188 protein-coding genes, 3 pseudogenes and 1 riboswitch (1 of these 192 only partly in view) are annotated in these 227,400 nt (G+C 73.0%); of the genes and pseudogenes, 99 read left to right on the forward strand and 92 right to left on the reverse strand.

Features of this window, described 5'->3' with window-relative positions:
* Positions 1-67 precede the first annotated feature (67 nt).
* The 5 genes from ACFC0G_RS03445 to ACFC0G_RS03465 form a co-directional block, all read right to left on the reverse strand.
* Positions 68-1,357, reverse strand: a complete 1,290-nt coding sequence (locus tag ACFC0G_RS03445) for a DUF6986 family protein (protein WP_376396513.1) — start codon at positions 1,355-1,357, stop codon at positions 68-70.
* A 153-nt stretch (positions 1,358-1,510) separates the two neighbouring features.
* Positions 1,511-2,473 (reverse strand): electron transfer flavoprotein subunit alpha/FixB family protein, encoded by a 963-nt coding sequence (locus ACFC0G_RS03450; protein WP_376396516.1) that lies wholly within the window; start codon positions 2,471-2,473, stop codon positions 1,511-1,513.
* A 55-nt stretch (positions 2,474-2,528) separates the two neighbouring features.
* Positions 2,529-3,323: an electron transfer flavoprotein subunit beta/FixA family protein gene (locus ACFC0G_RS03455; RefSeq protein ID WP_376396519.1), complete on the reverse strand. Its 795-nt coding sequence runs from the start codon at positions 3,321-3,323 to the stop codon at positions 2,529-2,531.
* Positions 3,324-3,522: 199 nt separating this feature from the next.
* On the reverse strand, positions 3,523-4,047 hold the full coding sequence (locus ACFC0G_RS03460) for a flavin reductase family protein (protein ID WP_376396522.1): 525 nt from the start codon (positions 4,045-4,047) through the stop codon (positions 3,523-3,525).
* A gap of 197 nt (positions 4,048-4,244) precedes the next feature.
* Positions 4,245-4,556 carry a TlpA family protein disulfide reductase gene (locus ACFC0G_RS03465; RefSeq protein WP_376396525.1) on the reverse strand — a complete coding sequence of 104 codons (312 nt, stop codon included), beginning with the start codon at positions 4,554-4,556 and terminating at the stop codon, positions 4,245-4,247.
* A 229-nt stretch (positions 4,557-4,785) separates the two neighbouring features.
* On the opposite strand from ACFC0G_RS03465, the gene ACFC0G_RS03470 reads away from it, so the two are divergent.
* A complete protein-coding gene (locus tag ACFC0G_RS03470) occupies positions 4,786-5,508 on the forward strand; it encodes a lysophospholipid acyltransferase family protein (RefSeq protein ID WP_376396528.1) in 723 nt (240 codons plus the stop codon).
* A gap of 18 nt (positions 5,509-5,526) precedes the next feature.
* On the opposite strand, the gene ACFC0G_RS03475 is transcribed toward ACFC0G_RS03470, so the two are convergent.
* The 5 genes from ACFC0G_RS03475 to ACFC0G_RS03495 form a co-directional block, all read right to left on the reverse strand.
* Positions 5,527-6,126: a transglutaminase family protein gene (locus tag ACFC0G_RS03475; protein ID WP_376396531.1), complete on the reverse strand. Its 600-nt coding sequence runs from the start codon at positions 6,124-6,126 to the stop codon at positions 5,527-5,529.
* A gap of 91 nt (positions 6,127-6,217) precedes the next feature.
* Positions 6,218-7,300, reverse strand: a complete 1,083-nt coding sequence (locus ACFC0G_RS03480) for a threonine aldolase family protein (protein WP_376397261.1) — start codon at positions 7,298-7,300, stop codon at positions 6,218-6,220.
* Positions 7,297-8,058, reverse strand: coding sequence for an SDR family NAD(P)-dependent oxidoreductase (locus ACFC0G_RS03485; protein ID WP_376396534.1), 762 nt, complete (start codon positions 8,056-8,058; stop codon positions 7,297-7,299). The genes ACFC0G_RS03480 and ACFC0G_RS03485 overlap by 4 nt, the downstream gene beginning before the upstream one ends.
* 44 nt (positions 8,059-8,102) lie before the next feature.
* The gene (locus ACFC0G_RS03490) at positions 8,103-9,515 is read right to left on the reverse strand and encodes a DUF6421 family protein (protein ID WP_376396537.1); all 1,413 of its coding nucleotides are present in this window, start codon (positions 9,513-9,515) and stop codon (positions 8,103-8,105) included.
* Between the two features lie 180 nt (positions 9,516-9,695).
* The gene (locus ACFC0G_RS03495; RefSeq protein ID WP_376396540.1) at positions 9,696-10,247 is read right to left on the reverse strand and encodes a GNAT family N-acetyltransferase; all 552 of its coding nucleotides are present in this window, start codon (positions 10,245-10,247) and stop codon (positions 9,696-9,698) included.
* A 160-nt stretch (positions 10,248-10,407) separates the two neighbouring features.
* Here ACFC0G_RS03495 and ACFC0G_RS03500 point away from each other — a divergent pair, with 160 nt between their 5' ends.
* The 4 genes from ACFC0G_RS03500 (at position 10,408) to ACFC0G_RS03515 (ending at position 13,621) form a co-directional block, all read left to right on the forward strand.
* Positions 10,408-10,974 (forward strand): DUF5134 domain-containing protein, encoded by a 567-nt coding sequence (locus tag ACFC0G_RS03500; RefSeq protein WP_376396543.1) that lies wholly within the window; start codon positions 10,408-10,410, stop codon positions 10,972-10,974.
* 129 nt (positions 10,975-11,103) lie between these two features.
* The gene (locus ACFC0G_RS03505) at positions 11,104-12,039 is read left to right on the forward strand and encodes a M56 family metallopeptidase (RefSeq protein ID WP_376396545.1); all 936 of its coding nucleotides are present in this window, start codon (positions 11,104-11,106) and stop codon (positions 12,037-12,039) included.
* Between the two features lie 178 nt (positions 12,040-12,217).
* A complete protein-coding gene (locus ACFC0G_RS03510; RefSeq protein WP_376396548.1) occupies positions 12,218-12,856 on the forward strand; it encodes a phosphatase PAP2 family protein in 639 nt (212 codons plus the stop codon).
* Between the two features lie 129 nt (positions 12,857-12,985).
* Positions 12,986-13,621, forward strand: coding sequence for a TetR/AcrR family transcriptional regulator (locus tag ACFC0G_RS03515; RefSeq protein ID WP_376396551.1), 636 nt, complete (start codon positions 12,986-12,988; stop codon positions 13,619-13,621).
* A gap of 48 nt (positions 13,622-13,669) precedes the next feature.
* Here ACFC0G_RS03515 and ACFC0G_RS03520 read toward each other — a convergent pair whose 3' ends face one another.
* Positions 13,670-15,100, reverse strand: a complete 1,431-nt coding sequence (locus ACFC0G_RS03520) for an LVIVD repeat-containing protein (RefSeq protein ID WP_376397264.1) — start codon at positions 15,098-15,100, stop codon at positions 13,670-13,672.
* Positions 15,101-15,373: 273 nt separating this feature from the next.
* Here ACFC0G_RS03520 and ACFC0G_RS03525 point away from each other — a divergent pair, with 273 nt between their 5' ends.
* Positions 15,374-16,024, forward strand: a complete 651-nt coding sequence (locus ACFC0G_RS03525) for a DUF305 domain-containing protein (protein ID WP_376396554.1) — start codon at positions 15,374-15,376, stop codon at positions 16,022-16,024.
* Positions 16,025-16,067: 43 nt separating this feature from the next.
* Here the strand turns inward: ACFC0G_RS03525 and ACFC0G_RS03530 are convergent, their stop codons facing one another.
* On the reverse strand, positions 16,068-16,427 hold the full coding sequence (locus ACFC0G_RS03530) for an ArsR/SmtB family transcription factor (protein ID WP_376396557.1): 360 nt from the start codon (positions 16,425-16,427) through the stop codon (positions 16,068-16,070).
* Positions 16,428-16,552: 125 nt separating this feature from the next.
* On the opposite strand from ACFC0G_RS03530, the gene ACFC0G_RS03535 reads away from it, so the two are divergent.
* From ACFC0G_RS03535 to ACFC0G_RS03545, 3 genes are all read left to right on the forward strand, one after another.
* Positions 16,553-17,635, forward strand: a complete 1,083-nt coding sequence (locus ACFC0G_RS03535) for an NADH:flavin oxidoreductase/NADH oxidase (protein WP_376396560.1) — start codon at positions 16,553-16,555, stop codon at positions 17,633-17,635.
* A 183-nt stretch (positions 17,636-17,818) separates the two neighbouring features.
* A complete protein-coding gene (locus ACFC0G_RS03540) occupies positions 17,819-18,901 on the forward strand; it encodes a WD40/YVTN/BNR-like repeat-containing protein (RefSeq protein WP_376396563.1) in 1,083 nt (360 codons plus the stop codon).
* A 168-nt stretch (positions 18,902-19,069) separates the two neighbouring features.
* Positions 19,070-19,612 carry an RICIN domain-containing protein gene (locus ACFC0G_RS03545; RefSeq protein WP_376396566.1) on the forward strand — a complete coding sequence of 181 codons (543 nt, stop codon included), beginning with the start codon at positions 19,070-19,072 and terminating at the stop codon, positions 19,610-19,612.
* Between the two features lie 96 nt (positions 19,613-19,708).
* Here the strand turns inward: ACFC0G_RS03545 and ACFC0G_RS03550 are convergent, their stop codons facing one another.
* Positions 19,709-20,386, reverse strand: coding sequence for a uracil-DNA glycosylase (locus ACFC0G_RS03550; protein ID WP_141293036.1), 678 nt, complete (start codon positions 20,384-20,386; stop codon positions 19,709-19,711).
* 169 nt (positions 20,387-20,555) lie between these two features.
* On the opposite strand from ACFC0G_RS03550, the gene ACFC0G_RS03555 reads away from it, so the two are divergent.
* Both ACFC0G_RS03555 and ACFC0G_RS03560 read left to right on the forward strand, forming a co-directional pair.
* Positions 20,556-21,653 carry an N-acetylglucosamine kinase gene (locus ACFC0G_RS03555; RefSeq protein ID WP_376396569.1) on the forward strand — a complete coding sequence of 366 codons (1,098 nt, stop codon included), beginning with the start codon at positions 20,556-20,558 and terminating at the stop codon, positions 21,651-21,653.
* A gap of 69 nt (positions 21,654-21,722) precedes the next feature.
* Positions 21,723-22,646 (forward strand): sirohydrochlorin chelatase, encoded by a 924-nt coding sequence (locus ACFC0G_RS03560; RefSeq protein WP_376396571.1) that lies wholly within the window; start codon positions 21,723-21,725, stop codon positions 22,644-22,646.
* A gap of 113 nt (positions 22,647-22,759) precedes the next feature.
* On the opposite strand, the gene ACFC0G_RS03565 is transcribed toward ACFC0G_RS03560, so the two are convergent.
* On the reverse strand, positions 22,760-23,815 hold the full coding sequence (locus ACFC0G_RS03565; RefSeq protein ID WP_376396574.1) for a lactonase family protein: 1,056 nt from the start codon (positions 23,813-23,815) through the stop codon (positions 22,760-22,762).
* A 105-nt stretch (positions 23,816-23,920) separates the two neighbouring features.
* A complete protein-coding gene (locus ACFC0G_RS03570; protein WP_376397267.1) occupies positions 23,921-25,417 on the reverse strand; it encodes an FUSC family protein in 1,497 nt (498 codons plus the stop codon).
* A 499-nt stretch (positions 25,418-25,916) separates the two neighbouring features.
* Between ACFC0G_RS03570 and ACFC0G_RS03575 the strand changes: the two genes are divergently transcribed.
* From ACFC0G_RS03575 to ACFC0G_RS03585, 3 genes are all read left to right on the forward strand, one after another.
* Positions 25,917-26,069 carry a hypothetical protein gene (locus ACFC0G_RS03575; protein ID WP_376396577.1) on the forward strand — a complete coding sequence of 51 codons (153 nt, stop codon included), beginning with the start codon at positions 25,917-25,919 and terminating at the stop codon, positions 26,067-26,069.
* 156 nt (positions 26,070-26,225) lie between these two features.
* Positions 26,226-29,012 (forward strand): AAA family ATPase, encoded by a 2,787-nt coding sequence (locus ACFC0G_RS03580; RefSeq protein ID WP_376396579.1) that lies wholly within the window; start codon positions 26,226-26,228, stop codon positions 29,010-29,012.
* 105 nt (positions 29,013-29,117) lie between these two features.
* Positions 29,118-29,810, forward strand: a complete 693-nt coding sequence (locus ACFC0G_RS03585) for an alpha/beta fold hydrolase (RefSeq protein ID WP_376396582.1) — start codon at positions 29,118-29,120, stop codon at positions 29,808-29,810.
* A gap of 115 nt (positions 29,811-29,925) precedes the next feature.
* Here the strand turns inward: ACFC0G_RS03585 and ACFC0G_RS03590 are convergent, their stop codons facing one another.
* Positions 29,926-30,870: an RNA polymerase sigma factor gene (locus ACFC0G_RS03590; RefSeq protein WP_376396585.1), complete on the reverse strand. Its 945-nt coding sequence runs from the start codon at positions 30,868-30,870 to the stop codon at positions 29,926-29,928.
* Between the two features lie 152 nt (positions 30,871-31,022).
* On the opposite strand from ACFC0G_RS03590, the gene ACFC0G_RS03595 reads away from it, so the two are divergent.
* The gene (locus tag ACFC0G_RS03595; protein WP_376396588.1) at positions 31,023-31,457 is read left to right on the forward strand and encodes an ester cyclase; all 435 of its coding nucleotides are present in this window, start codon (positions 31,023-31,025) and stop codon (positions 31,455-31,457) included.
* Between the two features lie 41 nt (positions 31,458-31,498).
* Here the strand turns inward: ACFC0G_RS03595 and ACFC0G_RS03600 are convergent, their stop codons facing one another.
* The 4 genes from ACFC0G_RS03600 to ACFC0G_RS03615 all read right to left on the reverse strand — a co-directional run bounded on the left by ACFC0G_RS03600 (position 31,499) and on the right by ACFC0G_RS03615 (position 34,832).
* On the reverse strand, positions 31,499-32,659 hold the full coding sequence (locus ACFC0G_RS03600) for an FAD-dependent oxidoreductase (RefSeq protein WP_376396591.1): 1,161 nt from the start codon (positions 32,657-32,659) through the stop codon (positions 31,499-31,501).
* 204 nt (positions 32,660-32,863) lie between these two features.
* On the reverse strand, positions 32,864-33,553 hold the full coding sequence (locus tag ACFC0G_RS03605; RefSeq protein ID WP_376396594.1) for a TetR/AcrR family transcriptional regulator: 690 nt from the start codon (positions 33,551-33,553) through the stop codon (positions 32,864-32,866).
* 37 nt (positions 33,554-33,590) lie between these two features.
* Positions 33,591-33,803 carry a three-helix bundle dimerization domain-containing protein gene (locus ACFC0G_RS03610; RefSeq protein ID WP_376396597.1) on the reverse strand — a complete coding sequence of 71 codons (213 nt, stop codon included), beginning with the start codon at positions 33,801-33,803 and terminating at the stop codon, positions 33,591-33,593.
* Positions 33,804-33,968: 165 nt separating this feature from the next.
* A complete protein-coding gene (locus tag ACFC0G_RS03615; RefSeq protein ID WP_376396600.1) occupies positions 33,969-34,832 on the reverse strand; it encodes a DUF4232 domain-containing protein in 864 nt (287 codons plus the stop codon).
* A gap of 248 nt (positions 34,833-35,080) precedes the next feature.
* On the opposite strand from ACFC0G_RS03615, the gene ACFC0G_RS03620 reads away from it, so the two are divergent.
* Complete coding sequence (locus ACFC0G_RS03620) at positions 35,081-36,214, forward strand: helix-turn-helix domain-containing protein (protein ID WP_376397270.1); 1,134 nt, start codon at positions 35,081-35,083, stop codon at positions 36,212-36,214.
* Between the two features lie 72 nt (positions 36,215-36,286).
* Here ACFC0G_RS03620 and ACFC0G_RS03625 read toward each other — a convergent pair whose 3' ends face one another.
* Positions 36,287-37,180, reverse strand: coding sequence for a phytanoyl-CoA dioxygenase family protein (locus tag ACFC0G_RS03625; protein WP_376396603.1), 894 nt, complete (start codon positions 37,178-37,180; stop codon positions 36,287-36,289).
* Between the two features lie 85 nt (positions 37,181-37,265).
* Between ACFC0G_RS03625 and ACFC0G_RS03630 the strand changes: the two genes are divergently transcribed.
* Positions 37,266-38,111, forward strand: a complete 846-nt coding sequence (locus tag ACFC0G_RS03630; protein ID WP_376396606.1) for a helix-turn-helix domain-containing protein — start codon at positions 37,266-37,268, stop codon at positions 38,109-38,111.
* An 84-nt stretch (positions 38,112-38,195) separates the two neighbouring features.
* A complete protein-coding gene (locus tag ACFC0G_RS03635; protein WP_024757633.1) occupies positions 38,196-38,573 on the forward strand; it encodes a nuclear transport factor 2 family protein in 378 nt (125 codons plus the stop codon).
* Between the two features lie 153 nt (positions 38,574-38,726).
* Here the strand turns inward: ACFC0G_RS03635 and ACFC0G_RS03640 are convergent.
* Both ACFC0G_RS03640 and ACFC0G_RS03645 read right to left on the reverse strand, forming a co-directional pair.
* Positions 38,727-39,622, reverse strand: a pseudogene (locus ACFC0G_RS03640) (helix-turn-helix domain-containing protein).
* 116 nt (positions 39,623-39,738) lie between these two features.
* Complete coding sequence (locus ACFC0G_RS03645; protein ID WP_376396609.1) at positions 39,739-40,305, reverse strand: GNAT family N-acetyltransferase; 567 nt, start codon at positions 40,303-40,305, stop codon at positions 39,739-39,741.
* Positions 40,306-40,669: 364 nt separating this feature from the next.
* On the opposite strand from ACFC0G_RS03645, the gene ACFC0G_RS03650 reads away from it, so the two are divergent.
* Positions 40,670-42,964 (forward strand): glycosyl hydrolase family 18 protein, encoded by a 2,295-nt coding sequence (locus tag ACFC0G_RS03650; protein WP_376396610.1) that lies wholly within the window; start codon positions 40,670-40,672, stop codon positions 42,962-42,964.
* A gap of 86 nt (positions 42,965-43,050) precedes the next feature.
* Here the strand turns inward: ACFC0G_RS03650 and ACFC0G_RS03655 are convergent, their stop codons facing one another.
* Both ACFC0G_RS03655 and ACFC0G_RS03660 read right to left on the reverse strand, forming a co-directional pair.
* Positions 43,051-43,569 carry a hypothetical protein gene (locus ACFC0G_RS03655; RefSeq protein WP_376396612.1) on the reverse strand — a complete coding sequence of 173 codons (519 nt, stop codon included), beginning with the start codon at positions 43,567-43,569 and terminating at the stop codon, positions 43,051-43,053.
* A 77-nt stretch (positions 43,570-43,646) separates the two neighbouring features.
* Positions 43,647-44,252, reverse strand: coding sequence for a TetR/AcrR family transcriptional regulator (locus ACFC0G_RS03660; protein ID WP_376396615.1), 606 nt, complete (start codon positions 44,250-44,252; stop codon positions 43,647-43,649).
* Positions 44,253-44,358: 106 nt separating this feature from the next.
* On the opposite strand from ACFC0G_RS03660, the gene ACFC0G_RS03665 reads away from it, so the two are divergent.
* From ACFC0G_RS03665 to ACFC0G_RS03680, 4 genes are all read left to right on the forward strand, one after another.
* Positions 44,359-45,348 (forward strand): NADP-dependent oxidoreductase, encoded by a 990-nt coding sequence (locus tag ACFC0G_RS03665; protein ID WP_376396618.1) that lies wholly within the window; start codon positions 44,359-44,361, stop codon positions 45,346-45,348.
* A gap of 32 nt (positions 45,349-45,380) precedes the next feature.
* Entirely contained in the window at positions 45,381-45,524 is a 144-nt protein-coding gene (locus tag ACFC0G_RS03670) for a hypothetical protein (RefSeq protein ID WP_376396621.1), read from the forward strand.
* 132 nt (positions 45,525-45,656) lie between these two features.
* The gene (locus ACFC0G_RS03675; protein WP_376396624.1) at positions 45,657-46,391 is read left to right on the forward strand and encodes a translation initiation factor IF-2; all 735 of its coding nucleotides are present in this window, start codon (positions 45,657-45,659) and stop codon (positions 46,389-46,391) included.
* A 283-nt stretch (positions 46,392-46,674) separates the two neighbouring features.
* Positions 46,675-49,011, forward strand: a complete 2,337-nt coding sequence (locus tag ACFC0G_RS03680; protein WP_376396627.1) for a choice-of-anchor A family protein — start codon at positions 46,675-46,677, stop codon at positions 49,009-49,011.
* Positions 49,012-49,115: 104 nt separating this feature from the next.
* Here ACFC0G_RS03680 and ACFC0G_RS03685 read toward each other — a convergent pair whose 3' ends face one another.
* The 3 genes from ACFC0G_RS03685 to ACFC0G_RS03695 form a co-directional block, all read right to left on the reverse strand.
* Positions 49,116-50,126: a HEAT repeat domain-containing protein gene (locus ACFC0G_RS03685; RefSeq protein WP_376396630.1), complete on the reverse strand. Its 1,011-nt coding sequence runs from the start codon at positions 50,124-50,126 to the stop codon at positions 49,116-49,118.
* A 3-nt stretch (positions 50,127-50,129) separates the two neighbouring features.
* Positions 50,130-50,846: a HEAT repeat domain-containing protein gene (locus ACFC0G_RS03690; RefSeq protein ID WP_376396633.1), complete on the reverse strand. Its 717-nt coding sequence runs from the start codon at positions 50,844-50,846 to the stop codon at positions 50,130-50,132.
* 91 nt (positions 50,847-50,937) lie between these two features.
* Entirely contained in the window at positions 50,938-51,513 is a 576-nt protein-coding gene (locus ACFC0G_RS03695; RefSeq protein ID WP_376396636.1) for a hypothetical protein, read from the reverse strand.
* Between the two features lie 242 nt (positions 51,514-51,755).
* On the opposite strand from ACFC0G_RS03695, the gene ACFC0G_RS03700 reads away from it, so the two are divergent.
* The 6 genes from ACFC0G_RS03700 (at position 51,756) to ACFC0G_RS03725 (ending at position 58,619) form a co-directional block, all read left to right on the forward strand.
* Complete coding sequence (locus ACFC0G_RS03700) at positions 51,756-52,715, forward strand: serine/threonine dehydratase (protein WP_376396638.1); 960 nt, start codon at positions 51,756-51,758, stop codon at positions 52,713-52,715.
* A gap of 89 nt (positions 52,716-52,804) precedes the next feature.
* Positions 52,805-53,887: a magnesium and cobalt transport protein CorA gene (locus ACFC0G_RS03705; RefSeq protein WP_376397273.1), complete on the forward strand. Its 1,083-nt coding sequence runs from the start codon at positions 52,805-52,807 to the stop codon at positions 53,885-53,887.
* A gap of 83 nt (positions 53,888-53,970) precedes the next feature.
* The gene (locus ACFC0G_RS03710; RefSeq protein WP_376396641.1) at positions 53,971-55,266 is read left to right on the forward strand and encodes an SUKH-4 family immunity protein; all 1,296 of its coding nucleotides are present in this window, start codon (positions 53,971-53,973) and stop codon (positions 55,264-55,266) included.
* Between the two features lie 147 nt (positions 55,267-55,413).
* Complete coding sequence (locus tag ACFC0G_RS03715; protein ID WP_376396644.1) at positions 55,414-55,893, forward strand: Lrp/AsnC family transcriptional regulator; 480 nt, start codon at positions 55,414-55,416, stop codon at positions 55,891-55,893.
* Positions 55,894-56,009: 116 nt separating this feature from the next.
* Positions 56,010-56,405 (forward strand): molybdopterin-binding protein, encoded by a 396-nt coding sequence (locus ACFC0G_RS03720; protein ID WP_376396647.1) that lies wholly within the window; start codon positions 56,010-56,012, stop codon positions 56,403-56,405.
* 201 nt (positions 56,406-56,606) lie between these two features.
* Complete coding sequence (locus tag ACFC0G_RS03725) at positions 56,607-58,619, forward strand: ABC transporter permease (protein ID WP_376396650.1); 2,013 nt, start codon at positions 56,607-56,609, stop codon at positions 58,617-58,619.
* An 82-nt stretch (positions 58,620-58,701) separates the two neighbouring features.
* Here the strand turns inward: ACFC0G_RS03725 and ACFC0G_RS03730 are convergent, their stop codons facing one another.
* Positions 58,702-60,765 (reverse strand): SpoIIE family protein phosphatase, encoded by a 2,064-nt coding sequence (locus ACFC0G_RS03730; RefSeq protein WP_376396653.1) that lies wholly within the window; start codon positions 60,763-60,765, stop codon positions 58,702-58,704.
* 243 nt (positions 60,766-61,008) lie between these two features.
* Between ACFC0G_RS03730 and ACFC0G_RS03735 the strand changes: the two genes are divergently transcribed.
* Positions 61,009-62,904: a hypothetical protein gene (locus ACFC0G_RS03735; protein WP_376396656.1), complete on the forward strand. Its 1,896-nt coding sequence runs from the start codon at positions 61,009-61,011 to the stop codon at positions 62,902-62,904.
* A 19-nt stretch (positions 62,905-62,923) separates the two neighbouring features.
* Positions 62,924-64,723, forward strand: a complete 1,800-nt coding sequence (locus tag ACFC0G_RS03740) for a serine/threonine-protein kinase (RefSeq protein ID WP_376396659.1) — start codon at positions 62,924-62,926, stop codon at positions 64,721-64,723.
* Here the strand turns inward: ACFC0G_RS03740 and ACFC0G_RS03745 are convergent.
* The 3 genes from ACFC0G_RS03745 to ACFC0G_RS03755 form a co-directional block, all read right to left on the reverse strand.
* A complete protein-coding gene (locus tag ACFC0G_RS03745) occupies positions 64,705-68,004 on the reverse strand; it encodes an AAA family ATPase (RefSeq protein WP_376396662.1) in 3,300 nt (1,099 codons plus the stop codon). The two genes, ACFC0G_RS03740 and ACFC0G_RS03745, sit on opposite strands and share 19 nt — an antisense overlap.
* 125 nt (positions 68,005-68,129) lie before the next feature.
* The gene (locus ACFC0G_RS03750; RefSeq protein WP_376396665.1) at positions 68,130-68,972 is read right to left on the reverse strand and encodes a phosphoenolpyruvate hydrolase family protein; all 843 of its coding nucleotides are present in this window, start codon (positions 68,970-68,972) and stop codon (positions 68,130-68,132) included.
* A gap of 60 nt (positions 68,973-69,032) precedes the next feature.
* Positions 69,033-70,283 (reverse strand): Tm-1-like ATP-binding domain-containing protein, encoded by a 1,251-nt coding sequence (locus tag ACFC0G_RS03755; protein ID WP_376396668.1) that lies wholly within the window; start codon positions 70,281-70,283, stop codon positions 69,033-69,035.
* Between the two features lie 135 nt (positions 70,284-70,418).
* Here ACFC0G_RS03755 and ACFC0G_RS03760 point away from each other — a divergent pair, with 135 nt between their 5' ends.
* From ACFC0G_RS03760 to ACFC0G_RS03790, 7 genes are all read left to right on the forward strand, one after another.
* Positions 70,419-71,960 (forward strand): PLP-dependent aminotransferase family protein, encoded by a 1,542-nt coding sequence (locus tag ACFC0G_RS03760; protein ID WP_376396671.1) that lies wholly within the window; start codon positions 70,419-70,421, stop codon positions 71,958-71,960.
* A 444-nt stretch (positions 71,961-72,404) separates the two neighbouring features.
* Positions 72,405-74,096, forward strand: a complete 1,692-nt coding sequence (locus ACFC0G_RS03765) for an FAD-dependent monooxygenase (RefSeq protein WP_376397275.1) — start codon at positions 72,405-72,407, stop codon at positions 74,094-74,096.
* Positions 74,097-74,118: 22 nt separating this feature from the next.
* Positions 74,119-75,822, forward strand: a complete 1,704-nt coding sequence (locus ACFC0G_RS03770) for a flavin monoamine oxidase family protein (protein ID WP_376396674.1) — start codon at positions 74,119-74,121, stop codon at positions 75,820-75,822.
* Positions 75,819-79,133 carry a ferritin-like domain-containing protein gene (locus ACFC0G_RS03775; RefSeq protein WP_376396677.1) on the forward strand — a complete coding sequence of 1,105 codons (3,315 nt, stop codon included), beginning with the start codon at positions 75,819-75,821 and terminating at the stop codon, positions 79,131-79,133. The genes ACFC0G_RS03770 and ACFC0G_RS03775 overlap by 4 nt, the downstream gene beginning before the upstream one ends.
* 4 nt (positions 79,134-79,137) lie before the next feature.
* A complete protein-coding gene (locus ACFC0G_RS03780) occupies positions 79,138-80,817 on the forward strand; it encodes an FAD-dependent monooxygenase (protein ID WP_376396680.1) in 1,680 nt (559 codons plus the stop codon).
* Positions 80,814-82,094 (forward strand): cytochrome P450, encoded by a 1,281-nt coding sequence (locus tag ACFC0G_RS03785; protein ID WP_376396683.1) that lies wholly within the window; start codon positions 80,814-80,816, stop codon positions 82,092-82,094. Before ACFC0G_RS03780 ends, ACFC0G_RS03785 begins: the two co-directional genes overlap by 4 nt.
* 104 nt (positions 82,095-82,198) lie before the next feature.
* Positions 82,199-82,753, forward strand: a complete 555-nt coding sequence (locus ACFC0G_RS03790) for a carboxymuconolactone decarboxylase family protein (RefSeq protein ID WP_376396686.1) — start codon at positions 82,199-82,201, stop codon at positions 82,751-82,753.
* Between the two features lie 3 nt (positions 82,754-82,756).
* Here the strand turns inward: ACFC0G_RS03790 and ACFC0G_RS03795 are convergent, their stop codons facing one another.
* The 8 genes from ACFC0G_RS03795 to ACFC0G_RS03830 form a co-directional block, all read right to left on the reverse strand.
* On the reverse strand, positions 82,757-83,110 hold the full coding sequence (locus tag ACFC0G_RS03795) for an ArsR/SmtB family transcription factor (RefSeq protein ID WP_376397278.1): 354 nt from the start codon (positions 83,108-83,110) through the stop codon (positions 82,757-82,759).
* A 148-nt stretch (positions 83,111-83,258) separates the two neighbouring features.
* The gene (locus ACFC0G_RS03800; protein ID WP_376396688.1) at positions 83,259-83,645 is read right to left on the reverse strand and encodes an anti-sigma factor antagonist; all 387 of its coding nucleotides are present in this window, start codon (positions 83,643-83,645) and stop codon (positions 83,259-83,261) included.
* Positions 83,646-83,796: 151 nt separating this feature from the next.
* Positions 83,797-84,393, reverse strand: coding sequence for an isochorismatase family protein (locus tag ACFC0G_RS03805; RefSeq protein ID WP_376396691.1), 597 nt, complete (start codon positions 84,391-84,393; stop codon positions 83,797-83,799).
* A 99-nt stretch (positions 84,394-84,492) separates the two neighbouring features.
* Positions 84,493-85,482: a hypothetical protein gene (locus ACFC0G_RS03810; RefSeq protein ID WP_376396694.1), complete on the reverse strand. Its 990-nt coding sequence runs from the start codon at positions 85,480-85,482 to the stop codon at positions 84,493-84,495.
* Positions 85,482-86,747: a DUF2306 domain-containing protein gene (locus ACFC0G_RS03815; RefSeq protein WP_376396697.1), complete on the reverse strand. Its 1,266-nt coding sequence runs from the start codon at positions 86,745-86,747 to the stop codon at positions 85,482-85,484. Before ACFC0G_RS03815 ends, ACFC0G_RS03810 begins: the two co-directional genes overlap by 1 nt.
* Before the next feature lie 122 nt (positions 86,748-86,869).
* Positions 86,870-87,385: a PadR family transcriptional regulator gene (locus ACFC0G_RS03820; protein ID WP_376396700.1), complete on the reverse strand. Its 516-nt coding sequence runs from the start codon at positions 87,383-87,385 to the stop codon at positions 86,870-86,872.
* 95 nt (positions 87,386-87,480) lie between these two features.
* Positions 87,481-89,961, reverse strand: a complete 2,481-nt coding sequence (locus ACFC0G_RS03825; RefSeq protein ID WP_376396703.1) for an ABC transporter permease — start codon at positions 89,959-89,961, stop codon at positions 87,481-87,483.
* Complete coding sequence (locus ACFC0G_RS03830; RefSeq protein ID WP_376396706.1) at positions 89,958-90,650, reverse strand: ABC transporter ATP-binding protein; 693 nt, start codon at positions 90,648-90,650, stop codon at positions 89,958-89,960. Before ACFC0G_RS03830 ends, ACFC0G_RS03825 begins: the two co-directional genes overlap by 4 nt.
* 262 nt (positions 90,651-90,912) lie before the next feature.
* On the opposite strand from ACFC0G_RS03830, the gene ACFC0G_RS03835 reads away from it, so the two are divergent.
* Complete coding sequence (locus ACFC0G_RS03835; RefSeq protein ID WP_376396709.1) at positions 90,913-92,283, forward strand: sensor histidine kinase; 1,371 nt, start codon at positions 90,913-90,915, stop codon at positions 92,281-92,283.
* Between the two features lie 2 nt (positions 92,284-92,285).
* On the forward strand, positions 92,286-92,990 hold the full coding sequence (locus ACFC0G_RS03840) for a response regulator (protein WP_376397281.1): 705 nt from the start codon (positions 92,286-92,288) through the stop codon (positions 92,988-92,990).
* Here the strand turns inward: ACFC0G_RS03840 and ACFC0G_RS03845 are convergent.
* Positions 92,941-93,339, reverse strand: coding sequence for an STAS domain-containing protein (locus ACFC0G_RS03845; RefSeq protein WP_376396712.1), 399 nt, complete (start codon positions 93,337-93,339; stop codon positions 92,941-92,943). The two genes, ACFC0G_RS03840 and ACFC0G_RS03845, sit on opposite strands and share 50 nt — an antisense overlap.
* Before the next feature lie 178 nt (positions 93,340-93,517).
* On the reverse strand, positions 93,518-94,753 hold the full coding sequence (locus ACFC0G_RS03850; RefSeq protein ID WP_376396715.1) for a DUF418 domain-containing protein: 1,236 nt from the start codon (positions 94,751-94,753) through the stop codon (positions 93,518-93,520).
* A 151-nt stretch (positions 94,754-94,904) separates the two neighbouring features.
* On the opposite strand from ACFC0G_RS03850, the gene ACFC0G_RS03855 reads away from it, so the two are divergent.
* Together ACFC0G_RS03855 and ACFC0G_RS03860 are read left to right on the forward strand one after the other, a co-directional pair.
* Positions 94,905-95,528 (forward strand): GNAT family N-acetyltransferase, encoded by a 624-nt coding sequence (locus tag ACFC0G_RS03855; protein ID WP_376396717.1) that lies wholly within the window; start codon positions 94,905-94,907, stop codon positions 95,526-95,528.
* Positions 95,525-96,439, forward strand: coding sequence for a PaaX family transcriptional regulator C-terminal domain-containing protein (locus ACFC0G_RS03860; protein ID WP_376396719.1), 915 nt, complete (start codon positions 95,525-95,527; stop codon positions 96,437-96,439). Before ACFC0G_RS03855 ends, ACFC0G_RS03860 begins: the two co-directional genes overlap by 4 nt.
* A 32-nt stretch (positions 96,440-96,471) precedes the next feature.
* Here ACFC0G_RS03860 and ACFC0G_RS03865 read toward each other — a convergent pair whose 3' ends face one another.
* Positions 96,472-97,887: an aminopeptidase P family protein gene (locus ACFC0G_RS03865; protein ID WP_376396722.1), complete on the reverse strand. Its 1,416-nt coding sequence runs from the start codon at positions 97,885-97,887 to the stop codon at positions 96,472-96,474.
* Positions 97,888-98,058: 171 nt separating this feature from the next.
* Between ACFC0G_RS03865 and ACFC0G_RS03870 the strand changes: the two genes are divergently transcribed.
* Positions 98,059-99,042: a LuxR family transcriptional regulator gene (locus ACFC0G_RS03870; protein WP_376396724.1), complete on the forward strand. Its 984-nt coding sequence runs from the start codon at positions 98,059-98,061 to the stop codon at positions 99,040-99,042.
* A gap of 66 nt (positions 99,043-99,108) precedes the next feature.
* Here the strand turns inward: ACFC0G_RS03870 and ACFC0G_RS03875 are convergent, their stop codons facing one another.
* The 5 genes from ACFC0G_RS03875 to ACFC0G_RS03895 all read right to left on the reverse strand — a co-directional run bounded on the left by ACFC0G_RS03875 (position 99,109) and on the right by ACFC0G_RS03895 (position 105,660).
* Positions 99,109-101,142 carry a prolyl oligopeptidase family protein gene (locus tag ACFC0G_RS03875; RefSeq protein ID WP_376396727.1) on the reverse strand — a complete coding sequence of 678 codons (2,034 nt, stop codon included), beginning with the start codon at positions 101,140-101,142 and terminating at the stop codon, positions 99,109-99,111.
* A 4-nt stretch (positions 101,143-101,146) separates the two neighbouring features.
* Positions 101,147-101,695, reverse strand: a complete 549-nt coding sequence (locus ACFC0G_RS03880) for an FABP family protein (RefSeq protein ID WP_376396730.1) — start codon at positions 101,693-101,695, stop codon at positions 101,147-101,149.
* A gap of 119 nt (positions 101,696-101,814) precedes the next feature.
* Positions 101,815-103,881: an iron ABC transporter permease gene (locus tag ACFC0G_RS03885; protein WP_376396733.1), complete on the reverse strand. Its 2,067-nt coding sequence runs from the start codon at positions 103,879-103,881 to the stop codon at positions 101,815-101,817.
* A gap of 4 nt (positions 103,882-103,885) precedes the next feature.
* Entirely contained in the window at positions 103,886-104,863 is a 978-nt protein-coding gene (locus ACFC0G_RS03890; RefSeq protein ID WP_376396736.1) for an ABC transporter substrate-binding protein, read from the reverse strand.
* Positions 104,860-105,660, reverse strand: a complete 801-nt coding sequence (locus ACFC0G_RS03895) for an ABC transporter ATP-binding protein (protein ID WP_376396739.1) — start codon at positions 105,658-105,660, stop codon at positions 104,860-104,862. Before ACFC0G_RS03895 ends, ACFC0G_RS03890 begins: the two co-directional genes overlap by 4 nt.
* A 202-nt stretch (positions 105,661-105,862) precedes the next feature.
* On the opposite strand from ACFC0G_RS03895, the gene ACFC0G_RS03900 reads away from it, so the two are divergent.
* The 3 genes from ACFC0G_RS03900 to ACFC0G_RS03910 all read left to right on the forward strand — a co-directional run bounded on the left by ACFC0G_RS03900 (position 105,863) and on the right by ACFC0G_RS03910 (position 108,341).
* Positions 105,863-105,946, forward strand: a complete 84-nt coding sequence (locus ACFC0G_RS03900; protein ID WP_352027631.1) for a putative leader peptide — start codon at positions 105,863-105,865, stop codon at positions 105,944-105,946.
* A gap of 141 nt (positions 105,947-106,087) precedes the next feature.
* A complete protein-coding gene (locus ACFC0G_RS03905) occupies positions 106,088-107,233 on the forward strand; it encodes an LLM class flavin-dependent oxidoreductase (RefSeq protein ID WP_376396742.1) in 1,146 nt (381 codons plus the stop codon).
* Positions 107,234-107,240: 7 nt separating this feature from the next.
* Positions 107,241-108,341, forward strand: coding sequence for an NAD(P)-binding domain-containing protein (locus ACFC0G_RS03910; RefSeq protein ID WP_376396745.1), 1,101 nt, complete (start codon positions 107,241-107,243; stop codon positions 108,339-108,341).
* A gap of 35 nt (positions 108,342-108,376) precedes the next feature.
* On the opposite strand, the gene mltG is transcribed toward ACFC0G_RS03910, so the two are convergent.
* Positions 108,377-109,270, reverse strand: a complete 894-nt coding sequence (gene mltG, locus ACFC0G_RS03915; RefSeq protein WP_376396748.1) for an endolytic transglycosylase MltG — start codon at positions 109,268-109,270, stop codon at positions 108,377-108,379.
* A 289-nt stretch (positions 109,271-109,559) separates the two neighbouring features.
* On the reverse strand, positions 109,560-111,476 hold the full coding sequence (locus ACFC0G_RS03920) for an ABC transporter ATP-binding protein (protein ID WP_376396751.1): 1,917 nt from the start codon (positions 111,474-111,476) through the stop codon (positions 109,560-109,562).
* 134 nt (positions 111,477-111,610) lie between these two features.
* Between ACFC0G_RS03920 and ACFC0G_RS03925 the strand changes: the two genes are divergently transcribed.
* The 3 genes from ACFC0G_RS03925 to ACFC0G_RS03935 all read left to right on the forward strand — a co-directional run bounded on the left by ACFC0G_RS03925 (position 111,611) and on the right by ACFC0G_RS03935 (position 116,722).
* Entirely contained in the window at positions 111,611-112,072 is a 462-nt protein-coding gene (locus tag ACFC0G_RS03925; RefSeq protein ID WP_376396754.1) for a MarR family winged helix-turn-helix transcriptional regulator, read from the forward strand.
* A gap of 53 nt (positions 112,073-112,125) precedes the next feature.
* Positions 112,126-115,050, forward strand: a complete 2,925-nt coding sequence (locus ACFC0G_RS03930; RefSeq protein WP_376396757.1) for an FAD-binding and (Fe-S)-binding domain-containing protein — start codon at positions 112,126-112,128, stop codon at positions 115,048-115,050.
* 241 nt (positions 115,051-115,291) lie between these two features.
* The gene (locus ACFC0G_RS03935) at positions 115,292-116,722 is read left to right on the forward strand and encodes a Gfo/Idh/MocA family protein (protein ID WP_376396760.1); all 1,431 of its coding nucleotides are present in this window, start codon (positions 115,292-115,294) and stop codon (positions 116,720-116,722) included.
* Positions 116,723-116,787: 65 nt separating this feature from the next.
* Here ACFC0G_RS03935 and ACFC0G_RS03940 read toward each other — a convergent pair whose 3' ends face one another.
* Entirely contained in the window at positions 116,788-118,404 is a 1,617-nt protein-coding gene (locus tag ACFC0G_RS03940) for a peptide-N4-asparagine amidase (protein WP_376396763.1), read from the reverse strand.
* A gap of 207 nt (positions 118,405-118,611) precedes the next feature.
* Between ACFC0G_RS03940 and ACFC0G_RS03945 the strand changes: the two genes are divergently transcribed.
* The gene (locus tag ACFC0G_RS03945) at positions 118,612-120,420 is read left to right on the forward strand and encodes an ABC transporter transmembrane domain-containing protein (RefSeq protein WP_376396766.1); all 1,809 of its coding nucleotides are present in this window, start codon (positions 118,612-118,614) and stop codon (positions 120,418-120,420) included.
* Positions 120,417-122,198, forward strand: coding sequence for an ABC transporter ATP-binding protein (locus tag ACFC0G_RS03950; protein WP_376396770.1), 1,782 nt, complete (start codon positions 120,417-120,419; stop codon positions 122,196-122,198). The genes ACFC0G_RS03945 and ACFC0G_RS03950 overlap by 4 nt, the downstream gene beginning before the upstream one ends.
* A 57-nt stretch (positions 122,199-122,255) precedes the next feature.
* Here the strand turns inward: ACFC0G_RS03950 and ACFC0G_RS03955 are convergent, their stop codons facing one another.
* On the reverse strand, positions 122,256-122,963 hold the full coding sequence (locus ACFC0G_RS03955) for an NAD(P)-dependent oxidoreductase (RefSeq protein ID WP_376396773.1): 708 nt from the start codon (positions 122,961-122,963) through the stop codon (positions 122,256-122,258).
* Between the two features lie 130 nt (positions 122,964-123,093).
* Between ACFC0G_RS03955 and ACFC0G_RS03960 the strand changes: the two genes are divergently transcribed.
* Positions 123,094-123,840: a TetR/AcrR family transcriptional regulator gene (locus ACFC0G_RS03960; RefSeq protein ID WP_376396776.1), complete on the forward strand. Its 747-nt coding sequence runs from the start codon at positions 123,094-123,096 to the stop codon at positions 123,838-123,840.
* 5 nt (positions 123,841-123,845) lie between these two features.
* On the opposite strand, the gene ACFC0G_RS03965 is transcribed toward ACFC0G_RS03960, so the two are convergent.
* Positions 123,846-124,637 carry a metal-dependent hydrolase gene (locus ACFC0G_RS03965; protein WP_376396779.1) on the reverse strand — a complete coding sequence of 264 codons (792 nt, stop codon included), beginning with the start codon at positions 124,635-124,637 and terminating at the stop codon, positions 123,846-123,848.
* Positions 124,638-124,770: 133 nt separating this feature from the next.
* On the opposite strand from ACFC0G_RS03965, the gene ACFC0G_RS03970 reads away from it, so the two are divergent.
* The 3 genes from ACFC0G_RS03970 (at position 124,771) to ACFC0G_RS03980 (ending at position 128,774) form a co-directional block, all read left to right on the forward strand.
* A complete protein-coding gene (locus ACFC0G_RS03970) occupies positions 124,771-127,284 on the forward strand; it encodes a DEAD/DEAH box helicase (protein WP_376396781.1) in 2,514 nt (837 codons plus the stop codon).
* Positions 127,285-127,313: 29 nt separating this feature from the next.
* Positions 127,314-128,183: an acyl-CoA thioesterase gene (locus ACFC0G_RS03975; protein WP_376397284.1), complete on the forward strand. Its 870-nt coding sequence runs from the start codon at positions 127,314-127,316 to the stop codon at positions 128,181-128,183.
* A 126-nt stretch (positions 128,184-128,309) separates the two neighbouring features.
* Positions 128,310-128,774 carry a GNAT family N-acetyltransferase gene (locus ACFC0G_RS03980; RefSeq protein WP_376396784.1) on the forward strand — a complete coding sequence of 155 codons (465 nt, stop codon included), beginning with the start codon at positions 128,310-128,312 and terminating at the stop codon, positions 128,772-128,774.
* Positions 128,775-128,779: 5 nt separating this feature from the next.
* On the opposite strand, the gene ACFC0G_RS03985 is transcribed toward ACFC0G_RS03980, so the two are convergent.
* Positions 128,780-129,004 (reverse strand): DUF6011 domain-containing protein, encoded by a 225-nt coding sequence (locus ACFC0G_RS03985; RefSeq protein ID WP_376396787.1) that lies wholly within the window; start codon positions 129,002-129,004, stop codon positions 128,780-128,782.
* Positions 129,005-129,042: 38 nt separating this feature from the next.
* Between ACFC0G_RS03985 and ACFC0G_RS03990 the strand changes: the two genes are divergently transcribed.
* Positions 129,043-129,525 carry a glutathione peroxidase gene (locus ACFC0G_RS03990; RefSeq protein ID WP_376396790.1) on the forward strand — a complete coding sequence of 161 codons (483 nt, stop codon included), beginning with the start codon at positions 129,043-129,045 and terminating at the stop codon, positions 129,523-129,525.
* 57 nt (positions 129,526-129,582) lie between these two features.
* On the opposite strand, the gene ACFC0G_RS03995 is transcribed toward ACFC0G_RS03990, so the two are convergent.
* On the reverse strand, positions 129,583-130,965 hold the full coding sequence (locus ACFC0G_RS03995; RefSeq protein ID WP_376396793.1) for a cytochrome P450: 1,383 nt from the start codon (positions 130,963-130,965) through the stop codon (positions 129,583-129,585).
* A gap of 155 nt (positions 130,966-131,120) precedes the next feature.
* Between ACFC0G_RS03995 and ACFC0G_RS04000 the strand changes: the two genes are divergently transcribed.
* Entirely contained in the window at positions 131,121-131,588 is a 468-nt protein-coding gene (locus tag ACFC0G_RS04000; protein WP_376396796.1) for a VOC family protein, read from the forward strand.
* Between the two features lie 122 nt (positions 131,589-131,710).
* Here ACFC0G_RS04000 and ACFC0G_RS04005 read toward each other — a convergent pair whose 3' ends face one another.
* Positions 131,711-132,928: an acyl-CoA dehydrogenase family protein gene (locus ACFC0G_RS04005; protein WP_376396799.1), complete on the reverse strand. Its 1,218-nt coding sequence runs from the start codon at positions 132,926-132,928 to the stop codon at positions 131,711-131,713.
* A 164-nt stretch (positions 132,929-133,092) separates the two neighbouring features.
* On the opposite strand from ACFC0G_RS04005, the gene ACFC0G_RS04010 reads away from it, so the two are divergent.
* Entirely contained in the window at positions 133,093-133,740 is a 648-nt protein-coding gene (locus ACFC0G_RS04010; RefSeq protein ID WP_376396802.1) for a TetR family transcriptional regulator, read from the forward strand.
* 54 nt (positions 133,741-133,794) lie between these two features.
* Here ACFC0G_RS04010 and def read toward each other — a convergent pair whose 3' ends face one another.
* Positions 133,795-134,361, reverse strand: coding sequence for a peptide deformylase (gene def, locus ACFC0G_RS04015; RefSeq protein WP_376396805.1), 567 nt, complete (start codon positions 134,359-134,361; stop codon positions 133,795-133,797).
* A gap of 126 nt (positions 134,362-134,487) precedes the next feature.
* Between def and ACFC0G_RS04020 the strand changes: the two genes are divergently transcribed.
* From ACFC0G_RS04020 to ACFC0G_RS04040, 5 genes are all read left to right on the forward strand, one after another.
* Complete coding sequence (locus tag ACFC0G_RS04020; RefSeq protein WP_376396808.1) at positions 134,488-135,735, forward strand: MurT ligase domain-containing protein; 1,248 nt, start codon at positions 134,488-134,490, stop codon at positions 135,733-135,735.
* Positions 135,736-135,754: 19 nt separating this feature from the next.
* Complete coding sequence (locus ACFC0G_RS04025; RefSeq protein ID WP_356682405.1) at positions 135,755-136,483, forward strand: glutamine amidotransferase; 729 nt, start codon at positions 135,755-135,757, stop codon at positions 136,481-136,483.
* Between the two features lie 146 nt (positions 136,484-136,629).
* Complete coding sequence (locus ACFC0G_RS04030; RefSeq protein WP_376396812.1) at positions 136,630-137,655, forward strand: 6-phosphofructokinase; 1,026 nt, start codon at positions 136,630-136,632, stop codon at positions 137,653-137,655.
* 103 nt (positions 137,656-137,758) lie between these two features.
* On the forward strand, positions 137,759-138,709 hold the full coding sequence (locus ACFC0G_RS04035; RefSeq protein WP_376396815.1) for a cytochrome c oxidase assembly protein: 951 nt from the start codon (positions 137,759-137,761) through the stop codon (positions 138,707-138,709).
* Positions 138,710-138,823: 114 nt separating this feature from the next.
* Positions 138,824-139,039: a hypothetical protein gene (locus tag ACFC0G_RS04040; RefSeq protein ID WP_376397310.1), complete on the forward strand. Its 216-nt coding sequence runs from the start codon at positions 138,824-138,826 to the stop codon at positions 139,037-139,039.
* Positions 139,040-139,129: 90 nt separating this feature from the next.
* Here the strand turns inward: ACFC0G_RS04040 and ACFC0G_RS04045 are convergent, their stop codons facing one another.
* Positions 139,130-140,173, reverse strand: coding sequence for a DUF3048 domain-containing protein (locus ACFC0G_RS04045; RefSeq protein WP_376396818.1), 1,044 nt, complete (start codon positions 140,171-140,173; stop codon positions 139,130-139,132).
* A 79-nt stretch (positions 140,174-140,252) separates the two neighbouring features.
* On the opposite strand from ACFC0G_RS04045, the gene ACFC0G_RS04050 reads away from it, so the two are divergent.
* Together ACFC0G_RS04050 and ACFC0G_RS04055 are read left to right on the forward strand one after the other, a co-directional pair.
* The gene (locus ACFC0G_RS04050; protein ID WP_376397287.1) at positions 140,253-140,972 is read left to right on the forward strand and encodes a lysophospholipid acyltransferase family protein; all 720 of its coding nucleotides are present in this window, start codon (positions 140,253-140,255) and stop codon (positions 140,970-140,972) included.
* Positions 140,973-141,036: 64 nt separating this feature from the next.
* On the forward strand, positions 141,037-142,071 hold the full coding sequence (locus ACFC0G_RS04055) for an NAD-dependent epimerase/dehydratase family protein (RefSeq protein WP_376396821.1): 1,035 nt from the start codon (positions 141,037-141,039) through the stop codon (positions 142,069-142,071).
* Between the two features lie 63 nt (positions 142,072-142,134).
* Here ACFC0G_RS04055 and ACFC0G_RS04060 read toward each other — a convergent pair whose 3' ends face one another.
* From ACFC0G_RS04060 to ACFC0G_RS04095, 8 genes and pseudogenes are all read right to left on the reverse strand, one after another.
* Positions 142,135-143,715, reverse strand: a complete 1,581-nt coding sequence (locus tag ACFC0G_RS04060) for an alpha/beta hydrolase (protein WP_376396824.1) — start codon at positions 143,713-143,715, stop codon at positions 142,135-142,137.
* A gap of 169 nt (positions 143,716-143,884) precedes the next feature.
* Entirely contained in the window at positions 143,885-144,628 is a 744-nt protein-coding gene (locus ACFC0G_RS04065) for an urease accessory protein UreD (RefSeq protein WP_376396827.1), read from the reverse strand.
* A complete protein-coding gene (gene ureG / locus ACFC0G_RS04070) occupies positions 144,625-145,320 on the reverse strand; it encodes an urease accessory protein UreG (RefSeq protein WP_376396830.1) in 696 nt (231 codons plus the stop codon). Before ureG ends, ACFC0G_RS04065 begins: the two co-directional genes overlap by 4 nt.
* 28 nt (positions 145,321-145,348) lie before the next feature.
* Positions 145,349-146,014, reverse strand: a complete 666-nt coding sequence (locus ACFC0G_RS04075; protein ID WP_376396833.1) for an urease accessory protein UreF — start codon at positions 146,012-146,014, stop codon at positions 145,349-145,351.
* A gap of 10 nt (positions 146,015-146,024) precedes the next feature.
* On the reverse strand, positions 146,025-147,746 hold the full coding sequence (locus ACFC0G_RS04080) for an urease subunit alpha (RefSeq protein WP_376396836.1): 1,722 nt from the start codon (positions 147,744-147,746) through the stop codon (positions 146,025-146,027).
* Between the two features lie 94 nt (positions 147,747-147,840).
* Positions 147,841-148,146: pseudogene (locus tag ACFC0G_RS04085) on the reverse strand (urease subunit beta); the annotation flags it as partial.
* Between the two features lie 13 nt (positions 148,147-148,159).
* Positions 148,160-148,462 carry an urease subunit gamma gene (locus ACFC0G_RS04090; protein ID WP_351816053.1) on the reverse strand — a complete coding sequence of 101 codons (303 nt, stop codon included), beginning with the start codon at positions 148,460-148,462 and terminating at the stop codon, positions 148,160-148,162.
* A 194-nt stretch (positions 148,463-148,656) separates the two neighbouring features.
* Entirely contained in the window at positions 148,657-148,935 is a 279-nt protein-coding gene (locus ACFC0G_RS04095; protein ID WP_376396840.1) for a type II toxin-antitoxin system Phd/YefM family antitoxin, read from the reverse strand.
* A 67-nt stretch (positions 148,936-149,002) separates the two neighbouring features.
* On the opposite strand from ACFC0G_RS04095, the gene ACFC0G_RS04100 reads away from it, so the two are divergent.
* The 3 genes from ACFC0G_RS04100 to ACFC0G_RS04110 all read left to right on the forward strand — a co-directional run bounded on the left by ACFC0G_RS04100 (position 149,003) and on the right by ACFC0G_RS04110 (position 150,937).
* On the forward strand, positions 149,003-149,626 hold the full coding sequence (locus ACFC0G_RS04100) for an ATP-dependent Clp protease proteolytic subunit (RefSeq protein WP_376396843.1): 624 nt from the start codon (positions 149,003-149,005) through the stop codon (positions 149,624-149,626).
* A 7-nt stretch (positions 149,627-149,633) separates the two neighbouring features.
* Positions 149,634-149,939, forward strand: a complete 306-nt coding sequence (locus tag ACFC0G_RS04105) for a hypothetical protein (RefSeq protein ID WP_376396846.1) — start codon at positions 149,634-149,636, stop codon at positions 149,937-149,939.
* 314 nt (positions 149,940-150,253) lie between these two features.
* Positions 150,254-150,457: riboswitch (cyclic di-AMP (ydaO/yuaA leader) on the forward strand.
* A gap of 3 nt (positions 150,458-150,460) precedes the next feature.
* Positions 150,461-150,937, forward strand: coding sequence for a C40 family peptidase (locus ACFC0G_RS04110; RefSeq protein ID WP_376396849.1), 477 nt, complete (start codon positions 150,461-150,463; stop codon positions 150,935-150,937).
* A 68-nt stretch (positions 150,938-151,005) separates the two neighbouring features.
* Here the strand turns inward: ACFC0G_RS04110 and ACFC0G_RS04115 are convergent, their stop codons facing one another.
* Positions 151,006-151,443: an ATP-binding protein gene (locus tag ACFC0G_RS04115; protein WP_376396851.1), complete on the reverse strand. Its 438-nt coding sequence runs from the start codon at positions 151,441-151,443 to the stop codon at positions 151,006-151,008.
* Between the two features lie 171 nt (positions 151,444-151,614).
* Positions 151,615-152,796 (reverse strand): 8-amino-7-oxononanoate synthase, encoded by a 1,182-nt coding sequence (locus ACFC0G_RS04120; protein WP_376396854.1) that lies wholly within the window; start codon positions 152,794-152,796, stop codon positions 151,615-151,617.
* Between the two features lie 143 nt (positions 152,797-152,939).
* Here ACFC0G_RS04120 and bioB point away from each other — a divergent pair, with 143 nt between their 5' ends.
* The 8 genes from bioB (at position 152,940) to ACFC0G_RS04160 (ending at position 160,441) form a co-directional block, all read left to right on the forward strand.
* Positions 152,940-154,241, forward strand: coding sequence for a biotin synthase BioB (gene bioB, locus ACFC0G_RS04125; protein WP_376396857.1), 1,302 nt, complete (start codon positions 152,940-152,942; stop codon positions 154,239-154,241).
* Positions 154,234-155,514, forward strand: coding sequence for an adenosylmethionine--8-amino-7-oxononanoate transaminase (locus tag ACFC0G_RS04130; RefSeq protein ID WP_376396860.1), 1,281 nt, complete (start codon positions 154,234-154,236; stop codon positions 155,512-155,514). The genes bioB and ACFC0G_RS04130 overlap by 8 nt, the downstream gene beginning before the upstream one ends.
* Before the next feature lie 23 nt (positions 155,515-155,537).
* Positions 155,538-156,338 (forward strand): dethiobiotin synthase, encoded by an 801-nt coding sequence (gene bioD / locus ACFC0G_RS04135; protein ID WP_376396862.1) that lies wholly within the window; start codon positions 155,538-155,540, stop codon positions 156,336-156,338.
* A gap of 39 nt (positions 156,339-156,377) precedes the next feature.
* Positions 156,378-156,722, forward strand: a complete 345-nt coding sequence (locus tag ACFC0G_RS04140; protein WP_376396865.1) for a VOC family protein — start codon at positions 156,378-156,380, stop codon at positions 156,720-156,722.
* 10 nt (positions 156,723-156,732) lie between these two features.
* Positions 156,733-157,395, forward strand: coding sequence for a class I SAM-dependent methyltransferase (locus tag ACFC0G_RS04145; RefSeq protein ID WP_376396868.1), 663 nt, complete (start codon positions 156,733-156,735; stop codon positions 157,393-157,395).
* A gap of 64 nt (positions 157,396-157,459) precedes the next feature.
* Entirely contained in the window at positions 157,460-157,885 is a 426-nt protein-coding gene (locus ACFC0G_RS04150) for a GNAT family N-acetyltransferase (protein ID WP_376396871.1), read from the forward strand.
* Between the two features lie 196 nt (positions 157,886-158,081).
* Positions 158,082-159,425 carry a hemolysin family protein gene (locus ACFC0G_RS04155; protein ID WP_376396874.1) on the forward strand — a complete coding sequence of 448 codons (1,344 nt, stop codon included), beginning with the start codon at positions 158,082-158,084 and terminating at the stop codon, positions 159,423-159,425.
* Entirely contained in the window at positions 159,422-160,441 is a 1,020-nt protein-coding gene (locus ACFC0G_RS04160; RefSeq protein WP_376396877.1) for a hemolysin family protein, read from the forward strand. The genes ACFC0G_RS04155 and ACFC0G_RS04160 overlap by 4 nt, the downstream gene beginning before the upstream one ends.
* Before the next feature lie 93 nt (positions 160,442-160,534).
* Here ACFC0G_RS04160 and ACFC0G_RS04165 read toward each other — a convergent pair whose 3' ends face one another.
* The gene (locus tag ACFC0G_RS04165; protein WP_376396880.1) at positions 160,535-161,581 is read right to left on the reverse strand and encodes a maleylpyruvate isomerase N-terminal domain-containing protein; all 1,047 of its coding nucleotides are present in this window, start codon (positions 161,579-161,581) and stop codon (positions 160,535-160,537) included.
* 65 nt (positions 161,582-161,646) lie between these two features.
* Here ACFC0G_RS04165 and ACFC0G_RS04170 point away from each other — a divergent pair, with 65 nt between their 5' ends.
* Together ACFC0G_RS04170 and ACFC0G_RS04175 are read left to right on the forward strand one after the other, a co-directional pair.
* The gene (locus tag ACFC0G_RS04170; protein WP_376396883.1) at positions 161,647-162,429 is read left to right on the forward strand and encodes an SGNH/GDSL hydrolase family protein; all 783 of its coding nucleotides are present in this window, start codon (positions 161,647-161,649) and stop codon (positions 162,427-162,429) included.
* 95 nt (positions 162,430-162,524) lie between these two features.
* Positions 162,525-162,905 carry a hypothetical protein gene (locus ACFC0G_RS04175; protein WP_376396885.1) on the forward strand — a complete coding sequence of 127 codons (381 nt, stop codon included), beginning with the start codon at positions 162,525-162,527 and terminating at the stop codon, positions 162,903-162,905.
* Here the strand turns inward: ACFC0G_RS04175 and ACFC0G_RS04180 are convergent.
* From ACFC0G_RS04180 to ACFC0G_RS04190, 3 genes are all read right to left on the reverse strand, one after another.
* Positions 162,897-163,703, reverse strand: coding sequence for an IS5 family transposase (locus tag ACFC0G_RS04180; RefSeq protein ID WP_376396888.1), 807 nt, complete (start codon positions 163,701-163,703; stop codon positions 162,897-162,899). The two genes, ACFC0G_RS04175 and ACFC0G_RS04180, sit on opposite strands and share 9 nt — an antisense overlap.
* 746 nt (positions 163,704-164,449) lie before the next feature.
* Positions 164,450-170,959: an RHS repeat-associated core domain-containing protein gene (locus ACFC0G_RS04185; protein WP_376396891.1), complete on the reverse strand. Its 6,510-nt coding sequence runs from the start codon at positions 170,957-170,959 to the stop codon at positions 164,450-164,452.
* A 166-nt stretch (positions 170,960-171,125) separates the two neighbouring features.
* On the reverse strand, positions 171,126-174,485 hold the full coding sequence (locus ACFC0G_RS04190) for a LamG-like jellyroll fold domain-containing protein (RefSeq protein WP_376396894.1): 3,360 nt from the start codon (positions 174,483-174,485) through the stop codon (positions 171,126-171,128).
* Positions 174,486-175,150: 665 nt separating this feature from the next.
* Here ACFC0G_RS04190 and ACFC0G_RS04195 point away from each other — a divergent pair.
* Complete coding sequence (locus tag ACFC0G_RS04195; RefSeq protein ID WP_376396897.1) at positions 175,151-175,750, forward strand: NUDIX hydrolase; 600 nt, start codon at positions 175,151-175,153, stop codon at positions 175,748-175,750.
* A 170-nt stretch (positions 175,751-175,920) separates the two neighbouring features.
* Here ACFC0G_RS04195 and ACFC0G_RS04200 read toward each other — a convergent pair whose 3' ends face one another.
* The 3 genes and pseudogenes from ACFC0G_RS04200 to ACFC0G_RS04210 form a co-directional block, all read right to left on the reverse strand.
* The gene (locus ACFC0G_RS04200; RefSeq protein WP_376396898.1) at positions 175,921-176,448 is read right to left on the reverse strand and encodes a hypothetical protein; all 528 of its coding nucleotides are present in this window, start codon (positions 176,446-176,448) and stop codon (positions 175,921-175,923) included.
* Between the two features lie 1,184 nt (positions 176,449-177,632).
* Positions 177,633-178,403: pseudogene (locus ACFC0G_RS04205) on the reverse strand (transposase family protein).
* Between the two features lie 266 nt (positions 178,404-178,669).
* Positions 178,670-178,849, reverse strand: coding sequence for a hypothetical protein (locus ACFC0G_RS04210; protein ID WP_376396901.1), 180 nt, complete (start codon positions 178,847-178,849; stop codon positions 178,670-178,672).
* 493 nt (positions 178,850-179,342) lie between these two features.
* Between ACFC0G_RS04210 and purB the strand changes: the two genes are divergently transcribed.
* Complete coding sequence (gene purB / locus ACFC0G_RS04215; protein WP_376396904.1) at positions 179,343-180,785, forward strand: adenylosuccinate lyase; 1,443 nt, start codon at positions 179,343-179,345, stop codon at positions 180,783-180,785.
* 62 nt (positions 180,786-180,847) lie between these two features.
* Positions 180,848-181,345 (forward strand): G/U mismatch-specific DNA glycosylase, encoded by a 498-nt coding sequence (gene mug / locus ACFC0G_RS04220; RefSeq protein WP_376396907.1) that lies wholly within the window; start codon positions 180,848-180,850, stop codon positions 181,343-181,345.
* 8 nt (positions 181,346-181,353) lie between these two features.
* Here mug and ACFC0G_RS04225 read toward each other — a convergent pair whose 3' ends face one another.
* Positions 181,354-181,776 (reverse strand): hypothetical protein, encoded by a 423-nt coding sequence (locus ACFC0G_RS04225; RefSeq protein WP_376396910.1) that lies wholly within the window; start codon positions 181,774-181,776, stop codon positions 181,354-181,356.
* A gap of 162 nt (positions 181,777-181,938) precedes the next feature.
* Between ACFC0G_RS04225 and ACFC0G_RS04230 the strand changes: the two genes are divergently transcribed.
* Positions 181,939-183,096 carry an ROK family transcriptional regulator gene (locus ACFC0G_RS04230; protein ID WP_376396913.1) on the forward strand — a complete coding sequence of 386 codons (1,158 nt, stop codon included), beginning with the start codon at positions 181,939-181,941 and terminating at the stop codon, positions 183,094-183,096.
* Positions 183,097-183,146: 50 nt separating this feature from the next.
* On the opposite strand, the gene ACFC0G_RS04235 is transcribed toward ACFC0G_RS04230, so the two are convergent.
* From ACFC0G_RS04235 to ACFC0G_RS04245, 3 genes are all read right to left on the reverse strand, one after another.
* Positions 183,147-183,887, reverse strand: coding sequence for a GntR family transcriptional regulator (locus tag ACFC0G_RS04235; protein ID WP_376396915.1), 741 nt, complete (start codon positions 183,885-183,887; stop codon positions 183,147-183,149).
* 265 nt (positions 183,888-184,152) lie between these two features.
* Entirely contained in the window at positions 184,153-185,037 is an 885-nt protein-coding gene (locus ACFC0G_RS04240) for an RNA polymerase sigma-70 factor (protein WP_376397289.1), read from the reverse strand.
* A 157-nt stretch (positions 185,038-185,194) separates the two neighbouring features.
* Entirely contained in the window at positions 185,195-186,199 is a 1,005-nt protein-coding gene (locus tag ACFC0G_RS04245; protein WP_376396918.1) for an EamA family transporter, read from the reverse strand.
* A 262-nt stretch (positions 186,200-186,461) separates the two neighbouring features.
* Here ACFC0G_RS04245 and ACFC0G_RS04250 point away from each other — a divergent pair, with 262 nt between their 5' ends.
* The 3 genes from ACFC0G_RS04250 (at position 186,462) to ACFC0G_RS04260 (ending at position 189,582) form a co-directional block, all read left to right on the forward strand.
* Complete coding sequence (locus tag ACFC0G_RS04250) at positions 186,462-187,475, forward strand: PucR family transcriptional regulator (RefSeq protein ID WP_376397292.1); 1,014 nt, start codon at positions 186,462-186,464, stop codon at positions 187,473-187,475.
* 112 nt (positions 187,476-187,587) lie between these two features.
* A complete protein-coding gene (locus ACFC0G_RS04255) occupies positions 187,588-188,106 on the forward strand; it encodes a hypothetical protein (protein WP_376396921.1) in 519 nt (172 codons plus the stop codon).
* A gap of 51 nt (positions 188,107-188,157) precedes the next feature.
* Complete coding sequence (locus tag ACFC0G_RS04260) at positions 188,158-189,582, forward strand: flotillin family protein (RefSeq protein ID WP_376396923.1); 1,425 nt, start codon at positions 188,158-188,160, stop codon at positions 189,580-189,582.
* Here ACFC0G_RS04260 and ACFC0G_RS04265 read toward each other — a convergent pair.
* Positions 189,579-191,066 carry an MFS transporter gene (locus ACFC0G_RS04265; RefSeq protein ID WP_376396926.1) on the reverse strand — a complete coding sequence of 496 codons (1,488 nt, stop codon included), beginning with the start codon at positions 191,064-191,066 and terminating at the stop codon, positions 189,579-189,581. The two genes, ACFC0G_RS04260 and ACFC0G_RS04265, sit on opposite strands and share 4 nt — an antisense overlap.
* Positions 191,067-191,169: 103 nt before the next feature.
* Between ACFC0G_RS04265 and ACFC0G_RS04270 the strand changes: the two genes are divergently transcribed.
* The 6 genes from ACFC0G_RS04270 (at position 191,170) to ACFC0G_RS04295 (ending at position 201,265) form a co-directional block, all read left to right on the forward strand.
* Positions 191,170-192,195 (forward strand): helix-turn-helix transcriptional regulator, encoded by a 1,026-nt coding sequence (locus ACFC0G_RS04270; protein ID WP_376396929.1) that lies wholly within the window; start codon positions 191,170-191,172, stop codon positions 192,193-192,195.
* A 7-nt stretch (positions 192,196-192,202) separates the two neighbouring features.
* Positions 192,203-193,648, forward strand: coding sequence for a PLP-dependent aminotransferase family protein (locus ACFC0G_RS04275; protein ID WP_376397295.1), 1,446 nt, complete (start codon positions 192,203-192,205; stop codon positions 193,646-193,648).
* Positions 193,649-193,744: 96 nt separating this feature from the next.
* Positions 193,745-195,331, forward strand: coding sequence for an alkaline phosphatase D family protein (locus tag ACFC0G_RS04280; RefSeq protein ID WP_376396932.1), 1,587 nt, complete (start codon positions 193,745-193,747; stop codon positions 195,329-195,331).
* 104 nt (positions 195,332-195,435) lie between these two features.
* The gene (locus ACFC0G_RS04285; RefSeq protein WP_376396934.1) at positions 195,436-196,872 is read left to right on the forward strand and encodes an SWIM zinc finger family protein; all 1,437 of its coding nucleotides are present in this window, start codon (positions 195,436-195,438) and stop codon (positions 196,870-196,872) included.
* A gap of 65 nt (positions 196,873-196,937) precedes the next feature.
* A complete protein-coding gene (locus tag ACFC0G_RS04290) occupies positions 196,938-199,601 on the forward strand; it encodes a DUF6493 family protein (RefSeq protein ID WP_376396937.1) in 2,664 nt (887 codons plus the stop codon).
* Between the two features lie 206 nt (positions 199,602-199,807).
* Complete coding sequence (locus tag ACFC0G_RS04295) at positions 199,808-201,265, forward strand: GNAT family N-acetyltransferase (RefSeq protein WP_376396940.1); 1,458 nt, start codon at positions 199,808-199,810, stop codon at positions 201,263-201,265.
* Here ACFC0G_RS04295 and ACFC0G_RS04300 read toward each other — a convergent pair.
* Positions 201,174-202,403: a trans-sulfuration enzyme family protein gene (locus ACFC0G_RS04300; RefSeq protein ID WP_376396942.1), complete on the reverse strand. Its 1,230-nt coding sequence runs from the start codon at positions 202,401-202,403 to the stop codon at positions 201,174-201,176. The two genes, ACFC0G_RS04295 and ACFC0G_RS04300, sit on opposite strands and share 92 nt — an antisense overlap.
* Positions 202,404-202,462: 59 nt before the next feature.
* On the opposite strand from ACFC0G_RS04300, the gene ACFC0G_RS04305 reads away from it, so the two are divergent.
* From ACFC0G_RS04305 to ACFC0G_RS04315, 3 genes are all read left to right on the forward strand, one after another.
* On the forward strand, positions 202,463-202,960 hold the full coding sequence (locus tag ACFC0G_RS04305) for an Lrp/AsnC family transcriptional regulator (protein WP_376396945.1): 498 nt from the start codon (positions 202,463-202,465) through the stop codon (positions 202,958-202,960).
* 48 nt (positions 202,961-203,008) lie between these two features.
* Positions 203,009-204,712, forward strand: coding sequence for a DUF885 domain-containing protein (locus ACFC0G_RS04310; RefSeq protein ID WP_376396948.1), 1,704 nt, complete (start codon positions 203,009-203,011; stop codon positions 204,710-204,712).
* Positions 204,713-204,832: 120 nt separating this feature from the next.
* Positions 204,833-205,282 carry an Lrp/AsnC family transcriptional regulator gene (locus ACFC0G_RS04315; protein WP_376396951.1) on the forward strand — a complete coding sequence of 150 codons (450 nt, stop codon included), beginning with the start codon at positions 204,833-204,835 and terminating at the stop codon, positions 205,280-205,282.
* Here the strand turns inward: ACFC0G_RS04315 and ACFC0G_RS04320 are convergent.
* From ACFC0G_RS04320 to ACFC0G_RS04335, 4 genes are all read right to left on the reverse strand, one after another.
* The gene (locus ACFC0G_RS04320) at positions 205,272-208,328 is read right to left on the reverse strand and encodes an AAA family ATPase (RefSeq protein ID WP_376396954.1); all 3,057 of its coding nucleotides are present in this window, start codon (positions 208,326-208,328) and stop codon (positions 205,272-205,274) included. The two genes, ACFC0G_RS04315 and ACFC0G_RS04320, sit on opposite strands and share 11 nt — an antisense overlap.
* Positions 208,325-209,494: an exonuclease SbcCD subunit D gene (locus ACFC0G_RS04325; protein WP_376396957.1), complete on the reverse strand. Its 1,170-nt coding sequence runs from the start codon at positions 209,492-209,494 to the stop codon at positions 208,325-208,327. The genes ACFC0G_RS04320 and ACFC0G_RS04325 overlap by 4 nt, the downstream gene beginning before the upstream one ends.
* A 259-nt stretch (positions 209,495-209,753) precedes the next feature.
* Positions 209,754-210,380, reverse strand: a complete 627-nt coding sequence (locus tag ACFC0G_RS04330) for a YigZ family protein (protein ID WP_376396959.1) — start codon at positions 210,378-210,380, stop codon at positions 209,754-209,756.
* 9 nt (positions 210,381-210,389) lie between these two features.
* A complete protein-coding gene (locus ACFC0G_RS04335) occupies positions 210,390-211,733 on the reverse strand; it encodes a PucR family transcriptional regulator (protein ID WP_376396962.1) in 1,344 nt (447 codons plus the stop codon).
* A gap of 187 nt (positions 211,734-211,920) precedes the next feature.
* Here ACFC0G_RS04335 and ACFC0G_RS04340 point away from each other — a divergent pair, with 187 nt between their 5' ends.
* Positions 211,921-213,408, forward strand: a complete 1,488-nt coding sequence (locus ACFC0G_RS04340; RefSeq protein WP_376396965.1) for a long-chain fatty acid--CoA ligase — start codon at positions 211,921-211,923, stop codon at positions 213,406-213,408.
* A gap of 68 nt (positions 213,409-213,476) precedes the next feature.
* On the forward strand, positions 213,477-214,973 hold the full coding sequence (locus ACFC0G_RS04345) for a carboxylesterase/lipase family protein (RefSeq protein WP_376396968.1): 1,497 nt from the start codon (positions 213,477-213,479) through the stop codon (positions 214,971-214,973).
* A 114-nt stretch (positions 214,974-215,087) separates the two neighbouring features.
* Here the strand turns inward: ACFC0G_RS04345 and ACFC0G_RS04350 are convergent, their stop codons facing one another.
* Together ACFC0G_RS04350 and ACFC0G_RS04355 are read right to left on the reverse strand one after the other, a co-directional pair.
* Positions 215,088-219,344 (reverse strand): trypsin-like peptidase domain-containing protein, encoded by a 4,257-nt coding sequence (locus ACFC0G_RS04350; protein WP_376396971.1) that lies wholly within the window; start codon positions 219,342-219,344, stop codon positions 215,088-215,090.
* A gap of 17 nt (positions 219,345-219,361) precedes the next feature.
* Entirely contained in the window at positions 219,362-219,703 is a 342-nt protein-coding gene (locus ACFC0G_RS04355; protein ID WP_376396974.1) for a CU044_2847 family protein, read from the reverse strand.
* A gap of 204 nt (positions 219,704-219,907) precedes the next feature.
* On the opposite strand from ACFC0G_RS04355, the gene ACFC0G_RS04360 reads away from it, so the two are divergent.
* Positions 219,908-220,315, forward strand: coding sequence for a CoA-binding protein (locus tag ACFC0G_RS04360; protein ID WP_376396976.1), 408 nt, complete (start codon positions 219,908-219,910; stop codon positions 220,313-220,315).
* A gap of 62 nt (positions 220,316-220,377) precedes the next feature.
* Here the strand turns inward: ACFC0G_RS04360 and ACFC0G_RS04365 are convergent, their stop codons facing one another.
* Positions 220,378-220,941, reverse strand: coding sequence for a YbaK/EbsC family protein (locus ACFC0G_RS04365; protein ID WP_376396979.1), 564 nt, complete (start codon positions 220,939-220,941; stop codon positions 220,378-220,380).
* Between the two features lie 44 nt (positions 220,942-220,985).
* Entirely contained in the window at positions 220,986-221,558 is a 573-nt protein-coding gene (locus ACFC0G_RS04370; RefSeq protein WP_056642101.1) for a helix-turn-helix domain-containing protein, read from the reverse strand.
* A 111-nt stretch (positions 221,559-221,669) separates the two neighbouring features.
* On the opposite strand from ACFC0G_RS04370, the gene ACFC0G_RS04375 reads away from it, so the two are divergent.
* Positions 221,670-222,533, forward strand: a complete 864-nt coding sequence (locus ACFC0G_RS04375) for an EamA family transporter (protein ID WP_376396983.1) — start codon at positions 221,670-221,672, stop codon at positions 222,531-222,533.
* 31 nt (positions 222,534-222,564) lie between these two features.
* Here the strand turns inward: ACFC0G_RS04375 and ACFC0G_RS04380 are convergent, their stop codons facing one another.
* Positions 222,565-223,320 (reverse strand): acyltransferase, encoded by a 756-nt coding sequence (locus ACFC0G_RS04380; RefSeq protein WP_376396986.1) that lies wholly within the window; start codon positions 223,318-223,320, stop codon positions 222,565-222,567.
* Between the two features lie 131 nt (positions 223,321-223,451).
* On the opposite strand from ACFC0G_RS04380, the gene ACFC0G_RS04385 reads away from it, so the two are divergent.
* Positions 223,452-223,979: a gamma carbonic anhydrase family protein gene (locus ACFC0G_RS04385; protein WP_376396989.1), complete on the forward strand. Its 528-nt coding sequence runs from the start codon at positions 223,452-223,454 to the stop codon at positions 223,977-223,979.
* A gap of 138 nt (positions 223,980-224,117) precedes the next feature.
* Here the strand turns inward: ACFC0G_RS04385 and ACFC0G_RS04390 are convergent, their stop codons facing one another.
* Both ACFC0G_RS04390 and ACFC0G_RS04395 read right to left on the reverse strand, forming a co-directional pair.
* A complete protein-coding gene (locus ACFC0G_RS04390) occupies positions 224,118-224,771 on the reverse strand; it encodes a DedA family protein (RefSeq protein ID WP_376396992.1) in 654 nt (217 codons plus the stop codon).
* A gap of 66 nt (positions 224,772-224,837) precedes the next feature.
* On the reverse strand, positions 224,838-227,400 hold the 3' portion of the coding sequence (locus tag ACFC0G_RS04395) for a beta-glucosidase (protein ID WP_376396995.1). The gene runs 5 nt beyond the window's last position; the window shows 2,563 of its 2,568 coding nt (coding positions 6-2,568); its start codon lies off the right edge, out of view; it ends in the stop codon at positions 224,838-224,840.

Raw genomic sequence — 227,400 nt, forward strand, 5'->3', positions numbered from 1 at the left:
ATGCGCACGAACTCGTACAGGGTACGGGGCAGTTGGCTGGATCGAGACCCTAATCTGATCTTCGTGTCTACTCGGCCGAGGCGGTGAGGTCGCCGCGGCGCGGGGCCGCGAACCGGTCGAGGGCGGCGCGGGTCATGCCGGTGAGGGCGTCGACCTCGGCCGTGCCGAGGGCGCCGCAGTCGATGCCGCGCAGCAGGTACGAGGAGAGCGCCTTGGCGGTGGCGGGCTCGTCCATGACGTCGCCGCCCGCGTGGTTGGCGTACGCGGAGAGGCGCTTGGCGGCGGCCTCGAAGCCCTCGCGGTAGAAGGCGAAGACGGCGGCGTAGCGGGTGGGGATGTGGCCGGGGTGCATGTCCCAGCCCTGGTAGTAGGCGCGGGCGAGGGCGCGGCGGGTCAGGCCGTAGTGCAGGCGCCAGGCCTCGTGGACGTGCTCCTTGGAGCCGACCGGGAGGACGTTGGTGGAGCCGTCGGAGACGCGGACGCCGGTGCCGGCGGCGGCGACCTGCATGATCGCCTTGGCGTGGTCGGCGGCGGGGTGGTCGCTGGCCTGGTAGGCGGCGGAGACGCCGAGGCAGGCGCTGTAGTCGAAGGTGCCGTAGTGCAGGCCGGTGGCGCGGCCCTCGGCGGCGCCGATCATGCGGGCGACGGCGGCGGTGCCGTCGCTGGCCAGGATGGACTGGCTGGTCTCGATCTGGATCTCGAAGCCGAGGCGGCCGGCGTCCAGGCCGTGGGCCTTCTCGAAGGCCTCCAGGAGGCGCACGAAGGCGGAGACCTGCTCGGGGTAGGTCACCTTCGGGAGGGTGAGGACGAGGCCGTCGGGGAGGCCGCCGTTCTCCAGGAGGCCGGTGAGGAAGACGTCGGTGGTGCGGATGCCCCGGTCGCGTACGGCGGACTCCATGCACTTCATCCGGATGCCCATGTACGGGGCGGCGGTGCCGTTCGCGTACGCCTCCGAGATGAGCCGGGCGGCGCGGGCGGCGTCCTGGTCCTCGTCCCGGCCGGCGTAGCCGTCCTCGAAGTCGACCCGGAGGTCCTCGACGGGCTCGCGCTCCAGCTTGGCGCGCACGCGGCCGTAGACGTCCTCGGCGAGGTCGTCGGTGAGGCCGAGGACCGCGGCGAAGGAGGCGGCGTCGGGGGCGTGCTCGTCGAGGGCCGCGAGGGCCTGGTCGCCCCAGGAGCGGACCGTGTCGGCGTCGAAGACGTTGCCGGGTACGTAGACCGTGTGGACGGGCTGGCGGGTGCCGGGGTCTCCCGGGTAGCGGCGGTCGAGCTCTGCGTCCACCGCCGCCAGGGAGGCGCTGATGCCCTCGCTGACCGCGCCCGCGAGGCTCGTCGACACCTTCTCCTGCTGACCCATCCCACATCCTCCTGTTTTCCGCTACACGGAATCAACAATCCGTATAGCGAAGTTAATAGTCGGTCGGGACCCACGTCAATGGGTGTCCGAAACGACCGGGGGCCGCGCGGCGACGAATCGCCACGCGGCCCCCGGACCGTACAGAACCGCAGGTCAGCCCTTGCGGGCCTGAACCTCGGCGGTGAGCTGCGGGACGACGTCGAAGAGGTCGCCCACCACGCCGTAGTCGACGAGGTCGAAGATCGGAGCCTCGGCGTCCTTGTTGATGGCGACGATGGTCTTCGAGGTCTGCATGCCCGCGCGGTGCTGGATCGCGCCGGAGATGCCGGAGGCGATGTACAGCTGCGGCGAGACCGACTTGCCGGTCTGGCCGACCTGGTTGGCGTGCGGGTACCAGCCGGCGTCGACCGCGGCGCGCGAGGCGCCCACGGCGGCACCGAGCGAGTCGGCGAGCGCCTCGATGATCGCGAAGTTCTCGGCACCGTTGACGCCACGGCCACCGGAGACCACGATCGCGGCCTCGGTCAGCTCCGGACGGCCGGTCGACTCGCGCGGGGTGCGCGCGGTGACCTTGGTGCCGGTGGCCAGCGGGCCGAAGGAGACCGCGAGGGCCTCGACGGCGCCGGCGGCCGGGGCGGCCTCGACGGGGGCCGAGTTCGGCTTGACCGTGATGACCGGGGTGCCCTTGGAGACACGGGACTTGGTGGTGAACGAGGCGGCGAACGCGGCCTGCGTCGCGACCGGGCCCTCGTCGCCGGCTTCGAGGTCCACGGCGTCGGTGATGACACCGGAGCCGATGCGGACGGCGAGGCGGGCGGCGATCTCCTTGCCCTCGGCGGAGGACGGGACGAGCACGGCGGCCGGGGACACCGCGTCGTACGCGGCCTGGAGCGCGTCGACCTTCGGGACGACGAGGTACTCGGCGAACTCGGGGGCGTCGGCGGTGAGGACCTTCACGGCGCCGTGCTCGGCGAGCGCGGCGGCGGTGTCGGCGGCGCCGTTGCCGAGCGCGACGGCGACGGGCTCGCCGAGGCGGCGGGCGAGGGTCAGCAGCTCCAGGGTGGGCTTGCGGACGGCACCGTCGACGTGGTCGACGTAGACGAGAATCTCAGCCATGGGACTTCAGTCTCCTGCGAACGAAAAGGGGCGGGACGGTCGGCTCGCGGGAGCCTTAGATGAACTTCTGGCTCGCGAGGTACTCGGCGAGCTGCTTGCCGCCCTCGCCCTCGTCCTTCACGATCGTGCCCGCGGTGCGCGCCGGACGCTCGGCGGCCGAGTCCACGGCGGTCCAGGAACCCTCGAGGCCGACCTCGTCGGCGTCGATGTCGAGGTCGTCGAGCTCCAGGGACTCCACCGGCTTCTTCTTGGCGGCCATGATGCCCTTGAAGGACGGGTAGCGCGCCTCGCCCGACTGGTCCGTCACGGACACGACGGCCGGAAGCGAGGCCTCCAGCTGCTCGGAGGCGGTGTCGCCGTCGCGACGGCCGGTGACCGTACCGTTGGGGCCACCCTCGATCTTGACCTCGGAGAGCAGCGTGACCTGCGGGACGCCCAGGCGCTCGGCGAGGATCGCCGGCAGGACACCCATGGTGCCGTCGGTGGAGGCCATACCGGCGATGACGACGTCGTAGCCGGTCTTCTCGATCGCCTTGGCGAGCACGAGAGAGGTGGCCATGACATCGCTGCCGTGCAGGTCGTCGTCCTCGACGTGGACGGCCTTGTCCGCACCCATGGACAGCGCCTTGCGCAGCGCGTCCTTGGCGTCCTCGGGGCCGACCGTCAGTACGGTGACCTCCGCGTCGTCCGCCTCTTCGGCGATCTGCAGGGCCTGCTCGACCGCGTACTCGTCGAGCTCCGACAGCAGGCCGTCGACGTCGTCGCGGTCGACCGTCAGGTCGTCCGCGAACTTACGGTCTCCGGTCGCGTCGGGCACGTACTTCACACAGACAACGATCCTCAAGCTCACGCCGGCTCTCCTACTGCATCGTCATAACTTGGCTGCCTTGTTGCTCGCAGCATAGGCGCCTGAAGGGCGGGTTTCCGGTCGGGGCGCCGGACGCCCCGACCGAAATATTACTCGCCAGTACACCCAGTCCGTTACCAGTAAGCAAGCGCTCAGCCATGTGACCTTGACAACGCGCGGAGAGGGGCGCGAACGGGAACTCTCAGTCGCGCAGCGCGTTGAAGCGCCCGTGGTGGTACAGGAGCGGCCGGCCCGCCCCGTCCGGGTCTCCGGCCACGGCCTGCGCGATCACGATCCGGTGGTCGCCCGCGGGCACCCGGGCCACCACACGGCAGACCAGCCAGGCGAGGACACCGTCCAGGACGGGCACGCCCTCCGGTCCCACGCTCCAGCGGGTGTCCCCGCCGAAGCGGTCGGCGCCGCTGCGCGCGAAGGTGGCGGCCAGCTCCTCCTGGTGCTCGCCGAGTATGTGCACGCCGATGTACTCGGCCTCGGCCACCACGGGCCAGCTGGAGGAGGTGGTGCCCACGCCGAAGGAGATCAGCGGGGGTTCCGCGGCGACGGAGTTGAGCGAGGTCGCGGTGAAGCCGACGGGGCGTTCGCCGTGCGCGGTGATCACCGCGACACCGGCGGCGTGCCGGCGGAAGACGGAGCGGAGCAGATCGGGAGAGGCCTGCCGGGGTGCGCCGATCGTGGGAGCGGTACGGAAGTCGGGCGTAACCGTCATGGAATTGTCCTTCTGCGAGGGCGTCATGAGGAGAGTCCTGGGGTGGTCAGACACCCGGACAGCGCGCGCTCGCGTTGCGGGCCAGGTCCACGTGGACCCGGCCGTAGAGAAGGAGTTCTGGGGGCACTCCGTCAGAGTGACGATCGTTGCCGGGTGCAGTCAAGTGCGTACCGGGATGTGGGAGATGTGTCACCGCGTCAGACCGCCCGCCCCAGCGCCGCGATGACGTCCGCCCTGCGGGGCTGTCCGGCGGCCCGGCGGACGACCCGGCCCGCGCGGTCGAGGACGAGGACGGTGGGCGTCCGCGCGATGCCCAGCTCCCGTACGAGGTCGAGGCGCTCCTCGGCGTCGATCTCGACGTGTCCGACGCCCGGCACCATGGCGGCCACTTCGGCGAGGGTCCGGCGGGTGGCGCGGCAGGGCTGGCAGAAGGCGGTCGAGAACTGCACGAGGGTGGCCCGCTCCCCCAGCTCCGCACCGAGCAGTTCCGGCCCCAGGACCTCCGTCATGCCTCTCCTCTTTCCCTTGCGCCGCTTCTCCCCCTCCAGCAGCGTCGCACGGGACCGTTCGATTCCCGCCACGACCACCAGGGGTGACGAGAATCTCCCTGTACGAAGCCGCCTGGACTGGTCACGGCGCCCCACATGGGGCACGATCTGCCCAAAGCCGAAAACCTACGGCCGCGTAACTTCGCCGGGAGAACCCGCTCCGGGCACACGAAGAAGAGGTTCCTCTCCGATGGCAGAACTCGTCTATCGACCGGTCGTCGGTGCCGCGCTCACGCTGTTCAAGGCGCTCGACCTGAAGATCGACACGCAGGGTTCCGAGAACATCCCCCGCACGGGCGGCGCGGTGCTCGTGAGCAATCACATCAGCTATCTGGACTTCATCTTCACGGGTCTCGCGGCCCTCCCCCAGAAGCGCCTGGTGCGCTTCATGGCGAAGGACTCCGTCTTCAAGCACAAGGTCTCCGGGCCGCTCATGCGCGGCATGAAGCACATCCCCGTCGACCGCGCGCAGGGCGAGCACGCCTACAAGCACGCGCTGGAGTCCCTGCGGGCCGGCGAGATCATCGGCGTGTTCCCCGAGGCGACCATCTCCCAGTCGTTCACCCTCAAGAGCTTCAAGACGGGCGCGGCGCGGCTGGCGCAGGAGGCGGGCGTCCCGCTGATCCCGATGGCGCTCTGGGGCACCCAGCGGGTGTGGACGAAGGGCCGTCCCCGGAACTTCAAGCGGAGCCACATCCCGGTGACGATCCGCGTCGGCGAGCCCGTCCAGGCCCCCGCCGACCAGTACGCGGGCGCCATCACGCGGCGGCTGCGCGAGCGCGTCCAGGAGCTCCTTGAGGCCGCGCAGCGCGCCTACCCGGTCCGCCCGAAGGACGCGAACGACACGTGGTGGGTGCCCGCGCACCTCGGCGGTACGGCTCCGACGCCGGCCCAGGTCAAGGAAGCCGGCTGAGGATGCCGGTACGCGCGGTCACAGCTCCGTAGGGAGCGTCCGCCAGAGGTACGGCCGGTCCGGGGCGGCCTTCAGCGCGCCCAGGACGGCCGGGTGCGGTTCCGCGTACAGCTCGGGGTAGTCCACCTCGCCGAGCTCCGGCCGTACGGTCCAGGCGAGGCGCTCCTCCGCCAGGGAGAAGCGGGCGTCGACGCCCGGCTTGTTGCCCCGCACGTCCTGGCGGGCCCACGCGCGCTCCCCGGGCAGCAGCAGGGCCACGAGGCCGTGGATCACCGGGTTCGAGCCGTCGTCGTCGGCGAGCCGCTGGTAGCAGAGGGCGGCCGGGATGCCGCGGGCCCGCAGGAGCGCGGCGTACGCGAGGGACTTGGCGTAACAGATGCCGGTGCGCTGCTCCAGGACGTCGGAGGCGCGCCAGGTGACGCGGAGATCGCCCGAGTCCTGGGAGTGCGGGATGGTGTCGCGGACGTGCGCGTAGGCCGCCTCGGCGTATGAGTATGCGTCGGGATGCTCGTCGGCGAGATGGACCGCTACATCCCTGACCAAGGGGTGGTCATGGTCGACGGCCTCACCGACGGCCAGGTAGGCCGAGATGTCTGGGTGCTGTTGCACGAGTTCCATGCGGTGAGAGCGTAAGGAAACGGCCGGACGGAAGTCAATGACTTTCCGTCCGACCGCATATTCATGCAGTGCGCGCTGTGCAAAGAGGCTGCTACTGGCGCGCCATCTCTTCCTTCAGCGCCTGGAGGAACGCGTCCACGTCGTCCTCCGTGGTGTCGAAGGCGCACATCCAGCGCACGTCGCCGGCGGCCTCGTCCCAGAAGTAGAAGCGGAACCGTTCCTGCAGACGCCTGCTCACCTCGTGCGGGAGCCGGGCGAAGACCGCGTTGGCCTGCACCGGGTAGAGGATCTCCACCCCGTCGACCGCGCGCACGCCCTCCGCGAGGCGCTGGGCCATCGCGTTGCCGTGCCGGGCGTTGCGCAGCCACAGGTCCTTGGCGAGGAGCGCCTCCAGCTGGACCGACACGAAGCGCATCTTCGAGGCGAGCTGCATGGACAGCTTGCGCAGGTGCTTCATGTGGCTGACGGCGTCCGGGTTGAGGACGACGACGGCCTCGCCGAAGAGCATGCCGTTCTTCGTACCGCCGTACGAGATCACGTCGACGCCCACCGCGTTGGTGAACGCGCGCATCGGCACGTCCAGGGAGGCGGCGGCGTTGGCGATGCGGGCCCCGTCGAGGTGGACCTTCATGCCCTTGGAGTGGGCGTGCTCGACGATCGCGCGGATCTCCTCGACCGTGTAGACCGTGCCCAGCTCGGTGTTCTGGGTGATCGAGACGACCTGCGGCATCGCCCGGTGCTCGTCCTCCCAGCCCCAGGCCTGCCGGTCGATGAGCTCGGGGGTGAGCTTGCCGTCCGGGGTCGGCACGGTGAGCAGCTTGAGGCCGCCCATCCGCTCGGGCGCCCCGCCCTCGTCCACGTTGATGTGCGCGGACTCGGCGCAGATGACGGCGCCCCAGCGGTCGGTGAGGGCCTGGAGCGCGGTCACGTTGGCCCCGGTGCCGTTGAAGACCGGGAAGGCCTCGGCACTGGAACCGAAGTGGCTGTGCATGATGCGCTGGAGGTGCTCGGTGTACTGGTCCTCGCCGTAGGCGACCTGGTGGCCTTCGTTGGCGAGGGCGAGGGCCGCGAGGACCTCGGGGTGGGCGCCGGCGTAGTTGTCGCTGGCGAAGCCCCGGACCGACGGGTCGTGGTGACGACGTGCGTCGGTCCGCGGGCCGAGGGCCGCTGTCACGGCTTGGGGGTCAGCCACAGACGCTGTCCATTCACTTCCTGGGCGGGCCTGTCCCACAGACCGGCGATCTCGTCGGCCAGGTCCTTCACGTCGGTGAAGCCCGCGAACTTCGCGTTGGGGCGTTCGGCGCGCATCGCGTCGTGCACCAATGCCTTGATCACCAGGATGGCAGCCGCCGCCTGCGGGCCGTCGTCGCCCCCCAGCTTGCGGAACGAGTCCGCCATGGCGAGGGTCCAGGCCTCGGCGGCCGCCTTGCCGGCGTTGTACGCGGCGTTGTTGGCGAGCGGCTTGTGCGCGCCGACCTGGCTGATCAGCGCGTACCGGCCGCGTCCGCCGGCGCGCAGCAGCCCGTCGTGGAAGGCGAGCGAGGTGTGCTGGACGGTGCGGATGAGGAGCTTCTCCAGGAAGTCCCAGTCCTTGAGGTCGGTCTCCGTGAAGGAGGAGCTGCCGCGCCAGCCGCCGACGAGGTGGACCAGGCCGTCGATCCGGCCGAACTCCTTCTCGGTCTTGGCGGCCCAGTCGCGCGTGGCGTCCAGGTCGAGCAGGTCGACGGTGTCGCCGATGACCCGGGCTCCGCCGTGGGCGTAGCGGGCGGCGTCGACGGCCTCCGCGAGGCGCGCCGGGTCGGCGTCGGAGCCGACGACGGTCGCGCCCGCCTGGGCGAGGCGCAGCAGGGTCGCGCGGCCCGCGGGGCCGGCCGCGCCGGCGACCGCGATGACGGCGCCGTCGAGCGGCCCGCCGTTTCCGTTGGCGTTCATGGGCGACGCCTCCTCCGTGGTCTCCGTGCTGTCGATGAGGTCGCTCACGCGGCGGCCCGCTCGGTGCTCGGGACGTCGGCGGCGGTGATCCCCTTGGTGTCGGCGATCACGCCCTTCAGCTTCTTGGCGAGGGCCTCAAAGAACATGCTGAGCGGAAACTCGTCCGGAAGCACGTCGTCGACGAGCTTGCGGGGCGGGAGGGACAGGTCCAGCGCGTCCGGACCCTTGGCCCACTTCGATCCCGGGTGCGGGGAGAGGTAGGTGGAGACGAGCTCGTACGCCTTGAACCAGTGGACCAGCTTCGGGCGGTCGATGCCGTCGCGGTAGAGGGTCTCGATCTCGGCGCAGAGCTGGTTGGTGACCTCGGGGGCCCGCTGCCAGTCGATCTTGAGGGTGTTGTCCGTCCAGCGCACCACGTCGTTCTTGTGGAGGTACGCGAAGAGGAGCTGGCCGCCGAGACCGTCGTAGTTGCGGTTGCGGTCGCCGGAGAGCGGGAAGCGGAACATCCGGTCGAAGAGGACCGCGTACTGCACGTCACGGCCGTGCGCGTTGCCCTCGGCCTCCAGCTTCACGGCCTCCTTGAAGGCGGTGAGGTCGCAGCGGAGCTCTTCCAGGCCGTACATCCAGAAGGGCTGGCGCTGCTTGATCATGAAGGGGTCGAACGGCAGGTCGCCGTGGCTGTGGGTGCGGTCGTGGACCATGTCCCAGAGCACGAAGGCCTGCTCGCAGCGGGTCTGGTCGTCGATCATCGCGGCGATGTCCGCGGGCAGCTGGATGCCCAGGGTGTCGACGGCGGCCTCGGTGACCTTGCGGAAGCGGGCGGCCTCGCGGTCGCAGAAGATGCCGCCCCAGCTGAAGCGCTCGGGGGCCTCGCGGACGGCGATGGTCTCGGGGAAGAGGACGGCCGAGTTGGTGTCGTACCCGGCGGTGAAGTCCTCGAAGGTGATGCCGCAGAAGAGCGGGTTGTCGTAGCGGGTCGCCTCCAGCTCGGCCAGCCACTCGGGCCAGACCATGCGGAGCACGACCGCTTCGAGGTTGCGGTCCGGGTTGCCGTTCTGCGTGTACATCGGGAAGAGCACGAGGTGCTGGAGCCCGTCGACGCGGTCGGCGGCCGGCTGGAAGGCCAGCAGCGAGTCCAGGAAGTCCGGGACCGCGAAGCCGCTCTCGGCCCACTTGCGCAGGTCGGAGACGAGCGCGCGGTGGTAGACGCCGTCGTGCGGCACGAGCGGGGAGAGCTGCTCGACCGCGGCGGTGACCCGGTCGAGGGTCAGCTCGACGAGGGCGCGGGCGGGCGCGGTCGCGTTCTCGGGGTCGAAGTCGATGGAGCCGTCCGCGCTCTGCCAGACGCGGATCTCCTCCACGGCATTCTTGAGCTCGGCCCAAGCCGGGTGGTCGATGACCCGGGCGTCGGCGGCTATCGCCCCACCGGTCGCGTCCTGCACAAGAATTTCCGTCATGCCTCTTCCTCCACAGGAGAACCTTGCGTCAAGACACCGTAACCACTGACGGTTCCTCGCCACAAGGGGAGCAAGAGAAATTCTCCTGCGCGACCCCTATGGAGACCGAAGTTTTTCCTGTCCGTCGGGCTTGAAGCCACCCTTCCGCCGTACGGGCCGGTTCCGCTCGACCACGCTGGGTCAGCTCAGCGGCTTGACCAGGAGCTCGAACTGCAGGTCGTCGCGCTGGGGCAGACCGAAGCGCTCGTCCCCGTACGGGAAGGGGGTCATCCGCCCCGTACGCCGGTAGCCGCGCCGCTCGTACCAGGCGATCAGCTCCTCGCGCACGGAGATCACCGTCATGTGCATCTCGCGGACGTCCCACACCTCGCGGACCCGCCGCTCGGCCTCCTCGATGATCCGCTTGCCGAGGCCCGCGCCCTGGAGCTCGGGACGGACGGCGAACATCCCGAAGTAGGCGGCCTCGCCCCGGTGCTCCAGCTGGCAGCAGGCGACGACCTCCCCGTCCCGCTCGACGACCAGGAGACGGCTGCCCGGGGTGGTGATGACGGCGGCCACGCCCTCGGGGTCGGTGCGCTGCCCCTGGAGGATGTCCGCCTCCGTGGTCCAGCCGCCCCGGCTGGCGTCGCCCCGGTAGGCCGACTCGACGAGCGGGACGAGGACCGGGACGTCGTCCAGGACCGCCTCGCGGTACTCGATCCGGCCGGTGTCCTGGGACGTGGCGGTGTCCATGCGTACGGGCTCCCCTCGGGCGCTGACGATCGACGTGCGCGATCGCCCCGAGCCTAACGCGCGCACCTTTCACTCCCCCTCGTACATCCGTGCGCGCCCGTGCGCCCGCGTGCGGCGCCCGGGCGGCGGGCATTCCTCTCCGTGGAGGGGGAGGTGTGCTGTGCACGGAGCGACCCTGTCGGGGTGGTTGCTGGTCGTGCTCTGCGCGGCGACGGGCACGTACTGCCTGCTGCGGATGCGCGCGTGCGAAGGGGAGGAGCGGCGGGCCGCGGGCGGCGAGGCGCTGATGGGCTTCGGCATGGCGGTCATGGCGCTGCCCGCGGCGGTGGTGACCCAGCCGGGCTGGAGCTGGGCGGTGTACGCGGCGGTGTTCGGCGGGACGGCGCTGCTCGGCCTGGCGGAGGCGGCCCGGCGCGGCGGACACCATCTGCACCACCTCGTCGGCTCGCTCGCGATGCTCTACATGGCGGTGGCGATGACCTCCCCCGCCGCGCAGGGGGCGCACACGGGGCACGCCGTGGGGACGGCGGGCGGCATACCCGTCCTGACGGGCGGGCTGCTCCTCTACTACACGGTGTACGTGCTGCGCGCGGGCGCGCGGCTCGCACCGGCGGCGGTGGCGACGGCGGGCGGCCCTGGGCCGGCCTGGGCGACCCGGCCCGAGCTCACCCTCGCGTGCCGGCTCTCGATGGCCCTGGCGATGGTCGCGATGCTGGTGACGCTCTGACCGGATCGCCCCGACAGGGCGATCCCCGGCCAGGCCGGGCCGGGGATCGGCGCAACGAAACCGTGTCGTACGTCACTTGGCGTCCGGGGCCATACCCCCGACCAGTACCGCGCTCATAGGGTGACGGTCATGTGGGTCTCCCTCGCGCTGCTGCTGCTCGGCGTCCTGACCGCCCTCGCGGCCCCCCGGCTGCTGGCCCGGGCGGACTGGGTGGAGCGAGAACCCGTGGTCGCGCTCTGGGTGTGGCAGTGCGTGGTGGCGGCGGTACTGCTGAGCTTCGCGCTGTCCATGACGTTCAGCGCGTCGGCGGCCTGGCAGGCGGTACGGGGTCAACTCTTCGCGCCCGCACCGCGCGCGGTGGTCGACGCGTACGAACTCGGCACGACCGGCCCGTGGTCGGGGGTCCTCGCGGTCGCCCTGGCCTGTGGCGGCGTCTGGTCCGGGGCGATGCTCGGCCGGGAGATCGGCCAGGCGCGCGCCCGGCGCAGGCAGCGCCGCTGCGATCTCCTCGTCCGCGCCCCCCTGCTGCCCGGGGAGGAGCCGGGCAGCGAGCGGCTCGTCGTCCTGGAGGGCGAGCGGGCGGACGCCTGGTGGATGGCGGGGACCACGCCCCGTCTCGTCATCACCACGGCCGCGCTGCGGCGCCTGAAGGGCCGGCAGCTGGACGCGGTCCTGGCGCACGAGCAGGGCCACGCCCGGGCCCGGCACGACTGGCTGCTGCACTGCTCGGCCGCGCTCGCCGGCGGCTTTCCGGGGATCCCGGTCTTCGCGGCCTTCCGCGAGGAGATGCACCGGCTGGTGGAGCTGGCCGCCGACGACGTGGCCTCGCGCCGGTTCGGTCGGCTGACGATCGCCCTGGCCCTCGTCGAACTGAACGAGGACCGGGGCGTGTTCGGCCCCGGCCCGGCACCGGACGCGGATCTGCCGCAGCGGGTGCACCGGCTCCTCACCGCGGCCCCGCGGCTCACGGCGGGGCGCCGGCTGCGGCTGACCGCCGTCGCGTCCCTGGTCCCCGTGATCCCGGTCCTCGTGGCCTTCGTCCCCGCGCTGACCGCGCTGGGATAGCGGGACGGACCGGCGCTTCGTGCGAGGCGGATCGGCGCTCCGTGCCAGGCGGATCGGCGCTCAATTCCGGGCTAATCGGCGCTCCGCGCCGGGCGAATCGCTCGAAACGGCGCTCCGGATCGGCGCTCTGCGAGGGGCGGATCACGGTCGGGGGCGGGGCGTCGGGCAGGATCGGCGCATGCGCTCCTCCGCCGTGGTCTCCGGAGTCCTGTTCGCCGTCCTCCTCGTGCTCGTCGTCACGGGGTGGTCGCCCCTGCTCTCCTTCGACCGGTCGGTCGCCGAGGAGTTGCACCGCGTCGCCGTCGCCCGACCGGGCCTCACCGGCCTCAACCGCTTCCTCAGTGACTGGGTGTGGGATCCATGGACGATGCGCGCCCTGGCCGCGGTGACGGTGGTGCTGCTGTGGTGGCGACGGGAGCGGATGCTCGCCCTGTGGGTGGCCGGCACGAGCTTCGTCGCGGTCGGACTCCAGCAGGGACTGAAGTACCTGGTGGGGCGGGAGCGCCCCGAGTGGTCCGACCCGGTCGACTCCGCGCGGTACTCGGCCTTCCCCTCCGGGCACGCGATGACGGCGACGGTGACCTGCGGGCTGCTCCTGTGGGTGCTCGCGCTGCACTGGCGGGCGGAGTGGCGCGGCTGGGGCGTCCTCGCGAGCGCCGCGGTCGTGTCGGTGCTCGGCGTCGGCTGGACGCGGGTCTACCTGGGCGTGCACTGGCCTTCGGACGTGCTCGGCGGCTGGCTGCTCGGCTGGTGCTGCGTGGCCGTCGCCGTTCTCACGTACCGCGGTGCGGGGAGGAGAATGGGAGAAACGCGATGAAGCCGCCTGTTCTGGACGATCCCCCGTGTCGCCCAGAACAGACGGCCTCCCCGACGGCCTGCCACGGGGGCGCGCCGAAGGGATGCGCTGAGTATATTGGCCGGCAGCCAGTCAACGCAGGAGCCAAGCATGTCCCCGCGTAGCCCATCGGTCAATGAAGAGCTCAGACGCCGCTCACGTGAGCGGATTCTGCAGGCCACGGTGGACCTGGTGTCGACGCACGGCTACGAGGCGACCACGCTCGGCGACATAGCGGAGCGGGCCGGCACGGCGCGCGGACTCATCTCGTACTACTTCCCGGGGAAGCGGCAGCTGCTGCAGTCGGCGGTGCACCGGCTGATGCACCTGACGCTGGAGGAGGCGCTGGAGCGCGAGCCGCACACGGAGGACGGCCGGGAGCGGCTGGCGCGGGCGATCGACGCGATCCTGGGGCTCGCGGTGGCACGGCCCACCCTGATGCGGACCCACATGGCGGGAATACTCCAGGCCGAGGGTTTCGTGCAGTGCCCGGAGCAGCAGCGCCTCGCCTTCCTGCTGCGGGACACGGTCACGCGGTACGGCTCCGAGGACGTGGACACCGACTATCCGCTGCTGCGCGCGCTGTTGATGGGCGCGGTGGTGGCGGTGCTGCTGCCGGGGGCGCCGATGCCGATGGCACGGCTGCGGTGGGAGCTCTTCCAGCGGTTCGGGCTGGACTGGGAGCAGGGCGCGCCGCCGGACGGGGGTCCGCCCGACGGCGCGCCGGTCGCACGGCTCGATCAGTAGCTAGTCGAGCCGGTCGTCCGATCGGTCGTCCCGGTCGTCTCAGTCATCTCAGTCGTCGAAGTCGAAGTAGTCCGGCTGCGTCTGGACGTTGAGCTCGTCCATGCGGATCCGCTTCGCGGGGTCCGTACGACGGTCGGAGAGCTTCAGGACGTCGAAGCCCTTGGCGATGTCGTTCGAGTAGATGTGGCCGTTGTAGTAGTACGCGGACCACGAGCCGCCCGTGGCGATCGTGGTGGCGGACACCGGGCCGCGCTCGAAGTAGCCGATCTCCTTCGGCTTGGACGAGTCGGTGAAGTCCCAGATGGAGACGCCGCCCTGGTACCAGGCCTGGACCATGAGGTCCTTGCCCTTGACCGGGATGAGCGAGCCGTTGTGGGCGACGCAGTTCTCGGTGTCGGCCTGGTGGCGCGGGATCTTGAAGTAGCTGCGGAAGACGAGCTTGCGCTTGTCGCCCTTGCCGACGATGTCGTAGATGCCGTCGGCGCCCCGGTTCGGGCCGACCACGGCGTTGCAGGTGGCGGCGCCGCCGCCACCGAGCTCGTCGGTGAAGACGACCTTGTTCGCCTTCTGGTTGAAGGTCGCCGAGTGCCAGAACGCGAAGTTGACGTTGTCCTGGACCTGGTCGATCACCCGCGGGTGCTCGGGGTCCTCGATGTCGAAGAGGATGCCGTCACCCATGCAGGCGCCGGCGGCGAGGTCCTTCTCCGGCAGCACGGTGATGTCGTGGCAGCCGGTGGTCTTGGAGACGCCCGGGTTGGTGGGTCCGCCCGGGTTGCCGCCGCCGTCCGGGCCCTCGCCCGGGAAGAGGACGGGGAAGTTGACGATCGCGGCCTTCTCGGGCGCCTTGCGGGGCACCTTGATGACCGAGATGCCGTCGTGCGGAGGCTGGCAGTCCGGGAAGGCGGCGTTCGGCGAGTACGAGGAGACGTACACGTACACGTTCTTGCCCTTGGGCAGGATCGTGTGGGTGTGCGAGCCGCAGGCGGTCTCGACGGCGGCGACGTACTTCGGGTTCCTGATGTCGCTGATGTCGAAGATCTTCATGCCCTCCCAGGATTCCTTCACCGAGGCGGGCTGCGTCGTGCTGGCGCAGGAGTTGTCGCTTCGGGAGGAGTCGGTGGAGAGGAAGAGCAGGTTCCCGGAGACCGAGATGTCGTTCTGGGAGCCGGGGCAGAGGACCTGGGCGACGGTCTTCGGGGCCTTCGGGTTGCTGATGTCGAAGATCCGGAAACCGTCGTAGTTGCCCGCGAAGGCGTACTTGCCCTGGAAGGCGAGGTCCGTGTTGAGGCTCTGGAGAGCGTCCTTGGGGATGTTGGCGAGGTGCTCGATGTTCGGGCTGTGGACGATCTCGTCCACGCCGGGTATGTCACCGCTCTGGATGGCGGAACGCGCCTCGGCCGCCTGCTCCGTGGAGACGGTGCTCTGGTTGAGGGCGTCTCCGGGGTCGGGGGTGGCGACCGACGGGCCGGCCGCCAGCATCGTGGCCAGCAGTCCGGCCGCGGCGGATGCCACGCCCAGGCGTCTGATCCGTGCACGCGGGGTACGCGGGGTACGCGGGAATCGCAACGAAGTCACTCCGTCCTCGCTGGTATCCGTTCAGCCTTGAACGGATGTTGGACCCCGGCAGTATGGTCCGTGGCGTGCACATCTCAACAGATGGCAACACAGACGTAATGAAGCTTTTTGATCGCTCCACTCGAGAAAAGTGCTAGGAACGGTCAACTGTCCCCGCAAGAACATCTGGAGGTCGCGTTGTTGATCCGCCGTCAGCGTGCCGTCGTCACCGTGGCCCTGTCCGCCGCCGCCGTACTCGCCCTGGGCGCCTGCGAGTCGGGGTCAGGCACGGACGCGCCGCAGTCCAAGGCCTCGGCCGGGGGCTCGGTGGTGGCACCGGGGAAGCCCGGCGAGCCGGCCCGACGGATATCGCCGGAGGAGGCCGCCCGGCTCCTCCCCGACGAGAGCCCGAACAGCGCCGACTTCCGGTACGCGCAGATGATGATCGTCCACCATCGCCAGGCCCTGACCATGACGGCCCTCGCCCCGCAGCGGGCGGGATCCCCGCAGGTCAAGAAGGTGGCCGAGCGAATCTCGGCGGCGCAGCAGCCGGAGATCGGCGCGATGGAAGGCTGGCTGAAGAACAACGGCGGGCCGCGCGAACAGAGCGGCCACGACCATCACTCGATGCCGGGCATGGCGACCGAGGACCAGCTGAAGGAGCTGAGGAACGCGAAGGGCGCGGCCTTCGACGAGCTGTTCCTGAAGCTCATGATCACGCACCACGAGGGCGCCATCACTATGGCGGCCGAGGTGCTGAGCGAGGGCAACAACGTCCTGGTGGAGGAGATGGCCAACGACGTGATCGCCCAGCAGACCTCGGAGATCAACCGCATGCGGTCGCTGTAGGGCGACCGGCGGGCACCCGGGTCGCCCGGGGTGCCCGCCCGGGTCACACCTCTTCGACAGCGCCCTGACGGCCGGCCTGCGCCTCGGCCGCCGTCAGGACGGTGGTCAGCAGGCCGGGGAAGAGGACCTCGAGGTCGTCCGCGCGCAGGGCGTTGAGCTTCGCCGTGCCCCGGTACGTCTGCTCGATGACGCCGCTCTCGCGCAGGACGCGGAAGTGGTGCGTGGTGGTGGACTTGGTCACCGGGAGGTCGAAGTACGAGCAGCTCAGCGCCTCGCCCTCGCGCGCCAGATCCCGCACGATGCGCAGCCGTACGGCGTCCGAGAGCGCGTGGAGCACCCCTTCGAGGCTGATCTGGTCCCGCGGGGGGTGTTCAAGGGCGCGAGGGCTGGTGGCGGTCGTCATGACGGCGGCTCCACTTCATCCGGGTGACCCTCATTGTACGAGAGCTCTCGTAGTTTGACAGATGCCGTACTACGACGAGTATCGTACGAGCATCCTTCGAGGCCGTCCCGAAACGGAGTCCCGTCATGAGCGTCGCCCTGTTCCAGCCCTACACCCTGCGTTCGCTGACCGTGCCCAACCGGGTCTGGATGGCGCCCATGTGCCAGTACTCGGCCGAGATGACCGGGCCGAACGCCGGTGTGGCGGGCGACTGGCACTTCGCCCACTACGGCTCCCGCGCCACCGGCGGCGCGGGGCTCATCCTCGTCGAGGCGACGGCCGTCGCCCCCGAGGGCCGGATCAGCCCGGCGGACCTCGGCCTGTGGAACGACACCCAGGTGGAGGGGCTGCGCCGGATCGCCGGCTTCCTCAAGGAGCACGGCACCGTGCCCGGCATCCAGATCGGTCACGCCGGGCGCAAGGCCTCGACCAACCGCCCCTGGCAGGGCCGCGGTCCCGTCGCGCCGGGCGGGCCCGGCTGGCAGCCCGTCGGCCCCAGCCCGGTCGCCTTCGACGAGGGGTACCCGGTGCCGACCGAGCTGACCGTCGAGCGGATCCGCGAGATCACCGGCCAGTTCGCCGACGCGGCCCGCCGCGCGCTGGACGCCGGCTTCGAGGTCGTCGAGGTGCACGGCGCCCACGGCTACCTCATCGGCGAGTTCCTCTCCCCCCACAGCAACCACCGCACGGACGAGTACGGCGGCTCCTTCGAGAACCGGACCCGGCTCGCGCTGGAGGTCGTCGACGCGGTGCGGTCCGTCTGGCCCGAGGAACTGCCCGTGTTCTTCCGGATCTCCGCCACCGACTGGCTGGAGGAGCAGGGCTGGACGGCCGACGAGACCGTACGGTTCGCCGCGCTGCTCCGCGAGCACGGCGTCGACCTGCTCGACGTCTCCAGCGGCGGAAACGGCGGGCCGGCGCAGATCCCCGTGGGCCCGGGCTACCAGGTGCCCTTCGCCGCCCGGGTCAGGGCGGAGACCGGGCTGCCGGTGGCCGCCGTCGGCCTCATCACCGAGAGCGACCAGGCCGAGAAGATCCTCGCCAACGGCGAGGCCGACGCGGTCCTCCTCGGCCGCGAGCTGCTCCGCGACGCCTCCTGGCCCCGCCGCGCGGCCCGCGAACTCGGCGCGGAGACCCACGCCCCGGCGCAGTACGCCTGGGCGATCTGAGGGGTACGGGGCGGCGTCTCCGGGGGGCGGCGGACGTGCCACGGGGCGGCCCTCCCCGGGGGCTGCTCGCGTCTCCGGGGCGCGTCTCCGGGGGGCCGTAGGTGTGTCCGGGGGCCGTTGTCAGTGGCCGGGTGCAGACTGGCCCGTATCCGCGACAACGGCGTCCTGGAGGTAGCAGCAGCCATGCCCGACGTACTCCTCACCGTAGGCACCCGCAAGGGGCTCTTCATCGGCCACCGGCACGACGGCCGATGGGAGTTCGACGATCCGGCCTTCCCCGCGCAGGCGGTCTACTCGGTCGCGATCGACACCCGGCGGCCGAACCCGCGCCTGCTCGTGGGCGGGGACAGCGCCCACTGGGGGCCGTCCGTCTTCCACTCCGACGACCTCGGCAAGAGCTGGACCGAGCCCGCACGGCCGGCGGTGAAGTTCCCCGAGGACACCGGCGCCTCCCTGGAGCGCGTCTGGCAGCTGCACCCGGCACCCGGGCACTCTCCCGACGTCGTGTACGCGGGGACGGAGCCGGCGGCGCTGTTCCGCTCGGCGGACGGCGGGGAGTCCTTCGACCTCGTGCGCCCGCTCTGGGAGCACCCCACCCGCTCCCGCTGGGTGCCCGGCGGAGGCGGCGAGGCCGTCCACACCGTCGTCACCGACCCCCGCGATCCGGACGCGCTCACGGTCGCGGTGTCGACCGCGGGCGTGTTCCGCTCCCGGGACGGCGGGGCCGCGTGGGAGCCGTCCAACCACGGAGTGTCCGCGGTCTTCCTGCCCGACCCGAACCCCGAGTTCGGGCAGTGCGTCCACAAGATCGCCCAGGACGCGGGCGACAAGGACCGGCTGTACCTCCAGAACCACTGGGGCGTGTTCCGCAGCGACGACGCGGGCCACAACTGGTCCGACATCGGCGCCGGCCTCCCCTCCGACTTCGGCTTCGCGGTCGCCGCCCACCCGCACCGCCCGGACACGGCCTACGTCTTCCCCATCACGGCGGACTCCGACCGCGTCCCGGCAGGCCGCCGCTGCCGGGTCTACCGCACGAGCGACGCCGGATCCACCTGGGAACCCCTGACCCGGGGACTGCCCGAGAGCGACCACTACGGCACGGTGCTGCGGGACGCGCTCTGCACGGACGACGCGGACCCGGCGGGCGTCTACTTCGGCAACCGGAACGGCGAGGTGTACGCGAGCGCCGACGACGGCGACAGCTGGCGGCTCCTGGCGGAGCACCTGCCGGACGTGCTCTGCGTCAGAGCGGCGGTGATCTGAGCACTCCGGCCTCGTAGCGGAGGACGACCTTCCGTCCGGTTCGCCGGACGGGCGACGGGTGGCCGTCTCAACCAGCGGTACACGAAGGCGAATTGACTCGCACACTCATGCGACGATGTGCGGCGATTCCCGGCCACCGGTCGGGTCCTTGTCTGATTGCAGAGGACCATGAAGCCCAGTCCCCTCCTCCGCGCGCGGCGCGGTCTGCTCGTCATCGCCGCCGCCCTCGGCCTCGTCTTCGGCGTCACCGCCGCACCGGCCCAGGCCGCCTCGAAGACCTACGACTTCACGTACACGATCAGCCCGCAGCACGCTCCGGGCATGTGCCTGGAGGTCGCCGACTGGAGCCGGGCGGACGGCGCGGCGGTACGCCAGTGGCCGTGCACCGGCCAGCCCAACCAGAAGTGGCACAAGGTCTACAACGAGGGCCAGTCCACCGGGCCCTACTGGTACATGAACGCGTACAGCGGCAAGTGCCTGGAGATCGGCGGCTGGGCGACGAACAACGGCGCGACCGCCAACCAGTGGGACTGCCACTACGGGGCCAACCAGACCTGGTACGGCAACTCGGGCCTGATCTACACGTCGTTCGAGTACGCCACCAACAAGTGCCTGGAGATCGAGGACTGGAGCCAGAGCGCGGGCGCCAGGGCGCGCCTGTGGGACTGCCACTACGGCGCCAACCAGACGTTCAACTTCACCTTCGCGTAAGCCGCCGCGCGGGCCCCGATCCGGGCGTCGGGCGGTCGCCCGCGGCCGGTCGGGGCCGCCCGGCACCCCCGGCCGGGGCCGACCTGGGCCCGCAGGTCAGGGCAGGCGCCAGTCCACGGGCTGGGCGCCTTGCTCCAGGAGGAGTTCGTTGGCGCGGCTGAAGGGGCGGGAGCCGAAGAAGCCGCGGTCCGCGGACATCGGGGACGGGTGCGCCGACTCGATCGCCGGGAGGTTCCCGAGGAGCGGCCGCGCGTTGCGGGCGTCCCTGCCCCACAGGATGGACACCAGGGGCTTGCCCCGGGCGGCCAGGGCGCGGATCGCCTGCTCGGTCACCTCTTCCCAGCCCTTGCCCCGGTGGGCGGCCGGCTTGCGCGGGGCCGTGGTCAGGGCCCTGTTCAGGAGCAGGACGCCCTGACGGGTCCAGGGGGTCAGGTCGCCGTTCGACGGCCGGGGCAGACCGAGGTCGGTGTTCAGCTCGCGGTAGATGTTCTCCAGGCTGCCCGGCAGGGAGCGGATCTCGGGCGCGACCGCGAAGCTGAGGCCGATCGCCATCCCCGGTGTCGGGTAGGGGTCCTGACCCACGATCAGGACGCGCACGTCGTCGAAGGGCTGCTGGAACGCCCGCAGGACGTTCGGTCCGGACGGCAGGTACGTCCGGCCCGCGGCGATCTCCGCGCGCAGGAAGTCGCCCATCTCCGCCACACGTCCCGCGACGGGGCTCAGAGCCTCCGCCCAGCCGGGCTCCACCAATTCGTTCAAGGGTCGCGCTGTCACGGTCCGTCACTCTACCGGCCTACAGTGACACCCCGGTCCGGCCGATCGGCGGGACGCCCCTGGACCTTCTCCGGCGGACAGGCCCTAGACTCCCGCCACTCCCCTGCCCTTCGTCCCCTTGCCCTTGTCCCCTTGTTCCCTTGTCCCCTTCACGCCAGGACGGTGCACCGTGGATTCCGTGAACGACCCTTCAGAGGCCGCGCAAGGGCTGGTCGTCGGCGTGGACTCGGGCGGCTCCGGGCTGCGGATCGCCCTGGCCGAGGCGACGAGCGGCACGGTCCTCGACACCCTCGCCTCCCGGGAACCGGTCAGGACCGGGCCCGGCGGGATCTCCGCCGCCCATTTCCTGGAGCAGGTCCTGCCGGCCGTCCACGCCCTGCGGGAACGCGCCGTGCCGGACTCCCTCGGCTCGCGGCCGGTCCTCGCCGTGGCCGTGGGCGCCGCCGGGATGGCGACGCTCGGGGACGAGCTGCGGGCCGAGCTGCCCGGTGCCTTCGCCGAGGCGTGGGGCGTGCGGCGGCTCGCGCTCGCGGCGGACGCCGTCACCGCGTACGCGGGGGCGCTCGGACAGCGGCCCGGCGCGGTCGTCGCGGGCGGCACGGGAATGATCGCGCTCGGTACGGATCTGGTGTCCTGGCGCCGCGCCGACGGCTGGGGGCACCTCCTCGGCGACTGCGGCAGCGGTGCCTGGATCGGCCGGGCCGGCCTGGAGGCGGCGATGCGCGCCCACGACGGGCGGCGCGGCGGTTCGGCGGCGCTCCTGGCCCGGGCCGAGAAGCTGTTCGGTCCGATCGCCGGCCTGCCGGGCGTGCTCTACCCCCGTACCGACCGGCCGGCCGTGCTCGCCTCCTTCGCCCCGGAGGTGGGGGAGTGCGCCGCCGGGGACCCGGTCGCGGCGGACGTCCTCGCCCGGGCGGCGGGGCACGTCGCGGACGCCGCCGAGGCCGTGTGCCCGGCGGACCCCGGGGCCCTGGTCGCCCTGACGGGCGGTCTCTTCAAGATGGGCGACCCCCTCCTCGTACCCCTGCGGGCGGCGCTCGGGGAGCGGATCCCGCACGCCCGGACGGTGGCGCCGGCGGGCGATCCGCTGGCCGGGGCGGTCACCCTCGCCTCGGCCCTCGCCACGGGCATCCTGAGGCTGCCGGAGGACCCGTCGCTGCTCCGCCTGTTCGGCGACGCGGCGGCGGAGGCGGCGGCATCCGCCCAGGTCGGGGGTGGTGCGGAGGCGCCGGACGAGTCCGGAAGCGGGCACGGAGACCGGACATAGGGGGACAGACGGCGCGCGATCGCACCTCACCGAACAGCGTGGCCGACGAAACCAGTAGCATGCGGCGCCATGAGCTCCCCCACTGGGCCTGCTTCCGGCCTGCCTGTACGAATGCCTCGACCCCGCCAGTCCGGGCGGCACCGTCGCCCCGAACCCGCGGCGGCGCCCGAGGGCGCTCCCGCACTGGTTCTCGCCGTTCCCGGTGTGCCGTCGGCCGCCATACGCTCACTGGCCGAAGAGGTCGTGAGCATCGCCCGCTCGGAGCTGCCCGGCCTGGAGGCCGTGATCGGTTTCCTGGACGGCGACGACACCGAGTACCCCGCGCTCGCGACCGTGCTCGCCTCGGTCGAGGTGCTGCGCACCCAGCGCTACGAGCTGGCCGTGGCGGCGGGCCGTGAGGTCACCGCCCCGACGGGTCCCGCCGCGGTCGTGGTCCCGCTGCTCGCGGGCCCGGACAGCGCCCTGATGCGCCAGGTCCGCCAGGCCCTCATGGACAGCGGCAACACCGCCGAGCTGACCGAGGTGCTCGGTCCGCACCCGCTGCTCGCCGAGGCGCTGCACGTGCGCCTGTCCGAGGCGGGGCTCGCCCGCGCCGACCGCGCCCGGCTGTTCACGGTCGCGACGGCCGCCGACGGCATCATCCTGGCCACGGTCGGCGGCGAGGAGGCCGTGCAGGCCGCCGGGATCACCGGCATGCTGCTCGCCGCGCGCCTCGCGGTGCCGGTGATGGCCGCCGCGCTCGACCAGGAGGGTTCGATCACCTCCATCGCCGAGCAGCTGCGCGCCTCGGGTTCGGTCCAGCTGGCCCTCGCGCCGTACCTGATCGGCCCCGAGCTGGCCGAGGGCCTGCTCGACGAGGCCTCGAAGGAGGCCGGGTGCGCCGCGGCCGAGCCGCTGGGTGCCTACCCGGCGATCGGCAAGCTGGTGCTCTCGCAGTACACGGCGGCGCTGGGCATCCCGCCGCAGCAGCCGCAGGGCGCGCCGACGCTCTGAGACGTGCCGTAGCGAGAAGGGCCCGCACCGGAGGCATCCGGCGCGGGCCCTTCTGGCGTGGCGGGCTCTGATCCGGCCTCGTATCCGACCTCGGATCCGCCCTGGCCTCCGGCTCAGCCGAAGACGACGCAGGAGGCCGCCGGGGCCTCGATCGCGCCGGCCCGGACGGGGACGCCGGTTTCGGGGTCGAGGTCGAACCAGGTGACGTCTCCGGAGCGCTCGTTGGCCGCGTACAGCCGCCGCCCGGAGGGGTCGAGGGTGAGGTCGCGGGGCCAGGCGCCACCGCAGGGCACGGTGGCGACCAGGTCGGCCTTCGCGCCGTCCGGGTCGAGGGCGAGGACGGCGAGGGTGTCGTCGCCGCGGACGGCGGCCCACAGGAAGCGGCCGTCGGGGGCCACGACGACCCCGGACGGGTAGCTGGGGCCCGTGGTGCCCTCGGGGACGACGGGGGTCTCGCCGAGCGGTTCGAGGACGCCCGCCCCGGCGTCCCAGCGGCAGACGGTGAGGGTGGGCTCCAGCTCGTTCAGGACGTAGGCGTGGGTGCCCGAGGGGTGGAAGGCGAGGTGGCGCGGGCCGGTGCCGGGGCGCAGCGCGGTCTCGCCGTGGAGGGTGAGTGCGCCGGTCGCGGGATCGAGGGCGCAGATCCGTATGGAGTCGGTCCCGAGGTCCACGCTGACGATCCAGCGGCCTGAGGGGTCGGGGAGCACCTGGTGGGCGTGGGGGCCGCTCTGGCGCTCGGGGACGTCGCCGCTGCCCTCGTGGCGCAGGACGGCCGTGGCGGGGCGGGGGGTGCCGTCCGCGCCCAGCGGCAGGACGGTGACGCTGCCGGAGGTGTAGTTGGCGGTGAGGAGGTGCCCGGCGGCGAGGGCGAGATGGGTGGGGCCGGCGCCGTCGACGGGGACGGGTTCGCCGAGCGGCCGGGGTACGGGCCCGGTGACGTCGAAGGCGGCGACGGCGCCCGGCTCGGTCTCGGAGACCGCGTGGAGCACGTGGCCGGCGAGAGCGAGGAACGAGGGATCGGCGACGCCGTCGGAGGCGCCGGTGACGGTCAGCGCACCCGTCTCCGGGTCGACGTCGGCGGCGAGGACGCCGAGACCGCCCACCGACGTGAACGACCCGATGTACGCCCGCAGCCCGCTCCGGCCCTGTACCGCCCCTGTGTCGCCCATGGCGCCTCCCCTGTCGCGGAGCCGGTCACGGACGACCGGCCGTCGTCCGGTCGACGGTAGCAGGCGGTCTAGACCAGCCGGTTCCGGTGTGGCCCCGGGGCGGGATCAGGCCGCCGGGACGAGCGGGGCGCGCGGCGAGGAGCGCAGCGGCGCCGCCAGATCGACGAGGGCCTGCTCCAGCCCGTGCAGGTGCCCGAGGGCCGCCTCGGCGCCGGGGTGGTGGCGCGGTGTCGCGGCGGTTTGTCCGCCGGAGGCCGGGACGGGGCGCGTCGGGGGTACGAGGGCGTGGACGGCGGCCTCGACCCGCCAGGCCGCGGCCGCGAGCCGGGCGTCGTGGGAGGCGTCGGGGTCGGCCGCGACGAGGGCGAGGCCCCTGATCTCGCGGGCGCAGTCGTCCAGGAGCGCGAGCACCCGGCGGGCCCGGGCCTTGCGGGCGCGCAAGGGGCTCAGCGGATGCACGAGCGGGGCGAGGGAGAGCCGGACCCGGCCGAGCAGGAGCTCCAGCTCGGCGGCGTGCGGCGCCGGGTCGGCGACGGGGTCGCCCGCGAGCCGGCGGGCGGCTGCCGTGGTGCAGGTGTGGACACAGGTCACGGCCCGTTCGATCCAGGCATTGGTGGCGGCGTGCGTCGTCACCGGCAGCAACGCCACGCCGATCGCCGCACCGATGGCGCCGACGGCGGTCTCCTGGAAGCGCAGGACGAGCAGTCCGGGGTGCAGGACACCGAGCAGCCCGTAGAGGAGCCCCGCCATGACGGTCACAAAGAACATCATCCAGCTGTACGAGAGCGGGGCGGTGTAGAAGATCCCGAAGACGCACACGGCGACGAGGAGGGCGGTGGGGCCGGGCGCGCCGGCGAGGGGTACGGCGACGAGGAGGCCGGCGGCGATGCCGGTGACGGTGCCGAGGACGCGGCGGAAGCCGCGGACGAGCGTCTCGCCGCGCGAGGCCGTGTTGACGAAGATCCACCACGCGGTGCCGACGGCCCAGTACCAGCGCTCGTGGGAGATCAGCTGGCCGGCGGCGAGGGCGACGGCGCAGGCCGCGGTGGCCTGGAACGCCTGGCGGGTGGTGGGACGGGCCAACCCGGTCCCCGGCAGCGGGGCGGGCGCGGCGGGCGGCGGGACGCGCCGCTCGATGCACCAGGCGCCGAAGCGGACCGCTCCGGCGGCGAGGAGCGCGAGGGTCACCGCCGCGTACAGCTCGGGGAGCTGGGCGGGGACGGCGTGGAGGAACTGGGTCACGAAGAACTGCATGAAGGCGAAGATGCCGAGGGCGTGCCCGCGCGGGCCCCAGCGGCGGGCGTACACCCCGGCGAAGACGACGAGCAGCCAGGCCGCGTCGCGCAGAAGAGGCGCGTCGTGCAGGAGGGTCGCGAGCGCGAGTACCGGGAAGCCGACGGCCGGCAGCAGGGCGGTGGTGACCGCCTGGCGGCGCACGGTCGGGTCGCCGACGGTGAAGAGCGCCAGCAGGGCTGCGAGGCCGGCGGTGATGGACGCGACGAGGGACAGGCCGAGCAGCTCGGCCAGGGCGACCGCGAGCGCGATGCCGAGGACGGCACGCAGCGAGACCCTGAGCCGGACGAGCCCCGGATCCGGGGCCATGAAGTACTTCCGCACGGCGGCCAATCCCGCCCCCCTTGATCTGTTCCTCACCGCGCGCGAGGCTCCCCGGGGGTGGTGGGGGCTCGGACACGACGAAAGCACCGCGGGCCGGTCCGGCCTCGTCGCCGGACGGCGCTGCGCGGCGCCGAAAGTGTGTGATGGCTACAAGAATAGACCGAAGGGGGTGCAGCGGCTCAACTCACCGCCGAAGGAGTGGGCCATTGGCCCACCACGACAGCGCAGCGAGTGACCGGACGGAGCCATTGGCCCACGCTTCCCGCACACCGCACACCGGCGACGGGCCGAGCCACCTCGCCGCCGAAGGCGCGCCCCTACCCGGGCATCCCCGAAGAGGTTGGCCGCGACGGCGAGACGACGGCCAGCACGTGAGCGGTCCAGGTCCGGAACCTCCGCAGGCCCATGCGCTCGCCGCCCCGCGCCCCTGAACGACGCGCCCGGTGCGATCAGTGCTCGTGACGGCCGCCATCAGCGCTGCGTATTGGCGTCGGACCACGGCGGGGCGCTGCCCGCCGGGCAGGCCGAGGAGATCGCGACCCGCTACAAGAGGCTGGCCCAGGCCACGGTGGCCGAGGTCAACACCCACTCGTCCTGGACGGTGGCGCGCGGCGGCGCCACGGACCCGACGGGCTGAGGAGCGGCCCGCTCGCAGGCATGTCGGGCGACGAGCTCGTCCGGCGCACGGCACACACTCCGCGTTCAAGACGTGACGCAGCCCACACCTGGGGATCGAACTTCCGAGACGGGACCGCATCTTGTCGGTGTCGCCCCTCGACCGCAGGAGACTTCCGTGCCCCCTACGCACCGCTACGACTCGCGCGTTCCTGACAGTGCCGGCGAGATGCTGGTCGGCCGGGAGGCCGACCTTCGACGCGTCGACTCCTTCCTCGCCGGCGCGTCCACCGCCGGCGGCACCCTGCTGATCTCCGGGGACCCCGGGGTGGGAAAGACCGCGCTGCTCGCGGCAGCCGCGTCCCGCGCGGAGGGTGCGGGCGTGCCCACCTTGCGCGCGACGGCAGTCCAGTTCGAAGCACAGACCAGCTTCAGTGGTCTCCAGCAGCTCCTCCAGCCGGTGATCGGCGAGGTGGGCGGACTCGGTCCGGCCCATCGGGAGGTGCTCACCGTCGTTCTGGGGCAAGGCGCGGGCCCCGTGCCCCCTCACGAAGCCGTGGCGCGGGCGCTCCTGGCGCTGCTGGCACGGACGGCGGGCGAGCGCCCTCTGCTGATCACCCTCGACGACCTGCAGTGGATGGATCCCACCAGCGCCCTGGTTCTGGGAATCACCGCCCGTCGGCTCATCGGTACGAAGGTCGGACTGCTGGGCTCCGAACGGCCCGGCGCGGGCGGCTTCTTCGAGCACTCGGGCCTCGCGGTCCACCTTCTGCGCCCGCTCGACGACCGGGCCGCCGACGCCCTGCTGGTCGACCGCTACCCAGCCCTGGCCCCACGGGTCCGACGACGCCTCGTCACCGAGGCGCAGGGCAATCCCCTGGCGCTGCTCGAACTCCCGGTGTCGCTCACCGACTCGCAGCGCACGGCGTCGGAAACGCTCCCCGGGCACCTGCCGCTGAGCAGCCGTCTCCAGGCGGCGTTCTCCTCACGCATCGGCACTCTCCCGGCGGTCACCCGCTACCTGCTGCTGCTCGCCGCGCTCGAAGGCACGGGCGACCTTCACGCCCTGGAGCGAGCCGTCGAGGGCCGGTGCAGCCTCAAACAACTCGGGCCGGCCGAACGGGCCCAGCTGGTCAGCGTCGACGACCGCACCGGTCGCCTGGCGTTCCGTCACCCGCTGACCCGCTCGGCCGTGGTCGACCTCTCCACCCACGACCAGCGACGCCACGCGCACCTCGCCCTCGCCCGCCCCCTGAGCGATCAGCCGGAGCGCCAGGCCTGGCATCTGGGTGAGGCCACCGTGGCACCGGACGAGGCGGTGGCCGCTCTCCTCGAACGTGCCGCGCGCAGCATGAGCCGCCGGGGCGACGGCTCCATCGCCATCGCGTCGCTGCTGCGCGCCGCGGACCTCAGCCCCGACGCCGAACAGCGGGCCCGCAGACTGGCGGAGGCGGCGTACGTCGGCGCCAGCGTCACCGGTGACCTGTACGAGGTCCCGAGGCTGCTCGACCACGCGCGACGAGCGGCGCCCGGCCCCGGATCCCTCGTCACGGCCGTGGCGAGTTCCGCCTATCTCCTCAACGGGTCGGGGGACGTCGACACCGCCCACCGGCTGCTCAGCGCGGCGGTGGCCCTGCAGCCCGAGCCGTACGACCCGGACGATCCCGTACTGGCCGAGGCGCTCCACACGCTGCTCCTGATCTGCTTCTTCAGCGGCCGGCCCGAGCCGTGGCAACCGCTGGACGCCGCGCTCGGGAGATTCGGCGGCGATCCCGGCGCGCCGGCCATCACCCGGGCGACCTTCGGCGACCCGGCCCGATGCACCCGCGACGACCTGGAGCGGCTCGACACGGCCGTCGCCGAGCTCACCCACGTGTCCGACCCGCTGCGGATCGTCCGCACCGGGATCTCCTCCGCCTACGTCGACCGGCTCGGCGGCTGCGCCGACGCGCTCCGGCGCGTGGTCGAGGCCGGGCGCAAGGGCGAAGCGGTCGCGCCGGCGATCGACGCGCTCTTCCTCCTGGCCAATCACGCGCTGCTCACCGGTGAGTGGGAGCAGCTGAACAGAGCAGCCCACGAGGGACTCGCGATGTGCGAGGACCACGGCTACCCGATGCTGGCGTGGCCGGGGAAATTCCTCCTCGCCGCCCGGGCCGCGATGCAAGGTGACCACGCCACCGCGAACGCTCTGACCGGCGAGATGGACCGGTGGGCCGGGCCGCGGCGAGCCGGTGCGGTGCGCTTCTACGCCGCGCACACGCGCGCCTTGTCAGCGCTCGGCCGGGGGGACTTCGAGGAGGCGTACCGACAGGCCGTGATCGTCAGCCCCGCCGGTGAGTTTCCCGCCTTCGTCCCCCACGCCGTGTGGCTGGTCATGGACCTCTCGGAAGCCGCCGTGCGGACCGGTCGGCGCGGCGCGGCCCGAGCCCATGTCGCCGCCGCCCGCGACACGGGGCTGGACACGCTCTCCCCGAGACTGAGAATGCTGCTGCTCGCCGCGGACGCCCTCGCCGCCGACAGCGACGCGAGCTCGCTCTTCGAGCAGGCCCTGACGGTTCCGGAGGCGGAGCGCTGGCCCTTCGACCTCGCTCGCGTCCACCTCTCCTACGGCGAACACCTGCGTCGGTGCAGAGCCGCCGCCCGCTCCCGGCACCACCTGGCGACGGCGAGGGACGTCTTCGGGCAGCTGGGCGCACACCCTTGGACCCGACGGGCAGCCCAGGAACTCCGTGCCGCCGGCGGCCACCGGGAGGACGACTCCGGCGGCTCCGGGTCCCCGCTGACGCCGCAGCAGTCGGAGATCGCGAAGCTGGCCGCCGCGGGCTTCACCAACAAGGAGATCGGTGAGCGTCTCTTCCTTTCCCCGCGCACCGTCTCCACTCACCTGTACCAGCTCTTCCCCAAGCTCGGCGTGTCCTCCAGGGCTGCTCTGCGCGACGCGCTCGGCCGGCTGGAGGAGGGCTGAACGGGTCTTTGTCGCGGGCTACGTCACATGACGGAATCCACCGCGCCTCCCCGGCTCCTACCGTTCTCGCACGACCTCACCCAGCCGATGAAAGCAGGAATGGTGATGAGCGAGAACGTCCGGCCCAAGAACATCGTGCTCGTCCACGGCGGCTTCGTGGACGGCTCCGGGTGGCAGGGGGTGTACGAGCAGCTGAGCCAGGAGGGGTACCGCGTCAGCATCGTCCAGAACCCGACGCTGTCCCTCGACGGCGACGTCTCCGCCACCCGTCAGGTCCTCGACTCCCTGGACGGGCCGGCCGTCCTCGTCGGCCACTCCTACGGCGGTGTCGTGATCACCGAGGCCGGCAACCACGAGAAGGTGACCGACCTCGTCTACATCGCGGCCTTCGCCCCCGACAAGGGCGAGTCGGTCAGCACCCTGATCGCCGATCCCCCGCCCAGCGCCCCCGTGCCGCCCATCCTCCCGCCCCAGGACGGCTTCCTGTTCCTGGACCGCGACAAGTTCGCCGCCTCGTTCGCCGCGGACGTCCCGGCGGGCCTGGCCGCGTTCATGGCCGATTCCCAGGTCCCGTGGGGCGTCGACGCCCTCAACGGCGCCGTGTCCCGGCCCGCTTGGCGCACGAAGCCGGCGTGGTACCTGGTGGCCGCCGACGACCGCATGATCCCCCCGCCCGCCCAGCGCGCCATGGCGGAGCGGACCGGCGCCCAGACCGTCGAAGTGCCCGGAAGTCACGCCGTCTACGTCTCGCGCCCCGGCGCGGTGGCCGACCTCGTCAAGCAGGCTGCCGAACGCTGAGACCGGGGGCAACGCACCGCCACGTCCGCCTCGCGTACGGCCATGCCCGGGTCACGTACCGCCGTGGCCCGGCCTGCGACCCGGACGGCGAACAGCCGCCGAAGGGCCACTCGCGCTACCCCGAGGGCAACGGGAAGACCACCCGGAGTCTCTGGACGCGCCCGTCCCGACGGAACATGAGCCAGGCGAGATGCGGCGGACAGATGTGGACCGCACCGGGATGGGTGACATCCATCTCCCAGATCTGGATCTCGCGGCCCGCCACCACATGGCGCAGATGCTGCCGCACTCCGTCTTCCAGGGTCTTCCGCATGACCGGGACGGGATGGACGCGTTCCCCCGGTCTGCCGAGTCGGCCGACCATCTCGGACTCGGCCGGCCACAACTCGGAGATGTCCCGGGGCAGTCCACCGGATTCCCACGCCCTCAGCGTCGCCACGGCCTCGTGCGTGCTCGCCTCGGCGAGTACGGAGGCGTCGTCGTGCGCCTGCGCGGCGGTCGACAGGAGCACCCGCGCGAGTGTGGCTCTGGCCTGGCTGAGCCGGCTGCGTACCGTACCGATCGGGATGTCGCAGGCCGCGGAGATCTCCCGGTAGGAAATGACGCCGCTGAAGTGCCGGAGCATCAACACCAGCCGTTGCTGCTCGGGCAGTTCCTCCACCGCCTCCCAGATCCAGTCCCGCATCGCGTGCTGCTCGACGATCCGCTCGGGATGCGCCACGTCGTCGCCGCGGAGGTGCGGGAGCTGGAGGCCGTCGAGCCCCGGTGATTCCCGAGTGGCGCGCACGCGCATGCGGCAGGTGTTCCGCACGACCGCGCGCAGCCACGCGCCCACGGCCGCGGGATCCCGCACGTCACCGATACGGCGCAGCGCGGTCAACGCGGCCTCCTGCACCGCGTCTTCCGCATCCGGGCCGTGACCCAGCACGCTCAGCGCCACCGCGCGCATGGGCGCCTGATGGCGTGCCAGCAGCAGTCCCAGGGCCACGGTCTCGCCGGCCTGGGCCCTGCGGGTGAGTTCCTCGCCCGTCGGATCCGCTCGAAGGCCGGGAGCTGCCATGTCTCCGATCACCTCCGTGGCGACCCGTCACGAACTCGGCTCCTGAGGGGAGCGGGAACTTTCATACTCCCAAGCGGACGTGCGCGCCGGGTAGACCGGGAAACGCAGCACCTCTTCGGCCCCCTCCCCTCCCCGCCCCACGAAGGAATTCCATGCGCGAGAACGATCCGAGCGAGGCGGCCAAGGCGGTCGTGCGCCGCAACACCGAAGAGGTCCAGGGTGGCGGTGACTTCGCCCTCTTCGACGAGCTGTTCGCCGACGACTTCCTCGACCACACGCCGCAGCCCGGCCGCACCGCCGACAAAGCGGGCGCACGGGAGCTGTACCAGGTGCTCCGCGAGGCGTTTCCCGACTTCCGCCCCGTCATCCACTGGCAGTCCGCGGACGGCGACCTCGTCACCACGTTCAAGACGTATCACGGCACCCACAAAGGCGAGTTCTTCGGGATCGCGCCCACCGGCAGGCAGATCAGCTTCGACACCGTGGACGCCATGAGGGTGCGCGACGGGAAGATCACCGAGCACTGGGGCGTCGCGAACCTGTTCTCGCTCATGCAGCAGCTCGGCGGCCTGCCTGCCATCGTGTAGCAGCCCCGCCACCGGCCCGGACGCCCCTCGGACCACGTCCGTCAGTCGTTGTCCGCCGGCGCGTCGGTGAACAGGCGGAGGAGCCGGGCGATCGGCTCCTCGCCGAAGCACGTCTTCAGTCCGGCGGCGGATTCGGCGGCCTTCTCGGCGCTGCGCGGGAAGAGGGCCTCCTCGTAGACGGTGAGGGCCTTTTCGAGGTCGTTCGGGTGGGCGGCGAGGGCCTGGCCGAGTTCGGCGCCATCGAGCATGGCGAGGTTGGCGCCCTCGCCGGCGAACGGCGACATGAGGTGGGCGGCGTCACCGAGCAGCGTGACTCCCGGCACGCGGTTCCAGCGGTGGTCGGCGGGCAGAACGTTGATCCTGCGCGGCGTGAGTCGGCCGTCGGCGTTCGCCACCAAGGCCTTCAGGCTCTCGTCCCAGCCGTCGAACCGGGCGAGCACACCGGCCTTGGCCCTTCCGGTGTCGGCGAAGTCGATGCTGTCGAGCCAGTCGTCGGAGGCCGTGAGCGCGGTGTACACGTGCAGGTTTCCGTCGGTCTCGCGGTGAGCGAGGAATCCCTTGCCGTCGGCGAGCGCGAACAGCATTCCGTGTCCGACGACGGCGGCCTCGGCCGGGTGAGCGGTGTCGGCGTCGCGCAGGTCGGCTTCGACGAAGGAGACGCCGCTGTAGACGGGCTTCGCGTCGGAGAGCAGGGAGCGTACGCGCGACCAGGCTCCGTCGGCACCGACGAGCAGGTCCGTGGTGACGGCCGTGCCGTCGGCGAAGGTCACCTCGTGCCGACCCGCGCCGAGCGGCCGGGCGCCGATGGCCTTACGGCCCCAGTGAACGGTGGTCTCGGGCAGGGAGTCGAGCAGAAGGTCCCGCAGCTGCCCGCGGTCGACCTCAGGGCGGTCGCCTTCGCCCTCGTCAGCCGCGTCCCAGTGCACGGTGGCGTGCTGGTCCAGGACCCGGGTCGCTTCTCCACCCGGGTGGACGAGAGCGCGGAAGCCGTCCAGGAGTCCGGCGGCGCCCAGTGCCACCTGTCCGTTCTCGGCATGGATGTCCAGCATGCCGCCCTGCGTACGGGCGTGGCGCCCGGTCTCCAGGTCGAAGACGGCGGACTCGATTCCGTTCACGTGGAGGACGCGCGCCAGGGTCAGGCCTCCGAGGCCCGCACCCACGATGACGACGGGGTGGTGGGGGTTCACGGTGGGGGTGTTCATGGTGGGCTCCGTTCCGAACGTCGGGGATCCGGCCGGCGAGCACCGATCCGGCGTACACCAGCGCTGACACCTCCAACGTAACGAACATGTTCGTTACGAACAAGTTCCCCCTGCGGAAGCCGAGCACGCGGGCGAGAGCGGCGGTGACGGACGCACTGTGGTGCGGCGGCTCGACGTCGGCGACAGGCCGGAGGTCGAAGCAGATCAGGGTGTCGGAACAGGGGTGTGCAGCATGCCGTTGAGGAGCATCCGGACACCCCACTTCCGGCGTGTCCGCGGTGTGCCCGACAGCAGTCGGGAACCGAGCGCGGCCACGTGCGGAGCGCGATCAGAAGAGGCGTTCTCCAGGGCGTCGGCGAGCGCGCTCCAGTCCTCGTCGGCGTGGGGGGACGCGTCGTGAGCGGAGTGCTCGGCCGCGCTCGCGGTGGCCGCCTGGAGCAGCACGTCCACCCCCCAGGCAGCCTGCGCGTCCGGCACGCCACCCTCGGCCAGCAGCGCCAGCAGGGCTTCGAGCAGGGCCACGTAGTGGGGTCCGGACGGGCGGGCGACCAGCGCCGAGTGGGCCAGGGCCGGGTGCTGGTGCAGGACGTCGCCGTACGACTCCAGTACGGCCTCGATCCGCTCGCGCCAGTCGCCTGCGGACCCGACCGGACCGAGATCGACCTCGCCCAGCAGCACGTCGAGGATCGCGGCGTGCAGCTCGGCGGTGTTGGCCACGTACACGTACAGCGAAGCCGGCCCGGTGTCCAGCTCCTTGGCCAGTCGGCGCATCGTGACTCTCTGCAGCCCTTCGGTACGCATCAGGCGGACCGCGGTCGAGACGATGCCGCCACGGGTGAGAGCCGCCTTGGCGGGTCGCTCGCGGCGGCTGATCGGCTCAGGGCGCGCATTCATGATCCGATCGTACCGAACACGTTCGTCGCGAACGGGTTCACGCCGAGCCCTGATCCGCCGCCGAGAGGAGGTCATGGGCGCGACGTTCCATCAGGACGGGAAGGTAGGTGCGCACGCGGACGTACTGGAGGTCCGCATATGCGGTGTCGACCGCATCCCGGACGACGCGGGGATCCAGGCCGGGGAACTCTTTCATGAGTCGTTCGGTGACGTGAAGGAGAGCGACGGCATCCTTGGTTTCCTCCGGCATCGGGACGGCCTTCCTCCGCGGGACGGGACTTCCCTCCACTGTGGCGCACCCCGCCCGCCGGGCAAGCCGGTCTTCGGCCGAACACCGGCACCCGGCCCGTGCGTACGGCATCGCCGCAAGAGCGCCGGGCGGCGCCGATGTCCTGGCCGGCCGTCGCCTCCCGGCTCAGGAGCCGAGCGCGTCCTCGACGGTCCGCTGCCAGTACGTGACCGTCAACGAGCTGTCGTAGTAGATGCCCTTCGCCGGCAGGGACGGGGTGGCGGACGCCCCGCCGCTGCTGAGGGGCGTCCGTCCCTGGAAGGCGATCGTGAGCCGCCTTCCGGTCGCGCCGCCCTCGCCGCTGCCGTCGGCCGCCGACAGCATGGCCGCCGCGTAGCCCGACTCGCCGGGCGCGAGGGACACCACGGCCTGAGGCTTGGTGTCCTCCCGCGCGGCCGGCGCCCACTGCATCTCGTCGAAGCGGAGCACCGGGTAGTAGGTGAGATCGCAGAGCTTCGAGCCGGTGTTCCTCACCGTGATCAGCAGGTGGTTGAGGGGGCGGGACAGCGGCTGGACGGTGACCGCGGTGTTCGAGCCGTTGCACGAGACCCGCTCGGCCGCGGCGGACGGCTCCGAGGAGTGCTTCGCGTCCGCCGGTCCGCTCCCGTCGGTCGCACCGCCGGTCGCTCCGCCGGTCGCTCCGCCGCCAGATGCCCGGGAGCCGTCGCCGGTCGTTTCGGGGAGGGGAGCCGGGGTGGTGCTCGGCCTCACCTGCCGGCCGGTCGGGGTGTTCTGGGTGCTCGGCGTGTCGCGCGGCGACGTCTGCGGCGCCGACGACGGCGCGACCGTGGTGGCGCTCGGGGCGGCCTCGGCTCCCTCGTCCTTCACACCCGTGCCGCCCTGACACGCGGTGAGGGCGAGCGCCGCGAGGGCGACGACGGCCGCGCTCGCGACGCGTCGGGAGTGCGGGGTCCGGGGCGTACCGGGCGTACGGGGTGTACCGGGCGTACGGGCGCTGCTTGCGGGGCGGGTGCCGCGGATGGCGAACATGTCTCTTCCCTCTCGTACGACAAGCCGTGGGTGGCCGGTTGAGGCCGGTCGCCCAGAGCGCTGTGCTTGGATGACCCGAGCTTGAGCGGAGTTCCGTCCCAGGTGCCAGACCCGATGGACGGTCAGGGACGCTGGAATGCCCAAAGGGGCTCTGAGCTGCTGAGACAACCCGCCCCTGGGACGTGGGACGGGACACTGGGGCGGGAGGAACAGTGTCGGAAGACACTGCTGAGGCCGGGTTCGCCGGGCTGTTGCGGGAGTTGAAGGACCGATCCGGGCTGAGCTACGGAACGCTCGCCAAGCGACTCCACATGAGCACGTCGACGCTGCACCGGTACTGCTCCGGTGACGTCGTCCCGACGGATTACGCACCGGTCGAGCGGCTCGCCCGCCTCTGCAAGGCATCGCCCGAGGAGCTCGTCGCACTGCACCGGCACTGGGTGCTGGCAGACGCGAACCGGCCGCGCAGAGGGACCGAGCCGGATCTCAAGGCCCCGGCCGGCGCCACCCCGGTGACACAGCCCGTGCCGCAGGAGGCCGGCGCCAGCCCGCCGGTGGAGGTGGAGACCGGTACGCCTGCGCCGAAGGAGCGCCGCCGCGGGGCAGTCGTCGCCGGGAGCGCCGTGGTGGTCGCCGCCGTGGTCGTCGCGGGGACGATCGCGCTCACCACGAACCTGCCCGCAGGAGGCGGCGACTCGCGGAAGGGCACCGCCGGTGCCGTCGCCACCGGGAGTTCCTCCTCCGCCGGCCTCGGCGGAGGCGTCGGTCCCCGTGCGCCGCTGAGCGTCACCACCCAGCCGCACACCTGGGAATCGCCCTGCGGCCAGCACTATCTGATCGACAGGCCCCCGGCCCGGGTCGGTCCGCCGCCGGTGGAACAGGACGCCCCCGCATGGGTGGCGGCGTCCGGAGCCGTGCCCGCGGGCGAGCAGTACGTCACACTGACGCTTCAGGGCTCGGGCAAGGAGACGGTGGTCCTGGACAGCCTCACCGTCCGTACGGCCGACAAGCGTGCGCCGCTCACCTGGAACGACTACGCCATGGGCTACCCGGGCGTCGGCTGCGGTGCCGCGGTCCCGACCCGCTCCTTCACCGTGGCTCTCGACGCCACGCGCCCCGCCGTCGTACCCGAAGCGGGACAGCCGGACTTCCCCTTCAAGGTGAGCGAATCCGCTCCGGAGGTCTTCTACGTCAAGGCCGACGCCTCCGCCTACGACGTGAGCTGGTACCTGGAGCTGACCTGGTCCAGCGGTTCCCGCCACGGCACCCTCAAGATCGACAACAAGGGCAGGCCGTTCCGTACGAGCGGGCACAACGGGCGCCCCGGCTACGAGTTCCCCCTCGGCGGCGACGGGTGGGTCCCCGAGGGGACGACACTCTGAGCACGTGACCCGGCCACGTAGGCGCTGCGTCCTGGGCAGCCCGGGCGAGGGGCCGAGGGCGTCGACGTGACATCACAGGCCGTCCTGGTCGTGCCAGTGGTTCTGCCATCGGGTGTCGATCGGTTCCGAGGCGGCTTGGTAGCGGATGTCGGTGGACAGGCGGAACCGGCCGGCGGGGTCCTGGTTGTCGAGTGAGGCGTGGATGATGTGGGCGCTGTGCACCATGAGGTCGCCCGCGGCGAAGTCGGTGACGAGCCAGCGCGAGTCGTACTCCTCCGCCAGCGCGGGCAGATCGGCCGTGATCGACGCGGCGGGGCGGCGCAGGCGGCCGGCGGCCTCGTCCGCCAGGACGCGGTGGTGACTGCCTTCGAGGTAGACGAGAGGGCCCCGGGCGATCGGGCAGTCGCCCAGCGGAATCCAGGAGGAGACGATCCGGTCGGTGCCTTCGCGGAGGTAGACGAGGTCGTAGTGGGCCTGGGTGGCGGTGCCGATGCCCGACTCGCCCGGGCCCACATGGCGGATGATCTTCCTGCGGTGCAGGTGCACCTCGCCGGTTCCCAGGAACCACTGGTAGAAGGCGACGAGCGCGGGGTGCCGGCAGAGGGCCTCGTACTCCCGGCCGGGGACGATCCGTTGGAACAGCACGGAGCGGAAACGCGCCCGGTCCACATCTCCGGCGGCCGCGGCGAGTCCCTCCGACGGGTCGGAACCGGGGCGGGTCAGGCCGGTCTCGGCCAGCCTGGCGAAGTAGTAGCGGCGGAAGCCCTCGATCGTCGCGCGGTCGAAGAAGCCCGGCAGGTAGAGGTAGCCGTCGCGGGCCAGACGGTGCCACAAGGACCCCAGGTCGTGGCGTTCCGCGTCCGGTACCGGTTCCAGGCGGCCGAGCCTGCGGTCGCTTCCGTCCAGGCGGTAGCCGTTGGAGGTGAGGGCGGTCGGCAGGGGCCGGTCCAGTTGTCCCGTACTCATGGAGCAATCCTTGCCCCCTCTCTGACGTGGAACAATGCACGGATTCCGCGGGAACTTGGACGATTGTCGACGGGAGCGGTGCACGTTGGACTCCGTAGCGCACTACCGCACCCCGCCGGAGGGCGTGCGGGCACTGGGGATCGCCGTGACCGGGGCCGGCCGGATCTCCGGCCGGCTCCACGCACAGGCCGAACGCACTCTGAACTGCCACGCCGGCGTCCTCGTGCTCCGGGGATCGGGATCCCTGGAGCTCGACGGCCGCGGCCGCCACGACGTGCGGCCGGGATCGTTCTTCTGGCTGTCCCCCGGGGTCAGTCACTGCTACGCGCCGTCGCCGGACGGCTGGGACGAGCACTGGGTCCTGTTCGAAGGACCCGCCGCGCCGAGCTACGCGGAGCTGGGCTACCTCGGCGCGGAACACCCGACGGTCGAGCCCGCCGACCCCGCCGAGGCCCTTGCGCTGTGCATCCGGATTCAGGACCTGCTGGCCCGGCCGGAGTCGCTCGGCGGCCACGTGGCCGCCGCGAGCGCCCTCCACGCCTTGATCACGGCGGTGGGCACCGGCCGGTCGACGCCCGCGGAGCCCGGACAGGCACGACGCGACCTCGGCCGTCGCGCCCTGGAACTGCTCGACGCGGCCGACGGCCCCGTACGGATCGGCGACCTCGCCAAGGAGCTGTCGGTCTCCCGCGACAGTCTCACCACGGCCGTCCGCCGGCTGACCGGCTCCCCTCCCACGGTGTATCTGACCCGCCGCAGAATCGACCGGGCGAAGGCGCTGCTGGCCGACACCGACCGGCCCGTCTCGCTCGTCGGGCGGGACGTCGGATACCCCGACCCCGCCTACTTCGCCAGGCTGTTCACCCGCCACGTGGGTGTCGCTCCGTCCGTCTTCCGCAAGCAGCAGAAACGCCCGTCGACTTCCCTCTAGTGCTGTGACCGGGATGGTTCACCGTGGTCGGGAGACGGCTCACGGGACGAGCGCGGTCCGCCAGACGACTGGTATTACTGGTGCATGCAGGAAGAGACCGCGCGGTCCGCGATCGACACGTTCATCTCCGCCTTCAACGCCTCGGACGACAGCTATGTGACTGCGTTGCTCTCCCAGGCCCTGACCTCGGACGTGGTCTTCTGGGGACCGTTGGGCCGCAGTGAGGGGATCGAGGCGGTCGAGCGGTTCGTGCTGGACATCCGGCGCCACCCCGCGGGGACCGGCACGATGGTGCGCTGTTCGGCGGTGGACATGCCGGACGAGTGGGCCCGGTACCAGTGGGTCTTCACGACGCCGGATGGAGGCCCCCGCCTGGCGGGAACGGACGTCGTCCATCTGCGGCGGAGCCTCATCGACCAGGTCATCGTCTTCGCGGGGGAGATCGAGCCGTCCGCCTCCTGAGCCATTCGCCTCTGGCGCCGTCCTGCTCCTGAACCGGCCCCGTTCGGGGCTCCGGATCTGCCCAGCCGAGATCATCTTCACAACACTTCGGTCGTCCGCGCTTGGCCACGAGCAGACCGATGATGCGCTGTGGCTGTGTAAGTTCGAGGTTGGTCAGGCTGCGGTGCTGAGGGGGCGTCCGCCCCAACGGATGCCCTTCTCGCTTCGGATGCGGGCGCGTTCCTTGCGTTCGGCGGCCAGGACATCGCGGTGGCGGGCGTTGGCGTTGCGCCAGCGCAGATGGGCGTGCAGGGCTCGTGTCTGCACGGTGTGGTTGGGGTGGTGGGAGTTGGCGATGGTGAACTGCCTCAGCGGTCCGAAGTGGGCCTCGATGGGGTTGGCCCAAGAGGCGTAGGTCGGGGTGAAGCACAGCTCGACCTTGTGCTTTGTCGCCCAGCGGCGGATGTCGGTGCCTTTGTGGGCGGACAGGTTGTCCGGGATCACATAGATGGGGGCGCCGTCGGGCCGTGCGGCGCGGATCGACTTGAGCGCGGCCAGCGTGTTCGCGGCACCTTTTCGCCTCGCGGTCGGGGTCGGTGGATTCCTTCCAGGTCTTGGTGCGCTGGAAGGTGGCTCCACGGCGGGCGAGCAGGCCGCGTAACGCCTCGCGGCCGATACGGATCACTCGGCCGTGGACTGTGCAGGTAGGCGACGAGGTTGCGTAGCGACCAGCGAGTGAAGGGCTGGCCGAGCTTGGTGGGGCGGGTGGTGGCCGTCTGGACGACGAAGTCCTCGTCGTCATCGCTGAGCAGGCGGGGACGGCCTCCTGCCCACCGAGGGTCCAGGCAGGCCAGGCCGATCTCGTTGAACCGGTGGATCACATCGCGCACGGTGTCCTCGTCGGCCGCCACCAGCTGGGCGATCACCGGCACCCGATTCCCGCCGACCGAGGCCAGCAGCATCATCGCGCGCCGACAGCGCACCGAGTTGGTGCTGCCCCGGCGCACGATCTGCTGCAGCCGCTGCCCCTCCTGGTCGGTCAGTCTGCGCACACGGACAGGCTCGGCCACCGCGCCTCCAGCGGTCGGATCGGACGTCAACGCACACCCAACCGCCACGACGACCAACCCGGCGAACCTATGCGGTCACAGCACGAGCAAGAGGTCCCCCGATGTGCGACGGGGTGTCAGGAACCCGTGCGCCGTATGTGCAGATGGCCGTCGAGGGGGAAGGAGGGCGGTGCTGCCGGCAGGACCCTGTCGAACGCGTAACCGCTCTTCCGCGCGACGCGGCACGAGGCCGGATTGTCTTCCTGGTGCAGGAGTTCGAGACGTTCAAGACCGTCCGCGCCGAAGGTGCCGAAGGCCCAGCGGGTGACGGCCTCAAGCGCGCGCGGGGCCACGTTCCTCCCCCGCGCAGGGGCAGCCGTCCAATATCCCACCTCGGCGGAGGGCTTGCCGGACGCGACCTCCTTGAGGACGACGTTGCCCACCACCTGTCCGTGTGCCGTGTCGGGTCGCGTTTCGAGAACGGCGAAGGCGAACCGGTCCCCCGCCGCCCAGCCGCGCTGCTGGGCCCGCACCCACCGCGAGCCGTCCGCGTGCTCGACCAGGGGCGTGCTCGTCATCTGGCGCAGGGCGGGGTCCTGGAACGCCTCGACCAGGGCGTCGATGTCCTCCGCGCGCCAGGGGCGAAGGACGAGGGCGGGAGCGGAGGGTGTCGGGCTCGCGTGCAGCAGGACGTCGGAGTTCACGCGCTGATCGTATGTGCCGGGGCCGGCCGGGGCCTGGGTGCCCGGCCGTCCGGTCCTGGGGACCCGGGCGGCCGGGCCGGTGACGGCGCACCTGATGCGGTCCGCCGTTCGTGCACACGGTCCAGCGCGATGGAACCGCGCGGTACGTCCCGGCCCACACCGGAGGCGTCCCGCGCTCACTCCACGGTGGACTGGACCACTGCGGCCGTCAACCCCGGACGCACCCGGCATTGACCGATTGGTCCATACCAACTACCTTCCGATTGGCCCCAGTTCGGCGACCCCACAGGTTCCACGCCGCCGCCGAGGCCGCACACGGTCCCGCGACGCTCCCCGTCCACCCCATCGCGTCAGGGAGAACACGTTGAGAAGACCCTTACTCGGTCACGGCAGACTGCTCGTGCTGCTGGCCGCCCTGCTGCTCCTGCCCCTGAGCGTGCTCACCGGCCTCGCCCCGCGGGCGCACGCGGCCGCCGGTGCCACCGCCACCTTCACCAGCCAGGACAACGGCAGCTGGTGGAAGGGCACGTACGTCCTCCGCAACAACTCGGCCGCCGCGCTCACCGGATGGACCCTGGAGTTCGACCTCCCGGCCGGCGTGACCATCAGCGGCCACTACAACGGCGAAGCGACCGTCAACGGCCGCCACGTCACCGTCCGCAACGCCTACTACAACGGCACCGTCGCGGCCGGCGGAACCACCGAGCCGTACAGCTACTGGTTCGTCGCCAGCGGTCCGATCGGCACCCCCACCGGCTGCACCGCCAACGGCGCCAAGTGCGACGGCAGCCCCGACAAGCCGCCCACCGCCCCCGGCACCCCCCGGGCCACCGGCGTCACCGCGCGCACCGTGTCGCTGGACTGGACCGCCGCGACGGCCGGCGACTACCCGGTCACCTCGTACGAGGTCGTGAGCAACGGCGCCGTGGTGGCCACCAGCACCTCCACCTCCGCCGTCGTGGAACGGCTCACCCCGGCCACCCCGTACACCTTCACCGTCCGCGCCAAGGACACCCGCGGCAACACCGGCCCGGCGAGCGCCCCGGTGACGGCGACCACCACGGACCCGGCGAGCGACCCTCAGCCGCCCACCGCGCCCGGCAACCCGCGCTCCACGGGCAAGACCCCGACCACCGTCACCCTCGCCTGGGACGCGGCGACCGACAACATCGGCGTCGTGGCCTACGACATCTACCGGGGCGCCACGCTCTACCGCACGGTCGACGCCGCCACCCGCACGCTCACCGTGAGCGGACTCTCCCCGCTCACCCCGTACACCTTCACGGTCAAGGCGCGCGACGCGGCGGACAACTCCTCCCCCGCCTCCGCCCCGGTCACCGTCACCACCGACGACCTGGCGGCCGGCAAGCACCTGCGGGTCGGCTACTTCGCCCAGTGGGGCATCTACGGGCGCCAGTACTTCGTGAAGAACCTCGACACCTCGGGCAGCGCCGCCAAGCTCGACGTGATCAACTACGCCTTCGAGAACATCGACCCGGTCAACCTGACCTGCCTGTCCGGTGTCACCAAGGGCGTCTCCGGCAACCCCCAGGATCCCGACCAGGGAACGGGCGCCGGTGACGCGGACGCCGACTACGGCAGGCCCTTCTCCGCCGCCCAGTCCGTCGACGGGGTCGCGGACACCGGCTGGGAGAAGCTGCGCGGCAACTTCAACCAGCTGAGGAAGCTCAAGGCCAAGCACCCCCACCTCAAGGTCGTGGTCTCGCTCGGCGGCTGGACGTACTCGAAGTTCTTCTCCGACGCGGCCGCCACCCCGGCCTCCCGGGAGAAGTTCGTCCGCTCCTGCGTCGACGTCTGGATCAAGGGCAACCTTCCGGTCTACAACGCCGCAGGCGGCGAGGGATCGGCGGCCGGGATCTTCGACGGCATCGACCTCGACTGGGAGTGGCCCGGCTCTCCCGACGGCCACCCGGGCAACCACTACAGCGCCCAGGACAAGGCCAACAACACCGCGCTCATCCACGAGTTCCGCAAGCAGCTCGACGAACTGGGCGGCGGGCACAAGCTCCTCACCGCCTTCACCCCCGCCGACCCCGTGAAGATCGCCCAGGGCTGGGAGCTGGACAAGATCTTCACCTCCATGGACTTCGCCAACGTGCAGGGGTACGACTTCCACGGCGCAGGCAGCGACAACTCCTGGGAGCCGAACCGCGTCGGCCACCAGGGGAACCTCTACACCGACGCCCAGGACCCGTACGGCTTCCACTTCAGCGTCGAGAACGCGGTCAAGCCGTACGTCGACGCAGGCGTCCCGCCCCGCAAGCTCAACATCGGTCTGCCGTTCTACGGCCGCGGCTGGCAGAACGTCACCGACGGCGGAGTCCACGGGGAATGGCAGTCGGCCGGCGGCGCGGCGCCCGGACAGTTCGCGGAGGAGGCCGGCATACGGGGCTACTCGAACCTCCTCGCGTCCGTGCCCGGAATGACCGTGTACCACGACGAGCAGTCGGTCTCGACGTACGGCTACACCGGCCCCGGCGGCCAGTGGTGGTCCTTCGACGACCCCTGGTCCATCGGGAAGAAGACCGCCTGGCTGCGGTCGAAGGGCCTGCTCGGCGTCTTCGTCTGGGAGATGTCGGGCGACACGTCGAACGGGTCGCTGATGACGGCGATCGACAACGGCCTCACGCTCGGCTGACCCCCGTCCCCGGTGCCGGGCGCGCTCCACGCGTCCGGCACCTCGGCGACCCGATGCGGACGCCGAGCCCCCATCCGCTCCCGGGATCACGGGAAGTACAGGGCGGCCTTCTCCAGTACGTGGCCCGTGAACATGCCGCCCCAGACGACCCTGCCCCGGTACATCGTGGTCCGCGCGGCGCCCGGGCCGGTCTCGACCGTGAGGGGGCGGCTGATCAGCGTCGTGTCGAGGATCCGGGCGTCCTGAGCCGCCCACTGGGCCGCCTCGGGCCGGACCCGCGCGCTCACGAGGGCGGGGAGCACGAGTGCCGCGTTACGGGCGCCGGGTATGCCGCCGCGCAGACTCTTGGCGTAGCGCATGGCCCACGTGGTGAACTCCCCCAGGGTAGCGGCGTCGATCTCGGGGACGGCGGCCGCGAAGACGAACAGTTCGGCCTTCGTCCCGAACCAGCGGACCTTGCGGTCGGCGCGGCAGCCGGTCACCACCCGGTGGTCGTTCCACTGCGGCAGGGTCACGGTGCAGCCGTCGGCGGTCAGCCGCTCGTGGAGCGCCGTGAGGTAGGTGGCCGCCGCGTCGGCGGTCGGTTCGGTCGCATGCGGGTTCATGCGGAGATCCTCCAACACCCGTGGTAGGCAAGGGAAGAGGAGTAGAGGAGGCCCGTCCTCCGACCGGTGCGTGCGGATCAGTCCCGATCGGATCGCGGCCTCAGCCCGTCCATCATCAAGCGGAAGAGGTGCTCCTGACGTTCGGCGAGCGTCGGGGCCTGGTCGGCGATCCAGCTGAGGGCATTGGCCAGCGCGAACAGGTCGATCGGTGCCACGTCCGGCCGGATCACCCCCGAGTCCTGAGCCGCCCCAAGCAGTCTGCCGCCTGCCTGGCGCATCGTCAGACAGTCGGCGTGCAGGGGTGATTGAGGATCGTTCAGGGTGGCCATGAGGGCCGCCGGCAGGCCCTGATAGGCGCCCGCGCCGAGGGTGAACTCGTAGAGCCACTCGGCCAGCGCGCGCTCGGGCGGGGCGGTGGCGGCGAGCGCGTCCGCCCGTTCGGCGAGGTGGGTGAAGCGCCGGTGCAGCAGGGCCTCCAGCAGGGCCTCCCGGTTCGCGAAGTGCCGGTAGAGCGTGCCGAGGCCGACGCCGGCGCGCCGGGCGATGTCCCGCAGGGAGGCCTGGGTCCCCTGCTCCGCGATGACCTCCGCCGCCACCTCCAGGACGCGGTCACGGTTGCGCTGCGCGTCGGTGCGCGGTGCGCGCGGCGCGCGCGCTGTGCCGGAATGTGATTCAACAGGCATACGAGACCTCGCCTTTGACAAACGGAGCACCGCTCCGTTTATCTGTTCCGGAACAGTGCTCCGGATTCTATCCGGGCTGCACCGCCATGCGATCTTTGGGGGAGACATGGGTACAGCGACGATGCGAGCCGTCCGGCTGCACGCCTTCGGCGGGCCGGAGAACCTGGTCTACGAAGAGGTGGCCCGGCCCGTGCCCGGGCCGGGTGAGGTGCTGGTGCGGGTCCACGCGGCGGGGGTCAACCCGCCGGACCGGTACGCGCGGCGCGGCTTCCGGGACTTCCCGGCCGAGCTCCGTCCGCACTGGACCCCGCCGCTCATCCTCGGCAGCGACATCTCCGGCGTCGTCACGGCCCTCGGCCCGGACGTCACCGAATGGCAGCCCGGCGACGAGGTGTTCGGCCTGGTCAACTTCCCCGGCCGCGCATCCGGCTACGCCGAGTACGCGGTCTCGCCCGCCGCCCACCTGGCCCCCAAGCCGGCGACCCTGGGACATGCGGAGGCCGCCGCCGTGCCGATGGCCGGGCTCACGGCCTACCAGTTCGTCTTCACCCATCTGCGCGGCCGTACCGGCTCCACCGTCCTGATCAACGGAGCGGCGGGCGGAGTCGGCCACTTCGCGGCGCAGCTCGTCCGGGTGGCCGGCGCGAAGGAGGTCATCGCGGTCGCCTCCGGACGACACGAGGAGTTCCTGCTCGGCCTGGGCGTGGACCGGTTCGTCGACTACACCCGCACACCCGCCGAGGAGGCCGTCCGCGACGCCGACCTGTTGATCGACACGGTCGGCGGCCCGGACGCGCACCGCCTGCTGGCCACCGTCCGGCGCGGCGGCCGGATCGCCCCCGTCTTCCTGGGCGACTACCACCGCGAGCGCGCGGCCGAACTCGGGATCGCCCTCAACGACACCATGTGGCAGGTCCGTTCGAGCGGTTCGGACCTCGCCGAGCTGGCGGCCCTCCTCGACAGCGGTCAGGTGCGCGTCCACATCGACAGCGTCTTCCCCCTGCGCGACGCCGCCGCCGCCCACGCCCGCGCCGACCGGGGCCACCTCCAGGGCAAGATCGTCCTGAGCGTCGAGGGCGGGCCCACTGGCGGGTGAAGATACGGGACCGTCCGGACGACCGACACGTCGTGCGCCGCTCCCGGGACTTCGACAGGGGCCAGGTGCTGGACATCGAGGAGATCGTCAACGAGGCCGAGATCCCCTTCGACGGTACGTTCTCGATGCAGGCCACCCTGTTGCAGGACAACGTGTGGGCCGTGAGCCCACGTTAGGCGCCTGCGTCCGGCCCGCCGCCCAACGGCTGCCCTCCCGTCCGCGCGCCGCGTCGGCTGAGTACGATCGCCCACGCCGATCCGAGTACGCGTACGGTCGCCCGCCGCGCGCGGCACCGGAAGGGTGGACGCATGCGCCGACTCCCGCTGCTCGCCCCGCTGTTGCTGCTCACCGTCGGCTGCGGGGTGATGCAGTCCTCCAACGGCGAGGCGACGGACGCCGCGCGGGAGGTGGCCAGGAAGGCGGGCGAGCGCCTCTACGGCCAGCGTCCGCGCACGGCGGAGGAGGTCGGGCGCTCCGCTTCCGGCATCGACGGGGTCGAGGTACTGCGGGTGACGGGTACCTCGACACACGACGGGGACGGGGTCGACGTCGTCGTCCGTACGTCCGGCTCGGCGTACAGCGAGTGGTTCGACCTCGACGAGATCACCGTGGTGCGCTGCTTCACGGTGCGGGTGTCGCCGACGTCGGAGTGGGGTGAGGATCCCCGTGACGTGGACTGCCCCGAGGGCCCTCCGCCGACCTTCGCCCCGGCACCCGAACCGCCCCGGCTGCCGTACGAGGAGCTCCGCGCGAAGCTTCCCCAGGTCCCGGAGGGCGGCCGGGTCGACGAGGCCGGGGTACGCCGTGCGCTCGCCGCCCTGGACCTGGATCCGGCGATCCGTACCGAGGTGAAGGCGGCCGGCGGCCGGGTCGGCGTCCTCCTGTCGGTGAAGGGCAACGGCTTCGACCCGCAGGACTGCGTACTGGCCCGCGTGGGCCCGGGCGCCACCGAGGTGTGGGTGCCGTCCCGGATCCAGCGGATGCCCGGAGAGGGCGGCTGCGGCATCAGCAACGCTCTGGACCCGATGCCGGCACCGCACTGAACGGGGCGGCCGCCCGGCGCCGGGGCAGGACGACGACCGCCACGACCGCCGCGAGCACGAAGAGGGCGGCGGTGACGGCCAGGCTGAGGGCGTAGCCGGCGTTGAGCGCGGCTGCGGCTCTTCCGGCTTCGCCGGCGGCTTCACCTGCGGATTCGGATGCGTACGCGTGCTTGCGCCGACCGGCGGGTCGCCGTCACGCCTGACGGTGAGCGTGGTCGCCGGAAGGCCCAACGCCGGGTCGCCTCGCGTGGTGGGGGTGGCCGCGCCCTCACAGACTCCGTCCATGAGAAACCCCACGACCGGCCGGTCCCGGGCACGCGCGCGAACGCGCGTGAAGTCCGCCGGACTCGCCTGTGCCGCCGCCCTGGCGGCCGTCCCCGTCCTCGTGCTCGGCCCGGGCGCGGCCCCGGCGACGGCCGCGCCCCTCCCGGGCGGACTCGGCCCCTGTGTGCCCGGCGACTGCCCCGACCCGTTCCCCGGCGTCGACAACGGGGACATCGCGGGCCGCGACAACGCGATCAACGTCTTCGTCGGCAACGACTTCCTCGTGCGCGGCGCCGCCGCCGAGGCCGAGGGCCGGGTCGTCGTCCTCGACGACTTCGACATGAACAAGGACCCGCAGGCCGGCGGGAACTACAACATCGGCGAGGCCGGCGTCGGCTCCCGCGTGCCGCCGCCCGTCGGAGCGGACTGGCTGACCACCGGCGGCGACATCTCCGTGGCCGCGAACCAGCAGGTGCTGGCCGAGGCCGGCGTCGTACGGTACGCCGGTACGCTGACCGGCGACGTCGAGGCCACCCGCGTCCAGGACGACGCGGCAGCCGCCCCGTACACCGCCCTCAGGGACCAGCTCACCACGGCGAGCCGGTGCTACGCCCGTGTCGACGGCGTCCCGAGGACGCCCACCGGCACGGCCGAGAACCAGGGCGGGCAGACGCTGTTCACGGGTGACGGAACCTCCGCGCTCCAGGTCTTCAACGCGAACTTCAACCTGACCGGGCCGACCGGCGGCCAGCAGGGCATCGTCTTCGCGAACATCCCCGACGCCGCGACGATCCTCGTCAACGTCACGGGCGGCCCCGAGCGGGCGCTCAACACGTACAGCGGTGGCATCGACGACACGACCGACCCGCTCAACGCCTACCGCGAGCGGCTCCTGTGGAACTTCCCCGACGCGACCACGGTGACCCTGAGCGGAACGGGCCAGTTCCAGGGCAGCTTCCTCATGGGCGAGCAGGCCTCGACGACCACCGTCACCCTGCCGGGCGTCAACGGACGCTTCTTCACCACCGGATCGCTCACCCACACGAGCTCCGCCACGGGCGGCGGCGGCCAGGAGTTCCACGCCTACCCCTTCAACGGCGACCTCCCGGACTGCGGAACCCCGACACCCACCACCGGTGCGGTGAAGGTGCTCAAGACGGACTCCGAGACGGGCGCGGCGCTGGCGGGCGCCTCGTTCCAGCTGTGGAAGGAGAGCAACGGCACGGAGGGCCTGCAGACCGGCGCCAACGGCGACACCGCTGTGGGGGCCGTGTGCGTGACCGACGCGGACGGCGCGTGCTCCCGGACGGTCGAGACGGGCACGTACTACTGGCAGGAGACGGCAGCCCCGACCGGATACGACCTCCCGGACCCGGCCGTCTTCGGCCCCCAGGTCCTGACCGCCGAGAACGCCGCCGCGGGTGTGACGGTCCCCGCCGCCAACACCCCCTCCTCGGTCCCGAGCACGACGGGTGAGGTGAAGGTGCTCAAGACGGACTCCGAGACGGGCGCGGCACTGCCGGGCGCGTCGTTCCAGCTGTGGAAGGAGACCAACGGCACGGCGGACCTGCAGACCGGCGGGACGACTCCCGACACGAAGGTCGGGGCCGTCTGCACCACCGTGGCGGACGGCGCGTGCTCCCGGACGGTGGAGACCGGAACGTACTACTGGCAGGAGACGGCAGCCCCGACCGGATACGACCTCCCGGACCCGGCCGTCTTCGGCCCCCTGGTCCTGACCGTCGACAACGCCGCCGCAGGTGTGACGGTCACCGCCGCCAACAGCCGCACCCCGGTGCCGCCCGTCGACGGCTCCATCAAGATCGCCAAGGTGGACGCCAAGACCGGAGAGCCGCTGCGCGGAGCGGTGTTCGAGCTGTGGGAGGAGACCAACAGCATCGCCGGCCTCCAGACCACCGGCATCAACGCCGACACCCGTGTCGGGACGACCTGCACCACCGGCGTCCAGGGCTCGTGTTCCTTCGACGACCTGGACCAGGGCACGTACTACCTGGTGGAGACGGACGTCCCCGACGGGTACGTCCTGCCCGACAACCCGGTCTCCGGCCCGTACGTCATCGACGCGGACCACGAGAACGTGACCGCCAGGCTGACCAACAGCCGTGCCGAGCACTGTGACGACACGGGCTACGGCGGCGACGGCTCGTGCGGCGACACCGGCTACGGCGATACGGGCTATGGCGACTCGGGCTATGGCGACACAGGCCACGGCGACCACGGCTCGTACGACGCAACGGGTTACGGCCACCTGGGCTTTGGCGACCTCGGCCTCGGCGACCTGGGCCTCGGCGACCTGGTCCCCGGCTACTACCAGCGTCTGACCGAAGGCGTCTGACAGAAGGCGTCCGACCGCCCGTACCCGATGTCCCTCGTGGTGTGACCGCCGTGTCAGCGGCAGTCACACCACGAGGGCGTTTTCGCGTGAGCAGGCCCCCCGGCTCATCGGGAGCGGGCGGCGCGCAGTTCGAGGAGGTACGTCGCGGTCAGGGCGACGGCACGGTCCTCGTCTTCCGACAGGTCCGCGAGGGCACGGGACGTGGTGGTTCCCGGGATGTCCGCGAGCGCCTCGGTCAGCCGGCGGCGGGCCGGCGACGTCACGGTGTCGTGGGCCAGGCGGTCGACGAGCCCGGTGGCGATCCGCTCCGCCCACGCGGGACGGCTCGCCAGCGCGCTCAGCGCGTCGGCGGCCGCGACGTCGTTCGTGCCCGCGACGATCATGTCAATGAGCGTCGGGACCGCCTCGGCCCCGCCGTTCGCCCCGAGTGCCAGCGCCGCGTACCCGCGCACCACGACGTCGGGGTGCGCGAGAGCGTCCCGCAGCAGCGCCGTCGCCTCGCCGTGCGGAAGCTCGGCGATGGACTGGACGGCACGTTTCCGTACGTCGGCCGCGGGCGAGTCGAGGCCCTCCGCCAGCAGCGCGAGGCCGCCGTCGGCCGTCTGCGCCAGAGCCCATCGAAGGGCACCGGCAACGACCGGGTCCGCCTCGCTCAGTGCCGCCTCGGCCAGTGCCTCCACCGGTACGGGAACCTCGTCGACCGAGGACAGGGCAGCGCGCTGGCGCGTCCTCGGGCTCTTCGACCCCAGCGCCTGGAGGAGCGCGACGACCTGGAGGACGTCCTCCCAGCCGGTCGGCTCGGCGGCACCGATGCGGCTGAGCCGCGTGAGCAGCTCCGTCTCTCGCGCGATCCGTTCCCGTGTCTCGCGGATGAGGTCGTCGACGAGGTCCGATGGCCTGAAGCCGGGGTCGTCGAGCGCGCGACTGACGTCCCGCAGCGACAGCCCCAGGGACCGCAGGCTCTCGATGTGGAAGATGCGCCGGATGTCCTCGCCCGAGTACTCCCGATAGCCGCCGTCGGTACGGCCCGTCGGTCGCACCAGGCCCAGCGAGTCGTAATGCCTGAGCATGCGCGCGCTGACGCCGGACAGTCGTGCCACCTCACCGATCAACACTCTCTATGACTCCTCTGGCTCCTCTGACGCCTCAGGGCCGGTCGTGCCCAGGACCACGATGCGCTTCGCCTCCTCGATCGCGAACTCGAACCCGGCATCCGGGTCGCGCAACAGCCGTTCCGTGGCGATCGCGTGGTGCCGTACGTGCGGGACGGCATCCGGCGTCATCGCGGCGCGCAGCATCGGCACGATCACCTCACCGAGCGCGATCAGCGACCTGCTCAGGCTCAACTGCGTCTCCCGCCCCCCACGACCGAGCTGTGTCGCCAGCACTCCGGCCAACTCGGGTTCCTCCTCCTCGGGCACGAGGACGATCGCGGCCCGCCAGGCGGTCCGTGCCACCTCGTCGTCGGCGTCGGTCAGCAGCTCCCGTGTGAGCGCCGGCCATGCCTGCCGATCCCCGATCTTGGACAGGGTGTGCAGGGCCTGGCTCCGTGCCTGGGCACGCTCCGAGCGGAGCTCCTGGAGCAGCACGGGGACCGTCATCGCCGCCGAGTGGCGGGTGAGCGCCCACGTCAGCATGTCGCGGACGAGGAATTCGGGCTCGACCGCGCAGCGTTCGACGAGCCTGTCGATGCACCGCGGGTCGGGGGTCGTACCGACCGCCAGCGCCGCCTGCAGCCGCACCGACGAGTTGCCGTTCTCCAGCGCCTGGAGAGCTCGCATCGTGTTCGTGTTCGTGTTCGCGTTCGTGTTCGTGTCCTGTTTCGGCATGGTCATCGGGACACCACCTCCTTGGCCCCAGTGAAGACGTTGTCACGGTGTCAAGGTCAAGCGCGGCGGTCCGGACGCCGGTGGTGACGCCGGCCGGTCAGCGTCCGTACATGCTGCGGCACAGGTCGGCGGCGCCCATCGGGGCGTCGATGGTCTGGGCCTGGCGGCAGAGCGTACGCATCTCGGGGGTCTGACCGGACGCCGGCCGACGGGGGTGGGGGGCCGGTCGTTCCACGGAGCGGGGTTTCGGGTTCGGGTTCGGGTTCGGGACGACCGTCCTCCGGGTGGGCCTCTCCACCGGGGCGGGCCTCTCCACCGGGGCCGGCTCCGTAGCGCGGCGCGGATTCTTCCGTGGTGTCGCGCCGCGAGCGGGGCCCGGAGTGTCCGGTCGCCGGGCCCTGCGGTCAGTGGCCGGGGCGCGCTGTGCGGGGGCGGCCTTGGTGGGCGGGTGCGCCGGGCGCGGCTCGGTGGGCGTGACGTTCTCCCGGGGCGGGGCCTGGGTGGGCTCCGGCCAGGTCGGGAGTGCGGTCGGCCGGCGTTCGGCGGCGGGTGCGAGCTCGGCGGGCCGGGCCGGGGCGCTCGGGCCCCGGGCCTCGGGGACGGCCACGCATCCGGTGGTTCCGGCGGTGAGGAGCGCGGCGAGGAGAGCGACCATCGCTCGGCGGGTGTTCATGGGCCTCACGCTGCCCGAGCCGAGACGGGGCCCGCCCGCCGCGCGGGCCCGATCCACCGTGACGAGTGACGGGGGCGCGTGGCGGGTGACGCGGTGGGGGCGCATGAGGGATGACGGGCTACGGGCTACGAGTCGCCGGTGACGCGCTGCCGGTGAGAGTCACGAGCGGCGTCGAGGTAGGTTCGAGGGACGTCCAGCGGGGTCCGCGAGCGCCCCGGCCGAGCACCCCGCAGGAGCACCACGTGCACTCCCTCGTCTACGACGACATCACGACCGCCGCCGACCGCGTCGCCGGTCATGTCCGGCCCGTCGCCCTCGCAGGGCCCACGGAGCCCGGCGGGGTGCACCTCGCGCTGGAGCTGATGCAGCACACCGGCTCGTTCAAGGCACGCGGCGCGCAGAACTTCCTGCTCGCCCACCGTGAGGCCGGCACCCTCCCCGACGCCGGGGTCACGATCGCCTCCGGCGGGAACGCCGGTCTCGCCTGCGCCTGGGCCGCCGCCCGCCAGGGCGTCCCCGCCACCGTCTTCCTGCCGACCACCGCGCCCCGGGTGAAGGTGGCCCGCCTCCGCGCGTACGGCGCGGACGTCCGCCTGGTCGGTACGGAGTACGCCGAGGCCCTCGCCGCCTGCGAGGAGTTCGCCCGGACGACCGGGGCGCTCGCCTCGCACGCGTACGACCATCCGCTGATCGCCGCCGGAGCGGGCACCCTGCTCGACGAGATCCGCCGGCAGGTCCCCGGGCTCGACACCGTCGTCGTCGCGGTCGGCGGCGGCGGTCTCTTCGCCGGGGTCGCCACCGCGGCCCGGCAGCACGGCATCCGCACCGTCGCCGTCGAGCCCGAGAACTGCCGTGCCCTCGACGCCGCCCTCCGGGCCGGCCGGCCGGTCGACGTCACGGTCGACTCCGTCGCCGCCGACTCCCTCGGGGCCCGCCGCGTCTCCGCCACGGCCGTGGAGGCGGCGCGGCACGACGGCGTCCGCTCCGTCCTCGTCCCCGACGCCGCGATCGTCCGCACCCGGCAGACGCTGTGGGACGACCGCCGGCTCGCCGTCGAGCACGCCGCCGCCACCGCCCTGGCCGCCGTGACCCACCACGAGCAGGACGCAGCCGGCGCCGGATACCGCGCCGCGCCCGGCGAGACGGTCTGCGTCGTCCTCTGCGGCGCCAACACCGATCCGACGGACCTCGTGGCCCCGTAGGGGGTGTTCTCGCGGGACGGGCACTCGCGGTCGCGTCGCCGCCGGTGGCACACTGGCGCGTCGATCCGCCGAAGGAGCACGTCGTGTCCATGATCCAGCGTCTGCGCAGAGCCGTCCGTCTGACGTACCGGCGTGCCGTGGACCTCAGCCACCCGGCCCGCTCCCCGCTCGGCAGCGCGGTCGTCAACTGCGTGGTCTACATCGACGGCGTACGGCGGAGCGGGCGCGGGTCGGCCGAGGAGGCCCTGCGGCAGGTCCGCAAGGCGGGCGACGGCTTCGTCTGGATCGGTCTGCACGAGCCGGACGAGAAGGAGTTCACGGGTCTCGCCGAGCTCTTCGGGCTCCACCCGCTGGCCGTGGAGGACGCGGTCAACGCCCATCAGCGGCCCAAGGTCGAGGAGTACGACGGCGTGCTGTTCGCCGTCTTCAAGACCGTCCACTACGTCGAGCACGAGGAACTCACCGCCACCAGCGAGGTCGTGGACTCGGGCGAGCTGATGGCCTTCGTCGGGCCCGACTTCGTCATCACCATCCGGCACGGCGGCCACGGCTCCCTCGGTCCGCTGCGCGAGGCCCTGGAGGACCTGCCCGAGCAGTTGGCCAAGGGGCCCTCCGCCGTGCTGCACGCGATGGCGGACCACGTCGTCGACGACTACCTCGCCGTCGCGGACGCCGTGCAGGACGACCTCGACGCGATCGAGAGCGCGGTCTTCTCCGAGCAGGCGGACCGGCGGGACGCCGGCCGGATCTACCAGCTCAAGCGCGAACTCCTCGAACTCAAGCGGGCCGTGACGCCGCTGGGCAGGCCGCTCCAGCACCTCGCCACCCACCCGATGCCGCTGATCGACCCGGACATCAGGGCGTACTTCCGCGACGTGGCCGACCATCTCGCCCGCGTCACCGAGCAGGTCACCTCCTTCGACGCCCTGCTCGACTCGATCCTCCAGGCCCATCTCGCGCAGGTGACGGTCGCCCAGAACGAGGACATGCGCAAGATCACCGCCTGGGCGGCGATCGTCGCCGTGCCGACCATGGTCTGCGGCGTCTACGGCATGAACTTCGAGCACATGCCCGAGCTGCGCTGGACCTACGGCTACCCGCTGGTCCTCTGCGTCATCGCCCTCTCCTGTGTCGTCATCCACCGGGGCTTCCGCCGCAACGGCTGGCTCTGACCGACGACTTGCGCCTGACGCGTCACGGCCGACGTGCCGGGGGCGCGGCGATCACCGCTCCCGGCCTCTGGCACCCTGCTCGGATGACCGACCGAGACTTCTGTTCCCTCCTGGACGACCCCGCCCTCGTCCTCCGTCACGACCGCGCCGAGCTGCGCGCCCGGCTGGCCGCCCTGCCCGAAGGGCTCGGCGGTGTGGGCCGTGAGGTGTTCACGCAGGCCGAGGCCGTGTTCGGCGGTGCCCGCGTGCCCGCCGCCGAGTTCGCCTCGTGGCTGCATTTCGCGGCGACCGTCCTGGGCCACCACGCGTACGCGGAGCGGGTGGCCGCCGCCGAACCCGGGCTGCCCTGGCGGACGGTGTGGGCGTGGTGGCGGCCGGTCGGCGCGTACGAGGCCGAGCCGAACCTGAGCGGCGACCGTTCGGCCGAGGTGTACGAGACCGAGGGCGGGCCGCTCGTGAAGGTGTGGGCCCTGTGGTGCGAGGACACCTGGTTCGACCTGGCGACCGGTGAGCGGCGCGCCGCCCCGGCCGACGGTGCCGCCGAGCCCCTCGACGACGCGTACCCGGACGAGCCCTGGCTGTTCGACGGGGACACGGACGGGCCGTCGCCGCGCTGTCCGGAGGGCTGGGAGGAACCGCTGGCGGTGGGCGAGGGCCGGTACCTCTTCCTCGACGCGCGCGGGGTGGTGCTCGTGGAGGAGAACGAGAAGGGCGAGCGGGCGGACGACCGGCCGTCGGACGGAGCGGAGTCTTCCCGGTGGACGTCGCCGGGCGACGACGGGCCCTGGTTCATGCCCGGGGACGGCGCCGGCGCGCGGGACGGCAGCGGGCCGCTCACCGCGGACCGCCTCGACGGCGTGTTCGGGACCGGCCGGGTCGTCCGCGTCCCGGCCGCCGAGCTCCCCGAGGCCCTCACGCACGCGCCGACCCGGACCCTGCTGAGCGGGGTCGGACTGCCCCGCTTCTGGGCCGCGGGCGTCACCTCCTTCGCGGTGGACGAGGAGCTGCTGGGCCCCGGTCCCGAAGGACTGCTGCGCATCGGCGAGTTCGACCTCGGCTACTGCGATCCGGGCGAGGTCTTCGTCCACCCGGTCAGCGGCGCGGTCGCCCTGCGGCAGCCCGACGGCAGCCACGGCCCGGGCGGGGACGCCGCGTTCCCCCTCGTACGCGATCTGGAGGCGTTCGTCCGGTTCCTGGAGGGCGTGCGCCGTCACATGGGCGCCTGCTGGGACCCGTACCCCGGTGAGGAGGGCGCGGAGACGTTCCTGCGGGCGATGGCCGCCGTGGACGCCGAGGCGCTGGCGGAGGACGCGCCCGGCGCGGAGGTCTGGGGGCACCTCTTCGCCTCCATCACCGAGCTCGGCGTCGACGGCTACTAGGGGGTGTCCGGCGGATCATGGCCGCGCGGGGCGACGGCTGCCCGAGGGTGTGCCCCGGGCCTGGCGGCGCGTCCTCGCAGGCCAGGCCCTGGGTAGAGTCGAGAACCGGACATCCCGACCCCTGGGAGCGAAGGAGGCCGACCGGCCATGGCGGTGGACGAACTCGACACCCGCATCCTGCGGCTCCTCATCGAGCAGCCGCGGACGAGCGTGCGCGAGTACGCGCGGATCCTGGGTGTGGCGCGGGGCACCGTGCAGGCGCGGATCGACCGCCTGGAGCGGGACGGGGTGATCACGGCGACCGGCCCCGTCCTCTCCCCCGCCGCCCTGGGGCATCCGGTGCTGGCCTTCGTCCACGTCGAGGTGACACAGGGCCATCTCGACGAGGTCGGTGACGCGCTCGCGGGCGTCCCGGAGATCGTGGAGGCCTTCTCGATCACCGGCGGCGGGGATCTGCTGACCCGGGTGGTGGCCCGGGACGCCGGACACCTGGAGGACGTCATCCAGCGGCTGATCCAGCTGCCGGGGGTGGTCCGCACCCGGACCGAGATCGCACTGCGCGAGCGCGTGCCGCACCGGCTGCTGCCGCTGGTCGAGGCGGTCGGGCGCCGGTCGGGAACCTCCTGAACGGACGGCACCCGAGCCTCGTGGCCTTGTCGATTCCTCCAACGAGGCTGGCGAATGCGCCGAGATGCGCCTCCGTACGTTGTAGGTAGGAGGTCGCACGACCTAACGTGGCGCACATGCAGTCCTACACCATCGGGCAGGCGGCGCGTCTCCTGGGCGTCAGCCCCGACACGGCACGCCGCTGGGCCGACGCGGGCCGGGTCGCGACCCAGCGCGACGAGAGCGGCCGACGGCTCATCGACGGCCGCGACCTGGCCGCCTTCTCGATCGAGATCGCCCAGAGCGGCACGGGCGACGAGGACGACTCGTACACCTCGGCGCGCAACGCCTTCCCGGGGATCGTGACCGCCGTGAAGCTCGGCGACATCGCCGCGCAGGTCGAGATCCAGGCGGGCCCGCACCGGCTCGTGTCCCTCCTCACCCGCGAGGCGGTCGAGGAGCTGGGGCTCGAGGTCGGCATGCAGGCCACCGCCCGGGTGAAGTCGACCAGCGTCCACATCGACCGGGCCTGATCCGCAGCGACCGCGCGTGAACCGCACCGAGCTCGCGTGATCCGCACCGAGCTCGGGTGATCCGCGCCGACCGCGCCTGATCCACCGTCTTCCGGGGCGCCCTCCTCCCGCACCGGCCGGAGCCCCGGAACTCACCGTGGGGGCTGTCCGCTTCCGGGGGGACGGACAGCCCCCACCTCCGCCAGCTTCCAGGGAACACCGATGAAACGCCTCCGCGTCCGCCCCTCCGGTCAGGGCCCGCGCACGCCCGTCGTCCTCGCCGTCCCCGCGGTGCTCGCCGTGGCGCTCCTGGTGCTGCCCCTCGTCGGTGTCCTGGTCCGCACCGAGTGGGGTGCCTTCGGCGCGCACCTGACGGATCCCGGCACCGTGCAGGCCCTGAAGCTGTCGCTGGTCGTCTCCTTCTGGGCGCTCGGTCTGTCGCTGCTGCTCGGGGTCCCGCTGGCCTGGCTGCTCGCGCGGGTGCCGTTCCGCGGCAAGGCGATCGTCCGCTCCCTCGTCCTGCTGCCGATGGTGCTGCCGCCGACCGTCGGCGGTGTGGCGCTGCTGCTCGCGTTCGGGCGGCGCGGGCTCCTGGGGCCCTGGCTGGAGTCGACGTTCGGCATCACGTTCCCCTTCCACACCTCGGGCGCGGTCCTCGCCGCGACCTTCGTGGCGATGCCGTTCCTCGTGATCAGCCTGGAGGGGGCGCTCGGCGGACTGCGTCCCCGGTACGAGGAGACGGCGGCCTCCCTCGGCGCCTCGCCGATACGGGTCTTCTTCACCGTCACCCTGCCGATGGTCGCCCCGGGGCTGCTCGCGGGCGCCGCGCTCACCTGGGCCAGGGCGCTGGGCGAGTTCGGTGCCACGATCACCTTCGCCGGCAACCTCCCCGGCACCACCCAGACCCTGCCGCTCCACGTGTACCTGCTGCTCCAGGAGGAGCCCGAGGCCGCGACCTCCGTCTCGCTGCTGCTGCTCGCCATCGCCATGGGCGTGCTCGTCGCCCTGCGCGGCCGCTGGACCGGCACACCGGCATCGGCGCCCCGACGGACCGCTCCCGTCCCGGACCCCACGTCCGAGCCCGGGGCCGGGTCCGGGTTCGGGGCCGGGGCCGAGCCTGCGTCCGGTCCTGGCCCCGAGTCAGGTCCTGGCCCCGACTCCGGTTCCGCCCCCGAGGCCGGTTCTCAGCCGGCCGGCGGGCGCTGGGCGTTGCGGGCCGAGGTCGACGGGTTCACCGAACTGACGCTGGGCGCCGAGCCCGGCACCACCATCGCCGTCGTCGGCCCCAACGGCGCCGGGAAGACGACACTGCTCCGGGCCCTCCTCGGCCTCACCCCCCGCGCCCACGCCGCGCTGCGGCTCGGCGACACCGACGTGACCGGCCTGCCTCCGCACCGGCGCCGGGTGGCGTGGGTGCCGCAGGACGGCGCGCTGTTCCCGCACCTGTCGGCGCTTTCGAACACCGCGTACGGCCTGCGGGCGCACGGCGTTCCGCGCGCCGAGGCGCGGCGGACCGCCCAGACCTGGCTCGACCGGCTCGGCGTGGGGCAGCTGGCGCACCGCCGCCCCGCGCAGCTGTCCGGCGGCCAGGCCCAGCGGGTCGCCCTCGCCCGCGCGCTGGCCGCCCGGCCCCGGCTGCTGCTCCTCGACGAGCCGCTCGCCGCGCTGGACCAGACGACCCGGGCGCATGTGCGGCACACCCTGCGCAGCCACCTCGCCGGGTTCGGCGGGGTCTGTCTGATCGTCACCCACGACCCGGTGGAGGCCGTGTCCCTGGCCGACCGGGTCCTCGTCCTGGAGGAGGGGCGCACCCTCCAGGACGCCTCCCCCGGCGAGGTGTCGCGCCACCCCCGCTCGCCGTGGGTCGCCAGGATGCTGGGCAGCAACGCGTGGCCGGGGGCCGCGAGCGCCGAGGGTCTCGCGCTCGACGGGGGCGGCGCCCTGGTGGCGGCCGAGCCGCCGCCGCCCGGCACTCGGGCGCTCGCGATCATCGCGCCCGAGGCGGTGTCGGTGCACCGCGAGAAGCCGGGCGGCAGTCCCCGTAACGTCTGGCCCGGAACCGTACGGGAGATCACGGCGAGCGGCAGCCGGCTGCGGGTCCTGGTGACCTCCGACCGGGCCCCGGACCTCGTCGCCGAGATCACCCCGCAGGCGGCGGCCGAGCTGGGACTCGCGGACGGCGTGCCGGTCTGGACGGGCGTCAAGGCGACCGAGGTGACCGTCGTGACGCTCTGAGCGGCGGCGGTGGTGCGGTGCGTGGGGTGCCGGTGTGTGTGGTGCGGTGCGGTGCCGGAAGCGGCCCGCCGACGCCGCGGCCTCAGTGGATGGTGCGCGTACGGGCCATGAGGATCGCCACGTCGTCCAGCGCCGGTCCGACGAGGAGTCGTGCGAGGACCTCGTCGCACAGGACGTCCAGCGGCCGGTCCAGGTCCCGGAGCGCCTGGGCGAGCTGGCCCATTCCCTCGTCGAGGTCCCGGTCGCGGGCCTCGATGAGGCCGTCCGTGTAGAGGACGAGCAGGCCGCCCTCGGGCAGGGCGACCTCCTCCGTGCCGAAGTCTCGGGCCCCCGTGCCCAGGGGGGTGCCGGGCGGGCCTTCGAGGAAGGTGATGGTGCCGTCCGGGGTGGCCAGCGCGGGTGGCGGGTGCCCGGCGCGGGCGATGGTCCACCCTCCGGTCGCGGGGTCGTGGACCGCGTACACGCACGTGGCCATCTCGTCCTCGCCGAGATCGGCCACGACGGCGTCCAGTGAGCTCAGCATCTTGGCCGGGGCGATGTCGTGGCGGGCCAGGGTGCGTACGGCGGTGCGCAGCTGGCCCATGACGGCCGCCGCGTGGATGCCGTGGCCCATGACGTCACCGATGACCAGGGCCGTCCTGCCGCCGGGGAGGGCGATGACGTCGAACCAGTCGCCGCCGACGTCATGGGCGCTCGCGGGCAGGTAGCGGCCGGTGAGTTCCAGTCCGGTGACGGCGGGCAGCGCGCTGTTGGTGAGGCTGCGCTGGAGGGTGAGGGCCGCCTCCCGCTGGGTCGTGTAGAGGCGGGCGTTGTCGATGTTGAGGGCGGCGCGGGCCACGACCTCGTCGATGAGGACGCAGTCCTGTAGGTCGAAGGGCTCGCGGGTCCGCAGCCGCGTCACGGTGACCGCGCCGAGCACCTTGCCCCGGGCCACCAGGGGGACGAGGCGCGCCGAGCCGATGCGGGTCGCGAAGTAGGTGCGGAGCGCCTCGGTGCGCGGGTCGGTGAAGAGCGCCGGGAGGTCGGAGGTGTAGAGGTTCGTGGGTCTCCCGCTGGCGACGACCCGCTCGTACACGGAGTCCAGCGGGAGCTGGAAGGTCTGGCCCGCGGTGAGCAGGGACGTGGGGGCGGTCGGGTCGGGGAAGCCGGCCGCGAGGCGGCGCAGCACTCCGCGCGTGGAGCCGGCCGGGTCGTCCGGTTCGAGGACCGCTTCCAGCATCTGTACGTCGGCGGAGTCGGCGAGCTGGGGCACGAGGAAGCGCACCACCTCGTCGGCCGTCTGCCCCAGGTCGAGGGTCGTGCCGATGCGGGCGCCGGCCTCGGCGAGCAGGGCGAAGCGGTGCCGGGCCCGCTCGACCTCGATGTGCGCCTCCTGGCTCTCGGTGATGTCGACGAGGGAGGCGATGAGCCCGAGGGTCTTTTCGGAACGGTCGCTGAGCGGCGCGTACGAGCAGGACCAGATGTGGTCGCGGTCGGGGTCGGCGGGCGTGCGGCCCACCCTGCGGGCGTCGACGACGGCGGTCCCGCTGTCGAGGACCTCGCGCATCAGGGATTCGAGCGAGTCGGCGTTGACGCCGGGCACGACCTCGGTGAGCAGGCGGCCGACGTGGGAGGCGGCGGAGACGCCGTTCATCCGGGCGAGGGCGTCGTTGACGCGGAGGAAGCGCAGGTCGGGGCCGAGGAGGGCGAGGCCGATGGGTGACTGGGTGAAGAGGCTCTCCATCGCCGCGAGGTTCTCCCGCATGCGCAGGACCTCGGAGGTCTCCACCGCGATGAGCATGGCCCCGGGGCGGCCCTCCGGGTCGGCGGCGGGCACGATCCACATCTCCATGGCGATGGTGTGGCCGTCGCGGTGGCGGACGGGGAGCGTGCCGACCATCGTCTCGCCCGACTGGACGCGCTGGGTGAGCCGGGCGGCCAGGTCGAGGTTGGCGTTCGGGACGAGGAGCGGCGTGGCGAGCCGCCCGAGCACGTGTTCGGGCCGGTGGCCGAGCAGGTCCTGGGCGGCGAGGGACCATTCGACGATGCGCCCCTCGGCGTCCTCCCGCCAGAGGGCGATGGGCAGCAGCTCGCGGAGCACGCCCGCGTCCCCGACGGCCGCTCGCGGCGGCTGCGGAACCCTGCTCGACGACTGATGAGTCTCCACGCATGACCTACGCATCGGCCTGGCCCCAGAGGGCGCAATCCCTACCGAATCACCCTATCCGAGTCGCTGACGGCGGGCCCTGCGCAGTACGGCCGTCCGATTCCGTAGTTCTACGGATGTGCGGACGGCCGGCGTCTGCGAGAGTCGGCGTGACCTCCGTGTATGCGCATCCAGTGGCATCGCGCCTGCATGAACGCGCGCACGCGCGCCGCCGTTCCGTCTCCCGTTCCCGGAGTACCTCGCATGACCAGCCGCCCGTCCGACGCGCGCCCGTACGACCGGGGGTCCGGCGGCCGCGAGCCCGAGGACGCGCACGCCCTGCTGGACCGGGCCCGGCGGCTCTCCGCGGCCGACGGGCACCCCGCGGCCGGCGGGGCCTGGGAGCGGGCCGCGACCGCCCTGCGGCGCGCGGGCGGGGCCATCACGCCCCGGGACCACGCCGACGCGCTGGACGCGACCGCCCTCGACTGCCGGGGCGGAGCACGACCCGCCGCCGAGACCCTCTTCTCGCGCGCCGCCGACCTGCACGAACGGTCCGGCCAGCTCGGCAAGGCGCTCATCTCACGGGCCCGGGCGCTCGTCACCGGCCTGGAAGCGGGGGCGACGGCCTCCGCCGGACTCGCGGAGCTCTGCGAGCGCGCCGCCCACCTGCACGCGGCCGGCCGCGCCACCGTCGCCCAGACCGCGACGGTCCGCCTCCTGCGTTGCCGGGCCCGCGCCGACCTCCTCGACACCGCGTCCGACCCGGCGGCCGAGGCCGCCGCCCTGCGCGAGGACCTCTCCCGGCTCGTCGCCTTCACCGCGCCGCACCGGGCGGACCCCGCCGTCCTCGGCCCCCTCGCCGACTCCCGCGCGCTCCTCGGGCGGGTCACCGCGCCCGACGACCCGGCCGCGGCCCTCGCCCACCTGCGGGCGGCGATCGCGGACCACGGCGTCTCGGGGCGGCCCTGGCCGCCCACGGAGGCCGAGCTGCTGCTCGCCGGGGTGCTCCGGGCGACCGGCGCACCGGCGGAGGCCGCCGCCGTGCTCCGTACCGCCGTCGGCTCCGGCGAGGAGAACGCCCTGCTCCGGGCCGCCGACCGGGCCCGCCTCCGCCTCGCACTCGCCCGGACGCTCCTGGGACCGGAGGCCGCCGACTGGCCGGGGGTGGCCGACTGGCCGGAGGGGACCGACTGGCCGAGGGTGACCGGCCGGCCGGAGACAACCGACGGGCCGCGGGTTGCCAACTGGCCGGAGGTGACCGACGGGCCAGGGGTGACCCACGGGCCGGAGGTGACCGACAGGCCAGAGGTGACCCACGGACCGGAGGTGACTCACGGGCCGGAGGTGGCCGACGGGCCGCGGATGGCCGAGGGGCCGGGCGGCGACGAGGTGGTGTCGCTCCTCGCCGAGGCCGTCCGCCTGTCCGATCGCTCCGGCGAGGATCCCCGCCTGGGCGTCCTCGCCCGGCTGCGCCTCGGCTCCGCCCACGCGGCACGCGGCCGGTGGCAGGAGGCCGCCACCGTCCTGGAGCAGGTACTGGCCGGGCCGGCGCGGGACGGGGACGAGGCGGCTCGCGTACGGGCCAGGGCCTGGCTCGCCCTCTGCGCGCTGCGCCTGGGCGAACCCGAACGGGCCGCGCGGCAGTACGCGCTCGCGGCGGCCGAGGCCCGGCTCCGGGCCGACCGCCGCCACGGCGCGGCCCTGAGCCACCGCGCCGCGCACGCCCTCGGCATCGCCGGGGCGCCGGAGAAGGCGGCCCGGGCCTACGAACGCGCCGCCGACCTGTGGCGTTCGGCCGGCGACCACACCGCCGCGGCCCGCTCCCTGCGCGCGCGGGCCCGGCAGGTGCGGACGGCCTGGGGCGCGGCGAGGGCCGAAGTGGTCCTGGAGGAGGCCCTCCGGGAGGCCCAGCGCGGCCTGCGCGGCGTGCCGGCGCCGGCGGAGCGCGACCGGCTGCGCGCCGAACTCGTACGGATCCGCGAGGAACTGACGGATCTCCTCGATCCCTGTGCCGCCGTCGGCGACCCCGGCGAGGATGACGACACCGGCCCCGGGCTGTGGCTGCCACCGGATCCGTACGAAGTGTCAGGGCACTACCAGGTGAACGTGTACGGCGACGTGGGCGGGGCCGGTCACCGGCCACCACCGCTCCGATGACCCGAGTACAGGGGTGCGTGTGAGCAGAGTGATCGACGGCCGCTTCGAGCTGGTGGAGCGACTGGGCGGCGGCGGCATGGGAACGGTCTGGCGCGCCCGCGACCTGGCCCTCCACCGTGACGTGGCCCTCAAGGAGGTACGCCCGCCGGATCCCGCGCTGGCCGAGTACGACGTCGAGGGCGCCAGGACCCTGCGGGCGCGGGTGCTCCGCGAGGCCCGGGCGCTGGCCCGGATCGACCATCCGGGCGTGGTGACCATCCACCACATCGTCGACGCGGGCGAGGGAACGTACCCCTGGCTCGTGATGGAGCTGGTCACCGGCGGTTCCCTCCAGGACCGCCTCGACCGGGGCCCGATGACACCCACCGAGGCCGCCGTCCTCGGCCACCGCCTGCTCGACGCCCTGACGGCCGCCCACGACCGGGACATCGAGCACCGTGACGTGAAGCCCGCAAACGTCCTGCTGCGGCCCGACGGGCGGCCGGTGCTCACCGACTTCGGCATCGCCGCGATCCGGGAGTCCACCGTCCTCACGGCCTCGGGTTCGATCATCGGCTCGCCCGACTACATGGCACCCGAGCGGATCCGCGGCCGCTCCAGCGGCCCCGCCGCGGACCTGTGGTCCCTGGGCATGCTGCTGTACGTGGCGGTGGAGGGCCACCACCCGCTGCGCCGGGAGAACACCCTGGCGACGCTGGCGGCCGTGCTCTCCGACGACGTGCCACCGCCCCTGCGGGCCGGCGGACTCACCGACGTCCTGACCCGGCTGCTCGTCCGGGATCCGGCGACCCGCCCGGACACGGCGGAACTCGACCGCGCCCTGGCGGCCGCCGCGACCGGCTCGGAACCGGCGGACGCGAAGCCCGCCGACCGCCGGGAGGAGGCGGGCGCCGAGGCCGTCGAGGAGCGGGGGCGCGAGGTCGGCGAGCGGGCTGCGGCAGGGGAAAGGGAAGGGGAAGGGGGAGAGAGGGCCGGTGACAGGACGGAGACCTCGTTCCGGCTCGCGCCGCCGGCATCGCCCGCGTCTCCGGCATCGCACTCGTCGCCGTCATCTCCCTCGTCCGCGCGTCCCGCGACGGAACCTTCCGTTCCCGCACCCTCACCGGCCTCGGCTGCCTCGGCGGCGCGCGCCGGTGGTGGGCGCCGGAGGGGGCGTGTCGGCCGGTTCCTCGGCAGCGCCGTCGTCGTGGTGCTCGCCGTCGGCATCCCCGTCGGGGCCATGACCTGGGACTGGCGGCCCGGCGAGGCGGGCGACGGCCCCACCACCGCGCCGCCCTCGCAGCAGGGCCCCGCCGCACAGCGCCCCGGCTCGTCGAAGACGGCGACTGCGACTCCGACTTCGGGCAAGACCACGGCGCCGAAGGAGCTCGATCTGCTCACGCCCGCCGGGATCAAGTCCGCCGTCGCCGCGGTCCACGCCGCCACGGACGGTGCGAAGGTCACCAGTTTCGTCGTGTACCCGGAGTACGCGGTGGCCCAGTCGCTGGTCAAGGGCAGTACGAAGCGCTACGACCGGTACGTCTACCGGGGCGAGGACGTGGCCGTCCGCGAGGGCCCTGGCGGCACCTCCTTCCCCGGCGCGGTCCCGACCGACCTGGACGCCTTCGACTGGGACGCCCTGCCGGCGCTCCTGAAGCGCGCGGACAAGGACCTGGGCATCGACCGGCCCACCAGCCGGTATCTCATCGTCACCCCGGGCTCGACGATGCTCGGGAGCGGGCCCGGCCTGAGCGTCTACCTGTCCGACACGTACGGCGTGGGCTACATCAACGCCGACACGAAGGGCCGGGTGACCTCCACTCATCCCCGCGAGAACTGACCTCCGCCCACCCCGGTCCTGACGACCAGGGAGGCGAGACCCGCCCGGGTCTCCACACCCGTCTTGCGGTAGACCCGGGCGACGTGGCTCTCGACCGTGCGGGGGCTCAGACAGAGCCGGTCGGCCACCGCCTGGTTGGTCAGCCCTTCGGCGACGAGCACCGATATCTCGCGCTCGCGCGGGGTGAGCACGGAGAGGCGTCCGCCGAGGACGCCGCCGTCCGGTGGGGCCGGTCTGGTCCGGTCCGCCAGGTCGACCAGCATGCGGGCGCCGCCGTCGGCGGCCAGGCGGCGGCCCCTGCGCCACAGCGCGGCGGCCCGTGCGCCGTCGCCCGCGGCCTGTACGTGCGGGGTGGCGAGGAGCAGGCTGTGGGCCTCGCGGAGCCCGGCCCCGGAGCGGGCGCTCTCCCGCGCGGCCTCGGTGAAGGCCTCGGCGGCGGCCGCGGATTCGCCTCGGTGGGCCAGCACCCGCCCCCACGCGCGCTGGGCGGCCCCTCGCTGGACGGGCAGTCCGAGCCGCTGCGCCTCCGTCAGGGCGCGCCGGGCCACGCGCTCGGCTTCCGCCGGGTCTCCGGCCGCGAGGGCCGCCCCGGCGAGGAGTTCGAGATAGCCCGGGCGCAGGGAGGGCTGGAGCCGGGAGAGGTCCCGGTCGCCGCCCGCCCGCAGGAGCGCCCCGCGCACCCGGTGCGGGTCCTGGCCGAGCGGGACGCTGTGGGCGAGCATGCAGCGGGCCTGCGTGGCCCACCAGCCCTGGGCGGTGCCCACGGTGGCCGCCGCCTCCTCCGCGGCGGCCAGTCCCTCGGGGTCGCCGAGGGGCCGGGCGTGGAGGAGGACGGTGGCGCGGATCGCCCGGCTGAAGCCGAGGAGTTCGGCGCCGCCCAGGGTGCGGGCGACGGCGAGGGACTCCTCGGCCAGGTCGAGGGCGGCACCGACCCTGCCGGTGACGAAGTGGACGTACGCCGAGCAGAGGAGCAGCTGCGAGAGCGCGAAGGGCCGTCCGGCGCGGCGGGCGACGGCGATGCCCCGCGCGGTGTGACGCTCGGCCGTCGCGTACTCCTCCAGGAAGGCCTCGGTCCAGCTCAGCCGCACCAGCGACTCGACGTGGTCGGCCAGTTCGCCGTCCGTGAAGGCGTCGGTGAGCGCTGCGGCCTCCGTCGCACGGGCGCGGGCGGTGGTGGTCGCGCCCTCGTAGGCCTCGCCGAGGGCGGAGAGCGTCAGGGCCTCCGCCGTGTCCGCCTCGTCGCGGCGGAGCCGGGCCTCGTCGAGGGTCCGGTCGACCTCGGCGCGGACCTCGGGGTAGCGGGTGGCGAAGAGGGCCCGGGCGCCCCACTCGACGACGAGTCCGGTCCGCAGGCCCGCCCGGGGGCCGGGGCTGCGCTCCAGCTCGCGGCGGAGCAGCGCGTCCGCCTCGGGGTAGCGGCCGAGGTGGCGCTCCATGAAGGCGCACAGGAGCACGGCGGAGGTCCGGATCGCGGCGGTGTCCTGGTGGTGGCCGCCGGGAGTGCCGCCCAGGGTGTCATCGGCGGTGGCGGTGGCGGGGACGGCACCCGCGGCATGGCCGGAGCCGGGATCCGGGACGGGACGGAGGGCGAAGCCAGGGACCGGAAGGGAGGCGGAGACCGGGGCGGGGGCAGGGGTGGAATCGGGAGCGACACGGGGGCCGGGAAGGGTGACCGGCCCGGAAGCGGGCCCCGGACCGGATTCCGGGGCGGTGTCCGGACGGCATGTGTCGATCAGTCGGTGGAGGAGGTCCCGGCTCTCCGCGACGCGTCCGGCGGAGCCGAGCGCATGGGCTCGGCGGAGCGTCAGTTCGTGCCGGTGGGCGAGGTGTTCGGCGGTGTCGGGGAGGTGGTCGAGGGCGGCCGCGAGCCAGTGGGCGGCGCGGGCGGGGTCGACGGTCCCGGTCCGCTCGGCGGCTTCGACGAGTACGGCCGCAGTTCCGGCGTCCGGGCCGGTCGCCGCGCCCACGAGGTGCGGGGCTCGCGCGGTCGCGGGTGCGCCGGCGCGGGCCAGTGCGGCCGCCGCCCGCCGGTGCAGCTCGCGGCGGCGCCACGGGTCGAGCGCGGCCCGGACCAGTTCCGGGACGGCTGGGTGGCGGGGGCCGAGGGTACGGCCGTCCTCCTCGGGGCGGACGAGGTCGCGGCGGGTGAGCGCGCGCAGGGCGACGTCGATCGCCTCGTGACCGTCCCCGACCTCCCCGACCTCCTCGCCTCCCCCATCTCTCCCGTCTCCCCCGTCTCCCCCGTCGGCGGTGCGGGCCGGGGACGCCACGGCCGCGACCAGTTCGGTCGTGGCACGGCCGTCGAGCACGGCGATCGCCTCGACGACCGCCCGCTCCACCGGGCCGAGCGGTGTCAGTTCGTCGAGGAGCACCGCGACGGGTCCGGTGCCGGGCGCCCCGCCGTGCCGGGTGCGCGTGCGGGTGTGGGCGAGCGCGCGGAAGTAGAGCGGGTTGCCGCCGCTGGCCGCGTGGAGCTCCCCGACCGTGTCCTGCGGCACCCCCGGGGCCAGGCCCGCGGCGCAGTCGTCCGGGGCCAGCGGTCCGAGGTCCAGCCGGGCGAGGGCGCCGGAGTCGGTGGCCCGGGCCAGGGAGGAGGCGAGGGCGGGCGGCGTCTGGCGCTCGCGGCGGGCCACGACGACCAGGACGGGGGCGCGCAGCGGGTGCCGGAGGAGATGGTCGACGAGGGCGACGGTGGCCGGGTCCGCCCGGTGGAGGTCGTCGAGGAGGAGCACGAGCCCGGGCGCGGGCACCCGGCCCAGCGCCGCGCCGATCCGCCGCACGCGCTCGCCGTGTCCCTGTCCGCCCGGCCCTGTCCCGGCCATCACCTCGCCCGGCAGCCCGTCACGGGCGTCACGGGCGTCACGGGCGTCACGGGCGTCACGGGCGTCAACGGCGTCATGGACGTCATGGATGTCATGGACGTCGTGCTCGACGAGGCGGGCGAGTTCCGCCAGGGCCGGGGTGGTGGCGCGCTCCCGGTGGTCGAGGTCGGCGAACGCGTCCACGACGGCCTGGAAGGCCGTGCCGCCGTCCCCTTCCCCATCCCCTTCGGCAGTTCCGGCCCTGCCGCTCAGGACGGTCGTTCCGCGCGCCCTGGCCCGTATCGCGAACTCGGTCAGGAGCCGGGTCTTGCCGATGCCCGGTTCGCCCGTGACGTCCACGGCCACCGGGCCCGCGCCCTCCGTGCGGCGGCCCAGCAGCCCGTCCAGCCGGTTCAGTTCCCGGGCACGCCCGACGAGGGGCGCGCGGTCGGCGCACCCCTGGTCCGCGAAAGTGTCCACGTATCAATCCCCCTCGTGCGGTCGCACGTCGGTCGCGCGGTCGTGCGGCCCTGCTCTTTTCCCCGCTCTCAGTTGTACGGCACGCCACCGACAGGCCCGTCGGCCGGAGGCCCCACCAGGTGCCGTCAGTCGAGGGCGAGCGCCTTGAAGGCGCGGGTCTGCTCGGTGACGGCCCGCTCGGTGGGCAGCCGTTCGATCGACGAGGCCCCGAAGAAGCCGACGACGCCGGTGGTGTGCTCCAGGACGTAGCGCGCGTCCTCCGGCTCCGCGATGGGCCCGCCGTGGCAGAGGACCAGGACGTCGGGGTTCACGCGCTTTGCCGCGTCGTGCATCTCCTGGACCGCCGCGGCCGCCTGGTCGAGCGTCAGGGCCGTGCCCGCGCCGATGGCGCCCTTGGTGGTGAGCCCGACGTGGGGCACGAGGACGTCGGCGCCCGCCGCCGCCATGGCGGCCGCCTGCTCCGGATCGAAGACGTACGGGGCGGTGAGCAGGTCCCGCTCGTGGGCGGCCCGGACCATGTCGACCTCCAGGCCGTACCCCATGCCGGTCTCCTCCAGGTTGACGCGGAAGGTGCCGTCGTACAGGCCGACCGTGGGGAAGTTCTGGACGCCGGCGAAGCCCGTGGCCTTCAGCTCGTCCAGGAAGACGTCCATGCGGCGGAACGGGTCGGTGCCGCAGACCCCGGCGAGGACGGGGGTGTCGCGGACCACGGGCAGCACCTCGCGGGCCATGTCCTGGACGATCGCGTTGGCGTCCCCGTACGGCAGGAGTCCGGCGAGCGACCCACGGCCCGCCATCCGGTAGCGGCCCGAGTTGTAGATGATCAGCAGGTCGACCCCGCCGGCCTCGGCGCACTTGGCGGAGAGTCCGGTGCCCGCCCCGGCGCCGACGATCGGCCGGCCGGCGGCGACCTGGGCCCGCAGCCGGGCGAGGACGTCCTGACGGCTGACGATGGATCCGGTGTTCACGGTGGTGGCTCCTCGGTGTGTGGGTGGCCCGGTCCGGGGGCCGTTCGGTGACCCGGTCGTTCAGTGGCCCGGCCCGCGGGTGTTCTCCGCGATCAGCTGGTGGAGGCGGTCGGCCATCGCGACCGCGAAGGAGGCGTCGTTGACGTGGGCGTCGAGTTCGTGGACGCGGACCTCGCCGCCCCGGACGGCCGCGCGCAGGGCGTCGAGACCGGCCCGGTCGGCCTCGGGGTCGTCGAAGGGGCCGTCGGCCGTGTCCACGGCGGAGATGCCGCGCAGCGGCCAGAAGACCTCGGCGGGACCGCGCGCCGTGCGGAGCTTGCGGCCCATCGAAGTGCCGAGTTCGGCCATTTCGGCGGCGGTGGTGCGCATGAGGGTCACGGTCGCGTTGTGGACGAGCAGCCGGCGGCCGGTGAACCGTTCCGGCACGGTCGCGGCCGGGCCGAAGTTGACCATGTCGAGGGCTCCGGGGGCGACGACCTGCGGGATGCCCATGGCCCCGGCGGCGGTGAGCCGGGCGGGGCCCGCGCTGAGCACGCCGCCGACCAGCTCGTCGGCGAGCTCGGTGGTCGTCAGGTCGAGTACGCCGTCGAGCATGCCGTCCCGCGCCAGCTTCTCGACGGCCCGGCCGCCCGCGCCGGTGGCGTGGAAGACGAGGACCTCGTAGCCCAGTTCGGCGAGCCGGGCGCGGGCCGCGTCGACGGCGGGGGTCGTCACGCCGAACATGGTGGCGGCGACGACCGGGCGCCCCCGGCCGGCGGGCTCGTCGTGGTTGCGCTCGTGCCGGCGGGCCATTCCGGCGGCGGCCGCGGCGGCGTTGCCGAGGACCTGGCAGGAGACGGCGTTGAGGCCGGAGATGTCGACGACGCTGTACATCATGGTGAGGTCGCTGCTGTCGACGTACGGGGAGACGTCCCCGCCGGCCATGGTGCTGACGAGCACCTTGGGTACGCCGATGGGCAGGGCCCGCATCGCCTGGGCGGCGATCGCGGAGCCGCCGCTGCCGGCCGCGGCGAGCACGGCGTGCAGCTTGCCCTTGCGGTAGAGGTCGAGGACGACGCGCGCGAGGCCGTGCGCCATCGCGGCGACGGCGGCGCCCCGGTCGCCCGCGGCCCGCAGCCTGGCGAGGTCGTGGCCCCCGGCGCGCGCGACGACGTCGGCGGAGACGTCGGGCACGGGCGCGTGCGCGGGTGGCGGCAGGACACCGGTGTCGACGAGGAGGACGTCGCTGCCGTACTCCCTGAGCCGCTCCCGCAGCCAGGCGTACTCCTCCCCCTTCGTGTCCAGCGTCCCGACCAGCACGACGGTCGCCATGCCTCCACCTTTCTCCCGGTCCCGCGTCCGGTACCGCGGTCCGGTCCCGTTCTCGTCGATCCTCCGTCGCGCCACCTGCGGCGACAACGACCACTCCGGGCGTATTGGCCTGCGTCGTGGCGCACTATGGGAGCCATGGCCAGGATTGCTTCGACCCGTTTGTCCCGACTTCTCACCGGCTGGTCCTCGGAGGGACCGGGGCCCCTGCCACGCCGACTGGCGGACGCGCTGCGGGAGCTGGCCGAGCGCGGCGACGTACCGGCGGGGACCGTGCTGCCCTCGCAGCGCGAACTGGCGCTCGTCCTGGCCGTCAGCCGGTCCACGGTCACCTCCGCGTACGGCCTCCTGGAGGCCGAGGGGTGGCTGGAGAGCGTGCGCGGCAGCGGCTCGCGGCTGCGGGGCTCGGGGGCGCTCGACCGGTACGTCGCCGAGGGCCGGCTCGTGAGCTTCGACGCCCGTACGGGCACGGGCACGGCGGACGTCGCGGACCTGTCGAGCGGGGCGCTCCCGGGGCTCGGCGCGGTCGGCGAGGCGGTGGGGGCACTGACCTCCGGCGACCTCGGCGGGCTGCTCGTGGCCGACGGCTACCACCCGTACGGCATCCCGGCGTTGCGGGAGGGCATCGCCGCGTACTACCGGGCGGCCGGCGTGCCGACGGAGGCCGCGGAGATCCTGGTGACCGCGGGGTCGCAGCAGGCGGTGTGGCTCGTGGCGCAGGCGCTGGTGGAGCCGGGCGACACGGTCGTCGTGGAGGACCCGACGTACCGGGGTGCCCTGGAGGCGCTGCGGGCGCGGGGCGCCCGGCTGGTACCGGTCGGCACGGAGGGCGCCGACGGGGGCGACGGTTCCGGTGCGGCGGCGGTGCGGCGGCTGAGCGCCCACGGCAGGCCCCGGCTGGTGTACCTCCAGCCGACCGTGCACAACCCGACGGGGCGGACGCTGGACGGCGCGGCGCGCCGGGAGTGGCGGCGGGTCCTTGAGGACCTGGAGCTGTTCACGGTCGAGGACACGGCCTGTGCGGAACTCGCCCTCGGGGACGGGGACGAGGACGAGGGCGGCACCGTCGGGCGCGGCGGCGGGGACAACGGCGGGCACGGCAGCGGGGACAGAGGCCGAGACGGATACGGGGAGTCGGCCGGGGCCGGCGCTCCGGCGCCTCTGGTGGCCGGGCTCCCCATGGCGTCGACGGTGACCGTGGGCACGCTCTCGAAGCTCTTCTGGGGCGGTCTGCGGGTGGGTTGGGTGCGCTCCTCCCCCCAGGTGGTGGCCCGGCTCGCGAAGATCAAGACCTCGGTCGACCTGTCCTGCTCGGTCATGGACCAGCTGGTGGCCGTCCGGCTCCTCGACCGGCTGCCCGAGGCCCGGGCCCGGCGCAGGGCCGAGCTGCGGGCCCAGCGGGACACGGCCGAGGCGCTGCTGCGCTCCGGGGCTCCGCACTGGGAGTGGACCCGGCCGGCGGGCGGCGCCGCCCTCTGGGTGCGCGTCCCGGGCACCGACACCGAGACCCTCGCCCAGCTGGCGCGGCGCCGTGGCGTCTCGGTCGTCCCTGGCTCGGCCTTCTCCCCGGTGGACGGCTTCCGGGACCGGCTCCGACTGCCGTACGCCCACGGGACGGCGGCCTTGGCGGCGGCCCTTCCCACGCTCCTGGAGTGCGCGGAGCGCGCGGCGGCGGGGTGACGCCTGGCCAGAACTGGCCACGCGCCCGGGCCCGGGAGGCGTCCTTCTGTCAACTCGGGCAGGTCGCCCCCGTGCCCAGAGGTCTCGATCAGGCCAGGTCGCGGCGGCTCTCCACGGGCGGACCACGGCACCGGAGGGGTGCGGACGGCCGGATTCCACTGCTCGTCACTCAAACGGAACAGATGATGCACAGGTCGTCATACCCCCAGGTCGCAGTGATCCCAGCGCCCCTGTACACGCCCTGTTGAAGGTGATCTTCCGCGAGCACGCTGAACACCGGGAACGGTGAGCGGCGAGCGGGGGGTGGCCCGGTTGGACACAGGCAGGGGCGGAGACGTCGGCGGGGACAGGGCCGGCGAAGGAGGCGGCACAGGAGCCGGCGGAGGAGCAGGCGAAGGAGGCGGCACAACGGCCGGCGACGAGGGCCCGGCCGGCGACGTGGACGTGTGCGTGGTCGGGGCGGGTCCCGTCGGCCTCACCCTGGCCATCGGCCTGCGCCGGCTCGGGCTCCGCGTCCGGATCGTCGACAAGGCGCCCGCGACCAAGCGCGAGGCCCGGGCCCTGGTGCTGTGGGCGCGGGCCAGGGAGGCGCTCGACGCCCTGGGCGTCGGCGAGACGCTTCTGCGTCACGGGGTGGAGCTGGAGGCCGTGACCGTCCGTGCCCGCGACCGGGTTCTCGGCGAACTCGTCACCGGCTGGGCGCGGTCGGCCCACGCCCGGCCCCTCAACATCGAGCAGCACGACATCGAGCGCCTCCTCTCCGAGGAGCTGGCCCGGCTCGGCACCCGCGTCGAGTGGAACACGGAGCTGACGGACGTCAAGGTGCACGACGACCGGGCCGAGTTCACCCTGCGGCACGGGGACGGCACGGTGGAATCCGCGGTCGCCCCGTGGATCGTCGGCTGCGAGGGCACCGCCAGCGTGGTCAGGGACCGGCTCGGCATCCCCTTCGAGGGGCGCCGCCGCACGGGCCTCCAGGTCGTCCAGGGCAACGCCCACCCGACGTGGCGGCTGGGCGAGGAGCCGGGCCGGGGCCACATCTTCCTGGCCCCGCACCGCTCCCTGCTCGTCTTCCCGCTGCCCGGCGGGGGCTTCCGCTTCTTCTGCTTCCGCGACGACCCCGATCCCACGCTGACCACCGCACCCACCATGGGCGAACTCCGGGACCTGGTCGCGGAGACCGCCCGAATGCCCGGTCTGCGCCTGGAGGCCACCGAGCACCTCTGGCTCAACCGGGCCCGTTTCAGCGACCGGGTCGCCGCCCGGCTCCGCTCGGGGCGCGGGCTGCTCGCCGGGGACGCGGCGCACGCCTGGGCGCCGGTCGGGGGCCACGGCATGAACGTCGGCATCCTCGGCGCCCACAACCTCGCCTGGAAGCTGGCCGCCGTGCACCACGGGCAGGCGGGCGCGGAACTCCTCGACACGTACAGCGACGAACAACGGCTGCTCGCCCTGCGGTACATCCGCGAGATGCGGTTCAACTTCATGGAGCTGCCGCTCCCGCCGCTCGGCCACCGGGCGTTCACGGCCACCGTGCCCGCGGCCCTCGCCCGGCGCGGCTTCCAGCGCCGGCTGGACCTGCGGCTGAGCGACCTGGGCCGGAACCACGGGGACAGCGCGCTGTCCCGGCACCGGCCCGGCCGCCGCCACCGCGGCGGGCCGCGCGCGGGCGACCGGATGCCGGACATCGCCCTCACCGGCGGCGCCGCCGGTGAGGGCACGGGGACCGGGCCGGGGGGCCGGACGGGGTCCTGTGTCCAGGCCACCCAGGGCGTCCAGGCCGTCCGGGGCGTCCAGGGCCTCGCGGTCGTCCGGCTGCACGCCCTGCTCGGGTACGAGCGGTGGACGCTGGTCCTGCACGCCGCCCGGGCCGACGTGCTCGACGCCCTGTGGGAGGCCTGCGAAGGGTTCCCGGCCCCGATCCGCGTCCTCCCGGTGACGCCCTGGGACGGCGCCGAGGCCCGGCGGCTCGGTCACCCCGACGACCTGCGACTGGTCCGGCCCGACGGGTACGTCGGTCTGGTCGCCCCGCTGGCCCGTACCGCTCTGCTCCGCTCCTACCTCGTGGCGCTCGCCGCCGGGGGCCGGACACCCGTCCGGCAGTCGGAGGAGCACCACCCGCACCGTGCGCACTGATTCGAGGGGGAGTCGGACCGTCATGCAGACCTCAACCGCCACGCAGACCGCTGCCGTCACGCAGACCACAGCCGTCACGCAGGCCACCGCCGTCACGCAGGCCACCGCCGTCACGCAGGCCGCAACCGCCGCGCAGGCCACCGCCGCCACGCAGGTCACAGCCGTCACACGGCCCAGCCCCGTGCAGAAGCTCCTGCCCCGCGCCCGCCGCCGAGCCCGCGCCAACAGCACCGTCAGTGTCGTGGGCGCGGGGATGGCAGGGCTGGTCGCCGCGTACGAGCTGGAGCGGCTCGGGTTCCGCGTCGAGGTCATCGAGGGCAGCCGCAGGCTGGGGGGCCGCGTCCACACCCACCGGTTCGGCGCCTCCGAAGGAGCCCCTTTCGTGGAGCTCGGTGCCATGCGCATCCCGACCGCGCACCACCGCACGATGCACTACGTCGAGCACCTCGGTCTCGCCGACCAGGTCCGCCCGTTCACGACCCTGCTGTCCGAGGAGAACGCCTACCTGGCGACCAGCACCGGCCACGTCCGGCTGCGGGACGCGCCCCGTGCGCTGATCGCCGACGTCCGCGCCTCGCTGCCGGGTGCCGACTACCGCGAGGAGACCCTGGTGTTCGGCGCGTGGCTCGCGGCCGTGGTCGACGCGGTCGCCCCGCCGGGGCTCCGGGCGGGGCTCCGCGCCGATCTCGCCCGCAACCTCCTCGACCTCGTCGAGGAGGTCGACGTGTCGCCGCATCTCCTCGGCCACGCCAAGGACCGGATCGACGTGCACGGTCTCTTCGCCGCGCACCCGGGGATCCGGGCCGGCTGCGGCACCCGCCTGAACAGTTTCCTCGACGACATCCTCACGGAGACCAGTCCCGAACTGGTGCGGCTCGCCTGCGGCATGGACCAGCTCGTGCAGCGGCTCGCCGCCCGGGTGCGCGGTCCCATCTGGCTCGGGCAGCGGGTGTCCGGCTTCGAGGTGGCCGCCGACCACGTCCTCGTACGGATCGGGGAAGGGCCCGGCGCGACCGTGCGGCGCTGCGACTACGTGCTGTGCACCGTGCCGTTCTCCGTGCTGCGGGGCCTCACCCTGACCGGCTTCGACGAGGACAAGCTCGCGGTCGTACGGGAGGTGGACTACTGCCCGGCGACGAAGGTGGCGGTGCACTGCCGCGAGCCGTTCTGGGAGCGCGAGGGGATCCGGGGCGGCGCCTCCTTCAGCGGGGGCCGCATCCGCCAGACGTACTATCCGCCGTCGGCCGCCGACGGGGCCGGGGCCGACGGAACCCGGGCCGACGGGAGCGGGGCCGACGGGGCCGCGGACCCGGCCCAGGGCGCGGCCCTGCTCGCCAGCTACACGATCGGCGAGGACGCCGACCACCTCGGCCGGATGCCTCCCCCGCTGCGGCACCGGACGGTCGTCGAGGAGCTGGGCCGGCTGCATCCGCAGCTGCTGCGGCGCGGGATGGTGCGGGGCGTCGCCAGCCTCGCCTGGGGCGAGCATCCGTGGACGGAGGGCGGTTGCACCATCCGCTGGGGCCAGGACGCCGCCGCCTGCGAGGAGCAGCGGAGGCGTGCGGTGCGGCCGCAGCGCCGGATGTTCTTCGCCGGGGAGCACTGCGCGACCGAGCCCGCGTGGATCGAGGGCGCGGTCGAGTCGGCCCTGGAGGCCGTGGACCTGATCGCCCGGCACGCGCCGGGCCGGGGCGTGGCGCCGCGGGCCGGACTGGAGGCGGCATGAGCGTCTTCGACCTTCCCCGGCTGCACTTCGGCGGCACCGCCGTGACGCGGCTGCCCACCGGGCCGCACGGCGGTCTCGTGGACCTCGCGCGCAACACGGCCCTGCGGGGTGCGGGCAGCGGGTCCGCGCGCCCGTCGGCCGTGGGCCCGTTCGGGGAGGACGGGCCCGCCGAGGCCTACCACGCGCACCTGGCGGAGCACGGCGCGCGCGGCGGGCACTTCTCCGGGAACGGCCATCTCGTCCTGGACGCCCGGGTGACCGGGGTGGAGCGCGCGGACGGCGCCGTGGAGACGGCCGATCCGGTCGTCGGGCGGGCCGTTGACCTGTGGGGGCACTACAACCCGTATCTCGGCACGACGGTGAACCGGGCCCGGGTCTTCGACGTCGATCCCGCCTCCGCGTGGACGACGACGCTGATGGGCGGCCGGTTCGCGTTCGGGCGCGAGGGGCGCTCGCACGACGCGGGCTATCTCTGCGCCGGGGACGTGAGCGGGTTCATGGCGCCCCGGTGGCACGGTTTCACACCGGTGCGCCGCACGCTCCACCAGTTCGCGATCGGAGCCGGGGAGGGGCTCGACTGGCCGGCCGGGGCGACGGACTCCCCCGCCGTCCGCGCCCTGCGGGCCGCCGTGGAGGAGTGCGAAGGCGGCGGAATCCTCGTCCAGTTCGTCCTGGAACAGCCGGCCGCGCCCCCGGGAGACGGACGGGAGCCGGAGGACGGGCGGGAGCCGGAAGGCGGACGGGAGCCGGGGAGTGGAAGCGAGCCGGGTGACGCGCCGGGCGTGTGGCGGCTGCGGGGCACCGTCGCGCCCTGGCGCCCGGACGAGCCGCGCTCGCACCCGGCGGGACGGCTGCTCGTCCCGTACGGGCGGGAATCCCGCGCCGACAGGACCCCGGGGCCGTGCACCGTGCGGCTCTCCCCGGACTCCGTGGCGTTCAACTGGCCCTTCGCGCACCGCCTCGACGCCACCGGTGCGGCGGTACGGGGCGGGGGCCCCGCCCTGGAGCTGCGGACCGCCCGCTCGGACCTGCCCGTCGCCGTGCTGCCGGCCGGAGCACCCGAAGGAGGCGAGGTGGTGACCGTACCGGTCGGATCGGCGGAAGGGGTCCGGCGGGCCGCGGAGGAAGGACTCGTCCTGGTGCGCCCGGCGACGGACGGCGGGGGCGCGCGCACGGTGCTGCTGCGGGAGCGCGAGGCCGTCGTCCTCACCGACGAGGCCTGCCTGATCCTGGAGCATCCCGACCCCGAGCGCGGTGAGGAGCACGCGGTGGAGGTGCCGGTGCGGACCTTCGTGCGGGGTGTTCCGGCCGCGCTCGACGAGGTCGTCGTCCGCCAGTTCGCCAACCCCCGGGCCCTCCCGCTGGATCCGGTGGCCTCGGCCCCGACGGCCCGCTGCGGGGACGTCGGGATCGTACGGCTGCGGGCCGGCCGGACCGCCGCGGAGAAGCCGCCCGCCGGGGAAGAAGACGGAGGAGACAGCGGAGGAGACCGCGGAGGAGACGCCGGAGAGGACGGAGCCTCCTGGTGCGGATTCGCCACGGACGCCCACGGGCGCGGCTGGTTCACCGTGTCCGGGGCGCGCGCCGGCACGGCGCGGCTGCTGCTCGCGGCCGGTCCCGAGGAGCTGCCGCCCCACGATCCGGCGGCCCCGGGCTCCGCCGCGGCCTGCTACGACCACGAGGACGCCCTCGGCTTCTGGCCCTGGGCGGGCTCCGCCGCCGTCCGGGTCCTGCCCGACGACTGGCGGCTGGACGCGGTCCTCCAGCAGGACGTGACCTTCGAGCTGCTGCACCGCGAGGTGTTCGCGTACTACGAGCAGCTGTTCCCGTTCATGCGCGACGAGGTGTTCAGTCTGGCGGACCGCTGCAAGGTGGAGACGTACGCGAAGCTCATCTGGCAGATGTGCGACCCGGCGAACAAGGACCGGACGTACTACATGCCACCGACCCGTGACCTGTCCCTGCCCAAGGCACGGCTGCTCCTGAAGTACCTGCGCGCGCAGAGCACGGCGGCGGCCGTGCCGCCGGCCGCCGTCCCCTCACCGGTCCGTTCGCATCCGCAGATCACCACCCGGGCCCAGCTGCGGTCGGCGCTCCAGCAGGCCGTCACGGTGGAGCTCGCCACCTCGCTCCAGTACCTCTACGCCGGGTACTCGGTGCCCACGCACGGCACCGGGTTCGAGTACGTCCGCAGTGGGGTGTGGACCCCGCGCCAGCTGCGGCTGGCCTGCGGGGACGGCGGGGAGAGCCTGGCCAAGGGCGTCAGGGACAGCCTCTTCGACGTGGCCCGGGAGGAGATGATGCACTTCCTCGTCGTCAACAACATCCTGATGGCGATGGGCGAGCCGTTCCACGTCCCGGAGATCGACTTCGGCACACCTGGCAGGCTGCCGCCGCCGCTGGACTTCGCGCTCGAACCGCTGCACCTGGGCAGCCTCCAGCGGTTCATCGCCATCGAGCGGCCCGAGCGGCTCGCGGGCGGGACGGGCCCCGGTAACGAGCCCGGGCCCGGGCCCTTCGGCTCGCCGAGCGAGCTGTACGCGGGCATCCGGGAGGGCCTGACCCGGGTCCCCGACCTCTTCCCGGTCGACCGGGGGCGCGGCGGCGGCGAGCACCACCTCTTCATCGGCGGCGCGGTCAACGCCGTGCACCCGGACTACCAGTTGGAGGTGGACGACCTGTCGAGCGCGCTCTTCGCCGTCGACTTCGTGACCGAGCAGGGCGAGGGCGGCGTCCTCGACACGGAGAAGGACGGCTCCGAGTCCCACCACGACACGTTCGTACGCCTTGCCGAACTGCTCATGACGGAGCGCGCCGACGGGCCGCACGGGCAGGGGGCGCCCTGGCACCCGGCGTACCCGTCGCTGCGCAATCCGACGCTCGACGCCGGGCACCCCGGGCGGGCGGCGGTCCGCGATCCGCACGCACGGCAGGTCATGCGGCTCTTCAACCGCTGCTACTTCATGATGCTCCAACTGATCGTGCAGCACTTCGGGGAGAGCCCGGACGCGAGCCTGCGCCGCTCGAAGCTGATGAACGCCGCCATCGACGTGATGACGGGGATGATGCGCCCGCTCGCCGAGCAGCTGATGCCGCTGGAGTCGGGCTGGCGGGGGCGGACGGCCGGCCCCTCCTTCGAACTGGAGGAGCCGCCCGCGTACATCGCGCGCCCCGACGTGGCCCGGCGCGGGTTCGCGATGCGCTTCCGGCACCTCGCGGCGATGGCCCGGGAGTGCGAGGGGGTGCCGGAGCGGGTGCCGGAGCTCATGGCCTGGTACGCGGAGCGCTTCGCACACGAGGGGAGGAGCTGAGACCGTGTCGGACAGCCGGATGACCCGCCAGAGGGTCGAGGAGACCGAGGTACTGATCGTGGGCGGCGGGCCCGTGGGGCTCGCGCTCGCCCTCGATCTCACCCACCGGGGCGTGGACTTCGTCCTGGTCGAAGCCGGGGACGGCCGGGTCGCGCACCCGAAGGTCTCCACCGTCGGCCCGCGCGCCATGGAGATGTTCCGGCGCTGGGGCGTCGCGGACGCGATCCGGGACGCCGGCTGGCCGGCGGACCACACCCTGGACATCGCGTGGGTGACGGCCGTCGGCGGGTACGAGCTGCACCGGCTGCGGCTCGGCACGGCCGGGAACCGGCCCCCGCCCTCGTACACGCCGGAGCCCGAGTCGATCTGCCCGCAGCACTGGCTGGTGCCTCTGCTCACCGCCCGCCTGGGGGTCCGGCCGGCGGGACCGGTCCGGCTCGGCACGCGCCTGGTGGAGTTCGCCCGGAGGCCCGACCGGGTCAGGGCGGCGCTCCTGGACGGGTCGGGAGTACGGACGACGGTGCACGCCCGGTATCTGGTGGGCTGCGACGGGGCCTCCTCCCCCGTGCGCAAGGCCTGCGGGATCGACGCGCCCGAGCGGCACCGGACCCGCACCCTGCGCAACATCCTCTTCCGGGCCCCCGGGCTCGGTGCCCGGCTCGGGCCGGGCGCGGCGCTCGTCCACTTCGTCACGGAGCCCGGCGGGCTGCGCTATCCGCTGCGGGCGATGGACGGCCGGGGGCTGTACCGGCTGACGTGTCCGGCCGGGCCCGCCGACGCCGAGCGGGTCGTGCGGCGGGCGATGGCGCTGGACGTGCCGGTGGAGGTGGTGTCGGACACCACCTGGCACCTGACGCACCGGGTGGCCTCGCGGTACCGCGACGGCCGGGTCTTCCTCGCCGGGGACGCGGCGCACACGCTGTCGCCCTCGGGCGGGCTCGGTCTCGCGACGGGCGTGGGCGACGCCGCCGACCTGGGGTGGAAGCTGGCGGCGGAGCTGGCGGGCTGGGCGGGAGCGGGGCTGCTCGACACATACGAGAGCGAACGGCGGCCGGTCGCCGTCGGCAGCCTGGAGGAGAGCCACCGCAACCTGCGCCGGACCGTCGACCGGCGGCTCTCCGCGGCGCTGCGCGACGGAACGGAGGAGGGCGAGCGGGCCCGCGCCGCACTGGGCCGGGAGATCGCGGACTCCGATCCGTTCAGGGAATTCGACGCGCCCGACCTGCACTTCGCGTACCGGTACGCCTCGCGGGCGATCGCGGACGAGAAGGGCGGGACGGGTCCGGCGCGCGACGAGGAAGGATCCGACGGGCGCGACGGGCCGGTCTGGAACCGTACGACGCTTCCCGGGGTACGGGCTCCCCACGCGTGGCTCGGACCGGGCCGGTCGACGCTCGACCTGTTCGGCGGGGAGTTCGTCCTGCTCTGCTTCGGGGATGGCGGGGATGAAAGGGTCGGCGGGCACGGCGGGGACGGCTGCGGTACTCCCGACGGTCTCGTCCGCGCCTTCGCCGATCGCCGGGTCCCGCTCCGCGTACGGCACTGCCGCGACCCTGAAGTGGCGCGGCGGTACGAGCGGCCGTTCGTCCTGGTGCGCCCTGACGGGCACGTGGCGTGGCGCGGGGCCGCCCTGCCGGCCGATCCGCTGCGGGTCGCGGATCTGGTGCGCGGGGCGGGCGGATGAGCGGGCGCACGGGCGGGATCCGTACGGGCGCGGGCGGGCCGCCGGAGCCCCCGGAGCCCTTCGACCCGGCGCGGCTCGACCTGGCCGACCCGTACCCGGTCTACCGGCGCTACCGGGAGACGGACCCGGTGCACGCCGTACGCGGCGCTCCGGACGGGCACGGCGGGGCGGCGCCCACGACCTGGTACCTCTTCGGGCACGCCGAGGTGGCGCACGTACTGGCAGGGCGGAGCTTCGCCAGGACGTCCCCGCTGACGGCGCGCTCGGCGCCGGTGCCGGACGGATACGTCACGCTGCGGCGGGTCGTCGAGAACTGGCTCGTCTTCCTCGACCCGCCCCGGCACACGCGGTTACGGGCGCGGGTGACGCCGCCGCTCGGGGCCGCAGCGGTGGCGGCGATGCGTCCGCGCGTACGGAAGATCGCGGAGGAACTCGTCGCGCCGCTCGCGCGGCGGCCGGTGGTGGAGCTCGTCGAAGGCTTCGCCGCTCCGTACCCCCTGCTGGTCATCGGCGGGCTGCTCGGGGTGGAGGCCGAGCGGTGGCCGTGGTTCCGCGAGCAGGCGCTGGCGTTGCAGCAGGCGGGCGGGACCCGGGGCGACCGGACGCCGGCCTCGCTGGACGGGGCCGAGCGGGCGGCGGCGGAGCTGGACGGGTACTTCCACCGGGAGCTGGAGGCCCGGCGCGGCGAGGACCGCGGGGATCTCCTCTCGGCGCTGGCGCGGGCGGGGACCGAGGACCCGTCCCTGAGCGGGTCGGAGCTGGCGGCGACCTGTACGCACCTGCTGACCGCCGGGCACGAGACGACGACGGGACTGATCGGCAAGGCCGTGCTCGCGCTGCTGGCGCGCCCGGAGGTGGGGAACGAACTCCGGGCCGATCCGGGGCTGTTGCCGAACGCCGTGGACGAGTTCCTGCGCCACGACCCGCCGGTGCAGATGGTGACGCGGTGGGCGCACCGGGACACGGAACTGGCGGGCCGGACCGTCCGCCGGGGCGACCGCCTCCAGTTGGTCCTGGGCTCGGCCCACCGGGACCCGGACCGCTTCCCGGACCCCGAGGTCCTCGACATCCACCGCGACAGCGGCCGCCACTGCGCCTTCGGCCTGGGCATCCACTACTGCGCGGGGGCGGCGCTCGCGCGCGCGGAGGCCGAGATCGGTCTCGGCGTCCTCCTCGACCGGCTTCCGGCGCTCGCGCCCGGAGCCCGGCCGGGGGTCGAGGTGGAGTACGCCCCCGACTGGGTGTTCCACGGCCCGTCCCGCCTGACCCTGTCCTGACCCCACTGACCCGACCCCACTGACCCCACTGACCCCACTGACCCCCGGGAACTCCCTCACCCCTCTCCTCGTTATACCCCCCACGGGTATAACGAGGAGGCTCCGTGACCACGAGAAGACTGACCGCACTCACCCCCGAGCAAGCGCCGGGCCACGCGGGCGAGTTACTGACCGACATCGTCGAACGGCACGGTTCGGTCGGCGAGATGGTGTCGACCATGGCGCATTCGCCGGCGCTGCTCGACGGCTACCTGAGCCTGTCCCGGGCCATGAAGCGGGTGAAGATCCCCCGCGCCCTCAGCGAGAAGCTGTCGCTCGCCGTGCAGGAGTGGATCGGCTGCGGCACCTGCCGCGAGGCCCACGTCTCGGCCGGGCGCGCGGCGGGGCTGAGCGAGACCGACATCACCCTGGCCCGCCAGGGCACGTCGACCGATCCGCGCGAGGCCGCGCTCATCGGCCTCGCGCTCCGGGTCCTCGCCGAGCCGGGCTCCCTGTCCGACGACGACGTCGCCGAGGTACGGACGCACGGCTGGAGCGACCGGGTGATCGCGGAGGTCGTCGGGGTGGTCACGCTCAACCTGCTGACCGGGGCCTTCAATCTGCTCGCGGGCATCCAGCCTGATCCGGCGGCGGAGGTGGAGGCGAAGCCCGGGGAGTGAGCCCTACGGGGTGGCGGACCGGGTGACGGGCGGGCCCGACCGGAGGTCGGCGAGCAGTTCCGCCTGTCCCGCGAGGACGCCGGACAGGATCGAGCGTGCCACCAGCAGCAGTTCCGCCACCTGCGGGCTGGTCAGCGTGTAGTACACGGCCACGCCCTCGCGCCGGGCGACGACGAGGTTCGCCCGGCGCAGCACGGCCAACTGCTGGGAGAGGTACGCCGCTTCGACGCCGGTGTCGCGCAGCATCTCGGAGACCGCGTGTTCGCGTTCGCTGAGCAGCTCCAGGACACGGATCCGGACGGGGTGTCCCAGCGTTTTGAAGAACTCCGCCTTCAACTGGTAGAGCGGAGGCGTCATCGCACCCACCCCGCCGTCGCGCGTCGCACCAGCACGTTGCACCATGCCCCCATCCTCGCGCCTTCCCGGACGCGCGATCTACCGATCCGCGGAGTCGGGCCGTACGGAATGCCGGGCCGGGCCTGCTCGCTCGGGCTGCTCCCCGGACCTACTCGGTCGGCCAGGCGTCGCTGCGCCAGGCGCGCTGTTCCGCGCCCGCGTCGAGGTGGGCGGCGAACGCCGCGTCCAGGTCGCAGTGGACCGGGATGGCCGGGCCTTCGCCGGCGGGGGCGAGGGAGCCGTCGGCGGGGATCGCGGCGAGTTCCAGGCTCCGGCCCGCGGCCCGGAGCCGGTGGGCCGCCTCGGTGACGGCGAGCTGCCCGCCCGCGGACCAGCCGCGGAGCCGGCTCAGGTCGAGGACGACGGGGCCCGTACCGCGCGCCACCGCCCAGCCCACGGCCCCGGTGAATCGCCCGAGGGCATCGCCGCCGAGGAACCCGGCCAGGGACAGCACGCCCAGCTCCTGCTGGACCGTGTAACGCCATTCGATGGTCATGCGCGTCGTCTTCCCTGTCGTACGGCGGCGGTGGTGACGGGGCGTGGGGGCGTGGGGCCGGACCAGGATGTAACGAATTGCAGGATTGTGCAATCGTCCGTCTCACAGAGCGGATAGGACGGCGGACGGCCCGCCGCGGGCCGCCCTGTTCCTACGGTTCGCGGAGGTCGGGAGCGCCGCCCGGGGCCGTGAAGATGACGTCGGCGGCGGGCACGGTGACCTCCGCGTCGCTCCCGAGGGCGTACGCCGCGACCCGGGAGACCGTCGCGGCCGGTACGGCTTCGCTGACACCCGGGACCGCCGGGCAGTCCTGGGTCGCGTGGGCGTCGTACGGCACGACGACGCGGTAGCCTCGCGCCAGGGCCGTACGGGCGGTCGCCTGTACGCACATCTCGGACATCACGCCGCAGACGGCGACGGACCGGACGCCCGCGTCGGTGAGCACGCCGCCCAGCGGGGTCTCGTGGAAGCCGTCGTCCCGGGGCTTGCGGATCACGAACTCCCGGGGGCCCGGCTCGACGGGATGGTGGAGCTCCCAGCCCGGTGTGTGGGGCTCGTCCTCCGCTCCGGGCTGCCCGTCGTTCTGAAGGTGGACGACGAGCGCGCCGTCCCTCCGCGCCCGGGCGATCAGGTCCGTCGTCCGGTCGACGAGCCGGCCGGCCGCGGGCACGGCCCCGTCACCGACGACGAAGGCGGACTGCACGTCCACGACGATCAGGGCGTCCACGGGCTGCGTGTGCTGGGTCATCCGGCCATGATCGCGCCCACGGGCTCCGCGGCTCCACAAGATTTCGGCCGACCGCGGGCCTGATCCTGGCGCCGGGATCCGGCGCCAGGGACGCGTACGTCACCGGCCCGGCCTGACGCGTGACCACCACGGTCCACGGCCGGAGTCGGATCCCCCTTCTCCGCCGGCGTTCGCCTGCGCCAGGAGACGGCGGCCCGAGACTCCGGTCGCGAGCAGGCCGGTGACGAGGGCGAGGAGCGAGATGCCGGGGCCCGACGTCCAGTCGACGGACCGGGCGTGGACGGCGAGGACGACGGCGGTCGCGAGGGCCACCGCCGGGACGGCCGTGAGGGCGGGGCGGATACGGGCCAGGTCGTCCTCGACGAGGGAGCCGAGGACGCCGACGCCGAGCGCCAGGGCCCACACGCCGAGGCCCTGCGCGTCGGCGCGGTTCACCGTCCACGGCACGAGGGGCCCCCAGAAGGCGGGAAAGGCCAGCAGGCCCGCGCCGATGCCGAGCCATCCGGAGCCGAGGACCGCGAGCAGCGGCTTCGACCAGCCGGGCAGCGGTGCGACGCGCGGGCGCTCGGCCCCGGCCGGCGGGGCGGGTCTGCGGTACTGCGCGGCGAGGCACACGACTGCGGCGAGCGCGAGCAGCCCGAGGGTGGCGACCCAGCCGAGGCTGAACAGGGCGAGGAACAGCGGGCCGCCGTGGACGGCCTGGAGGGAGCCGCCGTTGAGCAGGCTCACCGCGAAGAGGCCGACGAGGACGATCACGAGCGGCAGGACGAGGGTCCGCGCCTCCTCCCAGACGCGGGCCCGGCCGAGCGTGAACAGCGCGGGCGCGACCCCCGCCATGGCGGCCCCGAGGAGACCGGGGCTGAGCGCCGCCGGGGACACCCAGGCGCCCGCGACGTGGCCGGCCAGGCTCGTGACGGCGAGCAGGGCGCCCACGGTGAGGCTGATGCCGCCCACGACGCCGCTCAGGATCACCACGGCGGGCGAGAGTTCCCTGCCGTCGACCGCCGGGCCGGCGACCGGGGCGGCGACCGGGGCGGCGGCCGCGCCCGCACCGTGACCGTGGACCTCCGGCGCATCCGCGGTGCCCATCAGTGGTCACCTTCCTTCGTGGCAGTGGCAGTGGCGACGGCAGGGGCGGTGGCGGCCGCGACGGACAGCGCGTCCGGGGCCTCCTCCGCACGTCCGGACGGCGGCGGCGGCGGCGGCGGCGGCGGCATGAACGCCCGCTGCCGCTTGAGGAGTTCACGGGCGTACAGCACGCGCAGGCTCACCACGGTGACGGCCGCGTAGGCGAGCATGCCGCAGCCGATGCCGACGCCCGCGATCAGGGCCGTGAGCCGGTCGAGGCCCATGGTCCGCTCCAGTACGGGCACCGCCACCGCCGAGAACGCGGGGGCCAGGCACAGCGCCGCCAGGTGCAGGCGCCACTCCTCCCGCGCCCAGTGCGCGCCCCGCGCGCCCGCGCGTGCCGCCCGCACCGCGATGACGCCGTACGTGACGGCGTACGGCACGGCGTAGGCGAGGAGCAGTCGGCGCCCGCCGGCCCCCTGGTCGAGGAAGGCGACCGTGATCCAGGCCAGTCCGGCGGCGCCCGCGAGGTGGACGGCGACCAGGACCGGCCGCGGGCACCACGTTCCGGTCAGACCGGGGACGGTGCCGCGCCGGTCGAGCGCGCGGGACGCGAGCAGCGCGCCGAAGGAGACGAGGGACCCGAGGTGCATGATCGCGACGCGGTTGACGTCCTGGAGGGAGAGCCCGGGATAGAGCGCGGGCAGGAACCCCCATTCGAGGCGGAGCAGCGGCGCGGTCATCAGGAAGCCGTAGCAGAGCAGCATCCAGCGCTGATGCAGGTCCGGGAGGCCGCGGACGGCGGCGAGGACGCCGAGGGTCACGCTGCCGACGGTGCCGATCAGGATCGTGGCGAGGACGATCCAGAACGCGGCCCCGCTGAACGCCTGTTCCGGCGGGGTGCGGACGAGGTAGAGGGCGGCGCCGGCCATCGACACGTACACGGTGACGGCGAAGACGGTCCCGGCGATCCGGTGCAGCCGGATCCGTCGCCGTACCGCCGAGAGCAGCTGTACGGGGCCGAGCAGCATCAACAGGCCGCCGAGGACGGAGTGCAGGATCAGCGGGGCGAGGCTGCGGCTGTACGGTCCCATCCGGTCGCGCACGGCCTCGGCCACGAACTCCGGGGAGACGGACCGGCCGAGGAGCCACTCGCCGACGGCGGGTGCCCCGGGGCTGGCGTAGGGCCAGAGTTCGGTCGCCGCGATCGGCGCGTACGCCAGGCAGACGACCGTGATGGCGAGGGCGGCGGCCCTGCCCCGTCTCGTGCTTGTCGGACGCCCCACGGCGGATCCCCCTCCGAACGCGCGATAGTCCTATCTGGACTATGGAGGAAGGTAGAGCGGGGGACGACCGGGGTCAACCGGTCGGTAACAAAGTCGGGCGACAAAGTCGGGCAACGAAGGGGTCAGGGCTCACGGGACTCGACCCATTGCCAGAAATCGACCATCATCCGCTCGTAACGGATACCGAACTCCAGCGCCTCGCGCTGCCCGCGCGTCAGCAACTCCCCCACGCCCTCCGCCAGTTCCTCGTACTCGCCGAGGGTCCGCCGGTGCTCCTCGACCTGGACCGGGGCGTGGACGCGCGGGCTCGCGCCGAACCACAGCTTGAGGATGCCGCGTTCACGCGCTTCGACCGGGACGAAGGAGGAGTCGGCGAGCCAGCCGCGCAGGGCCGCCGCCCCCTCCTCCGTCAGCTTCATCAGGCGCCGGTTCCGGCCACCGGGCTGACGGACCTCCGACAGCAGACCGGCCTCCAGGAGCCGGTCGCACTGGGCGTAGACCTGCGCGTGGGGCATCGACCAGAACGGGGCCACGGTCCGCGCCGCCTCGACCTTCACGTCGTACGGACTGGCCTCGCCCAGCTTGTCGATGATGCCGAGCACGAGGAAGGAGGGCGTGGTCAAGCGGACTTCAGACATGCCGCGACGGTATCGCGGCGGTCATCGGGGCCGGCCGCGGAAGCGGTCACGGATCCGGGCGCGGAAGCGGTCACGGGGACCATCCTCGGAGTACGTCACTCCGCCCGCAGCGCGCGCGCCGTGCTCGTGCGGGCCGCCCAGCCCGCCGGGAGCAGCGCGCCGGCCGTCGCGATCACCACGCCGGCGGCGGCGAGGAGCGCCAGCAGCGGCGTCCCGTACACGTCGATGTCGGCGGGCGGGATCGTGGTGCCGACCGCGCGGCCCATCGCCGGCATCACCCAACGGTGCAGCCCGACGCCCAGCGGGACGCCGACCGCGCCCGCCACCAGGCCGATGCCGCCGACCGAGGTGAGGACCTGGGCCACCGCCTGACGCGGGGTCATCCCCAGGGCCTTGCAGACGCCCAGGTCGCGGACCCGCTCACGGGTGTCGAGGACCACCGTGTTGAACACCCCCAGACAGGCCACCACGACCAGCATCACCGTGAGCATGACGATCAGTGCCTGCATGGCCCGGATCACGCTCGACTTGCCCTCCTCGGTCACGGCGGCCCGTGCGCCGAGCGGGGACACGGCGGCGTTCAGGCGCTCCGCGTACGCGGCGGGGTCCGTGCCGGGGGTGACGGTGACGGCGAAGTCGCCCGGCAGGTACCGGGGGTCGAGCGGGGCGACGGAGGCGGCGGCCGTCCGCAGGGTCATGCCGCCGTCGCCCAGGTCGAAGACCTCGCCGACGATCCGGACGCGAACCGTCCGCCCCTGTTCGGACAGGGCGACCGACTCCCCCACCCGCAGGCCCGTGGCGCGCAGGAACCGCGTCGCGGCGACCGCCTCCCCGGTGGCCCCGAACCATCGGCCCGTGACCATCGTGTGGCGGCTCCCCGCTGTGTCCCCCTCGTACGCGACCAGCGGCGCGCCGCCCTTGAGCCCGGCCACGCCGATCTGCGTGCGGGCGGTCCGGTACACGGACCCGGTCCCCGGGAGCGCGGCGGTGGCCGCCGCCACGGCCGCCGGGTCGGCGGGCTTCCCCGGCATCCCCGTGCCAGGACCCGTGCCCGGACCCTCGCCGGAACCCTCGGGCGGGGCCACGGTGCGGACGGTGACGTCGCCGCCCCGGTCGGGATCCCCGTCGGCCTTCACGGCGACGAGCGTGCTGCCGAGCCCCACCGCGAAGGTCACCGCGAGCGCGCCGAACGTCACCGCAGCGGCCGTCGTCACCGAGCGCGCGGGGCGGGCGAAGGGCGCGGCGAGCCCCAGGGTGACCGGGCGGGGCAGCGGCAGCCGTCCGAGGAGTCCGCGGATCCGGCGGCCCCGGGCGCCGCCGGCGGCCGGACCGACGCGCAGGGCCGTCGCGGTCGGGAGCCGGGCCGCCCTCAGCGCGGGGCCGAAGGCGGTCACGGCCACGACGGCGAGGGCGGCGGCGGGCACCACGAGGTCCACCCAGGGGGGAATCGGCTCCGTGCCCGTGCCGTACGCCTCCGCCACCTCCGCCATGAGGGGCACGGCGAGGACGTTGCCGAGGGCGACGCCGAGCACGGCCCCCACCGAGCCCGGGAGCAGGGCCTGGGCGACGTACGCCCGCCCGATCTGGAGCGGGGTGAAGCCGACGGACTTCAGGATGCCGATCCGGCGGGTCGCGGCGCTGACGGCGCCGCTCACCACGACGGAGATCACGAGGACCGACATCGCGAGACCGAGGAGGGCGAAGGCGGCGACGAAGGGGACGAAGGCCGCCGTGTTCTCCTGGGCGGCCTCGCGGACGTCGAGGTACGACTGGGTCCCGGCGACCGCGCCCGCGGGGACGGCGGCGGCGACGGCCTCCCGCCCCGCGGCAACCTCGGCGCGGGTGTCGGCCCCGGTGAGCCGGTAGAGCATCTGGTACGCGGGGGATCGCGCCCCGGCGAGGGCCGTGAGCTGGTCGGGTACGACCCAGGCGTCGGCGCTCGCGCCGGCGGTCGCGGCGATGCCGACCACGGTGAGTTCGGTCGTACCGGCCGTCATCCGGTCGCCGAGGACGAGACCCGGCGGGCGGGCCCCCGCCTCCAGGACGATCTCCCCGGCCGTCCGGACCCATCGGCCCTCGGACAGGCTCACCGCGTCCACCGGCGCGTCGGCGGAGGACCGGCCGACCACGGTCAGGGGCGGCGGTTCGAAGCCGGGCGGCACGTCCCCGTCGCCGCGCAGGCGTACGGAGACGAGGGCGAAGGGACCGGCCGCCGCGGCCACGCGGGGCGCCCGCGCCGTGGCGGCCAGCCGGTCGGCGGTGACGGCGGAACCGTCGAACTCCACGGTCAGATGGGCCCCGTGCTGGCGGGCGAAGGCCCGGTCGAAGGGGGCGGCGGAGGCGACGAGGAGGCCGACGGCCAGGACGGCCGCGGCGACCGAGAGCAGCGTCGTCAGGACCATCACGGCGGTCTGCGTCCGGCGCCGGCCGACCCCGGCACGGACGACCCGGCCGAGGGCCCCGCCACGAGCACGGCCCGAGAGGGCAGCCGCGTTCGTCCCGGCACCGCCCGCACCGCCCGCACCGCCCGCACCGCCCGCACCGCCCGCACCGGCACCGCTCGTACCGCCGCTCATCGGGTCACCGCGCTGACGTCCCGGGCGATGCGGCCGTCGACCAGCTCGATCGTGCGGGTGGCGCACGCCTCGGCCAGGGCCAGGTCGTGGGTGACGAGGACGATGGTCTGTCCTTCGGCGTTGAGCTCGCGCAGCAGCTCGCGGACGTCCGCGCCCGACGCGCTGTCCAGCGCGCCCGTCGGCTCGTCGGCGAGGAGCAGCGGCGGACGGTTCATCAGGGCGCGGGCGACGGCCACCCGCTGCCGCTCGCCTCCGGAGAGGCGGCCGGGGTGGGCCCGGGCGTGGCGGGCGATGCCCAGCCGGTCGAGGAGTTCGGCGGCCCTGGCGGTCGCCCCTGCCCGGTCGGTGCCGGCCAGTTGGGCTGGGAGCAGCACGTTGTCGAGGACGGTGAGGTCGTCGAGGAGGTTGAAGAACTGGAAGACCATGCCGATGCGGCTCCGCCGGTACTTCGCGCACGCGGCCTCGCTCATCCGGTCGACGCGCAGTCCGTCCACGGTCACCCGCCCGCTGCTGGGGCGGTCCAGTCCGGCAAGGAGGTTGAGCAGGGTCGACTTGCCGCTGCCGGAGGGCCCGAGGACGGCGAGCGCCTCGCCGCGCCGGACCCGCAGGGTCAGCCCGGTGAGGGCGGCGGCTCCGTCGTCGTACGTCCTGCCGACCTCGCTCAGGTCGATCAGGTCTGTCGGATCCATTGGCTCCCTCGGCTCCATCGGATCCTTCGGGCGGCGGGGTGGGACGGACACGGGCACGGGTGCTCCAGGGCTCAGGGGCCGGCAGGGGGACGCCCCGACGCTAGGAGCGGCCGGGCCGCGGGCGCGTCGGTCGCGGTGCCGAAGATCCGTACCGTGCGCGGCGGAGGCGTGGCGGCGTCATCCCCGCGATGTACGCCTCCGGGCCGCGGCCCTGCGTCCCTGGGGTGATCCGCTCGCACCCCGCCCTTGCCACACTGGCCCGGTGAGCAGGTACGAGGCATTCATCGGGCGGGTACGCGGGCCACGGAGCCCGGGGGCACCGACCCCGCTGTCCCGCTGGGCGTGGGCGGCCGACGGGCTGCTCGCCCTGGCGCTCGCGGTCGCGACCGTCATCGGCGACCTCAACCGCTCGTGGGTGGAGGTGCGGGACGACCCGGCCGACCTGCCGGCCCCGGCGCTGGTCCCGGCCCCGGTCCCGACCCCGGCACACGGCGAACTGCCCTCGCCGCCACCGCTTCCCGCGCTCCCGGTCCCGGGCGATCCGGCGACCGCGCCCCGTCCCGTGCCCGCCGTGGAGTACGTGCTGCCGCCGGTCGAGGCCTGGGAGATGGCGGCGGCGGTGCTGACGGCCCTGCCCCTGGTGCTGCGCCGGCGGTTCCCGCTCGCCGTGTACTGGGTGGTGACCGGGGCGGCGGTCCTGTTGCACCTCGGCGACGTCTCGGCGGACGCGACGAAGGTCACCTTCGTGTCGGGTCTCGTCGCGGCGTACAGCGCGGCGATGTACAGCCCGCACCGGAAGTCCGTCCTGGTCTCGCTCGCGGCCGGTGCGGTGCTGTACGCCGTCGTGCCGCTGGTGCCCGAGGTGGACGACGGCCTCGTGCTCGTCCTCGTCCTGCTCCCGCTGGCCCTGGCCACGCACGGCGTCCATCTGTGGCGACAGCGGACACGGGCGCTGCGGGCCGAGCAGGAGGCGGCGCTGCGCCGGGCGGTGGAGGCGGAGCGCGCCCGGATCGCCCGGGAGCTCCACGACGTGGTCACCCACAACGTCAGCATGATGACGATCCAGGCGGGTGCCGCGCGCATGGTCCTCGACTGCTCTCCGGAGCAGGCACGGGAGGCGATACGGGCGGTGGAGGAGGCGGGGCGGACGGCGATGTCGGAGCTGCGGCACGTGATGGGGCTGCTGACGATGGCTGCGGAGGGTCCCGATCCTGCGGCCGACGCGGACCTCGCGCCGCAGCCGGGGCTCGACCGGCTGGCGGAGCTGACGGACCGGGTGCGTTCCTCGGGGGTGCCGGTGGAGGTGGAGGTCCGGGGCGTCCCGTACGCACTGTCGGCCGGAGTCGACCTCGCCGCGTACCGGGTGGTGCAGGAGGCTCTGACCAACGTGGTGAAGCACGCGGAGGGCGCCGGGGTCTCCGTCGCCGTCGAGTACGGCCACGAGCGGCTGCTGGTGGACGTCTCGGACACCGGCGGGCGGCCGCGGCGGACGGCCGAACCGGAACCCGGCGGCGGCCACGGCCTGCTCGGTCTGCGCGAACGGCTCTCGATCTACGGCGGTACGCTGCACGCCGGCGGCCGCCCGGGCGGCGGCTACCGGGTCCGCGCGACGATTCCCCGGGAGGCTCCGTGACCGTGACCGACACCGGCGCACCGCGTGTGGTGATCGCCGACGACCAGGCCCTGGTGCGGACCGGTTTCCGGATGATCCTCGCCGCCGACGGCATCGAGGTGGTCGCGGAGGCGGCCGACGGCGACGAGGCCGTTTCGGCGGTCCGCAGGACGCGGCCGGACGTCGTCCTCATGGACATCCGGATGCCCGGCACCGACGGCCTCGAGGCCACGCGCCGGATCCTCGCGGAGGAGACCGCGCCGCCGAGGATCGTCGTCCTCACCACGTACGACCTCGACCGGTACGTGTACGCGGCGCTCGGCGCCGGCGCGAGCGGCTTCCTGCTGAAGGACGTCACGCCCGAGCACCTGACGGCGGCGGTCCGGCTCGTCCGCTCCGGGGACGCCCTGCTGGCACCGGCGATCACGCGCCGGCTGGTGGAGCGGTTCGCCGGGGCCGGTACGCGGACGGCTCCCCTGCACCGCGATCTCGCCACGCTGACGCCGCGTGAGCTGGAGGTCCTCGAAGCGCTGGCGCGCGGGCACACCAACGCCGAACTGGCCGCGCGGTTCCGGTTGAGCGAGGCGACGGTGAAGACGCACGTCGCCCGCATCCTGTCCAAGCTCCGCCTGCGCGACCGCGCGCAGGCGGTCATCGCCGCCTACGAGACCGGGCTCGTCACCCCTGGCTCGGAAGGCCGGACCCCGGGCGCTCCCGGGGCCCCGTAGCCGCCGGACGGTCCCCGGGCGCCGCGGCCTCGGGACGGAGGAGCTCGCCGAGCGCCGTCAGGCGGATGAGCCGGAGGATCCACGGCTGGTCGCAGATCAGCCGCCAGCGGGCGCCCCGCGCCTGGACCCGCCCTGCGCAGTGGGCGAGCAGGCCCAGACCGGTGGCGTCGCAGAAGGTGAGCCGGCGGATGTCGACGGTCAGGGCCGCGGACTCGCGGACGAGGGCGTCGAGCTCGGGCCGCAGGTGCCGCACCAGGACGAGATCGAGCTCACCGTGGAGCACGGCGACGGTGAGTCCGCCGGTCGAGCGGACGACGAGGTGCGGGTCGTGACGGGGAATCAGCTGCATCGGACGCTCCACAGGGTGGGTCCATGTGTCCCGTCGAGCCTGGCCGCGTCCGCGCCGGGAGGGACGTTTCGCCTCGGCCACTGTCACCTGAACCGGTGAATAAGCGGGCCGCTCGGAGCGGCCGGCCTTCGCGGTTCCGCACACACGAGCGAACGGGCGCGCCCAGTGCTCGCGGACCTCAGGAGCGCCGCAGGGGCGGCCGGGTCAGCGTCGTCCATGCCCGCAGCAGCCATTCGAGCGGTCCGTACCGGTACCGGCGGAGCCACCATCGTGCCCCGACGGCCTGCGCCGCGAAGAGCGCGAGGGCGATCGCGAGGACGCCCGGCGGCGGCACCCGGCCCACCAGGGCGGCGCCGTAACCGGTGAACAGCAGGGCGCAGACGAGGGACTGGGTGAGGTAGCCGGTCAGGGTCATGCTCCCCACGGGCCCGAGCACGGCGGTCGTCCGCCCGCCGTGCCGCCCCACGGCCAGCCGGAGGACGGTCGCGGCGTACGCGGCGGCCAGCAGCGGGGCCGTGGCGACGTCGATCCCGAGGGCCAGGACCTGATAGGCGCCGCCGGGGTGCACCAGGCTCGCGTGGGCGTACACCAGGCCGCCGAGCAGTCCGACCGTGAAGCCCGCCCACTGGAGCCGGACCAGGGTCCTGCGGTGAGCGGCGAGGTCTCCGAGCACCCGTCCCCGCCCGGCGGCGAGGCCGAGGAGGAAGGCGGCCAGCGCGGCCGGGGCCTGGAAGAGGACGAGCAGGAAGGCCACGTCGGGCAGCTGGTCCAGATGGGCCCCGATCACGGACGCGGGTCCGCCGCGCAGCGCCTCGGCGGCCCGCTCGGCACCGGCCGCCGCACCGGGATCCGCTCCCGCGCCGCCCGCCGCGTGCACGGCGAGCGCGAGGAGGCCGTACGCCGCCGCCGTGGCGGCGAAGAGGACGACGGCGGTACGGACGGCGGTACGGGGCCGGAGCCGCCGGGCGGCGAGCAGGACGAGGCCGAGGACCGCGTACGTGGTGAGGATGTCTCCGGGGAAGAGGAGGACGGCGTGCAGCGCGCCGAGCACGAAGAGTCCGGCCAGGCGCCGCAGGAAGCGCGGGGCGAAGGGGGCACCGCTCCGCTCGGCGGAGTCGAGCTGGAGGGTGAAGGCGTAGCCGAAGAGGAACGAGAACAGCAGGAAGAACTTGGCCTCGAAGAACACGGCGACGAACCACCGGACGGCCCCGTCGAGCGGCGCGTCGAAGCCGGGGTCCTCGATCCCGGTCCCGTGGTAAGTGGAGGCCAGGTAGCCGATGTTGACGACGAGGATGCCCAGGAGCGCGAATCCGCGCAGGGCGTCGACGTGGGCGAGCCGCGGCGCGGCTCGGGTGGCCGGGGTGGCCGGGGTGCCGGCCGGGTGATCGGTCGCGGCATCGGGTGTGGTGGTCACGGGGCTCCTCCGGGGCGGTGCATCGAACCCTCGACGGGAAAACTATCGAATCAGAAACGCTCGTATCAAGAATGAACGTTATAGACTCGATCAGGCAAGGGGCGCACGCACAGGACCGCAGCGCCCGAACCGCGACGAACGAGGTGCTCCGATGAACGCGACGACGGTGGTACGCCGGGGCGTACCGGAGGGCGGTGCGGCACCTGTCGCCGCGCTGTACTGGGAGGCGTTCGGGCGGAAGCTCGGCGCCGCGCTCGATCCGCCGGACAAGGCCCGTGCGTTCCTCGCCGCCCACCTCCACCACGACCGGGCCGTCACCGCCGTCGTCGACGGCGAGGTGGCCGGGGTCGCCGGCTACCGGCTCGGCGGGCGCGGCCTGGTGGGCGGCGGTGCCGGGGACGTCCTGTCGGCGTACGGCGTGCTGCGCGGACTGCACCGGGTGGCCCTGCTGGCGCTCCTCGAACGACGCCCCGCCCCCGGTGAGCTCGTGATGGACGGCATCGCCGTCGCGCCCGGACACCGCGGCGCGGGCATCGGCACGATGCTGCTGCGAGAGATCGCGGCCGTGGCGGCCGAGGCCGGCTGCCGCCGGATCCGGCTCGACGTCATCGATGTGAACCCGCGGGCCCGCGCCCTGTACGAGCGGCACGGCTTCACCGCCGTCCACACCGAACGGACGCCGTACCTGCGCGAGTTGATGGGCTTCGGCGCCGTCACCACCATGCACCGGCCGGTTACGGCGGCCGACGCGTCCCCCGGCCGGGAGGCGCGATGACCCCGGACGCCGCAGCCCCCGACTCGTCCCCCGACTCCTCCGCGGTCCCCGTCCCCGACCCCGCCCCCGTCCCGACGCGCATGCTCGTCCACGCCCTCGTCCGCGAGGACGGCACCGTGGACGCCGGCGAGCTCTACACGGTGGCCGGTCTCCTCGGCATGACCGACCAGCAGGTGCGGCTCTGTGTGAAGCGGCTCGTCGCCGAGGGACGGTTCACCCACGAGGGCCGCGGCCGCAAGGCGGTGCTCCGCGCGGTCGCCGACGCCACCGGCGCGTACGCGCCGGACGCCGCGTACGTCCGCCTCGCCTACCGGCAGGACCACGGGCTCGCCCCGTGGGACGGCGTGTGGCACCTCTTCGCCTTCGCCGTCCCCGAATCCGAGCGCGCCGCCCGCGACGCGCTCCGCGACACGCTGCTCCACCTGGGGGCCGCCCCGCTCCACGGCGGTCTGTACGCGTGCGCCCACCCGATCGGGCCGCTCGTCGAGGCCCGGGCCCGCGAGCTGGGAGTCGCCGCCGCGGTCACCTCTCTGACCAGCACCGATCTCCGTGTCGGCGGGGTCGTCGACCCGCCGGCCCTCGCCGCCGCGCTCTGGCCGCTGGACGGGATCGCGGCCCGCCACGACGAGCTCGCCGACTTCGCCCGCTCGTGCCTCGACCGCCTCGGCCGCCCGGAACCGCTCGCGTCCGCCGAGCGCCTGAGCCTCGCGGTCCGGCTCGCCGCGGTCTTCTCGTACGCGATGACGCCGGATCCGCTGCTGCCCGCCGAGCTCCTCCCCCGGCCCTGGCCGGGCACCCGGGCCCGGCACCTCATGGCGACCTGCTGGACCGCGCTCGCGCGTCACCCCGCCACGAACGGCAGCACCCCCCTCCCGCGTCTCTTCGCCCTCTACGAGGACCTCGCGGGATAGGGGGTGCCGGGAAACGCCGTACGGCTCCGGGATCAGCCGGCGAACTCGGCCATCCACGCCTCGACCTCGTCGGAGGTGCGCGGCAGGCCGGCGGACAGGTTCTCGTGGCCGTTCTCGGTGACGACCAGGTCGTCCTCGATGCGGACGCCGATGCCGCGCCACTCCTCGGGCACGGTCAGGTCGTCGGGCTGGAAGTACAGGCCGGGCTCGACGGTGAGCACCATGCCCGGCTCCAGGAGGCCGTCGACGTACTCCTCGTTCCGCGCGTGGGCGCAGTCGTGGACGTCCAGGCCGAGCATGTGGCCGGTGCCGGCCATCGTGAAGCGGCGCTGGAGGCCGAGCTCGTACGCGCGGTCGACGGGACCCTCGATGAAGCCCCACTCGACCAGCTTCGCGGTCATGCTGCGCTGGGAGGCCTCGTGGAAGTCGCGGTACCGGGCACCCGGCTTGACGGCGGCGAAGCCGGCGGCCTGGGCCTCGTACACCGCGTCGTACACCTTGCGCTGCACGTCGGAGAAGGTGCCGCTGATCGGGAGGGTGCGGGTGACGTCGGCGGTGTAGAGGGAGTTCGTCTCCACGCCGGCGTCGAGCAGGAGCAGCTCGCCCGGGCGCACCGGTCCGTCGTTGTCCGTCCAGTGCATGATCGTGGCGTGCTCGCCGGCGGCGCAGATCGAGCCGTAGCCGAGGGCGTTGCCCTCCAGGCGGGCGCGGCGGAAGAAGGTGCCCTCGATCCACCGCTCGGACGTCGCGACGGCGCGGGAGAGCTCCGCGACGCAGTCGGTGAAGCCGCGCACGGTGGAGTCCACCGCCTTGCGCATCTCGCCGATCTCCCACGCGTCCTTGACGAGGCGGAGGTCGCTGAGGGCCTCCTCCAGCTCGTAGTCGCGGTCCTCGTCGGTGGTGACGGCGGCCTCCAGGGCCGGGTCGTGACCGCGCACGATGCGGGTGGGGACGTCGGTGGAGGCGGCGGACAGGTCCGCGGCGATGGTGCGGACGTCGCGACAGGGCAGGCCGAGGACGATCTCCGACTCGGCGAGCGAACGGCGCCGGCCCATCCACAGCTCCGCCGTGTAGCCGATCCAGAACTCGTCGTTGTCCCGGCTGTCGCGCGGCAGCTGGTAGCAGTAGGCGTCGTGGCCGCCGTCCGCGCGGGGTTCGAGCACGAGGGCGCCGTCGCGGGCCTGGTCGCCGGTCATGTGCACGTAGCCCGTGTACGGGCGGAACGGGTAGGTGTCGTCGTTCGAGCGGGTCTTGAGGTTGCCGGACGGGATCACCAGGCGCTCGCCCGGGAAGAGGGCCGAGAGGGCGGCGCGGCGGGCGGCCGCGTACGGGGCCTGCTCGTCGGCCTCCAGGCCGTGGCGCTCGGTGTCGGCCCACCCGGTCCGCATGAGGGCGGAGAGCTCCTCGGAGACGCCGTCGTAGAGCCCGTTCTTTCGACGCTTCGCCATGCGACGCACCTTCTTCTCGCTGGGTTCCTCGGCCGCCGGTCCTTGGCGGCTCACGGACAGTACTGCGCCGAACGCGCGCCGGGTGCCCAGGACCGCCAGTGGCACAGATCGGCCATCGGGCAGCCCTCCCATGGGTGCGGAGGGGCTGCCGGGCCGTCGATAATGCGGTGCATGGCGAACGCGAAACTCGGCGAGGCCCTCCGGCTGCTCGGGATCGATCACGACGCGGGACGGGTGTACCTGAAACTCCTGGAGCTGGCGCCCGCCCCGCTGAGCGCGGTCGGTGCGGCGGCCGGTCTGGAGGGTGCGGCGCTCTCGGCGGCGTACGGGGCCCTGGTGGACGCGGGTCTCGCGAGCGCGGCGGTGGAGGGCGAGGACGTCGTGGCGCCGGTGCCGCCGGCCGCCGGTCTGGAGATCCTCGGCCGGCACCGGGCGGCCGAGCTCGACGAGTCCCGCATCACCGTCGGGGGCGCGTTCGAGGCGTTCCGGAGGCAGCGGCTCGCCGGGGAGACCGACCACCTCGTGGAGATCGTCACGGGCGAGGCGATCGGTCTCCGGATGCGTCAGGCGTGGGCCAGTGCCCGCCATCAGATCCGGCAGCTGGACTCCCCGCCGTACTTCCCCCTGCCCGGCGCCACCGAGGACGCGCTGGCCACGCTGGCCCGCGGGGTCACGCAGCGCGTCGTGTACTCGACGGAGTCGCTGGAGCTGCCGGGGAACCTGGAGTCGGCGATCGAGCCCTGTATCGAGGCCGGCGAACAGGCGCGGGTGCTGCCGTCGGTGCCGGTCAAGCTGGTGATCATCGACGATGCGTACGCGCTGGTGTCGCTGTCGATCAAGGAAGCCGACGTCCACAACACGATGCTGGTCGTGCAGCCCTGCGGCCTGCTCTCGGCGCTCGTGGCGCTGTTCGAGCAGGCCTGGCAGAGCGCCCTGCCCTTCCACGGCCACACCGCCCGCCCGCGCGGTCTGCTGCCCGCCGACCGGCGTCTGCTGTGGCTGCTCGCGGGCGGCGCGGGCGACGACGTGATCGCCCGCGAGCTGGGCATCAGCCGCCGCACGCTGTTCCGCCGGATCCAGATCCTCATGGCCCGGCTCGGCGCCACGAGCCGGTTCCAGATGGCCCTCCAGGCCCAGCGCTCCGGCTGGCTGTGACGCCGGGCCCGGTCGGCGCGCCGTAGGGGTCGGCCGGCGGCCGGGCCTCCTCGGCTCGCCGCAGGGTCAGCCGGCGGCCGGGCCCCCGAGGCGCTGCCACAGGAAGGTGTGGACGAGGGCGCTGTTGTGCGCGGCCTGTTCGTTGTCGCCGGCGCCCGCGTGTCCGCCGCCGGTGTTCTCGTGGAAGAGCACCGGGTGGCCGAGTTCCCGCAGCCGCGCCGCCGTCTTGCGGGCGTGGCCGGGGTGGACGCGGTCGTCGCGGGTCGACGTCATCAGGAGCACCGGCGGGTAGGCCGCGTCCGCCGTGAGGCGGTGGTACGGGGAGATGTCGCGGAGGTGCGGCAGATCGGCCTCGTCGTCGGGGTCGCCGTACTCGGCGATCCAGGAGGCGCCCGCGAGGAGCTTGTGGAAGCGGGTCATGTCGAGCAGCGGCACCTGGGCGACGATCGCGCCGAAGAGGCCGGGGTGGCGGGTGAGCATGGCGCCCATGAGCAGGCCGCCGTTGCTGCCGCCGGAGGCGCCGAGCATCGCCGGGGTGGTGATGCCCCGTGCGACGAGGTCCTCGGCGACGGCGGCGAAGTCCTCGAAGGCCCGGGGCCGGTCGGCGCCCAGCGCGGCCTGGTGCCAGTCCGGTCCGTACTCGCCGCCGCCCCGGATGTTCGCGAGCACGTACGTGCCGCCGCGCTCCAGCCACGCCCGGCCGGTCACGGAGCCGTAGTAGGGGGTGAGGGAGACCTCGAAGCCGCCGTAGCCGTAGAGCAGGGTGGGGCCGGGACCGGTGGTGGCGTGGTCGGGGCCGATGACGAAGTACGGGACGCGCGTGCCGTCCGGGGAGGTCGCGAAGTGCTGCTCCACCGTGAGTCCGGCGGCGGCGAAGCGGTCGGGGGCCTGCTTGAGGATCTCGGTGTCGCCGCCGATGCTCCCGCGGTACAGGGTGGAGGGCTGGAGGAACCCCGACACGTCGAGGAAGTACTCGTCGGAGACGTCGGGGTCGGTGTCGACGACGCCGACGGCGGAGAGCGGCGGTACGCCGACGAGCGGTTCGCGGGTCCAGCCGCCGTCGGGGGCGGGGGTGAGGACCTCGATGCGGGTGCTGACGTCGTGCATCGTCTCCAGGATCAGGTGGTGACGGGTCCACGCGTGCCCGGCCAGGGCCGTCCGCTCGTCCGGGGTGAACAGCACCTCGGGGGTGCGGTCGCCCGCCAGGAAGGCGTCGAAGTCGAAGGCGAGGAGGGAGCCCGTCGGCTGCCCGAGCCACGCGGACTTCAGGGTGACGATGAGGTGGCGGCGGTGGGCGTAGGCGACGGCGTCGTCGGGGACGTCGATCCTGACGAGCGTCGCGTCGGGCCGCAGGAGGTACGTCTCGCTGCGGAAGAAGTCGAGGGCCCGGCCGACGAAGTCCCGTTCGAAGCCGGGTGTGGTGTCGCGGTATCCCCAGGCCGACACGTCGCCCTGTTCGGCCTCGTAGACGAGCTCGGCCTGGTCGACCGGGGTGCCGCGGCGCCATCTGCGGACCTGCCGGGGATAGCCGGAGTCGGTCAGCGAGCCGGGCCCCGTGTCCGTACCGACGAAGAGGGTGTCGTCGTCGATCCAGCCGGCCCGGGTCTTCGCCTCCGCCATCCGGAAGCCGTCCTCGACGAACCGCCGGGTGCCGAGGTCGAACTCCCGGACGACGACGGCGTCCCCGCCGTCGCGCGACAGCCGCACCAGCGCCCGGTCGTGGTCGGGGCGGCGTACGCGGGCCCCGTCCCAGACCCACTTCTCGTCCTCGGCTGCGGCGAGCGCGTCGACGTCGAGGAGGATCTCCCACTCGGGGGCGTCCTTGCGGTACTGCTCCAGGGTGGTGCGCCGCCACACGCCGCGGACGTGCTCGGCGTCGCGCCAGAAGTTGTAGAGGTGGGCGCCGCGCCGGACGGTGTACGGGATGCGGTCGGCGGCGTCCATTACCTCGCGGACGCGGTCCTTGAGCGGGGCGAACGCGGGGTCGGCGACGAGGACGTCGGCCGTCTCGGTGTTCCGCTCGGCCACCCAGGCGAGCGCGGCCTCGCCGGACACCTCTTCCAGCCACAGGTACGGGTCGTCGTCGCTCACACGCTGCATGGACTCAGTTCCCGTTCTCGCGCCGGAGGTGTGCCGAAAGGTGGTACTGCAGGGGCTGTCCGACCGCCGCGAGGTCGTGGCGGAAGTCGAGCGTGCCCTCGTCCGTGAGGGTGTAGCGGCGCCGGGTGGCGGTCACGTCCTTGGCCGTGGGGGTGAGCGCCACCTGATGGGTGGTGAGGTCGACCGCGCCGTCGGCGGCGGCGCCGACCAGGATCTCGGCGATGCCGGTGGGCTGGGTGATCAGCGCCTCGACGCGCCCGTCGGGCTGCAGCCGCCACCAGCCGCTCTCCCGGGCGGCGGGCCGCTGCGGCGTGCCGTCGGCGTCGACGATCCAGGCGCGGGCCTCGTAGTGGAGGAAGGGGCGCCCGTCGTGGCTGAAGGTGACCTCCTGCTCGTAGGTGAACTCCTCGGCCAGCGTCGGGTACGCGCCGCGGCCCCGGCCGGTCCAGGTGCCCAGGAGACCGGTCACCGGAGCGAGCAGCGCGTGCGGCGCGGGCGCCGTGTCCGGGCGGAGGGCGTCGGGGTACGGGTGCTTCCGGTCGCGGTCGAACATGAGGTGCGCTCCTGGGTCGGGGCCTGTGCCTGTGCCGGATCGCAGCTTAGGGGGTGTCCTGCCGATCGGGCCGCGAGCACGGCGTGATCGGCGGGACACCCCCTCGGGCCTGTCCGTGGCTATCCCCGGCTGCGTATCAGCAGGTAGAGGAAGTACGGGGTACCGATCACGGCCGTCATGAGGCCGGCGCCGAGCTGGGCCGGGGCGATGACGGTACGGCCCACCAGGTCCGCGGTGCAGACGAGGGCGGCGCCGAGGAGCACCGCGACGGGGACGACGCGGGCGTGCTGCCGGCCGACGAGGGCGCGGGCCGCGTGGGGTGCCACGAGTCCGACGAAGCCGATCGTGCCGGCGGCGGCGACGGCGGTGGCGGTGAGCAGGACGGCGAGGGCGAGGAAGCCGAGGCGGGCGCGTCCCAGGCCGAGGCCGAGGAGGCGCGGGGTGTCCTCGTCGAGGGAGACGAGGTCGAGTTCGGTGCGCCGGGCGAACCCGACGGCCGTGCCCACGGCGAGGACCGCGACGAGGGGGACCACGTCGGGCAGGGTCCGCCCGTAGGTGGAGCCCGAGAGCCAGGTGAGGGCCTTCGTCGCGTTGAACGGGTCGGTGAGGATGATGAGGAGGCTGATCAGGGCGGAGGCGGCGATGGCGACGCCGAAGCCGACGAGGACGAGCCGGTTCTGCTGGAATCCGCCCCGCGCGGCGAGTCCGAAGACGAGGACGGAGCTGGCGGCGGCGCCCGCGAACGCGGCGCCCGCCATGCCCCACGAACCGGCCACGGGCACGGTCGTCACGAGGAGTACGGCGCCGAGCGCGGCCCCGCCGGAGACGCCCAGGATGCCGGGTTCGGCGAGCGGGTTGCGGGTGACGGCCTGGACGAGGGTGCCGGCCAGGGCGAGTGCGGCGCCCGCGAAGAGGGCGGCGAGGACGCGGGGCACGCGGGTGTCGAGGACGAAGGTGACGGTCCGCCCGGCCTGGCCCTGGGCCCAGTTCACGACGTCGCCGAAGAGCAGCTTGCTGTCGCCGAGGAGCACGCCGGCGATGCCGACGCCGATCACGACGGCCACCAGGACGGCGGTGACGGTGAGGAAGCGGGCCCTGCTCCTGATGCGGAGCCGCTCGGTGGCGGTGGCTCCGGCCGTGTCCCGGACGCGGGTGGCCATGACGATCAGGAAGACGGCGCCGACGAGGCTGGTGACGACGCCGGTCGGCACGGAGACGGCCACGTCCGCCGGGACGAGGGCGCGCAGGAGCACGTCGGAGCCGAGGACGAGCGCGGCACCGGTGAGTCCGGCGACGGGCAGGAAGCCGCGCGACTTCGTGAAGCCCCGGAACCTGCGGGCGAGGGGCCGGACGAGCGCGGGGGCGCAGAGGCCGACGTAGCCGACGGGTCCGGCGAGGGTGACGGCGGCCGTGGAGAGCAGGGCGGCGAGGACGACGGCGGTGACCCGGGTGGCGCGGACGGGCACGCCGAGGCCGCGGGCGGCGTCGTCACCGAGGGCGAGGGCGTCGACCCGGCGGGCGAGGAGCAGCAGTCCGACGAGGCCGATGACGGCGATCGGGGCCATCTGCAGGATGCCGTCGAAGCCGTTCTGGCCGATGCTGCCCTGGTTCCAGTTGTAGAGGCCCTCGGTCTGCCGGGGGAACAGCAGGAGCAGGCCCTCGGTGACGGCGGTGAGGCCGAGGGTGAGGGCGCTGCCGGCGAGGACGAGCCGGACCGTTCCGGCGCCCAGGCCCGAGAGGGCGAGGACGACGGCCGCCGCCGCGAGGCCGCCGGCGAAGGCGAGGGCGGAGGAGGCGAACAGCGGGAGCGAGAGGCCGAAGGCGGCGCCGAGGCCGAGCGCGAAGTAGGAGCCCGCGTTGACGGCGAGGGTGTCGGGTGAGGCGAGGACGTTGCGGCTGACGGCCTGGAGGGCGGCGCCCGCGATACCGAGGACGGCGCCGACCAGGAGGCCGGCGGTCATCCTCGGCAGGCGGGAGGCGATGACGACGGAGGCGTCGGCCGGATCGGCCCGGCCCGTGAAGGCCTTCCAGACCTCCGGGGCGCCGACCGCGGCCGTGCCTTGCGTGATGTCCACGAGCGCGAGGGCCGCGACGAGGAGGACCAGGGCGGCCGTCACCGGGGCCGCGCCCGTCCGGGACGTGGCCGTCGGCGGACGGGTGGCGGGGGTGGTTGCGGTGACGGCCATGGTGTTACTTCGTCAGCGCGGTGACGACGGAGTCGACGTACGTGCTCATCGACTGGGGGCCGCCGAACATCCAGATGCCGTCGGGGAGTCGGTGCACGTTGCCCTTCTTGACGAACGGCAGGGAGGTCCACACCTTGTCCTTGGCGAGGACGCCGGTGAACGGCGTGCTGCCGGCGTCGCCGTCGTTGCCGACGTAGGCGAACTGCACGTCACCGAGCGTGGTGAGGCCCTCGACGTCGGTGGTGCCGAGACCGTAGGCGGGGTCGCCCTTGACGGTCCAGGCGTTCTTCAGGCCGAGCTTCTCGTTGACCGCGCCGATCAGCGAACCGCTGGTGTAGGGGCGGATGGAGACCTGGTTGGACATGACGTAGCCGTCGGCGAAGGCGTACTTCGTGCCGGCGAGACCGGCGTCGGCGAGCTTCTTCTTGCCCTCGTCGAGCTTGGCCTGGAACTGCTTCTTGAGCTCCTCGGACTTCTGCGTGGTGCCGGTGGCCTTGGCGATGGCGTCGAGGTCGGCGTTCATCCGGCCGATCGGGTCGGCGGCGTCGGCGGCCTTCAGCGTCAGGACCGGGGCGACCTTGCGCAGCTGCTTCACGGCGGCCGGCGGCAGGTCGGTGGTGGCGACGATGAGGTCGGGCTTCAGTGCGGCGACGGTCTCCACGCTGGGCTCGCCGCGGGTGCCGATGTCCTTCGGCTCGTTCTTGAGCGGGACGGCGGTGTCCCAGGTCTTGTAGCCCTTGACGTCGGCGACGCCGACCGGGTCGACGCCCAGGGTGATCAGGTGCTCGACGACGTTCCACTCGGTCCCGACGACCTTCTTGGCGGGGCCGTCGAGTTCGACCTTCTCGCCCGTGTCGTCGGTGAGGGTGATGGGCTCGGCGGACTTCTTCGCGTCGTCGGCGGCGGGCTCGGTGGTGCCGCAGGCCGTGAGGGCCAGGGCGGCGGCGGTCGCGATCGCCGTGGTGCTGAGGAGGCGCTTCATGAGGTGGTGCTGAGCCTTTCGCTTCGCGAGTGGTGCCGGCCGATGGCGCGGGTGCGCAGCCGTCCGGTGAGAGGGTCGGTGTCGACCTCGATGCGGATGCCGTACGTGTCGGTGAGCCGCTGCGGTGTCAGGACGTCCTCGGGGTCGCCGTCCGCGACGACCCGGCCCGCGTCGAGGAGGACGATCCGGTCGGCGACGGCCGCGGCCTGGTCGAGGTCGTGGAGGACGGCGCCGACGGCGATGCCGTGGTCGTCCGCCAGATCGCGCATGAGGTCGAGGAGTTCGACCTGGTAGCGGAGATCGAGGTAGGTGGTGGGTTCGTCGAGCAGGAGCACGCCCGTCTGCTGCGCGAGGCAGCCGGCGAGCCAGACGCGCTGGAGCTGGCCGCCGGAGAGGTGCTCGGCGCCGCGCTCCGCGAGTTCCGTGACGCCCGTCATGGCGAGCGCGCGGTCCACGGCTTCCGTGCCGCCCGGGTCGGCCCTGCCCCAGCGTCCCCGGTACGGGTAGCGGCCGAACTCGACCACGTCCCGCACGGTGAGCCCGCTGGGGGTGGGGCGTCCCTGCGTGAGCAGGGCGACGTGGCGCGAGAACTCACGGGGGCTCAGCGCGAGACCGTCGGTGGCGCCGTCGAGGACGAGCGTGGCCGTCCGTGGCTGCTGGAGGCGCGCGATGGTGCGCAGCAGCGTCGACTTGCCGCTGCCGTTCGGGCCGACGAGGACGGTCACTTCGCCGGGACGCAGCGTCATGGACGCGTCGTGGACGACGTCGACGCCTTCGTACGCCACGGTGACACCCATGGCCGAGAGTTCATGACCGTGGGGGCCGGGGGCCGCGGAGGTCTGTTCACCTGCTTGCACGTCCCGAAGGTTAGCCTAACCTTAGCGAGCGGCAAAAGAGGGGTCCGGCATCCGACCACAAGGCGAATTCCGGCCAAGCGGGCGGGTCCACGCCCCGGGACGGCCGTTGACCCGGCCCACGGGGGCGGCTACGTTCGCGTCCATGTTGCGTACAGCTCTGCTCACCACGCGCGGTCACATCGACCTGCTGCGGGTGGCCTCCGCCGCGTGTCGCCGCGGCCGCTGACGCCCCTTCACCCTCACCACCCTCACCACGTCTCCCTTGTGACGCCCTGACGCCCTGCGCCCCGGCGCCGTGCGCGCGTGCCCGCTCCGCGCCCACGCCCGCCGAGGCGCACCGTCGACGCGCTGACGGAAAGGCCCCCTCATGACCGTCCACCTGCACTGGTTCCTGCCGACCGGCGGCGACGGCCGGACCCTCGTCGACCGGCACGCCTACGCGGACGGTGGGATCACCCGGAACGGCACCGTGCCCGGCCTGCGCGCCCCCGACATCACCTACCTGACCCAAATAGCCAAAGCGGCCGAGCAGTTGGGCTTTGAAGCGGTACTGACGCCGACCGGGACCTGGTGCGAGGACGCCTGGCTGACCACGGTCGCGCTCGCCCAGCACACCGAGCGCCTCAAGTTCCTGGTCGCGTTCCGGCCGGGAGTCGTCTCGCCCGTGCTGGCGGCGCAGATGGCGGCCACGTACCAGCGGATCACCCGGGGCCGGCTGCTCCTCAACGTGGTGACCGGCGGGGACTCCGTCGAGCAGCGCCGCTTCGGCGACCGCCTCGACCACGACCGCCGCTACGCGCGCACGGCCGAGTTCCTCTCGGTGGTGCGGGGCGTCTGGAGCGGGAAGCCGTACGACTTCGACGGCGAGCACTACCGGATCGAGGGCGGGCTGACCGCCCTGCCGCCGGACCCGCTGCCGGAGGTGTTCTTCGGCGGCTCGTCCGCGGCGGCGGGCCCGGTCGCGGCGGAGCACGCGGACGTGTACCTGACCTGGGGCGAGCCGCCGTGGCAGGTGAAGGAGAAGATCGACTGGATCCGCCGCCTCGCGGAGGAGCGGGGGCGGACGGTCCGCTTCGGGATCCGGATGCACACGATCTCGCGCGACTCGGCACGCGAGGCCTGGGCGACCGCCGACCGGCTGCTCGCCGACCTCGACGCCGGGACGGTCGCCTCCGCGCAGGCGGCGCTCGGCCGCACCGAGTCCGTCGGCCAGCAGCGGATGCTGGCCCTGCACGGACGCGGCTCCCTCGACCGGGACAAGCTGGAGATCTCGCCGAACCTGTGGGCGGGGGTCGGTCTCGTCCGGGGCGGGGCCGGCACCGCGCTGGTCGGCAGCCACACCGATGTCGCGGACCGGATCGAGGAGTACCACGACCTGGGCGTGGAGCACTTCGTCCTGTCGGGCTACCCGCACCTGGAGGAGGCGTACTGGTTCGGCGAGGGCGTGACTCCGGAGCTCGTGGCGCGCGGGCTCGTCGCCCGGCGGGAAGATCCCCGACCCCCGACGAGTTAGTAGAACCGTGAACGAATTCGGTGGAGCAGCGGACCAGGCCACACCCGTGGACGTCGTCGTCATCGGCGCCGGACAGGCGGGCCTCTCGGCCGCCTTCCACCTGCGGCGCGCCGGCCTGGAACCCGACCGGGACTTCGTCGTCCTCGACCACTCCCCGCACGCCGGCGGCGCCTGGCAGTTCCGATGGCCCTCCCTCACGTACGGGAAGGTCCACGGCATGCACGCGCTGCCCGGCATGGAGCTGACCGGCGCCGACCCGGCGCGCCCCTCGTCGGAGGTGATCGGCGCGTACTTCGACACGTACGAGCGGACCTTCGACCTGCGCGTCCACCGGCCCGTCGGCGTCACCGCCGTCCGTGAGGGCGACGGCGGACGGCTGCTCGTCGAGACCTCCGAGGGCGGGTACGCCACACGCGCCCTGATCAACGCGACCGGCACCTGGGACCGCCCCTTCTGGCCCCGCTACCAGGGGCAGGAGACCTTCCGGGGCCGCCAGCTCCACACGTCCGGCTACCCCGGCCCCGCGGAGTTCGCCGGGAAGCGGGTGATCGTCGTCGGCGGCGGGGCCTCCGGGACCCAGCACCTCATGGAGATCGCCGACGTCGCCGCCGCGACGACCTGGGTGACCCGGCGCGAGCCCGTCTTCCGCGAGGGCCCCTTCGGCGAGGCCGAGGGCCGGGCGGCCGTGGCGCTCGTCGAGGAGCGCGTACGCCTCGGACTGCCGCCGCAGAGCGTCGTCTCGGTCACCGGCCTCCCGCTCAACGACGCCATCCGCGCGGCCCGCGAGCGCGGCGTCCTGGACCGGCTGCCGATGTTCGACCGGATCACCCCGACCGGGGTGGCCTGGGACGACGGGCGGACCGTCGACGCGGACGTGATCCTGTGGGCGACCGGCTTCCGTGCCGCCATCGACCACCTGACGCCGCTGCGCCTGCGGGAGCCGGGCGGCGGCATCCGGGTGGAGGGGACGCGGGCGGCCCGGGACGAGCGCGTCCACCTCGTCGGCTACGGCCCCTCGGCCTCCACGATCGGCGCCAACCGCGCCGGACGCGCGGCCGTCTCCGACATCCTCCGCCTCCTGGAGCGCGAGCCGGCCGTCGTGCGCTGAACGGCGTCCTTCCCGCCCGCCTCGTTCCGCGCTCCCTAGAACTTCCGGGAGAGCCGGTTGGCGTTGAACTCCGCGACGTTCTCCTGGTGGAGCGCGTAGTCGGCGGTGAAGCGGGTGTCCCCCGGGGCCACCGTGACGAAGTACAGCCAGTCGCCGTCCGCCGGGCGGATCACCGCGTCCACCGCCTGCTCCCCCGGGTTCCCGATGGGCGTCGGCGGCAGGCCCTTCCGCTCGTACGTGTTGTACGGGCTCTCGATCCTCGTGTCCGCGGTGGTCGTGTCGACGGTGCTGCGGCCCAGTGCGTAGTTCAGGGTCGAGTCCATCTGCAGGGCCATGCCCCGGGCGAGCCGGTTGTGCACGACCCGGGCGACCTTGGCCATGTCCTCGGGGCTGTCGGCCTCCGCCTCCACGATGCTGGCGGCGATCACCGTCTGGTACACGCTCATCCCGTGCGCCCGGGCGCCCTCGGCGATCCGCTCGGTGCCGAATCGTTTGCCCGCGGTCTCCGCCATGTAGCGGAGGAGCCCCTCCGGGGTGGTGGCGGCGACGACCGGGTAGGTGGCGGGGAAGAGGTAGCCCTCCGGGTTGCCCCCGGCCGCGGCGGGGAGCGGGAGGGCGGCGCCCGGTGCGGACGCGGCCTTCCTTGCCGTCCCCTCGGGGAGGCCGAGCACCCGGTCGACGGCCGTGTAGACCTGCCCCGACCGCCACCCTTCCGGGACGAGGAGGGTGCGGGGCTGTTCGGCGGCCGGTTCGTCGCCCGGGACCAGCAGGAGCGGGACGGTGATCACGGCGGCCACGGCGGCGACGGCGCCGAGCAGGAGCGCCAGGCGTCCGCGCCGGGTGAGACGGGCGCGGCGGGGAGGCCGGGGAAGTGAGGGGCGGCGGGGACTGCGCGGGGGTGCGTACGGTGACGGCTGCCGGTACGTCATGGCCGCACGCTAACCCGCCCCGTGCGGGATTCCGGGGAGCCCCGCGCACGCGGCGGCGCCGCCGGCCCCCTGGGACGGGGAACCGACGGCGCCGGGCACTGCGATCGTCAGACGAGCCAACCCAGGAAGTGGAGGACGCCGGCGAGCAGATCGGTGATGACGTTCATGGTGGTGCTTCTCCTCGTACAGGTACATCAGTGGGACGGTGCGGTCGCGGTCTGCAGCCCGTCGCTCGCACTCCGTAATCTTCCGATGCCGTACGGGAGTGGGGCAACGATTCCCGGCACGATCACACGTTCTGGGGAACAACCGATCCCGCGTTCGTTTGTTCGCCCTGCGCGGCGCCCTGCCCGGCGCCCCGCCCGGCGTCCCGCTCGGCGTCCTCGGCGGCGCCCGTCACGGCGGCGCGGGCGTCCCTGCGGACCAGGGCGGCGTACCGCCCGTCCCGGGCGAGCAGCTCCTCGTGCGTCCCGCGCTCGGCGATCTGTCCCGCCTCCAGGACGACGATCTGGTCGGCGTCGCGGACGGTGGAGAGCCGGTGGGCGATGGTGATGGTGGTGCGGCCGGCCGAGAGCGCGTCGATGGCCTGCTGCACGGCGTGCTCCGTACGGGTGTCGAGGGCGCTGGTCGCCTCGTCGAGGATGAGCACCGGCGGGTCGCGCAGGATCGTGCGCGCGATGGCCAGTCGCTGCTTCTCGCCGCCGGAGAAGCGGTAGCCGCGCTCGCCGACGAGGGTGTCGTACCCCTCGGGCAGCGAGGCGATGTGGTCGTGGATCTGCGCGGCGCGCGCGGCGGCCTCGATCTCCTCGTCCGTGGCGTCCGGCTTGGCGAAGCGCAGGTTGTCGGCGACGGAGGCGTGGAAGAGGTAGGTCTCCTGGGAGACGACGCCGACGGCACGGGCCAGGGTGTCGAAGTCGAGGTCGCGCACATCGACGCCGTCGAGGGCGACACGGCCGCCGGTGACGTCGTACAGCCGGGGCACGAGATAGCTGAGGGTGGACTTCCCGGAGCCGGTGGGGCCGACGACGGCCAGGCTGCCGCCGGCGGGGACCGTGACGTCGATCCCGTCGAGGGTCGCGCGGTCCTGGCCCTCGGGGTCGTAGCGGAAGGTGACCTTCTCGAAGGCCACCTCGCCCCGGACCTCGGCGAGCCGCACGGGCTCGGCGGGCTCGGTGATGTCGACGGGCAGGTCCAGGTATTCGAAGATGCGCTGGAAGAGGGCGAGCGAGGTCTGCATCTGCACGCCGGTGGAGAGCAGGCTCACGGCTGGCCGGAAGAGGCCCTGCTGGAGCGAGACGAAGGCGACGAGCGTGCCGAGGGATATCGCGGGGCCGCCCGACTGGAGGGCGATGCCGGCGGCCCAGTAGATCAGGGCGGGCATGGCGGCCATGACGATGCCGATGGTGGACATGCGCCACCGCCCGGCCATGGAGGAGCGCACTTCGAGGTCGACGAGGCGCTCGGACTCCTCGGCGAAGGACCTGGTCAGGGAGTCGGCGCGGCCCATGGTGCGGCCGAGCAGGATGCCGCTGACCGAGAGGGACTCGGTGACGGTCGCGGCCATGGCGGCCATCTGCTTCTGGCGCTGGGTGGTGATCGCCTTGCGCTCGCGGCCGACGCGGCGGCTGATCCAGACGAAGACGGGGAGCAGGAGCAGGGAGACGACGGTGAGCCGCCAGTCGAGGGCGAGCATGGCGACGACGGTCGCGACGACGGCCGTGAGGTTGGAGACGAGCGAGGTGGCCGTGGAGGTCACGGTCGCCTGCATGCCGCCGATGTCGTTGGCGATGCGGGACTGGACCTCGCCCGTGCGCGTGCGCGTGAAGAAGGCGAGGGGCATCCGCTGGAGCTGCTCGTAGACCCCGGTGCGCAGGTCGTGCATGACGCGCTGGCCGACGGTGGTGGAGATCAGGGTCTGGAGCACGCCGAAGACGCTGGTCAGGACGGCGGTGGCGATCATGCCGAGGGCGAGCAGGCTCAGCAGCCCCGTGCGGCCCTCGGGGATCGCGGTGTCCAGGATCTCCCTGAGCAGGAACGGCGAGGCGACCGAGACCAGCGAGGCGGCGCCGACGAGGAGGCCGACGAGCGCGAGGCGGGCGCGGTAGGGACGGAAGAGCCGCAGGATGCGCCGCAGCTGCGCGGGCTCCTTGGGCTGGGCGGAGTCGCGTGGCGGAGGCGTCCAGTCGGACTGGTCGTGGGGGCGCATAGGCTCCTTCTGGAGTCAGCGGGCGGGCGATCGGCGATCGGGAGCTCAACGGTCGGGGGTTCGACGACCGATACAGACCCTAGCTCATTGTTACCTATACTCACAATGAACATGGTCCTGATATTGTTCCCGGTATGAGCACCTCCGACCGCCTGAGCGCGTCCGACGTCGACGGCCTCCTCGCCGAGCAGCTCCTGCGGCTCACCCGGCGCCTGCACCGCATCCAGAAGCACCACCTGGAGCCGGTCGGCATCACTCCCGCGCAGTCTCGGCTCCTGCGGACGGTCGCGCACTTCGGGGAGCCGCCCCGGATGGCCGATCTCGCGACCCGGCTCGAAGTCGTCCCGAGGGCCGTGACCAGCCTCGTCGACGGCCTGGAGGCGGTGGGGCGGGTCCGCCGGGTCCCCGATCCGAGCAACCGCCGCGTGGTCCGGATCGAGCTCACCGACGCCGGACGCGCCACGCTGCGGGAGCTGCGCAGCGCGCGCCGGGCCGCCGCAGAGGACATTCTTGCTCCATTGACCGTCGAACAGCGCGAGGTGCTCGGAGGTCTGCTGTCCGCTCTGGTCGACCGCGTTCCGGAGAGCGGCTGCTGATCCCCCGGGCGATCCCCCCGGGCACGGGGGCCGCGCCGAAGGGGAGTCGTGACATGCCGCTGCTTGAGCCGAATCCGCAGGCGCTTCGTCCGGGTGTGGAGCGGAGCCCGGCGCCGGACCGGGTTGCGGAGGTGCAGTCGCGGGGGACGCCACGGCGGTTGCGTGAGGAGCTGTCGGAGCTGCTGGGTGCAGGGAAGGTGTTGTCGAAGATCTCCGATCTGGTCCGGTACGCCTCCGACGCCAGTCCGTACCGGTTCGTGCCGCAGGTCGTGGTGGTCGCCGAGGACATCGACGACATCTCCGCGATCCTGTCCTACGCACACGGCAAGGGCCGAGAGGTCGTCTTCCGGGCCGCCGGCACGAGTCTGAACGGGCAGGCGCAGGGCGAGGACATCCTGGTGGACGTCCGTCGGCACTGGGCGGGCGTGGAGGTCCTGGACGGCGGTGCTCGTGTCCGGATCCGTCCGGGGACGACGGTGGTGCGGGCGAACGCGGCGCTCGCCCCGCACGGCCGGGTCCTGGGCCCCGACCCGGCGAGCGCGATCGCCTGCACGCTCGGCGGGGTGGTGGCCAACAACGCCTCCGGCATGACGGCGGGGACCACCCGGAACTCGTACCGGATGCTGGCCTCGCTCACCTTCGTCCTGCCGTCGGGGACGGTGGTCGACACGGCCGACCCGGCCGCCGATGAAGAGCTCGCGCGCGCGGAGCCGGGGCTGTGCGCGGGGCTGATGGAGCTGAAGGCGGAGATCGAGGCGGATGCGGAGCTGACGGCCCGGATCCGGTCGAAGTTCGCGATCAAGAACACCAACGGCTACCGCCTCGACGCCTTCCTGGACGGGGCGACGCCGGTGGAGATCCTGCGGGGGTTGATGGTCGGTTCGCAGGGCACGTTCGGTTTCATCGCCGATACCGTCTTCGACACCCTCCCCCTGGACCGGAAGGTGTCCACCGCCCTGCTGTTCTTCCCCTCCCTGCCCGCCGCTGCGGCGGCGGTGCCGCTGTTCAACGAGGCCGGGGCGCTGGCGGTGGAGCTGATGGACGGCAACACCCTGCGCGCCTCCGTCAGCGTGGCCGGGGTGCCGGCGGACTGGGCGCAGCTGCCGAAGGAGACCGCGGCGCTGCTCGTGGAGTTCCGGGCCCCCGACACCGCCGCCCAGGAAGCCTACGAACACGCCGCCGCCGGAGTCCTGGCCGGGCTCGATCTGGTCGCCCCGGTGGCCTCGGTGGAGAACGCGTTCACCCGCGACCCGAAGACCGTCAACGGCTACTGGAAGGCCCGGAAGGCGTTCGTGACGGCGGTGGGTGGCTCGCGGCCTTCGGGGACGACCCTGATCACGGAGGACTTCGCCGTCCCGCCGGCCCGGCTCGCGGAGGCCTGCGCCGAGCTGCTCGACCTCCAGGCCCGGCACGGCTTCGACGCCGCCGTCGCCGGCCACGCGGCCCACGGCAACCTCCACTTCCTCCTCGCCTTCGACGCCGCCGCACCGGCCGACGTCGAGCGCTACGCCGCGTTCATGGACGAGTTCTGCAAACTCACCGTCGAACGCTTCGACGGCTCCCTCAAGGCCGAACACGCCACCGGCCGCAACATCGCCCCCTTCCTCGAACTGGAATGGGGCACCAAAGCCACCGAGCTGATGTGGCGGATCAAGGAAGTCATCGACCCCGACGGGATCCTCGCCCCCCGGATCGTCCTCGACCGCGACCCCCAGGCCCATCTGCGCGGTCTGAAGACCATCCCGAAGGTCGAGCTGATCGCCGACCCGTGCATCGAGTGCGGGTTCTGCGAGCCGACCTGCCCCAGCCACGACCTGACGACCACCCCTCGCCAGCGGATCGTCCTGCGCCGCGAGATGATGCGCCAGCCCGACGGCTCCCCCGTCGAGGCCCGGCTCCTGGAGGCGTACGGCTACGACGCGATCGACACCTGCGCCGGCGACTCCACCTGCAAACTCGCCTGCCCCGTCGGCATCGACACCGGCGCCCTGATGAAAGAGTTCCGGCACGAGAGGCATTCACCCCGCGAGGAGAGGATCGCCGCTCTCGCCGCGACGAACTTCCGCGCCGTCGAGGCCTCCGCACGGCTCGCCGTCGCCGCCGCCGACAAGATCGGCGACCGCGTCCTGGCCAAGGTGACCGGCGCGGCCCGCAAGGCGATCCGCCCCGACCTCATCCCCGAATGGCTGCCCGAGATCCCCGGTCCGGCCGCCCGCCGCCTGCCCCGGACCCACCGGCCCGCCGCGACCGCCGTCTACTACCCCGCCTGCGTCAACCGCATCTTCGGCGCACCCGACGCCCACCACGGCCCCTCCCTCCCCGAAGCCGTCGTCACCCTCTCCGCCCGCGCCGCCCGACCCGTCTGGATCCCCGACGACGTCACCGGCACCTGCTGCGCCACCATCTGGCACTCCAAGGGCTACCGGCAGGGCAACACGATCATGGCCAACCGCATCGTCGAAGCCGCCTGGGGCTGGACCGCCGGCGGCAAGCTCCCCCTCGTCGTCGACGCCTCCTCCTGCACCCTCGGCATCGCCCACGAAGTCGTCCCCTACCTCACCGACGACAACCGCCAACTCCACGACGAACTCACCGTCATCGACTCCCTCGTCTGGGCGGCCGACCACCTCCTCCCCCGACTCGACGTCCGCCGCCGCGTCACCTCCGCCGTCGTCCACCCCACCTGCTCCATGCACCACCTCGGCGACGAGGAACACCTGACCAGACTCGCCGAGGCCTGCGCCGAAGAGGTCGTCGTCCCCACCGACGCCGGCTGCTGCGCCTTCGCGGGCGACCGGGGCATGCTCCACCCCGAGCTGACGGCCTCGGCGACGGCCCGCGAAGCCGCCGAAGTCACCGCCCGCCCCTTCGACGTCCACCTCTCCGCCAACCGCATGTGCGAGATCGGCATGGACCGCGCCACCGGCCGCAGCTATCAGTCGGTGCTGCTCTCCCTGGCGCGCGCGACCCGCCCCTGACCTGCCGTCAGCCTGCCGCGCCGCCCTCCGAAGTGGCCCCTCACCCCGCATGGTGAGGGGCCCTTCGTATGTTCGGGTGACGCGTGGTGTCCGGTTCGGCGCGACTCGATATCCGGAACAGTAAGGTCCAACTACCCGTCGCAAGAGTCCTCTCCGCGCCCTTGCGCACTGTCGTTCACCGGGGCCGGGGGGCCTGTGCGGGATTCATGAAACAGCCGTGCACACAGCTCCTGGAGGTTCCATGAACGAGCAGCTACCGCACCCCCCGAGCCGCCGCACGGTCCTCAGGACCACCGTCGGGGCGGCCGGAGCGGGGCTCGGCATCGGCGCCGTCGGCGCCCAGGCCGCCGAGGCCGCACCGGCCCCCCAAGCCGCACCGGCCGCCCAGGCCGCCACCGGATCCGCACCGGCCGGGTCGAGGCGGCTCGGAGCGACCATGGCCGGGGTCCCGTTCGAGGGCCGTTCCACGGTCCGCGTCGGGATCATCGGCCTCGGCAACCGGGGCAACGGCATGATCGGCCTCTTCCTCGCGCTGCCCTGGGTGCGGGTGGTGGCCGTCTGCGACCCGGTGCGGGAGAAGGCCGAGCGGGCCGCCGCCAAGGTCGTCGCCGCCGGGCAGCCCGCCCCCGCCGTCTACACCCACGGCGAGGACGACTACGAGAACCTGTGCGCCCGCTCCGACCTCGACTTCGTGTACGTGGCCACCCCCTGGGACCTCCACTTCGCCATGGCCCGGGCGGCGATGCTGAACGGCAAGCACGTCGGCGTCGAGTGCCCGATCGCGATGCAGATCGACGAGCTGTGGGAGCTGGTCGACCTGTCCGAGCGGACCCGCCGCCACTGCATGCAGCTGGAGAACTGCTGCTACGGGCGGAACGAGATGCGGGTCCTGCGGATGGCGCACGCCGGGAAGTTCGGCCGACTGCTGCACGGCGCGGGGGCGTACAACCACGACCTGCGCGGCCTGATGTTCTCGCCGACGTACTACGAGGGGCCCTGGCGCCGGCAGTGGCACACGCGGCTGCGCGGCGACCTCTACTCCAACCACGGCTTCGGTCCCGTCGCCAACTACATGGACGTCAACCGGGGCGACCGGGTGGTGAGCATCAGCAGTTTCGGCACCCCGGCGCTCGGCCTGGCCGAGTACCGGGCGGAGCACATGCCGCCCGGCGACCCGAGCTGGAGCGAGACGTACATCGAGAGCGACCGGACGATCAGTCTGGTCCAGACGGCGAAGGGACGGCTCATCCGGCTGGAGCACGACGTCTCCACCCCGCACCCGTACAGCCGGATCAACAGCCTGGGCGGGACGAAGGGCGTCTTCGAGGACTACCCGCCCCGGATCTATCTGGAGCCGGACCACACGAACGACGAGTGGGCCGACTTCTCGTCCTACGCCGACGAGTTCGACCACTGGCTCTGGAAGGAGCACGCCAACCCGCCCGGCGGCCACGGCGGCATGGACTACATCATGCTCTACCGGCTGATGCAGTGCGTGCAGCTGGGGCTCGTCCCCGACTTCGACGTGTACGACGCCGCCACCTGGACGGCCCCGGTACCGCTGAGCCACGCCTCGATCAGGGCACAGGGCGCGCCGCAGGAGATCCCCGACTTCACCCGCGGCGAGTGGTCCAGGGCCCGCCCGGGGGTGGACTCGGTCAGGCCCTCCTGAGGATCAAGCCCTCCTGAGAGGGGCGGTGCCCGGTCCCCGCGGGCGGGGGCCGGGCACCGTCGTGTTCAGCAGCGCCGCCGGTCCTCGGTGAGCGTTCCCTGAACCGTCGTCACGGTCCGGTCGTGGCACCCGTCGGAGCCGTACAGCCGGTAGCGCTCGGTCGTCGTGGCGACCGCGTGCCGCTGGTCGCGCGGGACGCCGGTGGTGTACGTCGCGTCCCCGGTGTACGTGTCGTCCAGGTGCGACCAGGAGAGGCGCCGGCCGTCGCGCAGGACGAGGGTGTCGGCGCGGTCCCCGAGGGTGAGGACCGTCCGCAGCCGGTCGCCCGCGCCGATCGTCGTCTCGCCGTCCATGGTGTACGCGCGGTCGGCGCGGGTGACGGTGCGGCCGGTGGTCACGGTCTCGCGGTCGGTCCAGCGCGCGGTGAAGGCGTCCGGGTTCTCGTCCTCGCCCCAGCGGTGTACGGAGGTGTGGCCGACGGTCCGGTCGACGGTGGTGGCGACCCTGCCGTGCGAGGTGTTCAGGTGCCCGGCGACGGTGAGCCGGTGCCCGGCCTCGGTGTCGACGCGCTGCGGCGCGCTCCCGGAGGCCGCCGTGTACACGGAGGAGTTGCGCGGGACGCTCTCCTCGTGCCGGTCGAGCCCGCCGGTGACGACGCGGCTGCCCTCGTCCTGCCAGAGCAGCACGTTGGTGGGGAGGGACCAGCCGCCCAGCCCGGCCGGGACGCCGGCGACCGAGACCTCCACGCGGTGGGCGCGGCCGTCGTTGAGGACGGCGGCGAAGGGGGTCAGGTCGTAGACGATCGGCTGGACGTCGAAGGCGCGCGGGCCGGGGGTGACGTACCAGAGGAAGGGGTTGGACCAGCCGCCGGTCCAGACCGTGGGGAAGGGGGCCGCGATGCCCGCGAGCCGGCCGTCCACGGAGACGCGGACCTCGCGGTGGGGGCCGTCGGTCGCCCGGCAGGAGTACGGGGCGGCGTCGGGGACGGAGAGGTACCAGTACTCCTCGCAGCCGCCGCCGGAACCGGTGGCGTACACCTCGGCGAGCAGCCGTTCGGTGTTGCGCGGGGTGGTGAGGGTGGAGTCGGTGAGGGGGATCACCCGGTCGGGGGTACCGACGGCGGGTTTCACGCGGCCCTCCGCGGTGTGGAAGGTGAGGGTGACGCGGACGTCGAGGACGCCCGTGTACGTCTCGTTCACGACATTGCCGATCAGCATCTCGACGGGCTGCGGGCGGCTGAGGGTGTCGCGGTAGCGGGTGACGTCCTTCTCGACGGACCAGGTGATGCCGTCGGGCGAGGGCTGGGGCGTGGAGGTGCGGAGGATCTCCACGCCGCCGACGGTGACGTAGCCGAGGCGGTCGTACTGGCGGCCCTTGACGCTTCCTTCGAGGCGGAGGACGACCTTGTTCCAGCGGGTGCCGCACTCCTCGGGCGGGGTGTATCCGCCCTGGTACGGGGTGAAGTCGCGGAACTGCGCGGCGGCGAGGGTGACCTCGCAGCTGCGGGTGCCGGGGGTCTCGACGGGCGGGGCGGCGGTGACCGGGTCGTGCCAGTCGCTCGTGAACTCGGCGGGGGGCGTCGGGCCGTTCGGACCGTCGGCGGCGGCCGGGTGGGCGGTGAGCAGTGCTCCGGCGGCCAGGACCAGACCGCTGAGCATGCTCATGATCTTGTGTGATCTCATGGGGCGGAAGTGAAGCGCGGTCACCAGGGCTCGGTCCAGAGGACGATGAGCGGACATGGCGCGATCTGTTCCCTCTTGGGGAAAATCGATTGCCGTGCAGCGGCGAAAAAGCGAACCTTGCACGGTTTCCTCCACCGCCGCCGGGCACCCGTATCCGCGCACCCCCGTGTGCGACCCCCCGGACAGACCCGAAGACTCTGGGACGCCATGCAGATTCACGACCTTCCCTACGCCGATCCAGGGGTCCCCGATGTCCGCTCGGGCACTCGGCTCCTCCTCTGGCTCGGCCGCAACCAGCTCGGCGGGCAGGTGAAGGCCCTGCTCTGGGGGCTTCTCCTCCAGTTGGGCATCGCCGGGCTGCCGCTCGGCGTCGGCGTCGCCGTGCAGGCGGTCGTGGACCGTGACGGCGGGCGGCTCGCCCTCGCCGGGGGCCTGCTCGTGGGCTTCGGGCTCGCGATCGCGGTCGGGGACACGATGCTGCACCGCACCGCCGTCACCAACTGGATCACGGCCGCCGCCCGGGTCCAGCAGCTCCTCTCCCGCAAGACCGCCGAACTGGGCTCCGTCCTCACCCGCCGGGTCGCCGCGGGCGAAGTGGTCTCCGTTTCCACAGGTGACGTCGAGAAAATTGGATGGTTCGTCGAGGCGCTGTCCCGGTTCGCCGCGGCCGCCCTCTCCCTCGTGATCGTCTGCGTGGCCCTCGTCGTCTACCAGCCCGCCCTCGGCATCGTCGTCGCCCTCGGCGTCCCGGTCCTCGCCCTCGCCGTGCTGCCGCTCCTCCCCCGCGCGACGCGCCGGGCGGACGTCCAGCGCGAGAAGGCGGGCAAGGCCACGGAGCTGGCCTCCGACACCGTCGCCGGGCTCCGCGTCCTGCGCGGCATCGGCGGCGAGGAGCTGTTCCTCGGCCGCTACCGCGCCGCCTCCCAGGAAGTCCGCAAGGCGGCCGTGCACAGCGCGCGGATGTGGGCGCTGATCGCCGCGATCCAGGTCGTGCTGCCCGGCATCCTGCTCATCGTCGTCGTGGCGTACGGGGCGCGGCTCGCGCTCGACGGGCGGATCACGGTCGGCGAGCTCGTCACGGTCTACGGGGCCGTGGCCCTCACCCATCATCCGATGCGGAACTTCGAGGAGATCGCGATGGCCTTCTCCTTCTCCCGGCCGTCGGCGAAGCGGGCCGCCCGGGTCCTCGCGCTGACCCGCACGACCACCACCACGGACACCGCGGGCGAGGAGCGCGAGGCGACGGGCGATCTGTACGACCCGCTGACCGGGCTCCTCGCCCCGGCCGGCCGGTTCACCGCCGTCGTCTGCGGCGACCCGGACATGGCCGGACGGCTCGCGGACCGGCTCGGCGGCCACCCGACCGAACCCGACAAGGACCACACCTCGGTCCTGCTCGGCGGCGTCCCGCTGGACGAGCTGCCGCTGCCGGCGGCCCGTACGGCCGTCCTCGTCCAGGACAAGGAGCCGGTCCTGCTGTCGGGCACGCTCCAGGACCTCTTCGACGTGCCCTCATCGGGCGCGGTCCGGGCCGAGGATGCGCTCGCCGCCGCCCAGTGCGGCGACGTCCTCGACGCGCTCGCCCAGGCCTCCGTCGACACCGAAGGGGACCCGATGCGGACCCGGATCACCGAGCGGGGCCGGTCGCTCTCCGGCGGTCAGCGCCAGCGGCTCGCACTCGCCCGCTCGCTGGTGACCGACCCGGAGGTGCTCGTCCTGGACGAGCCCACCTCGGCGGTCGACTCGCACACCGAGTCCCGGGTGGCCGAGGGCATCGCCCGGCTGCGCGAGGGCGGGACCACCGTGGTCCTCGCCTCCTCGCCGCTGCTCCTGGACCGCGCCGACCGGGTGGTCCTGGTCCACGAGGGGCAGGCGGTCGCCGTCGGCACCCACCGCGAACTGCTCGCCAAGGAGCCCCGCTACCGCGCGGTCGTCACCCGCGAGACGGACGAGGAGCTCGCCACCGCGAGCCGCCTCGACGACGAACTCGAAGCACTGGAAGGGGAAACGGCATGATCGGCCTGGCGCCACCGGAGTACGACCCGGCGGCCCCCACGACGGCGACGACGCTGCCCGTCGCGGCCGGCGCGACCGTACGGATCTACGTGCGGGAGCTGCTGCGCCGCCACCGCAGGGCGTTCACCCTGCTCATCGGGGTGAACGCGGTCGCCGTGATCGCCTCGATGGCCGGCCCGTACCTCCTCGGTTCGGTGGTGGACGAGCTGAGCGCCGGGGCCCGCGACCTCCATCTGGAGCGGACGGTCGCGCTGTTCGCGGTCGCCCTGCTCGTCCAGACGGTCTTCGTGCGGCTCGTCCGGCTGCGCGGGGCGATGCTCGGCGAGGAGATGCTCGCCGATCTGCGCGAGGACTTCCTCGTCCGCTCCGTCGCCCTGCCGCCCGGCGTCCTCGAACGGGCCGGGACGGGCGACCTGCTCTCCCGGATCACCACGGACGTCGACCGGCTCGCCAACGCGATGCGCGAGGCCGTGCCCCAGCTGGCCATCGGTGTCGTCTGGGTGGGCCTGCTCCTCGGCGGGCTCGCGGTGACCGCTCCCCCGCTCGCGCTCGCGGCCCTGCTCGCGGCCCCGGTGCTGATCGTGGGCTGCCGCTGGTACTTCAAGCGGGCGCCGTCCGCGTACCGCTCGGAGTCCGCGGGGTACGCGGCGGTGGCCGGCGCGCTGGCCGAGACGGTCGACGCGGGCCGCACGGTGGAGGCGCACCGCCTGGGCGCGCGCCGGATCGCCCTCTCCGACCGGCGGATCACCGAGTGGGTGGCCTGGGAGAGGTACACGCTCTTCCTGCGTTCGGTGCTCTTCCCGGTCGTCACGCTCACGCACACGACGGTGCTGTGCGGCGTCCTCCTCCTCGGCGGGGTCTTCGTCTTCCAGGGCTGGATCGACGTGGGCCAGCTGACGACGGGCGCGCTGCTCGCGCAGATGCTGGTGGACCCGATCGGGATCGTGCTCCGCTGGTACGACGAACTCCAGGTCGCGCAGGTCTCGCTGGGCCGGCTCGTCGGCGTCCGGGACATCGAGCCGGACGCGGGGGACCACGAGGTGCGGCCGGACGGGCGTGCCGTCAGCGCGGACGAGGTCCGGTTCGGCTACCGCGAGGGCGTCGACGTGCTGCACGAGGTGTCCCTGAAGGTGGCGCCGGGCACCCGGCTCGCCCTCGTCGGCCCCTCGGGCGCGGGCAAGTCCACGCTCGGCCGGCTGCTCGCGGGCATCTACGCCCCGAGGACGGGCTCGGTCACCCTGGGCGCCGCCGAGCTGGCGAAGATGCCCGCCGAGCGGGTCCGCGAGCACGTGGCCCTGGTCAATCAGGAGCATCACGTCTTCGTCGGCTCGCTCCGGGACAATCTGCTGCTGGCGAGGAACGGCGCCGTCGACGCCGAGCTGTGGGAGGCCCTCGCCGCGGTGGACGCGGAGAGCTGGGTCCGGGGCCTCGACGAGGGCCTGGACACCGAGGTCGGCTCGGGCGGCCGTTCGCTGACGCCGGCGCAGGCCCAGCAGGTGGCGCTGGCCCGGCTCGTCCTCGCGGATCCGCACACGCTGGTCCTGGACGAGGCGACCTCGCTGCTCGACCCGAGGGCGGCCCGGCACCTGGAGCGGTCCCTCGCCCGGGTCCTGGACGGACGGACGGTCGTGGCCATCGCGCACCGGCTGCACACGGCGCACGACGCCGATCTGATCGCGGTGGTCGAGGCCGGCCGGATCAGCGAGCTCGGCAGCCACGACGAGCTGGTGGCGGCGGACGGCGCGTACGCGGCGCTGTGGCGGTCCTGGCACGGCTGACCCGCGCGGGGTGGGGCGCACCGACAGGTGCACCCCACCCCCTTGCCGGCCGTCCGCTCAGTAGCCGATCGTGAACCGGCGCTGGACGAAGCGGGGCAGCTCCGCCTCGTCGACCAGCGCCACGGCGGCGTCCTCCGCCGAGACGCGGCTGTGCCCGTCGGCGTCCCGGACCGGCTGGTCCTCGCCGACGCGGAAGCGGCCGGTGCGCTCGCCGGGGGCGATGTCCTCGGCGGGGCTGAAGTAGGTCCACCGGCGGTTGGAGGTGCGCAGCACGTTCAGGGCGTCCCGGTGTCCGCGTACCGCCGCCGCGTAGGCCCGGGGCAGTCCGACGGAGTCGAGGGTCTCGTGGAGCCGCTCCTCCGCGTCGGCGAGGACGACGCCGGGCTCGATCTCCAGGCTGCCGGCGCCGCCGATGACGATCAGCCGGGTCCTGGGGTGGGTCTCCAGGGCTTTGAGCAGGGCGCGGGCCGCGGTGGCGTAGACGCCGGCGTCGGCGATGGAGCGCCGCACGGTGTCGGTGAGGTCCCGGGCGGCGTTGCCGGGCTGGAAGGCGCTGATCAGGACGTCGAGCCCGGGCAGGACGGCGGCGACGGCGTCCGGGTCGAGGACGTCGAGGCTCGCCCAGGTGATGTTCTCGCGGGTTTCGGCGGCCGCCGCCCCGGTGGTGTCGCGGCCGAAGGCCCTGATGTCGTGCCCGCGCTCCAGGGCCTCCGCGACGACGCGGCTGCCGATGGTGCCGGTGGCTCCGATGACTCCGATGCGCATGACTCTCCCCTGTGTCCCCGGTGATCAGCTTCACGGCGTCGCGAGCGTGACGCCGTGAGAAAACTATACGCCGTGAAGTGCACGGCGTGCAGTTTTCCTACACCCCTCAGTGGAGCGGTAGGGTTCCCGGATGACCGGGACATCGGAAGCACGGACAGGAACGCCGCCGGCCGGCCGGGGACGCCGCGAGCGGCTACGGGCCGAGACGACGGCCGAGATCAAGGACACGGCCCTGCGGCTGATGGCCTCCGGCGGGCCCGACGCGATCACCCTGCGGGCCATCGCCCGCGAGATGGGCATGACGGCCAACGCGATCTACGGCTACTTCGCCACCCGCGACGACCTGGTCACCACGCTCATCGACGACGTGTACTCGGCGCTGGCCGACGCCGTGGACGCGGCCTGGGCGACCGCCCCCGCCGATGACGCGGCCGCCCGGATCCTGGCCTGGTCCCGCGCCTTCCGCGCCTGGGCCCTGGCCAATCCCGAGGGCTTCCGGCTGATCTACGGCGACCCCGTCCCCGGCTACCGGGCCCCGGAGGGCGGCCCCGCCCCGGACGCGGCCCGCCGGGTGTGCACCGGCCTCGCCGGGCTCGCCGCGGCGGCCTGGCCGTACGCCGAACCCCAGTACCGGGACAGCGCGTTCGCCTGGTCCGACTTCGACGCCGGACTCCTCGACAAGGTGCGGCCGGCCTTCCCCGAGCTGCCGCCCGCCGCCGTCGCGCTGGCCCTGCGCCTCTGGGGGCGTCTGCACGGCCTGGTGACCCTGGAGGTGTACGGGCACCTGCGGCGCCAGACCACGAGCCCGGACAAGCTCTTCGCGGAGGAACTCACCCAGCTCGTCCGGACCCTGGGCGTCCCCCCGGCCGGCGCCTGAAAGAGCTAGAAGAAGCCGAGCGCCGAGGCTCCGCCGACCCCGCCGAGCACCATGAAGGCGGGCATGAGGACCTTGAGCTCGACCCAGCTGCCGGCCCGGAAGCGCATCCCCTTCGGCGGTCCGATCGGGTACCAACGCTTGCGGCCCACCGGGATGGGCCACAGGACCGGGCAGCCGGAGACCGTCAGGGCGTCGCCGATGTCGTGGACGAGGGCGCCCAGGACGATCGGCAGCCCCAGCCACAGGTACTCCTGGCCGGGGCCCGTGAAGAACCAGTCCGCGCCGTTGCCCGGCTTGTCGAGGACGCCCGCGAGGATCCAGGCGCTGGTCGCGCCGAGCAGCCACACCAGGACGTCGCTGGACATCCGCGCGGCCCGCCACAGCAGGCCCTCCACGGCGAGGACCAGGTGGACGAAGAGGATGGCCAGGACCGCCCACCGGCCGCCGGTGACCGCCGCGGCGGAGGCGCCCGCGCCGATCAGGACGGCCCAGAGCCAGGTGTGGGTGAGGGTGCGGTGCCCGCCGGACCTGCGGGGGTCGGCCGAGGAGCGGGTGGCCTTGTAGACGGCGTACGAGAGCTTGTCGACGATCTCGCAGAGGCCCCGGGAGACCGGCCCGAAGGCGCGGGAGATCGTCGCCGACTTGTGGTCGAGGTCGGGGGCGAGGGCGGCGCCCGCGCAGATGAGGGCCCCGACGAGCAGGACCGGCCACGGCATGGGCTTGTCGAAGGCGGCGGCAGCCGCTCCCACACCCAGCCAGGCCGCCGCTCCGGACAGTGAGTGCGCCGGTCCCATCATGGTTGCTGCCGCCCCGTTTCTCCTGCGCCGGCGCTCAGTTGACGACCGGTCGACGGACGAGCCTACCGTCCGTGATCAAGGAGGCCGGCGGCCGGTTCCCTCATCCGAGCGGAATCCAGGCAAGATGGGGGGCGTGACCCTTATCGATCAGCTTCCGCCGACCGCCGACCCCGACGCCCTCTTCGAGGCCTTCTCCTCATGGGCCGAGGACCAGGGCATCACGCTCTACCCGGCCCAGGAGGAGGCGCTGATCGAGGTGGTGTCCGGGGCGAACGTGATCCTGTCGACCCCGACCGGCTCGGGGAAGTCGCTGGTCGCGGCGGGGGCGCACTTCACGGCCCTCGCGAACGACCAGGTCACCTTCTACACGGCGCCGATCAAGGCGCTCGTGTCGGAGAAGTTCTTCGACCTGTGCAAGCTCTTCGGCACGGAGAACGTCGGCATGCTCACCGGCGACGCCTCCGTGAACGCGGACGCGCCGGTCATCTGCTGTACGGCCGAGGTCCTCGCCTCGATCGCCCTGCGGGACGGCAAGCACGCCGACATCGGCCAGGTCGTCATGGACGAGTTCCACTTCTACGCGGAGGCGGACCGCGGCTGGGCCTGGCAGATCCCGATCCTCGAACTGCCGCAGGCGCAGTTCATCCTCATGTCGGCGACGCTCGGTGACGTGGCGATGTTCGAGAAGGACCTGACCCGGCGGACCGGAAAGCCGACCTCGGTGGTCCGCTCGGCGACCCGGCCGGTGCCGCTGTCGTACGAGTACGAGCTCACACCGATCACGGACACCCTGACGGAGCTCCTGGAGACCAAGCAGGCCCCCGTCTACATCGTCCACTTCACGCAGGCCCAGGCCGTCGAGCGGGCGCAGTCGCTCATGAGCATCAACATGTGCACGCGCGAGGAGAAGGACCGGATCGCCGAGCTCATCGGCAACTTCCGCTTCACCACCAAGTTCGGACAGAACCTCTCGCGGTACGTCCGCCACGGCATCGGCGTCCACCACGCGGGCATGCTGCCCAAGTACCGGCGGCTCGTCGAGAAGCTCGCCCAGGCCGGTCTGCTGAAGGTGATCTGCGGGACGGACACGCTGGGCGTCGGCGTCAACGTGCCCATCCGTACGGTGCTGTTCACGGCGCTGACCAAGTACGACGGCAGCCGGGTGCGCACGCTGCGGGCCCGTGAGTTCCACCAGATCGCGGGGCGGGCCGGCCGGGCCGGCTTCGACACCGCCGGTTACGTGGTCGCGCAGGCGCCCGAGCACGTCATCGAGAACGAGAAGGCGCTCGCGAAGGCCGGCGACGACCCGAAGAAGCGCCGCAAGGTGGTCCGCAAGAAGGCTCCGGAGGGCTTCGTCGCCTGGAGCGACACCACCTTCGAGAGGCTGATCGGCTCCGAGCCGGAGCCCCTGACCTCGCGCTTCAAGGTCACCAACATCATGCTGCTGTCGGTGATCGCCCGCCCGGGCAACGCCTTCGACGCGATGCGCAAGCTCCTGGAGGACAACCACGAGCCGCGCAAGGCGCAGCTGCGGCACATCCGCCGGGCCATCGCGATCTACCGCTCGCTGCTGGACGGCGGTGTGGTGGAGCAGCTGGAGACCCCGGACGCCGAGGGCCGCACGATCCGGCTGACCGTCGACCTCCAGCAGGACTTCGCGCTCAACCAGCCGCTGTCGACGTTCGCGCTGGCCGCCTTCGACCTGCTGGACCCCGAGTCCCCGTCGTACGCCCTCGACATGGTGTCGGTGGTGGAGTCGACGCTCGACGACCCGCGCCAGATCCTCGCCGCGATGCAGAACAAGGCGCGCGGCGAGGCCGTCGGGCAGATGAAGCGCGACGGCGTCGAGTACGAGGAGCGGATGGAGCGGCTCCAGGAGATCTCGTACCCGAAGCCGCTGGAGGAGCTGCTCTGGCACGCGTACGACGTCTACCGGAAGTCGCACCCGTGGGTCGGCGACCACCCGGTCTCGCCGAAGTCGGTCATCCGTGACATGTACGAACGCGCCATGACGTTCACGGAGTTCACGTCCTGGTACGAGCTGGCGCGGACCGAGGGCATCGTCCTGCGCTACCTCGCGAGCGCGTACAAGGCGCTCGACCACACCATCCCGGACGACCTGAAGACCGAGGACCTGGAGGACCTGATCGCCTGGCTGGGCGAGATGGTGCGGCAGGTGGACTCCTCGCTGCTCGACGAGTGGGAGCAGCTGGCGAACCCGGAGGTCCAGACGGCCGAGGAGGCCCAGGAGAAGGCCGACCAGGTCAAGCCGGTCACGGCGAACGCCCGCGCCTTCCGGGTCCTCGTGCGCAACGCGATGTTCCGCCGGGTGGAGCTGGCGGCCCTCGACAACGTGGACGCGCTGGGCGACCTCGACGCCGAGTCCGGCTGGGACGCGGACGCGTGGGGCGACGCGATGGACGCGTACTGGGACGAGTACGACGACCTCGGCACGGGTCCCGACGCGCGCGGCCCGAAGCTCCTCGCCATCGAGGAGGACGCGGCACACGGTCTGTGGCGCGTCCGGCAGACCTTCGCCGACCCGAACGGCGACCATGACTGGGGCATCAGCGCGGAGGTGGATCTCGCGGCCTCCGACGAGGAGGGGCGGGCGATCATCCGCGTGACGTCCGTGGGACAGCTCTGAGGATCGGCCGGCTCTAAGGAGAGATGACGGTGACCAACCCCGCCGAGAAGCTCGTCGATCTGCTCGATCTGGAGCGGATCGAGGTGAACATCTTCCGCGGGCGCAGCCCGCAGGAGTCCTTGCAACGGGTCTTCGGCGGGCAGGTCGCCGGGCAGGCCCTGGTGGCGGCCGGCCGGACCACCGACGGCGACCGGCCGGTGCACTCGCTGCACGCCTACTTCCTGCGGCCGGGCCGGCCCGGGGTGCCGATCGTGTACGAGGTGGAGCGGGTGCGGGACGGCCGGTCGTTCACGACCCGCCGGGTCACGGCGGTCCAGGAGGGGCGCACGATCTTCAACCTGACGGCCTCCTTCCACAAGCCGGAGGAGGGCGCCTTCGAGCATCAGCTGCCGCCGCGGCACCTGACCGACCCGGAGAGCCTGCCGAACCTGGCGGACGAGATCCGCGAGCACCTGGGGGCGCTGCCGGAGGCCCTGGAGCGGATGGCCCGCCGGCAGCCCTTCGACATCCGGTACGTGGACCGGCTGCGCTGGACCGCGGAGGAGGTCAAGGGCGCGGACCCGCGCTCCGCGGTGTGGATGCGGGCCGTGGGGCCGCTGGGCGACGATCCGCTGGTCCACACCTGCGCGCTGACCTACGCCTCGGACATGACCCTCCTGGACGCGGTCCGGATCCCGGTGGAGCCCCTGTGGGGTCCGCGCGGGTTCGACATGGCGTCGCTGGACCACGCGATGTGGTTCCACCGGCCGTTCCGGGCGGACGAGTGGTTCCTGTACGACCAGGAGTCGCCGATCGCGACGGGTGGCCGGGGGCTCGCGCGGGGCCGGATCTACGACCGCGAGGGACGGCTTCTCGTGTCGGTGGTCCAGGAGGGGCTGTTCCGCCCGTACGCCGGCTGACGGTCAACCGTCCATCCGGGCGATGCGGGGTCCGTGCTTTCGACACCGTGGCAGGACACGTCGTTCCCTGTCTCCAGCATGATCGATTGTCCGGTCCCCTCGTTCGCCCGATGAAAGTGTGCAGTCATGTCGACCTCGACCGACCTCAAGGTCCGCGCCGTCCGCGCGGAGGACTTCCCGCAGTGGCGCGCGCTCTACCGCGGCTACGCCGACTTCTACAAGGTCGAGCAGACCGAGGAGGCCGCCGCACGCGTGTGGTCGTGGGTGAACGACCCCGGCCACGAGGTCGAGGCGCTCGTGGCCGAGGACGGCGACGGCAGGCTGGTCGGCCTCGCGCACTACCGGGCCTTCGCCCGGCCGCTCTCGGCGACCACCGGCGGCTTCCTCGACGACCTGTTCGTCGCCCCGGAGAGCCGCGGGTCCGGCGCGGCCGACCTGCTGCTCGCCGCGCTGCGCGGGATCGCCGCCGAGCGCGGCTGGAGCGTCGTCCGCTGGATCACCGCGGACGACAACCACCGGGCCCGCGCCAAGTACGACCGGCTGGCGACCCGCACGATGTGGGTCACGTACGACATGACGCCCGGCGCCTGACACCCCTACGGGGTCTGGTCGAAGCCCGGGAGGGTGTCCTGGGCGACCTCGTGGCGGCGGGAGCGGATGTCGGGGCCCGGCGGGTGGAGCTTGGCGTCACAGGTCGGCCCGAGGCCCGTACGGCGGGAGTCCGCGCCGGTCAGGGGGCGGCCGCAGAGCCGGCAGCACACCCGGTCGGATTGTTCCTCCGACGCGGAATCGATCGCGATGGCCAGTCGTTCGTCACCCATGTGGAGATCAAACCCCATTTCGACGAGGAGCGGCCCGCATGAGCCTGTACGACATCCCCCTGAAGACCCTGACCGGGGAGCCCGTCTCCCTCGCCGACTACCGGGACCACGCGGTCCTCGTCGTGAACGTGGCCTCGAAGTGCGGCCTGACCCCGCAGTACGCCGGTCTGGAGCGGCTGCAGAAGGCGTACGGGGAGCGCGGCTTCACCGTGCTCGGCGTGCCCTGCAACCAGTTCGCGGGCCAGGAGCCGGGCAGCGCGGAGGAGATCCAGACCTTCTGCTCGGCGACGTACGGGGTGTCCTTCCCGCTCCTGGAGAAGGCGGACGTGAACGGCGAGGCCCGTCACCCGCTCTACACGGAGCTGACCCGGGTCGCGGACGCCGAGGGCGAGGCCGGGGACATCCAGTGGAACTTCGAGAAGTTCCTCATCGGCAAGGACGGCGGGGTCACCCGGTTCCGTCCGCGCACCGAGCCGGAGGCCGCGGAGGTCGTCTCCGCGATCGAGGCGCAGCTCGCCTGAGGCGGAGCGCTGCCCCCGGACCCCGTCGGCCGACGGGGTCCGGGGGCAGCGGCGTTCTCAGGGGGTACGGGGAGTACGGGCGAGGAGCCGGCAGCGGGCCGGGCCCGCCGCCTGGAGGGTGATCGCGGGCGCGACCGGGACCTCGGCGTCGACGGCCTCGAACGCGTGCCGCTGGAGGATCATCGCCAGGGCGACGACCGACTCCAGCATCGAGAAGTGCTGGCCGATGCAGGCGCGCGGCCCGCCGCCGAAGGGGAACCAGGCGTACCGAGGGCGGGCGGCCTCCGCCTCGGGCGTGAAGCGGTCGGGGTCGAAGCGCTCCGGGTCCTCCCAGTAGGCCGGGTGCCGGTGGGTGACCCAGGGGGCCACGATGACGTCCGCGCCCGCCGGGATGGTGACGCCGTCGATCTCGGTGGCGGCGACGGCGCGGCGGCCGATGGCCGGCGCGGCCGGGAAGAGCCGCATGGACTCCTTGAGGACCTGGGTGACGTACGGCAGGGAGTCCAGGTCGGCGGCGCCCGGAGTGCGGCCGTCGAGCACCCGGTCGACCTCCTCGTGCGCCCGCGCCTGGATCTCCGGGTGACGGGCGAGGAGGTGGAGGGCGAAGCCGAGGGAGGTCGCGGTCGTCTCGTGGCCGGCGACGAGGAAGACGAGGACCTGCTCGCGCAGCTCGGTGGCGCTGAAGCTGCCGTCCTCGGCGCTCTCGGCCTCGGCGAGGAGCGTGAGGAGGTCCTGTCCGTCGCCGGGAGCGCGGCCGGACTCCCGGCGGTCGGCGATGATCCGGTCGCAGACCTCGTAGAGCGCCTGGTGGACGGCGGCGGCCCTGCGGTTGCCGGGGGTGGGCCAGGTGCGGGGCGTGTTCAGCGGGGAGTAGCCGCGGCGGAGCACATAGGCGCCGACCTCGGGGAAGCAGCGCTCGACGACCTCGACGGCCGCGTCGACGTCGGTGCCGAAGAGGATGCGGGCCACGGCGCGGAGGGCGAGGCGGGTCGTCTCCTGGAGGACGTCGACGGCGAAGGCCGCGTCCTCGTGCCACTCGTCCATGAGGGCGGTGACCTCGGCGGCGATGGCGGCGGCGTAGCCGTCGACGCGGCGCTTGGTGAAGAGCGGCTGGACGAGCCGGCGCTGCCGGAGGTAGTCCTCGTCCTGGCTGGTCAGCAGGCCGTTGCCGAAGGACTCGCGAATCTCCTGGTAGAAGGCGTTGTCCTTGCGGAAGTTGGCCGATTCGCCGGCGAGGACCTGCTGGGCGCCCTCGGCGGAGAAGACGCCGTAGACGGTGGCGCGGATGCCGGGCGGTCCCGCGGTGATCCGGACGACGTCGCCGTGCTCCCGCTGGGCGCGCAGGAAGGTGCCCAGGGAGTCGTTCTTGAGGTCGAACATGGAGCCGAGCAGCGGTAGTCCCGCGAGTTCGGGCGCTTCGGCCCGGGCGGTGGTGGTCATGATCGGTTCCCCCTTGATCGTCACCGGCGGGACGATTCTCCCCCAGGACGCAACCCACGAGTAGACCGGGCTGAACACCCGTCCGGATATGGCCGGTTGGTCCGGCCACCGACGGTCGCAGGGCGACTGTCAGTGGCTTCTGCGAGGCTCGTTCCATGGACCGACCCGAGCTCACCCTGCAACTGACGATCGACTGCGCCGACCCCCAGCGCCTCGTGCCCTTCTGGCTGGAGGCCCTGCGGTACATCCCGGATCCGCCGCCCGCGGGACACGCCACCTGGCGGGAGTACTGGCAGGCGATCGGCGTGCCCGAGGACGAGCTGGGCGAGGACGCCGGAGAGCTGCCGGAGTCCATCGTGGACCCGAAGGGCGTGGGCCCCCGCGTCTGGTTCCAGCGGGTCCCGGAGCCCAAGACCGTCAAGAACCGCGTCCACCTCGACCTGAAGGTCGGCGGCGGCCGCGACGTCCCGCTGGCGCTGCGCCGCGAGCGGGTGGACGGCGAGGTCGCCCGTCTGACGGCGCTGGGCGCCACCATCCTGTACCCGATGGACGAGCCGAACGGCATGGACTACTACGCGGTGGTCCTCCAGGACCCGGAGGGCAACGAGTTCTGTCTCGTATGAGCCGGAGGTCAGGGGGCGAGGCCGAGTGGGGCGGGGCGGGCGGGGCGGGTGTCCCGGGACGGCCCGCCCCGCCCTGCCTCCGCGCCTCCGCTCGTCCGCGCCCCCGCTCGTCCGCTCGTCCCCTACTTCGCCAGCGCGCGGCTGATCACCATGCGCTGGATCTCGCTCGTGCCCTCGAAGATCGTGTAGATGGCGGCGTCGCGGTGCATCCGCTCCACCGGGTACTCGCGGGTGTAGCCGTTGCCGCCGAGTATCTGGATGGCCTGGCCGGTGACCTTCTTGGCGACCTCGCTGGCGTACAGCTTGGACATCGAGCCCTCGGCCGCGGTGAAGGGCTTGCCGGCGGTCGCCATCCAGGAGGCGCGCCAGACGAGGAGGCGGGCCGCGTCGATCTGGGTGGCCATGTCGGCGAGCTGGAAGGCGACGCCCTGGTTCTCGATGATCGGGCGGCCGAACTGCACGCGGGTCTTCGCGTAGTCGAGGGCGACCTCGTACGCGGCGCGGGCGGTGCCGACGGCCATGGCGCCGACCGCCGGGCGGGAGGCCTCGAAGGTGGCCATGGCGGCGTTCTTCACGCGCTCGCCGCCGCCCGCCTTCGCCTTCTCGCGGGCCCGGGCGAGGCGCTCGTCGAGCTTGTCCTTGCCGCCGAGGAGGCAGTGGCCGGGGACGCGGACGTCCTCCAGGACGACCTCGGCGGTGTGGGAGGCGCGGATGCCGTGCTTCTGGAACTTCTGCCCCTGCGAGAGGCCGGGGGTGTTCGGCGGCACGATGAAGGAGGCGTGGCCGCGGGAGCCGAGCTCGGAGTCGACGACGGCGACGACGACGTGGACGTTGGCGATGCCGCCGTTGGTCGCCCAGGTCTTGGTGCCGTTGAGGACCCATTCGTCCTTGGCCTCGTCGTACACGGCCCGGGTCCGCATGGCGGCGACGTCGGAGCCGGCGTCGGGCTCGGAGGAGCAGAAGGCGGCGACCTTGACGTCGTTCGCGTCGCCGTACATCTCCGGGACCCAGGTGCCGATCTGCTCCTCGGTGCCGTTGGCGAGGACGCCGACGGCGGCGAGGCCGGTGCCGACGATGGAGAGCGCGATGCCCGCGTCGCCCCAGAAGAGCTCCTCCATGGTCATCGGGACGCCGAGACCGGTCGGGTCGAAGAACTGCTGGGCATAGAAGTCGAGGGAGTAGATTCCGAGCTTGGCGGCCTCCTGGATGATCGGCCAGGGGGTCTCCTCGCGCTCGTCCCATTCGGCCGCGGCCGGACGCATCACATCGGCGGCGAAACCGTGCAGCCAGTCGCGGACCTGCTTCTGGTCGTCGTTGAGATCGAGCGTGAACTCGGCCATAGTTCCCTCCCAGCAGTACGTTACTTGCGGTAACAGCAGTGTGTTACCGGCGGGTACGGGCTGTCAACCTGCGGCGGAGCGGTTCGGGCCGCCCGACACCGGACACCGCGCGGGTGTTACGTTGCGACAGCCTCACGGAATCGCACGGGCGGGGAGACACGCTTATGGACATCACACACCGGACCACCGACCAGCAGAAGCCCGTGGAACAGAGGCGGCGCGAACTGCTGGAGGCGGCGGACCGGGTGGTGCTCCGGGACGGACCCAAGGCGTCCATGAACGCCATCGCGGCGGAGGCCGGCATCACCAAGCCGATCCTCTACCGGCACTTCGGCGACAAGGGCGGCCTCTACCGCGCCCTCGCCACCCGCCACACCGACGCGCTCCTCGCGGCGCTCCGGGCCGCGCTCGACGCCCCCTCGGACCGGCGCAACCGCGTCGAGTCCACCCTCGACACCTACCTCGCCTCGATCGAGGCGATGCCCCAGGTGTACCGCTTCCTCATGCACCCGGCGGAGGAGTCGCACCAGTCCGAGCAGGGCTTCGACGTCGGCCGCCACTCGGCCCCGCTGCTGCGCCGCATGGGCGAGGAGCTCGGCCAGGTCATCGCCGAGCGCGTCGACCTCGGCCCCGACGCCGAGGTCCAGGCCCGGATCTGGGGCCACGGCATCGTCGGCATGATGCACGCGGCCGGCGACTGGTGGCTCGGCGAACGCCCCTGCTCCCGCGCCGACCTCGTCAGCAGCCTCGCCGACCTCCTCTGGGGCCGGCTCGCGGAGGCCGACGACCTCCCCGGCGGGCCCGGTTTCTAAAAGGCTCGGTTCGCCTCCGGGGCGCTCAAGCCGGGCTCACAGTCCCCCGCGGGGTCAGCGGGAACCCTCCAGCGCGGACGCGTCGGCGCCCCACGGCTGCTTGCGGATCGTGCGCAGCAGACGTGACTTGCGCCACCCCGTCACGTGGTCGGCGTAGACCCCGCCCTCCAGGTGGTCGGTCTCGTGCTGGAGGCAGCGGGCGAAGAAACCCGTGCCCTCGATCCGTACCGGAGTGCCGTCCAGCCGGACGCCCTCCACCACGGCGCGGTCGAAACGCGGGGTCGGCGCCTCCAGGCCCGGCAGCGAAAGACAGCCCTCGGGGCCCCGGATCACGTCGCCGTCCGCCTCGACCAGCGTCGGATTCACCACATGGCCCAGGTGGCGCGTGTCCTCGTCGTCGGGGCAGTCGTACACGAAGACCCGCAGGCCCACACCGACCTGGTTCGCCGCCAGACCCACGCCGTGCGCCGCGTACATCGTGGCGAACATGTCCTCGACGAGCCGGGCCAGTTCGGGGCCGAAGTCGGTGACGGGCGCGCAGGGCGCGTGCAGGACGGGGTCGCCGAGCAGAGTCATCGCTCGAACGAGACCGGAACTGCCGGGGATGGGGCGGTTTCGCATGGCCGTAAGGGTACGGTCCGCCGTGACCAGCCTGTTTCGCACGGCCTCTCGGCGGTGCCGCTGTTCGGGCTGCTGGCCGGATCTCGATAGGCTGAGCCCGGACCGACGCAAGGAGGAACAAGAACGATGTCAGGACACCCCGGTAATCCAGAGCCGCTGTCGCCGCGCGCCAAGCTGGCCGTGACGGCGGGCAAGGCCGCGGCCGCGGTGTCGCGTGCGGCAGGTCGCGGCAGCGGATCCGTGATCGGCGGCAAGGTGGCGCTGAAGCTCGACCCGGACCTCCTCGGGCGGCTCGCGCAGCACCTGGACGTCGTCCTGGTGTCGGCGACCAACGGCAAGACGACGACGACCCGGCTGATCGCCGAGGCGCTCCGCGCCGCCGGCCCCGTGGTCTCGAACGCCCTCGGCGCCAACATGCCCGCGGGCATCACCTCGGCGCTGGCCGGCGGCTCGGACTCCAAGTACGGCGTCATCGAGGTCGACGAGAAGTACCTCGCCGGCGTCGCCCGCGACACCACGCCCAAGGTGATCGCGCTGCTCAACCTCTCCCGCGACCAGCTCGACCGCGCCGCCGAGACCCGGATGCTCGCCGAGAAGTGGCGCGAGGGCCTCAACGGCACCAAGGCCGTGGTCATCGCCAACGCCGACGACCCGCTCATCGTGTGGGCCGCCTCCTCCTCCCCCAACGTGGTGTGGGTGGCCGCGGGCCAGGAGTGGAAGGACGACGCCTGGTCGTGCCCCGCCTGCGGCGGTGTGATGCAGCGCCCGGGCGACGACTGGTTCTGCGGCGAGTGCGGCTTCCGCCGTCCCGCGCCGAGCTGGGCGCTCAACGGCGACCACGTGCTCGACCCGCACGGTTCGGCCTGGCCGATCCGTCTCCAGCTGCCCGGCCGCGCCAACAAGGCGAACGCCGCCACCTCCGCCGCGGTCGCCGCGGTCTTCGGGGTGCCGCCGCAGGTGGCCCTGGAGCGCATGTACCAGGTGCAGGCCGTCGCCGGACGCTACGACGTCGTCTCGTTCCAGGGACGCGACCTGCGGCTGCTGCTCGCGAAGAACCCGGCCGGCTGGCTGGAGACGTTCTCGCTCATCGACGCGCCGCCGACCCCGGTGATCCTCTCCGTCAACGCCCGCGGCGCCGACGGCACGGACACCTCCTGGCTGTGGGACGTGGACTACGGGCGGCTCGCGGGCCACCCGATCATGGTGATCGGCGACCGGAAGCTGGACCTGGCGGTCCGCCTGGAGGTCGCGGGTGTGGACTTCCGCGTCTGCGAGACGCTCGACGAGGCCGTCACGATGGCCCCGCCCGGACAGATCGAGCTGATCGCCAACTACACCGCCTTCCAGGACGTCCGCCGCCGCGTCGGCAACTGACCCGTAGAGGACTTGCAGCATGAGTGACAGCAGCCTGCGCCTGGTCTGGGTCTACCCGGACCTGCTCAGCACCTACGGCGACCAGGGCAACGTCCTCGTCGTCCAGCGCCGCGCCGAGCAGCGCGGCCTCCACGTCGAGCGCGTCGACGTCCGCAGCGACCAGCCGGTGCCGACCTCCGGCGACATCTACCTGATCGGCGGCGGCGAGGACCGTCCGCAGCGGCTCGCGGCCGAGCGTCTGCGGCGGGACGGCGGCCTCAGCCGGGCCGCGTCCAACGGCGCGATCATCTTCTCGGTCTGCGCCGGCTACCAGATCCTGGGCCACGAGTTCATCAACGACCTCGGCGAGCGCGAGGCCGGCCTCGGCCTGATCGACGTGATCTCGACCCGCGGCGAAGGTGCCCGCTGCGTCGGCGACGTCCTCGCGGACATCGACCCGCGCCTCGGCCTGCCCCAGCTCACCGGCTTCGAGAACCACCAGGGCATCACCCACCTCGGCCCGACGGCCCGGCCCTTCGCCCGGACCGTCTTCGGCAACGGCAACGGCACCGGCGACGGCACCGAGGGCGCGTACAACGACACCGTCTTCGGTACGTACATGCACGGCCCCGTCATGGCCCGGAACCCGCAGATCGCGGACCTGCTCCTGAAGCTGGCCCTCGACGTGAACGCGCTGCCGCCGACCGACGACCGGTGGTACGAGGCGCTGCGCGCCGAGCGCATCGCGGCGGCCACGCAGCCCGCCTGACGCACCCTCACGGGCTCGTACGAACGTACGGTGTCCACTGTGCGGACATCCGTTTCGGCCCCGCCACCCTGCACCGATAGGGTGGCGGGGATCCAGCCGGACGACGTGGTCCGGGAGTCGGCCCACGTTGCAAAGGTTTTTGGGCTATGCGCATTGGTGTGCTCACCTCCGGCGGAGACTGCCCCGGTCTGAATGCCGTCATCCGTTCCGTCGTGCACCGCGCCGTCGTCGACCACGGTGACGAGGTCATCGGCTTCCACGACGGGTGGAAGGGCCTGCTGGAGTGCGATTACCGCAAGCTCGACCTCGACGCGGTGGGCGGCATACTCGCCCGCGGCGGCACCATCCTCGGCTCCTCCCGGGTCCAGCCCGCGCATCTGGTCGGCGGCGTCGAGCGCGCCCGCGGCCACGTCGCCGACCTGGGCCTCGACGCCATCATCCCGATCGGCGGCGAGGGCACCCTGAAGGCGGCGAACCTCCTCTCCGAGGCGGGCCTGCCGATCGTCGGGGTCCCCAAGACCATCGACAACGACATCGCCTCCACCGACGTCACCTTCGGCTTCGACACGGCCGTCACCGTCGCCACCGAGGCGCTCGACCGGCTGAAGACCACCGCCGAGTCCCACCAGCGGGTCCTCGTCGTCGAGGTCATGGGCCGCCACACCGGCTGGATCGCGCTGCACTCCGGCATGGCCGCCGGCGCGCACGCCGTCGTCGTCCCCGAGCGCCCCTTCGACATCGACGAGCTGACCGCCCGGGTCGGCGCGCGGTTCGAGGCCGGCAAGCGGTTCGCGATCGTCGTCGTCGCCGAGGGCGCGAAGCCGGCCGAGGGCTCGATGGACTTCAAGACCGCCGGCACGGACATCTACGGCCACGAGCGGTTCACCGGCATCGCCAACCAGCTCTCCGTCGAGCTGGAGCAGCGCCTCGGCAAGGAGGCCCGCCCGGTCATCCTCGGCCACGTCCAGCGCGGCGGCACCCCGACCGCGTACGACCGCGTCCTCGCCACCCGCTTCGGCTGGCACGCGGTGGAGGCGGCGCACCGCGGCGAGTTCGGCATGCTGACCGCGCTGCGCGGCACGGACATCGTCATGGTCCCGCTGGCGCAGGCCGTCGAGTCCCTGAAGACGGTCCCCGAGGACCGCTACGCCGAGGCGGAGTGCGTGCTCTGAACCACGCCACGAGGCGAGAACCGCCCCCGGTCGCAGTCGCGGCCGGGGGCGGTTCTAGTCTGGTGCGGACAACAAGCGCGAATCGGGCTCCAGGAGTACGCAGATGGATCACAGCGGGCACGGCATGACCATGGATCTGCCGCCGTTCACGCTGGAGCGGGGCCTCGAGTTCTCTCCCGACCTCTTCTTCCTGATCGGCTGCCTCACGGCGCTCGGTCTGTACGGCTGGGGTGTGGCGCGGCTGCGGCGGCGCGGTGACGCGTGGCCGGTGAGCCGGACGGCGTTCTTCACCGTCGGCGTGCTGTCCATCGCCCTGGTGATGTGCACCAAGCTCAACGACTACGGCATGGTCATGTTCAGCGTGCACATGGTGCAGCACATGGTGATCTCCATGCTGTCGCCGATCCTGCTGCTGCTGGGCGCGCCGGTGACGCTGGCGCTGCGGGCGCTGCCGGTGGCGGGCCGGGGCTCGACGGGGCCGCGCGAGCTGCTCCTGAAGCTGCTGCACAGCCGGTACATGAAGGTGGTCACGCACCCCGGCTTCACGATCCCGATGTTCATCGCGAGCCTGTACGCGCTGTACTTCACGCCGCTGTTCGACTTCCTGATGGGCTCCAAGCCCGGGCACATCGGGATGATGGTGCACTTCCTGATGGTCGGCCTGGTCTTCTTCTGGCCGATCATGGGCGTGGACCCGGGCCCGCACCGGCCGGGCTACGTGATGCGGATGCTGGAGCTGTTCGCGGGCATGCCGTTCCACGCGTTCTTCGGCATCGCGCTGATGATGGCGAGCCAGCCGATGGTCAAGGTGTACGAGAACCCGCCCGCCTCGCTGGGGATCGACGCCCTCGCCGACCAGAACGCGGCGGGCGGCATCGCCTGGGCGTTCAGCGAGATCCCGTCCGTGCTCGTGCTGATCGCGCTGGTCTACCAGTGGTACCACTCCGAGCAGCGGCAGGCGGTCCGCATGGACCGGGCCGCCGACCGGAACGGGGACAAGGACCTGGAGGAGTACAACGCCTACCTGGCCTCGCTCCAGGCCCGGAGCCGCTGACCTGACCGCGGTCCCGGCGCACGCCGGTGCGTCCGGGGAGTAGCGCGCGCCCCCCTTCCGGGGTCACGATGGGGACGACGACTTCCGCGGCTCCGGCCGGGAGGAGGCGGATCGATGTCCGGTCCCACGAAGACGATGGCGGCGCTCACCGGCGCGGCGCTGGTGCTGACGACGACCTACACGGTGGCGCTCGGCAGCAGCGGCTGGCTCTGGTTCGGTCTGGTGGTGCTGGTGGTGGCCACGATCGGGATGGCGGCCGCCGACAGCTCGATTCCGGCCGCCCCGCCCCGCCGACGCCCACCGGGCCGGCCGGGCACGACACAGCCCTGACCTCTGACTCGCTGAGCCGCTGAGCCGCTGAGCCGCTGAGCCGCTGAGCCATTGACTCGCATGCCCGCGCCCCGCTGACCCGCGCGGTGTCTAGCCGCGCGGTGCGAGGACGACCCAGGTCTGTCCCGGGGCGAAGGTGAGGGGCGCTCCGTCCGGGGTGGTGAACGTGGTGTCCGCCGCGGCCGACGGGCGGGACCAGCGGGCCTCGTACGAGCGGCCGTCGCGCAGGACGACAGCGGTGCCGCTGCCGGTGGTCTCGGTGTACGGGGAGACCGCGCCGAACCGGTCCTGGAAGCGGGACGGACGGATCGTGACGCGCTGGACGACGACCGTCTCGGGGGTGAGGGGGCCGGAGTCCGTGGCGCGGGCCTCGCGGCCGTCCATCGCCACCCGCCAGGCGCGGTCGGCGGCGGACCAGGTGAAGGTGTAGCGGGCGGCGGGGAAGCGGACGGTCGAGGAGTCGACCGGGGTGCCGCCGCCCGGGGCGGGCCCGAAGCGGAAGCCGATGTCCTGGGCGTTCTGGGCTCCCGGGTCGGTGGCGAGGGCGCGTTCCGGGAGGACGTAGAGGTTGTGCGGGGCGGCCCGGTCCGGGGAGCGCCGGAACGCCCCGGGCGCGGTGGACTCGGTGACGAGGTGCAGCGGGGCGGCGTTCAGGAGGGGGTTCAGGGCGGACTGCGCGCCCGAGTAGGCGAGCACCGGCCGGCCGAAGGGGGCGAGGAGCGAGATGTCGGATTCCCGGGCGCTGCGGACGGGTCCGGTGAGCTCGGGGAGCCGGGAGGAGTAGACGGCCAGGAGCCGGGTCACGCCGCCCTCGACCTGTTCGACGTAGACGACGTCGGCGGAGCCGAGCCCGGTGTGGGGGCGGGCCGCCGGCACGTTGTCGATCTTCACGGCGAGGACGGGGGCCGGGCGTGCGGGGAGCCCGGTGAGCGGTGAGCGGGCGGTGGGCGCGGGGGCCGTCGTGGGCGGCGTGGTGCCGGGCACGGGGGCCGTGGTGGCCGGTGGGGGCGTCGGGGTGGGGCTCGGCTCGCGCGGGCCGGGGTCGGAGCAGCCGTACAGCCCGGCCGCCGTCATCGCGCAGAGCAGCGCGGTGAGGACACGGCCGGGGCGTCTGGTCCCTCGGTGGTCCGTCATGGTGACGCTCCTCCACCAGTGGACCACGGGCCCGCGTGCCGATACAACGGGCATGACGGACGACGAACGGGGGTCGCGGGTGTTCTACCACCTGTTGAAACACGTACTGCTGGGTCCGCTCCTCAGGCTGCTCTTCCGACCGCGGATCGAGGGGCTTGAGCACGTGCCCGCCGAGGGCGCGGCGATCGTCGCGGGCAATCACCTCTCCTTCTCCGACCATTTCCTGATGCCGGTCGTGCTCGACCGGCGGATCACCTTCCTGGCCAAACAGGAGTACTTCACGGGTCCGGGCATCAAGGGCCGGCTCACGGCGGCCTTCTTCCGGGCCGCCGGGCAGATCCCGGTGGACCGGTCCGGGAAGGAGGCCGGTCAGGCGGCGATCCGTGAGGGGCTCGGCGTCCTGGACAAGGGCGAGCTGCTCGGCATCTATCCCGAGGGGACGCGCTCCCACGACGGGCGGCTCTACAAGGGCAAGGTGGGGGTGGCCGTGATGGCGCTGACCGCCGGGGTGCCGGTGGTGCCGTGCGCGATGGTCGGCACCTTCGAGATCCAGCCGCCGGGGAAGGTCGTGCCGCGGATCCGCCGGGTCACGATCCGCTTCGGGGCGCCGCTGGACTTCTCGCGCTTCGCGGGGTCGGCGGGCGAGCGGGCGGTGGTCCGCGCGGTGACCGACGAGATCATGTACGAGGTCCTGCGGCTGTCCGGGCAGGAGTACGTGGACGAGTACGCGGCGGTCGTGAAGGCGGCGGAGGCGGGTGACGACGTGCCCGCGCGAAAGTTCCGCCGACGAGAACGCTGAGGGCGGATCCGCGCACGGCGGAATCCCCTGGGCCGGTGCTCCTGCCGGCCGTAGCGTCGCGATCATGACCAAGGGAAACGCGTTCGTACTCGGTGGATCGGGACAGGTGGGGCGGGCGGCCGTGCGGGCCCTCGTCGCGGACGGCTGGGAGGTGACGGCCGCCTCGCGGGGCGGCGCCAGGGACGAGAGGTGGCCGGACGAGGTCCGGTCGGTGCGGCTCGACCGGACCGAGGAGGGCGCGCTCGCGGCGGGCCTGGGCGACGGCTGTGACGTGCTCGTCGACATCGTCGCGTACGACGGCGGGCACGGCAGGCAGCTGACGGGTCTCGCCGACCGGATCGGCTCGGCGGTGGTGGTGTCGAGCGGCGCCGTCTACGAGGACGCGCAGGGCCGCAGCTTCGACACCCAGGACCGGCCCGACGGCTTCCCCGCCTTCCCGGTGCCGACCCCGGAGGAGTGGCGGACGGTCGCGCCCGGCGACACGACGTACGGCACGCGGAAGATCGCCCTGGAGCGGGAGCTGCTGGCGGCGGGCGACGCGCTGCCGACGACGCTGCTGCGCGCGGGCGCGATCCACGGTCCGTACAGCCCGGGTCCGCGCGAGCTGTGGTTCGTCAAGCGGGTGCTCGACGGGCGGCCGGTGCGGATCCTCGCGTACGGCGGTACCTCGCGGTTCCACCCGGTCCACGTGGACAACCTCGCGGAGCTCGTCCGGCTCGCGGCGGCGAAGCCGGGCAGCCGGGTGCTCAACGGCGGCGACCCCGAGGCGCCGACGGTGGCGGAGATCGGGGCGGCGATCGACGCGGTCATGGGGGTGTCGAGCGAGACGGTCCTGATGGACGGGGAGCCGGACGGCACGGTGGGGGCCACTCCGTGGACCGCGCCGCATCCCATCGTCTACGACATGACGGCGGCCGAGCGGGAGCTGGGGTACCGGCCGGTGGTGTCGTACGTCGAGACGCTGCCGGAGACGGTGGCGTGGCTGACGGCGCACCTGGGCGACCGGGAGTGGCGGGAGGCCTTCACGGGGCTCGCGAAGTACGGCGTGGACCTGTTCGACTACGCGGCGGAGGACGCCTGGCTGGCGTCCCGGGGCTGACGTACGGGGAAGAGGGGCGGCCGTCGGACGGCCGCCCCTCTTCTCATCGCTGCGCGAAGGCTGTTACGGCTTCGGGGTGGCGTGCGGGGCGCACGTCTGGTCCGTCGCGTCCAGCTTGCCGCTCAGCAGGTAGGCCTCGACCTTGGTGTTGATGCACGGGTTGAGGAGGCCGGTGATGCCGTGCGAGCCGGCGTCCTTCTCCGTGATCAGGCGCGAGCCCTTGAAGCGCTTGTGCAGCTCGACCGCGCCCTCGTACGGCGTGGCGGCGTCGCGCTCGGACTGGGCGATGAGCACGGGCGGCAGGCCCTTGCCGGTCTTCACCTCGGTCGGGCGCTGGCGCGGGGCGGACCAGGTCGCGCAGGGGAGGTTCATCCACGCGTTGGCCCAGGTCATGAACGGGTACTGCTCGTGGAGGCGGGAGTTGTCCCGGTCCCACTTCTTCCAGCTGGTCGGCCAGGGGGCGTCGGCGCACTCGACCGCGGTGTAGACGGCGTTGCCGTTCTCCGAGGCGATGTTGCCGGCCGTGTCGGTGGGGTCGGAGGCGGCCGACTCGATCAGCGGCTGCGGGTCACCGGCGGCGTACGCGCTCCAGGCCTGGGCGACCGGGGCCCACATGGAGTCGTAGTACGGGGCGTTCTGGAAGAAGCCGATGAGCTCGGCGGGTCCGACCTTGCCGCCCAGGGGCTCCTTCTTGGCGGCGGCGCGCAGGGTCTCCCACTGCTGCCGGACCTCCGCCAGGGTGTCGCCCAGGTGGTAGGTGGCGTCGTTCTGGGCGACCCAGGTCATCCAGTCCGTGAGCCGGCCCTCGAAGGCGATGTCCTGGCCGAGGTTGGCCCCGTACCAGATCGAGCGCTTCGACGGGTTGACGACGCTGTCCAGGACCATGCGGCGGACGTGCGTCGGGAACAGGGTGCCGTAGACCGCGCCGAGGTAGGTGCCGTACGAGACGCCGACGAAGTTCAGCTTCTTCTCGCCGAGGGCGGCCCGGACGACGTCGAGGTCGCGCGCGGTGTTGGGCGTGGTCATGAAGGGCAGCATGTCGCCGCTCTTCTCCTCGCAGCCCTTGGCGTACTCGGCGGCGAGCTTGCGCTGCGCCTGCTTGTCGGCCTCGCTGTCGGGGACCGGGTCGAGCTTGGGGCCCTTGACGAACTCGGTCGGGTCGACGCAGGAGATGGGGGCGGAGTGGCCGACGCCGCGGGGGTCGAAGCCCACGAAGTCGTACGCCTTGGCGGTGTTCGCCCAGATCGCGTTCTTGGTGGTGACGCGGCGCGGGAAGCGGAGGCCGGAGCCGCCGGGGCCGCCCGGGTTGTAGAGCAGCGCGCCCTGGCGCTCGGCGGGGGTGCCGGTGGCGTTGATGCGGTCGACCGCGATCTTGATCTTCTTGCCGTTGGGCTTGGCGTAGTCGACCGGAACGGTGACCCAGCCGCACTGGATCGGCTTCTCCAGGCCCCAGTCCGCCGGACAGTCCTGCCAGTCGATGCCCGTCTGGGCGGCGCGGGCCGCGGCGACGGCGACGCCGATCGCTTCCGCGTCGCGCAGGTGACGGTTGCTGTCGGCGTTCGCCGCCGGGGCCGCGAGCGCGCCCAGGACGAGCGTGCCCGCTATCAGGGTGCCGGCCGAGCCGAGCATTGCCGTACGTCTCATGTGTCTCCCCCAGGATGGGCGCCGCCCCCGTGGCAGCGCCGCTGTGTCGGGCTGTCCGGGGGATCCTTTCGTCCCTGGGGCACACGAGGTAAGGGCGTACATGTGTTTCTTTACCGAACCAATAACCGGAGAGGCGTGTACCGCTGAGCGGTGACCTTCCGAAACCGCGTCACCGCGGGGCGAGTTCGGCCACGGCGGTGTCGAGGAGGCGGCGCAGCGCGAGGGCGTCGGGGGCGACGGCGGTGACGAGGGCGGCGGGGCCGGCGAGCGGGGCGATGACGGCCCCCTCGCCGAGAAGTCGCGCTTCCACCGGTTTGTCCGTGAAGTCGGGGTCGACGACGAGCAGTTGGCCGGTGGCCCGGTGACCGCCGAGGACCGCGCCGCCGTCCCAGCCGTCGGGGGCCCCCGGCCCGTACGCCAGCTCCTGGTCGAGCAGGGGCCGGCCGGCGCGGCGGACGGTGAGGCGGGTGACGAGGGTGCCGGGCGGTTCGCCGTGCCGGCCGAGGATCTGTTCCTCGCGGAGGACGAGCCGGGCTGTGGGGGCGAGTTCGACGGTGGTGCGCATCCGCAGGTCCGAGCCGTGGGCGGAGACCAGCTGCTCGGGCAGCCAGCGCAGGACGCCGTCCTCCCCCACGGCGATCCGGACGTCGTACGTGGCGGGCTCGGCGCTCCGGCCCGGCAGGGCGAGGGTGGCGGCGGCCGAGTCGACCAGGAGCCGGGCCCCGTCCCGTACCTCGGTCTCGATCGCGAGCCGGTCACCGCCGAGCGGGGCGCTCATCGCCCCGACGACGGTGACCCGGGTCCAGCCGGCGGCGGCCCGGGTGCGGCGCAGGGCGAGGGGGCCGTCGCTCTCCAGGAGCGGCAGCCCGCCGTCGGCCGCGGCCGCGATCCGTGCGGTGGCGCGCAGGCTCACGCGGTCCGCGCCCCGGCCGCGGTCCATGCGTCGAGCCGGCCGCGGACCCAGTCGGCGACGGGCCCGACGCCGTTCTCGGCGCGCAGGGAGGTGAAGGCGACGGGCAGGTCGCCGCGCTGCTCCTTCGCGTCGCGGGCCATCCGCTCCAGGTCGGATCCGACGTAGGGGGCGAGGTCGGTCTTGTTGACGACGAGGAGGTCGGCGGTGGTGACGCCGGGGCCGCCCTTGCGGGGGATGTCGTCGCCGCCGGCGACGTCGATGACGAAGATCTGGGCGTCGACGAGGCCCTTGGAGAAGGTGGCGGTGAGGTTGTCGCCGCCGGACTCGACGAGGATGAGGTCGAGCGGGCCGACGGTCTCCTCCAGCTCCTCGACGGCTTCGAGGTTGGCGGAGATGTCGTCGCGGATGGCGGTGTGCGGGCAGGCGCCGGTCTCCACGGCCTGGATGCGCTCGGGCGGCAGGACGGCGTTGCGGAGGAGGAACTCGGCGTCCTCGCGGGTGTAGATGTCGTTGGTGACGACGGCGATCGAGAGGGTGTCGCGCAGGACCCGGCAGAGGGCGGCGACGGTGGCGGTCTTGCCGGAGCCGACCGGTCCGCCGAGGCCGATGCGCAGGGCGCGGCGGGTGCCGTCGGGGCGGTGGGCGTCGGCGGAGACCGCCGTGTGGTGGCTGTGGCCGTGGTCGAGGTGCATGGGGCGGCTCCCTTGGGGGCGGTTCGGGTCAGGAGGCGAAGAGGCGGACGGGCCAGGTCGCGTGCTGTTCGGCGGTGAGGTCGAGCAGCGGCGCGGAGGCGGCCGGCAGCGCGTCGACGCCCTGCCGGGCCGCGGCGGCCGCACGTGCGGCGACGCGGTCCATCTCGGGCGCGAGGCGGGCGAGGACGGCGGTCGCCTGGTAGGGGTCGAGGCTGAGGAGGCGTACGGCGGCGGTGGCGGGGCCGCCGACCGTCTCGTACGCGACGCAGTGGGCGGCGTCCTCGTGGCCGAGTCCGGCGGCCCGGGCGGTGGTGCCGAGGACGACGGGCTGATGGGCGCCGCGCGGGAAGGCCGCCGCCAGGGCGTCGAGTTCGGGGCTCGGCCAGGTGGCGCGGGCGGCCCGCATCAGCTGGCGGCCGAGCTTGCGGGCGGCGGCGCGCAGGGCGGGTGAGGCGGTGCGGGCGTCGGCGGCCGCGTCGAGCTCGTACGGGTCGAGTCCGAGGGCGGCGGCCGCGGCCAGGCCCGCCGAGGTGAGCCCGGTGGTGTGGAGCCGGCCGCGGCAGAAGGCCTCCAGACCGGCCGCGTCGGTGATGCGGCCGGCCTTGACCGCCGCCTCCGCACCGCCGGAGTGGGCGTGCCCGCCGGCGGGGAAACGCCCGTCGGCGAGCACGAGAAGGGCCGAGCGTGACGTCATCGGGACCACGTCAGAAGAGGAAGTAACGCTGGGCCATGGGCAGTTCGGCGGCGGGCGCCGGCTCCACGGGGTCGCCGTCGATGGTCACCGTGAAGGTGTCGGCGTCGACCTCGACCCGCGGCAGGGCGTCGTTCTCCCGCATGTCGGCCTTGGTGACCCGTCGGGTGTCGCCGATCGCGGTGAACTCCTTGTGGAGGCCCAGCTTCTGGGGCAGGTCGTCCTCGATCGCCGCCCGGGCCGTGAAGTTGAAGGAGCCGGCCGCGGCCGCCCTGCCGAGCGCGCCGAACATCGGGCGGGGCAGGACGGGCTGCGGGGTGGGGATGGAGGCGTTGGCGTCGCCCATCTGCGCGTACGCGATCTGGCCGCCCTTGACGACGACGAGCGGCTTCACGCCGAAGAAGGCGGGCTCCCAGAGCACGAGGTCGGCGAGCTTGCCGGTCTCGACCGAGCCGATGAGGTGGCCCATGCCCTGGGCGACGGCCGGGTTGATCGTGTACTTGGCGATGTAGCGGCGGGCCCGGTGGTTGTCGGCGCGGCCGTCGCCGGGCAGGGCGCCGCGCCGCTTCTTCATGACGTGGGCGGTCTGCCAGGTCCGCATGATGACCTCGCCGACGCGGCCCATGGCCTGGGCGTCGGAGGAGATGATCGAGATGGCGCCCAGGTCGTGGAGGACGTCCTCGGCGGCGATCGTGGACGGCCGGATGCGGGACTCGGCGAAGGCGAGGTCCTCGGGGACGGCCGGGTTGAGGTGGTGGCAGACCATCAGCATGTCGAGGTGTTCCTCGATGGTGTTGACGGTGTGCGGGCGGGTCGGGTTGGTCGAGCTGGGCAGGATGTACGGCTCGGAGACGACGGTGATGATGTCGGGAGCGTGCCCGCCGCCGGCGCCCTCCGTGTGGTACGCGTGGACGGTCCGGCCCGCGATGGCGGCGAGGGTGTCGTCGACGAATCCCGCTTCGTTCAGGGTGTCCGTGTGGATGGCGAGCTGGGCGCCGGTCTCGTCGCAGACGCTCAGACAGGCGTCGATGACGGCCGGGGTCGCGCCCCAGTCCTCGTGGATCTTGAACCCGAGGGCGCCGCCGCGGAGCTGGGAGTGCATGGCCTCCCGGGACATGGTGTTGCCCTTGCCGAGCAGACCGATGTTGACGGGGAAGGTGTCCAGGGCCTCGAACATCCGGGCGAGGTGCCACGGGCCGGGCGTGATGGTGGTCGCCTTGGTGCCCTCGGCCGGTCCGGTGCCGCCGCCGACAAGCGTGGTGACGCCGGTGGCGAGCGCCTGCTCGACGACGGTCGGGGAGATGAAGTGAACGTGGGTGTCGACGGCGCCGGCGGTGACGATCCTGCCGTTGCCGACGATGATCTCGGTCTCGGGGCCGATCACGAGGTCGGGGTGGACCCCGTCCATGGTGTCGGGGTTGCCGGCCTTGCCGATGCCGGTGATCCGGCCGTCGCGGATGCCGATGTCGGCCTTGACGACGCCCCAGTGGTCGATGATCACGGCTCCGGTGATCACGGTGTCGGGAGCGCCCTCGGCACGGGTCGTACGGGCCTGGCCCATGGACTCGCGGACGACCTTGCCGCCGCCGAAGACGGCCTCCTCGCCGGCGCGGCCGGGGCCGCCGCTGCGGTCCTCCTCGATCTCGACGAGGAGGTCGGTGTCGGCGAGCCGGATACGGTCGCCGGTCGTGGGGCCGAACAGGTCGGCGTAGACGGCGCGGTGCAGGTCAGGCACGGGGGCCTCCGTTCGGGCCGGTGACCCCGGCGGAGTGGGCGTCGGCGCCGAAGGGGCCCTGGGCGTTGCCGTCGAGGGGGCCCTGGGCGTCGCCGTCGAGCGGTCCCGCGGTCTCACCGCGCAGGCCCGGGACGATCCGGCGGCCCGCGATCGGGACGAGCTCGACCTCGACGGGGATGCCGGGTTCGAAGCGGACGGCGGTCCCGGCGGCGATGTGGAGCCGCTGTCCGCGCGCGGCGGCCCGGTCGAACTCCAGGCCGGGGTTGACCTCGGCGAAGTGGTAGTGGGAGCCGACCTGGACGGGCCGGTCGGCGGCGTTGAGCACGGTCACGCGGGTGACGGGACGCCCCTCGTTGAGGGCGACGGGGTCCTCCGCGTACAGGATCTCTCCGGGGATCATCGGCGCGTCCCCGTCAGATGATCGGGTCGTGGACGGTGACGAGCTTGGTGCCGTCCGGGAAGGTCGCCTCGACCTGGACGTCGTGGATCATCTCGGGGATGCCGTCCATGACGTCCGCCCGGGAGAGCACCTTGCGGCCGGAGGCCATGAGTTCGGCGACGGTGCGGCCGTCCCGGGCGCCTTCCAGGATGTGCGAGGTGATCAGGGCAACGGCCTCGGGGTGGTTGAGCCTCACACCCCGCGCTCGGCGCTTCTCGGCCACGTCGGCAGCGACATGAACGAGCAGGCGTTCCTGTTCGTGCGGGCTCAGTTGCACTCTTCCACCTCACAGTCGTCGACCGGGACGGGACCCGGACAGCTGCGGACCCTACCCAGCTTCAACACTCTGTTGAGCTGCGAAGAAGCGGTGCGCGGCGAGACATTGCACGTTAGGGCGGAAGTTTTTCCGGCTCGTTAACTCCGGCTTTGCGATTTCATGATCATCGCGCGGAGGGGCGGCCGGGCGGTCTCCTAGGAGACTCCGGGGTCACGGTGGTGGGCGGCGATGCCGAAGCGGCGCTGTTCGCCCGTGGCGGAGTCGATCGGCCGCAGGGCGGAGACCGAACTGATCACCCGCTCCTCCGCCGGCTCGCCCGCCGTCTCCAATGCCTCCAGGTCAGCGGCCGAGACCAAGGCGACGAGCGGCTTCCCGTGACGGGTGACGACCACGCGCTCACCGCCGTATACGACGCGGTTGATCAGGTCGGCGAGCTCAGCCCTCGCTTGCGTCACCGGGATTTCGTAGGTCATGCTCCCCATCTTACGGGCTGTACGTCCTGTACATTTTTTACAGACAGACCGATGGAGGCTCTCAGCCATGGACGCTCGCTACGTTCTGCCCGAGTTCACGGAGCGGACCAGCTTCGGGACCCGGACCCTCGACCCGTACTCGAAGCTTCTCGAATCCCGGATCGTCTTCCTCGGCACGCCGGTCGACGAGACCTCGGCCAACGACGCCATCGCCCAGTTCCTCTACCTCGACCACGCGGCGCCGGGGCAGGACATCTCCCTCTACATCAACTCCCCCGGCGGCTCGATCAGCGCCATGACCTCCATCTACGACACGATGCGGACGCTCTCCTGCGACGTGGAGACCACCTGCCTGGGCCAGGCCGTCTCCACCGCCGCCGTCCTGCTCGCGGCCGGCACCCCGGGCAAGCGCCTGATCCTGCCCGGCGCCCGGGTCACGCTCCGGCAGCCGACTCTGGACGAGCCCCTCCAGGGACAGCTCAGCGACCTCGACCTCCAGGCGGCCGAGCTGCTGCGCCTGCGCGAGCTGGTCGCCGGGATGCTCGTCGAACACACCGGGCAGGACCAGGAGCGGATCGACGCCGACATCGACCGCCTGACCGTCCTGGACGCACCCGCGGCCGTCGCGTACGGCCTGGCGGACCACGTCGTCACGAGCCGGCGCGCCGGCGCCGGCGGCACGGCCCGGTGAGCCGGCCGTGGTCCCCGAGCTGCCGCCACTGCCGGCCCTGACCCGGGCCGAGGGTGAACTCGTCGACGCGTACCTCGAAGTCGTCGACCTCCTGGGAAAGATCAATCCATCCAGAGGTACGCATACCTATGGGGCGTTGCGCGCGGCCCAGGCCCTGGTGGGGCGGGCGGAGGCCCTGCGCGAGGCGCTGACGCTCATGCATAAACGGGGCGAGAGTGAGGTCCACGCGGACACATTGGCGCGCGCCCTAAGGGTGTTGGACGGGGAGCGCCGGGCGGACCGCGTCACCGTCCGCCGGACTCGGGCGAGTTGACATATCCGCGTGTCGTGTCGAGGTCCGGTCGGCCGACACGCACCGCAGAAACCCTCCCCCGTTCGGCGTAGTCGACGAGTCGACATATGCAGCGGGCGAGTTGCGCAACAGGTGTACGCATCTGGCGGAATCGAACGTTCCATCGCTGGTACGGGGCTCGTCGGCCAAACCTCCGAAGATCACAAAGGGGTGCTGTCCACCCGAACGGATCAGTCGTGAGGAGCCTCACATATCGCCGTTTCAGCTCGGTTTTCGCCCATGTCGTGGGTCAAGATCCGTGTCGACGACAAGCCCCCGCCACCGCGGCGGGGCGGTCCGGGCGGACGCCGAGTCCTGCCGCTGTCCCGGACGTCTGGTCGACAGGAGTGGATCGGCAGGAGTGGAGGACCCAATCAGTACGGAACGTTCGCGCTGTCCCAGCGAGGCCGTTCCTTGGGGTGAAGCCGCAGCCGCGGCCGGGCATCTTCGCCAGCCCGAACCCGACAGGTCATCCTTCGCAGGCGGCTGACGAAGGGTTGCGCATGACCGCGCAGATGCATGTCCCGTCCCTGCTGTCCCGGGCCGGAGCCGTCTCGGCTCTCACCCTCGCCGCCGTCGGCGGCACGCTGTTCGCCCCAGGTGCGGCAACGGAGGCCCAGGCAGCGACGACACACGCGAACAAGGCACTGAGCGTCGCCGCCGCGAAGAAAGGATCGCCGTACCGGTACGGAAGCACCGGACCCACCCGGTTCGACTGCTCCGGTCTGACGCTCTACGCGTACAAGAAGGCGGGCAAGTCGCTGCCCCGCACCGCGCAGCAGCAGTACAACAAGACCCGGCACATCTCCTCGGCCAGCCGGCAGAAGGGGGACCTGGTCTTCTTCCACTCCGGTGGGAGGGTCTACCACGTCGGCATCTACGCCGGCAGCGGCAAGATCTGGCACTCGCCCAAGACGGGCTCCTGGGTGAAGCTCGACAAGATCTGGTCGTCGAAGGTCTACTACGGCCGCGTCCGGTGACGATACCCGGGCGCTGACGCCCGATGAGGGGTGCGGTGGCGCCGCCGCACCCCCGCTGGGGACGAGCCCTACACCGGGGCCACCCGGGCCGCCGTCCACGGGAGGGTGATCCAGACCGTCTTGCCGCCCTCCTCGGTCGGAGTGACCGAGAGGCGGCCGCCGGCCTCCGCCGCGAGGACGCGGATGATGACCATGCCGCGCCCGTTGTCCTGCTGGACCGCTGCCGGGAGACGGCGGGGCCAGCGGGGATGGCTGTCGGTCACGCCGAGGTGCAGGCGCTCCTCCCGCTCCAGGCGGAGGTCGATCGTGAAGGTCGGCGACTGCCCGAACGTGTGCTGCACGGCGTTGGTGGCCAGTTCCGAGACGATCAGCCGGATCGAGTCCGCGATCTCCGCGGCGCCGTCGAGCCCCCAGTCCCCCAGGACGTCCGCGACGTATCTCCGCGCCGTGGGGACCGAGGCGGGATCGCTCGGCAGAGTGACGGATGCTTCCTGATGGTCTGCCATGGCGGCGCTGTCCCTTTCCCGCCGGGGACACCACCCCGGATTGCGCTTCGCGTCAGAGTGCTCTGATCGTCCCGCCCCGTCCGGTGTTCCACCACGATATGTGCGCATCTATCGCCCGAAGCGGTGAACTCTGCTCCCCGGAAACGCTCTTGGGCAGCGGAGTTCACCCGGTCAGACGGCGGCGGGCGCGGTCCGCAGGATGGTGTCGACCGCCCGCCGGACCTCGGCGTCCGTCAGGTCGGCGCGGGCCGTGAGCCGCAGCCGCGAGATGCCGTCCGGCACGGACGGGGGCCGGAAGCACCCGACCGCCAGACCCTGCTCCCGGCAGTCGGCCGCCCAGCGCAGCGCCGCCTCCGGCGAGGGGGCGCGCACCGAGACGACGGCCGCGTCCGGCCGCGCGGCGGTCAGACCGGCCGCCGTGAGGAGCTCGTACAGGGTGGTGGCGACGGTCCGTGCCCGGCCGGCGAGCGCCGGTTCGCCGGCGATCAGACGCAGGCTCGCGAGCGCGCCGCCCGCCGCTGCCGGGGCCAGCCCGGTGTCGAAGATGAAGGTGCGCGCCGTGTTCACGAGGTGCTCGACGACCCGGGCCGGGCCGAGGACCGCGCCGCCCTGGCTGCCGAGGGACTTGGAGAGGGTGAGGGTGGCGACGACGTCCTCGTCGCCCGCCAGGCCGGCCTCGTGCAGGGCGCCCCGGCCGCCGTCGCCGAGGACGCCGAAGCCGTGGGCGTCGTCGACGACGAGCCCGGCGCCGTGCGCCCGGCAGGCGTCGGCGAGCTCCGGCAGCGGCGCCTTGTCCCCGTCGACGGAGAAGACGGAGTCGCTGACCACGAGCGCCCGGTGCTCCGGCCGCGCCTCCAGGGTCTTGCGTACGGCCTCGGGGTCGGCGTGCGGGACGACGGCCGTCTCGGCGCGCGCGAGCCGGCAGCCGTCCACGATCGAGGCGTGGTTGGAGGCGTCCGACACGATCAGCGAGTCCCGGCCGCCGAGGGCCGTGAGCGCGGCCAGGTTGGCGGCGTAGCCGGAGGAGAGGACGAGGGCCGCCTCGAAGCCGCAGAACTCGGCGAGTTCGCGTTCGAGCCGGGTGTGCAGCCGGGTCGTGCCGGTGACGAGGCGCGAGCCGGTGGCGCCCGCGCCCCAGCGCCGCGCGGCCTCGGCCGCCGCCTCGGTGACCTCCGGCCGGCGGGTGAGGCCGAGGTAGTCGTTGCTCGCCAGGTCGAGGAGCTCCGACTCGGCCGCCCGGGGCCGCAGCGTACGGACGAGACCGGCCGCCGCCCGGCGGCGCGCCTCTGCGTCGGTCCAGTCGAAAGCGGTCCGGCGCGGGCCCTCGGCCCTGGCGTCGTCGGCCTGTGGCATGCGGCGATCCTTTTGTAGGCAGCGCACAGACCCTAACCGGAGTATGCGGAGGTCGGGATGTGGTCATCCACACACCTCGTTCGGGGGCGTTTGTTCGGATCCTCCTTGGCCCGGGGGTGGGCGGTAGGCAAGGATCAGCGCTTATGGACCTGCTGAACACGCTGGTGGAGAAGGGGCTGCGGCGCGAGCTGCCGACCCGTGAAGAAGCGCTCGCCGTACTGGCGACCTCCGACGACGAGCTGCTCGATGTGGTGGCGGCGGCCGGCAAGGTGCGCCGTCAGTGGTTCGGGCGGCGGGTGAAGCTCAACTACCTCGTCAACCTCAAGTCGGGGCTGTGCCCCGAGGACTGCTCGTACTGTTCGCAGCGGCTCGGCTCGAAGGCCGAGATCCTCAAGTACACGTGGCTGAAGCCGGACGAGGCGTCCCAGGCCGCCGCGGCGGGTGTCGCTGGCGGGGCCAAGCGGGTCTGCCTGGTGGCGAGCGGGCGCGGCCCGACGGACCGGGACGTCGAGCGCGTCGGCAGGACCATCGAGGCGATCAAGGAGCAGAACGAGGGCGTCGAGGTGTGCGCCTGCCTCGGTCTGCTCTCGGACGGTCAGGCGGAGCGGCTGCGGGACGCCGGCGCCGACGCGTACAACCACAACCTCAACACGTCCGAGGCGACGTACGAGGGGATCACCAAGACCCACACCTACGCGGACCGGGTCGACACCGTGCAGAAGGCGCACGCCGCCGGTCTGTCGGCCTGCTCCGGTCTGATCGCGGGCATGGGCGAGACCGACGAGGACCTGGTCGACGTCGTGTACGCGCTGCGCGACCTCGACTCGGACTCGGTGCCGGTCAACTTCCTCATCCCCTTCGAGGGCACGCCGCTCGCCAAGGAGTGGAACCTCACCCCGCAGCGCTGTCTGCGGATCCTCGCGATGGTGCGGTTCGTCTGCCCGGACGTCGAGGTGCGGATCGCGGGCGGGCGCGAGGTGCACCTGCGCTCGATGCAGCCGCTGGCGCTGAACATCGCGAACTCGATCTTCCTCGGCGACTACCTGACGAGCGAGGGCCAGGCCGGTCAGGCCGACCTCGACATGATCGCGGACGCCGGCTTCGAGGTGGAGGGCGCGGGCACGACGACGCTGCCCGCGCACCGGGCGGACGCGCTCGCGGCGGCGGGCGCCGTCGCGGCCGGCGGCTGCGGTTCGCACGGCTCGGCGGAGGGCGCGGGCTGTGGCTGCGGTTCGCACGGCTCGGCGGAGGGCGCGGGCTGTGGCTCGCAGGCTCCGGCGGAGGGCGCGGGCTGCAGCTCCGCCGGCGGGGGCTGCGGCCCCTGCGGCGGCCACGCGCCCGCCGCGGAGGTTCCCGCGGCCGAGGCCGCGGCGAACACCGCGCGGACGGACCTGGTGGCGGTACGCCGCCGGGGCGCCGGTACGGACCTCGCGCCGAATGCGTAACGACGAACTCCTCGCCCTGGACCGGGCCCACGTCTGGCATCCGTACGGCCCCATGCCGGGCCGTACGGACCCCCTCGTCGTCGAGTCCGCCTCCGGGGTGCGGCTGCGGCTCGCCGAACCCGCCGAGGGGCACGCCGAGTTGATCGACGGCATGTCCTCGTGGTGGTCGGCGATCCACGGCTACAACCACCCCGTGCTCAACGAGGCGGCGCGCGGTCAGCTCGACAAGATGAGCCACGTCATGTTCGGCGGGCTCACCCACGAGCCGGCCGTACGGCTCGCCGCCCGCCTCGTCGAGATCACCCCCGAGCCGCTGCGGCACGTCTTCCTCTCCGACTCGGGTTCGGTCGCCGTCGAGGTCGCGGTGAAGATGTGCCTCCAGTACTGGCGCTCGGTGGGCCGCCCCGGCAAGCAGCGGCTCCTCACCTGGCGCGGCGGCTACCACGGGGACACCTGGCAGCCGATGTCGGTGTGCGACCCGCAGGGCGGGATGCACGAGCTGTGGTCGGGGGTGCTCCAGCGGCAGGTGTTCGTGGACGCCCCGCCCGCCGCGTACGAGGAGTCGTACGCGGAGCTGCTGCAGACCGAGATCGCGCGTCACGCGGACGAACTGGCCGCGGTGATCGTGGAGCCGGTCGTGCAGGGCGCGGGCGGGATGCGGTTCCACGACCCGGCGTACCTGACGGTGCTGCGGGAGGCCTGCGACGCGCACGGCGTGCTGCTCGTCTTCGACGAGATCGCGACCGGCTTCGGACGGACGGGCACGCTCTTCGCCGCGGACCAGGCGGCGGTCTCCCCCGATGTCATGTGCGTGGGCAAGGCGCTGACGGGCGGTTATCTGTCGATGGCCGCGACGCTCTGCACGAGCCGCGTCGCCGACGGGATCTCCCGGGGCGAGGTCCCGGTGCTGGCCCACGGGCCGACGTTCATGGGGAACCCGCTGGCGTCGGCGGTGGCCTGTGCCTCCCTCGACCTCCTGCTGTCGCAGGACTGGGCCGTGGACGTCAAGCGGATCGAGGCGGGTCTCCGGGAGGGGCTCGCTCCGGTCGCCGACGTCCCGGGCGTGCGCGAGGTGCGGGTGCTCGGCGCGATCGGCGTCGTGCAGCTCGACCACGACGTCGACATGGCGGCGGCGACGCGGGCGGCGGTCCGGGAGGGCGTGTGGCTGCGCCCGTTCCGGGACCTGATCTACACGATGCCGCCGTACGTGACCGGTGACGAGGACCTGGCCCGGATCTGCGCGGGGGTCCGCGCGGCCGCCGCGGCGGGCTGACAGGACGGAAGGACAGGAACACAGTGGGAATCGTCGTGGTCTCCGGTACGGGGACGGAGATCGGCAAGACGGTCGTGACCGCGGCGGTGGCCGCCGTGGCCACGGCCGCGGGGCGGTCGGTCGCGGTCCTGAAGCCCGCGCAGACCGGGGTCGGGCCCGACGAGACGGGCGACGCCGACGAGGTGGTCCGGCTTTCGGGCGCCGCGGCCTCGGTCGAGCTGGGGCGGTTCCCGGAGCCGCTGGCTCCGGGCACGGCCGCCCTGCGGGCCGGACTCGCCCCGGTCGGGCCCCGGCAGGTCGCCGAGGCCGCCCGGGCCCTGGCCGCCTCGCACGACCTGGTGCTCGTGGAGGGGGCGGGCGGACTGCTCGTCCGCTTCGACGAGGAGGGCGGCACGCTCGCGGACGCGGCGGCGCTGCTCGGCGCCCCGGTCCTGTGCGTGGTCCCGGCGGGTCTCGGGACGCTCAACTCGACGGCCCTGACGGCCGAGGCGCTGGCGGCGCGCGGCATCGAGCAGCTGGGCGTGGTGGTCGGCAGCTGGCCGGCCGCGCCGGACCTGGCGGCCCGCTGCAACCTGGCGGACCTGCCGGAGTCGGCGGGCGCGCCGCTGCTCGGGGCCGTACCGGAGGGGTCGGGCGCGCTCGACCCCGAGGAGTTCCGCGCGGCGGCGGGCGGCTGGCTGGCGCCGGCGCTCGGCGGGACGTGGGACGCGGAGGCGTTCGCTGCGGACCACGCGGCGGACTTCGGGACGGGCTTCGGGACGGAGCTCGCGTCGGAGCGTGCGTCGGGCCTCGCGGCGGATGTCGCGGCGGACGTGCCCGCCTGATGCCCGCCTGATCCGGGGCCGACTCCGTACGCTGGGGCCATGCGTGCTCACGTTCAGGAGATCGTCTTCGACTGTGCCGATCCGGCCGCCCTCGTCCGCTTCTGGGCGGGGCTCCTCGGCGGTGATCCGGTCGACCGCTCCGGCGACTGGTCGTACGTCGATCCGCCGGAGTTCGTCCGGCTCGCCTTCCAGCGCGTGCCGGAGGGCAAGTCGGTGAAGAACCGGGTCCATCTCGACCTGGAGGTGGCGGACCCGGACCGGGCCGCCACGGAGGCCGGGCCCGCCGGCGCGGTCCGCGTCGGCGGCCTCGTGACGGACGAGCAGGGCTCCTTCCAGGTCATGCGGGACCCGGAGGGCAACGAGTTCTGCTTCGTGACCGGGTGAGGGGCGCACCGTGACCTCCCCGCGCCCCGGACTCCCGGCGCCCCGCGTCCACCACCCCCTCTTCGCGCGCTTCTACGCCCGCGTCAGCGTGTCGGCCGACACGCGCGGCGGGCTCGGTGCCCTGCGCGAGGAGCTGCTCGCCGGGCTCACCGGCCGGGTGATCGAGGTCGGTGCCGGGAACGGGCTGAACTTCGCGCACTATCCGGCCGGCGTCTCCGAGGTCGTGGCCGTCGAACCCGAACCCCGTCTGCGGCGGCTCGCCGAGGCGGCCGCGCTGCGGGCGCCCGTCCCGGTGACCGTACGGCCGGGCACGGCGGAGGCGCTGCCTGTGGAGGACGGTGTCTTCGACGCGGCCGTGGCCTCGCTGGTGCTCTGCACGGTACGGAGCGTGCCGCAGGCCCTCGCGGAGGTACGGCGCGTCCTGCGCCCCGGCGGCGAGCTCCGTTTCTTCGAGCACGTGGCGGCGGGGACACCCGGGCTCGCGCGCGTGCAGCGGGGGCTGGACCGTACGGTCTGGCCGCTGTTCTTCGGCGGCTGTCACACCGCGCGGGACGCGCTCGGGGCGATCGGGGCGGCGGGTTTCGCCCTCGGCCCGTACCGCTCCTTCGACGTCCCGGAGAGCGGGCCGCGCCTGCCGTCCTCCCCGTGCGTCCTGGGCGTGGCCCGGCGGTGAGCGGCGTGTCCCATCCGCCGGAACTCCCTGGCACGGGCGCTGCCCCGCGTGATGGGATCCGGCCATGATCGATCTGCAGATACGTGCCGCCCTGCCCGACGAGGCCGAGGCCGTCCTGGACTTCTGGAAGGAGTCCGCCGAGGGGACGTCCATCTCGGACGACGTGCACGGGGTGACCCGGCTCGTCGGGCGGGACCCTGACGCGCTCATCCTCGCGCTGGCCGACGGTCTGATCGTGGGGTCCGTGATCGCCGGCTGGGACGGCTGGCGCGCCTCGCTCTACCGGCTCGCCGTGCTGCCCTCCCACCGTCGGCGGGGGATCTCCACGGCGCTGCTGCGCGCGGCCGACGAGCGGTTCGCCGCGCTCGGGGGCCGGCGCGTGGACGCGATGGTCCTGGAGGCGAACGAGACGGGCCGCCGGCTCTGGACGGCCGCCGGGTACGAGCGTCAGGACCAGTGGCGCCGGTGGGTGAAGCCGCTCGACGCCTGACCGTCCTCCTGCGGGCGAAGCACCTCGGCGGCCGATAACCGCACTGCTTTGCTCGTCCTTTACCATGGTTCTTCATCCCGACGACCGAAAGGTGTGAGCGTCCGCCCATGGGCGAGCCTCCCAGTAGCACTGGTTCCACGTTCCGACATCGAGCGATCCCCTCCCCTCTGGCTGATCATGGGACGGAGGTGAACCGATGACCGAAGTGCTTCTGCTCGTCCTCGCGCTGCTGCTCTCGCTGGCGTGCGGCGCCTTCGTCGCGGCCGAGTTCTCGCTGACGACGGTCCAGCGCGGCGAGCTCGAAGAGGCCGCGGAGCGCGGCGAGCGCGGGGCGGCGAGCGCGCTCAAGGCCGTCCGTTCGCTGACGTTCCAGCTCTCCGGCGCCCAGCTCGGCATCACCGTCACCAACCTGGTCGTCGGCATGCTCGCCGAGCCCTCGGTCGCCAAGCTGATCCGGGGCCCGGTCGAGGCCCTCGGCCTCTCCCCCTCGGTGGCCTCCTCGGTCGCCCTCGTCCTCGGTACGGCCCTGTCGACCGTCGTCCTGATGGTCGTCGGCGAGCTGGTCCCGAAGAACTGGGCGATCTCCTCGCCCCTCGCGGTCGCGAAGGCGGTGGCGACCCCGCAGCGGGTGTTCACCGCCGCGTTCAAGCCGCTGATCAGCCACCTCAACAACACCGCGAACCGGATCCTGCGCCGTCTCGGCATGGAGCCGGCCGAGGAGCTGGCCTCCGCGCGTTCCCCGCAGGAGCTCGTGGCGCTCGCCCGGCACTCCGCGAAGGAGGGCGCCCTGGAGGCGGACACGGCCGAGCTGTTCGTCCGGACCCTCAACCTGGCGGAGCTGACCGCCGAGAACGTGATGACGCCCCGCGTCCAGGTCACCGCCCTGGAGGTGCAGGCCACCGCGGAGGACGTCGCGAACGCGACCCGCGCGACCGGGCTCTCCCGCTTCCCCGTCTACCGGGGCAACCTCGACTCGGTCGTCGGCATCGCGCACATCAAGGACGTGCTCGCCATACCGGCCGACGAGCGGGCGCGCCGCCGCATCGGCGAGATGCTGCGCGAGCCGCTGCTCGTCCCGGAGACCCTGACCGTGGACCGGCTGCTCGACCGGCTCTCCGGCAAGCAGACGATGGCCGTCGTCATCGACGAGTACGGCGGCACGGCCGGGGTCGTGACCCTGGAGGACATCGTCGAGGAGGTCGTCGGCGAGGTCCGCGACGAGCACGACCCGCACGAGACGCCGGACCTGGCGCGGGCGGGCGAGGACGCGGACGGCCGCGAGCTCTGGTCCGCCGACGGCGCCGCCCGTACGGACCAGGTGGGGGCGATCGGCCTCCGCGTGCCGGACGGCCCGTACGAGACGCTCGCGGGTGTCCTCGCGACCGAGCTGGGCCGTATCCCGGCCGTCGGCGACAGCGTGGAGCTGGCCGGCTGGCGGCTCGACGTGGTGGACGCCTCGGGGCGGCGCGCGGCGCGCGTGCTGCTGCACGCCCCCGCGCACGACACCACTGAGGACGAGACCGAGGAGGCCGGCCGATGATCGTCATCCAGCTGTTGATCGGTCTGCTGACCCTGGTCGTCAACGCGTTCTTCGTCGGCGCCGAGTTCGCCCTGATCTCGGTGCGCCGCAGTCAGGTCGAGCCGCTGGCCGAGGCCGGGAACCGGAAGGCGCGCAGCGTCATCTGGGGCCTGGAGCACGTCTCCGCGCTGCTCGCGGCGGCGCAGCTCGGCATCACCCTGTGCACCCTGGTCCTCGGCATCGTCGCCGAGCCGGCCATCGCGCACCTCCTGGAGCCGGTCTTCGACGCGGTGGGCGTGCCGCACGGCCTGGTCCACCCGATCTCGTTCGTGATCGCGCTGTCCGTGGCGACGTACCTGCACATGCTGCTGGGCGAGATGGTGCCGAAGAACATCGCGCTCGCGGAGCCGACGCGCACCGCGCTGCTCCTCGGCCCGCCGCTCGTGACGCTCGCGCGGGCGCTGCGGCCGGTGATCTTCACGATCAACGCCTTCGCGAACGCGCTGCTCAGGCTGTTGCGGGTGGAGGTCAAGGACGAGGTCGCGGCGACGTTCTCGGACGACGAGCTGGCCCGTATGGTCACCGACGCGGGCCACGCCGGGCTCCTGGACGACCGGGCCGCCGAGCGGCTGCACGACGCCCTGGAGCTGGGCCGCCGTCCGGTCCGGGACGTCGTGATGCCGGCGGAGAAGGTCGTGTACGCGCAGGTCGGCACCACTCCCGAGGAGCTGGAGGCGCTGTCGGCGTCGACGGGCTTCTCGCGTTTCCCCGTGGTCGACTCGGAGCGCCGGATCCTGGGCTATCTGCACGTCAAGGACGCCCTGGACGTCTCCCCGCGCGATCTGCCGTTCCCGGTGACGGCGCTGCGGCCGATCGCCCGGGTCCGGGCGGCCACGCCGCTGGACGACGTGCTGACCGCGATGCGCCGCAGCCGTACGCATCTGGCGGCGGTCCTCGACGAGGACGGCAAGCCGGCCGGTCTCGTGGCGATGGAGGACGTGCTGCGCGAGCTGGTGGGGCGTCCGGCGGCGCCGTGACCCGTTCCCGTACGCGTACGGCATGACGAAGGGCCCCGGGAGTTTTCCCGGGGCCCTTCGGGCGTCTCGGAGGGCCCTGTCGGAGCCGTGGTGTCAGAGTGCGGTGGCCGTCAGCCAGGCGTCGAGGAGGCCGCGGTCCCCGGCGTGGGCGAAGCGCGGGTCGTCGGCGGCGTACCGGCGGTGCAGGAGGAGGAGCAGCTCGTCGCTGTCGGCCGTGACGCCCGCGGTCGGTTCCGCTTCCGCCGGTTCCGTACGCGCGGCGGACGCCGTGCTTCCGCGCCGCCAGGTGAAGCCGCCCCCGCCGAGCGTGAGCGTCCAGACCGTCCCGGTGTCGCGGGCCGTGAGCCGGAGCAGGTCGCCGTCGCGGTCGAGCTGGGCGATCCGTTCGGCGGTCCGGGGGACGTACAGGAGGGTGGCGAGGTGGTGCTCGATTCCCTCGGCCGCCGTGCCGGGGTCGATCGGTCCGGCCGTGCCGTCGAGGGCGAGCTCGGCGTCGGCGAGGTGCACGACGGCCTCGTGGAGCACATGGCGCGGGTAGTACCCGGCGCGCGGTTCGGGCCCCGGGGACCAGAGCGGGGCGTCCGGGTCGGCGGCGCGCAGGGTCGCGACGAGGGTCTCGGCGCCGGCGGCGAACCAGCCGGGGTACGCGGCGGGGTCCTGCGGCAGGTCGAGCGGGACGTCCCGGGCGGGGACCCGGGCGGTGGCCCCGGTGCGGACGAGGTGCTCCGCCCAGCGCTGGACGGTGCCGAGGTGCCGGGTCAGCTCGGCGAGGGTCCAGCCGGGGCAGGTGGGCACGGGGGTGGCGGGGTCGGCGTCCCGGACGGCGGCGACGAAGCGGCGGGCCCGCTCGGCGACGGCCTCGCAGGCGGCGTCGTGGGTGTCCTCGGTGAGGCCGAAGCCCTCCGAGACCTTGAGCAGCTCGTCCCGCCAGGGGCCCTCCGGCCGGCGCAGGGCCGCCGCGCGGAAGTGCCCGTCGAGGGCGCGCCGGTCGGCCGCCGGGAGCCCGGCGAGGGTGTCCGCCGTGACCTCCAGCCACGCCACCGCCGTGTCGGGGTCCAGGGTCTCGTCGTCGCTGGTCTCGACGGCCGTCACCAGCTCGGCCAGGGCCTCGGCCAGTGTGCTCAGCAGCGCGTCGCTCATCGGGTCTTCCCCTCCCGGGTTCTCCACGGCACCCCGCGCATACCGCGCGGTATGATCTCTCCGCCATGGAGATCAATGCCACCTACACCAGTCTCGTCGCCCTCGGCGACAGCTTCACCGAGGGTATGTCGGACCTGAAGCCCGACGGTTCCTACCGGGGCTGGGCCGACGTCCTCGCGGGCCGCCTCGCCGCCCGTACGCCCGACTTCCGCTACGCGAACCTCGCCGTGCGCGGAAAGCTCATCGGCCAGATCGTCGACGAGCAAGTCGACCTGGCCGCAGGCATGAAGGCCGATGTGGTGACCCTCGTCGGCGGGCTCAACGACACCCTCCGCCCCAAGGTCGACATGGTCCGGGTGCGGGACCTGCTGACCGAGGCAGTGGAACGCCTCACACCCTCCTGCGGACAGCTGGTCCTGATGCGCAGCCCCGGCCGCGAGGGGCCGGTCATGGAGCGCTTCCGCCCCCGCATGGAGGAGCTCTTCGTCCACCTCGACGAGCTCGCCGCCCGGCACGGCGCCCTCGTCGTCGACCTGTACGGGTCGTCGACGCTCGGCGATCCCCGGCTGTGGGACGTGGACCGGCTCCATCTGACCGCCGACGGACACCGGCGGGTGACCGAGGCCGTGTGGCAGACGCTGGGCCTGCCGCCCGAGGACGACTGGCGGGCGCCGCTGCCCCCGGCCGGGCGCCCCGGCTGGGCGACCCGGCGGATCGCGGACGCCCGCTTCGCCAAGGAGCACCTGGGCCCCTGGATCGGACGGCGCCTGACGGGCCGCTCCTCCGGCGACGGCCGCGCCCCGAAGCGTCCCGAACTCCTGCCGTACGAGGCGCCGGCCGGCCCGTGAGCCGGGCGCCGCGCGGGCGCGCGGCTCGGCCACAAGTCGGTCACCGATCCGCGACCGGCGCACAGGAACACTCGCCGCCGGGCAAGATCCCTGCCATGCCGGCCCCAACCCAACACGACGAGGCACGTGCGGTGTACCACCGCTGTCGACTCGGCAAGAGCGAACTCAACCGCCTCTTCAGCCTTGCGCCAGAAGGAATCTCTTCAGCCGCCGTCACCATCTCCACGCAGCGCAACAGCACCCGGTACACCGCGAACACCCTCACGGACCTTGTCGATCACGTCCGCAACTCCAACGTCCGTCGCGCCAACCGAGCCGTGCTCCAGCCGACCGTGGACATCCCGCAAGGATCCTGGTGGAGCCGGGCCTCCAGCGGCGACAAGATCGCCCTCGGCGCCCTCGGCGTCGGCTTCCTCAGCTTGCTCGTAGCCCTCGCCACTCTCGAAAAAGACCTCATTGAGCCTCTTTCATCCTGAATAGCTGCAGGTCAGCAGTGTGTGGACGGCCTGGACGATGGTGCCGATGCGGCGGGTGGAGCATCTGGCTCGGCGAAGCAGTCGCCAGGACTTCAGCTGGGCAAAGGCGCGTTCGCCGGGGGCTCTCAGTCGGGCGTGGTCGCGGTTGAACTGCTGGTACTGCTCTGGCTGTTCGCGGTGGTGGTAGTAGGGGGTGCGAAAAGTGGCGCCGGCGCCCTGGTAGGCACGGTCCGCGAGTACGAGGATCTGCCGGGTGAGGCAGGCCTGCAGGATGCCGTGGGCACGGGCCGCGGTCAGGTCGTGGGTCCGGCCTGGCGTCGCGCGGGAGAACCACAGCGGTGTGCCGTCGGACCGGGCGATGACCTGCACGTTCATCCCGTGCCTGCGGTGCTTCATCGAGTAGTACGGCTCGTCCGCGTGGATCCGGTCGGTAGGGATCAGGGTGCCGTCAACGATGACATGGTCGCCTTCACCGAGGCCGGTGAGGGCTTCTTGGAGGCCCGGCGCCCAGCCGGCCAGAACGTCCAATGCCTCGTCAACGTAGCGCCAGGCGGTGGCCTGGGATATCCCGAATCCGGCTCCGAGCTGCGAGAACGTCTCGTTCTTGCGCAGATGGACGAGGGTCAGCAGCGCCTGCTGGAAGCAGTCGAGCTTGCGCCAGCGGGTGTTGCGGGCTTGGCGGTGTTCGTACAGCAGCCAGGCGACATGTTCGACGAGCTCGTGCGAGACATCGAGCGTGGCAGGATACGGAACCAACAGGGCCCCTTCGGTCGCCGGTGTGATGAGTGGAATCACCACGCCAACGACGAGGGGCCCTGCCTCTTTACCACACCCGCTGACCAGCCCACTTCACCCCCCAGTACAGGATGAAAGAGGCTCACTCAGTCGTACTTCCCCCTCGAGAAGGGGGGTGTTCACGAGTGCTTCTGGACAGGGCCAACGCGTCACCTTGAAGAACGTTTCCCATCCGCGGGATGATCGTTCCCCGCCACGGCAGTCCCGGGTAGGGCCGGTGACCTGATCCGAGCCGCTGCCGGCCCGGTCGACGAACGCACCGCGGCCTGCTTGGTGCAACGACGCCGGCTACAGAAAGCGGGGCCGCGATTTAGCGCAACCACAGCCCCGCCACGAACTACACTTTTTAGCTAATGGATTCCCACACAAACTCGCCCGAGTACGCTCGGACAGTATACGAACCCATAGCCTCACTACCGAACGTCAAACCGATCAAGTCACCCGACTCATCCAACCTCGGGATAACCTCAGTCACTTCGCGACCATCGGCCTGAACAACAGTCCTCGCGGTGTAATCCTCGACTGGCCAGAAGTATTCCGGGAGAGAAGCGTCCGGCCTACTTTCGATCCGCAGAGTCCAGTCGGTCCAGTCTGTAAGCACGACGCTACCTCCGCCCACCAGGACCAACTGAATACCCACGCAATCCCCGTCGGAATCGAGAACTTCATTCAGTTCGGAGATCCGCTTTCCGATCAATACCTCTGGCGTTACTCTTACCATGCGACTCGGTCCACATCTTTCCGGTTTCTCAGTACATCTTGTCAGCACCTTCATACCACTTGTTCAGCCCGTCGAGAGGGAACATTGAGACGAACTCGCCATCGCCCTTAGCAATGAGGAGATCAGTTCCCTTCTTATAGAACCAGTAGTCATTCGCTCCCCCCTGACCGGGGCGGTACGGGCCCTGACGCACCTCATCGGGAGCTGAGCGAACATCCTGGATTCTCTTTCCGTACCACTCACGCGCTTCGGCGTCCCCGGGATGCTTACCATAGTCCGTGGCATGCTTACCCCACTTCTTCCCGAGTTGTTTGCCCTCAGCGCCGTAGATTGCCGGACCGGGAACCGGTGGAGCTGCAGCTTTGGGAGTGTCCTTGGATCCTGCTTTCGCCCCACCCTTGAGCAGGTTCTTAAGAATGGATCGGACTGCGCCGACCAGGCTGATGTAACCAGCTATCTCCGTTACTGCATCGCCCGCGTCCCAAGCCTTCGTGCCCTTGTTGAGACCCTTCTCGGTGGCGAAGTCGTCGTACTGCTTCGTTCCTCCGCTGCAGTCTTCGATCCAGCACCAGGGGCTGAGCTTGGTCATGGCCTCGCCGGTCGCGGCGAGGCCATGACCTATGCCGCCCAGAAGGTCCTTCCAGCTTCCCTGTGCGCGCGGGTCCGCCGGTTCGTTGCTGGCGCACCCCGGGCGCATCGCGGGGTATCCGCTACCGCAGCTCTGATCGCCGGTTCCCGTGCCGGAGCCGCCGGAGCTGTAGGTACCCGTTCCCGAGGACGAGCCCGACCCCGAACCCCTGCCGGAACCGGACCCCGAGCCAGATCCCGATCCCGAGCCTGATCCCGAACCTGATCCCGAGCCGCTGCCCGACGAGGAGTGGCCACTCACGATCGCCACGACCTCGACGACGACCGCCACGATGATGGCGATCAGGGCCCCGAAGAACCGGCCGTCGGGGTCCGCGAAGGTGACGGGGTTGTTGTTGCTGTATGCGTATCCGTTGACCTGCTGCGGGTCCTTGAGGTCGATCACGGGGTCGGCACTGACGAACCGCCCGGTGTTCGCGTCGTAGTCGCGTGCTCCGATGTGGATGAGGCCGGTCGGGTCCTTGGTCCCGCCGACGAATCCCTTCTCGCCGGTCCAGCTCGCGGGTTTGACGCCTCGGTCCTCACCGAACGGCTGGCTGTACCGCCGGGTCACGGCCTGCGAGGCGGCGTCGATCTGGAGGTTGGCCGTGCCGTTGTGGTCGGTCGCGAGCCAGGTGAGGGACAGGGGTGTCCGTACAGCGATCGTCTGTCCGGCGTGGCTGTAGTACCGAGTCGCCTGGACGTTGCCACTGGTCTTGTCGAAGCGGAGTTCGGTCTCGCCGAGGTAAAGGGTGGTTCCCTTGGCGTCACGGCGTATGAGCCGGTTGCCGTCGGCGTCGTCGAGGAAGGTGGTCTCCGACGTGCCTTCCGTGACCTTGGTGAGGGTGTTCTCGGGCCCCCAGGTCAGCGTCTGACTCTTGGCGCCTTCCACGCGGCTGGTGGTGTTGCCGCTGTCGTCGTAGGTGTACCGGGTGGTCGGGGCCGTCGCGTCTGCGGGGGGAGTCACCGTGTTGGTGAGCAGGTGCGGACGGAGCGTCCCGTCGGCGGTCTTGGTGGCGTAGTTGTAGGTGGTGGTGGTCGGTCCACCCGTCGTGAGGTTGTCGGTGACGGTCTTGCGGTTGCCGGCCGCGTCGTAGGTGAACGACTTCCAGTAGGGGGCGGCGCCTCCGACGTTGGTGGTGGCGGGCGTGGTGCCGCAGCTGGCGGAGGCGGTCCAACCGCTCTCGAGCCTGCGGTGGCCGTCGTAGGCGAAGCACTGACGGTCGGCCGGCGACGTGGCGGTGTCCGTGACCTCGACCGGGTTGCCGGCGGCGTCGTACCGGTAGGAGACGTCCGCGTCGGTTCCGCTGTTGGTCTCGGAGAGGACGGTCTGGCGGGCGAGCCGCTTGGTTCCGTCCTCGTAGGAGCGGTTGATCTCCGTCCACTTGCCCTGGGTGGAGACACCGAGCGTGGTGCGGATGTGCTCACCGCCGGGCAGGTACGCGGTGCTCTGGACGATGCCGCTCAGACCCGCGAGGGTCGTGGGCAGCCGCTGCTGGTTATAGCCGTAGACGAGGACTTCCTGCTCGAGTCCGCCCATCGCCGGGATGACACGGTTCTGCAGGGTGCCGTCGAGGTTGTAGGCGTTGGTGATGGTGTAGACGCCGGTGCCCGCGACCTTTCCTTCACTGGTGCTGACCGTGTACTGCTCCCGGAGCACCCGGTAGAGGGGGTCGTAGGCGGCGTTCGTCTTGGCGTAGACCTGCCCGCTCTTTCCGCCTTCGTAGCGGATCGAGGACGTCGGACGCCCCTTGGCGATGGTGTCGAACGACCAGCGGGCGAGGTACTTGCTGTCGTCGATGGTGGGGACGTTGTTGACGACGGGGATACGGCCGGTCAGCTTGCCGGTCGTGCGGCCGAGCACGTCGTACGTGTAGCTGAGGACGTTCTCGTTGGCGTCCTCGGTGACGCTGACCTGGTCGAGGCTGTTGTACTCGGTCTTCGTCGTGCCGGTGTCGGGGTCGGTGGCGCTCTTCTGGCGGCCCAGGAAGTCGTAGGCGTAGCTCCAGACGTTGCCCGCGCTGTCCTTGACCTGGGTGAGCTGGTCGTCGCGACCGTAGGTGTAGGTCAGGGTCGTGTACGAGCCCGTGGCCTTGTTGCCGTCGTACTCGCGCTTCTCGGCCAGGCGTCCCCGGCTGTCGGCCGTTTCACGGACCGCCGGGGCTCCGGCGGGGGGTTCGACGACGGTGTAGTTGCCTTCGTAGGTGGTGGTGGTGCGGGAATGCTCCTTGCCGTTGACGAGGTTGACGGCGGTGGTGGGGCGGCCGGCTCCGTCGAAGGTGGTCGCCGTTCCCGACGGGGCGGCGGTGATGAGGTTGGCGAGGTCGCCGTTGGGGGCCGTGGTGTCGACGTAGTCGGCCGCGGTCTCGAATGCGAGGCCGCGGCTGTCGTACTTGGTCTCCCCAATGATGCGTCCCGTGCCGACCGCCGCGGGGGACTGCGTCTGGCGGGGACGGAGCAGGGCGTCGTAGATCGTGTACGAGGTCTGGTACGTGACGCCGTCGTTGTTCAGCGACTTCGTGGCGACCCAGGACGCCTTGCCCTGCTGGACCTTGTACTCGATCTTCTTGCTGGGGATCTGGGACGTGCGGTTGCGGTCGGCGAACCAGACGTCCGTGAGGCGACCGAGGGCGTCATAGACCATCTCGGTGCGCCGGGTGTTCGGGTCGACGCTGGCCTTGTTCACGCCCCAGTCGGGGTAGATCTCCGTCGTGACGGTGTGACCGAGGGCGTTGACCGCCTTCGTCGCGGTGAGCGGCCCTCCGGCGGCCGGGGTGTACTCGATGTGCTTGGCGCGCGTGCCGGTGGTGTCCCACTGGTCGGTGCTGCGTCCCAGGGGGTCGTAGGCGGCCGTGGCGACCGTCTGCAGCTGGGCGTTGCCGTTCGCGTCGTATCCCGTCACGCGCCGCGTGCTGGTGACGTCGCCCTTGACCGGTGCCGCGCCCCAGGCCAGTCCGTCGTAGACGACCCGGGTGTCGGACGTGACGTCGGTGGTGGCCGGGTCGCTGACCCGCTTGGGCGTGACGGAGCAGTCGACCGAGACCTTCTCGACCCTCTTGGGGAGGTTCCGGATCAGCCCCGTCCCGTCACCCGCGTACTCGGTCCTGGTGCAGGCCGTCTGGCCGCCACCGGAGACCTCCGTCGTCAGCGGCAGGCCGGCGGCGGTGTCGTACGTACTGGTGGTCGTGGTGGTGATCGGATCAGCGTCGGGTACGGAGGTGCGCTTGACCTCGGTACCGGTGCGGACCACGTGGGCGCGGACGGTGCCGTAGCTGTGGGTCTGCGTGGCGGTGTTGCGGGACCAGGGGGTGGTGATGACGCCGCTGATCTCGGCACCCGTGGTGCCGTTGTACGTGATCTGCTCCCGCAGCTGCCCGGCGTACTGCTCCTCGTCCGTGACCGTGGTGTTCCCGGAGTCGGTGAGGGTTTCCTTGCGGGTGGTGGCGCCGAGCTGCTTGTCGCCGTTCATGCCCCGGTAGTAGAGGCTGACGCTCTTGGAGCGGATTCCGGCACCCTCACCGGTGAGCGTGGTGACCTTCTGGTAGCCGCGCCAGATGCCCCAGGTGCGGTACTTCGCCTGGGTGATGGGGCTCTGGTCGTCGTAGGCCCAGGCACCGCCGGCCGGGTCGTAGTTGTAGCTGGTGACCTTGGTCTGGCCTCCGCCGGTGGGGTCGGTCTCCGTGACCTGGGTGACGACGTACTTGTGGAACCAGTCCGTGCGAGGCTGCGGGTCGGTGCCGGGGGTGGGGTTGGACGGGGGAATCCACTTGACCGGATAGCAGCGCTTGGTGTTGCTGTCGAGCGCCGCGGGAATGTTGGTGTCGGCCAGGCACTCCGGGTCGGAGTAGGTGGCGGTGAGCACGGAGCCGGTCTCGGACGTGATGCTGCGGACGCGCCACTTGATGAACGGGGGCACGTCGTCGCCGGTCTTGTCGACGCGGTTGTGGAGCTGAATGCCCCGGAACACGACGGCCGGCATGGTGATCGGAGTGCCCGACTTGCCGGTGTGCTGGATGGAGTTGAGCCACAGGGCGGCGTTGGAGCCGTCGCCGGGGTCGGGGAAGGAGTGGAGCAGCTGCCAGCTGTTGACGTCACGGTAGTCGGTGTCGACGCCCGTTCCGGTCCCCTTGTAGACCTGGGTGGTGATGTCGCTCAGGCGCTTGCGCGTGAAAAAGGCGGGCGACGGCTGGTCGGTGCAGACGGTGTCCTTCGCGCAGATCTGGTCGAAGGGGACGTCGGGCCAGGCGCTCTTATTGGCCGCGGTGAGGTTGGTGCACTGCTCCCCGCCGGTGATGACCCGGCACCGCTCCGCCACGGTGAACTTCACCCTCGCCGCGGCCGGCTGCGTGGTGGAGAAGATCGTGTTGGTGCGCTGGCCATAGTCGATGCGCTTGAGGTAGCCGCCGCGGGTGTACTCGGTGCCGTTCCCTGTCGTGCCGGCCTTTGCGTAGGAGTTGAGCTCCTTCTCGTACCAGTACGTCATGACGTTGCCGTGGGGGTCGACGACGTAGTCGAGGTTCCACCGCCATGCCTGGTTCTTGGCGCGGGAGCCGAACGTGGTGCCCGCGCTGTAGCCGGGTTCGCCGGAGTCGTCACCGAAGACGGGAACGGTCCAGACCGAGTTGGTGACGGGCTTGCCCGTCGTCCAGCCCTCCAGCTGGTTCTTGCCGAAGACGTACTGGGTCCCGTCGACCGTGGTGACGGTCCAGAACTCGCCCTTGTCGCCGGGCGTGCTGGGGGTGCCGGTGGTGCCGGCATCTCCGTCGTCGCCGTTGACGGCACCCGTGCCGCGGACGACCTGTTCGCCGTCGTCACTCTTGAGGTGCCACTTGCCGGCAGAGTCCTTCACCAGGCTGCTGGCCTTGCCGTTGAGGACGATGGAGGCGTTGTCCTCGCGCCAGCACTGGTCGTGCTTGCCGGCCTGACCGTCGTCGTCGCAGCTGCCGTAGGAGCGTTCGATGTAAGAGGTGCCGAGGTCGTAGCCCTCACCGATCCAGGAGGGCTGGGCACTGGTCGACGACGTACGGCCGTCGACGCTCTGCGCCGAGTAGCTGATCGCGGGCGAAGGCGCCGGTCCCGCCGGGGCGGGCACGACGTCGATCGGGTAGGACCAGGTGAAGTCTCCGTTGGAGCCACCACCGGCCCAGGTCGCGGACGGCGACAGCGGGGTGGCTTCGTAGGTTCCCTGGTCGGACGAGGTGCCGGCCGAGAGGGCGAGGACGGTGAAGGCACTCGCCGCGGGGGCTGCCTCCGGGACGGTGACCTGCGCGGTCACCGACTTGGTCTTGTTGTCGTTCCCCGACGGAAGGGGCGTGGTCTTGCGGCAGGCCGGCTTCTCGGGTGTGGTGAGCGCGCAGGCGGGGAGCTGGACCATGCGCAGGCGGGAAGACCAGTTGCCGGCGTAGGCGTCGGCGAAGCCGGAGTAGTCGACGGTGACGTCCAGCTGCTCCTTGCCTTCGCTCGCGCCGGTGCCCGCGACGCTGAGAACGACTCCGTCGATGCCGAGCTTCGCCGTGGCCTTGCGGTCCAGGACCGTGACATCGGCCGTGTCCGGTGGCGTGTCGGCACCGGCAGCGGAGGAGCTCCGCCCGACCGCGCGATCGGCAGGGGCATCAGCGGGGGCATCGGCAGGGACACCGAGTCGTACGGGCAGCCCGGCCGCCTGGGTCTTCGCACCCGCCGTCCCCGGCAGAGTCACGCGGGCGCTCGCCGCGGTGGGCCACGTCGGCCGGGCTGCCGCGCGCTGACGGGTCCTGGCGTCGGCGGCCAGCGCGGGGTCGGGCGTGTTGTCGGGCTTCGCCTGGAACTTCGCCGCCCGTCCGTAGCGGGCCGCCTCCAACGCGGTGTGCTCACGTTCGAACTTCGGTTCCGGTGCGGCACCGAGGAGTGTGGTGACCACGGCGGCGGTCACGGGGAGAGCGACAGCCGCTGTTCGACGGCGGCTGGCTTTCCACCAGGACCATGAGGATGGTCTCGTGCTGGGCACTGCTGAATCTCCGCATCATGAAATGCCGGGGCGTGCCGGAGCGATCCGGCACACCCCGGAGAGTGGATGTACGTGAGGTGGAGAGCCGGAACTAGTCGATCGGGACCGGCTCGGGGGGAACAGAAACCGTCGCCAGGGCCACGATGTCCTGGTCGGACAGCACACCGGCGTACACGCGCACGTCGTCGAGAAGGCCCGACAGGTGGTTCTCGAGCTCGCCGGTGTCAGTGCGGCGGCTGCGTCCGACGTTCAGCGGGCCGGTCGGCTGGAACACACCCGCGGCCGGTGCCAGGATCCCCGTCTCACTGCCGAGTCGCCTCCCCGACAGGTACATCTTGAGGGTGCGGGCCGGACCGTTGTAGACGGCCGTGACGTGTACCCATCCCGAGGGCCGTTCCGTGGAGAAGGAGGCGACGGAGCCGGGGGCGTTGAGCGTGTCGGTGCTGAGCATGCCGAAGTTCCAGGTTCCGGTCGGCTTTCCAACTTCCTGCCGAAACCAGACGCGCACAGCATCGCTCTTGGCTCCCGGCAGGGAGAACAAGGACAGGCTGTGGGCAAACTGGGTGTCTTCCAGGGTCGGGTAGTGGCTCGGGTCGAACCAGCCGGCGAGCGTGAAGCTTCCGTTCACGTCGACGGGCACGTTGGCCGTGCCGTGAGGCATCAGGGTTTCGTCCATCAGCAGCACGTTGGCATGGCCCGCGTCGCCCGTGTCCATGAAGGCGACTCCGCCGGACAAGGCCAGCGGCCGGTTTCTGCCAGAGGCGTCCGCCGCCACCATGGACCCTTCGGCGTCGTCCATGAGCCAGTTCGCCAGGAGTGCGGGCTGCATCTTGCCGGTGTTGGGGTCTTCCACGTTGACGACGGGCGTGAGCTCGCTCGGGAACACGGCCCGCTTCCAGACCTGTACGTGGTCGACATCGCCCCAGAGCTGCGGCGTGCCCCACCGACCGACCTCGAACGCCCCGGTCGACGCCCAGGGGGTTGTGAAGGGAGTCTCCGCGTTGAGGAGACCGTTGATGTAGAGGCGGATCTCCTTCGCGGTCGAGTCGTAAACACCCATCACGTGCGTCCATGCACCGACCACAGGAGGTCTGTCGGAAAGCGCGACCGCTACGGAGGTGGCGGTGTTCAGCTCGTCCGTGGCGTACCGGTTGAAGACCCACCGGTCGTAGCCGACCGAGTAGTAGAGCTGGAAGGCACCCACGGTCTTGCCCAACTGGGTGAGGACCGTGGTCTGCTTCTTGCTCTCCAGTTTCACCCACGCCGCGACGGTGAAGCTCTTGGTCGTGTCCAGCACGGGCCCTGTGGTCGCGTTGCCGGTCGAGGAGGCGTCGTCGAGGCCGGACTTGACGCGCGCCTTGTCCGCCCAGCTCGCCTGGCTGAGGGTCAGCGTGCGACCGTTGCCGCTCGAGTCGGCGGCTGTGGTGCCCGCGTTCTCGTCGAAGGACCAAGCGGCCACCGGGTCACTGCCCCGGGCCACCTTGAAGAGGTAGTCCGTCGCGGCGCTGCGGTTACCGGCGGCGTCGTACGTCTGCACGCGCAGCACGTTCGACAGACGCTTCTCCGGGACGATGGTCACTTGGTAGGAGCTGGTGTTCGTCGTGAAGACCTTGCTCTCGACCAGGACGCCGTTGAACCAGATGTCGTAGCGTCGGACGTCGTTCGCGCCGGCCTGGATCGTGAACAGACCCGGCATACCGACGCCGCCCTTCTCCGCGTCGCCCTCACAGCTCGTCCCGCCACAGGCAGGGTACGTCGAGGAGGAGATCACCGGCTTCGGGGGCGCCGTCACATCCACCTTGAAGAAGCAGCCGCCTCCGAAGGGACCGTCGATCATGGTGGATGTCGTGCCGTTGAACGTGTACTTGTACTCGTTCTCCGCGTAGAAGCTGTAGGTGTGCCCTGACACGAGCGTCGGGGTCGTCACCTCGGCGGCGACTCCCGACACGTTCCACTCCGAAGGCTTGAGCGTGGCGACCTTCGTGCCCGTCGTGTGGTCGTAGAGGTCGAAGGAGGGGCGCAGGCTGGCCTGGGCGCCGTCGTCGGACACCGGGGTCGCGGTCAGGCGAGGCGTCAGGTCGCGGATCAGCGGCGCGCTGCTCTCCGCGGAGCACGACAGGTTCGGGTCCTTCAGCTTCACGTACCTCGGCGGGTCGTCGAGCTTCGACACGTAGGTGATGGAGAGCCGCGGCATGCGCTCCTTGGTCATCTGCGGGTCGGTCGGGGACATGAACTGCTTCCATGCCAGCGGATCACTCTCGCTCGCCCGCAGGCCGAGCGTCGTCGTCGCCTGCATAGCTCCCGCCGTGCTGCTCACAGCCGGTGTGGCGTTGAACTCGACATCGCCGTCAGGACATGCGGACGAGTGCCCCTTGGCCACGTCCCTGCTCGAGACCCACTTCCACGTCAGCGGGGGCTCCGACTTGTCCGTCGTGGTCTTGGAGATCCCGTTGACCCGGTAGAGGTCGATGGTTTTCGGGTCACAGTTCGCAGACCAGATCTCATACGCGGTGAAATTCGCGTCGAGGATCTTCTTGCCCGCCACAGCCCGTGTGTCGAACTGGAAGAGAGACCTGACCTTCTTGTTGTCCACATAGGCGTCATAGCCGACACCCAAAGCGTGAGAGGTCCTCCAGAAGCTCGTATAGGGAAGGTTGGACCACAGGGTGGTCCAACCGGTCAGGTTGCCTCCGACGACCGGCGGGTCGATGACGACCGGATACGTCGTGTCGGGGTCCGTCAGAAAAGACTGGTCAGGGGTGACGGCCAGGAACTGGTCGGACATCGCCACGTCGACCTCGGCCGTGCGGACGCCCGGCTCCGCGACAGCGGCCTTCTCGGGCGCCTTCTCCAGCAGCTCGGCCGTGGGTTGCGCCGCCGCCCGGGCGCCCAATGGCGCGGCATCAGTCTTGGGCGATGCGGAGTCCCACATGAGCGCCGCACTGCTGTCGAACACCGGACGATTGTCCTGGCCGACCAGCGAGACGGCTCCGCTCTTTGAGGTCCTGAGCGTCAGGCCGTCCGTCTTCACGGGAAACGCGATGGAACGCAGCGCCGGGTCGGCGGCGGCTTCCCGAGTATGGACGACGAGGTGATGGGTGAAGCCGTCCGGACGGATGTGGACGACCAGGTCGACGTCCGGCTTCACCGACTCGTACACGGCGGACGCACCGGCTATGCGCGGGGCGGGAAGCGCCCACGGGGCGCCGAGTTCGAAGGTCTTCCCGGCGCTGGTGATGGTGGCCAGCGGGGCGCTGCCGCCACCGGACAGCTTGATGTCCTGCGCGGCCTTCGGGACCAGGCGTCCGTCAGCCTGCGGGACGAGATCGGTGTCGATCGGCGTCCACGCGCCGTTCTTGCGCACGCGCTCGGCCACGGGCGACGACTCAAGGGTGAAGGTGCCATCGCTGTTGGCCAGTACGCGGTTCGTCTCGCTGGTGAGCGAGGCCACCTCCACGCTGCGCCCTTCAGCCACAGCCTGCTGAGAAGCCTTCTGCTCGACCGAAGGAGCAGGCAGGCCGTCGTCCTCCCAGAACGCCTTACCCTGAGCCTCTGGCGAAGCGGGGCGACTGTCCAGGGAGGAAGGAACCTCCACATCGCCAGGCGATATCGCAGTGGCCGGAAGTGAGGTCAGCGAAACTCCCGCCAAGGCCAGGAAAACTCCAGCCGTCGCGGCCAAGCCGCATCTGCCCGCCATTCGGCGGCCCTGTCTACTCATTCATCACTCACACTTCTCAACGAGCAGGCTGATCACCTGCTCGACGGCGCATTCACATGAAGGCGCGCAAATCGAGGAGCGATGAAGACGAGGAGCGAAGCAACTTCCGGACATTCGAGCTCACGCGGGATCAGCTTCCAGGGAAACCGCAAACGTCGAACCACGAGAGGGACGAGCTCTTTCGAACCCCTCGATGGTTCCGCACCGGCACTGCCTCAATGGCATCGCCGAGCTCAGGCCTCGGCCTCGCTGGCCCTCACTCCCCCGCCCCCCCTCGGACGCTGACCACAGGAAACACGCAGATTCGAAGATCCTGTGAACACTGCACGAACCATAACCGCACAGGCACCCGATGGTCTAGACCCCCATACGTCATGTGAACTGCACAAACGACGGCATTGGCAGACCAATGGGGCGACCCGGCGAGATCGCCGCCGCACGGGTGCCACCCAGTCGCATCAACACAACTGAGGCTGCTGCAGTGGAGCTTCCGCAGGAAGACCAGCCAATCAGCGTGGCCATGGCCCGATCACCAAGGTGACACAGAGGTTCGTTGGACCCGGAGTTGGAAGGGTGGTGGCAGGTCTTCTCACTGGCCGTCTCGGCTGTTGCCGGGCGGCCACCTCGAAGCCTCCGATGGGACCCTTCTCCAGGCCGCTGGCCGCGAGCCCACCGAGGAGACCGGCATCCCGCCCCACGTCGTCACCCCACACAGCCAGACCTCCCTCCACATCGACGTTCACCCCATCGACGCCAACCCCGCCAAGGACGAGCCCGCCCACCAGCACTTCGACTTCCGCTTCCTCTTCCGCACCACCGCCGACATCGGCGAAATCCAGACCGAGGAGGTCTCCGACGCGGCCTGGCGCGACGTCGACGAGATCACCGACCCGCAGCTGCGGCACCGGATCGCCACAGCCCTCCTCGACGCGGACAGCGACGCCGCGATGAACGGCCAGCTCCCCCTCGCCGGCCCCTGGCCCCTCGCAGGCGAGTGAAGGACCGAGGGGACTGAGGATCGGAAGGCGAGGACTCTTCCGAGCATTCCGTTGAATGGCCCCGAGCAGCGAACGGCCGACACCACGAGATTTGGGTGTCGGCCGACGGCGCGAGCTCTCAGATGACCAGGAATGCTGGGGAGTCGACTTCAGTGAGGGGCTTCAGATGCCTACTGATCAGCCGGTCGGTGGTCGCGGATCCATTCCACGGCGGCTTCCTCCTCGGCCGGCAGCAGTGTGTCGATCGCGGGGCCGAGCCAGCGGAACCACTCACACTGGTCCGGAGTGAGCGGTCCTTCCGGCCTACGCCAGTCGCTCACGAACGCAAGCAGACGGGCTGCGAGGACGTCGGGGTCGAAGCCACCTTCAGGCTCCGCCTCCCACGGACCAACGCCTGTCACCGTGAACGGCAACCCCCCGCTGAACGGCTCGGCCACGACTACGCCGCCCGAGTCCTGCCGGACCTGCGTTCGCAAGATGTACTTCCAGTTGGTTTCCGGACGGCTGGAGGACCCATCGCTCGCCTGAACGCCACCCCAGGACGGGCTCGGCTCGGCCGTCAACCTCAGCAGCGCAGTTCCGCTGGGCTCCGCACCCTCCGCTGACTCAGCCGAAACCGAAATCTCATACACGTACTCGCGGAGAACCCCCTTGGCGCGGTGGTCATCCCTGATCGTGCGGTCGAGCCAATCGTTCATGGAGCCCCCAACTTGGCGTCACTTCGGTGGTGTTGTGATGCTTTGCCAGGGTGGCACACGCCGCTGACGCGCGTGGCTGCCCCCGAAATACCGGCGATTCTCATGGAAGGCTCGCGAATCCGGGTTGAGTGGACACTGAGTGGTCTCGCCCCCTAGATGATCACGGAACCGCCCGCCCGGTCTGTCCTCAATCGCCTCTACGGCTTCGGCAGCATCCGCGACCGGGCTCGCCAGGCACACTGTCAAACATCTCGACGCCCACAGACCTCCACCTCGGTCATCACCAAGCTCCGTCGTTTCCTCAACCAGGGCCAGGATCGGCAGCCGACACTCTCCGCATCATCGACCTCCCACCCTTGAGCAGCCCGGCGTTCGTGATCCGGCCCCGTCACCGCCCGAAGCGCTGACCCATCGGAGGCAAGGACCCCGGCCACGGCCGGGGTCCTTCGGCCTTCCAAGGCCCCCGATCGCCATACTGCAGCGACCGCAGCGGTCGGGAGCGTCCGCAGATCGCCTCACCTGTCGCACAGTGAGCCGGCACCGCTGCCGTGAACGATGCCCATGTGCACGGGCCGATGGCCAGCCTACGGAATGCGTTGCGGCTACTCTTCTGGCGTACGCCACAGAGCGTGCTGGCGGAGAGTGGGAAGCCACTGCAAAGGCAGCGCCTTGTGCTCCCGAAAGACCGCCGCGAGTGCAGTGACGGTCATCGCCTGAAGCTCACGAGCTCGTGCGTCCTGCCACGCTCGAGCGAGCGTGTCAAAGAGTTCAAGCACCAGAGGCGGCTGTACCCAGTAGAGGTTTTCCTCGGCAACGTTGTACGCGCTTTCGTGCACCTTCGGCTTCGGCGAAGCAAGGACACAGATGGAGTCGCCGGGCGCTACGGCGCCCTCTGTCTTCCCCGTGGTTCGCCGGTGGCCTCCAGCTTGCCGCGCCTGGTCCGCTCCAATCTCGCCAACATTCTTAGCCTGGTTCTTTGCTTCCCACACGACCCACCGGGCGCTGCCGAAGATCCACACGGCGTCCGGCTTGGCAGCCGTGCCATCCCGGGGATCTCCATAGCTCTTCCTCGCGCCAGCGAGGCGCCCGAGGTGGACCAGGCCGTCTTCGTACGGATCAGGATCTGTCTGCTGGAGACCCGCCCTGGTCGCTAGAGCGGCTTGGAAGGCTTCACTGAGCCTCTTTCATCCTGAATAGTCGCAGGTCAGCAGGGTGTGGATGGCTTGGACGGTGCGGCTGATGCGTCGGGTCGAGCAGCGTGCTCTGCGCATGATGCGCCAGGACTTCAGCTGAGCGGAGGCGCGTTCGCCGGGTGCCCGGAGTCTGGCGTGGTTGCGGTTGAACTCCTGTTAATGCGGAGGCTGTTCACGGTGGTGGTAGTACGGGGTACGGAAGGTGGCGCCGGCGCCCTGGTAAGCGCGGTCAGCGAGGACGAGGATCTGCCGGGGACAGGCTTGCACGATGCTGTGGGCTCGTGCCGCGGTCAGGTCGTGGGTGCGGCCGGGTGTCGCGCGGGAGAACCGGAGCGGGGTGCCGTCGGTCCGGGCGATGACCTGGACGTTCATGCCGTGCTTGCGGTGCTTGCGGTGCTTCATCGAGTAATACGGCTCGTCCGCGAAGCCGCCCTCGCTGAGGCGGGTGAGGGCTTCGTGCAGGCCGGGCGCCCAGCCGGCCAGAACGTCCAAGGTCTCGTCGACGTACCGCCAGGCGGTTGCCTGGGATATCCCGAAACCGGCTCCGAGCTGCGAGAACGTCTCGTTCTTCCGCAGGTACACCAGCGTGAGGAGCGCCTGCTGGAAGCAGCCGAGCTTGCGCCAGCGGGTATTGCGGGCTTGGCGGTGCTCGTGCAGCAGCCAGGCGACATGCTCGACGAGCTCGTGCGGGACGTCAAGCGTGGCAGGATACGGAACCACCAGGGCCCCTTCGGTCACCGGTGTGATGAGTGGAATCACCACGCCAACGACGAGGGGCCCTGTCTCGTCACCACACCCGCTGACCAGCCCATTTCACCCTCCAGCACAGAATGAAAGAGGCTCATTGAGTAGATCGGCCCCGAGACGCTCGAACCGCCTCGGGGCCCACCCGCGGCCTGGCCACGACGAAACCCGCCACCAGGAGGTGGCGGGCTTGTTTGCGTGGGTGATCGGCTACGAGTGGGTTCGACCTGCGCCACCGACCCGGGAAACCTCAGGTCGGAGAGTTCGATCGGCACGACCGGATGCTAAGCGGCCAGCTCCTGCTCGGCGCCCTTCGCCTCGGTCCAAGCCGCCACGAGTACCTGATAGATCCGCTGTTCGTCGGCGGTCAGTGCTCGCCGCTGTTCGCCGGCGCGGACCCACAGGGTGCGGATGGCATTGTTCAGGGCGTCGGGACTGGGAGTCTCTCTGTGGTGATCGGACATGGACACAAGGCTAGGCCGCGGACCTGACGAAGCCGGCACGCTGCGGGCGTGCGTTCCGCCACGCTGCCGCGATGACCAGGGGTGGCAAGCAGCCGAGAACGACATCCTTGGCCACACCATTGCGATCGGTAACCGAAACGCACCGGGTGCGAACGGAGTGCGGAATCCCACTCGCACCCCCGTCCCCGGACATATGGCCCCCGCTGCCGTGCGGCTGCCGACGCCCGCGCCTCCAGGACGACACGAGCATGGCCGGCCGACCGCCGGGGTCCAGCCGCTCCACGGTCTCGTGCCGCAGCGAGACTCCGACCGGCACGCCGCCGAGCAGCCCCGTCCACCGAGGGGGCGCCTTCGTGGGTTGCTACGACCGGCGTCTCACCTTCGCCTCACGGGCAGGCACACGAAGGCGCATAGATGTGCCCCATGACCTGCGACTTCAGCCACACCATGGACGTGTAACTACCTACATGGACGCCGGGTAAACTCTGTCCACGTGACTGCTGTGACTGCGAAGCCCCGCATCCCCAACGTTCTGGCCGGCCGCTACGCCTCCGCGGAGCTCGCCGTCCTCTGGTCCCCCGAGCAGAAGGTGAAGCTGGAGCGTCAGCTCTGGCTCGCCGTGCTGCGTGCGCAGAAGGACCTCGGGATCGAGGTTCCGGACGCCGCCCTCGCCGACTACGAGCGCGTTCTCGACCAGGTCGACCTCGGTTCCATCGCCGAGCGCGAGAAGGTCACCCGGCACGACGTGAAGGCCCGGATCGAGGAGTTCAACGCCCTCGCCGGCCACGAGCACGTCCACAAGGGCATGACCTCGCGCGACCTCACCGAGAACGTCGAGCAGCTCCAGATCCGCCTCTCCCTGGAGCTGATGCGGGACCGTACGGTCGCCGTCCTCGGCCGTCTCGGCAAGCTCTCCGCCGAGTACGCGGAGCTGGTCATGGCCGGCCGCTCGCACAACGTCGCCGCGCAGGCGACCACCCTCGGCAAGCGTTTCGCGACCGCGGCCGACGAGCTGCTCGTGGCGTACGGGCGGCTTGAGGAGCTGCTCGGCCGCTACCCGCTGCGCGGCATCAAGGGCCCGGTCGGCACCGCGCAGGACATGCTGGACCTGCTCGGCGGGGACGCGGGCAAGCTCGCGGACCTGGAGCAGCGGATCGCCGGTCACCTCGGCTTCGCGCACGCCTTCACCTCGGTCGGCCAGGTCTACCCGCGCTCGCTCGACTACGACGTGGTCACCTCGCTGGTGCAGCTGGCCGCCGCGCCGTCGTCGATCGCCAAGACGATCCGCCTGATGGCGGGCCACGAGCTGGTCACGGAGGGCTTCAAGCCCGGCCAGGTCGGCTCCTCGGCGATGCCGCACAAGATGAACACCCGCTCCTGCGAGCGTGTCAACGGCCTGATGGTCATCCTGCGCGGCTACGCGTCGATGACCGGCGAGCTCGCCGGCGACCAGTGGAACGAGGGCGACGTGTCCTGCTCCGTGGTCCGCCGCGTCGCCCTGCCGGACGCCTTCTTCGCGCTGGACGGCCTCCTGGAGACCTTCCTCACCGTGCTCGACGAGTTCGGCGCCTTCCCGGCCGTCGTCGCCCGCGAGCTCGACCGCTACCTGCCCTTCCTGGCGACCACCAAGGTCCTCATGGGCGCCGTGCGCGCCGGGGTCGGCCGCGAGGTCGCCCACGAGGCCATCAAGGAGAACGCCGTCGCCTCCGCCCTCGCCATGCGCGAGCAGGGCGCCGAGCGCAACGAGCTCCTCGACAAGCTGGCCGCCGACGACCGGATCCCGCTGGACCGGGCGCAGCTCGACGAGCTGATGGCGGACAAGCTGTCCTTCACGGGCGCCGCCGCCGACCAGGTCGCGGTCGTGGTCTCCCGTATCGAGGAGATCCTCAAGCAGCACCCCGAGGCCGCCGCCTACACCCCCGGCGCGATCCTCTGACCGGGACTCCCCGGTTCACTCAGCAGGAGCTGGAGGCCGCCCGCGACCGCGTCGTTCCCGACGTGGCCGCGGGCGGCCTTTCCGTGCTCTTCTGCGGGATCAACCCGGGGCTCATGACGGCGGCGACGGGCCACCACTTCGCCCGTCCCGGCAACCGCTTCTGGCCGGTGCTCCACCTGTCCGGGTTCACCCCGCGGCAGCTGCGGCCCGACGAGCAGGAGGAGCTCCTGTCGTACGGGCTCGGGATCACGAACGTGGCGGCGCGGGCGACCGCGCGGGCCGACGAGCTGAGCCGGGAGGAGTACCGCGAGGGCGGGCGGATCCTGGTCGAGAAGGTGGAGCGGCTCGCGCCGCGGTGGCTCGCGGTCGTCGGTGTCACGGCGTACCGGACGGCCTTCGGCGAGCCGAAGGCGGCCATCGGGCCGCAGGAGCGGGTGATCGGCTCCACCCGGGTCTGGGCGCTGCCGAACCCGAGCGGTCTCAACGCCCACTGGACGGCGGCGACGATGGCCGAGGAGTACGCCAGGCTGCGGGAGGCCGCGCGGGCGACCGGTCCGTGAGCCGGGCCCTACGCCCGGGGCGGATCCGCGGTGGTCACCAGGGCGAGCAGCTGGAGCGGCAGCTCCTTGTCCCACTGGGAGACGCCCAGACCGATCCACCGCTCGCCGTCCCGCCACAGGATCAGCTCCGGGGTGTGGGCGCAGAGGGTGCCCCAGGGCTCCGGTAAGGACCCACCGGCCAGGCTCCGCTCCAGGACGGGCCAGAGGTCCAGCTCCGTCGGCGGGCCCCAGCGGGCGGTGAGCAGGGCGGCCAGCCCGTCCCGTTCCGCTTCGTACTGCTCCTCGGCGAGCGCCCGGCGGGTGCCGTCGTCCTCCCAGAAGTCCTCGCTCGTCGCGAGCTCCGCCAGGTGGAAGCCCGGAGCGCCCTCGGGACCGCCGGAGGGGCGGGCGCGGAGCTCGTCGATCGTCGCCAGGTGACGTGCCGTGGTCATGAGGCCAGTAAAGCGGCCGGCACTGACAGTTGGCGGCGCGTCAGGCGGTCCGGCGGGGGTTCGGTGGGCGTCCGGCGGGCGCGGTCCGGGGGCGGCACTCGCCGCACCCCGGACCATTGAGTACCATCCGCCGAAGAGGTGCACGAGCTGGGAGGACACACTGTGGGGCGGCTGACCGGCGGGGATCCGTCTCTGCTGCGGCGGATCAACTCCGCGGTGGTACTTCATGCCCTGAGGGGCGCCGACGCGCCGACACTCACGGATCTGACCCGGATCACGGGTCTGTCGCGGCCGACGGTCGAAGGCGTCGTCGAAGGGCTCATGGAGGGCGGGCTCGTCGTCGAGTCGGCTCCCGAGGAGGGCGAGGCCCGGCGCCAGGGGCGTCCGGCACGGAGGTTCCGCTTCCGCGCGGAGGCCGGCCATCTCCTCGGCATCGAGATCGGCCCGCACCGCGTGGCCGCCCTGCTCTCGGGTCTGGACGGCCGGATCATCGGCGCCGGGTCCCGCGAGGTGTCGGAGACGGCCCCCGAGGACGAGCGTCTGGACAAGGTGCGCACGGTCGTCGCCGACGTGCTGCGCAGGGCCGGGGTCGCCCGGTCCAATCTGCGGGCCGTCGGCGTCGGGACGCCCGGCATCGTGGAGGCCGACGGCACCGTCCGCCTCGGCACGGCGCTGCCCGGCTGGACGGGCCTCGCGCTCGGCGAGCGGCTGCGCCGCTCCTTCCGCTGCCCGGTGATCGTCGAGAACGATGCGAACGCGGCGGCGGTGGCCGAGCACTGGAAGGGCGCCGCGACCGACTCGGACGACATCGTCTTCGTCCTCGCGGGGCTGAGCCCGGGCGCCGGTTCGCTGATCGGCGGCCGGCTGCACCGCGGCTACGGCGGGGCGGCCGGGGAGATCGGCGCCCTGCACCTGCTGGGCCGCGGGGTCACCCCCGAGCACCTCCTGTCGACCACCGACGAGCCGCTGCATCCGCTGGACGAGCAGGCGGTCGCCGAGGTCTTCGCGCTGGCGCGCAAGGGCGACGCGCGGGCGGAGGCGGCGGTGGACCGGTTCATCCAGCGGCTCGTGCACGACGTCGCGGCGCTGGTCCTGGCGATCGACCCCGAGCTCGTGGTCGTCGGCGGCTGGGCCGCCGGGCTCGACGGCGTCCTCCCGCCGCTCCGCGAGGAGCTGGCGCGCTTCTGCCTGCGGCCGCCGCGCGTGGTGCTCTCGCTGCTCGGCGAGGCCGCCGTGGGCACGGGTGCGCTGCGGCTGGCCCTGGACCACGTCGAGGAGCAGCTCTTCGCGGTCGACGGAACGGTGACGGCCCGCCGCTGAACCGCCGGAGTGGCGGTCCCTCGACGGGCCGTCGCGCGGAGCGCGGGGTGTCAGGAGGCCATGACCAGGTCGACCGAGTCGCCGAAGGTGAGGCGGCAGGTGTCGGCGCGGTAGGTGGCGACCGAGACGGCTGCGGTGCGCCCCTCGGAGAGGTAGCGGGTCGTCACGACGAGGACGGGCGCGCCCGGCAGCCGGTCGAGCTCCTTGGCGTCGTCGGCGCGGGCGGAACCGAGCTCCACTGAGCGGTCCTGGCCGTCGAGGGCGAGGTGCTGGAGCTCGCGGAGCACCGTACGGGCGCGGGCGGGGCCCACGGGGGCGTCGATGGCGCTGAGGCCCGGCACCGAGGAGGCCGGCACGTACAGCAGCTCGGCGGCGACCGGCTGGCCATGGGTGACGCGGATGCGGCGCACGACGTGCACCCGCTCGTCCGCGGCGGTCTCCAGGACGCGCGCGACGGCGGCCGGGGCCACGTCGCTGGCGGAGTCCTGGGACTCCCAGGTCTCGTCGCCGACGCCGGGCCAGGCGTGCTGGGCGGTGGAGACGTCCACGCCGACGCGCGGCGGGGCGACCGTGGTGCCGACGCCCCGGCGGCGCTGGAGGCGGCCCTCCAGCTCCAGCTGCTCCAGGGCCTGGCGGAGCGTGGCCCGGGCAACGCCGAAGCGCGCCGCGAGCTCCCGCTCGTTGGGCAGGATCTCTCCGACGGCGAAGTCCGAGTCGAGCGCTTCGCCGATCACTGTCTTGAGGTGCTGGTACTTCGGCTCCGGTACCGTTTCCAGCTGCGTGGTCCCCACCCTGATCCTCCGCAATTCGCCGTGTCCCGCGGCGTTTTTCCGCGCCCTTGTTTATTAAAGGTTCCTGCACTAACTCTGTGACCATAAGGCGAGCCACCCCCTTGGTCAAGACCAATCCTCCGCCAAACGGCCCCGAATGTGACCCTCTGACCTAGATCGTTCACAGGACGTTCGCGCCCCCGTGAGCCCTGCGCAGCAATGCGCAGCAAAAGGCCCCGCCACCCGGGGACGGGAGGCGGGGCGGTACCGCGGTGCTCGCCGGGGGTCAGGGGCCGGCGAGGCCCTGGAGCTTGTCGGGGTTCCGGATGATGTAGACGCACTGGACGCGCCCGTCGCGCACCTCGACCTGGAAGACCGAGTCCGGCCTGCCGTCCACGAAGGCGATCACGGCGGGAGCGCCGTTGAGCTCGGCGAAGCGGTACTCGTAGACGGTCTCCACTCCCGTCGCCACGCCCCGGAAGAAGCGGCCGATCTTGTCGGCGCCCTCGATGATCCGCAGCGGGGCCTTGGACTTGCCGCCGCTGTCGCCGACGAGGCGCGCGTCCGGGGCGAGGAGGGCGAGGAGCTCGCCGAGGTCGCCGCCGGAGGCGGCGGAGAGGAAGCGCTCGGTGAGGTCCCGGCGCTCGGTCGGGTCGACGTCGTACCGCGGCTTGCCCTCGTCGACGTGGCGCCGGGCCCGGCCCGCGAGCTGGCGCACGGCCGCCTCGGAGCGGTCGAGCGCGGTGGCGATCTCGCCGAAGGGGAAGCCGAAGGCCTCGCGCAGCACGAAGACGGCCCGCTCCAGGGGGGAGAGGGCCTCCAGGACGACGAGGACCGCCAGCGAGACGGAGTCGGCGAGGAGGGCGCGCTCGGCGGTGTCGGGGGCGGTGGGGCCGAAGTCGGTGACGACGGGCTCGGGCAGCCACGGGCCGACGTAGGACTCGCGGCGCGCCTGGGCCTGCCGCAGCCGGTCGATGGCGAGCCGGGTGGTGGTCCGTACGAGGAAGGCGCGCGGCTCGCGGACGGCGGCGCGGTCCTGGGCGGTCCAGCGGAGCCAGGCCTCCTGGACGACGTCCTCGGCGTCGGCGGCACGCCCGAGCATCCGGTAGGCGACGCCGAGGAGCATCTTGCGGTGTTCCTCGAAGACGTCGGTCAGGGTGTCGCCGGTCAGGACGTCGTCGGCCAGGACGTCGGTCGGCGTGGTCGGGATATCGGAGGGCACACGTCCATCCCAGCCGACCGTCACCGTCCTGTCCAGTTTCCGCCCCTGGGTCTTGAACTCCTCGCTACTGGTCGGTACTTCTTGCCGCCGAGCCGCCCGAAGAGCATCAGGGGGCGTCCGCGCCGAGCACGCCCTGCCCGCCGCCCGGCTCGTGCGGCTGCCCGGCTGCGGTCACGTGCCCATGAACGACGACCCGGCTCTCGCCGCCCGCGTGCTCCTGGACGGCAGCCGCCGAGCTCCGGCGCGTGAACAGACCGGTGCCCAGGGCCGCCCCGGCGCCCACGAGGAGGCTGCCGGCCGCCTGCGGGAGGCCGAAGGCGGCGCCCGCGACGACGGCGGCGCTCAGCGCGGCGGCGACCGGGATCGCCCCGGTGTAGAGGGTGGCCCGCTCCATGCCGATCCGCTGGACGCCCATGTAGAAGAGGACGAATCCGACGACCGTGGCCAGGGCGGCCTGCCAGACCAGGGCGCCCGTCTCCACGGCCGTCGGCGTCCGGACGAACGCGGCCCCGTCGACGGCCAGGCCGAGGAGTGTCGCCTCGACCGCGCCGACCCCGCACACGGCGGCGGTCAGCAGCTTCGGCCCGAGCAGACGCAGCACCGGCACGGCGAGCACGGTGAACCCCACCTCGCCCGCGAGCGCCGCCACCGACCAGCCGATGCCGGCCAGGTCCGTCCGCCCCCAGCCCTGCACGGTGAAGGCGCCCGCGGCGACGAGCAGGGCCCCGTACAGGACGGCGGGGGCGGGCTTGCGGCCGTCGGCCAGGGGGACGAGGACGGCGACGACGACCGGGGCGCAGCCGACCAGGACACCGGGGACGGCCGGTTCGGCGGTCCGCTCGGCGGCGAGCACCGCGAGGTTGAAGCCGACCATGCCGACGCCCGCGACCGCGCCGAGTCGCAGCCAGTGGCGGAGCGTCAGGGTCCGGAGCGGGGCGAGGCCGCCGCGACCGAGCAGCGGGAGCAGGAGCAGACAGGCGGCCGCGTAGCGCAGTGCCTGTCCGCCCGCGTACGGATAGGCGCCGAGGAGGCTGTTCGCGGTGAAGGAGGCGCCCACCAGGGCGTAGGCGAGGGTCACGAGGAGGACGCCGCGCAGGGAGTTCGCGTTCATGGTCCCGACGCTAGGAAGCGGGGCGGTCCCGGTTAAGGGCCACTTTCCCCGCGCCATCGGGGACCACTTCGGCTCCTCTTCCGTTCCTCTTCGACTCCTCCTCCCTTCTTCGCCCGTTCCTCGCTCGTTCCTCGTCTTGGTGCGGGGCGTGTCACCCTTGATCTCCGCACGTCAGGAACTCGTCAAGACGTGCAGGGCAGGGGGTGGAGGGTCCGTGTCGGAGAGGGAGCCGGCCGAGGGGTACCTGGAGGGGTACGCCGAGATGCTGACGGGCGTGTGCGCGGCGGGCCGCAGGCTCACCCGCGACGAGCGCGAGGCCCTGCGCTCCGGGGGCGAGCGGGCCGCGGAGGCGGGCGTCGGCCTGCGGGTCCTCGTCCGCGCCCATCTGTCGGCCGCGCAGCGGGTCCTTCCGGACGTGCCGCACTCCGCCGTCCGTGATCTGCTGAGCGCCGTGGAGCAGGCCGTCGACGCCCTCGCCGAAGGGCACGAGCGGGCGCAGCGCCTGGCGATACGCCAGGAGGAGGCCGCGCGGCGGGAGTTCGTCGACGACCTCCTCTACGGGCGCAGCGACCTGGGGAGGCTCGCCGAGCGCGCGGTGCGCTTCGGGCTGCTCCTGTCGCACGCCCATGCCGTGGCCGTGGCGCGGGGCCCGGAGCCGTACGACGACGGCTGCGCGGTCACGCGGGCCGTCGAGTCCTCGCTCTTCGCCCGCTTCGGCGACCGCCGGATCCTGCTCACCACCAAGGACGGGCGGCTGATCTGCCTGGCCCCGGCGGACGAGCCCGAGGTGCTCGCCCACTTCGCCAAGCAGGCGTACGCGGCGACCGACGGCGGCCAGGTCGCCGTCGGCCGCGCGCACCCGGGCGCCGGCGGCGTCGTCCACTCGTACGAAGAGGCCCTCAACGCCCTCGACCTCGCCACCCGCATGGACCTGGACGACCCGGTCCTCCACGCCGCGGACCTCCTCGTCTACCCGGTCCTCGCCCGCGACCGGCAGGCCATGGCTGATCTCGTCCACACCGTCCTGGGCCCGCTCCAGCAGGCGCGCGGCGGCCCGAAGCCGCTGCTCGACACCCTCGCCGCGTACTTCGACACCGGCTGCGTCACCGCGCAGGCCGCCCGCCGTCTCAGCCTCAGCGTGCGGGCCATGACGTACCGCCTCGACCGCATCCACCGTCTGACGGGCTCGGATCCCGGCGACCCGGTCCAGCGCTACACCCTCCAGACGGCCGTCGTCGGTGCCCGGCTCCTCGGCTGGCCCGACCGGCCGCTGTGACGGCATCAAGAACGCGTAAAGACTGCCGGGATCCGGAAATGAACAGGCGTGCTGTTCCGTGAAAACCTCCTCGTAGGGGCCGAACAGGGCCGTACGGGACGGGGTGGCGCGCATGGGGTGGTTTCTGGGTCTCGGCAGCGCGGGCCTCGTCCTGCTGGCTCTCTCCCTGATCTTCGACGGCGTCCTCGAAGGGATCGCCGACTCGTTCGGCGGCGGCCTGGCCGGCGGGCTCGACGGGCTCCTCTCGCTGCCGGTGATCGCCGGATTCGTCTCCGCCCTGGGGTTCACGGGGGCCATCGCGACGGGCGCCGCGGGCGCCGGGCCCCTGGCCGCGACCCTCACGGGCGTCGCCGTGGGCGCCCTCGTGGCCTGGCTCACCTGGCGGTTCAGCCGGGCGCTGCTCCGGGACGGCGCGGCGCCGGCCCCGCGGGGCGAGGACCTGACGGGTACGTCGGGTGCGGTGGTCACGGCGATTCCCGCCGGAGGCTACGGCGAGGTCCTGCTGCATCTGGGCGGGCAGCCGGTCAAGTACGCGGCGAAGGCCGCGGAGCCGGTGGCGCGGGGCGCCGAGGTGTGGGTGGAGTCCGTGCTGTCGCCGACGTCGGTGACCGTCCGCCCCGTCGAGCGCTGACCCCCCTCCCCCGCCGCCCTTCACGTTTCTTCCATCCCAGGAGAGTTCACCATGAGTCCTGTTCTGGCCGCCGTCGTGGGCATCGTCGTCCTCGTCGTGCTCCTCGGCCTCGCCGTCGTCACCCGCTACAAGGTCGCCGGGCCCAGCGAGGCGTTCATCATCACGGGCCGGCGCGGCAAGCAGGCGACCGATCCCGCCACCGGCCGGGTGTTCACCGACAACAGCGGCCAGAAGGTCGTGGTCGGCGGCGGAGTGTTCGTCGTGCCGTTCGTGCAGCAGAAGTTCACCCTCGACCTGTCGAGCCGGCACATCCCGGTCGCGGTACGCGGCGCGGTCACCCTGCGCGGGGTGAAGGCCAACCTGGAGGGCGTCGCGATCGTCAAGGTCGGCGGCACCGAGGACTCGATCCGGGCGGCCGCGCAGCGGTTCCTCATGCAGCAGGACGGCATCGTCGGCTTCACCCAGGAAGTGCTGTCCGGCGCGCTGCGGTCCATCGTCGGCCGCATGTCGGTCGAGGACATCATCCGGGACCGCGCGGCCTTCGCCGGGCAGGTCGCCGAGGAGGCCGAGGCCAGCCTGTCCGGGCAGGGCCTGGTCCTCGACGCCTTCCAGATCCAGGACATCACCACCGAGGGCTCCTACCTGGAGGACCTCGGGCGCCCCGAGGCCGCCCGGGCCAAGCAGGAGGCGGACATCGCCGAGGCCGTCGCCCGCCGGGCCGCCGAACAGGCCCGGCTGAAGGCGGAGGAGGAGATCGCGATCGCACAGCGGACCCTCTACCTGAAGCAGGCCGAGATCAAGGCCCAGACCGACGAGGCCGCTGCCCAGGCGAACGCGGCCGGACCGCTCGCCGACGCCGCCCGGCAGCAGGACATCCTGGCCGAGCAGGAGAAGGTCGCCGCCCGCCAGGCCGCGCTCACCGACCGCCAGCTCGACACGCAGGTCCGCAAGCCCGCCGACGCCGCCCGCTACCAGGCCGAGCAGGAGGCGGAGGCGCGCCGTATCGGCCTGGTCAAGGAGGCCGAGGCGGACGCCCAGCGGGCCAGGCTCACCGGTGAGGGCGAGAAGGCCCACCGCGCGGCGCTCGCCGACGCCGTACGCATCGAGGGCGAGGCGCAGGCCGCGGCCATCGCGGCGCGGGGCTCCGCCGAGGCCGAGGCGATGGAGAAGAAGGCCGACGCCTTCGCACGGTACGGCGACGCCGCCGTCCTCCAGATGGTCGTCGAGGTCCTGCCGCAGGTCGTCGCCAAGGCGTCCGAGCCGCTCGCGGCCGTCGACAAGATGACGGTCATCTCCACGGACGGGGCGAGCCGGCTGACCCGTACCGTCACCGACAACGTCGCCCAGGGCATGGAGCTCCTCTCCTCCACGACCGGCGTCGACCTCGCCCAGCTCCTCCAGGGCCTCACGCAGCGGAAGCCCGTACCGGCGCCGACCGTGCCGTCCGACGACGGATCGATCGAGATCAACGGCTAGGCCGTCCTGACCGCGGCCCTCGGCAGGTGGCGGAGGGCGAAGGCGCCGAGTACGGCGTGGAGGACGGCCGCGACGACTGCGGCGGTGTGCAGACCGGTGACGAAGGCCGACTTCGCGTCGTCGACGACGACGGGTACGAGGCCGGGGATCCGGAGCGTCTCGGGGAGGGTCCCGGCGAGGTCGGGGCCCTGCACCCGGAAGACGAGGGCCGCCAGCGAGCCGAGGAGCGCGATGCCGAGGGCATTGCCGAGCTCGTTGCCGGTCTCGGCGATCGCCGCCGCGGCCCCGGCGCGTTCCGCCGGGACCGCGGCGATGGCGGTGTCGGCGACGACGCTGAAGGAGATGCCGTATCCGGCGCCGGCGACGACGGTGGAGGCGACGTACCAGCCGATGCCGCCGGAGACGCCGGTGGCCGGCAGCAGGAGGAGGCCCGCGGCGATGAGGAAGTGGCAGGTGACGAGTGCGGCCCGGGTCCCGACCCGCGCGGCGAACGCCGGGGTGACGACGCAGGTGACGGTGAGCACCGCGGCGCCGGGCAGCGCGACGAGAGCGGCGTCGAGGACGGTCAGCCCCAGGACCGACTGGAGGTAGACGCCGCCGAGGTAGGCCACCGCCGACCACGCGGCCAGCGGCAGGAACCCGGTGACGGCCGCGATCGCGAACACCCGGTCGCGGAAGAGGCGGAAGTCGATCAGCGGGTGTTCGAGGCGCAGTTGGCGCCGGACGAACCGCCCCAGGGTGACGAGCCCGACCGCCCCCGCGACCACCGATGTCGCCGTCGGCCCGTCCGCGGCGGCGGACTTGACCGCGTAGACGGTGAGCAGGATGCCCAGCGCGGAGAGCGGAACGCTCAGGACGTCGACGCGACCGCTCCCGGTGGGGCGCACCTCGCGGAGCAGGACCGGGGCCAGGACCAGGAAGAGGAGGACGACGGGGAGATTCACGAGGAAGACCGACCCCCACCAGAAGCTGCTCAGCAGCCGTCCGCCGACGACCGGACCGATCGCGAAGCCGGCGGCGAAGGTGGCCGCGAAGACGCCTATCGCCCGAGCCCGCCGGCGCGGGTCGGGGAAGAGTTCGCCGAGGACCGCCAGCGCCGACGGCAGCAGCGTCGCACCGGCGACACCCATCAACGCCCGGAAGGCGATGAGCAGTTCCGGCCCGGGGGCGAAGGCCGCTCCCGCCGAGGCCGCGCCGAACACCGCCGCCCCGGTCATCAGGAGCCTCAGCCGCCCGTACCGGTCGCCGATGTTCCCGAAGGCGATGAGCAGGGACCCGACGGCGAATCCGTAGACGTCGAGGATCCACAACGCCTGACCGGCGGTGGGCGACAGGGCCTCGGAGACCGAGGGCATCGCCAGGAACAGGACCGAGCCGTCCATCGCGACCAGCAGCACCGGGCCGAGTACCACCAGCAGACCGAGCCGGGCCCGCAGCCCGGAGGAGGGGGAGACACGCTGTGCGTCCATGTGTCGTGTGTTCATGCGTCCGACGGTGCGGTGCCGGCCGCGCGGCAACCATCCCCGTGGCGTGGGTACACCTCACAGGTGCACCCACGCGCGGACCGCGGCGCCTAGGCTCGCGGTCATGGAACGGGAGAGCCTCGGGGCCTATCTCAAGACCCGCCGCGACCGGGTCACACCCGCCGACGTCGGACTCCGCGTCTACGGCACCGCCCGTCGCGTCCCCGGCCTGCGCCGCGAGGAGCTCGCCCAGCTCGCCGGCGTGAGCGCCGGCTACTACACGCGGCTGGAGCAAGGGCAGGGCGGTACGGCGTCCGAGCAGGTCCTCGACGCGCTGGCGGGCGCGCTGCGGCTCGACTCCGCCGAGCGGGCCCACCTGCACAACCTGGCGCGTCAGCCCACCACGCCCCAGCTGGTCCGCCCCCGCCCGGAGAAGCCCCACCGGCGGGTGCTGTCGCTCCTGGCGTCCCTGGGGGAGCGCACGCCCGCCGTCGTGCTCGGCCGCCGCGGCGACGTGCTGGCCTGGAACCGCACCGGACACGCCCTCGTCGCGGAGCACGTCGCCTTCGACGCACCGCACGATCCCGCGCGGCGGCCGTCCGTACCCCGCATGTTCTTCCTCGACTCCCTCACCCGGGACCTGCACGGGAACTGGGACGAACTCGCCCGGATCCACGTCGCCTACCTGCGGCTCACCGCGGGCCGGTACCCCACCGACGCCCGGCTCGCCGAACTGATCGGCGAACTCACCATGCGCAGCCGGGTCTTCGCCGGCCTGTGGGCCAAGGGCGACGTCGCGGACTGCACGGTGGGCACCATGCGGCTGCGGCATCCGACCGTCGGCGGCGTCGACGTCGACTACCAGGTGTGGCTCCAGCCCGAGAGCCCCGACCACCGGCTGGAGATCTACACGCCGAACGACAGCGCGTCGGCCGAGGCTCTGCGGACGCTGTCGCAGCAGGTCGCCGAGGGGCGGGAGCCCGGCGGCGCCGGGGCCGGCCCGCCCGCCGACGGCCCGCCCGCCGACGGCCCGTCCCTCGACGGCCCGTCCTCCGACGGCCCGTCTCCCGAGGGGCAGTTCCCGCCGCGGCAGGAGCCGCGTACCGCGCACGGCATACTCGTCGGGAGTGGACCCCGGACAGGATCGTGAGGCGGACGTGCCCGTACCCGACCGGCCCGGCGGTACGCGCCAGGGCGCCCAGCCGGCCTGGGAGTTGCTGCTTCCGGCGGCCGGCGCGCCCGCGCGGCGGCGGGGGCGGGCCCTCCAGGAGGCGCTGCGGGACGCGGTGCGCTCGGGGCGGCTGACCCCGGGGACCCGGCTGCCGTCGAGCCGTGAGCTCGCCGCCGACCTCGGCGTCTCGCGGGGCCTGGTCACCGAGGCGTACGAGCAGCTCACCGCCGAGGGGTACCTGCGCAGCGACCGGGGCGCGGGGACCTGGGTGGGCGGCGCGGCACGCTCGGCCGTGCGCGGCGCCCACGACCTGGCGCCCGGGATGACCGGCGTCCGGGTGGACTTCCATCCGGGCACCCCGGACCTTTCGCTGTTCCCGAGGGCCGCGTGGGCGGCGGCCCACCGGTCCGTCCTGGCGCGGCTGCCGCACCCGGCGCTCGGCTACCCGGACCCGCGCGGGCTGCCCGAGCTGCGCGAGGCCCTGGCCGGGATGCTGGCGCGGCGGCGGGGCGTGGTGGCCGACCCGGAGCGGCTCGTGGTGTGTTCGGGCGTGGCGCAGGCGTCGACGCTGCTCGGTTTCGTGCTGCGGGCGCGGGGGCTGCGCACGGTCGGCGTCGAGGATCCGGGCAGCCCGGAGCACGGGCGGCTGTTCGCCTCGACCGGCATGGACACGCGGTGGCTGCCGCTGGACGAGGAGGGGCTGCGGCCCGGGCCGCTCGCCGACTCCGGGGTGCGCGCGGTGGTCGTGACGCCCTCGCACCAGTTCCCGTCCGGGATCAGCTGGTCGGCGGAGCGGCGCGCCGCGCTCCTCGACTGGGCGCGGCGGGTGGACGGCTACGTCCTGGAGGACGACTACGACGGCGACTTCCGGTACGACCGGGCGCCGGTCGGCGCGCTCCAGGGGCTCGACCCGGAGCGCGTCGTCTACGCGGGGACGGTCAGCAAGTCGCTGGCGCCGGGGCTGCGGCTCGGCTGGATGCTCGTCCCGGGGGCGCTGCTCGGCGAGGTCGTGGAGCGGAAGCGGACGATGGACCTCGGCAATCCCGTACTCGATCAGGCGGTGCTCGCGGAGTTCGTGACGCGCGGCGGGTACGACCGGCAGTTGCGGCGCTGTCAGCGTGCCTACCGGGAGCGGCGGGACGCGCTGCTCGCCGCGCTCGACGAGCACCTGCCGGGCACGCGGGTGAGCGGGATCGCGGCCGGGCTGCACGTCATCGCGCGCGTGCCGGGCCGGTTCGGGCCGCCCGCGCGGTTCCTGGCGCGGGCGGCGGAGGCGGGTGTGGCGCTGCGGCCGCTGGAGGACTACGGCACGGCGCGGCCGGACGACGGGGACGTACGGCTGGTCGTCGGGTACGCGCATCTGTCGCCGTCGGTCATCGCGCGGGGCATCCGGCTCGTGGCGGAGGCGGTGGGCCGTCCCGGCCGGGGGTGATCTGTTCACGCGGGGTTGGTGTGGGCGCCGCCCCCGGCCGTTAGGCAGGGGGCGGCGGCGCGACTCCGCGCCCGGACGCGTCCTTGGAGGTCTTCGATGTCCCACCCCGTGCCCGGTTCCTCCCCCTCCCCCGCACGGCGCGGTGTGCTGCGCGGGTCGCTGGCCGCCTCTGCGGCAATCGCGCTCGGCGGCGCCGGCCTGGCAGCGCCGGCGTTCGCGCTCTCGGGGCGGCCGCGGGCCGCCTGGGGCGTGCAGACAGGCGACGTCACGGCCTCCTCTGGCCTGGTGTGGGTGCGGTCGGACCGGCCCGCGCGCATGCTCGTCGAGACGTCGGCGAGCGAGTCGTTCCGGCGGGTACGGCGCCACCACGGGCCGCTGATCGGCGCGGACACGGACCACACCGGCACGGCGGCGCTGCGCGGGCTGCCGGCCGGCGAGCAGATCCACTACCGGGTGACGCTCGCGGACCCGGACGATCCGCGCCGGACGGGCGAGCCCGTCGTCGGCACCTTCCGTACGGCCCCGGAACGGCGGCGCGACGGCGTCCGTTTCCTGTGGTCGGGGGACATCGCCGGGCAGGGCTGGGGCATCAACCCGGACATCGGCGGCTTCCGCGCGTACGAGGAGATGCGCCGTCTCGATCCGGACTTCTTCCTGTGCAGCGGCGACTCGATCTACGCCGACGGGGTCGTCCAGCCGAGCGTGACGCTGCCCGACGGGCGGATCTGGCGGAACGTCACGACACCGGAGAAGTCGAAGGTCGCGGAGACGCTCGACGAGTACCGGGGCAACTTCCGTTACAACCTCCTCGACCACAACGTCCGGGCGTTCAACGCGCAGGTGCCCTCGGTGGTGCAGTGGGACGACCACGAGGTGCGCAACAACTGGTATCCGGGCCAGATCCTGGACGACGCGCGCTACACGGAGAAGGACGTGGACGTCCTTGCCGCCCGTGCGCTGCGGGCCTTCGGCGAGTACACCCCGGTCTCCACCCTGCACGCGCGCGGGAAGGACCGTCGCATGCACCGGGTGGTGCGGTACGGGCCGCTGCTCGACGTGTTCGTGCTCGACATGCGCTCGTACCGGAACGCCAACTCCCCCGGCCGGCAGGCCGACGACACCACGGGCATCCTGGGCGCGGAGCAGCTGGCCTGGCTGAAGCGGGAACTGGCCGCGTCCACGGCGGTGTGGAAGGTGCTGGCGGCGGACATGCCGCTCGGCCTGGTCGTACCGGACGGTTCCGCGAACTTCGAGGCGGTCGCGCAGGGCGACCCGGGCGCTCCGCTGGGCCGCGAGCTCCAGATCGCAGAGCTGCTGCGGTTCGTGAAGCACCGCCGGATCACCGGCACGGTGTGGCTGACGGCGGACGTGCACTACACGTCGGCGCAGCACTACGCGCCGGAGCGGGCGGCCTTCCAGGACTTCGCGCCCTTCTGGGAGTTCGTGTCGGGTCCGCTGGCGGCGGGCGGGTTCCCGGCGAACGCGCTGGACGCGACCTTCGGTCCTGAGCGGGTGTTCGTCCGGGCGCCGGAGCGGGCGAACCTGTCGCCGATGGAGAGCCCGCAGTACTTCGGCGAGGTCGACATCGACGGACACAGCGGCGAGCTGACGGTGCGGCTCCGGGCCGAGGGCGGATCGGTGCTGTTCAGCAAGGTGCTGCGGCCGGGGCTCGTCGGGCAGTAGGCCAACGGGCCGCGACCGGGTCTCGTCGGGCGGTAAGTCCTGGTCGGAGGCGGTACGGAGAGGGCCCCGCGCTGATTGTCAGTGGGGAGCCCTACCGTTTTCCCATGACGTCATCCGTACATGCGCTCGCCTACGCACGCCCTTCCGCCCTGGCGGCGACGGGCTCCGGCCGGCTGCTCGGACTGGAGACGGCGGGGGGTCTCACGCCGCGAGGCGCCGAGGCCCATCCCCGCTTCTTCGCCGGCTTCCTGGCCGCTCCGCAGGTCGCCGCGCGCGGTCTGCTCGCGGTCGCCGACGTGGCGGCGGCCCGCTATCACCAGCGGACGCGGCCGGGTTCGCTGGACCCGGTGGTGACGGGGAACGGGGACCGGCTGCGGTTCGAGTCCTTCTCTGGCTGCGGCGGGGTGTACGCGCGCCTGGACGTGCTCGACGAGGGGCTCGGCGGCGCGGAGACGGGTCACGGCACGACCAATGTGGACGTCAACGATCCGCTGCGCGAGGCGCTGTCGCGGATGACCGGGGACGATCCGCTGCATCTGCGGGTCGGCCCCGAGGAGATGGCGGTGACCACCCTCGCGGGGGCGGTCGTGGAGAAGAAGGTCCCGCTGCCGGACCGGTGGCTGCGGGGCTTCGCCGAGGCGCAGGTCGCCTCGGCCCGGTTCGACCTGCGGGCCGAGCTGACGGGGGCGGAGGCCGTCCGCTTCCTCCGGTCCCTGCCGCGCGGGCAGGCCCGGGGGCGCGGCCCGCTGTGGATCGTCCCGGCGGGCCGGACGCTGCGTCCGACGACGCGGCCGGGTCCGGGTGCGGTGTGTCTGCCGGGTCCCGATCGGCTGGTCGCCCTGGAGCGGGTGCTGCGGCACGCGACGGGGCTGCGGGTGTACGGGCCGGTGCCGGACGGCGCGGCCACGGCGAGCGCCTGGGAGGTGACCCTGCCGGGCATGCGGCTCACGCTGACGCTCTCGCCCGACCCGGCGCGGGGCTTCTCCGGCGAGGGCGGGGTCCTGGAGGCGCTGGCGACGGAGGACGCGGCGGGGGACGCGGAGCTGGTGGCCGTGCTGCTGGCCTGGGAGCCGCGGATCGACCCGGCGGACCTCGCGGCGCAGGCCGGGCTCACGGTCGACCGGGTGCGGGCGGCGCTGACCCGGCTGGGCACGGCGGGCCGGGTGGGGTACGACGTGGCGGAGGCGGCCTACTTCCACCGGGAGCTGCCGTACGACGCGGACCGCGCCGAGCGGCACAACCCGCGGCTGGTGAGCGCCCGCCGCCTGGTCGCGGAGGGCGCGGTGGAGCTCGAAGGGCAGCTGGCGACGGTGGCCTCGGGCGAGCGGCGCTACCGGGTCCGGGAGGCGGGCGGGGCGCTGAACTGTACGTGCCAGTGGTGGGCGGACCATCAGGGACGGCGGGGTCCGTGCAAGCACGCGCTCGCGGTGCGAATGGTCCGGCGGGGCGCGTCGGCCGCCGAGCCGGTGCCGGAGGCGGAGCCGCAGGTGATGCCGACGGCGGAACCGGAGGTGGAGCCGCAGGCGGGGCCGGTGCGGTGACGGAGCCCGAGGCGGAGGAGCGGAAGATGGGGGCGGGGGCAGTGACGACAAGGACGGAGAAGGCCGTGGGGACGACGAAGGCCGAGGGGGAAGGGCAGTCCGTGGGGATCGAGAAGCTGATCGAGGCGGTGCGCGGCGGGCGCGCCGACGAGGTGCCCGCGCTGCTGGAGGGGCTGGGAGCGACGGAGCGCGCCGCGGTCCTCGCGGAGCTGAAGTCGCTGCGCACCGAGGTGCGGAGCTGGGAGGCGAAGCGCCCGCGCGAGGCGGCCGACGTCCGGAGCGCGCTGTACGTCGCGGGGGCCGGCTGCCACCCGGGGGCGTCGGCGGCGGCGACCTGGCTCGGCGGCCGTGAGCTGGCGCCCTGGCGCTCGGAGGGCAGTGCCCTGGCGCTCCGGGCGGTCACCGACCGGTCTCCGGAGTGGCTGGCCGACGTGGCGGGCCGACTGGCCTCGCGGCCGGCCGTGGCGGAGCACAGTTACGAGCTGATCCGCGGCCTGGTGGAGCGGTCCGGCTGCGCGGTGCCGACGACCGACGGCTATGTCCTCGGCTGGGCGTGGCAGTTCCGCGAGGGCAGCCGCTGGAGGCGGTCGTTCGAGGGCCCCACGCTTCTGGAGCGGCTGCGGGAGGATCCGCAGACGCCGGCCCTGGTGATCCACGCCCTCTCGATGGCCGAGAGCCCCGAGGGGCTGACCTGGACGCTGACCGAGGCTCCCCACGCGCACTGGCCCACGGCGGTCGCGGCGCTCGTCGGGGAGGGCGTGCTGGACCGGGCCGCGGTCCTGGACGCCGCCGTCTCCCGGCTGTTGCGGGGCGGCCGTCCGCGCGACCTGCGGTTCCCGCTGGACGTGCTGCGTCTCGTCGAGCCGACCGCGGCGGAGTTCCGGGAGCGGATCCCGGACCTGGTCGGGATGACGGCGGACACGCCGTCGCCGATCGCGGGGTACGCGCAGGAGGTGCTGGCGGAGCTGGCGGAGGAGGGGGCGCTGTCGACGGCCGCGCTGGCCGAGATGACGAGTGCGGTGCTCTTCCGGACCGAGAAGAAGCTCGTGCGGGCCCAGTTGACGCTGGTGGGCAAGGCGCTGGCGCGGGATCCGGGCGCGGCGGACGAGCTGCTGCCCCCGGTGGCGGAGGTCTTCGGGAACGAGGACACCGACCTCCAGGGGCGCGCGCTGAAGCTGGTGGCCCGTCATCTGTCCGCCGTGGACGACTCCGTACGGCGGGAACTGGCCGCTCAGGCCGGGCTGCTGAGCCCGGGGCACCGGCCGGCCGCCGCGGCGTTGTTCGGGGAGGCCTTGGAGGAGGAGACCGGCTTCCCGTACGAGGAGATCCTGCCGCCCGTGCCCGAGGCGCAGCCGGTCGGGCCCCCCGCGTCGACGGTCGAGGAGCTGGTGGAGGACATGCTGGCGAAGGGGGTCTCCGACGACCCGGTGCGGTTCGAGCGGGCCCTCGACGGAGTGGTGCGGCACGCGCACCGGGACCGGGAGGCGGTGGCGCGCGCGGTGCGGGAGGCGTTCACCATCGCGAGCTGGCAGGAGCCGTACCACTTCTTCTACGACTTCCGCGCGCTCCATGCGGTGCTCGCCGGGTTGCTCGGACTCCTTGAACCGTCGTGGATCGAGGACCGGCGGGCACGGGAACCGGAGGGCGCGACCTGCTTCCACGAGGCACTGACGGGGATCAGGGACGCCCGGCTGTGGGAGGCCGCCGCCCTGATCGGCACCGGCGCCCTGCCGTTCCTGCTCGCCGCGCCGACCGTGAGCACCGGCGGTATCGATCCTCTGGTGCTCGTCGAGCGACTGCGCGCCTACCGGGACGCGGGCGTCGAGCCCGCCCCCGCCGATCTGGCCCAGGCCCTGCTGCGGGTCCTGCGGACCGGCCCCGACGCCGGGCGGGCGGAAGAGGAGGCGTCGGCCCTCGGCACCGTGGCCGGGCGGCGGCTCGGCGCGTGGCTGCGGGCGGACGAGCCGCTGGCGGCGACCGTACGGTTCCTCGGGCGGGAGGAGGACCGGACCCTGGAGAGGTGGTTCGTCTTCCAGCGGGTGGAGGTCGAGCTCGCCGACCGGGCCGTGGTGCGGGAGGAGTTCCCGCCCGCCTTCCGGTGGCTGGGCGGCACGCTGGAGACGGCGCCCCGCCGCTGCTACCACTGGGTCACCGGCGGGGAGCACTGGGCCCCGATCCTGCCGGCCGACCGCGAGGTGCTCGCGGCCTGCTTCGTACCGTCGGTCGCGCGAGGCGGCAGCTCGCGGCAGGCGACGACCGAACCGCTGACCGGGATGGCCGAGGCGGAGGGCCGGGTGGGCCGGGCCGTCGCCGTCTCCCTCGCGCTCGCCCTGGGCGCCGGGGACGCCGACGACCGGCTGCGGGCGGTGGACGCTCTGCTCGTGCTCGCGTCCCGGGGCGATCTGGACGCGCGACAGGTGGGCGAGGAGCTCGGGTGGCTGGTCGCCGAGGGATCGGTGAAGCCGAACCGGCTGGCGGACGCGGCCCGGACGGCGGCGGCCACGGGGGCGTACGCGACGGTCTGGGCGGTGCTCGGCGCGGCGCTTCCCGCCCTGCTGGGCGGCGGGAAGCCGGTGCGCGGCCTCGGCGACGTCCTCGCGGTGGCGGCCGACTGCGTGGAGCGGTGCGGGGCGCGGGGCGAGGTTCCCGGGCTCGACGGGGTCGCCTCGGGCAAGGGCTCCACACAGCTGGTCGTCCAGGCGAGGCGGCTGCGCGACGCTCTCGGCTAGGGCCTGTCCGACCCTGATCGGCAAGACACCCCCTAGGGGTGTCCCGGGAAAGTCGGCCAGGGCTCCGGAGAAAAGGGCTGCTCAAGGGGCCGATCAGACTCTGACCCAAACGGTCTGAATCGGCCCCTAAGGCACCAGATCGGCGCTTAACCCGTCAGTCACAGAACGTTCGTGATCACGCAACACCGCTGGGTCACAGTGAAGGCATGACCGATGTGACGTCTTCGAAGACCGCCCGCCGCCCGCACCACTGGCGGCACGACCTGATCGAGCTCGCCGCCCTGTTCACCGCCGTGGTGGTGGCCGACACGATCGCCAAGACCATCGTCAAGGGCCCCGACGGCCACTACCTCCTGGTCTTCTCGGCGATCGCGCTGGTCGCCACCGCCGCGTTCCACACCTGGTGGGCGCGGAGGCACAGCCACAGCCATGCGCCGCCCGCCGGTGATACCGGCGGGCCGCCCGCCCACACTGCCCGCACCACGGCGGCGGCCGACCAGGCCGACCCGAGCGACCAAGAGGCGGCCACGTCCCGGCCGGCCGCCGAGACGGTCCTCTGGCGCATGCGGACCACCGTCGAGGACACCCCGGGCAGCCTCGCCGCCCTGTGCACGGTCCTCGCCAGGCTGGGCGTGGACATCCTGACCCTCCAGACCCATCCGCTGGCCCGGGGCACGGTCGACGAGTTCCTGCTGCGCGCCCCCGCCGGCCTCTCCGCCCAGGCCCTCGCCCGCGAGACCGCGGCGGCCGGCGGCCGCGACACCTGGACCGAGCGGGCCGACGCCCACGACCTGGTCGACACGCCCACCCGGGTCCTCGGCCTGGCCACCCGTACGGCGCTCGACGCGGCCGAACTGCCGCTCGCGCTGCGCCAGCTCCTCGGCCGCTGCACCCTCCACTCCGTGCCCGCGCTCTCCCTCACCGGCCGTCCCACCGGTGAGCAGGCCCCGGTCGAAGGGGTCCTGGAGGAGACCGTGATGCGGCTGCGCGACCCGCACGGCGGCACGCTCATCGTCGAGCGGCCCTATCTCCCCTTCACCCCGACCGAGTTCGCCCGGGCCCGCGCGCTCGTCGAGCTCGACGCCCGGCTCGGCCCGCGTCTCCCCCGCAGCCAGGACGTGCTGACCCTGCCGGAGGGCAACGAGATCACCGTCCGCCGTGCGGACCAGCGCGACCTGCGCGCCGCGCGGGCCATGCACGACCGCTGCTCGGCCCGCACCCTCGGCCTGCGCTACCACGGCCCGGTCGGCGACGCCGACCGCTACCTCGACCACCTGCTCAGCCCCCGCTTCGGCCGCACGCTCGCCGTGCAGACGACCTCCGGGCGGCTCGTCGCCCTCGGCCACCTGCTGTGGGACGGCGACGAGACCGAGGTCGCCCTGATGGTCGAGGACGACTGGCAGCGGCGCGGCATCGGCTCCGAGCTGCTCGGCCGGCTGGTGGCGATGGCCGAGGAGGCCGGCTGCGAGAGCGTGTACGCCGTGACCCAGGCGTCCAACACCGGGATGGTGGCCGCCATGCGGGCGCTCCAGCTCCCCCTCGACTACCAGATCGAGGAGGGCACCCTCGTCATCACCGCGCGACTGGCCGCAGCACCGCGCCGGAGCCCTCGCTCGCCGTCGCAGCCGCTGCCTCACGAGGAGGTCCGGCGGGCGGAGCGCTGAGCGCCTGCGTCAGGTCGCGCCACAGGTCCTCGACGTCCTCCAGGCCGACCGACATGCGCAGCAGCCGGTCGCTGACGCCCGCCGAGCGCCGGTCTCCTTCGGCCACGATCCGGTGGCTGATGGAGGCCGGGTGCTGTATGAGGGTGTCGACGCTGCCGAGGCTGACCGCCGGGGTGATCAGCCGCACTCCGGCGATCACGTCGTGCGGGTCCCCGTAGACCTCGAAGGCGATCATCGCGCCGCCGATCCGCGGGTAGTGGACGCGGGCGATCCGGGGGTCGGTGGCGAGCCGCCGGACGAGCTCCGCGGCCGAGTTCGACGCCGCCTTCACCCGTACGGGAAGGGTGGACAGGCCCCGCAGCAGCAGATAGCCGGCGAGCGGGTGGAGCACCCCGCCGGTGGCGAAGCGGACCTGGCGGAGGGTACGGGCGAACTCCTCGTCGCAGGCGACGATCCCGCCCATGACGTCGCCGTGCCCGCCCAGGTACTTGGTCGCGCTGTGCAGCACGATCCGCGCGCCCTGTTCGACGGGACGCTGGAGGACCGGCGTGGCGAAGGTGTTGTCCACCAGGAGCGGCACGGAGCCGCAGGAGTGGGCGAGGGCGCGGATGTCGGCCTCGGCGAGGGTCGGGTTCGCCGGGGACTCGACCATGACGAGGCCGGTGTCGGGGCGGATCGCGTCGGCGATGCCCGCCGGGTCGGTCCAGGTCACCTCGGTGCCGAGCAGCCCGGCCTCCAGGAGGTGGTCGCTGCAGCCGTACAGCGGACGGACCGCGACCACGTGGCGCAGTCCCTGGCTCGCCCGGGCGAGGAGGACGGCGGTGAAGGCCGCCATGCCGCTGGCGAAGGCCACGGCGGACTCGGTGCCCTCCAGGCGGGCGAGGGCGTCCTCGAAGCGGGCCACGGTGGGGTTGTCGAGCCGGGCGTAGACGGGCGGGCCGTCGAGCCGGGCGCCCGTGGTGGCGAACTCGTCGATGCGCGCGGCCTCGGCCCGGGCGTCGTACGAGGGGTAGGTGGTCGACAGGTCGAGCGGCGGGGCGTGCACTCCGAGCGTGGCGAGGTCCTCGCGGCCGGCGTGCACGGCTTCGGTGGCGAGCGCCCTCGGGGTGGCCGAGGGGTCGCGGTCCATGGCGTCCATGGCGGCACTGTGAACGTTTACCGGAAGGTAGCGGGAAGAAGCCGTGCTACGTTCGACCGATGGCCGAATCTGTCGTACTGGACGCGGTCGATCTGCACATTCTTCGCCTCCTGCAGAACGACGCCCGGACCACCTATCGCGAACTCGCCGCAGAGGTGGGTGTGGCGCCGTCGACCTGCCTGGACCGAGTGGCCCGGCTGCGCCGCACGGGCGTGATCCTCGGTCACCAGCTACGACTGGATCCGGCCAAACTCGGTCGTGGGCTGGAAGCCCTTCTCCTTGTGCAGGTCCGGCCCCACCGGCGGGAACTGATCGGTCCGTTCGTCGACCGGATCCGGGCCCTCTCCGAGTCCCGGGCGCTCTTCCATCTGACGGGCCCCGACGACTACTTGGTGCACGTGGCCGTGGCGGACCCCGCCGACCTGCAACGACTCGTGCTCGACGAGTTCACCTCGCGCCGCGAGGTGGCCCGGGTCGAGACCCGGCTGATCTTCCAGCAGTGGGAGTGCGGCCCGCTCCTGCCGCCCGGGACGGGCCCTTCCTTGTCGGCCGACTGAGATCGAACGAGGGTGACGGGGCCACCGGGAGACGCCAGGATGGCCCCCATGCCAGAGACTTCCAGCAGCCTGCTGCCCCGCCAGGTCGCCGACGCCCACGTCGACGCACTCATCGCCCTCGACCCGATCACCGGTACGTACCTGGGAGTCAAGGAGAGCGCCGGTCATCTGCCCGACTTCTCGCCCGCCGGGCAGAAGGCCGTGGCCGATCTCGCGCGACGCACGCTCGTCGCCCTCGACGCGGCGGAGCGCGTCCCGGGCGCCGAGGGCGACGCGGAGCAGCGGTGCGCGCGGCTGCTGCGGGAGCGCCTGACGGCCGAACTCGCCGTGCACGAGGCCGACGAGGGCCTCTGCACGGTCAGCAACATGCGGTCGCCCGCCCACAGCGTGCGCATCGTCTTCACGATGATGCCGACGGAGACCGCGGAGGACTGGTCGGCGGTCGCCACCCGGCTGCGGGCCGTCCCCGCCGCGCTGGAGGGCTACCGCTCCGCGCTCGCGCTCGGCCTGGAGCGCAAGCTGTACGCCGGGCCGCGCCCCACCGCCACCTTCGTCGGCCAGCTCACCGAGTGGGCGGGCGGGGAGAGCGGAGGGCCGGGCTGGTTCGAGGAGTTCGCGGCGGCCTGTCCCGACGCGCTGCCCGAGGAGCTCAGGGCCGAGCTCGCGGCGGCGTCCCGTGGCGCCACGGGGGCGGTGGCGGCGCTGCGGGACTGGATGCGGGACGTGTACGCGCCGACCGTCGCGGACGCGCCGAACACCGTGGGCCGTGAGCGCTACCAGCGCTGGACCCGCTACTTCAACGGCACCGACCTGGACCTCGACCAGGCCTACGCGTACGGCTGGTCCGAGTACCACCGGCTCCTCGGCGAGATGCGGGCCGAGGCCGAGCGGATCCTGCCCGGCGCGGGCCCCTGGGAGGCGCTCGCCCACCTCGACGAGCACGGCACGCACGTCGAGGGCGTGGAGGAGGTGCGGGTCTGGCTCCAGGGGCTGATGGACGAGGCCATCGAGGCGCTCGACGGCACCCACTTCGAACTCGCCGACCGCGTACGGCGGGTGGAGTCCCGGATCGCCCCGCCCGGCGGCGCCGCCGCGCCGTACTACACCGGCCCGTCCGAGGACTTCACGCGCCCCGGCCGCACCTGGCTTCCGGTGGACGGCACGACCCGCTTCCCCGTGTACGACATGGTGTCGACCTGGTACCACGAGGGCGTTCCGGGCCATCACCTCCAGATCGCGCAGTGGGTGCACGTCGCCGACCGGCTCTCCCGCTACCAGGCGACCATCGGCAAGGTGAGCGCCAACATGGAGGGCTGGGCGCTGTACGCGGAGCGCCTGATGGACGAGCTGGGCTTCCTGCCCGACGCGGAGCGGCGCCTCGGCTACCTCGACGGCCAGATGATGCGCGCGTGCCGGGTGATCGTGGACATCGGCATGCACCTGGGCCTGGAGATCCCGGCGGACTCGCCCTTCCGGCCGGGCGAGCGGTGGACCCCGGAGCTCGCGCAGGAGTTCTTCCAGCTGCACAGCAGCCGCCCGCCGGCCTTCGTGGAGAGCGAGATGACCCGCTACCTCTCGATGCCGGGCCAGGCGATCGGCTACAAGCTGGGCGAGCGGGCCTGGCTGCTGGGGCGGGCCAACGCGCGGGCCGCGCACGGCGACGCGTTCGACGCGAAGGCCTGGCACATGGCGGCCCTCTCGCAGGGCCCGCTGGGCCTCGACGACCTGGTCGACGCGCTGTCGCGGCTCTAGGCGCGCGCTGCCGCGTCTCCAGGGAGGGCGGGCCGTGTCGACACCGGGCCCCGTACCACCGCGTGAGAATCCCCGGCCGTTCGGTTGATCAGCCGGGGATTCCCCTGCTATTTCTCCTCCATGACCACCGCATACACTCCGGACGCCACCGACTGGCGCATTCTCGAAGCCCTCCAGTCCGAGGGCCGGGCGAGCTTCGCCGAGCTGGCGCGCGCCGTGTCGATGTCGCCGTCCGCCGTGACCGAGCGGGTGCGGCGTCTGGAGGACGCCGGGGTGATCGCCGGATACACGGCGATCGTCGACCAGGACCGGCTCGGGCTGCCCATCCTCGCCTTCGTGCGGTTGCGCTACCCGCACGGCAACTACAAGCCGTTCCACGACCTCATCGCCTCCACGCCGGAGGTCCTGGAGGCCCACCACGTGACGGGCGACGACTGCTTCGTCCTCAAGGTCGCGGCCCGGTCCATGCGGCACCTGGAGGAGATCTCCGGGAAGATCGCCACGCTCGGCTCGGTGACGACGAGCGTCGTCTACTCCTCGCCGCTGCCCCGGCGCTCCATCAGCCGCTGAGCGCGTCCCCGCCGGTGCGCAGCCGCACCGCGGAGCCGTGCCGCGCCTTGACGACCTCCAGCTGGGCGGGGATGCGGCGGCGCAGGTCGCCGACGTGGCTGACGATGCCGACGCTGCGGTCGCGTTCGCGCAGCGAGTCGAGGACGTCGAGGACCTCGTCGAGCGTCTGCTCGTCGAGGCTGCCGAAGCCCTCGTCGATGAAGAGGGTGTCGAGCCGGACGCCGCCCGCCTCGTCCGTGACGACGTCGGCGAGGCCGAGGGCGAGCGCGAGGGAGGCGAAGAAGGTCTCGCCGCCGGAGAGCGTGGCGGTGTCGCGTTCGTTGCCCGTCCAGGCGTCGACCACGTGCAGCCCGAGGCCGGCCCGCTTGCCGCCGGAGCGCGCGTCGGAGTGGACGAGGGTGTAGCGGCCGGAGGACATGCGCTGGAGGCGGGCGGTCGCGGCGGCGGCGACCTGTTCGAGGCGGGCGGCCAGGACGTACGACTCCAGGCGCATCCGGCGCTCGTTCTCCGCGGAGGTGCCGGCGGTGAGGGCGGCGAGCCGGGCCACCCGGTCGTACTCCTCGCGGAGCGGGCCGAGCCGGTGGACCTCGGTGGCGGCCTGCCGGGAGAGACCGGTGAGGCCGGTCGCCCGTTCGCGGGCCGCCGCCAGGTCGGACGCGGCCTGCCGGAGCCCGCGGTCCGCCGCCGTGTGGGCGGCCCCCGCGGCGGCCGGGTCGGCGGGCGGGAGCGCGGCGGCAGCGGCGGTGCCGGGCTCGGCGAGCCGGTCCGCGACGGCCGCCGCCTCGGCCTGCCAGGCGTCCACGCGCTGCTGGAGGGCGCGGCGTTCGGCCTCGCCGACGATGGCGTCGCGGGCCTCGGCCGGGGTGGCGAAGCCCGCGCGGTAGGCGGCGTCGGCGAGCCGGTCGTCGGCCTCCTTGAGGCGCTGGGCGGCCAGTTCGGCGGAGCGTACGGCCTGGGCGGCCTCGACCAGGACGGCGATCTTCCGCTCCAGGCGGGTGGCGTGCTCGGCCACGCTGCCGAACGCACCGCGTCCGCGCACGAGTTCCTCGTCGAGGGTCGCCTGCTCGCCGTCCAGCGCCTCGCGGCGCGAGGTGCGCGCGGCGACCCGCCGCTCGGCCTCGCGCTGTGCGCCGACCCGCTCCTCGTACTCCCGCTCGGCCCGTGCGAGCGCCTCACGGGCGTGGTGCGTCTGCCCGGCGAGCGCGTGCGCCTCTCCGTGCAGCCGGGTCAACTCCTCGACTTCCCGGGCGAGTTCGTCGACGGTGGGGTGCGCGGCGGTCGCGGCCTCTGGGCCGGCTTCGTGCGCTGTCGGCAGGACCTCCGCGCGGGCCGTGGACCAGGCCTCCCGAGTGACGGCCAGCTCGCGTTCGACGGCGGTACGGGACTCGTCGGCGCGGGTGTAGGCCGCGTAGGCGGCGTCCTCCGTGGCCCGGTCGACGTGGTCGTCGGTGGTGCGGGCCGGGTCCGGGTGGGCCGTGGAGCCGCAGACCTGGCAGGCGTCGCCGTCGGCGAGGGTGGCGGCGAGTTCGGCGGCGATGCCCCGCAGACGGCGGGACTTGACGTCGAGCCAGGCCTCGTGGGCGGTGTTCCGGCGCTCGCGGGCGTCCGTGAGCCGCGCCTCGGCGGCCGCGGTGTCCCGCTCCAGGGCGTCGCGGCGGCGGGCCGCGGCGAGGCGGCGGCGGGCGGGCTCCAGGCGGCCGGCGAGGTGCTCGGCGCGGGCCGCGGCGTCCGTCGCGGCCTCGACGCGTTCGGTGAGGGCGGTCCTGCGGGGTTCCCAGTCGGCGAGCCAGCCGGCCGCGTCCTGGAGGGCGCCCTCGTCGGCCCGGGCGTCACGCGCGAGGGCGGCGCGCTCCTCGGCGAGCGCGGCGGCGCGGCGCTCGGCGCGGCGGGCCGCGTCGAGCCCGCCGAGCTCCCCGCGCAGCCGGTGTTCGAGGGCGGAGAGGTGCTCGGCGCCCTGGTCGGCGAGGTCGGGGGGAAGGTGGGCGCGGGAGCGCTCGCGGGCCGCCCGCGCGGTGGCGTGCTCGCGCTCGGCGTCGCCGCGCAGCCCGAGCGCGGGCGCGACGCGCTCGGCCTTGAGGGACCGGTCGAGGGCGTCCTGGTGGCGGTCGCGCTCGGGGGCGCGGGCGGTGAGCTGCTCGCGGCGCCGCAGGGCGTCGGCGTGCCGGGCCTGGCGGTCGGCGAGCTCCTTCTCGGCGTCGAGGGCGGCGCGCGCGGCGGCCTGGCCGTGCTCGGCCGCGGCGAACCGTACGCCGGCGATGTCGAGGGCCTCGCGGGCCTCGGTGCGGGCGACGGCGGCCCAGGTCAGGACGGACTCGGCGAGGCCGGGGTCGCCGGGGCGTCCCTCGACGGGGGCGCGGGCGGCGTCGAGGCCGCCGGCGGCCTGCGTCATGCGGTGGGCGAGGGTGAGGAGCCGCTCGTCCCCGTCGCGTACCTGCTGCTCGGCGGCGCGCCGGAGGTCGGCGAGGCGTTCCTCGACGGCGGCGAAGCGGCGGGTGTCGAAGAGACGGCCGAGGAGCTTGCCCCGGGCCTCGGCGTCGGCGCGCAGGAACTTCGCGAAGTCGCCCTGCGGAAGGAGGACGACCTGGCAGAACTGCTCGCGGCTCATGCCGACGAGCTGGGTGATCTCCTCGCCGATCTCCTGGTGGGAGCGGCTGAGCCCGGCCCATTCGCCGGTGGCGGGGTCGTACTCGCGCAGCCAGGTCTGGGCCTTCTCGGTGGTGAAGCCGCCGCCGCGCTTCTTGGGCCGCTGCTGGGCGGGGCGCCGGGTGATCTCCAGGCGCCGCTCCCCCACGGTCAGTTCGAGGAGGACCTCGGTGTACGTGCCGACGGGGGCGTGGTCGCTGCGCAGGGAGGTGCCGGGGCTCTGGCGGACACCGGGCACGCTGCCGTACAGGGCGAAGCAGACGGCGTCGAGGACGGAGGTCTTCCCGGCGCCGGTGGGCCCGTGGAGGAGGAAGAGCCCGGCGGAGGAGAGGGTGTCGAAGTCGACCGTCTGCGGGGTCCCGAAGGGCCCGAACGCGGTGATCTCCAGGCGGTGCAGCCTCACCGGCCCACCTCGCGCTCGGCCGCGTCGACGCGTACGTCGTCGAAGGCCCCGTACAGCACCGTCCGCTCCCGGCCGTCGAGCCCCGCGCCGCCGCGTACGTGGGCCACGAAGTCCTCCGCGATCTGCTGGTCGCTGCGGTCCCGGAGCCGCTGGGCGTAGGAGGCGCCGGCGTCGCCGTCGGTCCGCTCGGGGTCGAAGACGAGGTTCAGGGTGTGCGGGAAGCGGTCGGCGAGCCGGGCCATGGGGTCGGCGGGGCGTACGGGGTCGGTGAGGGTGGCCTCGACCCAGGACTGCTCGTGGGGCGCGAGCGCGGGGTCGGCGAGGAGGTCGTCGAGGCGTCCCCGGATCCGGGCGAGGGGGCGCGGGACGGGGCAGTCGAGGCGCTCGGCGGTGCGGACCGCGCCGTCCGCTCCCAGGTCGACGAGCCACATCGTCTTGCGGTGGTCGGCCTCGGAGAAGGAGTAGGCGAGGGGGGAACCGGAGTAGCGCACCCGCGGGGTGAGGGTCTGGCTGCCGTGGAGATGGCCGAGGGCGACGTAGTCGACGCCGTCGAAGACGCCGGTGGGGACGGCCGCGACGCCGCCGACGGTGATGTCCCGCTCGCTGTCGCTGGGGGCGCCGCCCGCCACGAAGGCGTGGGCGAGGACCACGGAGCGGGTGCCGGCGGGCCGGGCCGCGAGGTCGGCGCGGACCCGGTCCATGGCGGCGGCGAGGACGGCCTCGTGGCCGCCCTTCGCGGCGCCGAGCTGTTCGCGCACGAGGGCGGGTTCGAGGTACGGCAGGCCGTAGAGGGCGACGTCGCCGTGGGCGTCGGCGAGGACGACGGGGGTGCCGATGCCGGCCGGGTCGGTACGGAGGTGGATGCCCGCGCGCTCGATGAGCCCCGCGCCGACGCCGAGGCGGCGGGCCGAGTCGTGGTTGCCGGAGATCATGACGGTCGGCACCCCGGCCTCGGCGAGGCGGTGGAGCGCCGTGTCGAAGAGCTCGACGGCGGGGAGGGGCGGCACGGCCCGGTCGTAGACGTCCCCGGAGACGAGGACGGCGTCCACCCGGTGGGCGTGGACCGTCGCCACGAGGTGGTCGAGGAACGCGGCCTGGGCTTCGAGGAGCCCGACGCGGTGGAAGGACCGGCCCAGGTGCCAGTCCGAGGTGTGCAGGAGCCTCACGATGCCGTCCCACCCCGCATGTGTGCCGCTCCTCGCCGCCGCTTCCCGTCGTGTGCGCCCTCCACGCTATCCCGGCCGGGGGTGTGGGTGAGGCCGTACGGGATTCCGGCCGGGGGCTCCGGGGTGGATCGGTGGGCTGGGGGGAGGGCGCTCAGATGCTCGGTGCCGCTCAGAGGCCCGGTGCCGCTCAGAGGCCCGGTGCCGCTCAGAAGCCCGGTGCCGCTCAGAAGCCCGGTGCCGCTCAGATGCCCGGTGCCGCTCAGGCTTCCCCGTACGCCTCGCCGCCGAGTGCGAGGGCGGCCGTGCCCGCCGTGGTGTCGGCGAGCCAGGCCTGGAAGGCGGGGACGTCCGCGTCCGGGAGGCCGATCTCGATCGTGACGGCCTCGGCGTACCGCACGTCCCGGACGGCGCGCCCGGTCGCCCGCAGGTCGTTCTCCAGCTTCCCGGCCCGCTGGTGGTCGACGGTGATGGTGGCGAGCCGGAAGCGCTGCCGGGTCACGGTGCCGAGCTCGTCCAGCGCCTCGCCGACGGCCCCGCCGTACGCGCGGATGAGTCCGCCGGCGCCGAGCTTCACGCCGCCGTAGTAGCGGGTGACGACGGCGGCGACGTAACGCATCTCACGGCGCAGGAGCATCTGGAGCATCGGGACGCCCGCCGTGCCGCCCGGCTCGCCGTCGTCGCTCGCCTTCTGGACGGAGGCGTCGGCGCCGAGGACGTACGCGAAGCAGTTGTGCGTGGCGGTGGGGTGCTCCTTGCGGATGCGCGCGACGAAGTCCTGCGCCTCCCGCTCGTCGGCGACGGGGGCGAGCGCGCAGAGGAAGCGCGAGCGGTTGATCTCGGTCTCGTGCACACCCTCGTGGGCCAGCGTGCGGTACTGCTCCTGCATTCCGCCAGCCTACGTTCCGTCCGCCTCGTACTCCCCGGCGGCCGGTTCGGGGGCGTCCGCGAGGCCCGCGTACGGCAGCGCGCGCAGCGCGAGGGCCCAGCCGAGGCGGGCCTCGCCGGACTCGCTGGAGCGGCCGGTGAGCTCGGCGATGCGGCCGATGCGGTTGAGGACGGTGTTGCGGTGGCAGTAGAGCAGTTCGGCGGCCCGGGCGGCCGAGCAGCCGTGGTCCAGCCAGACCCGGAGGGTGGTCAGGAGCGCGGCCCGCTCACCGCCGGTGGCGAGGACGGGCCCGAGGTGGACGGTGACGATCCGCTCGGCGATGTCGGCGCGCCCGCTGAGGAGCACCTGCGCGAGCCGGTCGTCGAAGGCGGCGGCCTCCCCGCTGGCCGCCGGGAGGGTACGGAGGGTCTGCTCGGCGAGCCGCAGGGCGCGGCCCGCGTGGGAGAGCCGCTCGAACTCCGGGGAGATCCCGGCGGTCGCGCCGGTGAGGTCCCGCAGGACGTCGAGGAGGGCGCGCGCGGCCGGGTCGGCGGCGCCCCGGGGGCCGGCGGCGGGGCGGCCGGGCGGGGTGTCGCGGCGGGGCAGCCGGACGATCCCGGCGTAGCGGCCGGAGCGGGGCCGCCAGAACGACCACATCCCCTGGGCCTCCAGGACGGGCGCCGGGTGCGGCGGGGCGGCCGGGTCCTGGGCGGCGACCACGACGACGTACCGGTCGTACGCGGGGACGCCCAGCGCGGCGGCCGCGGCCGAGGCGACCGCGGGGTCGTCGGCGCGGCCGTCGAGCAGCGCCTCGAAGAGGGCCACGCGCCGGGTGTCCTGGCGGCTCTGGAGCTCCAGCTGGGCGAGCCGGTACTCGTCGGCCATCGCGACGGAGTAGCGGTCGATGGTCTCCCAGACGCCGCTCGCCATGTCCAGCTCGACGTCCCTGCTGTCGGCCTCCCGGCCGGCCCGGGCCCTCAGGTGCTCGGCCATGACCTGCCAGAGGACCCGGCCGCCGCGCCGGTAGGCCTGGAGGACGGTGTCGAGGGGGACGCCCTGCTCGGCGCGGCGGCGGCCGGTCGCGCGGGCCGCCCGCTCGAAGTCGCCGCCGGTCGGTGCGAGGCCGCCGAAGTCCTCCAGGGCGCGCAGGAGGTTGTCGCGGCAGATCTCCCAGAGGTCGTCGCGGGTGACGGGAGCGTCGGACGCGTACGTACCGGAGTGGGCGCGGATGTCGTCGACGGCCCGGTCGGTGAGCCGGTCGACGCCGGCGAGGATCGCCGTGGAGAGGGCGCGCCGGAGCGCCCCGGAGCCGGCGTCGGATCCCAGGGGCGTGTGGGCGCCGCCGGGGCGGGGGGCGGCCGGGCTGTGCGTCATGGCTCGCACCGTAGCCCCGGGATTTGGCGAATGCCACGGGTCGCGCGCGGCAGCGGGGCCACTGCCCACCTCCGTACGCCACATGATGGGCACCTGCACATGGCATCCGGGCGGTGCGGCGGCGGATTCTGTGCCGTGTCACCCGATCGTTTACAGCGCTGTTAACTCCGCGCCTCTGGAGCGTGTCATGTCACTGAGCGTCGCCGGTGTCCTCGGCGAGTCGGCCCGTCACTTCCCCGACCGGATCGCGGTCGTCGAGGGCGCGGCCCGGGTCACGTACCGCGAGCTGTGGACGGAGGCGCTGCGCTGTGGCGCCGGGCTGCGGGAGGCGGGTCTGAAGCCGGGCGACCGACTGGCCGTGCTGCTGCCGAACACCACCGAGTTCCTCCGCGTGTACTACGGCGCGCTCGCGGCGGGCGTGACCGTCGTGCCGGTGCACGCGCTGCTCGTCGCCGACGAGGTGCGGTACGTCCTGGAGCACAGCGGCGCGGTGGGGATCGTCAGCGGCGGGCCGCTGTGGGCGGTGGCCGACGAGGCCGCACGCGCGGCCGGGGTGCGGGCCTTCCAGGGAGCGCCCTCGGCGGCCGAGCCGCTGGAGGCGAGCGAGCCGGCCGACCCCTCGGACGTCGCCGTGATCCTCTACACGAGCGGGACGACGGGCCGCCCCAAGGGGGCCCTGCTGACCCATCTCAACATCGTCATGAACGCCTCGGTGGCCGCGCAGGACCTCCTCGGGCTCGGCGAGGGCGAGGTCGTCCTCGGCTGTCTGCCGCTCTTCCACAGCTACGGCCAGACCTGCGCGATGAACGGGACGCTGCGCGGGGGTGCGACGCTCGTGCTCATGCCCCGGTTCAGCGGCCCGGCCGCCCTGGACGTGCTCGCCGACGAGGACGTGACGGTCTTCATGGGGGTGCCGACGATGTACCACGCGCTGGTGGAGGCCGCGGCGGTCTCCGGCCGGCGCCCGACGGCCCTGCGCGCCGCCGTCTCGGGCGGTGCCGCCCTGCCGGTCGCCGTCCTGGAGCGCTTCGAGGAGACCTTCCGTACGCAGGTCCTGGAGGGGTACGGCCTGACGGAGACCTCGCCGATCGCCACCTTCAACCAGCCGCATCTCGGCCGCAGGCCGGGGACGGTCGGGCACCCGGTGTGGGGCGTGGAGGTGGGGATCGCGGACGCGGCCGTGGAGCGGGAGGTCCTGCTGCTCGCGGACGGCGAGGTCGGCGAGGTCGTGGTGCGCGGGCACAACGTCTTCGCGGGCTACCTCGACGACGCGGAGGCGACGGCGGCGGCGATCGTGGACGGCTGGTTCCGCACGGGCGACCTGGGCGTCCTGGACGAGGACCGCTTCCTGCGGATCGTGGACCGGAAGAAGGACCTGGTCATCCGGGGCGGCTTCAACATCTACCCGCGGGAGGTCGAGGAGGTGCTCGTGCGCCATCCCTCGGTCTCGGAGGTCGCGGTGATCGGCGTCCCCGACGAGGCGAAGGGCGAGGAGGTGTGCGCCGTGGTCGTACGCCGGGAAGGCGCCGCCCCGCTCTCCGAGGACGAGCTCGTGGAGTGGTCGCGGGAGCGCCTCGGCCGCCACAAGTACCCCCGGATCGTGCGTTTCGTCGACGCGCTGCCGCTCGGCCCGACGGGCAAGGTCCTCAAGCGCGCGCTGGTGTCGGGGGGTTGACCGCGGGCCCTGCCCTGGCCGCATGATCTGGACGGTGCGTCACCGTCGACCGAGGAAAGGTGAATCGAGTGTCGGAGTACGTCGCGGAACGCGCCCAGGACGGTCCCGGGGCCCGCACGAGGAACGGCGTTCTGCGCGGCGCCCTGAAGGACGGCGTGGCGTCCTTCCTCGGGGTCGCTTACGCGCAGGCCCCCGTCGGGGCGCTGCGGTTCCGCGCGCCGGAGCCGGTGGAGGCCTGGGAGGGGGTACGGGAGGCCACCGCCTTCGGGCCGACGGCACCCAAGCGCCCCTACGCCCCGCCGCTCGACGCGCTGCTCCCCGACCCCGAGGTGGCGGGCGACGACTGCCTCAACCTCAACGTCTGGGCTCCCTGGCCGGCCGCAGGCGACGGCGACACCGCCGACGGCGGGCGCGCTGTCATGGTCTGGATCCACGGCGGGTCCCTGATCCACGGCTCCTCGGCGGTCCCCGTCTACGACGGCACCGCCTTCGCCCGGGACGGGGTGGTCCTCGTCTCGGTCAACTACCGGCTCGGCATCGAGGGCTTCGGCGTCTTCCCCGACGCGCCCGCCAATCTGGGGCTGCGCGACCAGATCGCCGCGCTGGCCTGGGTGCGGGAGAACATCGCGGCCTTCGGCGGGGACCCGGACCTTGTCACCGTCTTCGGCGAGTCGGCCGGCGCGATCTCGATCGCCGCCCTGCTGGCCTCGCCGCTCGCGAAGGGCCTGTTCCGGCGGGCCGTGGTGCAGAGCGGCGCGCCGATCGCCCAGCCGCTCGCCACGGCCCGCCGCACCACGGAGGCGGTGGCCGCGCGGCTCAAGGTGCCGGCGACGGCGGAGGCGTTCGCGGAGGTGGATCGGGATCGGCTGCTCCAGGCGCAGACCGAGGTGACGGGCAAGGGCTCGCCGCTGAGCGGCGGGCACTCCTTCCAGATCGTCGTGGACGGCGAGGTCCTGCCGCGCGATCCGGCGGAGGCGCTCGCGGACGGCGCCTCGGCGGAGGTGGATCTGCTGATGGGCACGACCACGGAGGAGTACCGGCTGTGGTTCGTGCCCAGCGGAGTCACCGACCGGGTGGGGCCGTGGGTGCAGCGGCTGCTGCTCCGGAAGGCGAAGGTGCCGTCCCGGACGGCGAAGGTGTACCGCGCGGGCCGACCGTCGGAGAAGCCGGGCGAGGTCCTGGGGGCGCTCGCCACGGACAAGCTGCTGCGCATCCCGCTGAACACGCTCGCGGACGCCCGGCTGCGCTCGGACGCACCCGCAGGAACGTATCTGTACGAGTTCGGCTGGCGCTCGCCCGTCCTCGACCTCGGCGCCTGCCACGCCCTCGAACTGGGCTTCGTCTTCGACACGCTCGACCTGCCGGAGACCCGCGCGCTGACCGGCCCGGAGGCTCCCCAGGAGCTGGCGACGGCGATGCACGCCGCCTGGGTGGCCTTCGCCGCGACGGGCGAGCCGGGCTGGCGGCGGTGGGACCCGGCGCGGCCGGTGATGGCCTTCGGGCCGGACCTGCCGTCCCTGGTCGAGGCGCCGCGCGAGGCGGAGCGGCGCGCCTGGGAGGCCTGAGACTCCCAGGCGCGTCACGCCCCGTGCACTCCCGCGACATCACACCTCGTTCACTCGCGCGACGTCACGGCCCGTGTACTCGCGCGGCGTCACGCCCCGTTCATTCCCGCGGCGTCACGACCCGTTCCGGCACGCGTCGGCGAACTCGTCGCTGTCGCCGGCCCGGTCCTTCTCGGCGTTCGTCGGTCCGCGCTGGGCGAGTGCGCAGAGCCGCTCGATCGACTCGTCGGCGTCGAGAGGGACCGTGTAGGCACGGGAGCCCTCGACCGCGGTGATCCGATCGCCGCCGGCGTTCGGCGACAGCGTGGTGTCATAGCGCACCCAGTAGCGGTACCGCACGTCCTTCTTCCGGGTGTCCCAGACCACTTGCTCGCCGGCCCGGGTCGTGGTGTGCAGCGTGTCGCCCCGTGCGTCGAGGAAGCGGCCCAGCGCGTGGACGCCGTCGTCGGTGAGGACACCGTCCCACTTCCTGCGCTCGATGTTCCAGAGGCGGACGGATCCGTTCGCGTACTGCACGGCGAGACGCCTCCCGTCCGGGGAGACGAGTAGCCCGCGGGCGGATTCGCCGTGCTCCTCCCGGGCGATCCACCGGGTGTACTCGCCGGTGTCGAAGTCCCATGCGCCGACCTCGCCGACGGTCCGCACGACCGCCTTGCGCGTGCCGGGCAGGGCGACGCCCCAGGTGCCCGCCGCCGCGTTGGCGAGGGCTCCCTTCTCCTGTTCCGAGGGCTGGTACGGCCGGCCGTCCTGCCTGCCCGTGCCGAGGTTCCAGCGGGACATGTAGGACAGGCCCGAGATCACGGCGTGCTCGTCGTCGGCGAAGGAGGTGGTGATCCAGGCCGGGGTGAGGCCGGTCAGCGGGTCGGGTCCCTGGGCGGTGAGATCGGGCGGGGACGGCAGGGTCAGCTCGTGCTCCACGGCCAGGGTGTGCGTGGTGCCGGACCCCGGACCACCGTCGGTGAGGCGCCAGACGAGCACGCTCCGCTGGTCCTCCGTGACGGTCAGGACGCGGGTGCCGCCGGGGCTGAAGGAGGCGTAGAAGCGGGCCAGCGGCTTCGGCGACCGGGCCAGGCCCATCAGCCGGCGGGTCTTCAGGTCCCACAGCTCCAGCACGTCGCTCCGGGCGGAGACGACCGCGAGGCGCTCGTGTTCCCCGTCGGCGGTGCGGAAGCCGCCGAGCAGGACATGGGTGTCGAAGGAGTCCGGGGGGCGTACGCGTACGGTGACGATGCTGCCGCCGGCCGACACGGCGGCCCGCAGGTCGTCCGGCGGGCCGGTGAGGGCGACCGCCGGAAGGCCGTTCCGGCCGGTGATGCCGGCGTCCTCGGGTGCGGGGGACGGCACGTCGAACGTCCCCGGCCACCCCTTCTCCAGGTCGACGACGAGGAAGCGCATCCGGCCGAGGTCGCCGCCCATCCGGCCCACCGGGTTGACGAGGTAGCGGCCCGTGGCGTCGAGGCGGGGCACCCGGAGCGGACAGAGCTGCACCGCCGTGGTGGCGTACGACTGCGTGCGCCGCGGCCGGCTGCCGAGTCGCCACACTTCGAGAGCGCCCTGCGCGGTGCAGGTCACCAGGGTCCTGCCGTCACCGCTCACGGTCGCGGAGGCGGTCGTCAGGTCGCCCCAGGGGCGATGCGGTTCCCCCGTCGCGAGGTTCCAGGTCAGCAGGCGGCCCCGCGTGTCGTCCCGGCTCGCTCCGGCGGGCACGATCCGGCCCACCACCGTGCTGTCCGCCCCGAACCACGCCTCGACCGCGTCCCAGTCCTTCGGCGGGGTGAGCGTCCGGCCGACGCGGCCTCCGTCGCCGGTACGCCACACCAGCACGCCCTCCCGGCGGATCGCCGCGAGGACCCGGTCCCCTGCACCGTCGAAGCGGAGGTCGCTTGCGGGGCGCGGGTTCCGCTTCACGGCCTCGGTCCCGCGCAGCGAGACGTACCGGGCCTTGGCCTTGGGGTCGAAGGCCGCCTCCTCCGAGGCGTGGACCCCCAGGGAGACGACGCCCCACCCGCTCGACCGTGCCATGACACGGCCGTCCGGCGAGACGACGAACCGCGCGTTGTCGCCGGTACGGGTCCGCGCCCGCGGCACGGGCCGTGCGACGTCCGCCTCGCGCAGGTCGAGCGGAATGACGTCGCCGTTGTCCAGCAGGGAGTACAGCTGCTCACCGGAGCCGGTGAAGGAGAGGTCCTCGACGTCGGACAGGCCCTCCATGACGACGTGCTCGACGTCCTTCATCCGGAGGTGTTGGGCGATCAGCGTCGATCGGGCCGTCTGCCGGTCCTCGGTCTCGAAGGCGGCGACGGCGAACAGCGACGAGGCGGCGAGGGACACGCTGTCCAGCGCGGCCGCCTGCTGGGCCAGCCGGTCGGAGGTGAGCCGTCGCTGCTCCGCCTCCATGCCCCGGTAGAGGACCGCGCCCACGAGGAGTCCCAGGGTGGAGACGACGGCGACGAGCGCGGTGAGCTGCCGCACCCGCCGTGCCCGGGTGGCGCTCCGCGCGGCCTCCCGGCTTCTGCGGTCGCGCAGTTCCGCACCGCACCGGATGAACGCGCGGTCGTCCGCCGTGAGTTCCTCCCCGCGCGCCGCGAGGCGCTCTTCGGCCAGGGCGAGGGCGGGATCCTCGAGGAGGAGGCCGTCGGGCCTGCCGTCCTCGCGCCAGCGCTGCCCGTCGTACCGCAGCGTGCCCAGCCACTCCAGGAAGGCCCGGTCCTCGGCGAGCAGCTCGGCGAGGGGGTGCCAGTGTTCGATGAGCGCCTCGTGCGCGAGCTCCACCGTCTCGTGCCCCTCCTCGTCCGCGCCGAGCACGAGGATGCGGGAATCGGCCAGTTCGCGGGCCACGGCCCACCGTTCCTCGCCCGCGTCGCTCCGGAGCAGCCGCGCTCGCAGCGGCGTCCGTGTTCCCGGCGGGATGCTCACCAGTGCGCGCAGCAGGCTCGTCGCGGCCGGCGAGGGCGCATCGCCCTGTGCGGCGTTCCAGGCCGCGTCCGCCCGCTCGCCGAGGGCGCGGCCGACGCCTCCGAGCCGTTCGTAGACGTCGAACCGGAGGCGGCCGTCCCGGCGCTGCTCCCACAGCGTCTCCAGCAGGAAGCCGAGCAGTGGCAGCGCCCCGGGACGCCCCACGGTGTCCTCGACGATCCGCGCCGCGAGACCGGCGCCGTACCGGACGCCGGGTATCCCGTCGAGCGGCCGCACGACGGCGTCGGTGAGCTGCTGAGCGGTCATCGGCCCCAGTTGGTGGGCGGGCGCGCCGCCGACGAGGCGGCCCAGGTCCGGATGGCTGAGCATCGCGTCCTGGAAGTCGGAGCGGACCACCGTGAGCACCCGGGTGCCGGGGCGCGCCGCGGCCTCCAGGAGCCGGTCGACGGTGGCGCGCAGCTCGGATTCCGGGAGGGCGAGGAGGGCTTCGGCCTGGTCGACGGCGACGACGACGCGCCGCTGACCACCGACCACCTCCGGTGTGATCGGCCGGCCGGAGACGGCGCGCACCAGGACGACCTCGACGCCCTGCTCCCTGAGACGGGGCAGGACACCGGCCATGAGGAGGGAGGACTTGCCGGATCCCGAGGGCCCGGTCAGGGTGACGCAGCCCGTCGGCCCGTCGGTCTCCAGGAGCCCGAGGACGGCCGCGACATCGGCGTCCCGGCCGAAGAAGTCCCGGGTGTCGTGCTCGGTGAACGCGTGCAGTCCGGGGAACGGGGACCGTGGGGCGAGGAGCCCGGAGAGCGCGGGGATCTGGGCGGTGATGGTGCGTGTCGGGATGCAGAAGCTCTGGCCGCGCGCCTGGGAGGCGGTCGCCGTGACGACGCCGACGACGGCCCCTGTCACCTTGTCCCACACGGCCGCGCCGCTGAAGCCTGGGCGGATCGGGTCCGAGGGGCCGTCCGGGGACATCTGCAGCCAGCCGACGCCGGTGCGTCCGTGGAGCGTGGCGTTGTGCCAGCCGCCCTCCGCCACGTTGTCGGGCAGCCCGAGGACGACGGCAGGGTGTGCCATGGTCGACGGCGGATCGGCCATGGTGACCGGCCGCGCGCCGGGCAGGGCTCCGGCGAGCCGGAGCACGGCGAGGTCCCCGCGGCCGTCCGGGTGCTCGGGGACCCAGTCCCGGATCCGCGCCGTGACGGTCGCCGCTCCCCCGCCGGCCTGGAGGAGCCGGACGTCCAGCGTGGCGGGTGGCCGCTCGGTGTGTCCGCGCGGCAGGCCGGCCGCGTCGGTGACGACGTGGGCGCAGGTGAGGACGAGGCGCGGGGCGATCAGTACGCCGACACCGGCGACGCCGGACGGGCCGGCGATCCGCACCGTGGCGGCGGAGAGCATCTCCTCGGCGATCTCGTCGGCGATCTCGTCGTGGGAGTGGGGCGGCCGCTCGGTCATGACTCGTCCGCTCCGTCTCAGCCGGCCCGGCGCGCGATGTCCGACCAGTTCAGGGTGACGGTGAAGTTCGCCTCGGTCCCCGTCGTCGCGATGACGACATCGGCACCGGCGGTGAGCGAGATGCCGAACTCCAGGCCGATCTCGTCCGGAGGGTTGTCCATCTGCGTGAACCGGGACACGAAGCTCTCCGCCACGGGCCGTACGGCGTCCAGCATCTGGTCGAGCGTGCGCGTCGCCTGGACGGCGGCGCGTGTACCGCGTCCGACGCGGGTGACCGCGTCCTCGGTCTCCCTGATCCGTACCAGAACCGGCTCGTCGCCGGGCCGCCCCGTCGGGACCTGCACCGTCACCTCGGCCATCGTGTGCGCACTCCTGTTCCCGTCGGCCACTCGAACGACACGAGCTGACATCAGAGGGAGCGGCGCAGTCAAGGCCACGGGGAGCCAACTGCTGTCCGGGACAGCCCAGTTGGCATTGCGGGAATCCCCTCGCCGCCGCGTCTGTTGGACTGTCCGACGGCGCCGGACCGGCGCCGTCGAGTCACGGCCCTCAGGAGGCAGAGCGTGTACGGCACCCCAGAGACAATCCGCCAGATCCTCACCCAGAGCGGCGACACCTGGGCGGTCGTCGGTCTGTCGTCGAACGAGCGACGGGCGGCCTACGGAGTCGCGGCGGTCCTGCAGCGCTTCGGCAAGCGGATCGTCCCCGTGCACCCGAAGGCCGAGACGGTCCACGGCGAGCAGGGCTACCCGTCCCTGGACGCCATCCCCTTCCCGGTCGACGTCGTGGACGTGTTCGTGAACAGCGAGCTGGCGGGCCAGGTCGCCGACGAGGCCGTCGCGATCGGCGCCAAGGCGGTCTGGTTCCAGCTGGACGTGATCGACGAGGCCGCGTTCGCCCGTACCCGTGAGGCGGGGCTGGAGATGGTCATGGACCGCTGCCCCGCCATCGAGATCCCGCGCCTCGGCTGACGGGGCGGGAGCCGGGGGCGGGACCCCCAGCTTCTCCGGGATCCCGCGCCACGGGACCCGCCTCAGGCGACCGGGACGCCGAGGCCCTCCAGGACGACCGCGCCGGGGAGTTGGGCGAAGGCCTTCCCCGGGACGATGAGCTTGCCGCGCCTCCGGCCGCTGCCGACGAGGACCCACTCGGTGTCCACGACGGCGGCGTCCACGAGGAGCGGCCAGTCGGCCGGGAGCCCGACGGGGGTGATCCCGCCGTACTCCATGCCGGTCTCGCCGATCGCGGTGTCCATCGGCGCGAACGAGGCCTTGCGGGCGCCGAGGTGCTTGCGTACGACGCCGTTGACGTCGACCCGGGTCGCCGACTTCACGACACAGGCGGCCAGGGTCGTCGTCTCGCCCCGCTTGCCCGCGACGACCACGCAGTTGGCGGACTCGTCGAGCAGCGTGGGCCCGTAGTGCTCCACGAAGACGGCGGTGTCGGCGACGGCCGGGTCGGTGTCCACGTACAGGAGCCGGTCGGCCGGTACGGGGCCCTGCCAGGCGCGGAGTGCGGCGGCGACGGGCCCGGTCAGCTCGTCGAGGCAGTCGGGGGCGGGGCGGGCGTTGTCGAAGTCTCCGATGGGTGCGCGCATGCACCGCACGCTAACAACGGGCGCCCGGGTCGTGGACGCCCGTCTCAGCGTGCGGGCGGGATGGAGACGGCCATCGTCATCTCGACCGGCTCGTCGCCGTCGTTGCGGTAGGTGTGCGAGACGCTCGCCTCGAAGACCGCGGACGTACCGGCCGGCAGGGTGTGCTCCGCGTCGTCGACGACGAGCGTGAGGACTCCGGTGGTGACGTGCAGGAGCTCGGTCGTGCCCTCGGGGTGCGGGTCGGAGTCGCTGCCCTCGCCCGGCATGAGGGTCCAGGACCAGAGTTCCAGCGGGCCGCGGGCCTCGGTGCCGACGAGGAGGGTGGTGTGGCTGCCAGTAGAGGTGGACCACATGCGGACGGCCTGGTCGGGCGGGACCAGTCGGACCTGGGGGCCCTGCTCGTAGTCGAGGAGGGTCGTGATGGAGACGCCGAGGGCGTCCGCCAGCTTCACGGTGGTGCCGACGCTGGGGTTGGTCCTGGCCTGTTCGATCTGGATGATCATGCCCCGGCTGACCCCGGCCCGGGCGGCGAGCGCGTCCAGGGTGAAACCCCGCTCCTTGCGCCAGCGCTTCAGGTTCCGGGCGAGCGACTGCGTGAGCTGATCGAGGTCCGACACATTCCGTCCAATATTTTGGATGACAGAGTTCAATGCATTGAACTACGGTGGGCTGTACCCGACTGTTCACTGCACTGTACTGCGTGCCGCCGCACGCGACTGCGAGGATCCATGACCGCCCTGTTCGCCCTGGCCACCGCCCTGCTGTGGGGCCTCGCCGACTTCGGCGGCGGGCTGCTCACCCGCCGGATCCCGGCCCTCACGGTCGTCGTGGTCTCCCAGATCCTCGCGGTCCTCGTCCTCGGCGCCCTCGTCCTCGCGACCGGAGCCTGGACCGAGGCGGGCCCCCAGCTCTGGTACGCGGTCGGGGCCGGCGTCGTCGGCCCGGCGGCCATGCTCGCCTTCTACAAGGCGCTCGCCCTCGGCCCCATGGGCGTGGTCTCGCCGCTCGGTTCGCTCGGCGTCGTCGTTCCCGTCTCGGTCGGCCTGTTCCTGGGCGACCGCCCCGGGCTCCTCCAACTCGCCGGCGTCGCCGTGGCGATCGTCGGGGTGACCCTCGCGGGCGGCCCCGAGCTGCGCGGCGCCCCCGTCCAGCGCCAGGCCGTCCTGCTCACCCTGTTCGCGGCCTTCGGCTTCGGCTCGGTGATGGCCCTCATCGCGGAGTCCTCCACCACCGTCACGGGCCTGTTCCTCGCCCTCCTCGTACAGCGGGTCACCAACGTCCTGGTGGGCGGCGGCGCCCTCTACGTCTCCGTGCGCCGCGACGGCCGGGCCCTCCCCGAGGGCGGCCCCGCCGTCATCCGCGCGGCGCTCCCGGCCCTCGCCTTCGTCGGCCTCGCGGACGTCGCGGCCAACGGGACGTACGCGATCGCCGCCCAGCAGGGACCGGTCGTGGTCGCGGCGGTCCTCGCCAGCCTCTACCCGGTCGTCACGGCCCTGGCGGCGTTCGCGTTCCTCAAGGAACGCCTCCGCCCGGTCCAGGCGGCGGGCGCGGCCCTCGCCCTCGGCGGCACGGTCCTCCTGGCAGCGGCCTGACGGACCGGGAAGCACGACCGGCGGCACACCGCTACGAGGACGTGCCCGCCTGCTCGACCTCCCAGGCCGCGAGCGCCGCGAGCTGTTCCGCGGTCACGTCGGCCGGGAGCGGGACCGGGGCCGGGGTGCGCAGCGGGGGCTGCCACCCCTTCTCCGGGTCCCAGCTGCGGACGACCCTGGCCGGGGCGCCGGCGACCACCGAGTGGTCGGGCACCTCGCCGCGGACGACCGCGCCCGCGGCGACGACCACGTTCCGGCCGATGCGCGCGCCGGGCAGGACGACCGCTCCCGTACCGAGCCAGCAGCCGGAGCCGATGGAGACCGGCTCCGAGCGGGGCCACTGGCGGCCGATGGGCTCGTCCGGGTCGTCGTAGCTGTGGTTGGTCGAGGTGATGTAGACGTACGGGCCGCAGTAGGTGTCCGAGCCGATGGTCACCGTCGTGTCGGCGATGACATGGCTGCCGCGGCCGAGGACCACCCCGTCCCCGAGGGTCAGGACCGTCTCCGTGCCGAGGTCGAGGCCCGGCAGCATCCCCGCCGTCAGCGTGACCTGCTCGGCGATGATGCAGCACTCGCCGATCTCGATCCACCGCTCGCCGAAGACCGTGCCCTGCGGGAAGGCGAGCCGGGTCCCGGCGCCGAGGCGGCGGAAGCGCAGCCTGCCCGGGTGCTCGGCGGTGACGGAACCGGCCTGCTGCGCCCAGCGCCAGCAGCCCTGCACGGCGCCGGCGACGACCCTGCGCCGCCAGGCGGCGAGGGAAGAGAACGTGTTTCTGTTCCTGGGCACCCGGCCACGGTAGTCGGCGGCGTCGTACCTGATCAGTGCGGTGCGCTGTGATGTCCGTCATGAGCACGGCATAGGGTGCGGCCGGGGGCGACCCCGGGCGTGACACGACGGCTGACGATCAGGAGCGAACCATGACAGAGGCGTTGATCAAGGGTGTGGGCGGCAAGGAGCCGCAGATCGACCCGACCGCGTTCACGGCCCCGACCTCCGTGGTGCTGGGCGAGGTGACGCTCGGCGCCCGCGCGAGCATCTGGTACCACACCGTGCTGCGGGCGGACTGCGGTCCCATCGCGATCGGTGAGGACTCCAACATCCAGGACAACAGCACGGTCCACGTCGACCCCGGCTTCCCCGTCTCGATCGGGGCCCGGGTGACCGTCGGCCACAACGCCACCGTGCACGGCTGCGTGATCGAGGACGACGTCCTCGTCGGGATGGGCGCGACGGTCCTCAACGGGGCGCGGATCGGCGCGGGCTCCCTCGTCGCCGCCCAGGCGCTCGTCCCTCAGGGCATGGAGATCCCGCCGGGCTCGCTGGTCGCGGGTGTCCCGGCGAAGGTGCGGCGCCCGCTGACGGAGGAGGAGAAGGCGGGCATCAAGCTGAACGCCGAGATGTACCTGCTCCTTGCCAAGGGCCACGCGGAGGCCTTCGAGGACTGAGCCACGGAGGCCTGAGCGGCGGAGGCCTCAGCGGCGGAGGCCTGAGCGGCGGACGACCTAGCGGCAGACGACCGAGCCGCACACGAAGAGGGCGGCACCCTTCACGGGTGCCGCCCTCTTCCGCTTCTGCGCCTGTCGTCAGTCCGCGACGGCGACCGGCTCCGGGTCCGCGGTCTCCGGACGCTCCGCCGCCGCCTTCTTGGCGCGGTTCTTGATGATCAGCATCGACGCGACACCGATCAGCACGGCGAGGACGAGACCCAGCCAGGAGAAGCGCTTGAGCCAGGCCTCGGCGACGATGCCGACCGAATAGATGACGGCCGTGGTGCCGCCGGCCCACAGGATGCCGCCGAGGACGTTGGCGATGAGGAACTTCCAGTACGGCATGTGCAGGACGCCGGCGAGGGGCCCGGCGAAGATGCGCAGCAGGGCGATGAAGCGGCCGAAGAAGACCGCCCACATGCCCCACTTCTGGAAGGAGCGCTCGGCGAGTGCGATGTTCGCCTCGCCGAAGTGTTTCGGGAACTTCTTCCCCAGCCAGGCGAGCAGCGGCCGGCCGCCCTTGCGGCCGATGGCGTAGCCGATCGAGTCGCCGATGATCGCGCCGGCGGTGGCGCAGGCACCGAGGACGTACGGGTTGATGTCGCCGTGCTGCGAGGCGAGCAGCGCCGAGCTCACGAGCACGATCTCGCCGGGCAGCGGGATGCCCAGGCTCTCCAGCCCGATCACCACGCCCACCAGCGCGTAGATCGCGACCGCCGGGATCGTCTCCAGCCATTCCTGCACGTGCAACGCGGTTCCTCCCGTGTCGGCCGCCCGGCGTGCACCGCGTCGGGCACGCCGGGGCAGCCTACCCGGTCAGGAGGGTCGGACCTCGACCCCGACGGTGAGGCCGGGGTCGGCCGAGGAGGCGCCGACGCGGACGGTCCTGCGGCCCGTTCCGAGGAGCCAGTCGTGCCGTGCGGTGTCCCAGGAGGACAGGGTGCGCGCGGTGACGTGGACGGTCACCCGTCGGCGTTCGCCGGCCGCGAGCTCCAGGCGGCGGTAGCCGGCGAGGGCGGAGACGGGCTGGTCGATGCCGAGGCCGGTGAGGTCCGGGGAGGGACCGACGTAGACCTGGGCGACCTCGACGCCGTCCCGCCGGCCGGTGTTGCGGACGGTGAAGGTGACGTCGAGTCCGCCCGCGCCGGCCTCTCCCCCGGGGCCGACGGTCAGGCCCTCGTACCGGAAGGTCGTGTACGAGAGCCCGTGCCCGAACGGGAAGAGCGGGGTGACGCCCTGCGCCTCGTACCAGCGGTGCCCGACGTGGACCCCCTCCCCGTACTCCTCCACCCCGTTCTCGCCCGGGTAGCGGCGCGGGTTCCCGGCCGTGGGGTGGCGGTCCTCGGCGGCCGGGAAGGTCTGGGTGAGGCGCCCGCCCGGGTCGGCGTCGCCGAAGAGGACGGCCGTGGTGGCGGCGGCGCCCTCCTGCCCGGGGTAGTACATCTGGAGGACGGCGGCGGTCCGTTCGAGCCAGGGCATGGTGACGGCCGACGAGGTGTTGAGGACGACGGTGGTACGGGGGTTGGCGGCCGTCACGGCCTGGATCAGGGCCTCCTGGTGGCCGGGGAGGGCGAGGGTCACGCGGTCCTGGCCCTCGGTGGCGTCCTCGTAGGCGAAGAGCACGACGCTGTGCGCGGCGCGCGCGGTCCGTACGGCCTCGGCCACGTCGGCGGCCCGGTCCGCCCCGGTCACCGCGCGGAGCCGGAAGCGCTGACCGGCGGTTCCGCCGCGGGCGGTGACCGTCAGCTCGTGCGGTCCGGCGGCGAGGCGCACGGTGGCGCGCCGGACGTGGAGTCCGTCGGGGGCGCGGCCGAGGAGACCGCCGACGAAGTACTCGGTGATGCCCTGCTTGACGGGGAAGAGCTCCGTGCCGTCGAGGGTGACGGTGGGGCGGGGCCCGCTGTAGTGGACGAGGAAGGTCCACTCGTCGGGGTCGGTGGCGGTGAGCGTGACCGTACGGGTCCAGGTGGCGTCGGCGGCGACGTCGACGCCCTCCAGGTCGAGGGCGGGTGTCAGCGGTGGCAGCGGCCGTCCGACGAGGTCCTCACCGACGGCGTACGCGACGGAGCCGCCCGCCCCGGCCGCCGCCTCCGCCCTGGCGCGGATCGCGTCCAGGGGGCTGGGCGCCGCGTCGGGGACGACATGGGCGCTGCCGCCGCCGCTGACGAACGGCACGGCCGCCGTGGGCCCGACGACGGCGAGGGAGCGGGCGGCGCGGGCGGTGAGCGGCAGCGCCGCGCGCCGGTTGCGCAGGAGGGTCGCGCCGGCGGTGGCGACGCGGAGGGCGAGCCTGGCCCCGGACGCGGCGTCCCTTGCCGGGCGCGAGGGCGTGTCGTCGAGGAGCCCGAAGCGCTCGCGTACGGAGAGGACGCGGCGTACGGAGCGGTCGACGGCGGCCTCGTCGATCCGGCCCGCGCGGACGGCGTCGCGGAGCGCGGTGCCGAAGCGGCGGCCGCCGGGCATCTCCATGTCGAGCCCGGCGGCGAGCGCGGGGCCGGTCGTATGGGTGGCCTCCCAGTCGCTCATGACCCAGCCGTCGAAGCCCCAGCGGTCCCGCAGGATCGCGGTGAGCAGGGTGGCGTTCTCGGTGGCGTGGACGCCGTCGACCTTGTTGTACGCGGCCATCACGGCGCCCGCTCCGGCGGCGACGGCCGCCTCGAAGGCGCGCAGCTCGGTCTCGTGCAGGGTCTGTTCGCCGGCGCGGACGTCGACGGTGGTGCGGTCGCGTTCCTGGTTGTTGAGGGCGAAGTGCTTGACGGTGGCGACGAGGCCCTCGGCCTGGATGCCGCGGATCTCCTCGGCGACGAGGTCGGCGGTGAGGAGCGGGTCCTCGGAGAAGGTCTCGAAGTTCCGGCCCGCGTACGGGGTGCGGATGAGGTTCGCCATCGGGGAGAGCAGCACGTCCTGGCCGAGGGCGCGGCCCTCGCGGCCGATGACCCGGCCGTAGGCGCGGGCGAGGCCGGGGTCGAAGGCGGCGGCGAGCATGACGGGCGCGGGCAGGGCGGTCGCGGTGCGGCGGACGCGGATCCCGGCGGGGCCGTCGGCGAGCCGGAGCGGCGGGATGCCGAGCCGGGGCACACCGGGGACGTGGCCGGCCTGGCCGAGGCTCGCGGGGTCGGTGGCGCCGTGAAGGAGGGAGACCTTCTCGTCGAGGGTGAGCCGGGCGAGGAGGTCGTCGACCCGACCGGCGAGAGTGACCGTCCGCCGGGACCGCGTTCCGGCCGCCGCCACGGGCGAGGCGACGGCCGCGAGGGCGGCACCACCGGTGAGGGCGAGCAGCAGCGCCCGCCGGGAAAGCCCCGGCCCGCGCCGAAGGGACCGGACGGCTGCGGCGGGTCCCGGTTCCACCGGGGCGGCGGGGTCGGCTGACGGTTCGTCG

Source organism: Streptomyces sp. NPDC056169 (assembly GCF_042268445.1).
In the GTDB taxonomy this organism is placed as follows: Bacteria; Actinomycetota; Actinomycetes; order Streptomycetales; family Streptomycetaceae; genus Streptomyces.

Excerpts from the sequence above, each read along its gene's own strand:
- ureG (WP_376396830.1), bottom strand. The coding sequence starts at position 145,320 with ATGCACCTCGACCACGGCCACAGCCACCACACGGCGGTCTCCGCCGAC.
- ACFC0G_RS03960 (WP_376396776.1), top strand. The coding sequence starts at position 123,094 with ATGACCGGGACATCGGAAGCACGGACAGGAACGCCGCCGGCCGGCCGG.
- ACFC0G_RS04160 (WP_376396877.1), top strand. The coding sequence starts at position 159,422 with ATGATCGTCATCCAGCTGTTGATCGGTCTGCTGACCCTGGTCGTCAAC.
- ACFC0G_RS03785 (WP_376396683.1), top strand. The coding sequence starts at position 80,814 with ATGAGCGGGCGCACGGGCGGGATCCGTACGGGCGCGGGCGGGCCGCCG.
- ACFC0G_RS04280 (WP_376396932.1), top strand. The coding sequence starts at position 193,745 with ATGTCCCACCCCGTGCCCGGTTCCTCCCCCTCCCCCGCACGGCGCGGT.
- ACFC0G_RS04355 (WP_376396974.1), bottom strand. The coding sequence starts at position 219,703 with ATGGCCGAGGTGACGGTGCAGGTCCCGACGGGGCGGCCCGGCGACGAG.
- ACFC0G_RS03810 (WP_376396694.1), bottom strand. The coding sequence starts at position 85,482 with ATGGGCACCGCGGATGCGCCGGAGGTCCACGGTCACGGTGCGGGCGCG.
- ACFC0G_RS03590 (WP_376396585.1), bottom strand. The coding sequence starts at position 30,870 with ATGGCAGCTCCCGGCCTTCGAGCGGATCCGACGGGCGAGGAACTCACC.
- ACFC0G_RS03860 (WP_376396719.1), top strand. The coding sequence starts at position 95,525 with ATGACCCCGGACGCCGCAGCCCCCGACTCGTCCCCCGACTCCTCCGCG.
- ACFC0G_RS03825 (WP_376396703.1), bottom strand. The coding sequence starts at position 89,961 with ATGAGCGGCGGTACGAGCGGTGCCGGTGCGGGCGGTGCGGGCGGTGCG.
- ACFC0G_RS03510 (WP_376396548.1), top strand. The coding sequence starts at position 12,218 with ATGCGCTCCTCCGCCGTGGTCTCCGGAGTCCTGTTCGCCGTCCTCCTC.
- ACFC0G_RS04095 (WP_376396840.1), bottom strand. The coding sequence starts at position 148,935 with ATGACCTACGAAATCCCGGTGACGCAAGCGAGGGCTGAGCTCGCCGAC.
- ACFC0G_RS03925 (WP_376396754.1), top strand. The coding sequence starts at position 111,611 with ATGAGCACCTCCGACCGCCTGAGCGCGTCCGACGTCGACGGCCTCCTC.
- ACFC0G_RS03470 (WP_376396528.1), top strand. The coding sequence starts at position 4,786 with ATGGCAGAACTCGTCTATCGACCGGTCGTCGGTGCCGCGCTCACGCTG.
- ACFC0G_RS03565 (WP_376396574.1), bottom strand. The coding sequence starts at position 23,815 with ATGGGCGACACAGGGGCGGTACAGGGCCGGAGCGGGCTGCGGGCGTAC.
- ACFC0G_RS04110 (WP_376396849.1), top strand. The coding sequence starts at position 150,461 with ATGACCGCGCAGATGCATGTCCCGTCCCTGCTGTCCCGGGCCGGAGCC.
- ACFC0G_RS03935 (WP_376396760.1), top strand. The coding sequence starts at position 115,292 with ATGAACGAGCAGCTACCGCACCCCCCGAGCCGCCGCACGGTCCTCAGG.
- ACFC0G_RS03920 (WP_376396751.1), bottom strand. The coding sequence starts at position 111,476 with ATGCGCCCCCACGACCAGTCCGACTGGACGCCTCCGCCACGCGACTCC.
- ACFC0G_RS03585 (WP_376396582.1), top strand. The coding sequence starts at position 29,118 with ATGAGCGAGAACGTCCGGCCCAAGAACATCGTGCTCGTCCACGGCGGC.
- ACFC0G_RS03530 (WP_376396557.1), bottom strand. The coding sequence starts at position 16,427 with ATGACGACCGCCACCAGCCCTCGCGCCCTTGAACACCCCCCGCGGGAC.
- ACFC0G_RS03900 (WP_352027631.1), top strand. The coding sequence starts at position 105,863 with ATGTTGCGTACAGCTCTGCTCACCACGCGCGGTCACATCGACCTGCTG.
- ACFC0G_RS04210 (WP_376396901.1), bottom strand. The coding sequence starts at position 178,849 with ATGTCCGATCACCACAGAGAGACTCCCAGTCCCGACGCCCTGAACAAT.
- ACFC0G_RS03930 (WP_376396757.1), top strand. The coding sequence starts at position 112,126 with ATGCCGCTGCTTGAGCCGAATCCGCAGGCGCTTCGTCCGGGTGTGGAG.
- ACFC0G_RS04315 (WP_376396951.1), top strand. The coding sequence starts at position 204,833 with ATGACCACCGCATACACTCCGGACGCCACCGACTGGCGCATTCTCGAA.
- ACFC0G_RS04035 (WP_376396815.1), top strand. The coding sequence starts at position 137,759 with ATGGATCACAGCGGGCACGGCATGACCATGGATCTGCCGCCGTTCACG.
- ACFC0G_RS03885 (WP_376396733.1), bottom strand. The coding sequence starts at position 103,881 with ATGGCCGTCACCGCAACCACCCCCGCCACCCGTCCGCCGACGGCCACG.
- ACFC0G_RS03800 (WP_376396688.1), bottom strand. The coding sequence starts at position 83,645 with ATGACCATCGAATGGCGTTACACGGTCCAGCAGGAGCTGGGCGTGCTG.
- ACFC0G_RS03490 (WP_376396537.1), bottom strand. The coding sequence starts at position 9,515 with ATGACGGAAATTCTTGTGCAGGACGCGACCGGTGGGGCGATAGCCGCC.
- ACFC0G_RS03890 (WP_376396736.1), bottom strand. The coding sequence starts at position 104,863 with ATGAAGCGCCTCCTCAGCACCACGGCGATCGCGACCGCCGCCGCCCTG.
- ACFC0G_RS03675 (WP_376396624.1), top strand. The coding sequence starts at position 45,657 with ATGCGCCGACTCCCGCTGCTCGCCCCGCTGTTGCTGCTCACCGTCGGC.
- ACFC0G_RS03895 (WP_376396739.1), bottom strand. The coding sequence starts at position 105,660 with ATGGGTGTCACCGTGGCGTACGAAGGCGTCGACGTCGTCCACGACGCG.
- ACFC0G_RS04330 (WP_376396959.1), bottom strand. The coding sequence starts at position 210,380 with ATGCAGGAGCAGTACCGCACGCTGGCCCACGAGGGTGTGCACGAGACC.
- ACFC0G_RS04250 (WP_376397292.1), top strand. The coding sequence starts at position 186,462 with ATGCTGACGGGCGTGTGCGCGGCGGGCCGCAGGCTCACCCGCGACGAG.
- ACFC0G_RS03690 (WP_376396633.1), bottom strand. The coding sequence starts at position 50,846 with ATGACCATGCCGAAACAGGACACGAACACGAACGCGAACACGAACACG.
- bioB (WP_376396857.1), top strand. The coding sequence starts at position 152,940 with ATGGACCTGCTGAACACGCTGGTGGAGAAGGGGCTGCGGCGCGAGCTG.
- ACFC0G_RS03880 (WP_376396730.1), bottom strand. The coding sequence starts at position 101,695 with ATGTTCGACCGCGACCGGAAGCACCCGTACCCCGACGCCCTCCGCCCG.
- ACFC0G_RS03605 (WP_376396594.1), bottom strand. The coding sequence starts at position 33,553 with ATGAATGCGCGCCCTGAGCCGATCAGCCGCCGCGAGCGACCCGCCAAG.
- ACFC0G_RS03770 (WP_376396674.1), top strand. The coding sequence starts at position 74,119 with ATGCAGACCTCAACCGCCACGCAGACCGCTGCCGTCACGCAGACCACA.
- ACFC0G_RS04225 (WP_376396910.1), bottom strand. The coding sequence starts at position 181,776 with ATGACCACGGCACGTCACCTGGCGACGATCGACGAGCTCCGCGCCCGC.
- ACFC0G_RS03855 (WP_376396717.1), top strand. The coding sequence starts at position 94,905 with ATGAACGCGACGACGGTGGTACGCCGGGGCGTACCGGAGGGCGGTGCG.
- ACFC0G_RS03475 (WP_376396531.1), bottom strand. The coding sequence starts at position 6,126 with ATGGAACTCGTGCAACAGCACCCAGACATCTCGGCCTACCTGGCCGTC.
- ACFC0G_RS03940 (WP_376396763.1), bottom strand. The coding sequence starts at position 118,404 with ATGAGATCACACAAGATCATGAGCATGCTCAGCGGTCTGGTCCTGGCC.
- ACFC0G_RS03715 (WP_376396644.1), top strand. The coding sequence starts at position 55,414 with ATGGCGGTGGACGAACTCGACACCCGCATCCTGCGGCTCCTCATCGAG.
- ACFC0G_RS03615 (WP_376396600.1), bottom strand. The coding sequence starts at position 34,832 with ATGTTCGCCATCCGCGGCACCCGCCCCGCAAGCAGCGCCCGTACGCCC.
- ACFC0G_RS03450 (WP_376396516.1), bottom strand. The coding sequence starts at position 2,473 with ATGGCTGAGATTCTCGTCTACGTCGACCACGTCGACGGTGCCGTCCGC.
- ACFC0G_RS03570 (WP_376397267.1), bottom strand. The coding sequence starts at position 25,417 with ATGGCCCCGGATCCGGGGCTCGTCCGGCTCAGGGTCTCGCTGCGTGCC.
- ACFC0G_RS03845 (WP_376396712.1), bottom strand. The coding sequence starts at position 93,339 with ATGCAGCTGATTCCCCGTCACGACCCGCACCTCGTCGTCCGCTCGACC.
- ACFC0G_RS03485 (WP_376396534.1), bottom strand. The coding sequence starts at position 8,058 with ATGAACGCCAACGGAAACGGCGGGCCGCTCGACGGCGCCGTCATCGCG.
- ACFC0G_RS03595 (WP_376396588.1), top strand. The coding sequence starts at position 31,023 with ATGCGCGAGAACGATCCGAGCGAGGCGGCCAAGGCGGTCGTGCGCCGC.
- ACFC0G_RS04375 (WP_376396983.1), top strand. The coding sequence starts at position 221,670 with ATGACCGCCCTGTTCGCCCTGGCCACCGCCCTGCTGTGGGGCCTCGCC.
- ACFC0G_RS04300 (WP_376396942.1), bottom strand. The coding sequence starts at position 202,403 with ATGGACGCCATGGACCGCGACCCCTCGGCCACCCCGAGGGCGCTCGCC.
- ACFC0G_RS03545 (WP_376396566.1), top strand. The coding sequence starts at position 19,070 with ATGAAGCCCAGTCCCCTCCTCCGCGCGCGGCGCGGTCTGCTCGTCATC.
- ACFC0G_RS03680 (WP_376396627.1), top strand. The coding sequence starts at position 46,675 with ATGAGAAACCCCACGACCGGCCGGTCCCGGGCACGCGCGCGAACGCGC.
- ACFC0G_RS03950 (WP_376396770.1), top strand. The coding sequence starts at position 120,417 with ATGATCGGCCTGGCGCCACCGGAGTACGACCCGGCGGCCCCCACGACG.
- ACFC0G_RS03965 (WP_376396779.1), bottom strand. The coding sequence starts at position 124,637 with ATGATGGGACCGGCGCACTCACTGTCCGGAGCGGCGGCCTGGCTGGGT.
- mltG (WP_376396748.1), bottom strand. The coding sequence starts at position 109,270 with ATGACGTACCGGCAGCCGTCACCGTACGCACCCCCGCGCAGTCCCCGC.
- ACFC0G_RS04175 (WP_376396885.1), top strand. The coding sequence starts at position 162,525 with ATGCCGGCCCCAACCCAACACGACGAGGCACGTGCGGTGTACCACCGC.
- ACFC0G_RS04075 (WP_376396833.1), bottom strand. The coding sequence starts at position 146,014 with ATGACGTCACGCTCGGCCCTTCTCGTGCTCGCCGACGGGCGTTTCCCC.
- ACFC0G_RS04255 (WP_376396921.1), top strand. The coding sequence starts at position 187,588 with ATGGGGTGGTTTCTGGGTCTCGGCAGCGCGGGCCTCGTCCTGCTGGCT.
- ACFC0G_RS04040 (WP_376397310.1), top strand. The coding sequence starts at position 138,824 with ATGTCCGGTCCCACGAAGACGATGGCGGCGCTCACCGGCGCGGCGCTG.
- ACFC0G_RS04170 (WP_376396883.1), top strand. The coding sequence starts at position 161,647 with ATGGAGATCAATGCCACCTACACCAGTCTCGTCGCCCTCGGCGACAGC.
- ACFC0G_RS04100 (WP_376396843.1), top strand. The coding sequence starts at position 149,003 with ATGGACGCTCGCTACGTTCTGCCCGAGTTCACGGAGCGGACCAGCTTC.
- ACFC0G_RS04285 (WP_376396934.1), top strand. The coding sequence starts at position 195,436 with ATGACGTCATCCGTACATGCGCTCGCCTACGCACGCCCTTCCGCCCTG.
- ACFC0G_RS03660 (WP_376396615.1), bottom strand. The coding sequence starts at position 44,252 with ATGCCTGTTGAATCACATTCCGGCACAGCGCGCGCGCCGCGCGCACCG.
- ACFC0G_RS04045 (WP_376396818.1), bottom strand. The coding sequence starts at position 140,173 with ATGACGGACCACCGAGGGACCAGACGCCCCGGCCGTGTCCTCACCGCG.
- ACFC0G_RS04155 (WP_376396874.1), top strand. The coding sequence starts at position 158,082 with ATGACCGAAGTGCTTCTGCTCGTCCTCGCGCTGCTGCTCTCGCTGGCG.
- def (WP_376396805.1), bottom strand. The coding sequence starts at position 134,361 with ATGCGAAACCGCCCCATCCCCGGCAGTTCCGGTCTCGTTCGAGCGATG.
- ACFC0G_RS03600 (WP_376396591.1), bottom strand. The coding sequence starts at position 32,659 with ATGAACACCCCCACCGTGAACCCCCACCACCCCGTCGTCATCGTGGGT.
- ACFC0G_RS04305 (WP_376396945.1), top strand. The coding sequence starts at position 202,463 with ATGGCCGAATCTGTCGTACTGGACGCGGTCGATCTGCACATTCTTCGC.
- ACFC0G_RS04165 (WP_376396880.1), bottom strand. The coding sequence starts at position 161,581 with ATGAGCGACGCGCTGCTGAGCACACTGGCCGAGGCCCTGGCCGAGCTG.
- ACFC0G_RS03705 (WP_376397273.1), top strand. The coding sequence starts at position 52,805 with ATGATCCAGCGTCTGCGCAGAGCCGTCCGTCTGACGTACCGGCGTGCC.
- ACFC0G_RS03695 (WP_376396636.1), bottom strand. The coding sequence starts at position 51,513 with ATGAACACCCGCCGAGCGATGGTCGCTCTCCTCGCCGCGCTCCTCACC.
- ACFC0G_RS03460 (WP_376396522.1), bottom strand. The coding sequence starts at position 4,047 with ATGACGGTTACGCCCGACTTCCGTACCGCTCCCACGATCGGCGCACCC.
- ACFC0G_RS03465 (WP_376396525.1), bottom strand. The coding sequence starts at position 4,556 with ATGACGGAGGTCCTGGGGCCGGAACTGCTCGGTGCGGAGCTGGGGGAG.
- ACFC0G_RS03945 (WP_376396766.1), top strand. The coding sequence starts at position 118,612 with ATGCAGATTCACGACCTTCCCTACGCCGATCCAGGGGTCCCCGATGTC.
- ACFC0G_RS04200 (WP_376396898.1), bottom strand. The coding sequence starts at position 176,448 with ATGAACGATTGGCTCGACCGCACGATCAGGGATGACCACCGCGCCAAG.
- ACFC0G_RS03870 (WP_376396724.1), top strand. The coding sequence starts at position 98,059 with ATGGCGAACGCGAAACTCGGCGAGGCCCTCCGGCTGCTCGGGATCGAT.
- ACFC0G_RS03655 (WP_376396612.1), bottom strand. The coding sequence starts at position 43,569 with ATGAACCCGCATGCGACCGAACCGACCGCCGACGCGGCGGCCACCTAC.
- ACFC0G_RS03665 (WP_376396618.1), top strand. The coding sequence starts at position 44,359 with ATGGGTACAGCGACGATGCGAGCCGTCCGGCTGCACGCCTTCGGCGGG.
- ACFC0G_RS04260 (WP_376396923.1), top strand. The coding sequence starts at position 188,158 with ATGAGTCCTGTTCTGGCCGCCGTCGTGGGCATCGTCGTCCTCGTCGTG.
- ACFC0G_RS03505 (WP_376396545.1), top strand. The coding sequence starts at position 11,104 with ATGTGGGTCTCCCTCGCGCTGCTGCTGCTCGGCGTCCTGACCGCCCTC.
- ACFC0G_RS03560 (WP_376396571.1), top strand. The coding sequence starts at position 21,723 with ATGAGCTCCCCCACTGGGCCTGCTTCCGGCCTGCCTGTACGAATGCCT.
- ACFC0G_RS04150 (WP_376396871.1), top strand. The coding sequence starts at position 157,460 with ATGATCGATCTGCAGATACGTGCCGCCCTGCCCGACGAGGCCGAGGCC.
- ACFC0G_RS03955 (WP_376396773.1), bottom strand. The coding sequence starts at position 122,963 with ATGCGCATCGGAGTCATCGGAGCCACCGGCACCATCGGCAGCCGCGTC.
- ACFC0G_RS03830 (WP_376396706.1), bottom strand. The coding sequence starts at position 90,650 with ATGGATCCGACAGACCTGATCGACCTGAGCGAGGTCGGCAGGACGTAC.
- ACFC0G_RS03710 (WP_376396641.1), top strand. The coding sequence starts at position 53,971 with ATGACCGACCGAGACTTCTGTTCCCTCCTGGACGACCCCGCCCTCGTC.
- ACFC0G_RS03875 (WP_376396727.1), bottom strand. The coding sequence starts at position 101,142 with ATGCAGCGTGTGAGCGACGACGACCCGTACCTGTGGCTGGAAGAGGTG.
- ACFC0G_RS03995 (WP_376396793.1), bottom strand. The coding sequence starts at position 130,965 with ATGACCACCACCGCCCGGGCCGAAGCGCCCGAACTCGCGGGACTACCG.
- ACFC0G_RS04140 (WP_376396865.1), top strand. The coding sequence starts at position 156,378 with ATGCGTGCTCACGTTCAGGAGATCGTCTTCGACTGTGCCGATCCGGCC.
- ACFC0G_RS04025 (WP_356682405.1), top strand. The coding sequence starts at position 135,755 with ATGAGTGACAGCAGCCTGCGCCTGGTCTGGGTCTACCCGGACCTGCTC.
- ACFC0G_RS03760 (WP_376396671.1), top strand. The coding sequence starts at position 70,419 with ATGGCCAGGATTGCTTCGACCCGTTTGTCCCGACTTCTCACCGGCTGG.
- ACFC0G_RS04310 (WP_376396948.1), top strand. The coding sequence starts at position 203,009 with ATGCCAGAGACTTCCAGCAGCCTGCTGCCCCGCCAGGTCGCCGACGCC.
- ACFC0G_RS04130 (WP_376396860.1), top strand. The coding sequence starts at position 154,234 with ATGCGTAACGACGAACTCCTCGCCCTGGACCGGGCCCACGTCTGGCAT.
- ACFC0G_RS03985 (WP_376396787.1), bottom strand. The coding sequence starts at position 129,004 with ATGGGTGACGAACGACTGGCCATCGCGATCGATTCCGCGTCGGAGGAA.
- ACFC0G_RS04365 (WP_376396979.1), bottom strand. The coding sequence starts at position 220,941 with ATGCGCGCACCCATCGGAGACTTCGACAACGCCCGCCCCGCCCCCGAC.
- ACFC0G_RS03980 (WP_376396784.1), top strand. The coding sequence starts at position 128,310 with ATGTCGACCTCGACCGACCTCAAGGTCCGCGCCGTCCGCGCGGAGGAC.
- ACFC0G_RS04340 (WP_376396965.1), top strand. The coding sequence starts at position 211,921 with ATGTCACTGAGCGTCGCCGGTGTCCTCGGCGAGTCGGCCCGTCACTTC.
- ACFC0G_RS03495 (WP_376396540.1), bottom strand. The coding sequence starts at position 10,247 with ATGGACACCGCCACGTCCCAGGACACCGGCCGGATCGAGTACCGCGAG.
- ACFC0G_RS04030 (WP_376396812.1), top strand. The coding sequence starts at position 136,630 with ATGCGCATTGGTGTGCTCACCTCCGGCGGAGACTGCCCCGGTCTGAAT.
- ACFC0G_RS04060 (WP_376396824.1), bottom strand. The coding sequence starts at position 143,715 with ATGAGACGTACGGCAATGCTCGGCTCGGCCGGCACCCTGATAGCGGGC.
- ACFC0G_RS03720 (WP_376396647.1), top strand. The coding sequence starts at position 56,010 with ATGCAGTCCTACACCATCGGGCAGGCGGCGCGTCTCCTGGGCGTCAGC.
- ACFC0G_RS03610 (WP_376396597.1), bottom strand. The coding sequence starts at position 33,803 with ATGCCGGAGGAAACCAAGGATGCCGTCGCTCTCCTTCACGTCACCGAA.
- ACFC0G_RS04115 (WP_376396851.1), bottom strand. The coding sequence starts at position 151,443 with ATGGCAGACCATCAGGAAGCATCCGTCACTCTGCCGAGCGATCCCGCC.
- ACFC0G_RS03725 (WP_376396650.1), top strand. The coding sequence starts at position 56,607 with ATGAAACGCCTCCGCGTCCGCCCCTCCGGTCAGGGCCCGCGCACGCCC.
- ACFC0G_RS04385 (WP_376396989.1), top strand. The coding sequence starts at position 223,452 with ATGACAGAGGCGTTGATCAAGGGTGTGGGCGGCAAGGAGCCGCAGATC.
- ACFC0G_RS03535 (WP_376396560.1), top strand. The coding sequence starts at position 16,553 with ATGAGCGTCGCCCTGTTCCAGCCCTACACCCTGCGTTCGCTGACCGTG.
- ACFC0G_RS04055 (WP_376396821.1), top strand. The coding sequence starts at position 141,037 with ATGACCAAGGGAAACGCGTTCGTACTCGGTGGATCGGGACAGGTGGGG.
- ACFC0G_RS03805 (WP_376396691.1), bottom strand. The coding sequence starts at position 84,393 with ATGACCCAGCACACGCAGCCCGTGGACGCCCTGATCGTCGTGGACGTG.
- ACFC0G_RS03540 (WP_376396563.1), top strand. The coding sequence starts at position 17,819 with ATGCCCGACGTACTCCTCACCGTAGGCACCCGCAAGGGGCTCTTCATC.
- ACFC0G_RS04295 (WP_376396940.1), top strand. The coding sequence starts at position 199,808 with ATGACCGATGTGACGTCTTCGAAGACCGCCCGCCGCCCGCACCACTGG.
- ACFC0G_RS03795 (WP_376397278.1), bottom strand. The coding sequence starts at position 83,110 with ATGACGCCTCCGCTCTACCAGTTGAAGGCGGAGTTCTTCAAAACGCTG.
- ACFC0G_RS03515 (WP_376396551.1), top strand. The coding sequence starts at position 12,986 with ATGTCCCCGCGTAGCCCATCGGTCAATGAAGAGCTCAGACGCCGCTCA.
- ACFC0G_RS03625 (WP_376396603.1), bottom strand. The coding sequence starts at position 37,180 with ATGAGTACGGGACAACTGGACCGGCCCCTGCCGACCGCCCTCACCTCC.
- ACFC0G_RS04270 (WP_376396929.1), top strand. The coding sequence starts at position 191,170 with ATGGAACGGGAGAGCCTCGGGGCCTATCTCAAGACCCGCCGCGACCGG.
- ACFC0G_RS04335 (WP_376396962.1), bottom strand. The coding sequence starts at position 211,733 with ATGACGCACAGCCCGGCCGCCCCCCGCCCCGGCGGCGCCCACACGCCC.
- ACFC0G_RS03990 (WP_376396790.1), top strand. The coding sequence starts at position 129,043 with ATGAGCCTGTACGACATCCCCCTGAAGACCCTGACCGGGGAGCCCGTC.
- ACFC0G_RS04005 (WP_376396799.1), bottom strand. The coding sequence starts at position 132,928 with ATGGCCGAGTTCACGCTCGATCTCAACGACGACCAGAAGCAGGTCCGC.
- ACFC0G_RS03635 (WP_024757633.1), top strand. The coding sequence starts at position 38,196 with ATGCAGGAAGAGACCGCGCGGTCCGCGATCGACACGTTCATCTCCGCC.
- ACFC0G_RS04000 (WP_376396796.1), top strand. The coding sequence starts at position 131,121 with ATGGACCGACCCGAGCTCACCCTGCAACTGACGATCGACTGCGCCGAC.
- ACFC0G_RS04010 (WP_376396802.1), top strand. The coding sequence starts at position 133,093 with ATGGACATCACACACCGGACCACCGACCAGCAGAAGCCCGTGGAACAG.
- ACFC0G_RS04265 (WP_376396926.1), bottom strand. The coding sequence starts at position 191,066 with ATGAACACACGACACATGGACGCACAGCGTGTCTCCCCCTCCTCCGGG.
- ACFC0G_RS03520 (WP_376397264.1), bottom strand. The coding sequence starts at position 15,100 with ATGCTGGCGGCCGGCCCGTCGGTCGCCACCCCCGACCCCGGAGACGCC.
- ACFC0G_RS04020 (WP_376396808.1), top strand. The coding sequence starts at position 134,488 with ATGTCAGGACACCCCGGTAATCCAGAGCCGCTGTCGCCGCGCGCCAAG.
- ACFC0G_RS04120 (WP_376396854.1), bottom strand. The coding sequence starts at position 152,796 with ATGCCACAGGCCGACGACGCCAGGGCCGAGGGCCCGCGCCGGACCGCT.
- ACFC0G_RS03820 (WP_376396700.1), bottom strand. The coding sequence starts at position 87,385 with ATGTCTGAAGTCCGCTTGACCACGCCCTCCTTCCTCGTGCTCGGCATC.
- ACFC0G_RS03735 (WP_376396656.1), top strand. The coding sequence starts at position 61,009 with ATGACCAGCCGCCCGTCCGACGCGCGCCCGTACGACCGGGGGTCCGGC.
- ACFC0G_RS04245 (WP_376396918.1), bottom strand. The coding sequence starts at position 186,199 with ATGAACGCGAACTCCCTGCGCGGCGTCCTCCTCGTGACCCTCGCCTAC.
- ACFC0G_RS03905 (WP_376396742.1), top strand. The coding sequence starts at position 106,088 with ATGACCGTCCACCTGCACTGGTTCCTGCCGACCGGCGGCGACGGCCGG.
- ACFC0G_RS03445 (WP_376396513.1), bottom strand. The coding sequence starts at position 1,357 with ATGGGTCAGCAGGAGAAGGTGTCGACGAGCCTCGCGGGCGCGGTCAGC.
- ACFC0G_RS03775 (WP_376396677.1), top strand. The coding sequence starts at position 75,819 with ATGAGCGTCTTCGACCTTCCCCGGCTGCACTTCGGCGGCACCGCCGTG.
- ACFC0G_RS03865 (WP_376396722.1), bottom strand. The coding sequence starts at position 97,887 with ATGGCGAAGCGTCGAAAGAACGGGCTCTACGACGGCGTCTCCGAGGAG.
- ACFC0G_RS03755 (WP_376396668.1), bottom strand. The coding sequence starts at position 70,283 with ATGGCGACCGTCGTGCTGGTCGGGACGCTGGACACGAAGGGGGAGGAG.
- ACFC0G_RS04350 (WP_376396971.1), bottom strand. The coding sequence starts at position 219,344 with ATGACCGAGCGGCCGCCCCACTCCCACGACGAGATCGCCGACGAGATC.